This window comes from Flavobacterium sp. YJ01, assembly GCF_029320955.1.
GTDB lineage: Bacteria > Bacteroidota > Bacteroidia > Flavobacteriales > Flavobacteriaceae > Flavobacterium.
This window is the reverse complement of the sequence record NZ_CP119757.1, coordinates 173015-403700: the sequence shown is the minus strand read 5'-3', so window position 1 is coordinate 403700 and position 230686 is coordinate 173015. Positions and strand designations below refer to the sequence as shown.

The 230686-nt window shown below is 34.7% G+C and carries 198 protein-coding genes, 1 tRNA gene and 5 pseudogenes (2 of these 204 cut by a window edge); 113 read left to right on the top strand and 91 right to left on the bottom strand.

Features of this window, described 5'->3' with window-relative positions; translation table 11 throughout:
- The 3 genes from P0R33_RS01850 to P0R33_RS01840 form a co-directional block, all read right to left on the bottom strand.
- Positions 1-2601: the 5' portion of an efflux RND transporter permease subunit gene (locus P0R33_RS01850; RefSeq protein WP_276173927.1), read on the bottom strand. 516 nt of this gene lie to the left of the window's left edge; only the first 2601 of its 3117 coding nucleotides appear in the window; the start codon lies at positions 2599-2601; its stop codon lies beyond the left edge, outside the window.
- Positions 2602-2657: 56 nt separating this feature from the next.
- Complete coding sequence (locus P0R33_RS01845) at positions 2658-3743, bottom strand: efflux RND transporter periplasmic adaptor subunit (protein ID WP_276173925.1); 1086 nt, start codon at positions 3741-3743, stop codon at positions 2658-2660.
- A 232-nt stretch (positions 3744-3975) separates the two neighbouring features.
- Positions 3976-4335 carry a hypothetical protein gene (locus P0R33_RS01840; protein WP_276173923.1) on the bottom strand — a complete coding sequence of 120 codons (360 nt, stop codon included), beginning with the start codon at positions 4333-4335 and terminating at the stop codon, positions 3976-3978.
- A 234-nt stretch (positions 4336-4569) separates the two neighbouring features.
- Here P0R33_RS01840 and P0R33_RS01835 point away from each other — a divergent pair, with 234 nt between their 5' ends.
- Complete coding sequence (locus P0R33_RS01835) at positions 4570-4929, top strand: nuclear transport factor 2 family protein (protein ID WP_276173921.1); 360 nt, start codon at positions 4570-4572, stop codon at positions 4927-4929.
- Positions 4930-5076: 147 nt separating this feature from the next.
- A complete protein-coding gene (locus tag P0R33_RS01830) occupies positions 5077-6114 on the top strand; it encodes a M14 family metallopeptidase (protein WP_276173919.1) in 1038 nt (345 codons plus the stop codon).
- A 441-nt stretch (positions 6115-6555) separates the two neighbouring features.
- Here the strand turns inward: P0R33_RS01830 and pgl (P0R33_RS01825) are convergent, their stop codons facing one another.
- The 9 genes from pgl (P0R33_RS01825) to kaiC form a co-directional block, all read right to left on the bottom strand.
- Entirely contained in the window at positions 6556-7272 is a 717-nt protein-coding gene (gene pgl / locus P0R33_RS01825) for a 6-phosphogluconolactonase (protein ID WP_276173917.1), read from the bottom strand.
- On the bottom strand, positions 7253-8785 hold the full coding sequence (gene zwf / locus P0R33_RS01820; protein WP_276173915.1) for a glucose-6-phosphate dehydrogenase: 1533 nt from the start codon (positions 8783-8785) through the stop codon (positions 7253-7255). Before zwf (P0R33_RS01820) ends, pgl (P0R33_RS01825) begins: the two co-directional genes overlap by 20 nt.
- Positions 8786-8813: 28 nt before the next feature.
- Complete coding sequence (gene gndA, locus P0R33_RS01815; protein WP_276173913.1) at positions 8814-10223, bottom strand: NADP-dependent phosphogluconate dehydrogenase; 1410 nt, start codon at positions 10221-10223, stop codon at positions 8814-8816.
- Positions 10224-10627: 404 nt separating this feature from the next.
- On the bottom strand, positions 10628-11701 hold the full coding sequence (locus tag P0R33_RS01810) for an ionic transporter y4hA (RefSeq protein WP_276173911.1): 1074 nt from the start codon (positions 11699-11701) through the stop codon (positions 10628-10630).
- A 188-nt stretch (positions 11702-11889) separates the two neighbouring features.
- Entirely contained in the window at positions 11890-12294 is a 405-nt protein-coding gene (locus P0R33_RS01805; protein ID WP_276173909.1) for a response regulator, read from the bottom strand.
- Between the two features lies 1 nt (position 12295).
- Positions 12296-13552, bottom strand: a complete 1257-nt coding sequence (locus tag P0R33_RS01800; protein ID WP_276173907.1) for an ATP-binding protein — start codon at positions 13550-13552, stop codon at positions 12296-12298.
- Positions 13542-13853: a circadian clock KaiB family protein gene (locus P0R33_RS01795; protein WP_276173904.1), complete on the bottom strand. Its 312-nt coding sequence runs from the start codon at positions 13851-13853 to the stop codon at positions 13542-13544. The genes P0R33_RS01800 and P0R33_RS01795 overlap by 11 nt, the downstream gene beginning before the upstream one ends.
- A gap of 2 nt (positions 13854-13855) precedes the next feature.
- Positions 13856-14149, bottom strand: coding sequence for a circadian clock KaiB family protein (locus P0R33_RS01790; protein ID WP_248726578.1), 294 nt, complete (start codon positions 14147-14149; stop codon positions 13856-13858).
- A gap of 5 nt (positions 14150-14154) precedes the next feature.
- The gene (gene kaiC / locus P0R33_RS01785; RefSeq protein ID WP_276173902.1) at positions 14155-15828 is read right to left on the bottom strand and encodes a circadian clock protein KaiC; all 1674 of its coding nucleotides are present in this window, start codon (positions 15826-15828) and stop codon (positions 14155-14157) included.
- A gap of 594 nt (positions 15829-16422) precedes the next feature.
- Between kaiC and P0R33_RS01780 the strand changes: the two genes are divergently transcribed.
- A complete protein-coding gene (locus P0R33_RS01780; protein ID WP_276173900.1) occupies positions 16423-17391 on the top strand; it encodes a hydrogen peroxide-inducible genes activator in 969 nt (322 codons plus the stop codon).
- A gap of 397 nt (positions 17392-17788) precedes the next feature.
- Here P0R33_RS01780 and P0R33_RS01775 read toward each other — a convergent pair whose 3' ends face one another.
- The 10 genes from P0R33_RS01775 to P0R33_RS01730 form a co-directional block, all read right to left on the bottom strand.
- Positions 17789-18409 (bottom strand): alpha/beta hydrolase, encoded by a 621-nt coding sequence (locus tag P0R33_RS01775; RefSeq protein WP_276173899.1) that lies wholly within the window; start codon positions 18407-18409, stop codon positions 17789-17791.
- A 211-nt stretch (positions 18410-18620) separates the two neighbouring features.
- On the bottom strand, positions 18621-19037 hold the full coding sequence (locus P0R33_RS01770; RefSeq protein WP_276173897.1) for an OsmC family protein: 417 nt from the start codon (positions 19035-19037) through the stop codon (positions 18621-18623).
- A gap of 421 nt (positions 19038-19458) precedes the next feature.
- The gene (locus tag P0R33_RS01765) at positions 19459-19956 is read right to left on the bottom strand and encodes a 4'-phosphopantetheinyl transferase superfamily protein (protein WP_276173895.1); all 498 of its coding nucleotides are present in this window, start codon (positions 19954-19956) and stop codon (positions 19459-19461) included.
- Complete coding sequence (locus P0R33_RS01760; protein ID WP_276173893.1) at positions 19953-20207, bottom strand: phosphopantetheine-binding protein; 255 nt, start codon at positions 20205-20207, stop codon at positions 19953-19955. The genes P0R33_RS01765 and P0R33_RS01760 overlap by 4 nt, the downstream gene beginning before the upstream one ends.
- A 1-nt stretch (position 20208) precedes the next feature.
- On the bottom strand, positions 20209-21477 hold the full coding sequence (locus tag P0R33_RS01755; protein ID WP_276173891.1) for a beta-ketoacyl-[acyl-carrier-protein] synthase family protein: 1269 nt from the start codon (positions 21475-21477) through the stop codon (positions 20209-20211).
- Entirely contained in the window at positions 21474-21911 is a 438-nt protein-coding gene (locus tag P0R33_RS01750; protein WP_276173889.1) for a 3-hydroxyacyl-ACP dehydratase FabZ family protein, read from the bottom strand. Before P0R33_RS01750 ends, P0R33_RS01755 begins: the two co-directional genes overlap by 4 nt.
- Before the next feature lie 10 nt (positions 21912-21921).
- The gene (locus P0R33_RS01745; protein ID WP_276173887.1) at positions 21922-22974 is read right to left on the bottom strand and encodes a type III polyketide synthase; all 1053 of its coding nucleotides are present in this window, start codon (positions 22972-22974) and stop codon (positions 21922-21924) included.
- Complete coding sequence (locus P0R33_RS01740; protein ID WP_276173885.1) at positions 22971-23684, bottom strand: methyltransferase domain-containing protein; 714 nt, start codon at positions 23682-23684, stop codon at positions 22971-22973. The genes P0R33_RS01745 and P0R33_RS01740 overlap by 4 nt, the downstream gene beginning before the upstream one ends.
- The gene (locus P0R33_RS01735; RefSeq protein WP_276173883.1) at positions 23685-24812 is read right to left on the bottom strand and encodes an NAD(P)/FAD-dependent oxidoreductase; all 1128 of its coding nucleotides are present in this window, start codon (positions 24810-24812) and stop codon (positions 23685-23687) included.
- A gap of 95 nt (positions 24813-24907) precedes the next feature.
- Positions 24908-25939, bottom strand: a complete 1032-nt coding sequence (locus tag P0R33_RS01730; protein WP_276173881.1) for a LacI family DNA-binding transcriptional regulator — start codon at positions 25937-25939, stop codon at positions 24908-24910.
- A gap of 392 nt (positions 25940-26331) precedes the next feature.
- Between P0R33_RS01730 and P0R33_RS01725 the strand changes: the two genes are divergently transcribed.
- The 12 genes from P0R33_RS01725 to P0R33_RS01670 all read left to right on the top strand — a co-directional run bounded on the left by P0R33_RS01725 (position 26332) and on the right by P0R33_RS01670 (position 42385).
- Entirely contained in the window at positions 26332-29352 is a 3021-nt protein-coding gene (locus tag P0R33_RS01725) for a SusC/RagA family TonB-linked outer membrane protein (RefSeq protein WP_276173880.1), read from the top strand.
- Between the two features lie 21 nt (positions 29353-29373).
- Positions 29374-30987, top strand: coding sequence for a RagB/SusD family nutrient uptake outer membrane protein (locus P0R33_RS01720; RefSeq protein ID WP_276173878.1), 1614 nt, complete (start codon positions 29374-29376; stop codon positions 30985-30987).
- Between the two features lie 394 nt (positions 30988-31381).
- Positions 31382-32920 (top strand): sugar porter family MFS transporter, encoded by a 1539-nt coding sequence (locus tag P0R33_RS01715; protein WP_276173876.1) that lies wholly within the window; start codon positions 31382-31384, stop codon positions 32918-32920.
- Positions 32921-32925: 5 nt separating this feature from the next.
- Positions 32926-34509, top strand: coding sequence for a glycoside hydrolase family 43 protein (locus P0R33_RS01710; RefSeq protein ID WP_276173875.1), 1584 nt, complete (start codon positions 32926-32928; stop codon positions 34507-34509).
- Between the two features lie 17 nt (positions 34510-34526).
- Positions 34527-35648: a glycosyl hydrolase gene (locus tag P0R33_RS01705; RefSeq protein WP_276173873.1), complete on the top strand. Its 1122-nt coding sequence runs from the start codon at positions 34527-34529 to the stop codon at positions 35646-35648.
- 249 nt (positions 35649-35897) lie between these two features.
- Entirely contained in the window at positions 35898-36272 is a 375-nt protein-coding gene (locus P0R33_RS01700) for a hypothetical protein (RefSeq protein WP_276173871.1), read from the top strand.
- Positions 36273-36533: 261 nt separating this feature from the next.
- Entirely contained in the window at positions 36534-37457 is a 924-nt protein-coding gene (locus P0R33_RS01695) for a hypothetical protein (protein ID WP_276173870.1), read from the top strand.
- Positions 37458-37461: 4 nt separating this feature from the next.
- Positions 37462-39441: a TonB-dependent receptor gene (locus P0R33_RS01690; protein ID WP_276173869.1), complete on the top strand. Its 1980-nt coding sequence runs from the start codon at positions 37462-37464 to the stop codon at positions 39439-39441.
- A 1-nt stretch (position 39442) separates the two neighbouring features.
- Entirely contained in the window at positions 39443-39820 is a 378-nt protein-coding gene (locus tag P0R33_RS01685; RefSeq protein WP_276173867.1) for a hypothetical protein, read from the top strand.
- A gap of 209 nt (positions 39821-40029) precedes the next feature.
- The gene (locus P0R33_RS01680; RefSeq protein ID WP_276173866.1) at positions 40030-40896 is read left to right on the top strand and encodes an MbnP family protein; all 867 of its coding nucleotides are present in this window, start codon (positions 40030-40032) and stop codon (positions 40894-40896) included.
- A gap of 56 nt (positions 40897-40952) precedes the next feature.
- Positions 40953-41972: a cytochrome c peroxidase gene (locus P0R33_RS01675; RefSeq protein ID WP_276173864.1), complete on the top strand. Its 1020-nt coding sequence runs from the start codon at positions 40953-40955 to the stop codon at positions 41970-41972.
- A gap of 170 nt (positions 41973-42142) precedes the next feature.
- Positions 42143-42385, top strand: a complete 243-nt coding sequence (locus tag P0R33_RS01670; RefSeq protein ID WP_276173863.1) for a hypothetical protein — start codon at positions 42143-42145, stop codon at positions 42383-42385.
- Between the two features lie 46 nt (positions 42386-42431).
- On the opposite strand, the gene P0R33_RS01665 is transcribed toward P0R33_RS01670, so the two are convergent.
- The 11 genes from P0R33_RS01665 to P0R33_RS01615 form a co-directional block, all read right to left on the bottom strand.
- Positions 42432-42635, bottom strand: coding sequence for a hypothetical protein (locus P0R33_RS01665; protein WP_276173862.1), 204 nt, complete (start codon positions 42633-42635; stop codon positions 42432-42434).
- A 164-nt stretch (positions 42636-42799) separates the two neighbouring features.
- Positions 42800-46015, bottom strand: coding sequence for a TonB-dependent receptor (locus P0R33_RS01660; RefSeq protein WP_276173861.1), 3216 nt, complete (start codon positions 46013-46015; stop codon positions 42800-42802).
- Between the two features lie 297 nt (positions 46016-46312).
- Positions 46313-47674, bottom strand: coding sequence for a HAMP domain-containing sensor histidine kinase (locus tag P0R33_RS01655; RefSeq protein ID WP_276173859.1), 1362 nt, complete (start codon positions 47672-47674; stop codon positions 46313-46315).
- Positions 47664-48356 carry a response regulator transcription factor gene (locus P0R33_RS01650; RefSeq protein ID WP_276173858.1) on the bottom strand — a complete coding sequence of 231 codons (693 nt, stop codon included), beginning with the start codon at positions 48354-48356 and terminating at the stop codon, positions 47664-47666. The genes P0R33_RS01655 and P0R33_RS01650 overlap by 11 nt, the downstream gene beginning before the upstream one ends.
- 87 nt (positions 48357-48443) lie before the next feature.
- Positions 48444-49238, bottom strand: a complete 795-nt coding sequence (locus P0R33_RS01645) for a polysaccharide deacetylase family protein (protein ID WP_276173857.1) — start codon at positions 49236-49238, stop codon at positions 48444-48446.
- Between the two features lie 116 nt (positions 49239-49354).
- On the bottom strand, positions 49355-50929 hold the full coding sequence (locus P0R33_RS01640) for a Na+/H+ antiporter (RefSeq protein ID WP_276173855.1): 1575 nt from the start codon (positions 50927-50929) through the stop codon (positions 49355-49357).
- Between the two features lie 143 nt (positions 50930-51072).
- Entirely contained in the window at positions 51073-51843 is a 771-nt protein-coding gene (locus P0R33_RS01635; protein WP_276173854.1) for an alpha/beta hydrolase, read from the bottom strand.
- Between the two features lie 6 nt (positions 51844-51849).
- Positions 51850-52389 (bottom strand): hydrolase, encoded by a 540-nt coding sequence (locus tag P0R33_RS01630; protein ID WP_276173852.1) that lies wholly within the window; start codon positions 52387-52389, stop codon positions 51850-51852.
- A gap of 86 nt (positions 52390-52475) precedes the next feature.
- Positions 52476-53513, bottom strand: coding sequence for an alpha/beta hydrolase (locus tag P0R33_RS01625; RefSeq protein WP_276173850.1), 1038 nt, complete (start codon positions 53511-53513; stop codon positions 52476-52478).
- 25 nt (positions 53514-53538) lie between these two features.
- Positions 53539-54282 carry a hypothetical protein gene (locus P0R33_RS01620; protein WP_276173848.1) on the bottom strand — a complete coding sequence of 248 codons (744 nt, stop codon included), beginning with the start codon at positions 54280-54282 and terminating at the stop codon, positions 53539-53541.
- A 175-nt stretch (positions 54283-54457) separates the two neighbouring features.
- Positions 54458-56893, bottom strand: a complete 2436-nt coding sequence (locus P0R33_RS01615; protein WP_276173846.1) for a histidine kinase dimerization/phosphoacceptor domain -containing protein — start codon at positions 56891-56893, stop codon at positions 54458-54460.
- Positions 56894-57098: 205 nt separating this feature from the next.
- Between P0R33_RS01615 and P0R33_RS01610 the strand changes: the two genes are divergently transcribed.
- Complete coding sequence (locus P0R33_RS01610) at positions 57099-59066, top strand: sigma 54-interacting response regulator (RefSeq protein WP_276173844.1); 1968 nt, start codon at positions 57099-57101, stop codon at positions 59064-59066.
- On the opposite strand, the gene P0R33_RS01605 is transcribed toward P0R33_RS01610, so the two are convergent.
- The gene (locus P0R33_RS01605; protein WP_276173843.1) at positions 59063-59818 is read right to left on the bottom strand and encodes an alpha/beta hydrolase; all 756 of its coding nucleotides are present in this window, start codon (positions 59816-59818) and stop codon (positions 59063-59065) included. The genes P0R33_RS01610 and P0R33_RS01605 overlap by 4 nt on opposite strands.
- A 314-nt stretch (positions 59819-60132) precedes the next feature.
- Here P0R33_RS01605 and P0R33_RS01600 point away from each other — a divergent pair, with 314 nt between their 5' ends.
- Positions 60133-60969 (top strand): alpha/beta hydrolase, encoded by an 837-nt coding sequence (locus tag P0R33_RS01600; protein ID WP_276173841.1) that lies wholly within the window; start codon positions 60133-60135, stop codon positions 60967-60969.
- Positions 60970-61159: 190 nt separating this feature from the next.
- Here P0R33_RS01600 and P0R33_RS01595 read toward each other — a convergent pair whose 3' ends face one another.
- Both P0R33_RS01595 and P0R33_RS01590 read right to left on the bottom strand, forming a co-directional pair.
- Positions 61160-61840, bottom strand: coding sequence for a metal-dependent hydrolase (locus P0R33_RS01595; RefSeq protein WP_276173839.1), 681 nt, complete (start codon positions 61838-61840; stop codon positions 61160-61162).
- Positions 61841-61926: 86 nt separating this feature from the next.
- Positions 61927-63357, bottom strand: a complete 1431-nt coding sequence (locus tag P0R33_RS01590) for an NAD(P)/FAD-dependent oxidoreductase (protein ID WP_276173837.1) — start codon at positions 63355-63357, stop codon at positions 61927-61929.
- Positions 63358-63530: 173 nt separating this feature from the next.
- Here P0R33_RS01590 and P0R33_RS01585 point away from each other — a divergent pair, with 173 nt between their 5' ends.
- The 3 genes from P0R33_RS01585 to P0R33_RS01575 all read left to right on the top strand — a co-directional run bounded on the left by P0R33_RS01585 (position 63531) and on the right by P0R33_RS01575 (position 65116).
- Positions 63531-63725, top strand: a complete 195-nt coding sequence (locus tag P0R33_RS01585) for a hypothetical protein (protein WP_276173835.1) — start codon at positions 63531-63533, stop codon at positions 63723-63725.
- Positions 63726-63894: 169 nt separating this feature from the next.
- A complete protein-coding gene (locus tag P0R33_RS01580) occupies positions 63895-64527 on the top strand; it encodes a hypothetical protein (RefSeq protein ID WP_276173833.1) in 633 nt (210 codons plus the stop codon).
- Positions 64528-64663: 136 nt separating this feature from the next.
- Entirely contained in the window at positions 64664-65116 is a 453-nt protein-coding gene (locus P0R33_RS01575; RefSeq protein ID WP_229351163.1) for a hypothetical protein, read from the top strand.
- A gap of 91 nt (positions 65117-65207) precedes the next feature.
- On the opposite strand, the gene P0R33_RS01570 is transcribed toward P0R33_RS01575, so the two are convergent.
- Positions 65208-66752, bottom strand: a complete 1545-nt coding sequence (locus P0R33_RS01570; protein ID WP_276173830.1) for a helix-turn-helix domain-containing protein — start codon at positions 66750-66752, stop codon at positions 65208-65210.
- A gap of 612 nt (positions 66753-67364) precedes the next feature.
- Between P0R33_RS01570 and P0R33_RS01565 the strand changes: the two genes are divergently transcribed.
- A complete protein-coding gene (locus P0R33_RS01565) occupies positions 67365-67841 on the top strand; it encodes an isochorismatase family protein (protein WP_276173828.1) in 477 nt (158 codons plus the stop codon).
- Positions 67842-67880: 39 nt separating this feature from the next.
- Here the strand turns inward: P0R33_RS01565 and P0R33_RS01560 are convergent, their stop codons facing one another.
- Positions 67881-68039, bottom strand: a complete 159-nt coding sequence (locus tag P0R33_RS01560; RefSeq protein WP_276173826.1) for a hypothetical protein — start codon at positions 68037-68039, stop codon at positions 67881-67883.
- Positions 68040-68518: 479 nt separating this feature from the next.
- Between P0R33_RS01560 and P0R33_RS01555 the strand changes: the two genes are divergently transcribed.
- The 3 genes from P0R33_RS01555 (at position 68519) to P0R33_RS01545 (ending at position 73981) form a co-directional block, all read left to right on the top strand.
- The gene (locus P0R33_RS01555) at positions 68519-71695 is read left to right on the top strand and encodes a SusC/RagA family TonB-linked outer membrane protein (protein WP_276173824.1); all 3177 of its coding nucleotides are present in this window, start codon (positions 68519-68521) and stop codon (positions 71693-71695) included.
- 12 nt (positions 71696-71707) lie between these two features.
- On the top strand, positions 71708-73132 hold the full coding sequence (locus P0R33_RS01550; protein WP_276173822.1) for a SusD/RagB family nutrient-binding outer membrane lipoprotein: 1425 nt from the start codon (positions 71708-71710) through the stop codon (positions 73130-73132).
- A 246-nt stretch (positions 73133-73378) separates the two neighbouring features.
- On the top strand, positions 73379-73981 hold the full coding sequence (locus P0R33_RS01545) for a murein L,D-transpeptidase catalytic domain-containing protein (RefSeq protein WP_276173820.1): 603 nt from the start codon (positions 73379-73381) through the stop codon (positions 73979-73981).
- Positions 73982-74049: 68 nt separating this feature from the next.
- Here the strand turns inward: P0R33_RS01545 and P0R33_RS01540 are convergent, their stop codons facing one another.
- Positions 74050-75510, bottom strand: coding sequence for a sialate O-acetylesterase (locus tag P0R33_RS01540; protein ID WP_276173819.1), 1461 nt, complete (start codon positions 75508-75510; stop codon positions 74050-74052).
- A gap of 192 nt (positions 75511-75702) precedes the next feature.
- Between P0R33_RS01540 and P0R33_RS01535 the strand changes: the two genes are divergently transcribed.
- Together P0R33_RS01535 and P0R33_RS01530 are read left to right on the top strand one after the other, a co-directional pair.
- The gene (locus P0R33_RS01535) at positions 75703-76164 is read left to right on the top strand and encodes a cupin domain-containing protein (RefSeq protein WP_276173817.1); all 462 of its coding nucleotides are present in this window, start codon (positions 75703-75705) and stop codon (positions 76162-76164) included.
- A 15-nt stretch (positions 76165-76179) separates the two neighbouring features.
- Positions 76180-77061, top strand: coding sequence for a dihydrodipicolinate synthase family protein (locus tag P0R33_RS01530; protein ID WP_276173815.1), 882 nt, complete (start codon positions 76180-76182; stop codon positions 77059-77061).
- Positions 77062-77115: 54 nt separating this feature from the next.
- Here the strand turns inward: P0R33_RS01530 and P0R33_RS01525 are convergent, their stop codons facing one another.
- A complete protein-coding gene (locus tag P0R33_RS01525) occupies positions 77116-77613 on the bottom strand; it encodes an acetolactate synthase small subunit (protein ID WP_276173813.1) in 498 nt (165 codons plus the stop codon).
- A gap of 448 nt (positions 77614-78061) precedes the next feature.
- Here P0R33_RS01525 and P0R33_RS01520 point away from each other — a divergent pair, with 448 nt between their 5' ends.
- Positions 78062-79027: an alpha/beta fold hydrolase gene (locus tag P0R33_RS01520; protein WP_276173811.1), complete on the top strand. Its 966-nt coding sequence runs from the start codon at positions 78062-78064 to the stop codon at positions 79025-79027.
- A gap of 7 nt (positions 79028-79034) precedes the next feature.
- Here P0R33_RS01520 and P0R33_RS01515 read toward each other — a convergent pair whose 3' ends face one another.
- Entirely contained in the window at positions 79035-79517 is a 483-nt protein-coding gene (locus P0R33_RS01515) for a hypothetical protein (RefSeq protein WP_276173809.1), read from the bottom strand.
- A 265-nt stretch (positions 79518-79782) separates the two neighbouring features.
- Between P0R33_RS01515 and P0R33_RS01510 the strand changes: the two genes are divergently transcribed.
- From P0R33_RS01510 to P0R33_RS01450, 13 genes are all read left to right on the top strand, one after another.
- Positions 79783-79962 (top strand): hypothetical protein, encoded by a 180-nt coding sequence (locus P0R33_RS01510; RefSeq protein WP_276173807.1) that lies wholly within the window; start codon positions 79783-79785, stop codon positions 79960-79962.
- A 126-nt stretch (positions 79963-80088) separates the two neighbouring features.
- Entirely contained in the window at positions 80089-80862 is a 774-nt protein-coding gene (modA, locus tag P0R33_RS01505; protein WP_276173805.1) for a molybdate ABC transporter substrate-binding protein, read from the top strand.
- Entirely contained in the window at positions 80859-81263 is a 405-nt protein-coding gene (locus tag P0R33_RS01500; RefSeq protein WP_276173803.1) for a TOBE domain-containing protein, read from the top strand. Before modA ends, P0R33_RS01500 begins: the two co-directional genes overlap by 4 nt.
- Positions 81256-81930: a molybdate ABC transporter permease subunit gene (gene modB, locus P0R33_RS01495; RefSeq protein ID WP_276173801.1), complete on the top strand. Its 675-nt coding sequence runs from the start codon at positions 81256-81258 to the stop codon at positions 81928-81930. Before P0R33_RS01500 ends, modB begins: the two co-directional genes overlap by 8 nt.
- Positions 81930-82805, top strand: coding sequence for an ATP-binding cassette domain-containing protein (locus P0R33_RS01490; RefSeq protein WP_276173799.1), 876 nt, complete (start codon positions 81930-81932; stop codon positions 82803-82805). The genes modB and P0R33_RS01490 overlap by 1 nt, the downstream gene beginning before the upstream one ends.
- Positions 82806-82945: 140 nt before the next feature.
- Entirely contained in the window at positions 82946-84946 is a 2001-nt protein-coding gene (locus tag P0R33_RS01485; RefSeq protein WP_276173797.1) for a TonB-dependent receptor, read from the top strand.
- A 38-nt stretch (positions 84947-84984) separates the two neighbouring features.
- Positions 84985-86091, top strand: a complete 1107-nt coding sequence (locus P0R33_RS01480) for a cytochrome c peroxidase (protein WP_276173795.1) — start codon at positions 84985-84987, stop codon at positions 86089-86091.
- Positions 86092-86102: 11 nt separating this feature from the next.
- Positions 86103-86618, top strand: a complete 516-nt coding sequence (locus P0R33_RS01475) for a molybdopterin-dependent oxidoreductase (RefSeq protein WP_276173793.1) — start codon at positions 86103-86105, stop codon at positions 86616-86618.
- Positions 86619-86972: 354 nt separating this feature from the next.
- Positions 86973-87212 carry a hypothetical protein gene (locus P0R33_RS01470; protein ID WP_276173791.1) on the top strand — a complete coding sequence of 80 codons (240 nt, stop codon included), beginning with the start codon at positions 86973-86975 and terminating at the stop codon, positions 87210-87212.
- Positions 87213-87323: 111 nt separating this feature from the next.
- Positions 87324-88274: an aldo/keto reductase gene (locus P0R33_RS01465; RefSeq protein WP_276173789.1), complete on the top strand. Its 951-nt coding sequence runs from the start codon at positions 87324-87326 to the stop codon at positions 88272-88274.
- A gap of 216 nt (positions 88275-88490) precedes the next feature.
- Positions 88491-88637 carry a hypothetical protein gene (locus P0R33_RS01460; RefSeq protein ID WP_276173787.1) on the top strand — a complete coding sequence of 49 codons (147 nt, stop codon included), beginning with the start codon at positions 88491-88493 and terminating at the stop codon, positions 88635-88637.
- 10 nt (positions 88638-88647) lie between these two features.
- Entirely contained in the window at positions 88648-89160 is a 513-nt protein-coding gene (locus P0R33_RS01455; protein WP_276173785.1) for a PRC-barrel domain-containing protein, read from the top strand.
- Between the two features lie 53 nt (positions 89161-89213).
- Positions 89214-89591 carry a DUF4440 domain-containing protein gene (locus P0R33_RS01450; RefSeq protein ID WP_276173783.1) on the top strand — a complete coding sequence of 126 codons (378 nt, stop codon included), beginning with the start codon at positions 89214-89216 and terminating at the stop codon, positions 89589-89591.
- A 76-nt stretch (positions 89592-89667) separates the two neighbouring features.
- On the opposite strand, the gene P0R33_RS01445 is transcribed toward P0R33_RS01450, so the two are convergent.
- Complete coding sequence (locus tag P0R33_RS01445; protein WP_276173781.1) at positions 89668-89991, bottom strand: nuclear transport factor 2 family protein; 324 nt, start codon at positions 89989-89991, stop codon at positions 89668-89670.
- A 20-nt stretch (positions 89992-90011) separates the two neighbouring features.
- Entirely contained in the window at positions 90012-90794 is a 783-nt protein-coding gene (locus P0R33_RS01440; protein WP_276173779.1) for an SDR family oxidoreductase, read from the bottom strand.
- A gap of 135 nt (positions 90795-90929) precedes the next feature.
- Here P0R33_RS01440 and P0R33_RS01435 point away from each other — a divergent pair, with 135 nt between their 5' ends.
- The 12 genes from P0R33_RS01435 (at position 90930) to P0R33_RS01380 (ending at position 111325) form a co-directional block, all read left to right on the top strand.
- Positions 90930-91301 (top strand): helix-turn-helix domain-containing protein, encoded by a 372-nt coding sequence (locus P0R33_RS01435; RefSeq protein ID WP_276173777.1) that lies wholly within the window; start codon positions 90930-90932, stop codon positions 91299-91301.
- Positions 91298-91996 (top strand): DUF1826 domain-containing protein, encoded by a 699-nt coding sequence (locus P0R33_RS01430; RefSeq protein ID WP_276173775.1) that lies wholly within the window; start codon positions 91298-91300, stop codon positions 91994-91996. Before P0R33_RS01435 ends, P0R33_RS01430 begins: the two co-directional genes overlap by 4 nt.
- Positions 91997-92229: 233 nt before the next feature.
- Entirely contained in the window at positions 92230-93708 is a 1479-nt protein-coding gene (locus P0R33_RS01425) for a DUF1254 domain-containing protein (protein WP_276173773.1), read from the top strand.
- 23 nt (positions 93709-93731) lie between these two features.
- Positions 93732-96179, top strand: a complete 2448-nt coding sequence (locus P0R33_RS01420; RefSeq protein WP_276173771.1) for an arylsulfatase — start codon at positions 93732-93734, stop codon at positions 96177-96179.
- 134 nt (positions 96180-96313) lie between these two features.
- On the top strand, positions 96314-97336 hold the full coding sequence (locus tag P0R33_RS01415; protein WP_276173770.1) for an LLM class flavin-dependent oxidoreductase: 1023 nt from the start codon (positions 96314-96316) through the stop codon (positions 97334-97336).
- Between the two features lie 54 nt (positions 97337-97390).
- Positions 97391-98029, top strand: a complete 639-nt coding sequence (locus P0R33_RS01410; RefSeq protein WP_276173768.1) for an MEDS domain-containing protein — start codon at positions 97391-97393, stop codon at positions 98027-98029.
- Between the two features lie 240 nt (positions 98030-98269).
- Positions 98270-100642, top strand: a complete 2373-nt coding sequence (locus P0R33_RS01405; protein ID WP_276173766.1) for an arylsulfatase — start codon at positions 98270-98272, stop codon at positions 100640-100642.
- A gap of 55 nt (positions 100643-100697) precedes the next feature.
- A complete protein-coding gene (locus P0R33_RS01400) occupies positions 100698-102275 on the top strand; it encodes an arylsulfatase (protein WP_276173764.1) in 1578 nt (525 codons plus the stop codon).
- Positions 102276-102476: 201 nt separating this feature from the next.
- Entirely contained in the window at positions 102477-104858 is a 2382-nt protein-coding gene (locus P0R33_RS01395) for an arylsulfatase (protein WP_276173762.1), read from the top strand.
- Positions 104859-104926: 68 nt separating this feature from the next.
- Entirely contained in the window at positions 104927-107308 is a 2382-nt protein-coding gene (locus P0R33_RS01390; protein WP_276173760.1) for an arylsulfatase, read from the top strand.
- Positions 107309-107358: 50 nt separating this feature from the next.
- Complete coding sequence (locus P0R33_RS01385; RefSeq protein ID WP_276173758.1) at positions 107359-109758, top strand: arylsulfatase; 2400 nt, start codon at positions 107359-107361, stop codon at positions 109756-109758.
- Positions 109759-109897: 139 nt separating this feature from the next.
- The gene (locus P0R33_RS01380; protein ID WP_276173756.1) at positions 109898-111325 is read left to right on the top strand and encodes an amino acid permease; all 1428 of its coding nucleotides are present in this window, start codon (positions 109898-109900) and stop codon (positions 111323-111325) included.
- 102 nt (positions 111326-111427) lie between these two features.
- Here P0R33_RS01380 and P0R33_RS01375 read toward each other — a convergent pair whose 3' ends face one another.
- From P0R33_RS01375 to P0R33_RS01365, 3 genes are all read right to left on the bottom strand, one after another.
- The gene (locus P0R33_RS01375; protein WP_276173754.1) at positions 111428-112306 is read right to left on the bottom strand and encodes a response regulator transcription factor; all 879 of its coding nucleotides are present in this window, start codon (positions 112304-112306) and stop codon (positions 111428-111430) included.
- A gap of 2 nt (positions 112307-112308) precedes the next feature.
- On the bottom strand, positions 112309-112779 hold the full coding sequence (locus tag P0R33_RS01370) for a nucleoside deaminase (RefSeq protein WP_276173752.1): 471 nt from the start codon (positions 112777-112779) through the stop codon (positions 112309-112311).
- Between the two features lie 135 nt (positions 112780-112914).
- Positions 112915-113280 carry a DsrE family protein gene (locus tag P0R33_RS01365; RefSeq protein ID WP_276173750.1) on the bottom strand — a complete coding sequence of 122 codons (366 nt, stop codon included), beginning with the start codon at positions 113278-113280 and terminating at the stop codon, positions 112915-112917.
- 226 nt (positions 113281-113506) lie between these two features.
- Here P0R33_RS01365 and P0R33_RS01360 point away from each other — a divergent pair, with 226 nt between their 5' ends.
- From P0R33_RS01360 to P0R33_RS01350, 3 genes are all read left to right on the top strand, one after another.
- On the top strand, positions 113507-114595 hold the full coding sequence (locus tag P0R33_RS01360; protein WP_276173748.1) for an NADH:flavin oxidoreductase: 1089 nt from the start codon (positions 113507-113509) through the stop codon (positions 114593-114595).
- Positions 114596-114737: 142 nt separating this feature from the next.
- Complete coding sequence (locus P0R33_RS01355) at positions 114738-115619, top strand: AraC family transcriptional regulator (protein WP_276173746.1); 882 nt, start codon at positions 114738-114740, stop codon at positions 115617-115619.
- A gap of 121 nt (positions 115620-115740) precedes the next feature.
- A complete protein-coding gene (locus tag P0R33_RS01350) occupies positions 115741-116142 on the top strand; it encodes an NAD(P)H-dependent oxidoreductase (protein ID WP_276173744.1) in 402 nt (133 codons plus the stop codon).
- Between the two features lie 174 nt (positions 116143-116316).
- Here the strand turns inward: P0R33_RS01350 and P0R33_RS01345 are convergent, their stop codons facing one another.
- On the bottom strand, positions 116317-116946 hold the full coding sequence (locus P0R33_RS01345; RefSeq protein WP_276173743.1) for a nitroreductase family protein: 630 nt from the start codon (positions 116944-116946) through the stop codon (positions 116317-116319).
- Positions 116947-117213: 267 nt separating this feature from the next.
- Between P0R33_RS01345 and P0R33_RS01340 the strand changes: the two genes are divergently transcribed.
- From P0R33_RS01340 to P0R33_RS01285, 12 genes and pseudogenes are all read left to right on the top strand, one after another.
- Complete coding sequence (locus P0R33_RS01340) at positions 117214-118266, top strand: DUF1852 domain-containing protein (RefSeq protein WP_276173741.1); 1053 nt, start codon at positions 117214-117216, stop codon at positions 118264-118266.
- 30 nt (positions 118267-118296) lie between these two features.
- Positions 118297-119328: a methionine synthase gene (locus P0R33_RS01335; protein ID WP_276173740.1), complete on the top strand. Its 1032-nt coding sequence runs from the start codon at positions 118297-118299 to the stop codon at positions 119326-119328.
- 58 nt (positions 119329-119386) lie between these two features.
- Positions 119387-120379: a bile acid:sodium symporter family protein gene (locus tag P0R33_RS01330; RefSeq protein WP_276173738.1), complete on the top strand. Its 993-nt coding sequence runs from the start codon at positions 119387-119389 to the stop codon at positions 120377-120379.
- Between the two features lie 177 nt (positions 120380-120556).
- Positions 120557-121009 (top strand): Lrp/AsnC family transcriptional regulator, encoded by a 453-nt coding sequence (locus tag P0R33_RS01325; protein WP_155074587.1) that lies wholly within the window; start codon positions 120557-120559, stop codon positions 121007-121009.
- 519 nt (positions 121010-121528) lie between these two features.
- On the top strand, positions 121529-121837 hold the full coding sequence (locus tag P0R33_RS01320) for a hypothetical protein (protein WP_276173736.1): 309 nt from the start codon (positions 121529-121531) through the stop codon (positions 121835-121837).
- 49 nt (positions 121838-121886) lie between these two features.
- A complete protein-coding gene (locus tag P0R33_RS01315; RefSeq protein ID WP_276173734.1) occupies positions 121887-122336 on the top strand; it encodes a hypothetical protein in 450 nt (149 codons plus the stop codon).
- A 182-nt stretch (positions 122337-122518) separates the two neighbouring features.
- Positions 122519-122980: a hypothetical protein gene (locus P0R33_RS01310; RefSeq protein ID WP_276173732.1), complete on the top strand. Its 462-nt coding sequence runs from the start codon at positions 122519-122521 to the stop codon at positions 122978-122980.
- Positions 122981-123068: 88 nt separating this feature from the next.
- Positions 123069-123707 (top strand): hypothetical protein, encoded by a 639-nt coding sequence (locus P0R33_RS01305; protein WP_276173730.1) that lies wholly within the window; start codon positions 123069-123071, stop codon positions 123705-123707.
- 71 nt (positions 123708-123778) lie between these two features.
- Positions 123779-124240 (top strand): hypothetical protein, encoded by a 462-nt coding sequence (locus tag P0R33_RS01300; protein ID WP_276173728.1) that lies wholly within the window; start codon positions 123779-123781, stop codon positions 124238-124240.
- 547 nt (positions 124241-124787) lie between these two features.
- Positions 124788-124913, top strand: a pseudogene (locus tag P0R33_RS01295) (hypothetical protein); the annotation flags it as partial.
- Positions 124914-124976: 63 nt separating this feature from the next.
- Entirely contained in the window at positions 124977-125789 is an 813-nt protein-coding gene (locus P0R33_RS01290; protein ID WP_276175681.1) for a DUF1214 domain-containing protein, read from the top strand.
- A 31-nt stretch (positions 125790-125820) separates the two neighbouring features.
- A complete protein-coding gene (locus P0R33_RS01285) occupies positions 125821-127254 on the top strand; it encodes a DUF1254 domain-containing protein (RefSeq protein ID WP_276173726.1) in 1434 nt (477 codons plus the stop codon).
- Positions 127255-127953: 699 nt separating this feature from the next.
- Here the strand turns inward: P0R33_RS01285 and P0R33_RS01280 are convergent.
- Both P0R33_RS01280 and P0R33_RS01275 read right to left on the bottom strand, forming a co-directional pair.
- Positions 127954-128322: a hypothetical protein gene (locus P0R33_RS01280; RefSeq protein WP_276173724.1), complete on the bottom strand. Its 369-nt coding sequence runs from the start codon at positions 128320-128322 to the stop codon at positions 127954-127956.
- A 99-nt stretch (positions 128323-128421) separates the two neighbouring features.
- The gene (locus tag P0R33_RS01275) at positions 128422-128592 is read right to left on the bottom strand and encodes a hypothetical protein (RefSeq protein ID WP_276173722.1); all 171 of its coding nucleotides are present in this window, start codon (positions 128590-128592) and stop codon (positions 128422-128424) included.
- A 1325-nt stretch (positions 128593-129917) separates the two neighbouring features.
- Between P0R33_RS01275 and P0R33_RS01270 the strand changes: the two genes are divergently transcribed.
- From P0R33_RS01270 to P0R33_RS01220, 11 genes are all read left to right on the top strand, one after another.
- Positions 129918-132791, top strand: a complete 2874-nt coding sequence (locus P0R33_RS01270; protein ID WP_276173720.1) for an RICIN domain-containing protein — start codon at positions 129918-129920, stop codon at positions 132789-132791.
- A gap of 120 nt (positions 132792-132911) precedes the next feature.
- On the top strand, positions 132912-133436 hold the full coding sequence (locus P0R33_RS01265) for a T9SS type A sorting domain-containing protein (protein ID WP_276173718.1): 525 nt from the start codon (positions 132912-132914) through the stop codon (positions 133434-133436).
- A 398-nt stretch (positions 133437-133834) separates the two neighbouring features.
- Positions 133835-134518 carry a DUF1080 domain-containing protein gene (locus P0R33_RS01260; protein ID WP_276173716.1) on the top strand — a complete coding sequence of 228 codons (684 nt, stop codon included), beginning with the start codon at positions 133835-133837 and terminating at the stop codon, positions 134516-134518.
- A gap of 88 nt (positions 134519-134606) precedes the next feature.
- The gene (locus tag P0R33_RS01255) at positions 134607-136325 is read left to right on the top strand and encodes a DUF6377 domain-containing protein (protein ID WP_179003760.1); all 1719 of its coding nucleotides are present in this window, start codon (positions 134607-134609) and stop codon (positions 136323-136325) included.
- Positions 136326-136788: 463 nt separating this feature from the next.
- Positions 136789-139860: a TonB-dependent receptor gene (locus P0R33_RS01250; RefSeq protein ID WP_179003761.1), complete on the top strand. Its 3072-nt coding sequence runs from the start codon at positions 136789-136791 to the stop codon at positions 139858-139860.
- A 10-nt stretch (positions 139861-139870) separates the two neighbouring features.
- On the top strand, positions 139871-141349 hold the full coding sequence (locus P0R33_RS01245; RefSeq protein ID WP_164974985.1) for a RagB/SusD family nutrient uptake outer membrane protein: 1479 nt from the start codon (positions 139871-139873) through the stop codon (positions 141347-141349).
- Positions 141350-141361: 12 nt separating this feature from the next.
- Entirely contained in the window at positions 141362-142825 is a 1464-nt protein-coding gene (locus P0R33_RS01240; RefSeq protein ID WP_073411945.1) for a SusF/SusE family outer membrane protein, read from the top strand.
- A gap of 2 nt (positions 142826-142827) precedes the next feature.
- Entirely contained in the window at positions 142828-144588 is a 1761-nt protein-coding gene (locus P0R33_RS01235) for a glycoside hydrolase family 66 protein (RefSeq protein WP_276173714.1), read from the top strand.
- A 134-nt stretch (positions 144589-144722) separates the two neighbouring features.
- A complete protein-coding gene (locus P0R33_RS01230) occupies positions 144723-147233 on the top strand; it encodes a TIM-barrel domain-containing protein (protein ID WP_179003762.1) in 2511 nt (836 codons plus the stop codon).
- 17 nt (positions 147234-147250) lie between these two features.
- Entirely contained in the window at positions 147251-149377 is a 2127-nt protein-coding gene (locus tag P0R33_RS01225; protein WP_129022531.1) for a glycoside hydrolase family 97 protein, read from the top strand.
- A gap of 261 nt (positions 149378-149638) precedes the next feature.
- On the top strand, positions 149639-151543 hold the full coding sequence (locus tag P0R33_RS01220) for a glycoside hydrolase family 65 protein (protein WP_276173712.1): 1905 nt from the start codon (positions 149639-149641) through the stop codon (positions 151541-151543).
- Positions 151544-152147: 604 nt separating this feature from the next.
- Here P0R33_RS01220 and P0R33_RS01215 read toward each other — a convergent pair.
- The 4 genes from P0R33_RS01215 to P0R33_RS01200 all read right to left on the bottom strand — a co-directional run bounded on the left by P0R33_RS01215 (position 152148) and on the right by P0R33_RS01200 (position 155503).
- Positions 152148-153311 carry an NAD(P)/FAD-dependent oxidoreductase gene (locus tag P0R33_RS01215; RefSeq protein ID WP_129022530.1) on the bottom strand — a complete coding sequence of 388 codons (1164 nt, stop codon included), beginning with the start codon at positions 153309-153311 and terminating at the stop codon, positions 152148-152150.
- Positions 153312-153343: 32 nt separating this feature from the next.
- Positions 153344-154102, bottom strand: a complete 759-nt coding sequence (locus P0R33_RS01210; RefSeq protein WP_129022529.1) for an AraC family transcriptional regulator — start codon at positions 154100-154102, stop codon at positions 153344-153346.
- Positions 154103-154603: 501 nt separating this feature from the next.
- Positions 154604-154861 (bottom strand): MFS transporter, encoded by a 258-nt coding sequence (locus P0R33_RS01205; protein WP_206733576.1) that lies wholly within the window; start codon positions 154859-154861, stop codon positions 154604-154606.
- Between the two features lie 357 nt (positions 154862-155218).
- Positions 155219-155503: a hypothetical protein gene (locus P0R33_RS01200; RefSeq protein ID WP_129022528.1), complete on the bottom strand. Its 285-nt coding sequence runs from the start codon at positions 155501-155503 to the stop codon at positions 155219-155221.
- A 348-nt stretch (positions 155504-155851) separates the two neighbouring features.
- On the opposite strand from P0R33_RS01200, the gene P0R33_RS01195 reads away from it, so the two are divergent.
- Positions 155852-157057: a hypothetical protein gene (locus tag P0R33_RS01195; RefSeq protein ID WP_179003764.1), complete on the top strand. Its 1206-nt coding sequence runs from the start codon at positions 155852-155854 to the stop codon at positions 157055-157057.
- Between the two features lie 618 nt (positions 157058-157675).
- A complete protein-coding gene (locus P0R33_RS01190; protein WP_276173709.1) occupies positions 157676-158341 on the top strand; it encodes an IS6 family transposase in 666 nt (221 codons plus the stop codon).
- Positions 158342-158354: 13 nt separating this feature from the next.
- On the opposite strand, the gene P0R33_RS01185 is transcribed toward P0R33_RS01190, so the two are convergent.
- Positions 158355-158489 (bottom strand): hypothetical protein, encoded by a 135-nt coding sequence (locus P0R33_RS01185; RefSeq protein ID WP_256871092.1) that lies wholly within the window; start codon positions 158487-158489, stop codon positions 158355-158357.
- A gap of 469 nt (positions 158490-158958) precedes the next feature.
- Between P0R33_RS01185 and P0R33_RS01180 the strand changes: the two genes are divergently transcribed.
- Positions 158959-159570: a TetR family transcriptional regulator gene (locus tag P0R33_RS01180; RefSeq protein ID WP_179003765.1), complete on the top strand. Its 612-nt coding sequence runs from the start codon at positions 158959-158961 to the stop codon at positions 159568-159570.
- Here the strand turns inward: P0R33_RS01180 and pgl (P0R33_RS01175) are convergent, their stop codons facing one another.
- The 7 genes from pgl (P0R33_RS01175) to P0R33_RS01145 form a co-directional block, all read right to left on the bottom strand.
- Positions 159571-160290, bottom strand: coding sequence for a 6-phosphogluconolactonase (gene pgl / locus P0R33_RS01175; protein ID WP_179003766.1), 720 nt, complete (start codon positions 160288-160290; stop codon positions 159571-159573).
- Entirely contained in the window at positions 160274-161809 is a 1536-nt protein-coding gene (zwf, locus tag P0R33_RS01170; protein ID WP_179003767.1) for a glucose-6-phosphate dehydrogenase, read from the bottom strand. The genes pgl (P0R33_RS01175) and zwf (P0R33_RS01170) overlap by 17 nt, the downstream gene beginning before the upstream one ends.
- 17 nt (positions 161810-161826) lie before the next feature.
- Positions 161827-163236 (bottom strand): NADP-dependent phosphogluconate dehydrogenase, encoded by a 1410-nt coding sequence (gene gndA, locus P0R33_RS01165; protein ID WP_179003768.1) that lies wholly within the window; start codon positions 163234-163236, stop codon positions 161827-161829.
- Between the two features lie 82 nt (positions 163237-163318).
- Positions 163319-163957, bottom strand: a complete 639-nt coding sequence (gene hxlA / locus P0R33_RS01160) for a 3-hexulose-6-phosphate synthase (protein WP_179003769.1) — start codon at positions 163955-163957, stop codon at positions 163319-163321.
- A gap of 38 nt (positions 163958-163995) precedes the next feature.
- Positions 163996-164562: a 6-phospho-3-hexuloisomerase gene (hxlB, locus tag P0R33_RS01155; protein WP_179003770.1), complete on the bottom strand. Its 567-nt coding sequence runs from the start codon at positions 164560-164562 to the stop codon at positions 163996-163998.
- Positions 164563-164846: 284 nt separating this feature from the next.
- Positions 164847-165692 (bottom strand): helix-turn-helix domain-containing protein, encoded by an 846-nt coding sequence (locus P0R33_RS01150; RefSeq protein ID WP_276173706.1) that lies wholly within the window; start codon positions 165690-165692, stop codon positions 164847-164849.
- A gap of 374 nt (positions 165693-166066) precedes the next feature.
- A complete protein-coding gene (locus P0R33_RS01145; RefSeq protein ID WP_179003772.1) occupies positions 166067-166741 on the bottom strand; it encodes an SDR family NAD(P)-dependent oxidoreductase in 675 nt (224 codons plus the stop codon).
- A gap of 152 nt (positions 166742-166893) precedes the next feature.
- Here P0R33_RS01145 and P0R33_RS01140 point away from each other — a divergent pair, with 152 nt between their 5' ends.
- Complete coding sequence (locus P0R33_RS01140; RefSeq protein WP_179003773.1) at positions 166894-167625, top strand: IclR family transcriptional regulator; 732 nt, start codon at positions 166894-166896, stop codon at positions 167623-167625.
- A gap of 109 nt (positions 167626-167734) precedes the next feature.
- A pseudogene (locus tag P0R33_RS01135) lies at positions 167735-167968 on the top strand (hypothetical protein); the annotation flags it as partial.
- A 101-nt stretch (positions 167969-168069) separates the two neighbouring features.
- Here the strand turns inward: P0R33_RS01135 and P0R33_RS01130 are convergent.
- Complete coding sequence (locus tag P0R33_RS01130; RefSeq protein WP_179003774.1) at positions 168070-169380, bottom strand: PcfJ domain-containing protein; 1311 nt, start codon at positions 169378-169380, stop codon at positions 168070-168072.
- Positions 169377-169712, bottom strand: a pseudogene (locus P0R33_RS01125) (Cas9 inhibitor AcrIIA9 family protein); the annotation flags it as partial. The pseudogene P0R33_RS01125 and the gene P0R33_RS01130, both read right to left, overlap by 4 nt.
- A 167-nt stretch (positions 169713-169879) precedes the next feature.
- Between P0R33_RS01125 and istA the strand changes: the two are divergent.
- Complete coding sequence (gene istA, locus P0R33_RS01120) at positions 169880-171433, top strand: IS21 family transposase (RefSeq protein WP_179003775.1); 1554 nt, start codon at positions 169880-169882, stop codon at positions 171431-171433.
- A gap of 74 nt (positions 171434-171507) precedes the next feature.
- A complete protein-coding gene (istB, locus tag P0R33_RS01115) occupies positions 171508-172182 on the top strand; it encodes an IS21-like element helper ATPase IstB (RefSeq protein ID WP_256871094.1) in 675 nt (224 codons plus the stop codon).
- A 123-nt stretch (positions 172183-172305) separates the two neighbouring features.
- Here the strand turns inward: istB and P0R33_RS01110 are convergent, their stop codons facing one another.
- The 6 genes from P0R33_RS01110 to P0R33_RS01085 form a co-directional block, all read right to left on the bottom strand.
- A complete protein-coding gene (locus tag P0R33_RS01110) occupies positions 172306-172743 on the bottom strand; it encodes a biotin/lipoyl-binding protein (RefSeq protein ID WP_218651408.1) in 438 nt (145 codons plus the stop codon).
- Positions 172744-172875: 132 nt separating this feature from the next.
- Positions 172876-173196, bottom strand: a complete 321-nt coding sequence (locus tag P0R33_RS01105) for a hypothetical protein (RefSeq protein WP_179003776.1) — start codon at positions 173194-173196, stop codon at positions 172876-172878.
- A gap of 159 nt (positions 173197-173355) precedes the next feature.
- A complete protein-coding gene (locus P0R33_RS01100) occupies positions 173356-173649 on the bottom strand; it encodes an antibiotic biosynthesis monooxygenase (RefSeq protein WP_047096321.1) in 294 nt (97 codons plus the stop codon).
- 101 nt (positions 173650-173750) lie between these two features.
- The gene (locus tag P0R33_RS01095) at positions 173751-174611 is read right to left on the bottom strand and encodes a helix-turn-helix domain-containing protein (protein ID WP_223705962.1); all 861 of its coding nucleotides are present in this window, start codon (positions 174609-174611) and stop codon (positions 173751-173753) included.
- Positions 174612-174684: 73 nt separating this feature from the next.
- Entirely contained in the window at positions 174685-175200 is a 516-nt protein-coding gene (locus P0R33_RS01090) for a hypothetical protein (RefSeq protein ID WP_139261751.1), read from the bottom strand.
- A gap of 507 nt (positions 175201-175707) precedes the next feature.
- A complete protein-coding gene (locus P0R33_RS01085) occupies positions 175708-176046 on the bottom strand; it encodes a hypothetical protein (RefSeq protein WP_276173703.1) in 339 nt (112 codons plus the stop codon).
- 38 nt (positions 176047-176084) lie between these two features.
- On the opposite strand from P0R33_RS01085, the gene P0R33_RS01080 reads away from it, so the two are divergent.
- Together P0R33_RS01080 and P0R33_RS01075 are read left to right on the top strand one after the other, a co-directional pair.
- Positions 176085-176819, top strand: a complete 735-nt coding sequence (locus P0R33_RS01080) for an MFS transporter (RefSeq protein ID WP_346429613.1) — start codon at positions 176085-176087, stop codon at positions 176817-176819.
- Positions 176816-177208: an MFS transporter gene (locus P0R33_RS01075; RefSeq protein ID WP_255596546.1), complete on the top strand. Its 393-nt coding sequence runs from the start codon at positions 176816-176818 to the stop codon at positions 177206-177208. Before P0R33_RS01080 ends, P0R33_RS01075 begins: the two co-directional genes overlap by 4 nt.
- Positions 177209-177529: 321 nt before the next feature.
- Here P0R33_RS01075 and ric (P0R33_RS01070) read toward each other — a convergent pair whose 3' ends face one another.
- From ric (P0R33_RS01070) to P0R33_RS01045, 6 genes are all read right to left on the bottom strand, one after another.
- Positions 177530-178261, bottom strand: coding sequence for an iron-sulfur cluster repair di-iron protein (gene ric / locus P0R33_RS01070; RefSeq protein WP_179006573.1), 732 nt, complete (start codon positions 178259-178261; stop codon positions 177530-177532).
- A 29-nt stretch (positions 178262-178290) separates the two neighbouring features.
- Entirely contained in the window at positions 178291-179802 is a 1512-nt protein-coding gene (gene nadB / locus P0R33_RS01065) for an L-aspartate oxidase (protein ID WP_179006576.1), read from the bottom strand.
- A 516-nt stretch (positions 179803-180318) separates the two neighbouring features.
- The gene (locus P0R33_RS01060) at positions 180319-182553 is read right to left on the bottom strand and encodes a nitric-oxide reductase large subunit (RefSeq protein ID WP_179006578.1); all 2235 of its coding nucleotides are present in this window, start codon (positions 182551-182553) and stop codon (positions 180319-180321) included.
- 35 nt (positions 182554-182588) lie between these two features.
- Positions 182589-183113 carry an azurin gene (azu, locus tag P0R33_RS01055; protein ID WP_179006579.1) on the bottom strand — a complete coding sequence of 175 codons (525 nt, stop codon included), beginning with the start codon at positions 183111-183113 and terminating at the stop codon, positions 182589-182591.
- 109 nt (positions 183114-183222) lie between these two features.
- Complete coding sequence (locus P0R33_RS01050) at positions 183223-185217, bottom strand: TonB-dependent receptor (protein WP_179006624.1); 1995 nt, start codon at positions 185215-185217, stop codon at positions 183223-183225.
- 61 nt (positions 185218-185278) lie between these two features.
- On the bottom strand, positions 185279-186130 hold the full coding sequence (locus P0R33_RS01045) for a FixH family protein (protein WP_056205597.1): 852 nt from the start codon (positions 186128-186130) through the stop codon (positions 185279-185281).
- 577 nt (positions 186131-186707) lie between these two features.
- On the opposite strand from P0R33_RS01045, the gene P0R33_RS01040 reads away from it, so the two are divergent.
- Genes P0R33_RS01040 through P0R33_RS01010 form a run of 7 tightly spaced genes read left to right on the top strand, consistent with a single transcriptional unit; the run spans position 186708 to position 193400 of the window.
- Positions 186708-187184 (top strand): cytochrome c, encoded by a 477-nt coding sequence (locus P0R33_RS01040; RefSeq protein WP_056205596.1) that lies wholly within the window; start codon positions 186708-186710, stop codon positions 187182-187184.
- Positions 187185-187219: 35 nt separating this feature from the next.
- Positions 187220-189193, top strand: coding sequence for a Sec-dependent nitrous-oxide reductase (gene nosZ, locus P0R33_RS01035; protein ID WP_131423942.1), 1974 nt, complete (start codon positions 187220-187222; stop codon positions 189191-189193).
- Positions 189194-189249: 56 nt separating this feature from the next.
- Positions 189250-190254, top strand: coding sequence for a nitrous oxide reductase accessory protein NosL (locus tag P0R33_RS01030; RefSeq protein ID WP_056205592.1), 1005 nt, complete (start codon positions 189250-189252; stop codon positions 190252-190254).
- Between the two features lie 36 nt (positions 190255-190290).
- A complete protein-coding gene (locus P0R33_RS01025; protein WP_056205590.1) occupies positions 190291-191523 on the top strand; it encodes a nitrous oxide reductase family maturation protein NosD in 1233 nt (410 codons plus the stop codon).
- On the top strand, positions 191520-192242 hold the full coding sequence (locus tag P0R33_RS01020) for an ABC transporter ATP-binding protein (protein ID WP_056205589.1): 723 nt from the start codon (positions 191520-191522) through the stop codon (positions 192240-192242). The genes P0R33_RS01025 and P0R33_RS01020 overlap by 4 nt, the downstream gene beginning before the upstream one ends.
- A gap of 10 nt (positions 192243-192252) precedes the next feature.
- On the top strand, positions 192253-192993 hold the full coding sequence (locus tag P0R33_RS01015) for an ABC transporter permease subunit (protein WP_242412113.1): 741 nt from the start codon (positions 192253-192255) through the stop codon (positions 192991-192993).
- A gap of 23 nt (positions 192994-193016) precedes the next feature.
- Positions 193017-193400 carry a group III truncated hemoglobin gene (locus P0R33_RS01010; RefSeq protein ID WP_056205587.1) on the top strand — a complete coding sequence of 128 codons (384 nt, stop codon included), beginning with the start codon at positions 193017-193019 and terminating at the stop codon, positions 193398-193400.
- Between the two features lie 157 nt (positions 193401-193557).
- Here the strand turns inward: P0R33_RS01010 and P0R33_RS01005 are convergent, their stop codons facing one another.
- On the bottom strand, positions 193558-194154 hold the full coding sequence (locus P0R33_RS01005; protein ID WP_056205585.1) for a Crp/Fnr family transcriptional regulator: 597 nt from the start codon (positions 194152-194154) through the stop codon (positions 193558-193560).
- A gap of 403 nt (positions 194155-194557) precedes the next feature.
- Between P0R33_RS01005 and hemN the strand changes: the two genes are divergently transcribed.
- Positions 194558-195922 carry an oxygen-independent coproporphyrinogen III oxidase gene (gene hemN, locus P0R33_RS01000; protein ID WP_184161184.1) on the top strand — a complete coding sequence of 455 codons (1365 nt, stop codon included), beginning with the start codon at positions 194558-194560 and terminating at the stop codon, positions 195920-195922.
- A 246-nt stretch (positions 195923-196168) separates the two neighbouring features.
- A complete protein-coding gene (locus P0R33_RS00995; RefSeq protein ID WP_184161276.1) occupies positions 196169-196849 on the top strand; it encodes a Crp/Fnr family transcriptional regulator in 681 nt (226 codons plus the stop codon).
- Positions 196850-196854: 5 nt separating this feature from the next.
- Here P0R33_RS00995 and nadA read toward each other — a convergent pair whose 3' ends face one another.
- The 9 genes and pseudogenes from nadA to ric (P0R33_RS00950) form a co-directional block, all read right to left on the bottom strand.
- Positions 196855-197784: a quinolinate synthase NadA gene (gene nadA / locus P0R33_RS00990; protein ID WP_184161187.1), complete on the bottom strand. Its 930-nt coding sequence runs from the start codon at positions 197782-197784 to the stop codon at positions 196855-196857.
- A gap of 158 nt (positions 197785-197942) precedes the next feature.
- The gene (locus P0R33_RS00985; RefSeq protein WP_179006589.1) at positions 197943-198377 is read right to left on the bottom strand and encodes an Rrf2 family transcriptional regulator; all 435 of its coding nucleotides are present in this window, start codon (positions 198375-198377) and stop codon (positions 197943-197945) included.
- Between the two features lie 33 nt (positions 198378-198410).
- Positions 198411-198860 carry a CopD family protein gene (locus tag P0R33_RS00980; protein ID WP_179006591.1) on the bottom strand — a complete coding sequence of 150 codons (450 nt, stop codon included), beginning with the start codon at positions 198858-198860 and terminating at the stop codon, positions 198411-198413.
- The gene (locus P0R33_RS00975) at positions 198857-199645 is read right to left on the bottom strand and encodes a hypothetical protein (protein ID WP_276173701.1); all 789 of its coding nucleotides are present in this window, start codon (positions 199643-199645) and stop codon (positions 198857-198859) included. The genes P0R33_RS00980 and P0R33_RS00975 overlap by 4 nt, the downstream gene beginning before the upstream one ends.
- 471 nt (positions 199646-200116) lie before the next feature.
- A complete protein-coding gene (locus P0R33_RS00970; RefSeq protein WP_179006595.1) occupies positions 200117-200563 on the bottom strand; it encodes a hypothetical protein in 447 nt (148 codons plus the stop codon).
- An 11-nt stretch (positions 200564-200574) separates the two neighbouring features.
- Positions 200575-201039: a hemerythrin domain-containing protein gene (locus P0R33_RS00965; protein ID WP_179006597.1), complete on the bottom strand. Its 465-nt coding sequence runs from the start codon at positions 201037-201039 to the stop codon at positions 200575-200577.
- 178 nt (positions 201040-201217) lie between these two features.
- The gene (locus P0R33_RS00960) at positions 201218-201907 is read right to left on the bottom strand and encodes an anaerobic ribonucleoside-triphosphate reductase activating protein (protein ID WP_179006599.1); all 690 of its coding nucleotides are present in this window, start codon (positions 201905-201907) and stop codon (positions 201218-201220) included.
- Positions 201891-204212 (bottom strand): annotated as a pseudogene (locus P0R33_RS00955) (ribonucleoside triphosphate reductase). The gene P0R33_RS00960 and the pseudogene P0R33_RS00955 overlap by 17 nt, the downstream one beginning before the upstream one ends.
- A 33-nt stretch (positions 204213-204245) precedes the next feature.
- Entirely contained in the window at positions 204246-204974 is a 729-nt protein-coding gene (gene ric, locus P0R33_RS00950; RefSeq protein ID WP_179006603.1) for an iron-sulfur cluster repair di-iron protein, read from the bottom strand.
- Between the two features lie 387 nt (positions 204975-205361).
- On the opposite strand from ric (P0R33_RS00950), the gene nirK reads away from it, so the two are divergent.
- From nirK to P0R33_RS00890, 12 genes and pseudogenes are all read left to right on the top strand, one after another.
- Positions 205362-206846: a copper-containing nitrite reductase gene (nirK, locus tag P0R33_RS00945; RefSeq protein ID WP_179006606.1), complete on the top strand. Its 1485-nt coding sequence runs from the start codon at positions 205362-205364 to the stop codon at positions 206844-206846.
- A gap of 22 nt (positions 206847-206868) precedes the next feature.
- Positions 206869-207639: a formylglycine-generating enzyme family protein gene (locus P0R33_RS00940; RefSeq protein WP_160372958.1), complete on the top strand. Its 771-nt coding sequence runs from the start codon at positions 206869-206871 to the stop codon at positions 207637-207639.
- A gap of 24 nt (positions 207640-207663) precedes the next feature.
- Entirely contained in the window at positions 207664-208251 is a 588-nt protein-coding gene (locus P0R33_RS00935; RefSeq protein WP_131423916.1) for an SCO family protein, read from the top strand.
- A gap of 23 nt (positions 208252-208274) precedes the next feature.
- Entirely contained in the window at positions 208275-209552 is a 1278-nt protein-coding gene (locus P0R33_RS00930) for an alginate export family protein (protein WP_160372956.1), read from the top strand.
- Positions 209553-209794: 242 nt separating this feature from the next.
- A complete protein-coding gene (locus P0R33_RS00925; protein ID WP_110306883.1) occupies positions 209795-211276 on the top strand; it encodes an MFS transporter in 1482 nt (493 codons plus the stop codon).
- A gap of 259 nt (positions 211277-211535) precedes the next feature.
- Positions 211536-212585, top strand: coding sequence for an MFS transporter (locus P0R33_RS00920; RefSeq protein WP_276173700.1), 1050 nt, complete (start codon positions 211536-211538; stop codon positions 212583-212585).
- Between the two features lie 74 nt (positions 212586-212659).
- Positions 212660-214876, top strand: a complete 2217-nt coding sequence (locus P0R33_RS00915) for a molybdopterin oxidoreductase family protein (RefSeq protein ID WP_160372954.1) — start codon at positions 212660-212662, stop codon at positions 214874-214876.
- A gap of 17 nt (positions 214877-214893) precedes the next feature.
- Positions 214894-215463: a 4Fe-4S dicluster domain-containing protein gene (locus P0R33_RS00910; RefSeq protein ID WP_056205550.1), complete on the top strand. Its 570-nt coding sequence runs from the start codon at positions 214894-214896 to the stop codon at positions 215461-215463.
- A gap of 5 nt (positions 215464-215468) precedes the next feature.
- A complete protein-coding gene (locus P0R33_RS00905) occupies positions 215469-215987 on the top strand; it encodes a Rieske (2Fe-2S) protein (RefSeq protein ID WP_160372953.1) in 519 nt (172 codons plus the stop codon).
- A 19-nt stretch (positions 215988-216006) separates the two neighbouring features.
- Positions 216007-216261 carry a DUF6755 family protein gene (locus tag P0R33_RS00900; protein WP_082577852.1) on the top strand — a complete coding sequence of 85 codons (255 nt, stop codon included), beginning with the start codon at positions 216007-216009 and terminating at the stop codon, positions 216259-216261.
- 48 nt (positions 216262-216309) lie between these two features.
- Positions 216310-216872: pseudogene (locus tag P0R33_RS00895) on the top strand (AraC family transcriptional regulator).
- A gap of 87 nt (positions 216873-216959) precedes the next feature.
- Entirely contained in the window at positions 216960-219377 is a 2418-nt protein-coding gene (locus tag P0R33_RS00890) for a heavy metal translocating P-type ATPase (protein WP_276173699.1), read from the top strand.
- A 230-nt stretch (positions 219378-219607) separates the two neighbouring features.
- Here the strand turns inward: P0R33_RS00890 and P0R33_RS00885 are convergent.
- A tRNA-Arg gene (locus P0R33_RS00885) sits at positions 219608-219681 on the bottom strand.
- Positions 219682-219794: 113 nt separating this feature from the next.
- Between P0R33_RS00885 and P0R33_RS00880 the strand changes: the two genes are divergently transcribed.
- A complete protein-coding gene (locus P0R33_RS00880; protein ID WP_276173698.1) occupies positions 219795-220307 on the top strand; it encodes an adenine phosphoribosyltransferase in 513 nt (170 codons plus the stop codon).
- 1 nt (position 220308) lies between these two features.
- On the opposite strand, the gene P0R33_RS00875 is transcribed toward P0R33_RS00880, so the two are convergent.
- Genes P0R33_RS00875 through P0R33_RS00860 form a run of 4 tightly spaced genes read right to left on the bottom strand, consistent with a single transcriptional unit; the run spans position 220309 to position 222789 of the window.
- A complete protein-coding gene (locus P0R33_RS00875; RefSeq protein ID WP_276173697.1) occupies positions 220309-220959 on the bottom strand; it encodes a response regulator transcription factor in 651 nt (216 codons plus the stop codon).
- Positions 220949-221731, bottom strand: coding sequence for an ATP-binding protein (locus P0R33_RS00870; protein ID WP_276173696.1), 783 nt, complete (start codon positions 221729-221731; stop codon positions 220949-220951). The genes P0R33_RS00875 and P0R33_RS00870 overlap by 11 nt, the downstream gene beginning before the upstream one ends.
- Positions 221704-222351, bottom strand: coding sequence for a hypothetical protein (locus tag P0R33_RS00865; RefSeq protein ID WP_276173695.1), 648 nt, complete (start codon positions 222349-222351; stop codon positions 221704-221706). Before P0R33_RS00865 ends, P0R33_RS00870 begins: the two co-directional genes overlap by 28 nt.
- 6 nt (positions 222352-222357) lie before the next feature.
- Positions 222358-222789: a hypothetical protein gene (locus tag P0R33_RS00860; protein ID WP_276173694.1), complete on the bottom strand. Its 432-nt coding sequence runs from the start codon at positions 222787-222789 to the stop codon at positions 222358-222360.
- Between the two features lie 259 nt (positions 222790-223048).
- Between P0R33_RS00860 and P0R33_RS00855 the strand changes: the two genes are divergently transcribed.
- The 4 genes from P0R33_RS00855 to P0R33_RS00840 all read left to right on the top strand — a co-directional run bounded on the left by P0R33_RS00855 (position 223049) and on the right by P0R33_RS00840 (position 228612).
- A complete protein-coding gene (locus P0R33_RS00855) occupies positions 223049-225064 on the top strand; it encodes a hypothetical protein (protein ID WP_276173693.1) in 2016 nt (671 codons plus the stop codon).
- A gap of 77 nt (positions 225065-225141) precedes the next feature.
- Positions 225142-227292, top strand: a complete 2151-nt coding sequence (locus P0R33_RS00850) for a hypothetical protein (RefSeq protein WP_276173692.1) — start codon at positions 225142-225144, stop codon at positions 227290-227292.
- Positions 227292-228116, top strand: a complete 825-nt coding sequence (locus P0R33_RS00845; RefSeq protein WP_276173691.1) for an N-acetylmuramidase family protein — start codon at positions 227292-227294, stop codon at positions 228114-228116. The genes P0R33_RS00850 and P0R33_RS00845 overlap by 1 nt, the downstream gene beginning before the upstream one ends.
- A 121-nt stretch (positions 228117-228237) precedes the next feature.
- Positions 228238-228612, top strand: a complete 375-nt coding sequence (locus P0R33_RS00840) for a hypothetical protein (protein ID WP_276173690.1) — start codon at positions 228238-228240, stop codon at positions 228610-228612.
- Positions 228613-228790: 178 nt separating this feature from the next.
- Here P0R33_RS00840 and pheT read toward each other — a convergent pair whose 3' ends face one another.
- Positions 228791-230686, bottom strand: the 3' portion of a protein-coding gene (gene pheT, locus P0R33_RS00835) for a phenylalanine--tRNA ligase subunit beta (protein ID WP_276173689.1). The gene runs 525 nt beyond the window's last position; only the last 1896 of its 2421 coding nucleotides appear in the window; the start codon falls outside the window, past its right edge; the stop codon is at positions 228791-228793.

The window sequence follows — 230686 nt, the reverse complement described above, 5'->3', positions numbered from 1 at the left end:
AATCTCTTCACGTGTCATTCCAGACCATTCTAATTCAAAACGGCTTGGAAGTTTTTCTGCAGCAATTTTTTCAACGGCTGCGATTGCATCTCCAGAACTGTAACCTTCGGCTGCTTCACCGTTAATCATAGCCGACATGTACATATTATAACGCGTTAAAACCTCTGGGCCGTAAACTCTTTCTAATTTGATAAATGTTGAAAAAGGAATCATTTCGCCTTTATCATTCTTTAAATACATATCTAAAATGCTTTCTGGATTTTGACGAAATTGCGGACTTGCCTGAACCATAACTTTATACATTTGAGAAAAACGAATAAAATTGGTTGCATAAAAAGAACCTAACATAGTCTGCAAAGTTGACATAGCATTGTCTACCGAAATTCCTTTTTTTGCTGCAAGATCATAATCGATGTGAATTAAATACTGCGGGAAAGTGGCATCAAAACTCGAAAATGAATTCTGAATTTCTGGTGAAGCATTTAATTCTTTGATAAATTCTTTGGTTACTTTATCGGTATTGGTAATGCTTCCTCCAGATTTATCCAGTAAACGAAGCTCAAAACCACTCGTGTTACCAAAACCTGGAACTGTTGGCGGAGCAAAAATCTCAATTTGAGCATCAGAAATTCCTTTTGTTTTTTCGGTAAGTTCTGCCATAAATTCGGTTACCGAAATATCACGTTCGCTCCAATCTTTTAAGTTGATCATTCCCATTCCGTACGAAGCTCCAGCAATTTCAGTAACAATACTGTATCCTGCAAGAGTGGTAACGTTATCAACGCCTTTAATTCCTTTTGCGATTCTTGTTACTTCATCTAAAGCTTTTTCGGTACGTTCTACCGTTGCGCCTTGTGGTGTTGTAACGCTTACATAAACCATTCCTTGATCTTCTGTCGGAATAAATCCAGATGCTAAGAATTTGGTTGTTCCCCAAGTTAAAACACAAAACAGAACCAATAAACCAACTGTAACGGTATTTCGATCAGCGAACTTCACCAATACTTTGATGTATTTTGAAGTGATATTATCGAACCAATTGTTGAATCTATGAAAGAAACGATCTAGAAGTGATTTTTTCTCTTTATTAGGATCGTGCGGTTTCAGCATAATAGCACAAAGAGCAGGAGTTAGGGTAAGCGCATTAATACCTGAAATCACAATACTAATTGCCATTGTTAATGAAAACTGCCTATAGAAAACCCCAACAGGACCACTCAAAAAAGCAACCGGAATAAACACCGCAGCCATAACAATCGTAATAGCAATAACGGCTCCAGTAATTTCTTTCATCGCACTAATCGTAGCTTCCATTGGCGACATATGTTCTTCGGAGATTTTTACGTGAACAGCTTCGACGACGACAATTGCGTTATCGACTACAATTCCGATCGAAAGTACCAAAGCGAAAAGCGTCAATAAGTTGATCGAGAATCCCATCATCGACATAAAAGTAAACGAACCAATAAGCGCGACAGGAACTGCTAAAACCGGAATTAATGTCGATCTCCAATCCTGAAGGAAAAGGAAAACAACGAACGCCACTAAAATAAAGGCTTCAACTAAAGTTCTTAAAACTTCATGAATAGAGGCGTCAAGAAAACGCGAAACGTCGTATGCAATATTGAATTCCATTCCAGGAGGAAAAGAAGTGCCTTTCAATTCTGTCATTTTTTCTTTTACGCTGGCAATTACTTCAGAAGCATTTGAACCTGGACGTTGTTTTAGCATGATCGAAGCAGAAGGTTTTCCATCGGTTTTAGAAACCATTCCGTAACTCATGGCTCCAAATTCGATTTTAGAAATATCTTTCAATCTTAAGATAGTTCCGTCAGCATTGGCTCTTAAAGGAACTTCTTCATATTGTTTAGGTTCGAAAAATTTTCCGCCGTATTTAATTACGTATTGTAATTGATTGTTCATTTGTCCTGAACCTTCACCAACTTTTCCTGGCGCTGCCGAAATGTTCTGTTTTTGAAGCGAATTAATGACTTCATTTGCCGAAATATTATAGGAAAGCATTTTCTGCGGATCTAACCAAACACGCATTGAATATTCTTTCTGTCCCATAATTTCGGCACGACCGACACCATCAATACGTTTTAATTCTTGAAGAATATTAATATCCGTAAAATTGAAGATAAACTGCTCATCTTGAGTTTTGTCGGTACTTGTAATGTTTAAGTACATCAACATACTATTTACCTCTTTTTCGGTCGTAACTCCGGCACGAATAACTTCTTCTGGAAGTTCATCCAAAATTGTGGTTACACGGTTTTGTACGTTTACAGCAGCCAGATCGGGATCGGTTCCTACTTCGAAGAAAACCTGAATTAAAGTTAAACCATCATTAGAAGTTACGGTCGACATATAGGTCATTCCTGGAACTCCATTTATAGCTCTTTCGAGCGGAAGTGCGACGGCATTGGCAGAAACCTCTGCGTTGGCTCCTGTATATTTTGCTGTAACGGTTACAGACGGTGGTACAATATCGGGGAATTGGGTTATGGGAAGCTGAAACAACGCCAGCAATCCCAAAAGGACTATCATTACCGAGATAATTAACGACAATATTTTCCTTCTGATAAATAACTCTATCATTTTATTTTTTTTAGATCAATAATTAAATAACTGTTTTACAGGTCGATAAACTACATTTATTTGATGTTGATTTTATCTCCATCTCTCAACGATTGCGTGCCTTCTTCTACAATTAAGTCTTCACTTTTTAGACCTTCATTTAGAATATAAACATCATCAAGAGTGGTTTCAATAGTAACATTTGTCATTTTAACTACTCCATCTTTTTGTACAAGAAAAACATATTGTTTGTCTTGGATAGAAAAAACCGCTTTTTGCGGAATTAAAATCGCATTGGTTTTAGGCTCGGAAATAATCAATTTTCCAGAAGTTCCGTGTTTGATAAAACCTTGCGGATTATGAAATTTTGCTTTGTATTGAATAGAACCTGTTTCTCTGTCGATTTCTCCGTCAGCGGTTCTTAATTCTCCTTTTTGGTCATAAACTAGTCCGTTTGGTAATATTAATTTGATATCGCCTTGCGTATTCAAGGTCTTGTCTTCCATCATTTGGAAATACGTATTCTCAGGAATTGAGAAATACGCGTAAACGTCATCTAATTGAGAAACAGTAGTTAACAATGAACCGTTTTCAATTAAACTTCCTTCTTTAAAAGGAATTCTGTCAACTGTTCCATCAAATGGTGCGCGAATTGTGGTAAAACTAATTTGTTGGTTGATTGCTTTTTTTTCTGCAACGGCGTGTGCAACTTTCGCGGAAGCGGCTTCATGTTTTGCTTTAGATAATTCTAATTCTTTGTCTGCAATTACTTTTTTATTGAAAAGGGTTTGCGCCTGTTCTAGTTCTACAGTTGCAATTCTTAAATCGGCTTTGGCACTTTTGTAAACGGCTTCGGCTTTTAAGAGTTGAATCTGAAGTTCAACATCACTGATTTTAAAAAGGATTTGTCCTTTTTTAACTTTTTGTCCTTCACTTACATAAACTTTATCCAGTAAACCCGGAATACGAACGTGTATTTCTACATTGTTTTTTGCGTGTACATCGGCAACAAATTTGCTCGAAACTATAGTGTCTTTTAAGGTAACCTTATAAACAGGAACTGTTTTTATGTTGTCTGAATTCTTTTTAGATTTATCTCCGCACGAGACTAAAACAAATAAAGCCAAAGTGCATAAAAGGAATTTATTTTTATAAATGCTCATCATTAGGTTTTTAATTTTTTTGAATAAATAGATCTTCTTCCCGTTAAAAAATAAAAGGAAGTGAATTTGGATTTTAGATATAAAATGGTGTTCGGATGCTTCAAGTTTAGAAGTTCCGTTTTTGGGAATATTTTTATATAAATGATTCTCTCAAAATACGAGGTGAGCGCAAATGAGAAGTCATTTCAGAAAGCTTCTGAACTTAAATATAAAAACAACAAAATTTTGAGGTCTAGAAAAGTTGGTACAAATGCAGATAAGTATGCCTTTGAACCTGGTATATTTTGGCTATACCATATATTAAGCTCTTTTTGTAAAGCTTGAAGTTGATTAAATTACTGAAATAAGGAGCTTTTATCGTACTTTGTTCTAAAGTAGTAGCTCTTCCTTTTATTTTCTTTTTTGCAACACAATGAAGATCAATGGTTTTTGAAGTAGAAAAATCTGAAGAGAAACTAAGTACATCGTCTGTTGCAACGCTGTCAAGAGTAATACAGCTGCTGGCATGAAGAATTGGCTGATACGTCTCTGTTCCTCTAAAAAAAGAAAGCAGCGAAAGTAAAACGATATATATGAACTTTATAGGTTTCATTTACAGCACAGCAAATTAATTTTGTTCCTTAGAAATAGGTTTAAAATTGTTTATAGTGCGCCAAATATAGCAAATTGAAAAGCAAGGATTCTTAAAATTTTTGTAAATACAGTGAGATTTTAAGATTTAATAATAATCGAAGTTGATTTTTAAGGTTTTAATTTTTATTCGGTTTTATATTAAAAAGTTATAATTTCTATCTTACTTTTATGAAACTAATTAAACAAACAAACTATGTCAAATCAATTGGAACAAGTAATTGCAAAAGCGTATAATGCTTTTAACGAAAGAAATATCGACAACTGTTTATCAACTATGCAGGAAGATGTACAATGGTCAAAAGCTTGGGAAGGCGGTTATATAAGCGGTCACGACGAAATCCGTCAATATTGGACGAGACAATGGACAGAAATTAATCCGAAAGTAGAGCCTGTTGGTTTTGATGAAAGAGAAAACGGAAGCTTGGAAGTAAAAGTGCATCAAAACGTAAAAGATCTTCAAGGAAATTTAATGTTTGATGGATTTGTAAAACATGTTTATACTTTTGAAAATGGATTGATTAAAACTATGGATATTGAGTTGATGGAGAATTAAGATTTTAGTATTTAGTATTAAGAATTGAGTATTAAGAATAATTTCGTAACTCGTGATTTTAGTCTAAACTATTTAAGTTTTTTATATTTGAGGTTTAAAAATGAATAAAGAGAACGGCTTTTGTTTTCTTATATTAAAGAATACCACGTGAATTACTTAAAGCTCTTAAGCATAAAATTATTGCTGTTACTCCCTTTTATTGGTTTTAGTCAAAATCTAGAAAAAATAGTAAAAGAAAATATCGGAAAACGAATTGATACTTTAGTTGAATTTAAAACAGATTCTCCTTATAATTACATGCCCGTAACTATTATTTTGGGAAAAGAAAAAGGACCTATTTTTACCATAATTGCTGGAATTCATGGTTTTGAATATCCGCCAATAACAGCTGTTCAGGAATTAATTAAAGAAATTGATCCTAAAAAGCTAAAAGGAACTTTGGTTGTGGTTCCAATTGCAAATGTTGCTTCGTTTTATAAAAGAACGCCATTTGTAAATCCGCTTGACCAGAAAAATCTAAATAATGCTTTTCCGGGTTCAGCATCTGGAACTATTACTGAGCAGATTGCTAATTATATAACTAAGGAAATAATTCCGAATTCGGATGTTTTTCTGGATATTCATGCAGGAGATGCAAACGAAGATTTATTACCGTTTATTTGTTATTACAATAATACATCAGAAGAAAAGAAGACACTTTTGAGTCATAAACTTTCTGAAATTTCAGGGATCAATCATATTGTTTCTTATCCATATACGATTACAAAATCTGAACCTGCCAAATATGCTTTTAAACAAGCTTCTCAAAACGGAAAAACAGCTTTAAGCATTGAGTCAGGAAAGTTGGGAAATGTACAGACAGAATCGGTTCATTTAATAAAGAAAGCAGTTTATAATATGCTGAATTATATGGAAATGTACAGTAAAGGAACAACTCCAGCAAAAAATCCTTCGGCAGTTTATTTAAATAATCAGGAATACATTAAGTCAGATTTTAATGGAATTTTCCACAGCAATTTGAAAAGCGGAGATTACGTTAAAAAGGATGACAAAATCGGATTTATTTCAAATGAATTTGGAAAAATTTTAACTGAAATTAAATCATCGGCAAATGGAGTTATTTTGTATAAAATTGGAACGCCGCCAGTAAATAAAAACGAAACGGTTTTTTGTATTGGTTATTAAAGGTTAATCTCCATTTCATTTGTGTTTTTTGTAGCTGTGCGTTTTTTGTAGCTTTGCGAAGTCTGAGACTTCGTACCCGCAGCTATATTCCGTTTCGAATTTATTTTCCTTTGTGTCTAATTGGAGTGGGTACGAAGTCTGAGACTTCGCACAGCGAGATTGGAATTACAATTTAATATTCCGTAGGAATATATGGTCGGTAGAAAAAAATAATATCGATTTGCATGTGTCCTGTCGGGATACCTGTTTTTTACACAAAATTATATATTAATCAAGCGTTCCTCCTAAACGCCTAAATGTAATTCAAATTTATTTCTACCGACGAGACATTCCTACGGAATGAATTATCGCTTAAAATGCATGAATTTGAAATATGTTAAACTAAAAAAGGTTTATACTGAAAAGTATAAACCTTAATTCTTTATTTATAAAAACAATTTCTTAATTCTGTCCAGCAGCAACTTTATCCACCAAAAACAATAATTCTCCAGAAACCGGCTTAATCAATTGCATTGGATATAAAGTTGGATTAAATTCTCCAGTTGTAACTTCTTTTAAAGCATGAACTTTCTTTTCACCAAAAGCGACAACCACAATTTTTTCTGCTTTGTTGATTAATGGGGCAGTTAGTGTAATTCTGTACATTTTCTGCGGAGCTAAATAATAAGCGTCAACCCATTTTGTTTGCTCTTTTAAAACAGCTTCACCAGGAAAAAGAGAAGCCGTGTGTCCGTCATCTCCCATACCTAATAAAATAAGGTCAAATTTACCTTCTTCTCCTAAAATCTTTTTAATGATTTCTTCGTAAGTAACGGCATATTCTTCAGGCGTAACACCGTCTTTGTACATTTCAAAAATGTTTTCTTGCGGAACAGGAACGTGGCTTAGTAAAGTTGAATAAGACATTTTAGCATTACTCAAATCATCGTTAAGCGGAACCCAGCGTTCGTCTCCCCAAAAAATATAAACTTTACTCCAGTCTATTTTATTTTTATAAGAATCAGATGCTAATAATTTATAAATTCCTGCTGGCGAAGAACCTCCTGTAAGCACAGCTGTGAATTTGCCTTTTGCAGCAATTGCTTTCTCAGCCGATTCTACAAATAAATCTGCCGCAACAGTATTTATTTCTTCTGTATTATTGTAAATCTGTATCATTTAAAACTTCTTCTTTTGTTTGTGTATTCGGAATCCATGCGTGTCCTTGGCGTGCTAACAATTCGTCAGCTTCTTCAGGTCCCCAGCTTCCTGCTTTGTAATTCGGGAAATTCTTTGGAGCAGTTGTTTTCCAAACTTGCTGAATGGTATCAATTGCGTCCCAAGCTTCTTCCACTTGATCCCAACGCATAAATAGAGTAGGATCTCCTAATAAGGCATCTGCTATTAATGTTTCATAAGCTTCTGGTGACATTGTAGAACAAGCAAAATAATCAAAAACCATTTCAGCAGGTCTTAAAGACATTGATAAACCTGGCTTTTTGGTCATAAACTGTAGTTTAATGTCCATTGAAGGCTGAATGTTGATAATCAATCGGTTTGGAGTCATACCTTCTTTTCCATAAGAAAATGAAGAATGTGGGACTGGTTTAAACTGAATAATGATAGAAGACTGTTTTTCTTCCATTCTTTTTCCAGAACGCAAGTAAAACGGAATTCCCTGCCATCTCCAGTTGTCCAAATAAATCTTCATGGCTACATAAGTTTCTGTATTAGAATCTGGTGCAATGCCTTTATCTTGGCGATATCCTGGAACTGGAACGCCTTTTATTTCTCCAGCATCGTACTGACCTCTGACAATATAATGATCGACTTCATCTGGTTTAATACGGCGAATAGATTTTAAAACGTCTGCTTTCCGGTTACGAATATCATCTGCATTTAAGGATGCAGGCGCTTCCATAGCCGTCATACATAAAATTTGAAGCAAATGGTTCTGAATCATATCTTTTAATGCTCCAACACCTTCGTAAAATCCGCCACGTTCTTCAACGCCGACTTCTTCAGCAACGGTAATTTGTACAAAATCAATGAAATTACGACTCCATAAAGGTTCAAACATTGAATTTCCAAAACGGAAAGCCAAAATATTCTGAACTGTCTCTTTACCTAAATAATGGTCGATTCTATAAATCTGCTCTTCTTTAAAAGTCTGCGAAAGCATTTCATTCAATTCAATTGCAGAAGTTTTATCGTAACCAAATGGTTTTTCGATGATAATACGATCTTGTTTCGGATTTGCCGCAAGTCCGATTTTTTTGATATTGCTTGAAATCGTTGAAATAAAAGAAGGTGTTATCGAAAGATAGAAAAGACGATTAGCACGTTCGCCAAAAGCCAGATCGAAATTGTTGATTTTTTCATTCAATCCGATATACGATTCTTCCTTGTCAATATCAAGACTATGGTAGGTTATGTGCGAAAGAAATTTTTCAGTTTCTGGATCATCAACTCCTTTTCTTCTTGAAAAAAGATTTAGGTTTTCTGCGACATAACTGCGAAAATCTTCATTGGTTTTTTCTGCTCTTCCAAGAGCAATAATCTGAAACTTTTCAGACATACGCCCGTCAAGGTACAGATTTTGAAATGCGGGAAAGAGCTTTCTCTTCGCCAAATCTCCGGTTCCTCCAAAAATAACAATGATTGTTGGATTCTTAAGTTTATTTTTAGTCATTGTGGTTGTAGTTGTGTTGCTTTAATTGTTATTCAGCCCATTGTGTATGGAAAACGCCTTCTTTATCAATACGTTCGTACGTATGTGCTCCAAAGAAATCGCGTTGTGCCTGAATTAGGTTTGTTGGCAGATTTGCAGAACGGTAAGCATCGAAATAGGCTAACGAATTCATTAATCCAGCAACAGGTAATCCTTTTTGAACAGCAAACTGAATCACGGCTCTCATTCCTGCTTGGTTTTCTGTTAGTTTTGAAGCAATTCCGTTATCTAAAAGCAAATTTGGCAAATCTGATTTTGTAACGTATGCTTTTCTAAAATCTTCTAAAATTGTAGCACGAATGATACATCCGCCACGCCAGATTTTAGCAACCGTTTCTAGATTTAATCCGTAGTTGTATTCTTTAGAAGCGGTGTTAAGTTGCGCTAATCCTTGTGCGTAGGTCACAACAATCGAAAGATATAAAGCCGATTTTAAAGCTGCAATTGCTTCGCTTTGCGGAACATTTGTTTCAGAAGCATTCCAAACTAATTTTTTAGCAGCTTCAATTCTTTCCGGTTTTGTTTTAGACATATCGCGCATTATAACTGCAGCGTCGATAGTTGGAACTGGAACTTGTAAATCCATTGCGTTTTGCGAAGTCCATTTTCCCGTGCCTTTAGATTTTGCCCAATCTGAAATTTTATTAATTAAAAGAGCTCCGTCTTCGTCTTTTTGTTTTAGGATTTTCCCAGTAATTTCAATCAAGTAAGATCTTAAATCGTCTGTTTGGTTCCATTCTTCAAAAGTTTTCTGAATCGTTTCATCATCCAAATTATAACCTCTTTTCATTAAGTCATAAATCTCAGAAATCAACTGCATAATTCCGTATTCGATTCCGTTATGAACCATTTTTACGTAGTTTCCAGCAGAACCATTTCCTAGATATTCTACGCAAGGTTCTCCGTCAACTTTTGCTGCAATTGCTTCAAAAATAGGACGAAGTCTTTCATACGCTTTTTGATCGCCACCTGGCATCATAGCAGGACCGAAACGAGCGCCTTTTTCTCCACCAGAAATTCCCATTCCGAAAAAGTGAATTCCTTTTTCAGATAATTCTAAAAATCTTCTGTCTGTATCGGTAAAATACGTGTTTCCACCATCAATAATAATATCACCTTTATCTAAATGAGGAAGTAAGCTAGCGATTGCGCTATCAACAGGTTTTCCTGCAGGAACCAATAACATAATAGCTCTAGGCTGTTGAATAAGTTCTACAAAATGCTTAACATCTGTAGTCGCTTCAATAGTATGGTCCGCATCAGCTTCTTGCTGAAGAGAGTTGACTTTTTCTGTATCTAAATCTAAACCTGCCGCCGCGAAGTTATGGCTAGCAATATTTAAAAGTAAGTTACGGCCCATTACACCGAGTCCTACAATTCCAAAATCAAATTTGCTCATAGTTTTCAATTAACTAAATTATTAGAAGGATGTTTTTCTAGCAAAAAGTAAGAGAAAGTTTGGTAATTCTTTTTCAATCAATGTTTTGCAGAAAAACAAAGTTTATTTTAATCTTACATTTCAAAATGTAGAGCGCTAAGTTAGAGAAAAATGATGAAAAATGAGGAGTAAAATAGTTCACTTTTGGTCTTTATTGTGATACTTTTATAGGTGTTAAAAATACACTTATAACGCTGTTTATGAACTATATCGTTGTAATTGGTAAGGTCGTATTAAACTTTGTCAAAGTTCGAAACTTTGACAAAGTTGACTTCATATACGCAAAGCTATGTGTGAGAAACTAGTTTCTTTTAGTATTCTTTTTTCAAGAAATTAAAATCTATGTTTCTATGTGTTTAAAAAAATCAAGGATAAATCATCAAAAACATAAAAGCAAATAAATTAACCAAAAGCACAACGCCATATACAATATTCGATTTTCCTTTGCTTAAAGAAAGCATAACTGTAAAAACAGATAGTGCTAAAAGTACAATCGATTTAATATCGAGTCCGAGAACAATTGGCATCCCCATTATAATACAAACGGCCGCAACACTTGGGATTGTCAATCCGATACTGGCTAGAGCAGAACCTAAAGCTAAATTAAGACTTGTTTGCAATCTGTTTTTTCTTGCAGCAATAATTGCTGCGATAGCTTCGGGTAATAAAATAATTATGGCAATAATAACTCCAACTAAAGATTTAGGAAGATTGTAACCTATAATAATAGTCTCGATAGTAGGAGAAAGGGTTTTGGCAAGTAAAACTACAATTCCTAAACTTACCAAAAGAAAAATAAGACTGGTATAAAATGTTTTATTATTGATTTCTATGGGATGAGTTTTAGCATCTTCATCCGTTCCATTCGTTAGAAAATATTGGCGATAACCTTTTGTTTGAGCAAATAAAAATGAGCCGTAAATAACCAAACAGGCAATAGAAGCAAAAATCAACTGTGGAGTAGAATAATAAGAACCATGAACACTTTCTGTAAAAGTAGGGAAGACCAAAGTAAACACAATAATAGAAATTAGCGAAACTAAACCAATGGTAACGGAAGAAGTAGAGAAATTCTGTTCGTAATGTTTTATGCTTCCAATAAGAAGACACAATCCGATAATACCGTTTAAAATTAGCATTGTCGCGGCATAAACGGTATCGCGGGCAAGAGAAGCCGCTTCAGAACCTTCCGAAAGCATTAAAGAAACGATAATAGAAACTTCAATTACAGTGATTGAGATAGCCAAAATTATGGTTCCGTAAGGTTCTCCAACACGTTCTGCAATAATTTCAGAATGATGAACAGCCGACATTACGCTGAGAATAAGTAAAATACTAGAAACAATTTGAAAAATACTGCTATCTGCGATTAGTCCGCTAAATAAAAGAACCCAAGATAGAATTGGAATAATGATGGTCCACTGTAATAATTGTTTCATTTTTTGTAGTTTTTAAAAATTAGCTGTAATGTCGATAGGGCCAACAGAATCGACTTTTATCTTTTCTGTAAGATAGGGTTTTTATAGCTAAAAATGATAAAAAACTACATTTTTAAGCACTTTTTAAGCTCAAATATGATTTTTGAGCTTAGAAAATGATTTATTTATGAAGAATAAAAAACTGAAATTTAAGCTTCGATAATACTTAAAATAGTTTTCGGAATTTCGGCGAAAGCTTCAAAAGAATAAGGCTTAATCAAATAGGCTTTAACGCCCATATCATCGCATTTTTCTTTGTAAGATGGGTTAATGCTTGTTGAATAAACAAAACACGGAATATCTTTTAATTCTTTCGTATTTAGAATTTCTTGCAACGCTTCAATACCATCAATAATTGGCATGTTGATATCGGTAAGAATAACGTCGGGTTTTTTGTTTGATTCGTCTTTTAAGTAATTCAGCAGTTCTTCACCATTAGCAACAATACTTACTTTGCTAAAACTTGGATTATTGTTAAAAGTTTCTGACATAACATCTGCATCATCGATGTCATCTTCGGCAATCAGAATATGTAAATTGTATTTTTCTGGCATTTTATAAAATTGGGAAGTAAAGGTTAAATACTGTTCCTTCGTTCAATGTACTTTCGACTGTAATATTTCCAGAATGGTTTTCCATAATTTTTTTACAAATGGCAAGACCAATACCGTTTCCCGAATATTCGTTTCGGGCATGCAGTCGCTGAAAGATGACAAAGATTTTAAGCAAATGAGATTCTTCCATTCCAATGCCGTTATCTTTAATCTGAACTTTTACAAATTTAGCATTTTGGTTTGGTATTTCAGCATCTAAATTTTCTTCTTGATAAATTTCTATTACAGGAGAAATGTTAGTTTTACTGTATTTAATCGCGTTCGAAATAAGATTAGAGAAAAGCTGTCGCATTTGTACTCTAGAAGCTTTAATTCTAGGCAGTTTTCCTGTTTTAATACTTGCATTTTTGTCAGAAATTACAATTTCAAAATCCTCAAGAACTTCTGAAATTACGGTTTCTAAATCTATTTCGGTTCGTTCTTCTTGTGCCGTGTGCGAGGAATATTGAACTAAATCATCTACAAGCGAATTTAATCGAAGAGCAGATAACTTCATTACATTTATAGCTTTAACGTCCGATTCTTTAAAATAACTTTGGTCAATTCTGCTGGTATTCATGACAATTTTTCGCAGTGGTTCTTTTAAATCGTGCGATATTACATGAATAAATTCCTCCAGATTACGATTTGTTTTATTGAGTTCGTTTATTTTTTCTTCTAATTCTTTTTGGTGTTTAATTAGAGCTTCCTCGTGTTTTTTCTTTTCTGTCAAATCGGTAATTACAATTCCGATGGCTTCTACAGCAGGTTCAAGATCAGTTAAGGCAATATAAGCAGGGAAAATCTTTTTTTCATTTTCCGATTTTAAAAGAATTTCATGAGTTGTAATACCGTAGCGCAACGCTTCTATTATAGATACAAATTGCGTGGGGCTAACAAAATATTCGCTTAAGTAATTTCCAATTATTTTCTCTGACGGAATTCCGACTAATTTCGAAAAATATTCATTACAATAAAGAATGAGCCCTTTTCTAGAAATACTCAAAGCGCCCTGTCCAAATTTTTCAATAAGAAGGCGATAAGTATAATCGGCAGTTTCTAAAGAGTAAAGTTCAGGAACACCATTGCTGCTTACTACAAGTGCATCTACATCTCCTTGTTTTATGGCATTGACAATACTGTTTGACTCGTAAAGTTCTTCCTTTAACGATTCAATTTCTGCTAATAATGCGGCTATATTTTTTTTGTTATCCTCCAAGCTTTTCGTTTATATTCAGTATATATAATACTTTTTCTTTATCTGATAAATCACCCAGAATAATTCTTTTTGGTTCTGGGTGAGTCTTTATTAATGTCGGAATCGCTACAATTTGATGAATAACAGCTTGTTCTTTATCTCGACTGATATCGACAATTTCTAATTCATAATTGTTTGTGAGGTAAGTGTCGCAGATTTTGCGTAAATTTTCTATTGCATGTCCTGATTTAACAGACATACCTGAAACAAAAAGCATAAACTTATGTTTGGTTGTACTTGTGCCATCAGATGAATCTTCCATTTCTAAGAGTTTATAGGTTTAATGTTAAGACCTACAAGCACTCTTTCTTCATTAGAAAGATCACCTATAATTTTACGGATAGGTTCAGGAAATTTTCGCACCAAAGTTGGTACCGCCAAAATTTGATCGCCTTCTGCCAATTGCGGATTTTTCAGCAAATCGATAATCTCAATGCTGTATTTTCCCTTTAAATATTCTTCTGCATACTTTTTTATATTCTCAAGCGCCTTGATTGATTTTGGCGTTTGTCCTGCTATATAAAGTAATAATTGCCATTCGGCTACTTCTTTTTTCATCTGATTTATTTTTTCTTAGAAGATAGTTTTTCCTGCAATTCTTCTGTTGCTTTAAGGATACTTAATTCTTCTTCTGCCGACTCAAATTCGTTTCTTAATGCTTCAATATTGGCTTCGAGTACTTTACGTTTACGCTCAATTTCTCTGTCTTTTCTGTTAATTTCGTTTTGAAGCTTAATATCAGACATAGTTTTCTTGAATTGATAAGATTGTCTTGCTGCGCCTGTTAAAATTCCTTGCGGACCTAATTCTACATCCAATAATTCGATTCCGTTACTTGTGATCACAAACTCTCTTACCTGGTTAGAATGTCCCATTCCGCGTGCTTTGATGATAAAAATACCGCGATTTCTTTCGCCAATTCCCTCCATATCGCGAACTGTAATCCAAGTATCGACTAATGAAGAAACTGATTCTTCTGCCAAATCAGGTCTGAAATTGTCCGTTTGTTTGTTCAAAGAAGTAAACATTGCCGTAATATTATTGGCTTTCAGCATATCAATTAATCGAACTAACATCGAGCGAACTTCGTGTTCACTTCCCACCGAAATAAGATTACTGATAGGATCAATAATAATTGTCGTTGGAGCAAACTCTTTGATTAATTTTCTAAGCGTAAGCAAATGCAACTCAAGACCATTTAAAGATGGGCGAGAAGAGTGAATTTGTAGAATGCCTTTTTTAATGTGTTTTTCAAGATCAATTCCAATCGATTTCATGTTACGAACCAATTGATGCGGAGATTCTTCAAAAGCAAAATAAATTGTTTTTTCGTTCTTTTCGCATTGTTGGTTGGCAAAATAACAGGCAACAGTAGTTTTTGCCGTTCCAGCTGTTCCAGAAACCAAAATATTACTTCCACGATAAAAACCGCCTCCGTTAAACATTTCGTTTAGTCCTGGAACGCCTGTAGAAATAATATCAGACGAAACTTCATTATCTAATTTTAAAGACGTAATCGGAAGTACCGAAATTCCATCTTCATCAATTAAAAATGGATATTCGTTTGTTCCATGTGTTGATCCTCTGTATTTTACAACTCGTAGTCTTCTAGTCGAAACCTGTTCAATTACGCGATGATCGAGAACGATCACACAGTCCGAAACATATTCTTCTAGACCTTGACGAGTTAAAGTTGCTTCGCCACGTTCTCCAGTAATAACGGCTGTTACGCCTTTGGCTTTGAGCCAATGAAACAATCTTCGTAATTCGGCTCGCAGTATTGCTTGATTGTCAAGACCAGCAAATAACGATTCTATTGTATCTAGTACAACACGAGTCGCTTTTATGGAATCGATGGCATGTCCTAAACGAATAAATAAGCCGTCCAAATCGTATTCGCCAGCTTCCTCAATTTCTGATCTTTCAACGCGAACATGATCTACAACAAGTTTTTTGTCTTTTTTAAGTTGTTCTAGATCAAAGCCTAATGATTTAACATTGAGAGTCAAGTCGTCTGAAGGTTCTTCAAAAGACATGAAAACTCCGGGTTCGTTATATTCTGTAATTCCTTTTATTAAGAATTGCAATGACAATAATGTTTTTCCGCATCCAGCGCCACCGCAGATTAAAGTTGGTCGTCCTTGCGGAAATCCTCCTTCTGTAATCTCGTCTAATCCGTCGACTCCAGTAGGAGTTTTTGGAAATATAAAACTATGTGATTTTGTTTTTTCTTGCACGATATTAAATTTCTATAATACTCAAATATACCTTTTTCTACAGAATTTTCGATGAATTCTTATTAACTTTTAACAGCTGTTTAATGAAGTTTTAAAAATAAATTAAGATAAATCACTTAAAAATAGTAATAAATGAATAAAATTTAACTTAAAAACTGAAAAATAATAAGTGAATATTTAACATATAAAAATACAATTTGAGTAAAACAGATTTTTTGATATGATTTTGATGTTAAAATGCGCGTCAGCTCTGGTATAAAAAAACAAAAGCGATCGGTTAGGGATCGCTTTTTTAATTTCAAGTTTAGTTTACTTTGAAAAAAACATCATTTGGGAATGATAAACACAATATGCTCCAAAAACTACTTCCATTTGCATTTACTGCATTCCTTTAATCCGTTTTGTATATGTACGATAAATTGACTATTCTGGATTTTGTTATATGTGAAAAAGATGATAATTATTCTAATTTTAAATAATATTCTAGCTTGTAAAGTAACTTTGTCAAAGTTTAGAACTTTGACAAAGTTTTCATTAGAAACTAAAACTAAAAACTTAGTACCTTAGCATCTTAGTATCTTAGCACCTCAAAGTATGACCATTCAGCAATTAAAATATATTGTCGCTTTAGATGAAGAACGCCATTTTGCAAGAGCTGCTGAAGTTTGTATGGTAACGCAACCTGGGCTTACAATTCAGTTAAAAAACCTGGAAGAAGAAATTGGAATCAAGATTTTTGATCGGAATAAAGTGCCGCTTACTCCAACGGTTTTAGGAATCGAAATTATAAACAAAGCCAAAAAGATTCTTCGCGAAGTAGATGAAATTCGTGATTTTGTTGTAAACGAAAAAAACTTACTGGAAGGCGAGTTGAAACTAGGCATTATTTCAACTTTATCTCCTTATTTGATTCCTTTATTTATTCAAGCAATGAAAGAAGCGGCGCCAAAAGTGCATTTTATTATCAAAGAAGGGTATACGGGACATTTAATGAAGGAATTAGAAACGGGCGCGATTGATGTCGCAATTATGGCAACGCCAACCGGAAATTCTAATTTAATTGAACATGTTGTTTTTAAAGAGCCTTTTGTGGCCTATTTAAATGAGACGCATCCGATGGCAAATGATGAATTTTATGAAATGCAGCCAGGCGATAAAACCGAATTATTATTGCTTCATCATGAATATTGCTATAACGCACAATTGCTAGACATTTGCGGACTAAAAACATCAGATAAAATAAAAGAACAATTTACGTACGATATTAATTCTATAGAAACTTTAAAAAATCTCGTTCGTGCCCATTTAGGATTTGCGATTATTCCCAAACTTTCGACCTTGAACGAGTCGGGCGGACTTTTCAAACCTTTCAAAGAACCTGTTCCCGTAAGAGAAATAAGCCTCGTAGTTTCTGATTCTTTTTCAAAGAAATTATTACTCGAAAAAATGAACGAAGCGATCTGGAATTGTCTTCCTGAATCGCTTAAAAAAGACTTCTCGTATAAGAAAATCCGCTGGAACGATTCGCCTTATTTTATAAAAGCAGTTAGTAAGTTAAGTTGATTTTTTTTCTTTTTCTAAACACATAGAAACATAGTTTTTCTTTGTGTAAAAAGGCGTTTCACTTGTTTTTAATAAACATAGCGATGTGTTAATTTGTAAAATTAAATGCAATTCTGTCATTTCGAGGAACGAGAAATCTTCGCAAGTAGCTCCGTATAGAATGTCGCCAATCTTTGTAGAGTTTCTCGCGGAGATTTCTCGTTCCTCGAAATGACAAGATTATGTGAATTTATAATTTATAATTTACAATTAACCATTATTTACTCGCCTCAATAATCACATTAGCAACTTTCTGTGGCTGAGAAATAAACACCACGTGACTACCTTTTATTTCTGTAATTTTAGTGTTAGAACGTTTGTACATCGCGTGTTGAATACTTGGCACAATACTTTTATCTTAAGTTGCTACGATTCCGTAAGAAGGTTTAGTTTTCCAAGCCGCTTTTGTAATTGGAGTTCCAAAACCTTGCGCATGAAAAGCACCTTGTGAAGCATACATAAAATCTGCTTGTTCTTTGCTTAAATCTCCTGCAAAACCAGCGTGAAATTTAGCTTTATCATAATATGCAATTCCTTTATCATCTGGAGGCAATACACCATTTTCAGGAGCAGGAGGCGCAGTTTGCAACCACTGAATAGAATTTTCACCATTATCTGGCTGTAAAGCCGCCACGTAAACCAAAGCGGCTACTTTCGGGTGATTTCCAGCTTCAGTAATTACAGTTCCACCCCAAGAATGCCCAACCAAAATTGTTGGTCCGTCTTGTTTGTCTAAAGCTAAATTGGTTGCATTTACATCATCTTCCAAAGAACTCAACGGATTTTGAACGATCGTTACATTATAGCCTTTTTTAGTTAAAATTTGATATAAACCTTGCCATCCAGAACCGTCTGCGAAAGCACCGTGAACTAATACTACATTTTTAATTTTTGGAGTTGTTTGCGCGTTTAGGTTTGTTAAGGCTAAAGTAAAGATTATTACTGCGAATGCTAAAAAGCTTTTAGATATTGTTTTCATTTTATTTTAGATTTTAAATTGTTGATTTTAGATTTTAGAAATTTAATTCTCCATAATGTTGTCATTTCGACGAAGGAAACACAAGCGATAGCGAACTGGCGAAGCAAATCTTCGCAAGTATCTCGACAAAGATTGGTGATATTCTTTGTGGAATTTTCTGGCGCGTCCTTCGACTCCGCTCAGGAAGACAAAACTTTGTTGAAAATAAAAATTAATTAAGTGTTACTTGTAAAGTTATTTCAGTATTCAATAACTTAGAAATAGGACAAATTTCTTTTGCTTTTTGAGCTGTTTGTTGAAAATCTTCTTCAGAAATTCCAGGCACTTTTCCGGTCAATTCTAAAGCGATTAAAGTAATAGTTCCGTCTTCAAAAGTTACTTTAGCAGTTGTGTCTAAATCTTCTGGTACAAATCCAGCTTCAGATAATAAAAAACTTAATTGCATGGTAAAACAGCCAGAATGTGCCGCTGCGATTAATTCTTCAGGATTTGTTCCGACACCTTGCTCAAAACGAGTTTTAAAAGACAATTGTGCATTATCTAAAGTGGTGCTTTGTGTACTAATAGTACCTTTTCCTTCCATTCCTGTACCTTTCCAGTTTGCGTTTGCTCTTCTTGTAAATTTCATGATTTCTATTTTTTAAAGTTATTTTTTACGATGATCAAATCATTTCTTTGATTTTGATGAAGCAAAGGTATAGGGAAGGTATTTATAAATCAAATTAATAATTTTTTATGATTATTAAATTTATTTATAATTTTGAAGTTTTTAAGGTTATCGAAATACTTTTGAAGAAGAAATTATAAGAAAAATAAATAATTAGAATCAGAAGTTATACAAACTATAAAATATGGGTTGTAATTGCGATTATCGTTTTACGAATATGCGCAAACAGACGTTAAAAAAATAGACAATTAAGTGCACCAAGGTGCGAAAGGGGGGGAAGCGAGAATCGATTTTGAAACGTAGGCATTTTTAATTACAAGAAGAAGTAATTTAACTTTTCGCTGTTGCAGTAAATTCTGCTAGAATAATTTGAAAAAGACGTTTATTTATAAGTCACAACCTTTTCAAAACGCCCATGATTAGAAACAGAAACATCTTTAAAAGTTGCGGACGAAGTTTTTAAATATGGAATACCAAATTCGTCTTTTACAATTTCCTTTCTTTCGATTTCTATCACATTGTTGAGGTTTTCTAAGTTATTAACAGCAATAGAATGAATGTTTTCTGAAGAGATAATAGTTTTGGTGTAAAATGTATTTTGAAGGCAAGAAACAGTTCCGAGCGCTTGAAAATCGCTTAGAGAATTCAAATCGCATACTAGTTTTTTGGGACTGAATTCTCTTATTTTAGTTTGTCTATTGTAGATTTTATAGGCAGCTTCTTTCATGCTCCAAAGCAACCATACCATGATTTCTGGATCATGGTAATTTTTTATAAGCTGTTGTTCTTGTGGATTAAAAAGCTTTTCAATTAAACCTTTACGTGACCATCTGCTTTCTAGCCGAGATTGCGCAAGATCTACAATATCGTTGCCTATCATTTTGCCTCGAGTTTAGTTTCGATAATTTCAATTGCGGTTTTCACATCAAGCATACGTTCCATGTCGGCGTTGTCAATTACTACATCAAATTTTTCTTCAATATCCAATACAATATCAACAAGATTAGCCGAATTGATATTCAAATCTTTGATGAAATCGGTGTCTTCCGTTAGGTTTTCGTGTGCTTCTGTATTAGCTGCGTATGGCTTTATAATCTCTTTTAGTTTTTCGGTAATTTCTGTTCTGTTCATTTTATTTTTCGAATTTTTTAAATAATATACAGGCATTTACATCGCCAAAACCAAAACTGGCTTTTGCGATTATTTTTGGATTGTTATGTATTGTTTTCTGAAGCACTTTTGATGAATCAATAAGTGCTGCAATTTCGGGATGAAGATCAGAAGAATTTAGATTTCCGAATAAAAAACCTTCTTGAAGCTGTAAAACAGAAGCGACACTTTCTATACTTCCTGAGGCGCTTAAACAATGTCCAGTTAAGCTTTTTAAAGAATTGATGTATGGAAAATCAGCGCCATTCCGTTCTAAAGCTTTTGTCCAATTTTCAATTTCCAGACTGTCTTTTGTAGTTGCGGTAAGATGCCCGTTTATGGCATCAATTTCGTTTGGATTGATATTCGCATTCAAAACGGCATCCTTAATGCATTTTTGAACAGCAATGCTATTTGGAGCAGTCATACTTCCGCCGTCGCGTTGTCCTCCAGAATTGACGTTCCCGCCTAATATTTCGGCATAAATTACAGCATTTCGTGCTAAAGCGCTTTCTAAATCTTCAATAACCAAAGCACCTGCGCCACTTCCCGGAACAAAACCGCAAGCTGTTGCGCTCATTGGTCTTGAACCTTCTTCGGGATTTTCATTGTATTTGGAAGAACAAACGCGAAGCGCATCAAAACCCGCCCAAATATACGGACCGCTGTCTGAAGTGCTTCCTGCCAAAATTCGTTTTGCCTGCCCAGATTGTATGCGATCGTACGCCATTAAAATAGCTTCGGTTCCCGTTGTGCAAGCCGATGAGTTTGTAGTAACCTGATTTCCAAGTCCAATTTTTCCGCCTAAATAAGCACTCACGCCACTGTTCATGGTTTGTGCAACAACCGTGCTTCCTAATCTTCGAGTTTGTAAATCGTCAATTTTATAAATGCTTTCGCGAAATTTTTCAATTCCAGAAGTTCCAGATCCGAAGATGGTTCCGCTATCCCAATCTGTAGTTTCGTTTATGGGTAAACCTGCATTTTTCCAAGCTTCTAATCCTGCAATTACGCCATATAGAATTCCTGTGCTGTTAAATCCACGAAGTTCTAACTCAGTAAAATATTCTGATTTAAGTTCGTCTGAAATCTGCGGCTGACCAGCAATTTGGCAAGAAAACTGCAATTCTGCTAATTGCGCATCGAAACGAATTCCTGAAATTCCATTTTTAATGGCATTTGTAAACGCAGAAATTCCGACGCCATTTGGTGCAGCGACGCCAAGTCCAGTTATTACGACTCGTTTTTTCATAATCTTTTGGTTATCATTCCAGCTAAAATTCCTCTGCAAACTTCTTGTCCAGCTTCATTTTTCATTACCGCACTGCATTTTAGTTTTCCAAAACGGAAAAATAGTTTCTCTGAAGTTACCGTTACTTTTTCATTCGGATAAACAGGTTTTAAAAATTCCATATCGGCTGATGTAAAAGCAATTACAGTGTCGCTTTGTAAGTCATTATTTAATAGAAAAATCCCCAAACAAACCATTCCGATTTGCGCCATTGTTTCTGTTAAGATAACGCCAGGAGTAACGGGATTATTTTTAAAATGACCTTTATAAAAATCAAGATTTTCGTTAAAAGTATACGTTCCTGTAATACCGTTTTCATCCGCAGACAATAATTCATCTACAAACAAAAAAGGCTCGCTATACGGAAGCTGTTTTATAATGTCGTTTAATTCCATAATTCTAAAATTACCATTGTAATAAAACGCGTTGTGCTGAAAATCCAGGTCCAAAACTTAGCATTAAGCCTTTTTCTCCCTTTTTTGGTTTTCGATCCATAATGCTTTCTAAAACATACAAAACCGTCGCACTAGACATATTTCCATATTGTTTCAGAATTTCTTTAGTATCGTCTATATTTTTATTTAAACCCGAAAAAAGTTCTTCAACCGTATTTACAATTTTTTTTCCTCCGGGATGAAAAATCATATGATCAACATCTTTAATTTCCAGATTATTTTTACTTAAAAAAGGATGAATAATGTCGCCAAAATGAGAGGCAATCGTATCTGGAACTTCAATATCCAAAACCATTTGCAGTCCGCCATTCGTGAGTTTAAAACCCATCATATGTTCGGCATCATAAAAATGATACATTTGTTCGTCTAGAATTTCTGGGCCTTCGTCTTTTTCATCAGAAGATAATAAGCAACAAGAGGCTCCGTCTCCAAAAATAGCAGCACTCACAATATTTGGCATAGAAAAATCATTTAATTGAAAAGTAGCTGTTGGCGATTCAACTGCAATTACTGCCGCGCGTTTTCCAGGATTTGATTTCAGGAAGTTTTTCGCATAAATAATTCCAGAAATACCTGCTGCACAACCCATTTCAGTAACGGGAAGGCGCACAATATCTTGACGCAATTTCATTTTATTGATGAGATACGCATCTAAAGAGGGAATCATAATTCCGGTGCAGCTTACTGTGATAATATAATCAAGACTTTGCGGATCCCAATTGGCTTTCTCAAGCGCTTTCTCCAAAACCTGATGTCCTAAAACAATCATTTCTCTGCTGTAAATATCATTTTTTTCTTCAAAAGAAGTAGCAGTAAAAACTTCCGAAGGTTCCATAATCGAATAGCGTTTGTCTACCGACGCGCCTTCAAAAATTTTCTTTACTTTTTTGATAAAACGTTCTTCTTGTCCTTCCAGCCAAACATCTACAAGCGGAAGAATATCTTCGGTTGAACGGGAATATTGCGGAAGCTGTTTCACAGCTGTAATTATCTTTACACTCATATTTTAGAAATTATCCACTGGTAACGAAATGCCCATTTCCAGTTGATGGAATAGTTATTTAAATTTAATTTTTTAGAAAAATGTATCAATTCACTCTTTTTAAATCCTCTTAAGATAGAAACCAAACCGTCATTTTTTGACATTTTATTGAGATTGAAAACATAGCAAATTCCTTCAAAAAGTCGGTACGCCAATTTACTGCGATGAAGATCATTTACGACAATTCCGATTGAAGAATTTTGATGAAGCAAATCGAGAATATTTTCAATTTCTTGATTTGAAAAATGATGCAAGGTCAAGGTACACAGTGCAATATCATATTTTAATTCATGGAATTCTTTACTAAAAATATCCAAACACAAATAATCAATATTTTTGAATTCTTTAGAAAGTTCTCTAGCATAATTTATTGTAAAAGCATTTGCATCAATGCCAATTAATCTGAAATTAAGATCTTCTTTTTTACCATATTTTGAAAGCATTCTCAACATATCGCCATTTCCGCAGCCAATATCAGCAATCGTAATGGTTTTAGAATTCTCTGTTTTTTTTAAAAGCTGTTTAATACCATGCAAAGTCAGTTTATTACCGCCTAATAATCGGTTAATTGCGGCAATTTTATCAAGCGCAACAGTGAGTTCTTCGCCTTCTAGCGAAAAATCGTCCATTATTTCAGGTTCTTCAGTTCTATATTGCGTATTTATTGCCATTTAATTTATAGTTACGGGATTTCCGTGCGTTTGTTTGATTATGGTTGAAAGTAAAGCTGGAAATGATGCTGCTATAGTAGTTAAGAAAGAAGTAAATTTTTTGTACGTTAAAGCTTTAGCTAAAATTCTTCCGAAAAAAAGACGCTTACTAAATTGCTTTTTCCATTCTATAGCATATTTTTTTTCTAATGCATCGCGCGAAACAATATTTCCGTTGTAAAAATCAGTTATTAATTCGGATGCTATTTTTGCGCTGTGAATTGCCATTGCCATTCCGTTGCCGCACATCGGGTGAATAAGTCCTGCAGTGTCTCCAATCATTAAAATATGATTTTCTACAGGCAGTTTTTTATCAAATGAAATTTGGCTAATAGTTAAAGGTTTATCAAAAAGGGGAGTGCTGTTTTCAAAAACAGTTTTAAGATTTTTATTTTTATAAAGAACTTCTTTTTGATAGTCTTCTATATTTTTATAATTTTTGAAAGTCTCATAATCTGCCAGATAACAAATATTTACAATATTATTTTCGACAGTAGAAACACCGCAATAACCGCCATCAAAATTATGAATCGCGACCAAATTAGAATTAAAATCTCCATAATAATGACCTTTTACAGCAAGCCAAGGTGATTTTTTATTCATAAATTCTCGAGCTAATTGCTGATCGATATTAGAACGTTTTCCGTAAGCGCCCAAAACTATTTTTGCTAAAAAACGTTGTTCTGAAGTTTCTACAGTAAAAACATCATTTTCAAAAGAAACTTCCGTGACATTTTCATTAATAATAATGCAGCCGTTTTTAATGGCATTTTCAAATAAAAAATGATCTAACGCGTAACGGCTGATTCCAAATCCGCCTAAAGGAAGTTTAGTTTCGGCGCTTTTGCCGTTTTGAGCTGTAAATTCGAAATTGGTAATTTTAGACGGATCGAGAACAGAAACATTTGCGCCAAGCCAGTTTAGATAAGGTAAAATTTCGTTTGAGATATATTCGCCACAAACTTTATGTTTTGGGTAATTGTTTTTTTCTAAAAGCGTGACTTTCAATCCAGCTCTAGACAAATGAATAGCGCTTGCCAAACCAGCAAGACCGCCACCAATAATAAGTACATCTGGATTTTTTTCCATACCACCAATTTAGTCATAAAATATGGAATATTGTTTATATAATTTGGCTAAAATTATAAGAGAAAGATTGAAATTATGCAACTTCTTTATGGATACTAAAATGTAATTTTCTTAGTCGAATCACGTTCGATAAGACTCGCTTTTATGATTTTAGTCTCAAATTCTGGTTGGTTTAGCTCTTCATTTTCAATACGTTCAATTACTTTTTGTACTGCAATCTGTCCCATGAAAACACCATGTTGACTAATGCAAGATATTGATGGTTTGCAATATTTAAACATTTCGCTGTTTGTAAATCCGATAATCGAAATATCTTCAGGAATTTTATAGCCTCTATTTTGTGCAATTGTCATCGATTCGACTGTAGAATATTCTTCTAAACCGATAATTCCATCTACTTTTTGATAATCTAACATGGTTTTTATTTCGGTTTCAAAATCATATTCCTTTTTAATGAGCGAAATCAGTTTTTTATTTACAGGAATATTATAATCTTCATGCGCTTTCAAATAGCCGTCGATTCTCAGTTTTACAATTCCTAAATAATCTAAAACAGTTACAATGGCGATGTTTTTACAACCGGTTTTTATCAAATGTTCTGTCGCTTTATAGGAACAATTAAAATCGTCCACAATAATTTTATCTGTATCTAAAGATTCAAAAACGCGATCGAACATAACAACCGGACCAGCATTTTTGATGAAATTTTCAATATGAGAAATGTGATGTTTAGATTGTGCTTCTTCACATAAAGAAATCAGCAAACCGTCGATAATTCCATTTTCTAAAAGATTGATTGAGGTGATTTCTTTTTCGAGTTTTCCATTCGAAATAATCGTAATCAAATTATAACCTTTTTCATTAGCCGCTTGTTCCATTCCGTTAAAAATCTGAACAAAAAAATGATTCAGAATAGTTGGCATAATTACGCCAATTGTTTTGGTTTTTTTATTGAGTAAACTTAACGCAATGCTGTTGGGTTTGTAATTATGAAGTTCTGCGTAATTTTTAATCTTATTTTTTGTAGCTGTGCTAATGTCATGGCTGTCATTCAGGGCTTTAGATACCGTTGCAATAGAAGTATTAAACTCTTTTGCGATCTGTTTCAAAGTAATTTTCTTATTCATTTTTGGGACTCTTTGATAATAGAAATCAACAGTATTTTGGGTTTTAATTTAACGAATATACAATATAAATTATCTTGTTTTATGAATAGTGTTTTGGTTTTCATAAAATTTTTTCCTTTGTATAAAATTGTAGTTAATTTCTTTGTTTTTTAATTTTTTGATAAAAATTTACTTAAACCTTTAAGTAAAATTTTGGCAAAATTTCCAATCACTTTGGAAGCCTTGTATTTGCTGCTTCTTCACAATTTTGAAATCGATTTTTTAAGAGTTGAGATTTTTTTGATTCTAAGTTCAACCACGTTAAAAATTAAATTATTCCTATTTCACGTCTATATATTTGAACTATTAACAAAAAAAAGACCAGAAAAATCCAAAATTAAAAACCAGCATTTATGAAAAATTATTTATTTAAGATGGTGTTTTCCGTTTTTCTATTGATTACGGCAAATGCATTTTCTCAAAATGTCTCAGGAATTGTGACATCAAATACAGGTCCTTTGCCTGGCGTAGATTTAAAAGTTAAAGGCAGTAATGTCGGAACAACTACAGATTTTGATGGGAAGTTTTCGATTGCTTTAACTTCAGAAACAGGAACTTTAGTCGTAAATTATTTAGGATACGAAACACAAGAAGTTACAGTTAAAAGAAATCAGTCGGTTACGATTACGATGATCGAAAGTATGAATACTTTAGATCAGGTTGTCGTTGTAGGGTACGGACAAACTCAAAACAAAAAAGCAGTTTCTACGGCAGTTGGAGTAGTAAATGCGGCGCAGATTACAGAATTAGCTGTGAGTCGTCCAGAAGCGGCTTTGCAGGGAACATCGCCTGGAGTTACTGTGGTTCAGACTTCAGGATCGCCGGGAGCGCCTTTAACAGTTCGATTGAGAGGAGCGGCTTCGGTTGGAGCTTCAGCACCTCTGTATTTGGTTGACGGACAGCAGGTTCCTAATTTGAACTTTGTAAACCCTGATGATATTAAAAGCATGAATATCTTGAAAGACGCAGCTTCTGCAGCAATTTATGGTGCGCGCGGTGGAAATGGAGTTATTTTGGTAGAAACCAAAACAGGAAGACGCGGTTCTGCAAAACCAACCATTACAATTGATACTTATACTGGTTTTCAATCGCTTGGAAATAAACCAGATTTGATGGATAAAAACGCTTACGTTTCTTATTTGAATGATTTTAGAACCAAAAATCCAGGAAATGGAAACGTTTTGACACCTGCTGAAATTGCAAAATTACCAAACACAGATTGTTATGGAGAACTGTTTGAAACCACTCCAGTTTCTAGTTTAAGCAGTTCTATTTCAGGCGGTGGAGAGAATTATTCGTATAACATTTCAGGCGAACTTTTCGACCAGAAAGGTATGGTTGGCGGTAACGAAGGAAAATCGCAATACACTAGAAAAAATATAAAACTGAATTTTGAAACTGATATTACTTCAAAATTTAATATCAACGTAGGTTTGAATTTGGTGGATGTAGAAAGGGATTATCTTTTTGAAAATCAATCGGGAACGGGAATTTCGATTATGAATTTCGTGAATTCTATTCCAGCGATTTATCCCGCTTTTGCTTCAAATGACAGATCTGTGCCATTTGGAATGGGAAATCAGCAAGGTGTTGTGGTAAACGGTGTTTCTTTGCCAACAGTTGGCGCGGTTGCCAATCCGTTTTTGGCTTTGATAATAACCAATAATAAATCGGTTTCAGATATTACTTCGGCGAATATTAAAGGAACTTGGAAAGTTACGAACGATTTTAAAATTACAGGAACGTATTTTCATTACAAAGACAACACATTCGACAAACAATTTACACCTACTTTTGATTTCTCCGATCAAGGATATGTCAACACGAATGCGACTTTGAGAGAAACGCTTTATTCTAACAAAATGACGCAATTTGATGGAAATGGATCGTATAAATTCTCCAATTTAGGCAATCATAATTTAGATGTTTTGGTTGGAATGTCGGTTTATCAAACCACTTTCGAAACCAGTTCAAGAAACGGAGTTGGCTTTTTTACGAATGATTTCAAATCAACCAATTTTGCAACAATCCGAAATCCGTCGGGAATAACTTCTGCTGTTCCTTATGCTTTTGATACGGCTTTGGTTGGATATTATGGAAAAGTAAATTACGATTATGCTCATAAATATTTACTTTCTGGAACGCTGAGAGCCGATTCTTCATCAAACTTTGGATCTAATAATAGAACGGGAATTTTTCCTTCTGTTTCTGGAGGATGGGTAATTTCTGAAGAAGGTTTCTTAAACAATTCAAAATTTATTAATCTACTAAAACTTCGTGCAAGTTGGGGTATAAATGGAAGTGATAATATCAATCCGTTTCAATATTCTGCGGTGCTGAATTCAGGTTCTGGAACTAATTTCGGTGGCGAAAATGTTTCTGGTTTAACGCCTGCATTTTTGCCAAATCCAGATGTAAAATGGGAAGAAGTTGCCCAAACAAATTTTGGTTTAGACATCAACGCTTTCAATAATTCATTCGGATTGACATTTGATTATTACATTAAAAAAACAAGCGATATGCTGATTCCAATTGGTGTTCCTTTATTTTCAGGATATCCAGCGCCTGCAACGAATATTGCTGATATGGAAAACAAAGGTTTTGAATTATTGCTTTCCTACAGAAAAAAATACGAAAACGGATTTTCTTGGGATATTGCAGCAAACCTTGCGCAAAACAAAAACAAAGTAACTAGTTTAGGAAACAACGGACAGCCATTAACAGGCGGAACAGGAACTTTTGTTTTCAATGATCCCATTACGTTGACTACAGAAGGACATTCTATTGCAGGATTTTATGGTTACCAAGTTGAATCTATTGATGCTGCGGGGAATTTAGTTTATAAAGACAACGATGGCGTTCCAGGAATTACAACAGCAGATAAAACCTATATAGGAAGCGCTCTGCCTGATTTTACTTATGGAGTTAATTTAGGAGCAGCTTATAAAAACTTCGATTTCAATGCCTTTTTATACGGATCAGAAGGAAATGATATTTACGATGCCACAATCAGAACTGATGCAGGTTATTCGAACAGAAAAGATTCTTATTCTACAAATGGCTTAAAAAATAGTTTAGGTTTTGGTTTGACCGATTCTCAGGTTTCAGATTTCTATGTAAAAGATGGTTCATTTTTAAAACTAAAAACGGTGACTTTAGGTTACAGTCTTCCATCAAGTTTAGTGGATAAGTTTAAAATCGACAAATTCAGAATTTATGTAACGGGCCAGAATTTATGGGTAAGTACGAAATACGACGGAACAGATCCTGAAATTGGAGAATCTGGCGCAAGCAATTCTTTAGATATGGGAATCGATAGAGGATTTTATCCGCAAGCCCGTACGATTTTAATGGGCGTACAAGCTAAGTTTTAATTCTAAAATAAAAATTTCGTTATGAAAATTAAATATATAAAAGATAGCATTTTAGCATTTTCGATGTTATTGATGCTCAACAGCTGTTCTGAAGATTTCTTAACCATAGAACCAACAACTCAGTTAACAGCAGATGCCATTCAAACCGATTCAGATTTTGAAGCTTTGGTAAATGCAGCTTACGATCCGTTGCGTTGGCAAGTAGATGGTGCCGCGACAAGACATATGTATCCAGTTATGTTTCAGGATATGAGAGCAGACAATGTGGTTTCGCAATGGGCAACGTTTTGGGTTGCTGGTCAGGCTTTTGATAAAAACCCGATTGCGCCAAATAATCCGAGCGTGGAAGGAATGTGGAAAAAATGGTACACGATGATTTCGAGAGCCAATACGGCAATTGGAATAATTACAGAAACTGAAAAAATAAAAGATGAAGCTTTTAAAAATCAGCTTATTGCGCAAGCCAAATTTTTACGTGGATTCGCTTATTTCGAATTAGTGAAACATTTTGGAGGCGTTCCTTTAATTACAGAATATATAAAAGATGCTTCTTATAATTTTAAAAAGCCAAAAGCTACAGCCGCAGAAGTTTATGTGCAGATTGAAAAAGATTTATTAGATGCAGCTCAGACTTTACCAACGGTTGCGGCAAAAAAAGGAAGAGCAACAAAAGGCGCGGCTTATGCTTTTTTAGCGAAAGCCAATTTATATCAGAAAGATTATAATGAAACCGTTAAATATTGCGAAGAAGTAATGAAATTAGGTTATTCGTTAGAAGAAAAATTTGAAGACAATTGGGATTTGAATAATGAATATGGAAAAGAATCGATTTTTGAAATTGGTTACATCAGCGGTTCTTTATACAATAATTTTGAAGGCGGGCAGAGTTACTCAAATCAAGGTTCTTCAACACATCAAATGTTCGGATTTTTGTTTAATAGTTCGGTTGGAAACAGCGCTGTCGGAAATAGTGTTCCAAGGCAAGAATTGATTGATTTTTATGATAATTCTGACCGAAGAAAAGAATACACTTTTATAACACCACAAACAATTGTAAGAGGCGGAAGAGGCGCTATTTCTTGTAATTGCAGTACCAATCCAGACGGCTCAATCAATTTTGCTACAGAAGGACAGTGGGTTTTTGGAACCGATACTTACAATTATTTCTGGCCAACTGGAACGGCAGCTTTCAAATCTAAAGCAAGTATGTACAAATATTGGATTCCGCCTGCAGTTCAAGACGGTTTGCAAAATTATGCGGACTCTCCATTAAATGAAAAAATCATTCGTTATGCAGATGTGCTTTTAATGCATGCTGAAGCCACATTAATGGGCGGAACAGGCGTTTTAAGCGGAGCAAGTTCTTATAAATTAGTAACCGAAAGAGCTTACGGAGCAGGAAATCCGAAAATTCCAGCTTACACTTTGCAAGGGGTTAAAGATGAAAGAAGAAGAGAATTGGCAACAGAAGGTTGGGACAGATATACCGATTTAGTGCGCTGGAGCGATGCTAAAGCTGCTCTCGAAGCGGTTGGAAAAGTTTTTGTTGTGGGAAGAGACGAATTATTGCCAATTCCAGCATCAGAAATTCAGCAAGTGGGAGCGACCGTTTTAATTCAAAATCCAGGATATTAGGAAGTAATTCGTTGAGTGTAGTTTATTTCAACACATAGAATCATAGAATTTGAATCTCTGTAAAAGGCGTTTCACTTGTTTAAATGAACATAGTCTGCATAATCTTGTCATTCCGAGGAACGAGGAATCTCCGCAAGTCACTGCGTGAACTATGTGTTAGAAACTAGTTTCTTTCTACAGTCTTTTCATAAGTTTTAAAAAACTATGGTTCTATGTGTTTAAATTATTTCGATGAATTACTCTCACCTCACAAGTAGTTTATAGTTAATTTCATGTTAGTCTGAGTTGGGCTGTTTGATAAAAACAGCTCAACTTTTTAAAAATTTAACTAAATTTCAAACGATTTAGTTCTCATAAGAACAAATTTATGAAATAGTAACAACCGTAATTTTAAATGAAAAAATCAATATTTGCCGCTTTTGTAGTTTCTTTAGGAGGATTTTTGTTTGGTTTTGATGCCGGAATTATTTCTGGAGTCATGTCTTACGTTGGTCCCGAATTTAATCTGAACGATTTTCAAACAGGCTGGGTGGTAAGTTCACCTTCTTTTACGGCAATGTTTGCCATGCTGATTTCAGGACGTTTAAGCGATATAATCGGAAGAAAAAAATTACTGATTCTTGCCGCTTTTTTATATGCTTTATCCATCGTTTTGTCTGCTTATAGTTTTTCTTATGAAATGCTTTATATCGCCCGTATGATTGGCGGAATCGCATTTGGAATTGCTTTGGTAATTGCGCCAACTTATATTGCAGAAGTTTCTTTGGCAGAAAACAGAGGAAAATTAGTTTCCATTCAGCAACTCAATATTGTATTAGGATTTTTTGCTGCTTTTTTGAGCAATTATTACATCAATTATCTGTATACTTCTGGGCAAACAAGTTTTCTAACAGAAGCAAATGTTTGGCGTTGGATGCTCGGAATTGTTATTATTCCGTCTATTATCTATTATATTTTCTTGTTTTTTGTGCCAGAAAGTCCGCGTTGGTTGTTTACCCAAAAAAGAGATGATGAAGCTAAAAAAGTTTTGATTTCCATGCATGGAATAGAAAAAGCCAAATTAGAAACTGAAACTATTTTAGAAAGTTTAAAAGAAGACAATCAAAATACGGAAAAACTAAAAATAAAAGACCTTTTTAAACCCGCATTAAAATTCGTTTTTACGGTCGGATTGGTCATTGGAATTTTACAGCAGATTACCGGAATTAATGCAATTTACTTTTACGCAACATCTATTTTTAAACAAACCGGAATTGGCAATGATGCATCTTTTTCTTCGGGAGTTCTGTTGAGTTTTATAACAGTAGCTTTTACGATTGTAGCCATGTTTTTAATTGATAAAATGGGACGTCGTCCTTTATTATTAGTTGGTATTGCTGGAATTGCAATTAGTATGGCTTTATGCGCGTACGGATTTAAAGAAGCAAAATATCAATTAACTTTAGATAAAATAACGCTTTTAGAAAATTCAATTGCAGTAAAGTTAAAACCGATTGCAGGTAAAATTTACGAGAATGATATTGCATTTAAAAACGAAATGAAAACGCTTTTAGGGGATCAGATTTATGCTAAAAATGAAGGGACAATTTTAGAAATGGCAACTCAAATGAATGCTGTTTTGGTTTTGGTTGGCGTAATGGGATTTATTGCCTGTTTTGCCTTTTCGCTTGGGCCAGTAATGTGGGTTTTATTATCCGAATTATATCCAAATCGTTACCGTGGTTTGGCAATTGGCGTAATCGGTTTTGTAAACGGATTTGTAAGCTGGATTGTTCAGCAGGTTTTTCCTTGGGAATTATCCAATTTAGGCAATGCATTTACCTTCTCTATTTTTGGAGGAATTGCATTAATCGGTTTCTTCATATTGTATAAAATCTTGCCCGAAACCAAAGGAAAATCATTAGAACAAATAGAAATTGATTTCGTAAAATAAGATATATGATTCAGAACCCAATCTTAAAAGGTTTCAATCCAGATCCTTCAATTTGTAGAGTTGGAGATGATTATTACATCGCAACATCCACATTTGAATGGTTTCCAGGCGTGCAGATTCATCATTCAAAAGATCTTAAAAATTGGAAAGTAGTTGCGCATCCGCTCAATCGAATTTCTCAATTAGATATGAAAGGAGTTCCCGATTCCTGCGGAGTTTGGGCGCCTTGTTTGTCTTATAAAAATGGTGTTTTTTATTTGGTTTACACGAATGTAAAATCGTTTGACGGCGTTTGGAAAGACACACCAAATTATGTTGTAACGACAAATGATATTTTAGGAGATTGGAGCGAACCAGTTTACTTGACATCAGCGGGTTTTGACGGTTCTTTTTTTCATGATAATGATGGAAAAACTTGGTACATTAATATGTTGGTCGATCACAGAAATGGAAAATTTTTTGGAGGAATCGAACTTCAGGAATATGATACAGAAGTACAAAAATTAGTTGGAGAAATTTTCTATTTAACGTCAGGAACTGATTTAGGTTTTACCGAAGGTCCGCATTTATATAAACGAAACGGCTATTATTATTTAATTCTTGCCGAAGGCGGAACAGAATATGGTCATGCAGAAACCGTTATGCGTTCTAGAAACATTTCTGGACCTTATGAAAATCATCCAGAAAACCCGATTTTAACAGCGAGAAATTCGCCAGAATATGAATTGCAAAAAGCGGGACACGCTTCTTTTGTAGAAACTCAAAATGGAGATTGGTATGTTGCATTTTTGGTAAGTCGACCGCTAACTGTTCAGGGAAGATGTATTTTAGGAAGAGAAACCGCAATTGAAGAAATTGTTTGGAAAAACGATTGGCCATATTTGAATTCAGGTTCCAATTTACCTCGTTTAGAAATTCCTTCTCCAAACTTACAAGAAGTTTTTTTTGACGAAAGTCTTGAAAAAGAGCATTTTGATGCTGATACATTGCCGATAGATTTTCAAACCTTAAGAATCCCACAATCAGAAGAATGGATTTCTTTGGCAGAACGTCCAGGATTTTTAAGATTAAAAGGAAAAGAATCTCTCACGTCTACACATACGCAAGCGTTGGTAGCGAGAAGATTACAGCATTTTAAAGCAGAAATTACGGCTTCGATACGTTTTGAACCGACTAAGTTTCAGCATTTAGCTGGTTTGGTTTTGTATTATAATACAGGACATTATCATTATTTGCATATAACGAAAAGTGGAAATCAAAAGATTCTTTCTATTGTTAGCTGTTGTAATTATAAAATAATTGAACAAAAAGAAATTATTATCGTGACGGGAATTCAAGAAATACTTCTGAGAGCAACCATTAACCATGATAAATTGCAATTTCTATTTAGTAAGGATGGAAATCATTTTGAAAAAATCGGAGAAAAACTAGATATGAGCATTTTGTCAGATGATTATGTTCGTGACGAAAGCGAACGTTACCGTCCAGCTTTTACGGGATGTTTGGTCGGATTGTGTTGTCAAGATTTGGCAACGAATTCTGTTCATGCCGATTTTGATTGGTTTGAGTATAAGATTTTAGATTGTTGATTTTAGATTTTAGATTTATGAAATTAAGATATTTTATTATTGGACTTTCTGTTTTGATGTTGAGCTGTAAACAGAATCCACCGAAAATAGCGGAATTAATAGAAATTAAACGTGCCAAATTTGAGCCAAAAGATGGCGAAGTAATTCTATTTATTGGTCAAGAAAATGATGCTTTGGGCGGAACGGAAAAAGATAAAAACGGTTATTTTGACCATTTTCCCGCACCTGGCGGATTTACAATGTATACCGATATTATGCCAGGCGTCACAGAAGAATTTGATGGACATTCCTTTACATACTCAGGTTTAAACGGAATTTACGAAACGGCAGATTGGGGAGACGGGCCAGAGAATATGTCTTTACAATTAAATGATGCTGATTTTAAAAACTCGGCTTTGGCAATTGGTCTGGCGATAATTGATACTGAAGAGAAAATTGCAAGTGGCGAATTGGATTCTTACATCAAAAAAATGGGGGAATTTTTTAAGAGTTTAGGAAAACGTCCTGTTTTTCTGCGAATTGGTTTTGAATTTGACGGACCTTGGAATAGATACGAAAGAGTGGCTTACATCAATGCTTTTAGACATATTAAAGATAAATTGGACGAACAAGGCGTGACTAATGTCGCTTATGTCTGGCAGTCAAAAGGGTTTGAAAGCACTTTAGAAGATCTTGAAAAATGGTATCCTGGCGACAATTATGTTGATTGGTGCGGTTTTTCATTCTTTAATAATTACAAGCAGGAAAATATGATTGCTTTCGCGAAAGCTAAAAATAAACCTGTTTTTATTTGTGAAGCAGCGCCAACGTCAACCGATTGGAAAAATGATCCGAAAGGAAATACAGGTTTGACAAAAGAAATGAAACTTTCGAATCCGGAACAAGCAAAAATGGCTTGGGAAGAATGGTTTGTTCCGTTTTTTAAAACCATAAACGATAATCCGAAAACGGTAAAAGCAATAAGTTATATTAATGCTAATTGGAAAGACAAACCAAGATGGAAAGTAAATCCAACTTTTAAAGGAATTGATTCCAGATTGCAATTAAGCGATTTCATTACCAAAAAATGGAATGAAGAAGTTGGGAAAGACAAATATTTAAAAGCTTCACCAGAACTTTTTGATCAATTATACAATTAAATCATTTTTGCTTTTTATTAAAAACATGACAAAAAAATGCTAAACATTACGTTTAGCATTTTTCTTTTGTTTTAAGCTCTAAATTGGATTTCTGTAATTATTTTAACGTTATTGCAATTTTTAAAATAGTTTTATTAATCACAGTTATTAAATAAGACAAAAACATCTTTTATTAAATAAAAAATTGCATTTCGTTAAAATAAATACAAAATAGTGTGTACTTTTGTTGCCGAAACATAATTCAAGCAATTGAAAAGATTATTTATCATAGTGCTTTCCATTTTAATCTTGTCGCCATCTTTTGGCAGCTTGTTCATTTATGCTTCCTTCAAAATAAATCAAAAAGAAATTGCGCAAACTATTTGTGTGCAACGTAAATCAGTTTTTAATTCTTGTAACGGTCGATGCGAACTTCAAAAGAGCATAAAAAAATATGCTGATAACGAGAAAAAGCAAGATAGTCTGAAAGAAAAACTAGAATTGGTATATGTTCAAAATTCTCCTGAAGTTAAATTTTCAGTTATTTCTTTAGTAGAATCAAAAGAAAATGCTTCAATTTTATTCGAAAAGAAACCTATCAAGGCTTCTAATCTTACTTTTCATCCACCGCTCTGTTTGGCTTAGATCAGAGTTTCCAGTTTAATTTGTATCCTATTTGAAATCATTGCAATGAATTCAATGCTATATGCAATATAAATGTAATGTGTTTTCACTTCAAGAATTCGCTACGTTTATTTACGGCGTTAGTTTTATTTACATTTTTCCTTTATAGCCGAAACTGTTGATCTTATTCTTGTAAGTTCACGGCATTTGTCATGTTTTGATTTTCGAAACTTCATGGCATTCTGCTACAATTTAAACAGTTTTAAAAACATTCATTACAAAATGAAATCTTTTAATTTTCTAGTATTTGCATTACTTTTTGCAATTACTTCTTGTACCATTGACAAAACAGATTACGAAGCAGAAACTGGTTCTCAAGTTCCAGAATCTTATGAATTTAAAGAAGCAGTTTCACTTACTAGCGGTAATTACAAAATTACTATTGACGCTTTAAACGGGACATTCTATAAAGGTTATAATGAGCTTCATGTCAAAGTTTTGAATACACAAACAAATCAAATTTTAAATACTTCTGCTGTAACTTTTTTGCCAATAATTACGAATGCAGACGGAAGCAAAAGTTCTTGCCCGCATGAATATAAAATAGCTTACGATGCGACAAATAAATATTATGTTGGATATTCTGTTTTTACTGGCGAAAGCACAACTACAGCAAGTTGGAAACTATATATGAGTTTTACTGCTGATAATCAGAAATATGATATCAATAAAGATATTTCTGTTCAAAAACAAAGCAATAAAAACTTGAATATGACGGCATTTACAGGAAATGACGGCGAGCAGTATTTTATCGCTTTGGTTTCTCCTCAAAAACCAACGGTTTCTGAAAACAAATTGGTTGCGGGCATTTACAAATACAATAAACCAACGACTTCTGCGGGAACTTTTCCTGATCCGAGTCAATTTTCTTATTCAGAAGTAACTGGTTTTACCTTAAAATTAGATCCAAGAATGCCCGAACCTTCTATGGGAAATCACTCTTCGCCAAACAATAAAGATTTGGTACAAGAAAACGATGGTTTGTATCACGGTGTTGTCAATTATACGATGACGGGAAATTGGACGCTGAATTTAATTATGATGAATCAAAACGGATTGATTTTAAAAGGAACTGTGGTTCCAACCGATTTTACGCCTGGAATTGAAGGAGTTAAAAGTGAACTTTATATTGATACTTTATTCTAAAAACATGAAATATATTATAATGCTGCTTTTTTTGGGAATGTCTGTTAACGCTCAAAATCCGCACGCGCATCACGACAGCATCAAAAATTTAGAAGAAGTAACAGTAAAAAACGCCACTAAAAAGAAGATCGAAACAGAAATGAAAATGGCGGTTTCGGTTGATGAATTTTTATCTTCTTCAGATAATATAAGTTTTATAAAACGCGGAGCTTACGCTTGGGAACCTTTGCTAAATAATATGAGTACAGAACGTTCGACCGTTACAATTGACGGAATGCACGTTTTTGGCGCTTGTACCGATAAAATGGATCCGATTACTTCTTATGTAGAAAGCAATAATCTTTCGGCAATTGATATCAAATCAGGGCAAGAAGGAAGTCTTCACGGCGCAACTGTTGCGGGAAGTATTGATTTAAAAAGAAAAAGCACACCATTTAGCGCTCAAAGAAAATGGAACGGAGCCTATCAAAGCGGATTCGAATTCAACAACAAACAGTTTTTCAATCTTGGAAATGTCTCCTATTCAAGCAATAAATTTGTAGCCGACGGAAGTATTTCGTACCGAAAAGCAGACAATTATTATGACGGAAATGATAACGAAGTAAAACATTCACAATATAAAAAGTTCAATACTTCGATTGGTTTGGCGTATAAAACAAGCGAATTATCTGCCGTAAGAGTCGATGCGATTTTTGATATGGCTAAAGATGTTGGTTTTCCGGCGCTTCCAATGGATTTATCACTTTCTAGAGCGCTGATAACTTCGGCTGCTTACAAACAATTATTTGAAAATGGTTTGGTAAAAGTGATTGATACGAAAATCTATTTTAATGCCATTGAGCATTATATGGATGATACGACGCGTCCTGAAAATCTGGTTCATATGGATATGCCAGGTTGGAGCACTACGTATGGTTTGGTGTCTAAAGCAAATTTGAAAAAAGATAATTATGCGGCTGAAATTCAATTGAATGCGTACGATAATTTGTCTATTGCAGAAATGCGAATGTATCCGCAAGATCGAAGCAAAAGAACGATGTTTGCCTACAGCTGGCCTTGGGTAACAACACGTTACGCGGGACTTTCGATGAATAATTCTTGGGACATTTCAGATAAAAGTCAGGTGAATTTGGGCGGTTCTTTGGGCGTGAATTACAATTACTCAAAATATGTAGAATTCAACTGGATTTTTCATCCAGGAGCGCCACAGGAAAAAACGAGATTTTTACCAAATCTTCATGCGGGTTATCAATTAAATATTGACCAGTTTGATTTTTCTGTTGGAGCGGGTTACGGTCACAGAGCGCCTTCTGTTTCTGAAGGTTACGGATATTACATTTACAATAGTTTTGACCGTTACGATTATATCGGAGATCCAAATTTGAAAAATGAAATTTCATACGAAGGAAATGCAAGCGCGGGTTTTAAAAACGAGAAATTCAGTCTTCAAGGAAAAGTAAATTATTTCTATATCCAGAATTATATTATTGGAAGAATTTTGAGTATGGGAAGTCCGATGAATTATCAATCGGTTGGTGTAAAAGGTTATACTTCATTAGATTATGCGACACTTTTAAATTTTTCTGTGAATGCAGGTTACGATATTTTAGAACATTTGCATTGGAAAGGAACCTTAATGTATGCGCGCGGAATGGATAATTTAGGTGGAAATTTACCTTTTATACGTCCGTTGAGTTACCAGACTTCGCTACATTTTATGCATAAAAATTTAGGAATCCAAACTTCTGTAAATGGCGATTTTGAACAAATTAATTACAGTCCAGAATATGGGGAGGATTTAACTTCGGCGTATACGATTTGGAATCTTTCTGCTGATTATTCTTTTAAAATCAATAAAGTAAAAACGACGGTTCAAGTTGGTGCAGAAAATTTATTAAATGAATATTACAGCACTTATGCCGATTGGGGAAATATTTCGAGAATGGGACGTAACATTTTTACTTCTTTAAAATTCACTTTATAAAATGAAAAAAGTTTTTAGTTTCACAATGACGATTTTGTTCTTGTTGGTTTCGTTCCAACAGGCACTTATTGTTGTGCACTTTAAACTGAATCAGCAAGATATAGAAAAAGAATTCTGCGAAAATAAAGCTAAACCAGAATTACAATGCCATGGAAAATGTCATTTAAAGAAAGAATTAGAAAAGTCTGAAAAGAACGATTTGGAGTTAAATAGTATTTTCAAAAAAATAGATATCCTTCAGAATCAGAATTTTGATTTTCCAGTTCACATTCTAAAAATGATAAATAATAAAGTATTGATTTATAAAGAATTTGGTCATTTTGAACCTTATTTAGAAATTTTTGTTCCGCCGCCTATTTTATTTTTTGCTAAACGTTGAAAAATATTTAACACATAGAAACATAGGTTTGAATGCTTGGAAAAAGGCGTTTCACTTGCATTAACAAACATAGCTATGTGTTAGAAACTAGTTTCTTTTTAAAATCTTATTTATTAATTATTTTAAATAAAATCTATGTTTCTATGTGTTGAAAAAATGTTATACATCAATTTTAAAAAATAGAAATACAAAAATTTAAATATCACAAAATGCAAAATTTTAAAAAATACCTATTATTATCAGTTGCCGCATTGGCTTTCGTATCATGTTCAAGTGATGATGATAATCCAGTTGCGAACAATGTAACGCTAGAATTTACGAATACATTTAAAAGTAACACGATTGTTCTTGGAAATGCAACATCAACTTCTGCAACTGCAAATACTTCGGCGGCTGGGCAAATTCATCATTTTTCAGAATTGAAATACGTGATCAGTAATATTCGTTTGGTGAAAGATAATGGAACTGAAGTTCCTTACAACGTAAATGATTTAGACAAAGGCGCAACTGTAATTGACCAATCTAAAACATCTTCTTTGAGCTACGTTTTAAGCAATATTCCGTCTGCCACTTACAAGCAGATTAAATTTGGGTTGGGAATCAAACCAGAACAAAACACTCTAGATCAAGTACGTTTTCCAAATTTCTATGCAGCTGCAGGGGCAAACGACACGCAAATGATGTGGGAATGGGGAAGTGGCTACCGTTTTACAAAAGTAGAAGGATTTTATGATACGGATAATAAAACGATGTCAATTCATACCGGAAGTACGGTTGAAGGAACTGCTCCAAACTACACACAAGGTGTAAATGCCTATAGAGATATTACGTTGAACTTAACTACAAATGCGATTGTGGGAAGCAAAGCGCCAAAAATTAAAATTAAAGCTGATTTTGATAAATTATTGAGCGGAAAAATCAACACGATTACTTTGTCTACAGGAACAGGAATGAATGATAATGCAACTCCGAACGTTCATACTGCGGCACAAATGGTAAAATTTGTGGACAATTTAGGAGGAAATGGTTCAAGCGATATTAGCGGAATGTTTTCTGTTAGTAGTGTAGAAAACTAAAATATTTCAGAGCCGTCTGAGAATAAAATCAGACGGCTTTTTAAAATTCATTTAAAATGAAAAAAATATTTGTTTTTATATCAATGCTTTCATTATTAACGTCTTGTAATAATGACGATGCTGACATGATTGCTATTGATAATCCTGAAATTGCTTTAAATATTCCATCGGGTTTTCCAGAAATAAATAGTTTTGCGAGTTTGAATAAACCAACACAATACGGTGTAGAATTAGGTGAAAAACTTTTTTCTGATAAAAGATTCAGTGCAGATAATACGATTTCATGCGCAAGCTGTCATATTCAGGCAAATGCTTTTTCTGATGATAAGCCGCAAGCAATTGGAATTCAGGGCAGAGTAGGACTTCGTAATGCGCCATCGCTTCAGAATTTATTATTTCTAAAATTTTACAATTGGGATGGAAGCAAACTGCAATTGGAAACCCAACCGTTAGTTCCGATTATAACGCATGAAGAAATGGATTCTTCCATTTTAGAAGTTATCGGTAAAATTAAGGACGATTCGGATTATAAAGTTTTATTTAGAAAAGCTTATGGCGATGGAGAAATTACACCAGAAAGAATCTATAAAAGTATTGCGCAATTTGAATATACTTTAATTTCTTCCAACAGTAAATATGATAAAGTAAAACGAAATGAAGGCGAAACTTTTACAGAAAGCGAATTAGAAGGCTATAAAACCTTTCAGCAGAAATGTGCCAGTTGTCATTCGGGAGAATTATTTACGGATCAGAGTTTTAGAAATATCGGCTTTCCTTTAAATAAAGATACAAACGAAGCTGGACGCGGACGCGTTACGGGAATTGCTTCAGATTTTATGAGTTTTCGTGTTCCAAGTTTGAGAAATATTGAATATACAGCTCCTTATGGTAGTTTTGGACAGTTTTCTGATTTAAAATCAGTTCTGGATTATTTTGATAAGGGAGTTTTAGATGCAGATAATTTAGATCCGATTTTTAAGAATAATGGTAAGAGAATTCCGTTGTCTGAGTTGGAAAAAAACAATCTAATTGCCTTTATGAAAACGTTGAGTGATAAACAGTTTGTTGGAAAGTAATTTGCTAAGCCCTTATTTTACAGCATTTTTAGCTCTTTTTAATAAGAATAAAATGTTTATAAGGTGTTGATAAATAGTGGGTTGTGACCTGTGTTAAAAAAAAGTTTTGATTGATTAATTGTTTTAAATTTATAATTAAATGATAGTTAATTAATTAAAAGAATTTGCATATGGGAAGAGCTATAAAACTACAGGTTCGTAAAGAATTAGATGGCAAACAGCAATTTAATTTAATTAAGTTGAAAGGCAGTTTAATTACTAAAGGATATACCGAAATTATACACATCAGTGATAAGGATGAAGAATTTCATATCAACTCTTTCGAAACCGAAGCAAAAAATGAAGTAAGAGAATTTATTCTCGATTTTATCGTCAAAGAAAATTTGAGTAATACCATAAGCGTTCTAGTGTAATAGCTTTTTAAATAAGATATTACACAGAATTCGCTTGTATTACAATTTATACAGCTGTAGAAATAGTTGTATTTTCGTCTAAATAATTGTTCTGTTCTTGGAATGTATTATTTGGTTTTTCATCCCAATCTCCCCAATCTCCTACGTAAGTTTTACGAAATATTAATTCGTTATTATCTCCTGCACAAACGCTTAAACGATTGTTGCACACAACTTTATTTTCGCTTTTATTTATTTGTAGATTTTTCATGGCGTTTGTATTTAAGATTTTTCAAATTTACAAATACCTGAATTCTAAAATGTTATATCTGAAATCTGTTTTGTTGTCAAATTCACACCTTACTTAAATAAAAATCTCCCAGTTTCTAAGCATTGAAACTGGGAGATAGTGAAAAAAAATAAACACAAACTTTTTTAGAATGAATATCTAACTCCAAATTGTCCTTGAAATCTAGACGCTAACTGATCTACAGTATAAGGTGTTGAAGTAGGTTTTTGGAACGTATAAGTTGGATCTCCTGTAGCAACTCCGCCAAGGTTTCCTGATTTTGTTAAACCAATATTTGCTGTTGAATTGTACGTGTTTGGAACGAAATAACTTCTTCCCCAATCTTTGTTGATTAAGTTTCCAACGTTTGCCACGCTAAATGAAATTTGGAAAGTTCCGACTTTAGTAACCTGAATTTCATCCATCAATTTCAAATCAGCTTGAATGTTCCAAGGTGTTGTATCGCCATTTCTTTGCGTGAAAGTTCCTCTTCTACTTTTTAAATAATCATTTCCATTAATAAAAGCTTCGTAATCTGCTACTTGCTGTGCAGCCGTTGCAGATGGAACTCCTGCTGAATTTACTCCGATATATTTTGCAGCTTCTGCAGCATCTTTAAAGATGTAAGCCAATCCTGCTGCTTGTCCAGTTCCTGCAATTGTTGAATTTACAAATCCCCAAGAAAATGGATTTCCTGATTGTGCATTAAAATAAACATTAGCTGATAATGTATTGTTTGATGCTAATTTTACTCCATATCCAACATTAGAAACAATTCTGTGTTTAATGTTAAAGTTAGAAGTTGCCAATTGCGGATTATTTGGTGTCAACGATTGATTCATTTGGAAGTTACTTTCCATAGAATTACGAATTCCGTTTGTAATATCGCGAGAATTACCATAAGTATATGCCACCATAAAGTTAAAACCGAAATCGTAAGTTTTAGAAATCATTTCTGTTATGCTGTAACGGTAACCTTTATCAGTGTTTGATAACAAATATGCATTTGAGAAAGCAGAATTTATGTTTGCTGCATAAATTGGCATTTCATGTTTAGTATCATAAGAAAAATAAGTTGGATTATCCGTTTTATTTACTTGTTGAAATTCTAAATCGCGAATTACTTTTGTGTAAATACCTTCAACAGTAAATTTATAACCATCAATAGTTTTATCAAAAGCCAATGAATTTCTTAAAACAGCTGGCATTTTAAATTTATTGTCTACTAAATCGGCTTGTACTTTTGGAGTTGCATCATGATATCCGTTAAGTCCGCCTGTTGCCAAAGGATCTCCCGCAGCCGCAACTTGAGCAGCTGTAAGGTTGTTTTTATCGTAACTTCCGTAACCAACACCATCATTATAATAGGCATAGCCTAACCAAGCAAACGGAATTCTTCCTGTAAATACTCCAGAACCTCCGCGAATTACAAATGTTTTATCTTCATCAACATTATAAGTAAAACCAATTCTTGGAGAAACTAAAGCCGTACTGAAGAAATTATTTTTAATTTGGCTTAAAGGCGTGTATGTATAAGTTGTTCCGTAGTTTGGATCAGCTGGAGAATTTTGAACTTGCGGACTTAATTTCGGTTTGTTTGGAATGTCTGTATAATCTACACGAACACCAGGCGTTACTTTTAATCTGCTTCCAACTCTAATTTCGTCTTGAGCATAAACACTGTAAAGATTTACTTTGAATTTTGCATAAGGATTATCAAAGATTTCATCTCTTGTAGAACCGTCAAACGGATAAGTTCCACGAACACGAGTAGGAAGTTTATTGTAGAAATCTGCAAGAGACTTGTAGGAAACTCTTCCGTTTAAAGCATTTACAAATCCGTAATTAATGTCGTAAAATTCGTTGTGCGTACCAAATAATAAAGTATGATTTCCTGTTTTGTAAGTAAGGTTATCTGTAAGTTCGGCTGTATTTTGTTTCATGTTGAAAACAGTCGCTTCACGATCATTTCCTAAGAAAATTGTTCCTCCATTGTATCCAATTTCTGTTTGAGGGAACATAATATTGTTCGATTTAGGATCACGATAATCTTTAATAGCAGAATAACTAGCAATAAAAGAGTTCGACCATTGACTGTTAAAATGACTTTTAAGCTCTAAAACCGTACTAATAGATTGGTTTTTTTGTGTAAAATCCATTCCTGAGAAACGGAAGTTTGCGGCATCTCGCTCTAAGTTTGTTGCTTGAGAAACTACCGTATTGTTTCGTAAAGAGATCGAATGTTTATCGTTAATTTTCCAATCTAATTTATTGAAGAATTTCTGGCTTTTTGCGAAGTTGTTATAAGAACCATAAGTTCCTGGATCAAATCCGTAGTTTGTTTTTACGAAGTTCGAAATTTGTTCAGCAGTTGCATTATCAACCAAAGAAGTCAATTTTCCGTTGGCATCTGTTTGTCCAGCATTGTAGAAAATTGGATCTGTTCTTTCAGCATATTCCATATTCGTAAAAAAGAATAATTTATCTTTTACAATTGGCAAACCTAATCTAAATCCGATTTGGTAATCTCCAAACGCTTTAGGCATTTTAGAACCGTCACCAGCATTGTTCGGACCTGTAAGTGTGGCACTTCTACCGTAAGAATAAATAGATCCGCTTACAGTATTTGTTCCGCTTCTTGTTACGGCATTCACGCTTCCTCCCAAAAAGTTTCCTAATTTAATATCGTAAGGAGCAATGTAAACCTGAATATCTTGAATGGCATCTAAACTGATTGAGTTAGAACGCGTACTGCTTCCTGGCATTCCAGAAGTTCCCGATTGACCTCCTAAAGACGGACTAAAACCAATCGCATCGTTATTAATAGAACCGTCAATAGTGACGTTGTTGTATCTAAAGTTTGTTCCAGCAAAAGAGTTGTTCGAACTCTGCGGAACCAATTTAGTAACATCTTGAATTCCGCGGTTTATTAATGGAAGTCCGTTTACTTGTTTTTCGTTGATGTTTGTACCATTATTTTTAGAAGAAGGTTTAGAACTTGTAATTACAACTTCTTCCAAAACATTATTATCTGCTTTTCCAACTACAATTGTTGGCAAATCATTGTCGCCAAGCGCTAAATGAATTTGAGCATTTGAATAATCTTTGGTGTCTTTACTTTTAATTTCTAATTCGTAAGGACCGCCGGCATTTAAATTTTCGAAACTGAATCGACCTTGTTTGTCTGTAGTTGCTCTGTAAACAGCATTTGTAGGTAAATGAGTTAGAGTAACTTCGGCATCGATAACTGCAGTTGTTCCATCGTTGACTTTAGCAGACAAAGAAGAAGTAGTAATCTGAGCAAAAATACTTCCTGCAGTAAGAAGCATTAAAGCCGTGAATAAGAGTTTTAGTTTTGTCATGTTATTTTAGTTATTATTTTCGACAAAGAAACTCTCTTTACTTGTTTTCGATTTAAGGCTTTTGTTAACGAAAAATCAAAAAAAATGACAATGTTAATTTATGATAATGGATAGGTTATTTTATAAATAAGTCTGTAAGTCTTTAAAATCAAGACTTTGCTGAAAATCCCAGAAATAAAGGGATTAGAGGTAGATTTAAACCAGATTAGAGATAGATTAGAGTGTTACGAGAATGTTACCAACTAGAGAAATCGTCATTTTTGAAATTTAAATTAACGCTATTTTATTCTACTTTTTCTAAGGAAATAAAAGTGAAAAACTAGTTCCTTTTTCTAGCTCAGAATCGACCGTTAAAGTAATATGATGGCGTTTTAAAATTTCCATAGTTATAAAAAGTCCTAAACCTTGACCTTTTATATGACGCGTACGATCACTTCTAAAAAAGAGATCAAAAATAGATTCTTTGTCTTTTTCTGCAATTCCAGAACCTTGATCGATAATTTTTATTAAAAGTTTTTTATCTTTTTCTAAAGCAAAAATACTTACAGGCGCAGGAAAAGAAAACTTTATAGCATTATCTACAATATTATATAGCGCCGTAAAAAGCATATGTTTATTGGCTTGAACAGAAAGTAATTCTTCATTTTGAATGGCTTCCAAATTAAGAGATACTTTAGATTCGGGATATTCAATTGCCTTTTTTTCAAGAACATTCCATAAAATTTCATCAATTCTTATGTTTTCCATTTGGTCAGGTTCGCCAACTTGCAATCCAGATAAAACTAAAAGTCCGTCTAAAATAGATTTTAAATGGAAAGTATCTTTTCGAAGCGATTTTAAAACTTCTTCATATTGCTCGTTAGTTCTGGGTTGTTGCAACGAAACATCAATATCTCCAATAATAATAGTAAGCGGCGTTTTTAGTTCGTGTGAGGCATTTTTCAGGAAATTATTCTGAATCGTAATACCGCTTTCCAGTCTTTCTAAAAGATAATTAAAAGTCGTAATAAGTTCTCGAACTTCATCTTTTCCGCTTGTTGGCATTTCGAGTCTAGAATGCAGATTTTCTGTCGTAATCGTGTTTACTTTTGCAATAACATCTTCAAAAGGCCTAAAAGTTTGTTTTGCTAAATATCTTCCAATAAAGAAATTAAGCGGAATTACAAATAAATACGAAAGAATAAAAATTAAACCAAGAACATCTAATTGTTGGTCGCCAACGGTATCAATTCCAGAAACGACAATAATAAAATCGCCCTGATTATCTTTATAAAATAAACCTGTAAATTGTCTCTCTTCTTTTGTAAAATGTAAAATTCTGTTTTTAGAAATGGCTTTTAATTCTAGATCATTTAGTTGAATATCAAGTCCATCATGCAGATAAAGTTCTTTTGTTTTAGCATTGTAAATTCTGATAGATTGGTTGGTGATTTTCTTATATTCAATTTCTATAGTTTGGTAACGCGAACTGTCATTTTTAGTGATTTCATCTTTTTCAAAATAAAAAAAAGCCGTTATTAAAGCACTGTCTTCGAGTCTTTCATAATAAAGTTCCTGTCTATGTTTTTTAAAAAGCAAAAAAGAACCAGCCAGCACAAGTCCAACTATAAAAGCAAAAAGCAATGTCGAATTGACGGATAATTTGGTTTTAAGATTCATTGATCTTGTTTTTGAGCATATATCCAGTTCCTTTTATAGTATGAATAAGCGGAGTAGGGAAGTTCTTGTCTATTTTATTTCGTAGATAATTAATGTAAACATCAACGGTATTGGTATTCATATCAAGATCCAGATTCCAAACGGCTTCCGCAATTGCAATTCTAGAAAGTGCTTTTTCACGGTTTTTCATGAAAAAAATCAGCAATTTTAATTCTCTAGAAGAAAGATTAAGTTCTTTTCCGTCTCTCGTGGCGCTTTGTTCTTTCATATTAATTTCAATTCCAGCATACGATTGAAAATCTAAAATTCCGCTGCTAAATTCAGAACGACGAAGCTGCGCGTTTATTCGAGCCAAAAGTTCTTCAAACATGAAAGGTTTTGCCAAATAATCGTCGGCTCCAGCCTGAAGTCCTTTTACTTTTTCGTGAGGTGTGTCTAAAGCGCTAAGAATAAGTATAGGTACAATTATTTTTCTGCCTCTTAAGATTTCGCAGACTTCAAAACCAGTTAAATCAGGAAGCATAATATCGAGTATAATAATATCATACTGATTTTCCATTACTTCATTAATGGCGTCAAAACCTTTATTGATATTTTTAACCTGATAAAGTTGTTCTTCAAGTCCTCTAATAATAAAAGAAGCTACTCTCGGATCGTCTTCAACTAATAATACTTTATTCATAGCAGTAATTGCAAATAGATGGACTAAAAGTAATTCTCTAAATTCAAATCAGAATACTTTTTTGTCATTTTTTGAAATAAAAGGAAATTACAATTTAGAAAGATCGTCAATGGTATAAAATTTCAACCCTTTTTCTTTGGTATATTTGCAAAGTTCTTCTAAAGCATAAAGAGGCGTTTCGATTTTTTCGTCTGCATTTTCAACCGTTTTATGACCGTAAAAAATCACGATTTTATCATGCGCTTTGGCATAATCCAATAAAGTTTTATAATACGGAATATTAAATTGTTTGTAATCGTCATCAATTCCTAATCCATAAACTAAGCGATTTCCTTCGTAATAACAATATTGTTGTGGAGCAGGAATTTCATCATAAGTTGTGCCTCGAATAATATCAAAATGTTTCAATAATTCTTTGTCTAATTCGGCATCGCGTGCGCCATCAGGATACGCAAAAGAATGAATGTTGAAACCGTCTTTTTTCATTTCAGCTTTCAAAGGAATTATATCATCTTCTATATATTTCTGTATTCCAAATTCTTTTGAATATTTCAATGCATTCAAATGATTATAACCATGACCTGCAATATCATGTCCCATATCTTGCAAATAATGTAATTTGTCTTTTTGATCTCTGGTCAAACTTCCGTACCAGCAAACAAAAAAGGTTGCTTTCCAACCTAGCGGATGTAATAGTTTTTCAGCGTTGTACCAATCGTCAATATAATCGTCGTCAAAAGTAAAAACAACTCCTGGTGGATAAGATTTTTTTACTGGTTTTAAAGGAGTTTTTTCTTCAGAGTACATCTTAAAAACCACAACTAATGCAATAACAGCTACAAGTAAAATTGCTGCTATTTTTTTAGAAAATAAATTCTTCATAAAGAGAAAATTAAGTTAGTTCTCAACTATAAATTCGATACAATTTTATCCTTTTTCATTTTCCGTTTTCGTACGTATAAAGATATTTCTTTTTAAATGAATTTTAGATGAATGTTTTAAAAATGAATCAGTTTTTCTTCTTCAAGATCCAGATAATACATTTGTTTTCTAATAACAGATTCGTCTATATTTTGATCTTCTTTATTTCGGTTAATCAGCCATTGCCTTTGCTGATTTAGCAAATCGAGATAAATTGCTTTTAGTTCATTTCCAATTGACTCGTCCTCAATTCCTTTGCTATGCTGTTCCCATTTTAGAATTAGTTGCTGTAGAGAAGCGTTACTTTCTAACTGATCATTGTAAGTAGTTTTTAAATAATGTAAAGCGTGCGCTGCCAAATCTCTTTTTAAAATGACAGCAGCTTCTTCTGGAGAAACGGGATCGTAAATATTATCTAATTTTATTTTTTTAATGAAATACGGAAGCGTTAAACCTTGAATCAGTAAAGTCAAAAGAATCACAATAAAGGTGATGAATAAAATAAGGTTTCGCTGAGGAAAACCGTTTCCATTATCCAAATAAACAGGAATTGATAGTGCCGCAGCTAACGAAACAACGCCTCGCATTCCTGTCCAGCCTAAAATGAAAGGAGTTTTGTACCCAGGATGTCTTCGGTCGGCAACGGTAATAAAATTACGGGCAATTAGCGTTACAATTACAGCGCCATAAGCCGATAATATTCTGCTAACTATTAAAACAAATGTAATTAAAACGCCATATCCGATTGCGGTAGAAAGACTAACCCCTTCAAGTCCAGAAGTAATTTGAGGAAGATCTAAACCAATTAGCATAAAAACCAAGCCGTTTAAGATAAAAGATAGGCTTTCCCACACATTTACGCCTTGTATTCTCGATTTACTGCTCAGAAATCGATGTCTGTTATTAGATAAAAGCAGTCCGCCGCTCACCACCGCTAAAACGCCAGAACTGTGAACTTCTTCAGCTATAAGATACATTATATAAGGAGCAAGAAGCGTTAACACGATATCGACATTGGCATTTGTTGGCAGATATTTATGCGCTTTCATGAAAATCCAGCCGATTAATAAACCAATTCCGACTCCGCCAAATATCATCCAGCTGAAACTAATTGCCGCTTTGTAAAAAATAAATTGCTCGGTCGCTACAGCAATCATAGCAAATCTGAAAATGATTAAAGAAGAAGCATCATTCAGTAAACTTTCTCCCTCTAAAATAGACGACATAGTTTTTGGAACTTTAACAAATTTTAAAATCGCGCCAGCACTTACAGCATCTGGAGGAGAGACAATTCCGCCCAATAAAAAGCCCAAAGCAAGAGAAAATCCTGGAATAAAATAATTGGCTACTAAAGCAACAGAAAGTGCCGAAAGAAAAACAACTATAAAAGCAAAACTGGTAATAATGCGTCTCCAGCGCCATAATTCTTTCCAAGAAACTGCCCACGCAGCTTCGTATAATAAGGGAGGCAGAAATATAAAAAAGATAAGATCGGGCTCGATTTGTATCACGGGAACTTTCGGAATAAAACTAATCGCTAATCCAGCTAAAACCAATAATACAGGATAAGCTACTTTTATTTTATCAGCTAACATAATTAGCAATAAAATGACTAAAATAATAGCTAAATAGAAAGGAAAGTTTTCGAGCATTCTTTATTTTTTAATTTAAAAGTCAACAATATTTTAACCTTATATAGGTATTTCTTTGTTCAAATTTATCAATTTCAGTTGAATATGCTCAAAAAAAATGCTAACCTATTTAGATTAGCACTATCGGGATTATTTTTTTTAATTTATAAGGCTTCGTACCAACTTAAAATATAGTCCGCAACACTTTCCCATCCAGGTTCTCCACAAATAAAATGACTTTTGCCGTCAAATATTTTTAGATCTACACGTCCAGCATTGTCTCTATATTTTTTAGCAATTGTTTGAGTTAGGTTGGGAGGAAAGATATGATCGTTACCGCCGCCGATAAAAAGAATGGGCTGATGTGGCTTTTTGAAATTGATATTTGAAAAAGAATTTAAAACCAATTCTCTACTGACTTTATAACTTTCTGGGACTGCATACTTTTCAAAAGCAATTTTTCTCTGCGTTTCTGGAATCGTATTAAAAAAAGCATAATCATACCAATCGCGACTTCCCATAAAATATTTTTTGGAAGAGAAGAAACCAAAAGCAGGCAATACCGTTTTTAACGTTTGAAATGGCGGAAAGACGTTTTTAGGAGGTGCACCATCAATACTAACTCCTGCGGCAGCTTTTCCTAATTCGACTAACTTTAAGGCAGCCATTCCAGCCATAGAATGACCAATAACTAAAGGTTTTTCTGGTAATGAATCTATTAATCTGCTAATATTATTTACCACATCTATAAAACCGGTTTTAGTCAAATCTGGATGAACTTTTGTTCTCAATTCAGCAGGATTTCCTTCGTGTCCGGGGTTTGCAGGCGTGTAAACAGTATAACCCTTATTTTCATAATGCTGTTTCCATTCTGCCCACGTATTGTCGTTGACGAAGTTTCCATGAATAAGCACAATATTTTTTGATTTTGACATGATTTTTTATTTGATTAAAGTTAGAATTTCTTTAAAAATTTCTCGTCTGGAGTCTCTAACAAGTTCATAAAGACACATTTCAAGAGTTGTTATTCCTATTCCTTTATGTTGAAGTTTTTGCACGGCAATATCAATACTTTCTTTTGTTCTTGAAGAAATGCAATCTGCCACAATTTCTACTTCAAAATTATGTTCTAAAAATCCCATAGCAGTTTGATACACACAAATATGTGCTTCTATGCCACATATTAGCCACTGTGTTTTACCAGAATCAATAATCGCTTTCTGAAAAGTTTCATTAGCAAATGCATTAAAACTATATTTTTCAATTGGTTTTTGATGAGCTAATAATCTATCTAATTGCGGAATCGTTGCTCCAAGTCCTTTCGGATTTTGCTCTGCCCAAATTATCGGAATTGAAAGTATTTGACAACCACGAATTAATTTTTCTAGATTTAAGGCTAATTTTTCGCTTTCGTTTACAATTTGAGCCAGTTTTCCTTGAACGTCAATTAAAATTAATCCGGTGTTTTCTTGCTTTAGCATAACTTCAATTATTTGAAATTAAATTTACGGATTTATTTTGTAAAGTGTTTATTTTTAGTTTGTTATGATTTTTTTTGCACAATGATTTACTTCAAATATTTTTTAAGTTCTGCGGCAGCTTGAAGAAATAAAGCTTTCGTTTGCGGAATTTCTGCCAGACCATTTAACAAACCAAAATCGTGAATTACGTCATTGTAACGGACCGTTGTAACAACAACTCCTGCATCGCTTAATTTACGTCCGTAAGCTTCTCCTTCATCTCTTAAAATGTCATTTTCAGCGACTTGAATTAAAGTTGGTGGCAAACCTTTTAGTTGTGCTAAACTGGCTTGCAATGGCGAAGCATAGATTTCTTTTCTTTTTGAAGGATCAACATATTGATTCCACATCCATTGCATTAAAGTATCGGTTAAAAAGCGTTGTTTGCCATATTGTTTATACGATTCTGTTTCAAAATTGGCATCGGTTACTGGCCAGAAAAGAATTTGAACTTTGTATAAAGGAGTTCCTTTTTCTTTCGCCATCAGAGCGCTTGCTGTAGCAAGGTTTCCGCCAGCACTATTTCCAACAATTCCTAATTTACTTCCATCAACATTAATTTCGCTTCCGTGCGCTGCAATCCATTTTGCTGCTGCGTACACTTCATTTACAGGCTGCGGATATTTTGTTTCTGGCGCTAAAGAATAATTGACAAAAACGCCAACATAGCCAGTAAGAACAGTCAAATCGCGAACCATTCTTTTATGTGTCGGATAATCGCCTAAAACCCAGCCGCCGCCGTGAATGAACATAAAAACAGGAAGTTTACCTTTTGCACCCGCAGGACGAACTATATTAAGTTTGATTTTGTAACCGTCTGATGTAATTTCTTTTTCCGATTCTTCAATTCCAGATAAATCTACTTTAAAAGCATTTTGCGCACCAACCAAAACATTACGCGCATCTGGAACTGGAAGAGATTCTAACGGTGCGCCACCAGCATTTAAAGGTTTTAAAAAGGCTTTTACGGCTGGCGTTAAATGCGGATCTGAAGCATAATCTGTTTGGGCATAACTTTTCATAGTCATATTGGTTAAAATTATATATGGAATTACGATCATTTTTAAAAAGCTTGATATTTTCATGATGTTTAAAACTTAGATTAATTTTTTATTTTACAGCATAAGGCAATGAAAGATTACCGCTGGCAACGGTATATACTTTGTAAACGCCAAGCATTGGTTTAGAACCCTCAGAATCGTGAGAACCGCCAGCGCCCGTGCTAACTTCCATGTAACAGCTTACAGCATCGAATTTGAAATTGGTTTTGTTGTTGATTCTAAAATCTGGTACAATAACTTTTATCGAATTTCCTTTTGCCACAATATGAAAACCCGGACTGTCCATATACATTGCCATTCCAGGATTTGTTGGCGGTAAAACTACATTTGGATCACCTTTTGTAAATTCTTTTACCGAAAGCCCGCCGGCAACGCGTTTGTCTTCAACAAGTAAAACCCAATGCGCATGCCAGATTAGTCCGTCATTAAGATAATTTCCGTCTAGATTTTCATCCCAAAGCGGTGTATCTTCAAAATCAGGATGAGACGTAAGAGCAAGCGCCACAATCCCTTCGGCTTGACCGAAACCAATATCAGAGGATTTTAAAGTAGTCGGAAAGACATAAGCCAAAACCGGCGCACCGTTTAGTTGTCCGACAGGTTTAGGCATTGTTTTTCCTGCAGTTCCTTCTACTTTAATATCCCAAACGGTAAGACCTAAATCTGCTTTGTGGGTAATTGTGGCCGATTTAATTTTAAAATCTTCATTGTTATAAGTACTGCATTTATCACAAGCTTTTGCAGTGCCATAATTAACAAATAGAATGATTAATAGCAATATTGATTTTTTCATAATAAATGGTTTTGAGTGTTAATTTGCTCAAGAAACCAATTTATATGCCATGTCAATAAAATGCCTATTAATAGCTATTTAGCGCTTTTTCAGAAGAATAAATGCGCTATATTTCGCTAAACGGATTTAGATTAGTGAGATTTCGCTATAAAAGAAAAGCGAAATCATTAGCTACTTATTTTCTTTTTTCGATGATTGGAAATTCTTTAGAAAACTCAATTTTAAGAATTGTTCCGTTTTTATTTTCCATAGAAAAATGCGCTTCCAAATCGTCGCTCAAACCCTTAATTAAACTTAATCCGAAAGAATTGATTTTTTTAGAATTGATATCAGTATCAAAACCAACTCCATTATCAGCAATGGTTAAAAGATATTTATTTTCTGAAGTCGCCTCTAAGGTTACATAAATCAATCCTATGCGATTTTCTGGAAAAGCATATTTTATTGAATTTGTGATAGATTCATTTAAAATAAGTCCAAGTGGAACTGCCTGAGCAACATCCAATTCTAAAGGATCTATTTTTATTTCGAAACGAATTCGTTGACCAAGCGAAAATGATTCACGTAAATATTCGACCAATTCTTTGATGTAATTTGGCATATTGATCGTAGAAATATTTTCAGAATTGTATAATTTCTGATGAATCAATGACATAGAATGTATACGATGCTGGCTGTTTTTAATGGCTGAAAGTGCCATATCATTTTCTAAATAAGCCGATTGCGAATTTAAAAGGCTTATTACGGTTTGAAGATTGTTTTTTACACGATGATGAATTTCTTTCAAAAGCCATTCTTTTTCATCAAGCAAATGCCTTAAATTGATGTTTTTCTGATTGATTTCTTTTTCTTTAAGTTCTAATTCGGCATTATTTTTTTGTTTCAGTCGATATCTGTTATACAATAAAGCAATCGTAATCAGTAATAAAACCAAGCTCCAAATAGAAAGCGTATTTAATAATTTTGATTTTTTGAGAGCATTTTCTTGAAGAGATGTTTCTTGACTTAAAAGCTTGATTTTTTGTTCTTTATTTACGCTTTCATATTGAATTTTAAGTTCTTCAATTTGTTTGTTTTTTGCATAATCCATAAGCGAATCACTAAATTTCTTGTAGATTTTGTGATTCACTAGTGCAGATTTAAAATCTCCATTTGCAGAATCCAATTTATAAATTGACATATAGAGAGCTTCTGAACCATAGTTTTTATTATACTTTTTTGATAATTGATCTATTTTTTCAACATAATATTTAGTGTTCTTATAATCAGCGCGATTAGCGTAAAACAGTGCGATAGTAGAATAGCTGTTACAAACATCTCTATGAGTTTGCGGAGACTCTAAAGCATCTGCAGCTGCAGCAGTTTTTTCGAAATATTTTTCGGCTGTGCCATAATTTTTAATTCTTGCATAACAATTCGCGTAGGCAAAATTAACCAGCATTTTGTCAAAGTTATTCGGAGGCGAAAATTTACTCGTAACCGTATTCATGTATTCAATTGCCTCTTTATTTTTTCCTTTCATAGAAAGAGAAGCTGCTGCCGTTACAAAACTTTTGTACCAACTACCGCTGTTAAAAACGTTTTGTCCGTATTGAATACTTTTTTCAGCCATTTTAGAAGCTTCATCATAATGCCCCATATTTAAATAAATCAATCCTAATCTCATGTAGAAAATATCGGCAAAGGTGTAGTCTTTGGTGTTTTCCATAGTTTCTACACTTTTTAAAGCATAATAAAACGCACTTTTTATATTAAACTGAACACCTTCTATATATGAAATTGTTGTCTCTCCAAATTGCTGTTGTCTAAAACCGATTTTTCTCATGGCAGCAATATTTTGATACAGTATTTTTTTTGCATCATTAATTTTTCCGTGCCAGAAATAAATGGTGCAAATCTTCATTTTTGCTTCAATTACTTTTTCAGGAATGCCTAATTCTTCGTATAAAATTTGAGCTTCTTTTAAGATTTTTTCTTTCTCTGGATCTAAATCATATTGATAACTTGCTTGATTTAGCAAAGCATAAGCCAGAGCAGCTTTGTTCTTTTCTTTTCTGCATTGTGCGACAACCTGTTGAAAGCATTTTTTACTTTCTGGATAATTATTAATTTGGAAATAAAATTTACCCAAAAGCATTGCACTTTCGTCTTGCCACTTTTTGATTTTCAATTGCTTGCTTATTTTTATAGCTTCAGAAATATAGAAATTGGCATTTTTTAAATCGTCAGGTTTTGCAAAGGATTGAAACAAATAAAAATTTCCTAATTGAAATGCTAGTTTTAATTTGTCTTCTCCTTTAGATTTAGAAAAAAGCTGTTTTACGGCTTCAAGATTTCCTTTTTCAATTAAATCATTTCCAATAAGATAAGTTCCATCATTATAACCTTCATCATAAGCTAATAAGACGGGAAGTTTATAAGCTTTACATGTTAAAACCACCGAACTATCGGCATCAATTGATCCTTGATTGGAATTAAATAAATAAGTGGAGCAAGTTTGAATTAGCAAACGTTTCTTCTTTAAATCATAATTTGCTGTTGCAGGATGATTTTGTGCCTCAGAATTAATTAGAATAAAGAATATTAAACAAAGAGAGTAAAATATCTTCATAGTATATTGAATTATATTTTTAGTAAGTTTTTAATTAACAAATATATACACAAATTACTTTCTTGAAATTATAAATTAATATGAAAATTAATATTAAATGTGATTTTAATTTATCTATTTTTGGAAATCATTTATTTTAATTGTGATAATTAACTATTTTTGTTTCAATTAATTAAGTGCAAGATAATATAAAATTTACTCACTTATGAAAAACTCAGCCGATAACGGACATGAAGCTGTTTCTTCAGTTTTGAAAAAACGAATTTTAATTGTAGAAGATCAATTTATTGAAGCGCACGATTTACAGTTAATTCTCGAAAAAGCAAACTACGAAGTAACAGGAATTGCACGTTCGGTTGAACAAGCTTTGGAGCAAATTGAAATAGAAAAACCAGATCTTGTTTTCTTAGATATTATGCTGAAAGGAACTAGAAATGGTATCGAATTAGCACACTTTTTAAAAGAAAAAAATATTGGTTTTATATTTATTTCTGCCAATTCGAGTAAAAGTATTTTAGATCAGGCAAAAACTACGCATCCTTATGGTTTTATTGTAAAACCTTTTCGCGATCAAGATGTTTTAACAACTTTAGAAATAGCATTTTATCGTCAGCAATATAGTTTAGAATCCCAGCTAAAACAGCAATTTCAGTTGCAAAATGAAATAGCAGAAATTGTAAATTCAAACCTAAAAAAAGAAGATGCACTTCTAGCTTTCGCTAAAACAATTCAAACTTATATTCCATTTGATTATTTAGAAGCTGGTTTTGTAACGTCAACTCATTATGATAAGTTGGGAGTTCTCCGTAAAAATTTAGATTTATATCAGATTATTGATTTGAAAAAACTTTCTCAAATTTCGGAAGTTTCTGAAAAAGAGATAAATGAAACTTACAGAAAGTCGAAAATTGATAAAGAACCAATAATTTATAGTGAAGAGTCTTTAATAAATAACTTTCAGGAAGCGCCAATAAGAGCGTTGATTTCTCATAATTTCGGAATCAAATCGTATTTGGTTTTTCCCGTTTATGTGGCAACTATTCAGAGCTATCATTTTACTTTTTACAGTCGAAATTTAAATATTTATAGTCAAGAAAATTTAAAACTTTTAAGTTCAATCGAGCCTATTTTTTCTCAGTTTATTGCTAAAATTTATTCTAATGAAGATGCTGTTTCGGTAAAGAAAAAGGTAGAAATTAAAAACAATAAGCCAATTTCAGAAGGTTTTGAAGGAATTATTGGCAATAGTTCTCAAATGGTTTCAGTTTTTAATTACATCCGAAAAGTCGCGCCTTCAGATACTTCTGTTTTGGTTTTAGGCGAAAGCGGAACTGGAAAAGAGAAGATTGCGCAAAATATTCATGCCTTATCTCCAAGAAAAGAAAAGCCACTTGTCATTATAAATTGTGGCGCAATTCCAGAAAATCTGGCAGAATCGTTGCTTTTTGGCCACGAAAAAGGCGCTTTTACGAGCGCAATGGACAGAAGAATTGGCAAATTTGAATTGGCAGACGGCGGTACTATTTTTTTAGACGAAATAGGAGAGATGTCTTTAGAACTTCAAGTAAAATTGCTGCGCGTTTTGCAAGAAAGAGAAATTGAACGCGTTGGCGGAATGTCTTCTATAAAAATTGATGTTCGTATTATTGCCGCAACCAACAAAAATCTCGAAGAAGAAGTTGCTGCTGGTAGATTTCGAATGGATTTGTATTATCGTTTGCACGTTTTTCCGATAATGGTTCCTTCATTAAAAAAACGAAAAGAAGATATTCCAGATTTAGCCAATCATTTTATAAAAGTTTACAGCGAAAAAATGGGAAGAAAAGCGCCAAATCTTTCTGATTTTGTACTGCAGCAAATTATGAATTACAATTGGCCTGGAAATATCAGAGAACTCGAACATGTAATACAACGCGCTATTTTGCTGACAGATGGAAATACGATTAAAGAAATTGAACTTTCGATGTCTTCAAAAATGCATCCTGAACAAACGGGAGAGCCATTTTCTATCAAAACGATTTTAGAAAACGAAAGAGATTATATTTTGTACATTCTAAAAAAATGCAACGGAAAAATTTCTGGCGCGGGCGGTGCGGCAGAAATTTTAGATATTCATCCTTCGACATTAAATTCTAAGATTAAAAAACTGGAAATAAAAAGAGAAATCAGTTAAGAAAGTTTCTCCAAACAGTTTGAGATAAATTCTGCAATGCATTCCCAATTTTGTTGTTTTAAAACCAAATGATTACTGTCTTTAAACTCTTTATAGCATGTTATCGAATGAATGTTTTTATATTTTTTGAAATTGGAATATTGAATAGAAACTTTAACAAAATGATCTTCTGAACCTGATAAAAATAAAATTGGAGCGTGTTTTTTCTTGAAATCTATTTTAGCCGAATTGGAAAAAATATCGCAAAAAACAAGTTTTGATTCTGGAATTACTAGTTTTTCGTAGGTTGTTTTTTGTTCCTCAAAACACATTTGATTGGTGAAGAAATTTTGCCATTTTTTAAAAGGCAATAAATAGTTTTTTTTTCTAGAATGAAAGAAATTAAAAGTGCTCCAGATCTTTCGATAAAAAGAAAAATTATAATAAATGACATTACTTGGCGGAATAGAATGCAAACAAATTCCAGCCGAACCCAAATCTTTTTGAAGCAATAATTGTGTCAAAAGACCTCCGTAAGAATGCCCAATAAGAATTGGTTTTTCGGGAAGTTTTTCGATAATTTCTGTGTAATAATCCAATAAATCGTTTAGCCGAATTGTGGCAATTTTAGAAGAATTAGTTTGCCTTAATTTTTCTGCGGTTTCATTTTTATAAGGCCATGGCGGCGCGACGGTTTTATAACCTTTATTTTCAAAAAAAACAATCCATTCTTCCCAGCAAGAATGACTAATAAATGCCCCTGTAATAAACATAATCGTCTTTTTATTAGATAAATACATAACTACTTGATCATTAAGATTGTTTTTTCAGAAAAGCGAAAGTGGTTTGCATATTAAAAACAAAAGGAATGCCTTTTTTGTAAAGTATTGATTATAAAAGCATTCTTGCTATTTACGATTTTACAGTTATTAAATATCGTTAAAAACTGGTTTTAATTATTGAAATATCATAATTAGAAATAGTGTAATTGAATGTAAAAGCCTTGTTTTCAGTTGTTTTTTGTTTTGGTTTAATCTTTGCCAATTTCATTGAAAGAATTATTGACTCCAACCTTTAAATTATAATTATGAAAAAAATTTATGATGCAGAGACACGTTTTGCCGATGCAGGCGATCGTAAAATTGCTTATCGTTCTTACGGGAAAGGAAAAGCAGTATTTTTTGTGAACCGTTTTAGAGGAACTCTAGACACTTGGGATCCTTTATTTATAGCATTGATGGCAAAAAAGTTCAATGTTATCGTATTTGATTATTCTGGAATTGGTTCGTCTACAGGAAGTTTGACGCCAGATTTAACTGTTGTTGCTAAAGATATTAAAGATCTTGCTGATATTTTGAAGATAGATTCGATTGTAGTTTTGGGCTGGTCTTATGGCGGATTAGTAGCGCAGGCAGCGACTTTATTATATCCTAATTTGGTAACACATGCAGTTTTAATTGGCACGAATCCTCCTGGTAAAAATGAGATTCCGATAGAACAAGCCTTTTTTGATGCCGCTTTGAAACCGCTGAATGATTTTGAGGATGAAATTGTTTTGTTTTTTGAACCCAAATCAGAATCTAGCAAATTGGCGGCAAAGGCTTCACACGATAGAATTCATAAAAAAATTGATGTTTCAAAAATTCCTTCCACAATGGATGTTTTTCAATTGTATTTTGGTGGAGGCGATGGTTTTAGAGAGGACGTTTTGAATTTTAGAGAACAAATTAAAAAGACCAAAACGTCAATTTTGATTATTTCTGGAGATCATGATATTAGTTTTGCGGTCGAAAATTGGTATTCTTTTTTCAATCAGATGACCAATGCGCAAATGGTTGTTTATTCAGGAACTGGACACGCGCCACAACATCAGTTTCCTGAATTAACTTCAAAACATATTATCAATTTTGTAAAGTACACATAATAGCATTTAGAATTTTTATCGCGCATAGTAATTTTCTAAAAGAAATATTATGTGTTAAAAGGAATAGTGTCAGCAGCTATTCCTTTTTTTATGATTTTTATTTTGATGGATTTGTCTTTTGATTTTAAGCATCATGATATTTCGCTAAAAGAATTTTTTTAGCGAAATATAACAATGAAAATCATTTGAATTATAAGTCTATTGTAGTATTTATTTTTGGTAAATAAAGGTCAAGATTTGCATTTTTGAATGCTTCTAAAGCTTTTTGATGATCCATTATAATAAAGCCAAAAGTATCGTAATGAACGCCTAAGATTTTATGAACGCCAACCAATTTAGAAGCTTCGATTGCTTCTTCAATTCCCATTGTAAGTCCGTCGCCAATTGGGAAAACAGCAAAATCAAGTTTGGTGAATTTTAGAATAATCTGCATGTCTAAAGTTAAGGCGGTATCTCCGCTGTAGTAAAAATTTCCTTCTGGAGTCGTCAACACAAAACCACAGGCAATTCCGCCATAAGAACCGTCCATAAAACTGCTAGGATGCTGTGCTATCACACATTTTACAGTTCCAAAATCGAAATCAAATTTTCCGCCTGGATTTATTGGGTGTGCATTTTCAATTCCTTGTTTTAATAGCCAATTGTAAATTTCAAAATTTCCAAGCACTTTAGCGCCCGTATTTTTTGCAATTCTTCCTACGTCCAAAATGTGATCGTAATGCGCGTGAGAAATTAAAATATAATCTGCTTTTATGGCATCAATATCAACCTCTTTTGCTAATTCATTTGGACTGATAAAAGGATCAAAAAGTATGTGTTTTCCATTGGTAAAAACCGAAAAACAAGAATGTCCGTAATAAGTAACTTTCATGATTATAAGTTTTAATTAGTTAATAATTACTATTATTTTTCAAGAAATATGCCACTAGATTTACGTTCTTAATTTGAGAACATAAATTACTTAAAATCTTTTTTCTTCAAGCATCGACCTCTCGGTTCATTTGCTTCGTGAAGTACAATTTCAGAATGCAGAAATTCTGCCGCTTTTGCTGAATCTTTTACTTTTACAGCGCTTCGTTTTAGCATTTCTGCCTCAAATTCATTCAAAACACTTTCTCTAATTCCGGCTTTTTTCCAATACGCTGGCGATTTACAACCTTTAAATATTTTACGCGCCAAAGAAAGCGCATCTAATAAAGCCTGATTTGCGCCTTGTCCTTTAAACGGGCTCATTGGGTGCGCTGCATCGCCAATTAAAGTAACTTGTTTTCCTTTTGAAAGCAATTCTGGATTTAGTAATTCTCTATCATAAACGGGATAACCTGAGATTTTATTTTCTTCGGTTGCCAATAAAATTTGCGGAATAGGATCGTGCCATTGTGTTCTGCGAATTGCTTCTTCTTTTAAGGCTTTTGGTCCTTTAACACTTAATTCTTTTGCCTTTTCTTCTAACATCGGAAAACTAAGCTGCCACATTACCGAATCTGCATCATAAGGCATAATGTAAATTCGCTCGTGTCCGTTTGCCGTTTGAAAAACGGTTGCAGAATCTAATAAGGAACTATTTAGATTTTCTAAAGAATGCAATGGGCAAATTCCTAATATCACGATACAATCTAAATATCGCAATGGTGTAGTTTCGTCGCCAATTAATAATCTTCGCACTGAACTTCGTATTCCGTCTGCACCAACTAAAAGATCTCCTTTAGCTGTTTTTATTTCTCCATTTACTTGAAAAGTTAAATCAATGCTTTCGTTTTCTTGTTCTTTAAAATCAATTAATTGATGGTTCCATTTTATAATATTATGATCGCCTAATTGCTCTAATAAAGCTAAACGTAAAGCCTGACGCGCTATGTGCATATTAGTTCGTTTGGTTGCTTTTTTCTCTTCAGATTCCAACCATTTTCTAATTCCCCATTCTCCAATTACTTTGCCTTCAATAGTATGAACCAAATGTCTAGTAGAAACGACACCATTTAAAGAAAAAATTCCCAATCCTTGAATTGCTTTACTAGCTTGTTGTAAAGTTAATCCGTAGCCTTGAGAACGCGATTCGAAGTTTTCATCACGTTCGTAAATTGTAAATGGAATTCCGCGATGAAGACAAGCTACAGCCAATGCAACGCCGCCAATTCCCGCACCAATGATAGCGACATGAGGATAAGTTTCTTTATTTGGGATAATAGAAGTTTCGGCAGAAATTAAACCGGATCCAGAACATTTTAAACAGACAATTTTATGCGCTTTCGGACGAATAGGAGCAACACCTTCGTTATTATTTTTTTCAAATTGTTCTAATGCCGCTTGGTAATGAAGCCTAACTTTCTTGGTAAGTCTTTGGCTTTTCTTACTTTGTCCTTGACATTCTGGGCAAATAGTCCACATATTTTCTGGTGTAATTTTTTAGTGATACAAAATTAGAATTATTTTTTAGAAGAAATTTTAAGAGTTGTAAGAACTTGTTTTGCAGTAATATTTTATAATTTTTAGAAATGATTGTATAAGTTAAAAGGGGAGGATTTGAAGTAATTTTATAAAACATTTTAAAACGTAAAGTTATGAAAACGAATAGCCCGATTCCGAACAGCAATAATAAAAACGATTCTAACAATCGAAGTGATACAAGAAAACATCAATACAAAGATCACGATGAAGTTTTGACAAATGATGAAAATTATGATGCAGACAGCAAGAAGTTTAAAGGCGAAGAACCTGACTTTGATGATAAGCTGAATAATGAAGAAAAAAAATAGAATATGAAAACGCCTCCGTCTTTTGAGAGGCGTTTTTCTTTTTATATAAATGTTAAAATTGGCTTTTTTTGATAAAAATGAAGAACTAAAAAAAAATATAATTTGATTTTTATAGATTTGTAGAATCTCCCGAAAGTATTTGGGAAACAAAAATAAATTACCAAAGACAATGAAATTCGTTACCTCAATATTTTTTCTGTTCCTATTTGTTTGTTCAAATTCCTATTCGCAATTAAGTTCAGATAAAATATTTGAAAGCTTCAAACAAGGAGAACGTACCAATTGTTCTTCAATTGCTTTTATTAAAGCCGCCTTAAATGTTTACGGATTGGATAATCTTTTTGTAAGCGAAAAATTAAACGACAATTCATACAAAATCACATTAAAAAATAATGCATCATTTAATTTGAAAAGTGATGAATTGAATAAAGCCAAAATATCTGCTGATTTTGTTTTCATTAAAGATACCGAAGAAAGCGCAAAAATTGTAGAGTATGCTATTTTGACTTATGCTGTAATGGCTAAATACAAACAAATTATTGATAAACAATCGACTTTTGAAAGTGCATTGGAAGATTTAGAAGATGGTTCTGTTTACACACCAACAATTTATAAATATTTAGGATTCAAAATAGGCAAGCAAGTTGAAAAGCTTAAAAGAGAATCTGGAAGCGAATTTTGCGGTGTTGTCGCGTGGTCGACTGCGCATGCCGTTTTTGTCTGCGAAGATTTTATGGATTATTATGGAAACAGAAAAAGTATCTATATAAAATATCCAGGACGCTTTAGAGTAATAAAATAATCTAACAAATATTCCTCTCTTTTGTTATAGAACGACTTAACAGCAACTTAAACTAAAAAAATAAAATAATAAACTTGTAATTTAAGTTAAATTATATACTTTTGCTGTGATCCAATAACCAAATCTACTTAAGACAATGAAAAGTAAAATTTTTTTACTAAGTTTTCTTTGCTTTTTAACGACTGTGGCTGTTTCAGCACAAGCAAAGAATGCACCTAAAAGTATTATCAGTACAACAGCCATAATCCGTAAATACCACGATCAGAAAGAATTAGCTGGTATGCAAAAAGGAGAACTTTTAGAATTGTACATCGAGCGTATCAAGGTTTTAGTAAAAACGTTGCCTTATATCGCTTTGGTTACTAAACCAGGTGTTACAATGGCAGACTTAGGTATTCCAGACGACAATGACCATAAAAAAGTATTAGACGGACAAGCAGTTGGTACAACAACTTTCTTAGAAACAACTGTAGAGTTTCAGAGAAAAATGATGCCTTACTCTGATAAAGGAAATTTAATTGCTGCAATTTTGTTTTACGAAAGCACATTAAAATCTTTACACGAGTTTAATGAATTGAACGAAATGTAATATTCTATAAAAACAAAAAAAACTCCAAAGTAATTTGGAGTTTTTTTTGTCTATAATTTTCAGAATTTTTACTTCAATAAAACGATGTCTTTTAGCTGTTTTTATTTTCAGGATTATTTTGAAGATAGGTAATAAACGTTAGAGGTGAAACGCCGGTTACTTTTTTAAATGTAATCGTAAATCTGCTATGTGAAGCAAAACCAGCTTGGTCGGCAAGATAACTGATTTTGTATTTTAAATAAGAATCATCATTTTTTAAGCGATCAATAATATAATTTATTCTCAACTCATTGATATAGCTGGCAAAATCTTTTGATTTATGTTTATTAATAACATAAGACAAATAACGATGATTGACATTTAATTCTGCTGCAACAGAGTTTAAAGACAGCGCTTTATTTAAAAAAGACAATGATTTTTCAAATTCTTTTATGCTTTGCAAAATGCTATTTTCAGTAGCTTCAGACATGTATTCTTTGGCAATTTCTTTCTTCTCAATATCAATTTCTATGTTTTGAGATGGTTTAGCGTTATGAATAAAATCTCTGATTTTTTTATAATCCTGTTTCCTTTTAAAAAAATAAATGGCAACAGTGCAAAAAATAGCGAAAAGACAAATACCAATAATTACAAATTTGGTTTTTTCATATTCAGACTGACTGTCTAAATGCTTTTTTTGAAGCGTTTTTATTAAATCATCTGCAATTACTTTTTTATTGTCATTTTCAGCTTTTGTTAACTCCAGATTTTTTTCATTGTAAGTAATGTATTTTTTGGTGTCAGTGCCTTTGTAAAATTCCATCAGAGAATTGTAAACCTCTTGTTTTAGCGCAGAATAGTCTGATTTCTCCGCAATTTCTTCTGCTTTTTTGTAATTAAGCTTTGCTTTTTTATAATCTTTTAATGAAGTGTATACATTTGCAATTCCATTATAAATAAAACCTCTCAACGGACTGTCATAAGATAGTGATGATTGAAGTTCTTTTTCTGCCTTTTCATAATGAAACAAAGCAGAATCATTTCTCTTTAATTCTAGATAATTTCGAGCAATAAGCTCGTCGTTGATTGCAATTTGGTAGTTTTTATCGCTTGTACCTTCAGCTTTTTCAAACAATTGAATCCCTTTTTTAAGATGTTTAATTGCTTTTGCATAATTAGAATCGAGTAATTCGTAACAGGCTAATTCCTGAGATAAATTTCCTTGAAATCTATACATTTCGCTTTTATCTTTTATTTTTCTGCTAATTAAAACCGCTTTGTTAAGATAAGTTTTTCCAACATGAAATATTTCGCTTTCGCGATAAAGCGAAGCCATAAAGCCATATATTTTAGATTGTACTACAAAATCTTTATCTATTAAGGCAAATTCTTCAGCTTCTTTTAGAGCAGCTATTGCTTCATTATTAAGTCCGTATTGGTATAAAATATGAGCTTTAAGCATACGGGTTTTAATTTTATCAGAATTAATTTTTGCAATTCTGTATAAATAATCGGTATTGCTAAGCGCTTTTTTTGGATTTGAACTTAATAAAACTTGATAGGTTTCAGTATAAATTTCATTGAATGATTTCTGTGAATAACCCAAGTAATTGGAAAGAAAAAATAGAATAAAGAGAAAAGTAGTTTTTAAGTGCATGTATTATAGATTATAAAATTGAATAATCTCCAAGAATATGGAAATTCAATTTTTGATGGAATAAAGTTTATTTTGGAAAGGTAATGTACTTAATATTTTTTAAAATAATGCTAACTCTTTTTTTTCTTAACAACATTAAATTTTAATGTGTTATATAAAAATTTTTGAGACTAAAAGTAACGACTCTATTTTTCTTTTTCTTCTTATAAAGTGCTTATCAAAACCAGAAATTCAACAAATTGATGAAGATTGAGATTTTTCAGCATTTAATTATTGTCTTTTTTTTAAAGTATTGTTTAGTAGTGTTTTATGTTTTTTTGTTGTTTAGAATATTTTATCTATTACGTAATTTGTAAAGAAACGCCTCAATTTTTGCTTCTTCTTATTGTTAGTTTCGCAATCAAATTTTTTTATTGAAGCAAGAGATTTAATCTTTCGTTTAGTAACTTTTTTTGTTGGACTGCTGGTTTCGTAAAAGATGCAAAGTTTACTCAAATAATTTTGCTGTACTGCCAATCGCTTTAGAGGGGTCCGAAGTTATTTGGTTTGATGAGTATTATATTAGATAAATAATGTGTCTGAAAGCAGCAGTTTTCAATTAATATATCAAGAATGAAGAGAAAATATACTAAATCAGCATTATTGTTAATTGATATTCAGAACGAATATTTCTATAAAGGAAAAATGGAATTCAAAGGAAGTTATGAAGTAGCTTCTATTGCTAAAAAATTGCTGAACGATTTTAGAAAAAAAAGAAAAACTGTAATTCATGTACAACATATTGCATTAAATAAAAATGCCTCTTTTTTTATTTCTGGAAGTTATGGTTCTCAAATATATGAAGAAGTTGCTCCGATAGAAGGAGAAATGATTATTGTAAAAAACACTGCAAATAGCTTTTCAGGAACTGATTTGTTTAATTATTTAAATACTAAACAAATTGAACATTTAACCATTATCGGAATGATGAGCGATATGTTTAATGATCCAACAGTTCGTACAGCGAAAGATTTGGGTTTTAAAGTAGAAGCAATTGGTAATGAATATGTTTTGAAAAAAAATATTTTAAAGAATGAATGTGTCCCATAATTATTTATACATTTTTTAGCTTATGAGTTGAAAACTTTTTTAAATGAAGTTTTTTGGAAAAGACCAGATCAATGTCATGTTTATGATAATGATCTGGTCTTTTTCATTTGTAAAAAGTTTAAAAAGAGTATGACTTTTAGATGTTTTTAATAAAATACTTACATGATTTCCGTTTGGAGTTGCTATTTCAACTATCATGTTTTTAGTGTTTTATATTTAAGAAAACGTTTTTGTTAACATTTTTTTTGCAAAAAGACTGCAAAAAATTTTCACATTAAAATTTTTAATTTACTTTTGTTCTATCAAATTAGTAGAATTTAAAAATAATGAACACTTCAAGATTACATATTATCGATTTCACTTCTCAAAAAATAACTTCTGGCATGTCTTGCCTGATGTGTTGGTGCAATTAAAATTCTCCACTTTATAAAAATCACTCAAATTTTTCAAATAAGATGAATCCTTTTCGGAGGTGAAATCATGTATAAAAGCCAGTTTAAAAAGTATTAACCAAAAAAAAAGTAAAAATGAAAAAACGAATGTGTAGATAAAAAAAGAAAACCATTTCTGCTGGAACAGAAATGGCGAAGCTTAAAGAAATTGTACATCTCTAGAAGAAAGCAAAAGTGTAGTAAAACTATCCTTTTGCTCTTCATTTATTAAACTAAAACAAAGTAATGAAAAAAAAATTAGAAAGATATACATGGTTATGTATTTTGTTGATTTCCATAGGAGTTAACGCGCAAGAAACAAAGCCGTTAATTCAGTCAAAACTAGAAGGAATCGTAATTGATGCTGTTACAAAAGAGCCCGTTATTGGAGCTTCAATTAACATAAAAGGAACTACGCACGGAGTTCAGACAGATTTTGACGGAAAATTTTATTTCCAAACCGGACAAAAATTCCCTTATACTTTATTAGTAAGCTTTTTAGGTTATAAAAAAGCAGAAGTTGTTGTCGATAAAAATGCTGTTGTTATTGAACTTACAGAAGAGCAAAATCAATTGTCGGAAGTTGTGGTTACGGCTTTAGGTATTTCTAAAGAAAAAAAGTCTTTAGGATATACAACTCAAGCACTTAAAAACAGAGATATTGCCGAGACGAAAGAAACTAATTTCTTAAACAGTCTTAGCGGAAAATTAGCTGGTGTTCGTATTACAAATTCTCAAGGAGATATGGGATCTTCTCGTATTATTATTCGTGGAGAAACTTCGATTGCGGGAAATAATCAGCCGTTATTTGTAGTAGATGGAGTTCCTGTAGATAACTCGCAGTTAGGAAGTGTTGGTGGAGCAACGCGTGACTTTAAAAATGCAATTGCAGATTTAAACCCGAATGATATTGAAACTTTAACGGTATTAAAAGGGCCAAATGCGGCGGCGCTTTACGGATCTCGTGCAGCACATGGAGTTGTTTTAATTACTACAAAATCAGGAAAAAGCCAGAAAGGTTTAGGAATCACTTTAAATTCTGGTATTACAATTTCTCAGGTTGCTACTTTGCCAAGTTTCCAAAATTCATACGGACAAGGTTCAAACGGAAGATTTAGTTTTGTTGATGGAAAAGGTGGCGGAATAAATGATGGAGTTGACGAAAGCTGGGGACCAAGATTAGACGGAAGACTTATTCCGCAATTTTACTCAAATGGAGTGGCAGTACCTTTTGTTGCACATCCAAACAATGTAAAAGACTTTTTTAATACAGGAGTTACTTACGATAATAGTATTTCTGTTGCTAAATCAGATGAAAAATCAGATTTTCGTTTAGGAGTAAATAATCAAAAACAATTGGGAACGGTTCCTAATAGCGAAGTAAACAAAACAAACTTTACTATTAATACCAATTATCAGATTTCTAAAAATATTAAAGTGGGAGTAACGGGTAATTACATTACTACCAATGCGCCAGCTTTACCAGGTGGACCTTCTGGAAACCGTGCTGCGGGTGTAATGCTTCAGTTTCTTTGGTTTGGTCGTCAGGTTGATATTAATCAGCTTCAAAGCAATCGTGATGTTAACTGGAACAACAGTTACTACAGCAATCCTTATTGGAATGCTTATTACAATACTACAAGTCAGCAACGTAATCGTATTATTGGAGATGTTCACTTAGACGCAAAATTGGCTGAAGGTCTTAATTTCAGATTCCGTACAGGAGTTGATTATTATAATGATAGAAGAAAATATACTATCAAATATGGTACAAACGGAACGCCATTCGGATCTTATGCTGAAGATGCTTACACTGTAAATGAGCAAAATACAGAAGGTATTTTTACTTACACGAAAAAGCTAACAGATGATTTCAGTTTAGATGCTCTTGCCGGATTTAATATTCGTAATCACAGCGATGCAAACAATTACCAAAAAGCACCACGTTTGGCGGTACCAGATTTGTACACTTTAACAAACTCAAGAGATCCTTTGACATCTTCGAATACATTATCAAGATTGAGAGTTTATAGTGCTTATGCGTCTGCACAATTAGGATATAAAAACTATGCTTATTTGAACTTAACAGCGCGTAATGACTGGTCTTCAACATTGCCAAGCAGTAACCGTTCTTATTTTTATCCTTCGGTTAACGGAAGTTTAGTTTTAACGGAAGCATTAAAAATTAAAAGCAATACACTTGATTTCTTGAAATTACGAGGAGGATGGTCTGAAGTAGGAAATGATGCAGATCCGTACCAATTATCTACAATTTATAATTTCCAGACAGCATTTGATGGAAATCCAATTCAAACTTCTTCACAAAAGAAATTGAATGAGAATTTAAAACCAGAAACAACACGTTCTACTGAGGTTGGTTTAGAGGCAACTTTCTGGAAAAACAGATTGCATTTTGATGTTGCTTATTACAACACAAACAGTTTCGATCAGATTTTAGAAATCAAAACAACGGCTTCAAGTGGTTATAATTCACAGTTAATCAATGCTGGAAAAATAAACAATAGTGGTATTGAAATTCAATTAGACGGAAGTCCAATTCAGACAGAAAACTTCAAATGGAATATTGGAGCAAATTATTCTAGAAATAGAAGTAAAGTGGAGATTTTGGATTATGCAAAACAGATTCAGAATTACACAATAGGTTCATCTGGAGGTGTTGATGTTTTGGCATCTGTTGGACAAGCTTACGGAGCACTTTATGGAACGGCTTATTTGCGTGATGCTAGCGGAAATATCGTAGTAGGAGCAAACGGATTGCCAAAAGCTGATCCGACAAAGAGAGTTTTAGGACATTATACTCCAGACTATCTTGCTGGTGTTACGAATACTTTGACTTATAAAAATTTAGAATTATCATTCCTTGTAGATGCAAGTGTAGGTGGAGAAATTTTCTCAGGAACAAACAGAACTGGTACTTACACAGGAGTATTGGCTAATACACTTCCAGGTCGTGGTGCCGAAAATGGTGGTTTAAATTATTACTTAAACGGTACAACAAAAACATTAGTTAACGGAACTGCGCCAGGTGGAGCTACTGTATATGATGATGGTATGATTTTTAATGGAGTGTACGAAAATGGAAGTCCAAACACTACAGTACTTAGTGCTCAGGAATATTACAAAGCTTCATACAACATTAGCGAAGCTTACATATACAGCTCAACTTTTGTAAAAATGAGAGAAATCAAATTGTCATATAATTTTACAAAAGCATTTGCTAAAAAACTGGGATTAGAGGGAGCAAGTATTACTGCAGTTGGGCGTAATTTATTTTTCATCTATAAAGATGCGCCGAATATCGATCCTGAAACTGCTTTCAATACAGGAAATGCACAAGGTTTGGAAAGTTTGGCTTTGCCAACAACCAGAAATTTCAGTCTTAATGTTAATCTTAAATTCTAAAAACACGAAATCATGCTAAAAAAGCTATCATATATAATCTTATTCGGATTGACACTGACTTCTTGCAGTGATACTTTGGATGATATTAATAAAAATCCGAACGCGACCGAAACTCCTTTGGCGCCTTATTTGCTAACGGGAACATTAAAACAGGGATCGGACTTGTACTGGGGAGATGCTAATAACTTTAATTCATCTTTGTTGTTTGTTCAGCATTGGGCTAAAATCCAGTATACAGAACCAGATAGATACGATGTTTCTAATACATCTTTCACTTCTTTGTGGAATACGGGTTACGCAACTTTAATTACAGATTTAAATACGATAATTAATTTTCCAGATGCACAAGCCAATTCTAATTACAAAGGAATTGCTTTAACGCTTCGTTCTTGGACATTTCTTTTGCTGACAGATGCTTACGGAAGTATTCCTTACAAAGAAGCGGGATTGAAAGTAACGCCTGCTTATAATACTCAAAAAGAAGTTTATACAGGTTTGCTAGAAGATTTAAAACAAGCGCAATCTTTATTAAGTACTACAAATGGTACAGTAACAGGTGATTTGGTTTACAAAGGAGATATTTTAAAATGGAAAAGATATGTAAACTCACTTCGTTTGAGAATTGCCTTGAGAATTTCCGATAAAGAACCTGCTTTGGCGAAACAAGCGGCAATTGATGCAACTAGTGATGCAGCAGGAGTATTAAGCAGTAATGCTGATACTTTCAAATTTACTTATATCAGTTCACCTCAGCAAAATCCTGCTTCTGCTTGGTTTGAAACTCGTGATGATTTCCGTATTTCGAAAACTATGGTTGATAAGTTAAAAGAATTTTCAGATCCGCGTTTACCAGTTTATGCACAATTGCCATCAGACGCAAGTGTTGGTACTTACGTTGGAGGAGCAAACGGATTATCTAACAGTGATGCGAATAATCAAGGTTTTGCTAAAACATCGAAACCGGGAACTTATTTCTTGACTTCAACTTCGCCAGCTGTAATTTATTCTTACTCTGAAGTTTTATTTAATCTTGCTGAAGCGGCGGCTCGTGGTTATATTTCTGGAGATGCCGAAACACTTTATAAAAATGCGATTACAGCATCATTTAATCAATTTGGTATTACCGATGCAACAGCGATTTCTAATTATCTTAATCAGGCTAGTGTAAAGTACGATGCTTCAAATTATGCTAAATCAATTGGAACTCAAAAATGGATTGCATTTTATGGACAAGGTCTAGATGCTTTTACAGAATGGAGAAGATTAGATTATCCTGTATTAACTGCTGGTCCAGCTACAGTTTTGGACGGAAAAATACCTTCTCGTTTCTTTTATCCTGGAACTGAGCAATCATTAAACGGAAATAGCTATCAAGCAGCAATCGCTGTTCAAGGAAAAGATTTGCTAACAACAAAATTATGGTTTGACGCTAAATAATTTTTAGATAATAATCTCAAAATAGATAGTCCTGCATCAGTAATTGGTGCAGGATTTTTTATTTCTTAAAATGTTAAAGTCGACTTTTTAAAGGAAATTTTAACAGTTAAGTATCGCATTTTCAAATATTTATTATATCTTTAACACTTGAATGTGGGAATTGTATAAACTTTCCATATAATTTTGCAGCATTAAAGTATGAATAGACACCCAAATCTTTTTTTAACTTAAACTATTGCCTTCTATATGAGAATATTTTTTATGGCACTGCTTTTTTCTTTAACTTCCTTTACAACCTACAACGTAACGGAGAAGAAAGATATATTAGATGATATTGCGTTCGCAAGACTTAACGAGCATGTAAACGAAATTAAGGAGTTTACTAAATCGAACCACAAATACAATAGCAAAATTGCTTTTCTTGTGGATATGAAAATCAAATCTGGAAAAAATCGCTTTTTTGTTTACGATTTAGAGAACAACCAAATTCTAGATCAAGGATTAGTTGCACACGGATCTGGTTCAGAAACTGGAATTAAAGGTGATATCCTTCAATTTAGCAATGCTCCAAATTCAAACTGCACTTCTTTAGGAAGATATTCTGTAGAAAAAGCTTATAACGGCGTATTCGGAAAAGCTTTTAGACTAGCCGGTATGGATGAAACTAACAACAACGCTATGAAAAGAGCTATTGTGTTGCACAAATACAGAGAAGTTCCTACAGACGAACAAGGATACTATATTATCAACAGTCACGGCTGTCCAATGGTAAGTGAAGTGTTTTTCAAAAGACTTGAAAAAATCATTGACAGTTCAAATTCAAAAATTTTACTTTCGGTTTATTATTAAAATCCCAAAAGACGAAAAATATAAAAAGAGCACCCGTAAAGTGCTCTTTTTTCATTTTGAAAATTCAACTAAAAAAGTTTATCCCAAGGATTATCAGTTCGGAAAGGAACGGCAGGTAATCCTTCTTTATTTATAAAATTAGATTGTGCAGCTTCATTCCACCCAAAACGAGCAGAAACCGGATGAGGGATTTCTGATGCTGAAAGAATGATTTTATCTCCTTTTATTTCTGCTTGCGCTTTTACAAATTTTCCATCATTTCCTGCAATCGTAAACCAATTAAGAGGTTTTCCGTCGCGACTTGCTAAACCGCTACCTGTTTCAGAAAAAGTAATTTCGATTGTATTATCAATAACTTTCATTTTTTCGTAAACAGGACCAGACCAAACGATATTTTTTTGTCCGTAAGTTTTATTTGCAGCAAGAAGACTTAAACGTCTGCCAATTTCCCACTTGTATCCTGGATGAAGATCAGCAATACTATCAACCAAATCAGTAATAGCAATTGTGTTGGTATTCTTTAGATGAAGTGCCAGTTTTTGCGATTCCCAAAATTCAGGAAGCTGTTCAGCACTATGCTGGCGCTCATCTTTGGTAGTCGAATATGCGTAAGGAGCAAGCTGTACAAAATAAAAAGGTAAATTTTCATCATTCCAATCATTTCGCCAGCTTTCTATTAACGTTTTAAACTTGTAAGCATAACGAATATTTTCATTCAAAAAACAATTCGATTCTCCTTGATACCAAAGAAATCCTTTTAAGGTGTAGGGAATTAAAGGCTGAATCATGGTATCATAAAACTTTCCAGAATCGCCACCATCTGCACTAAGTTTTTCTAATGTTTTGCCATTTTTCAATTTAGGAGTTATTTCCATTTTAGAAGCCTGAATCCAAGGCTCAATTCTGCTTCCTGGAACTGCGGCAGAAATCATCCCGATAGGAACGTTTAATTTGGCATACAAATTTTTAGCAAAATAATATCCTACAGCAGAAAAATCTACTAAAGGTTTTCCCATTGCCGCATCCCATCCTAAATGTTCAGGACTTGGTTCCATATATTTTCTGCGATCTAAAAAAATACGGATATTCAGATTGTCAGCTTTATTCAAATCATCTTCTGGTGGTTTGTAACCCTTTGTAGCGGTTTCAAATTTGCTATATTTTCTCATGGCATATTCCATATTAGATTGTCCAGAACAAAGCCAAACTTCGCCAATTAAGATATTTTTTAGAACAATAGTATTTGTTCCTTTTATCGTCATTTCGCGTGGCGTAAAAGACGCTTTCATTGGTTTTAATTTTAACGACCATTTGCCCGAAACATCAGCAATCGTTGTTTTATTTTGTCCAGCAAAATCTACCGATACTTTTTCGCCCGCGCTTGCAGTTCCCCAAATTGATACTTCTTTGTTTTGTTGTAAAACCATATTATGGCCTAAAATTTTTGGAAGTGTAATTTGGCTGAAAGCATTGAAGTTTAAGACAAGAAAAATACTTAAAAATGATAAAGTCAGTTTGTTGTAATTCATTTTTTCTTTTTTGAATAGTTTCAAAAATAGCTAAATATAGTTTGGCATGTGTCCTGTTGCATCCTGAAGCTTTTTAATATCAAAGTTTTAATATCTGGACTACTGGATAATATAAAAACTGTATCAGTTTGATATTCCAATGTCATCCTATTTTTGTCTCGCAATAATGCAAAAACTAAAAAGATAATTATTATGGAAACGAATGAAAAAAAATTCTCATCAAAAGATTTTCATCAGACTTTTGCTAGACCAAGTTTTACAATGCCTGAAAAATTAATTCATCGAAATGTTGAAAATGCAGGCGAACACAATCAGTTTTCTACAGAACGAAAACATCCAGTATTTTTTGTCGATCTGCCAAGTAAAAATGTAAGCATGACAATTGGTGGATTGTTGCCAGGACAATTAACTAATAGACACAGGCATACTTACGAAACGCTTTTGTATGTTATTGAAGGTTCAGGTTTTACTGAAATAGAAGATCAGAAAGTAGAATGGAAAGCAGGTGACGCCGTTTATATTCCAGCATGGACATGGCACAGACATCAAAATTTAAGCGACACAGAAAGTGCAAAATATATTGCGACTGAAAATGCGCCTCAATTACAGAATTTGGGCGTAGCATTGAGAGAAGAAGAAGGAAGAGATTTATAAATTAAGAAGAAATACATGAACGATACAAAATTTAAAGGCATTATTGCCTATCCGATCACACCATTTGATGAAAATGAAAAAGTAGATATTACTTTATACAAAAATCTCTTAGAACGTTTAATAGTTTCAGGTTCTCATGTTCTTGCACCATTAGGAAGTACAGGAGTTATGCCTTATCTAAATGACGAAGAAAAACTAGCTATAACAACAGCCACAGTTGAACAGGTAAAAGGAAGAGTTCCGATTTTAGCTGGCGTATCAAATCTTACTACCGAAAGAACCATTTTTCATGCAAAAGAAGCAGAAAAGGCTGGAGTGGATGCCGTAATGATTATTCCGATGAGTTATTGGAAACTGAGTGATGATGAAATTGTAAAACATTATGATGCTGTAGCTAGAGAAATTTCTATTCCGATTATGGCTTATAATAATCCGGCAACAGCTGGAGTTGACATGTCTCCGAAATTATTAAAACGCCTTTTGGAAATACCAAATATTACAATGATTAAAGAAAGTACAGGAGATGTTCAGCGAATGCATTATTTAAAGAAAGAATTAGGAGATGATGTAGCTTTTTTTAATGGATCAAATCCATTGGCATTGTCTGCTTTTGCTGCGGGAGCTACTGGATGGTGTACAGCTGCGCCAAATTTAATTCCAGAGCTCAATTTAGCATTATATGAAGCTGTACAAAAAAATGATTTTAATGAAGCTCAAAAATTATTTTATAAACAGATTAATCTTTTAAAGTTTATTGTTGAGAAGGGATTGCCTAGAGCAATAAAAGCTGGTTTAAATCTTCAAGGCATTGATGGAGGACATTTAAGAAAACCTCTTCAATCATTGGAGAAAGAGGAAATTAATCAGCTAGAAACTATTCTGAATTCTTTTAAATAATGAGAATATAAGCCTGCAAAGTTTTATTTTGCAGGCTTTTTATTTAATGAAATTCTATTTAAATCCCTTTCCAGATTTAGCAATCGCAATTCTGGAACTTTCTACAAATTCAACAAGTTCAAATTTTTTAAGTTCTTTTACCAAATTAATACTTTGTATTTCTTGGACTGTAAATTCAAATATGGTATAAGTGTTGTCAACAGAAAGATGTTTTGCATTATATTTTTTAAGCATATCATTCAATTTTTTATTTATAATAATTTGATTTGTAGGTATTTTAAACAAAACCACTTGTGTCCAAACAATGTCTTGATTGGTATGATAAGTACATTTAAAAACTTCTATAATTTTTTCTATTTGAAGCGCAATATTTCTAACTGCATCAGGAGTTTCAGTTATTAAAATCGTGTATTTATAAATATCATCAATTTCACAAAGTGAAATATTGAGACTTTCGATTTTAATATTTCTTCGCGTAAAAACGAGTGAAATTTTATTGATTAAATCAAATCGGTCTTCTGTGTAAATCGTTAAGTTGTGTTGTTCTTTCATTTGTTTTTTTTCAAATCCGTTTAGGTTAATTTTAATTTTGAAGTAAAAAAAAACCTTTCTCGTTTTGACTGAGAAAGGTTGATTATAGACAATATAATTCCGACTCGTCAAAAGAGACAGGTAATAATAATTGCGCTAATAATAATAGAATTTAAATTTTTCATGTTTTATCAAATAAAAAAACCTCCCGGTTGAGGGAGGTTTTTTTGTATATAGTTTGTTAAACTTAATTAAAAAGACACTCCTCACGATTATCGCCGATAATTGTGTTAATGCTACAAATAATTGTAATTAAGTTTTTCATTTCTTTTTTTATTGAATGGCAAATGTAACTATTTTTATTAAACAGAAAACTTTATTTCGAAATTGAGTTCTTATTTTTTTAAACGAAATAAAAAGGTATTAATTGATTTCTTAAATTTGTTATAAGGACAAAAAACTTTTCATCATGCCAATAATTGAACAGTCAGAATATAATTTTCCTTCTTTAATGCATCGAAACAGGCATATTTCTACTATTTATGCGGCTTTGATCAAGAAGTTTGATGTTCCAGAATACACAAGAACAAAACACGAACTAAAAGACGGTGATTTTATTAATATCGATTTTATAATTAATGATTCTAAAAAGGCCATTATTTTATGTCATGGTTTAGAAGGAGATTCTAGAAGAACTTACAATAATAGCTGTGCTACTTATTTTGACCAAAAAGGTTTTTCAGTTTTTGCATGGAATAATCGGACTTGCGGTGGAGAAATGAATCGACTTCCAAGGCTCTATCATCATGGCGCGGTAGATGATTTAGATGAAGTGGTGCAATTTGTTTTTAATAAAGGATTTGAAGATGTCTATTTAATCGGATATTCAATGGGAGGAGTGCAGCTTTTAAATTACTTGGGTTGGACAAAAATCGATCAACGCATAAAAGCCGCCGTTTCGATTTCCGTTCCTACGCATATTGCAACAAGTGCAGAAGTTCTTAAACAAGGTTTTAACAAAGTCTATCTAAAGAATTTTACAATAGACATTAAAAAGAAATTGAAATACAAAGCGGCACAATTTCCAGATTTTATTAATAGCGATCAAATTGATAAAATTACTTCTTTTGAAGAAGTAGATCAGTACTTTACGGCTCCACTTCATGGTTTTGCCAGTCGCGATGATTACTATCAGCGCGTTTCTCCAGAATTTTCGCTAGTTAATATTACTACGCCAGTTTTGATTATCAATTCGCTTGACGATCCTTTTTTAGGAGAAAGATGTTATCCGAGAGCAATTGCTAAAGAAAGCGCTTATGTTTATCTCGAAACTCCTAAATATGGTGGACATTGTGCTTTTCCTTTAAGAGATTCTACTTATTCCTACGCAGAAAAAAGAGCTTTTAATTTTTTTGAATCCTGTAAATCTGCTTAGAATTCTCCTATTTTCCAGTTTTTTTATGCTTTAATTCAACTTTAAATTTGCCATAATAAGGATTTTCAGCCATTAGTGAATGTCCAATTACCAAAATAGTTTTTCCTTTTTGGTTGAGTTGTGTTTTTAAGTCCATTCCAAAAGGTCCGTCTGAAGTTTTATCAGGAAAAATAATTTGATTGAAACGAATATTAGCTTTTTCTTTATTTGGAATAATTGTCGCATTTATTTCGCCCAAATCTTCATTATCAAATTTTATGTAAATTTTTGAATGGAGAGAATCTAAAACTCCTTCCGCAACAAATGTTTCTTGTCCATTTTTAAAATTCATAAAAATAGTATCGCCAATCTGTTTGTTTTTTTCTTTTTTAGGCTCTTTATTTTGCTTTACAGAAGTAGAATCTATTGAAGAAACAGCAGTGTTTTTATTCTCTTTTTGCTGGCAAGAGAAAAAGAAAATAACGATTAGAATTGTCAGAAGATTTTTCATGATAATAATTTTAAGAAACATTCAAATGTACTTTTTATTAAAGCAAAACTGTTATACAATCTTTGTTGTATTTTATATTTTACATATTCTTAATAATTAGATTGAAAAGTGTAGTTTTTTCTTATAGTTATCGAAAATTTAGGTTTTAAAAGTAATGTTAGTTTAAATCGTATTTAAAAGACAAATCAGCATTATTGAATAGATTTGACCGTAATGTAAATGGACATTTTGCATTTACACTATTTTGCCCCAAATATCTTTTAAAATGAAAACAATCCAATTTAGAACCGACGACCTCACACAATATACCGTTAATATTTCTCAGATTACCTGCATGTTTGCAGCAGAAGAATCTCTAGGAACTTGGATTTATTTAAGTTGCGGAACTCGTTTAAAAACCTTGCTGACGCTTGATCTTGTTTGGGACTTGATTAATAAAAGTTAACACCAAACAAATTGCTTTTTGCTTTTTAAAAAATAATCGGCTTTAAAATCTGCTTTAGAATGCCTATTTTTACCATTAACTAATGGCTCATTTTGTATCAAAAATGACCAAAATGATTAATTTGGCATGAAGACTAGGAAAAGATTTTTGTCTCATTTGACAATGTTGCTGCTATTATTTTTTGGGACTGTAAATGCACAACAGAAATTTACAATTGTTGCTGCGGCAAATCTTAAAATAGCTTTAGACTCTATAAATACGGTTTTTAAGAGTCAAAATCCTGGTATAAATCCGCAGATTACTTACGGAGCTTCGGGAAAATTTTATGAGCAGATTTCTAATGGTGCTCCATTTGATTTGTTTTTTTCTGCCGATATGGATTATCCCAATCAATTGGAAAAAAATAAATTTACGGCTTCAAAAGTAAAAATGTATGCCGTTGGAAAATTGGTTATTTGGAGTAAAAAAACAGATCCAAACACTAAAAAGATTAATAGTCTTTTAGAAGTTTCTGTTCGTAAAATAGCAATCGGAAATCCTTTAACTGCGCCTTATGGCGAAAAAGCTGTCGAAAGCTTGAAATTTTACAAAATATATGATAAAGTCAAAAGCAAACTTGTTTTTGGAGATAATATCACGCAAGCGACTCAGTTTGTAACAACTGGAAATGCAGATATTGGCATCACGGCTTTATCTCTCGTTCTTACGCCAAATATGAAAAAAGAGAGAGGAAAATATTATATTATTCCAGAAAAAAGCCATTCTCCTTTAGAACAAGGATGCGTAATATTGAAACACGGAAAAGACAATGCAAATGCTCTAAAATTTTATAATTTTATATCTTCAAAAAAGGCGACTTCAATTTTAAAATATTACGGATACGACACCAAAACGAAATGAATATATTAAAAGGAAATATATCTGAAATTCAATCTTTTGAAGGCATTTCGTTAGTAAAAGTCAAATCTCATGATTTTATTTTTTCTTCTATAGTTTTAGATACTCCAGATTCAGCCGATTATTTAAAAGAAAGTCAAGCGGTTAAAATTATTTTTAAAGAAACAGAAGTAATTATTTCTAAAGATTTAAATCTGCAAATTAGTGTTCAAAATCAAATTCCATGCATTGTTAAATCTGTAAAAAAAGGAATTATACTTAGTCAGATTAATTTACTTGCAGACCAACAAAATATACAATCCATTATTACCAGTAACGCTTGCGAACAACTAAATTTAAAAGAAAATGACAACGTAATTGCCTTGATAAAAACTAACGAAGTAAGCTTATCTGCCGATGATTAATTTAGATCCTTTATGGCTCACAGCAAAATTGGCTTTAATCACAACAATTATTCTGTTAGTGGTTTCGATTCCGCTTTGTTATTGGTTGTGCTACAGTAGGTTTAAATTAAAAGCTGTGATTGAAGCTCTAATAAGTCTTCCTTTAGTTTTGCCGCCATCTGTTTTAGGTTTTTACTTATTGATAGCTTTTAGTCCAGAAAATGCTTTTGGAAAGTTTTTATCTGATTATTTTGATGTAAGATTGGTTTTTACTTTTGAAGGATTAATTCTGGCTTCGGTGCTGTACAGTTTACCTTTTATGGTAAATCCGATTTTATCAGGATTAAAAAATCTGCCGCCCGCGTTGCAAGAAGCCTCTTTTACTTTAGGAAAATCTCGATTAACGACCATAACAAAAATATTGCTTCCTAATATTCGTGCCTCATTATTTACGGGTATAATTATGACATTTGCCCACACTTTAGGAGAATTTGGAGTAGTTTTAATGGTTGGAGGAAGCATTCCAGAGGAAACAAAAGTGGTTTCGATTGCAATTTATGAAGAAGTTGAATCGATGAATTACGATAATGCCAATATTTATGCAGGAATATTGTTCGCGTTTTCTTTTGCTATTCTTTTGGCTGTTCATTTAATTCATAATAAATCCCGAAAAACTATTCTTTATTAATGATACAAATTGATGCCTATAAAATGCTCGAGACAGCAAATGGAAAATTGCCATTGGATATTTCTTTGACTATTGAAAAAGGACAATTTGTTTCTATTTATGGAAATTCTGGAGCTGGAAAAACAACAATACTTCGCATTTTATCAGCTCTGACCAAAGCAGAAAAAGTTAGTGTAAAAGTAGAAGAATCAATTTGGGACGATTCTAATAAAAAGTTTCATCTTCCTATTCAAAAACGTTCCGTTGGGTTTGTATTTCAAGATTTTGCCTTATTTCCAAATTTGACTGTAAAAGAAAATTTGGAATTTGCTTTATCTAAAAACGATTCAAAAGAAATTGTTTATGAACTAATTGAATTAATGGAATTGCAATCACTTCAAAATAGTAAGCCTCAAAATTTATCTGGCGGACAAAAACAGCGTGTTGCTTTGGCCAGAGCAATTGTTCGTAAACCCGAAATTCTCTTACTCGATGAACCGCTATCGGCTTTGGATGATGAAATGAGATTTAAACTTCAGGATTATATTTTACAAATTCATCAAAAATATAATCTAACAACTTTAATGGTAAGTCATTCCATTTCAGAAATTTTCAAACTTTCTGATAAAGTAATTGTTCTTGATCATGGTAAAATTATAAAAGAAGGAACGCCTCAAAATGTCTTTTCAGAAAAAAGAATCAGCAGTAAATTTCAAATTACAGGAGAAATAATAAGTATTACTAAAAGTGATATTATATATGTTGTCCAAGTTTCTTCTGGAAATAATATTATAAAAGTTATTGCGACCGAAGACGAAGCACAAGAATATAAAATCGGACAAAAAGTGTTAGTAGCTTCTAAAGCATTTAATCCTATAATTCAGATTCTGACATAAAAATGGAAAAAAATCAAATTACTTATTTTATTTAAGTATAAATACTTATTTTTACAAACTAATAACTACGTAATTAACCAAAATAGATTTTTTTTAACCGTCAGTATTCATTTTAAAACATACTGAAAATACCATTAACCATGAAACTAAAATTTGCAGTATTTATACTTCTTCCGCTGATAGGATTTTCACAGCAAAACAGGAAAAGCGAAACAGATTCTCTAAAAACATCAAATATTTTTATTCTAGGCGAAGTAGTAATAACTCAGAATCAAAAGAGAGATACTTTGAATAGAATTACATCAAAAAAAATGGAATCTCAAAACAAAGTGGAGGTTTCAAAAGCATTAAATCTGCTTCCTGGCGTAACTTTAACAGCGTCAGGACCAAGAAACGAATCGATGGTTTCTGTACGAGGTTTTGATTTGAGGCAAGTGCCAGTTTATATGGATGGAATTCCAGTTTACGTTCCTTATGATGGTTATGTTGATTTAGCTAGATTTACAACTTTCGATTTGGCGGCTGTAGATGTCTCAAAAGGATTTTCGTCTGTTCTTTACGGTCCAAATTCTTTAGGAGGAGCCATTAATCTTATTTCTAGAAAACCTTTAAAAAAGTTAGAATATGACGGCGCTTTGGGTGCAATTAACGATAATGGTTATCGCGGAAACATCAATATTGGTTCTAATCTCGGAAAGTTTTATTTGCAAGGAGGTTATTCGTATTTAGATAGAAATTCGACCAGAATGTCTTCTGATTTTGTTCCGATGAAAAATGAAGATGGCGGACAGAGAGATAATTCCTACCGAAAAGATCAGAAGATAACTTTCAAAATAGGATGGACTCCGAATAAAAAAAGCGAATATGCATTGGGTTATATCAATCAGCAAGGAGAAAAAGGAAATCCTGTTTATGCAGGAAGCGATACCAAAAATTCACTTTTAGCAAATCCGCGTTTTTGGCAATGGCCAGTTTGGAACAAAGAAAGCTATTATTTTATTTCGAATTCAAATCTCGACGATCAGAATAGTTTGAAGACCAGAATTTACTATGATAAATTCAAAAACACGTTGAATAGTTATGATGATAAAACATATTCGACGATGACAAAAGGATATGCTTTTCAGAGTCTTTACGACGATTATACTTATGGAGGAAATGTAGAATACAATACGCAAATTATACCAAAAAATGAATTTAAAGCTGCTGTGCATTTTAAAGAAGATGTTCACAGAGAACATAATTTAGGAGAACCAGTGCGCCATTTTATTGACAATACCATTTTATTTGGAATTGAAGATGTATTTAAGATTTCAAATAAATTTACTGTAATTCCGGGCGCTAGTTATAATATTAGAAAGAATATTCAGGCTCAAGATTACAACAGTACAACCAAAGTAATTTCAGATTATCCAGCGGCCGCTGCGAGCGATGCTTACAATTTGCAGATCGGACTTTTTTATCAGTTGAACGAAGCTAATAAACTTGGGGCAACAGTTTCGCAGAAAACAAGATTTGCAACCATAAAAGATCGTTATTCTTATAGAATGGGAACCGCTATTCCGAATCCAGTTTTAAAACCAGAAGAAGCATTAAATTATGAAGTTAACTATAGTGCGACTTTCTTAGAAAAAATCACTTTTCAAACAGCATTATTTTATAGTTCTATTACCGATGCCATTTTGAGTGTAAGCAATGTGCAGCCTGGAAAATCGCAAATGCAGAATTTTGGTGAAGCAGAATATCGCGGAGTAGAAGCACAGATTAATTATTCGATTTTAAAAAATTTATCTTTTAATGTCAATTATACTTATATAGAAAGAAAAAATATTACGAATCCAACGATTCATTTTACAGATGTTCCGAATACAAAAGTTATGGGAACTATAGAATATGAACCTTTTAAAGTTTTACATTTAATCGCGAACGCAGAATTTAATTCGGCTCGATTTAGTACAAGTTACGGTACACGAGTCCCAGATTATACGCTTTTAAATTTTTATGCTTCGGGAAAAATATTGAAAAATTTCAGTCTTGATGCCGGAATAAGCAATATATTCGATAGAAATTATAGTTTGGTTGAAGGATTTCCAGAAGAAGGAAGAAATTTCTTTGTAACGTTGCGTTTCTTTAATCAATAAAAAAGAAATAGTTTTGAAATAAAGAGTTGATTGTGAATATGGAATCTCATTATAAAAAAATCATTTTATTATTTGTGTTGGTGGCAGCCGGAATTTTCATGGCAGCCATTGACATAGAACCTCTATATGTAGATCCTTATAAATTAGAATATCCAGATTATTTCGGAAATAGAATTAGTATTCCAGAAGATAATCCAACGACTAAACAAGGTGTTTATTTAGGAAGAATGTTGTTTTATGAAACAAAGTTATCTTCGAGCAAAACAATTTCTTGCGCAAGCTGTCATCAGCAAAAACTTGCTTTTACAGACGGAAAAGCATTTAGTTCAGGCATTGATAATAGGCCAACAAAACGCAGTTCTATGTCATTAGCGAATCTTCTTTGGGTTCGAAATTTTTTCTGGGACGGAAGAGCAAAAGGTTTAGAAGAACAAGCAAAGTTTCCGCTTAACGATCCTCACGAAATGGGAAATTATGTAGAAAAAGCGGTTAAAGAACTTCAGAAAACAAAAGAATATCCGATTCTTTTTAAAGAAGCATTTGGTTCTGCAGAAATAACTTCAGATAAGATAACTAAAGCAATTGCGCAATTTGAACGCACTTTAATATCTGCCGATTCTCGTTATGATAAATATTTAAGAAATCAATATAAGCCTTCTGAACAAGAATTAAAAGGCATGGAATTGTTTATGAATTCGCCAATTCCAGAAAAGAATATTAGAGGTGCAAACTGTGCACAATGTCACGGAACACCCAAAATGTATATGGAATTATTTCATAACAATGGTCTGGATGAAGAACCAAAAGACATTGGTCGTGAGGAATTTACTGGAGCAGCAAATGACAAAGGAAGATTTCGAGTTGCAACGCTTCGTAATATAGGACTCACTGCGCCATATATGCACGACGGAAGATTTAAAACTTTAGAAGAAGTATTAGATCATTACAATGAACATATTATTGCCAGTAAAACTTTAAGTGTATCTTTAAGGAATAGTTCTAACGATTTAAATGGAAAAAAACTAGGATTGACAACTGACGAAAAATCAAATATTATAAGTTTTCTTAAAATGCTAACGGATTCGACATTTATTAGTAATCCAAAATTTTCTGATCCGCATTTGAAGAATTCAATCAACAATTAAAAATAACGAAAATGAAAAAACACTTTTTATCCTTTATTTTAATCACAACATTATTTTTTTCAAGTTTTCACAACAATTTAGTAGCACAAAATTCTTCTAAAGAAGCAATTTTAAAAGTAGAAGGAGAAGTTCTAAAACCACTTTTTATTAGCGCTTCAGATTTTGCTAAGATTCCGCATGTACAAGCTAGTATGAAAAATAGGGAAGGAAAACTGCAAGAATATTCAGGAGTTCCAATTATTGAAATATTGAAACAGGCTGGAGTAACTTTGGGAAAAGAACTTAAAGGAGAAAACTTGACAAAATATATGCTCGTGAGAGGAAGCGATGGCTATGAAGTTGTTTTTTCGTTAGCAGAGTTAGATGCAGCGTTTACAAACAGAGTTATCATTTTAGCTGATATGAAAGACGGAAAACCATTAGAAAATGGAGTAGGACCGTTTCGTTTGGTTGTGCCAGAAGAAAATAGACCTGCGCGCTCGGTTTTAGAGGTGTCGCATCTCATTATTAAGTTTGCAAAAGATTAGTAAATACAATTACTTGAAAAAATAATAAGCAATGTTGTTTCAGATTGTAACATGAAACAAATTTCTTGATTCATATTTATATATAAAGGAGAGAACTATCTTGTTTTTTTAAGAACCTCCCAGTGTGTATTGAACTTACACACTTAATGCTTCATTTCATCTTTTGATTATCAAATGACCAGTATAAAAAAGGTTGCATCTTATAAAATGCAACCTTTTTGCTATGTTTGAGAGCGATTATTCAAGCAAAAATAATCTAATTTTATAAGTGTCAGTTATCTATGTTTTTATTAAGCTGAAATTTTAATCTTTATTGGAATTGAATAAGGTCATCAACTTTTTAAATAGTTATTTATGCCACTGCCAGATGAATTGTACAATATTAAGTTTGCCGGATATTTCGAATCAATAAGAGAAATGTACATGGCAGATAAAAAATTTAAAATGATATGCGATGACTATTGCGTAAGCATATCTAAGACTAAAAATTACGATAAAAGAATCGAAAGAAATCTTCAGCATAAATTAGAGTCTGAAAATCTATCTAGGGAACTGGAAGAGGAAATACTCTTCTATATAGTTAGAAATAGGTAATTTTGAGATTCTCATTATAATTTTACTTCTAGAAATTTTTTCGTTTGCATACCAGTATTAGAAAAAATAAAAACTTTATTTTTATTTATAATTATCTAATACTCCAAAACCATGAATTCTCAAAATCAAAAAAACGAAATAAACCGACGTAAGTTTTTGCAAAATAGTGCAAAATTCGTTGCAGCTGGAATGTACTTAGGTATGTTCGGTATGCCTGAATTATTCGCAAATGAGACCACAGATAATGCTGTAGCAAACATTCCAGTTGTTAAACTGAACAATGGCTTAAAAATGCCAATACTCGGTTTTGGAACGTACGGACTCAGCGGAGACGTATGCCAGCGATCTGTTGTAGAAGCTATTGCAGCAGGCTACCGTCTTATTGATACCGCAAAAGTGTATGGAAATGAAGAAGCAATAGGAAAAGCAATAAAGCAAAGCGGAATTGATAGAAAACAGCTTTTTGTAACCTCAAAATTATGGGTTGATGATGCTGGTTATGAAAATGCCAAAAAAGGTTTTGAAGAAACACTAAGAAAATTACAGCTTGATTATCTTGATTTATATTTGATACACCGCCCGAGAGGTGATGTAAAAGGATCTTGGAAAGCAATGGAAGAATTGTATAAAGCTGGAAAAATTAAAGCAATTGGTATAAGTAATTTCGATACGGCTCAATTGGCAGATCTTTTGTCTTATGCCAAAGTAAAACCAGTTCTGAATCAGATTGAAACTCATGCTTACTTTCAGCAGAAAAATGATTATAATGTCCTTAAAAAACATGATATTCATGTTGAAGCGTGGGCTCCTTTTGCAGAAGGAAGAAATGGTCTTTTTACGAATGAAGTACTAACTCAGATTGCTAAAAAATACGGTAAAACGACTGCGCAAGTTAGTTTAAGATGGCATTATCAACGTGGTATTATTGCTATTCCGAGATCTTCGCAAAAAGCGCATATTATAGAAAATCTTAATATTTTTGATTTTAAACTTGATGACGTTGATATAAAGTCAATTGAAAAACTTGATTTAAATAAAACACAGTTCCCAGAGTGGAGCTAAACCATAAACCGAAAGCCCATTTTCTATGAAATGGGCTTTTTTTTTACTTGAAAAAATAGTTTATAAGAATCTTTTTTAATCAAAAATCTTCATATTCAGCAAATCAGCTTTACTGGAAATTCTGTAACATCCTGTTGAAATTTAATACTTTATAGTTTTTTGTCATTTGTACCTTTAATACACTATTAAAATTATTATTAAATCAAAAAAAAAGTTATGGCTGAAATAAAAATAGAGAAAAAGAAAAGAGTATGGCCTTGGGTTGTACTGTTATTGATACTTGGTGCAATTGTATATTACATCTACTTTGTAGATCATCAGAGTACTAGTGAAAGCACTATAGAAGTTGAAAACGTTAATTAAAAAAGAAATTATGGAAACTAAACATAGAAATTTATACAAACTAGACGAGTTATCGGATTATAAAGTTGCATCTAATTATTCTGATGTTAGAGGATGGAAAATTGTAGATGCTGACAACCGCACTATTGGTAAAATTGATAATCTTTGGGTAAATAAAGATATGGAACGTGTTGTTTATCTTGATGTTAAAGTAGATAAAGCACTTATAGAAGATAGCCGAAATGAAGTTCACGATGTTATAGCCAACGAAAATAACAGAGAGCTTGTTTATAAAGACGGAGACAGCCATATTATTATACCAATTGGATCTGTGAGTATTAATAAAGACACAAAAATTGTTATGGCTAACAATATTGGATACAATACCTTTAGAAATACAAACAGATATAACAGTGTCGACAATTTTGACAGGGAATATGAAAGAAGAGTAATGAAATCTTATTATCCTGAAAATGATCCGGACTCTGTATATTATAGTGATGATGACGGTTTTTACAATCGCAGAGAATTTGATAATAAATAGCTCTTTTCATCAAATTCTCTATACACTTGTTTATTAATATATGATGATTGATTATGGAAAATCAAATTATTGAACTAGAAAAAAAGTACTGGAATGGAATGGAAAATCATGAATATGAAACGGTTAAAAACCTAACGCTATTTCCTTGTATTGTTGCCAGTAAAAACGGTGTGCAAAGTGTAGACGAATCTACGTTTAAAAAGATGTTTGAATCTGGTGATGGTGACAAAATCAAAGTAATGAATATTTCTAATGTTGAAACGAAATTAATTGCAGAAAATACAGCGATTATAGGATATATAATAGAATTAGGAATTAAAGATGATAAGCAAAAACCTCCCATGAAATGCGCTTGCACTTCTACATGGATTAAACAAAACAATAATTGGTTTTGTGCATTGCATACAGAGGCAGAATTGACCAAGCAATAGATTCAAAAATATAAACGATAAAAAAAACTCTAAATTATTGATTTAGAGTTTTTTTTATTGCCATTACTGAACAATTTTATCCTGTAACTTTCAAATGCTGAATTTTTTCATCAATAATATCAAAATGAAAATTTAATATTATAGGACTTCCGTCAAATGTACCTGAGCATTCAGCAGATAAGATACTTGAAATACCATTTTCAGTATACTCAAGAGGTTTCATTACTGATTTGTATTTTCTGTTCGATTCTTCAATCCAATGCTGGATATTCGATTTTCCGTTATGCTTTTTTCCTTCGTCAAACACTTCAGCAGTTTCAGAAAAACAATTAGTATAGGCAATGCTGTCAAAATTATTTTGTGCATTAATCAAGTCTGTTATTACTTTCGGTAAATTCATGTTTTTATTTTTTGATGTTATTAAATAGTTGGTACAGTTCCTCCATCGATTACAAATTCAGTTCCTGTTAAATAACTAGCTCTTGGCGAAACAAGAAAACCAACTAATTCAGCTACTTCTTCGGGTTGGGCAGGTCGTCCATAAGGTATTCCGCCAAGTGCATCCATAACACTTTGTTGAGCTTCTTCTACAGTAATATTTGAATTTCTTGCAATCTCGCCCAGCCATGCTGTCGATGCTGTTGTATTTATCCATCCTGGCGAAACCGTTAGCACACGTACACCTTTGGGGGTAACTTCATTTGATAAACTTTTACTATAATTTATCAATCCTGCTTTTGCAGCGGCATAAGGCAAAGTTGAATCAAATAAAGGCAGCTTGCCCTGAATAGAAGCTATGTGAATAATTACACCACTTTTTTGATCTATCATTTTTGGTAAAAAACCTCTGTCTAGTCGGACAGGAGCAAACAAATTAGCCATAAATGTCGATTCCCAGTCTTCATCAGTTAACATTGCAAAACCACCAGCGGGCGTTGCTGAAGAGCCAAGATTGTTCACTAGAATGTCAAGTCTACCATAAGTTGATAAAACTTCGTTGATTACTTTTTGCGTTCCTTCTGCCTTGCTCAAATCAGCAGGAATGAAATGCATATTGCTGTTTTCATTTTCGGGCGCATTTCTTGCTGTAATAATAACTGTTGCTCCAGCTTGTAGGAGTCTTTCTGCAATTGCTCTTCCAGCTCCTTTTGTACCGCCAGTAACTAAAGCAATTTTGTCTGATAATTCATTTTGATAGTCCATCTTATAATCGTTTTAAATTTCTTTTGTACAAATCTCGGAAGTACATTAGTTACTCACAAGTACGGAGTTACGATTCATATAGGGATAAATTTTTCCCCTATTGCATAGATTAAGATATAGGTTTAATTTTGTAATATGTATGAGAGAAAAATAATACCGAACTTAAACTGCGGACTTGATCTTATTGGGGAAGTCTTATATGGTAAATGGAAGATTCGTTTACTTTGGTTTATCGATCAGGGACATAAACGTCCAAGTGAATTACAGCGAAAAATACCTGATGCTTCGCGTAGGGTTTTGAATATTCAACTAAAAGAATTAGAAGAGCATGAACTAGTCTCAAAGATTATTTACCCAGTTGTGCCTCCAAAAGTCGAATATAGTCTAACTGATTTTGGGAAAACTTTAATTCCCGTAATTTCAGCTATTGGAAATTGGGGAGATGAACATGAGGCGCGTTTAAGAACCCTAATTTTGAAGCGTTTAGAATCAAATCAATCACAATGAAAAATACATTTTCTGACAGCAATCAAATTGGAATTGTATCGACTTTTTCTGATCTTGTAAATACCGATTTCAAAGGAGAAATGAATGCATTATGCTGGCACCGAACTCTGGATGGCGATTTTAATGAGATTGTAACTAAATTATCTTTAAAAGAAAATATAACAGAAGTTTTTCCAGAAGATTTAATCGCGCTTCAACTCTCAGAAAAGGGAAATAGAGCAAGAGAAATAATCTTAAATGATTTACAATTATTAACTGATTTTGGAGCTTCGCCATCGCTTAATTTACTAAAGTGTTATGAACGTGATGATGAATTTGAATTTATATCTACAGACGTGTATTCATTTCACGTTGATCGTTCGCCAATTCCTACCGATACTTTTTTATGCACCTATCACGGAGTGGCGAGTGATATTGTTTCTAATTCACATGCAGAGCAAAAAATCCTACTTCCAGAAATTCGAACAAAGCTAAAAGAACTTTATGATGGGCCAGGGGATGAATTCGAAACCTTTTTAAAGGAGAATTATTTTGATTTGCATTATCAGCTAAAACCTGATGCAAAACCTATTAATTTAGGATTAATGCATCTTTGGCGTCTAGCTGTAGATCATCCAAAACAAAAAGTGTTGCCTTGCATTCATAGAGCGCCTGTAGAAAATGAAGGTGAATATCGCTTATTGCTTATTTGTTAAACGAAACTTTGCATAATATATTTAAACCTGAAAAGCAGTAATCCATTTTAATTGAATATTTTTTTTTCGAAATATAATTTGTGCATCAGTGTTTCGTATTTCAACTATTCAAATAGAAAACTTTGTTCCAAATTATAATTTGAAACCTAAATTTAGAGGTTCAGAATAATTTTAAATTGATTGCAGTATAACTTTGATAACGTTTTGAAGTTTAACTAATTAAATCAATTTATATGAAAAGATTAATCTATATCTCTTTCTTGTTGTTGGTCATGGCGGGTTGTAAAAAAGAAGCTAAAAGTACAGCAACCAGTACTAGTTCCTCAGAATCTGTTTCAGATTATGAATTTGTTGGCGGTTATCCTACAGAAGCTACAATTAAAAAAGCCTACGATGACGCAGATCTTACCCGCGCTATACAAGCGTATAAATTTTTCTATCCTACTGTTTCTGGTGAAGCATTGGTTAAAGGAAATGACAGTGTTAAAATTATTCCAAACAAATCATTTGGAACTTTAGATACAAAACCAGGGCAACTAGGTTTTACACTCAATTCAGATACACCTTACGGACCTATTCCTGTTGATTTATCAAAAGGACCAATGATTATAGATATTCCTAAAGGCCCGCTTATTGTCGTGGCAATGGATGTCAATCAGCGATGGGTAGCCGATATGGGAATTCCTGGACCTGACGCTGGTAATGGAGGAAAACATCTTCTTTTGCCTCCCGATTATAAAGGCGTTGTACCTGCTTCTGGCTACCATGTTTGGAAATCCTCTTCAAATAATCTTACTGTTGGTATAAGATCACTTCCTGTTGGAGGAGATGTAAAAGCTGCTTTACACAGAATTAAAACAGTAAAAGTGTATCCGCTTAATAAACCCGCAGACTGGAAAGAACCAGATTGGCTTGACCTTACAGATAAACCTCAAAATACGACTCCTGTTGCATGGGAAAATAATATTAAATACTGGGAAAACCTGAATGATGTAATACAGCGAGAACCTGTTTATGAAGGTTACCGCAATTATTATGGAGAACTGGCTATTTTAGGAATTAAAAAAGGACAACCTTTTAAACCAGATGAAAGATTGAAAGCAATTCTCGAAAAAGCTTCTAAAATAGCTAATGCACAAATGAGAGTACAGTCGTTTGCTGATCGTCGTCCAGATCGTATTGTGTGGAAAGATCGCCAATGGGAATGGGTGGCACTACGATTTGAAGATGGAGATTTTAACACTACAGATTATATAGATCTTGATGGACGAGAAACTTGGTTTTATCAAGCCATCGGAGCATCTCCTTCAATGTTTAGAAGAAAAGAGGGAGGCGGATCACTATATTGGCTTGGACTTAAAGATGCTGAAGGAAAATATGTCGATGGCGGAAAAACTTATAAGCTTACAATTCCGACTCCAGTTCCAGCAAAATTATTTTGGTCGATAACGATTTATGATGCTATTACAAGAAGTCAGGTTGTAACCGATCAGAATAAAGCGGCACTTCGCTCTTTGTTTGAACTTAAAGATAAAATAGGAGGAAATAGCATTGATTTATACTTCGGTCCAAAGGCTCCTGCGGGAAAAGAAGGTCAATGGATAAAAACAATTCCAAACAGAGGGTGGTTTGCCTATATCCGTATTTATGGGCCAGAAAAAGGAGCTTTTAATAATACATGGAAACCTGGAGATTTTGAAGAAGTAAAATAATTGAGTTATTAAAACAATAAAATATGAAAGCGAAAGATTTTTTTAGTAAAGCTTACTTTATTTCTGAAAGGATAATGAAAAAAAACTATGCAAAGATATTTTTCTTTATTATTCTAATATCAAATTTTAGTTTTGGTCAGGAAAATAATAAGCCTGGAACTCCAAAATCACTACCTCAGCCCGATTTTCATTTTCCGGGATATGTAGGAAGAACATATCAGGATTCTGATCCACCGCAATTTCCACAACCGATAAAAGCTCCAAAAGGTGCTCCAAATGTAGTGTTGATTTTGTTAGACGATTCAGGATTTGGACAATTCAGCACTTTTGGCGGAGGCGTTCCATCGCCAACAATGGACAAATTAGCAGCAGAGGGAATCCGTTTTAATAAATTTCATACTACAGCGCTGTGTTCGCCAACGCGGGCAGCGCTTATAACTGGACGTAATCATCACTCTGCTACTTTTGGTGTGATCTCAGAAACAGCGACAGGTTACGATGGTTATACTTGCGTGCTTCCTAAGAGCTGCGGAACAATTGGCGAGGTGCTGAAACAAAATGGGTATATGACCGCATGGATTGGTAAAAACCACAATACACCGCCTTGGGAAACTAGCGATGCAGGACCTTTTGACCGCTGGGCGAACGGACTTGGATTTGAATATTTCTATGGATTTAATGCAGGAGATATGAATCATTGGAATCCTGTGCTTTATGAAAACAGAAATCTTGTTCCTGCTTCAAAAGATCCAAATTACCATATGACGGTTGATCTTGCAGACCACGCTATATCTTGGGTTAGAAAAGTAAAATCAATCGCGCCAGATAAGCCGTATTTTCTATATTTAGCACCAGGTGCAGCACATTCGCCACACCATGCGCCTAAAGAATGGATTGATAAATTTAAAGGAAAATTCGATATGGGCTGGGATGCGTATAGAGAACAGGCTTTTGAAAGACAAAAAAAACTAGGTGTGATTCCAGCAGATGCTAAATTGACTGCAAGACCGGAAAGTCTGCCAGCGTGGAATTCGCTTAACGCAGATCAGAAACGACTTTATGCTAGAATGATGGAAGTTTTTGCAGGCTACGGAGCACATTGCGACTATGAAATGGGTAGAGTTGTAGATGCCGTAAAACAGCTTCCAGATGCTGATAATACAATCATTATTTACATAGCTGGAGATAACGGAGCAAGTGCAGAAGGAGGTATCGAAGGATCAGTAAATGAGAATCTGTTTTTTAACGGAGTATCAGAAAAATGGCAAGACAACATAAAATTTATTGATGAACTTGGTGGTCCAAAACACTTTAACCATTTTACGGCAGAATGGGCTTGGGCAATGTGTACTCCATTTCAATGGACAAAACAAGTAGCCTCTCATTTTGGAGGAACAAGAAATCCGATGATTATTTCTTGGCCTGCTAAAATTAAAGACAAAGGAGGTTTAAGAAGCCAATTTACGCATACTATAGATATTGTACCAACATTATACGAACTTATCGGTATCACTGCTCCTGAAACCATAAATGGTATCACGCAAAGTCCTATTGAGGGAGTTAGTTTTGCTTATACTTTTAACGATGCCAAAGCGAAAGAAAAACATTCAACTCAATATTTTGAATTGGGAGTAAACCGAGGCATTTATCACAATGGCTGGATGGCATCGGCATTATCTTTTGCTCCTTGGAATCCAAATAGAGGTAATTTTGATCCAGATAAACAAAAATGGGAGCTTTATAAAGTAGATGAAGATTTTACTCAATCTAATGATATAGCGGCAAACAACCCGACAAAACTGCGAGAAATGCAAGATTTATGGTGGGTGGAAGCTTCTAAATATAATGTGCTTCCTTTAGATTGGAGAGCTGTAGAAAGACTTAATGGAGAACTTATGGGGAGACCAACTCTGGCTGGAGATGCCACTACTTTTACTTATTATCCAGGTCAAGTAGGATTGCCAAATGAAGCTTCGCCGCGTATTTTAAATAAGTCTTGGTCTATTACAGCCGATGTTGATATTCCTGAAAGTGGCGCGGAAGGAATGATTGTAACTCATGGCGGTTTAGTTGGCGGTTACGGTTTATATGTACAAAACGGAAAACCAAGTTTTGTTTACAATAATTTGGCTTTAGAACGTCCGACAATTACAGGAAAAGATGTTTTGCCTAAAGGAAAAGTAAAATTGGTAGTTGATTTTAAATATGAAGGAAAAGAAAAAGAATTAGGAAAAGCTGCTACAGTAACAATGCTGGTAAATGGCAAAAAAGTAGCAGAGGAACACCTAGCAAGAACAATTCCGATTCAAATATCTTTAAATGAAGGATTAGATATCGGAATGGATGCTGGTTCTCCTGTTGATTTCAATTACAAACTTCCTTTTGAATTTACAGGAAAAATCGACAAAGTGACTTATAATTTGGGTAATTCAAAAGAGTCCAAATCTTCAAAAAATTCTAAAACGAAGTAGATATTTAAATGGTTAAAAATAGTAATTCAAAGAAAATCCCTTTAAGTATTTATTGGGATTTTTTTGAATTATAAACTAATAAAAAGCCGAAATGATGCGTATATTTGAGATTGAAAACAATAATAAGGTTAGGTATGAAAAAAATAGGATTTTTATCTTTTGGACATTGGTCTGATCATCCGTCCTATAAAGCTCGTACAGCAGCAGATACTTTGCTTCAATCTATCGATTTGGCAGTTGCAGCCGAAGAAATTGGAATAGATGGCGCTTATTTTAGAGTGCATCATTTTGCACGGCAACTCGCATCGCCATTTCCTTTACTTTCGGCTATTGGAGCTAAAACCAGTAAAATAGAAATTGGAACTGGAGTTATAGATATGCGCTACGAAAATCCTCTATACATGGTAGAAGATGCCAGTGCTGCGGACTTAATTTCGGGTGGACGTTTACAATTAGGTATTAGTCGAGGATCACCGGAACAGGTTATAGATGGTTGGCGTTCTTTTGGTTATAAACCTGAAGTAGGAGAAACAGATGCAGATATGGGGCGAAAGAAAGCATTAGAGTTTTTAGATAAACTTAGCGGAGAAGGCTTTGCCGAACCAAATCCGTACCCAATGTTTCCAAATCCTCCAGGTTTATTGCGTCTTGAACCATATTCTGAAGGATTGCGCGAGCGAATCTGGTGGGGAGCTGCATCTAATGCAACAGCAGTTTGGGCTGCCGAAAACGGAATGTATCTTCAAAGTTCTACCTTGAAGTTTGATGAAAACGGAAAACCTTTTCATATTCAGCAAGCGGAACAAATCAGATTATATAAAGAAGCATGGAAAAAAGCGGGACATGATCGTGAACCAAGAGTTTCAGTTAGCCGTTCTATTTTTGCTTTGGTCAACGATCAAGACAAATATTATTTTGGAAATCAAGGTAAAGGAGCGGATAGTTTTGGTTATATCGAAAGTGACAAACGGGCAATTTTTGGAAAAAGTTATGCTGCTGAACCAGACAAGCTAATAGCTGAACTAGCGCAGGACGAAGCAATTCAAGAAGCAGATACGCTATTGCTTACAATACCAAATACTTTAGGAGTCGATTATAATGTACATATTTTGTCGGCTATACTAAAGTATGTTGCTCCAGAATTAGGCTGGAGATAAAACTTTAGCTTATAGAAAGTGTGTTAAAGACAATTAATTGCATATATTTGATGTATGAATAAACAGAAGCCATTTTCAGTATGTGGAGAATCATTATCGGCTCCAATGCACATTTGCGGTTTTTTTGATTCCAGAGAACAGCAATATGAGGTAATTATTCCTTATATTTTGGAAGGTTTAAATGCAAATGATAAAGTTATTAATATACTAGAAGGAAATCGTCATGGTGAACATTGTCGCTGTCTAGCAGAAAATGGTATATCCATTGCAGAAAAACTGTCTACTGGTCAATTGGAAGTTCTTGCTTCTGAAGACACCTATATAAAGGATGGTGAGTTTGCCGCAGAAAAGATGTATAATATGCTCGAAAAGACTTTATTATCTGCAGAAAGAGGCGGTTATGATAGCGTTAGAGCTTGCGGAGATATGGTATGGGCGCTAAAAAACCTGCCTGGTACTGATGAACTTCTTGAATACGAGGCAAGCCTTAATTTTCTAACTCCAAAACATTCTTGTTCGCTGATTTGTATGTACGATGTTAGTAGTTTTAGTCAAAGTGCTCTTAGAGATATTTTGCTTACACATCCGTACGTTATTAAGAACGGAAAAATTACAAAAAATCTTAATTATATGGAACCATTGGATTTTATTTCAAGTGTTTCAGATTTTCGATCGAGTTCACTCAAATGCTAAAGTATTCTTTTACTTTTCATCATAGTTCAGATGTACTATTTTAGTTAGGATTCCTCAATATGAAATCAAAGCCTTTACAAATTTGTAAAGGCTTTTTTTGTAATAAGAAAAAGGCTTGACTGTCCAAATAGAGTTTGAAATTTTAGAAAACTTTGTTTCAAATTATAATCTGCAACATCATTAAAAGATTTTGTAATACGCATGTTTGTAATTTAGTGCTTATCACAAAATCTTAGAAATATGAAGTCTCTTATTAGTCCAAAACTGCTCTTAATTTTAGCTGTATTTCTTTTCAGCTGCAATCAATCTCAGAAAACAGATTCTGTAACAGAAAAAACGGATTCCGGAGAATTAGACCGTACAACACTTCCAATACCTGAACCTCCTTTTGGCGGTAAAATTGGAGAAACCTATAAAGATTCAAAAGAAGAATGGCCAAAATTGGTTACACCTCCGCAGGGAGCGCCAAATGTCATAATTATTCTTTTAGATGATGTTGGTTTCGGTCAAGTAAGCACTTTTGGAGGCCCTGTTCCTACGCCAGAATTGGATAAGCTTGCCGCAAATGGTTTAAAATACAACCGCTTTCACACAACTGCAATCTGCGGACCTTCACGTGCTGCTTTGCTGACAGGAAGAAATCATCATAATGCGGGTTCAGGTTTCTTAGCCGAATGGGCGACAGGATATCCGAGTTACAATTGTATGATTCCTAAAACAACTGCAACCTCAGGAAGAATTTTAAAAGGAAATGGATATAGCACCAGCTGGTTTGGTAAAAATCATAATACCCCAGATTGGGAAAGCAGTATTACGGGACCATTTGACCGTTGGCCGACAGGTTTAGGCTTCGATTATTTCTATGGATTTATTGGTGGAGAAACACATCAGTATTATCCAGTTCTTTTTGAAAATACCAAAGCTGTAGAACCAGATAAATCTCCAGAACAAGGTTATCATTTTATGACGGATATGACAGATAGAGCAATCAATTGGCTGGAATACAGTAAATCTGTTGCACCTCAAAAACCGGTTATGATGTATTTTGCTCCGGGAGCAGCACACGCGCCGCATCACGCACCAAAAGAATGGCGTGATAAATTTAAAGGTCAGTTTGATAAAGGCTGGGATGCGGTAAGACAAGAAACTTACGAGCGTCAGTTAAAAATGGGAATTATTCCAAAAGGAACAAAACTTACTCCAAGACCAGACTGGGTTACGCCTTGGGATAAGCTTTCGGCAGATCAGAAAAAACTTTTTGCAAAATTAATGGAAAATTATGCAGGCTATCTTTCGTTTGCAGATCATGAAACGGGACGACTTTTAGAGGCAATCAGTAAACTTCCAGATGCGGATAATACTTTGATATTTTATATTGTTGGAGATAACGGTGCAAGTTCTGAAGGAGGAATGGACGGAACAATTAATGAAGTAAAAGCATTAAGTGGAATCGCTACTCCTTTGGCAGATAACATGAAACATATTGATCAAATTGGAGATCCAGATACAGAACCGCATTATCCTGTAGGCTGGGCTTGGGCAGGAAATGCTCCTTTCCAGTGGGTAAAACAAGTAGCATCTCACTTTGGCGGAAGCCGAAATCCAATGGTTGTAAGCTGGCCAAAAGTTATAAAAGACAAAGGCGGAATGCGTAGCCAGTTTGTGCATTTAATAGATGTGCTTCCTACGGTTCTTGATGCTTCTCATTTGCCAGCGCCAAAAACGGTTGACGGTGTAGAGCAAAAACCTATGGACGGGGTTTCTTTCTTATCGACTTTTACAGATAAAAATGCGAAACCAGTTAGAACCAGACAATATTTTGAGGTTTTCAGCAACCGCGCTATTTATGATAATGGTTGGGTAGCGGCAACTCAACATACTTTCCCTTGGAGACAGGATTATGCACCAGGAAATTGGGATAAAGATAAATGGGAACTTTATAATATTGACGAAGATTATAGTGAATCTGTTGATTTGGCTAAAAAATATCCTGAAAAAGTAAAAGAATTGAAAGCCATTTTTGATGAAGAAGCGAAAAAATACAATGTTTATCCTTTGGATGATAGAGGTACAGGAAGATTAATTTCGCCAAAACCTACGCCTTCAGATCCTAAACGAAAACATTTTACTTTTTACGCAGGAGCAACAAGACTGGCTGAAACAGCATCACCAAATACCAAAAATAAATCACATAGTATTACAGCTGAAGTTGAACTGAAATCGAAGTCAGACAGCGGTATTATTGTGGCATCTGGCGGAAGTTCGGCGGGATTTGCTTTGTATGTTCAAAATGGAAAACTCGTTTATCATTATAATTATTTTGATGATGCGCGTTACGTAATCACCTCAAAAGAATCCCTTCCGATTGGAAAAAGTACCGTACGATTTGATTTTACTTATGATGGCGGAGGAACAGGAAAAGGAGGAATTGGTAAACTTTATATCAACGATAAATTAGTTGGCGAAGGACGAATCGATAAAACAGTTGCAGCCCGTTTCGGAATTGATACGTTCGGAATTGGTGAAGATTCAGGATCTCCTGTCGCAAAATCGTATAAACCTCCATTCAAGTTTACGGGAATAATTGATAAAGTGAATATTGACTTGAAATAATTATTAATTGTAAATGGGGAATTATAAATAAAAATATTATGATAAATAAAGAATTATGAGAAATTACATTGTTTTATTCATTGTTTTAGCTTTTGCTACTGAAATCAGCGCACAGCAAAATTATTTTAACCCAACCGTTAAGGTAAAAGATTATCTAGAACCGGCAATTCCACATCCAGATCAGGATAAAGAGATGAAGGATAAAATGAGCAAATTGAAAAAGAAACCTAATATTCTGATAATTCTTATTGATGATATGGGTTATGGAGATATTGGTGTTTATGGTGGAGGTGTAGCAATCGGCGCACCAACGCCAAACATGGATAAATTAGCTCACGACGGACTTCAATTGACTTCGACTTATGCACAGCCAACTTGTACACCAAGTCGCGCTGCTATTATGACAGGAAGAATTCCAGCAAGATCAGGTTTAACAAGACCAACTTTGACAGGAGAAAATCCTAAAGTAAATCCGTGGGCTTCTGAAAATACAACGGCAAAAATACTTTCTCAAAATGGTTATAAATCGGCTATTTCTGGAAAATGGCATTTAGGAGAAAGCAAAGGAAGTCTTCCTAATGAAGTTGGTTATGATGAATGGCTTGGATTTGGTTCTGTTCAGTCAGAATATGCGCAGTTGGTAAACGAGTGGATTTATCCAGATTTAATTAATAAACCAGACCGATTAAATGCGGTTAAAAAAATGGTAAATCAAAATATTCTAACTGGCAAAAAAGGAGAAGAAAATAAGGTTGTACAGCCAATTTCGACTATTGAGGAATTATCAAAAGTAGATCAGGTCTTTGCCAATTACAGTGAAGATTTTATCAAACGTTCGGTAAAAGAAAATAAACCATTTTATTTAATTCATTCTTTTTCGAAAGTACATAACGATAACTACGTATCTGAAGGTTATAAAGGAAAAAGTCCAGCTGCAATTCCATACAAAGATGCCATTGTAGAAGTTGATGATATTGTGGGAAGATTGATGAAACTTTTACAGGATTTAAAAATCGATGAAAATACATTAGTATTCCTTACTTCAGATAACGGTCCTAACGAAGATGTTTGGCCAGATGGCGGTTACACACCGTTTAGAGGAGGAAAAGGAACAACTTGGGAAGGCGGAGTAAGAGTACCAGGAATCGCATACTGGAAAGGCATGATTGCTCCGGGACGCATAAGCGATGGATTATTTGATATTTGCGATATGTTTAATACGTCTCTTTCAGCAGCAGGAGTATTAGATAAAATTCCGTCGTCCAATTATATTGATGGAGTAGACCAATTATCATTTTTTTTGTCTGATAAAGGAGTATCAAATAGAAATGCGGTTTTCATGTATTCAGAAACAAAATTTATGGCTATTCGCTGGCAGGAATACAAAGTACATATGAATGTTTTTAATACTTCGGCTACAAGAAGAAATCTAGATCAGTCTACTATTCAAAGTATCGGAATGAGTCCGTGGGTTTATAATATTTATGCAGACCCAAAAGAACAATTGAGTCAGGGACACCGTTATTTCGAATGGGGAATTCCAGGTGTTATGCAATTGATAGCAGCACACCTATCTACTTATCAAAAATATCCAATGAAAGACATCGGTTTAAAGAAACCAGGTGCTGAATAGTAATTTTTAAAAGATTGCTTGATTTCATAAAAAAGGAAAACCCTTCGATAAAGAAGGATTTTCCTTTTTATATTTTAATAGTATTTATTATCTGTAAATCATAAACATGTTGCAAATTATAATTTGCAACATGTTTGCTATCGTATATCTTCTTCAGTTCCGTTTTTCGTACTTAATTTTATTCTCTAAAATAAAACAAACATGAAACCTCTAAGCAAATACTTTATCAGACTGGTTTTTCTAATTTCAATAAACTTAGTTAATGCACAACAGTCTAATGCATGGCCTGACAGAACAGTGTTGCCTATTGAACCTTACCAGAAAACAGGAAAAATTGCACCCACAATTAAAGATTCTGATCCAATCGAATGGCCCAAAGAAATTAGTGCTCCCGATGGAGCACCAAATGTTTTACTAATTATGATTGATGATGTTGGATATGGTGCAACTTCTACTTTTGGAGGACCAATACCAACTCCGGTTTTTGACAATTTAGCTAAAAATGGTTTAACGTATAACCGTTTCCATACTACAGCAGTTTGCTCTTCTTCAAGAGCAGCATTAATTACTGGAAGAAATCATCATACGGCAGCAACAGGTATTATTATGGAATTTTCAACTCCATATCCTGGATATAACAGTTTAGTACCAAGAAGTGTGGCATCAATTGGAAAAATCCTGACCGATAATGGTTATGGAACTTCATGGTTTGGTAAAAATCATAATGTTCCAGATTGGCAGACCAGCCCTGCAGGACCTTTCAATTTATGGCCTACGGGTTTAGGATTTGAATATTTCTATGGTTTTTTAGGAGCAGATGCACACCAGTTTAGACCTGCTCTTATGCAGAATACAAAACCTGTAGATCCTTATATTGTCGATGGAAAAGTAGATGAAAACTATATTTTAGACAAAGATTTAGCCAACAAGGCAATTAATTGGATTCAGACTCAAAAATCAGTATCGCCAAATAAACCTTTCTTTGTTTATTACACTCCTGGAACTGCTCATGCTCCGCATCAGGCACCCAAAGATTGGATCGAAAAGTTTAAGGGCAAATTTGATTATGGTTTTGAAAAACAGCGTCAAATGACCTTTGAAAAGCAAAAAGCAATGGGAATCATACCAAAAGATGCAAAACTGGCACCAACGCCAAGTGAATATCAAAAATGGGATGCTTTAAGCCCGAATATGAAAAAAATCGTAGCAAGAGAAATGGAGGTTTATGCAGCTCAATTAGCTTATAGTGACTATCAGATAGGACGAGTGATCCAATCCATAAAAGATATGGGAGAACTTGATAATACTTTGATAATTTACATTATGGGTGATAACGGAGCTAGTGCCGAAGATCCAACTGGTCATGGACTTACCAGCGAAATCGGAATTATGGTAAACGGAGAGGTAGACACAGAAGAATTTATGTTAAAAAACATAGATAATTTTGGAGGCCCGTGGATGGCAGAACATTATTCGCAAAGCTGGGCACACGCTATGAATACACCATATCAATGGGATAAAAAAATTGCTTCGCATTTAGGCGGAAGCCGCACAGGAATGGTCATTTCTTGGCCTGCTAAAATCAAACAAACAGGACAAATTCGTAGTCAGTTTACCCATATTACAGATATAGTGCCTACAATTTTAGAAGCAGCTACGCTTCCAGTTCCCAAAAGTGTTGACGGTTTTGTGCAAGAACCTATGGCAGGTACAAGTATTGAATATACTTTTGATAGTGCCAAAGCTCCAGAAAAACATACCACTCAATATTTTGAAATTATAGGAAACAGAGCTATTTATAAAGATGGTTGGATTGCAAGTACTACACCCAAAATATTACCATGGGAAGGAAATCATCCGGCATCAAAAGATCCTGTAAATGATTACAAATGGGAACTATATGATCTAAATACCGATTTTTCTCAAACTAATGATATTGCGGCTAAAAATCCGAAGAAATTAAAAGAGTTGCAGGACGAATTCAATAAAGAAGCATCTAAATACGAAGTTTATCCGTTAGATGATAGATATATTGAAAGATTAAATCCAGAAAACAGACCTAATTTTAATAAAGGAAGAAACGAATTTATATATCATCAAGGATCTTCACGTATTACGGAAGGTATGGCTCCAAATATGAAAAATACATCCTACAGTATAAAAGCAGATATTGAAGTGAAATCAGGAGACGAAGGAATGATAATCACACAAGGAGGTTATTTTGGAGGAACAGCACTAATGCTTTTAAAAGGAAAACCAACTTTCTCATACGCTTTTTCTCATTATCCAAATCACAAATGGACAATACAATCTCCAACTCCCTTAACAGCTGGTAAACATACCATTGTAATGAATTTCGACTATGCAGGCGGAGGCGGAGGTAAAGCTGCTAAAGTTACCATATTGGTTGATAGCAAGGAAGTTGCAAAAGGAGATATTCCTAGAACTGTTCCCAAAAGATTTTCATCAGATGAAACCTTAGATGTTGGTGAAGATTTTGGAACGCCTGTAACAAGAGATTATGAAGTTCCGTTTAAATTTCAAGGCAGTATAGAAAAAGTTATTGTGAATTTAAAATCTTAATTTTTTTTTTTGCATCCATATTGTAGCTTATTAAGAAAAATATAAACTCAATTAATAAACTGTCTGTAATGAAAACTGCAAAATATAATAAGGTAATTTTCTTTTTGAGCATAACTATTTTAAGCTCATTTTTTGTAAACGCACAAGATGTTTTACCATTTCCTCCAGCTCCGTCTGCATCTCAGGCAGGAGTTACAATTGAAACATCCAGTTACAAAAAAAGAACAGAGCCTAAACATCTCTCGGCAGACGCACCTAATATTTTAATTATATTAATGGATGATGCTGGACCAGGTGCACCTTCGACCTATGGCGGAGAAATAAATACGCCAACATTGTCCAAAGTCGCCAATACAGGAATTTCATATAATCGTTTTCATTCAACAGCCATGTGTTCGCCAACGCGTGCTTCTTTGCTTACAGGACGTAATCATACTCGTGTGGGCAACGGTCAAATTGCTGCTATTGCAAATGATTTTGATGGTTTTAGCGGAACAATTCCAAAGAGTTCTGCAACAATAGCTGAGATATTAAAAGATTACGGTTATAATACCGCAGCATTTGGAAAATGGCACAATACGCCCGAAGAACAAATTACATCTAAAGGACCATTCGATTATTGGCCAACAGGTTACGGATTCGAATATTTTTATGGTTTCCTTGCCGGAGAAGCTTCGCAATATGAACCTACTTTGGTACGAAATACCACTTATGTGGAACATCCGAAAACGTCTGGTGGACATAATTATTACCATTTATCAGAAGATTTGGCTGATGATGCAATACTTTGGTTAAACGAACAAAAAGCATACGCACCAGAAAAGCCTTTTTTCGTGTATTGGGCACCTGGAGCAGCTCACGGCCCACATCATGTAATGAAAGAATGGGCAGACAAATACAAAGGCAAATTTAATGACGGATGGGACGCTTACCGCGAAAGAGTATTTAAACGTCAAAAAGAATTGGGATGGATTCCACAGAATACGTTGCTTACGCCAAGAGCAGAATCGATGACATCATGGGCAAATATTCCAGAAGCAGAAAAACCTTTTCAGCGACGTCTTATGGAAATATGGGCGGGTTTTGCCGAACATGCCGATTTTAATGCGGGAAGAGTTATTGACGAAATCGAAAAACTGGGAGAACTTGACAATACAATTATCATTTATATCTGGGGCGATAATGGTTCGTCTGCCGAAGGCTTAAATGGAACAATCAGCGAACAATTAGCCCAAAATGCAATTCCCACAAAAATTGAACAACATATTGCCGCTTTAAACGAATTAGGAGGTTTAGATGTCCTAGGTGGACCAAAAACAGATAATATGTTCAATGCCGGATGGGCTTGGGCAACAAGTACGCCGTATCAGGGAACAAAATTGCAGGGCGCTTATTTTGGAGGAACACGCCAACCAATGGCAATTTCATGGAAAAAAGGAATTAAACACGATAAAACGCCAAGACCACAGTTTCATCATGTAATTGATATTGCGCCGACTATATTTGAAATCGACAAAATTCCTGTTCCAAAAGTAGTAAATGGTTTTCCACAAGACGAATTAGACGGCGTTAGTATGGTTTATACTTTTACTGATCCAAAAGCGAAAGGAACACGTCATACACAGTTTTTTGATATTATGGCAAGTCGTGGTATCTATCAAGACGGATGGTTTGCAAGTGCAAGAGGACCAAGAGAACCTTGGGTAGGAGGAATCCCGAAAGGCATTAAACAATGGTCACCATTAACAGATACTTGGCAGTTATATAATTTGGATCAGGATTGGTCGCAGGCAGTTGATTTAGCTGCAAAAGAACCTAAAAAGCTGGAAGAAATGAAAGCTTTATTTTTAACAGAATCAGCCAAAAATAAAAACCTTCCAATTGGTGGCGGATTATGGTCAACCGCACTTTATCACCCAGAAGATGCGCCTTCTTCTCCTTTAACACAATGGACTTTTGATACGCCAATAAAAGGAATGCCAGAATCAGCGGCTCCAAAATTAGGAAAAGTAAGCAGTATCGTAACAATGGATGTAGAAGTTCCTGAAAATGCAAACGGAGTTTTGTATGCACTCGCAGGATTCTCGGGTGGTGTTACCTGTTATGTAAAAGATGGCTATTTAAACTACGAGTTTAATTTGTTTGAAGTCCAGCGAACTAAAGTTAAATCAAAAGATAAATTACCAAAAGGTAAAGTAAAAATCGAAGTCGAATCGAAGCTCGTTGATAAAATTGGCGGTTCGATGAATGTAACACTAAAAGTAAATGGCGCAGTAGTTGACCAGGGAACGGTTCCAACAGCAATGTCTCTTCATTTTACGTCAAATGCCACTTTTGATATTGGAACCGATTTAGATTCTCCCGTTTCTTTAGACTATTTCGATCAGGCTCCGTTTTCATTCAATGGAAAAATAGGAAAGACAAAAATTGTCTATACCAAGAAAAGTTGATAAAGACTGAGTTTAGAAAATTGTATCAAAACCCTTAAGATCCCAAAATCATGAAAGAATATTATAATTTACAGCAAAGCATTAATTTAATATTTAACTGTTCTTTCAAAAAAAATAGCTTCATTATATTTTTAATGTTTGTTTTGATTTTAGGTAATAACATTAAAATTCATGCACAAGATGTTTTGCCTTTTGCGCCTGTTCCGAGTGCCAGTGTTGCCAACGAAACACTAGCCGAAAGTACACACAAAAGAAGAGTACAGCCAGATCATTTACCAAAAGACGCACCAAATATCATTATTATTTTAATGGATGATTTAGGTTTTGGAACGCCATCAACTTTTGGAGGCGGAGTCAATACGCCGACTTTAACCAAAGTTTTTAAAGAAGGAATTGCTTATAATGAATTTCATACCACTTCAATTTGTTCTCCAAGCCGTGCCGCTTTATTAACAGGCAGAAACCATACGCATGTTGGTAACGGAACTATTGCAGAACGAGCTGTAGATTGGGACGGTTATACCGGAATTATTCCGAAAGAAGCTGCTACGGTTGCTGAGGTTTTAAAGAATTATGGCTACAGCACTTCTGCTTTTGGAAAATGGCACAATACGCCAGCGAACCAGACGACGGTTGCCGGACCTTTTGATTATTGGCCCGTCAATTACGGATTTCAGCATTTTTACGGATTTCTCGCTAGAGAAACTTCGCAATATGAACCAAGATTAATAAATGATTTCACTCCAGTTGAACCTCCAAAAGACGAAAAATACCATCTTACAACTGATTTGGCAGATCACGCTATTGAATGGATGAATCAGCACAAATCGTATGCGGCAGACAAGCCATTTCTGTTGTATTTTGCTCCAGGAGCTGGGCACGCACCACACCATATTTTTAAAGGATGGGCAGATAAATACAAAGGAAAGTTTGATGATGGCTGGGATGCTTATCGCGAAAAAGTATTTAAACGCCAGAAAGAATTAGGCTGGATTCCTAAAAGTGCCATGCTGACGGCGAGAGATAAAACAATGGCTTCTTGGGAAAGTATTCCAAAATCTGAAAGAGCGTTTCAAATTCGTATGATGGAAGTATTTGCAGGATATGTAGAACATGCCGATCATGAAGTTGGACGCGTTTTGGATGCGCTTGAAGCGAATGGACAAAAAGACAATACAATCGTATTTTTTATTTGGGGAGATAATGGTTCTAGTGCCGAAGGACAAAATGGTTCAATAAGCGAATTATTGGCTCAAAATGGTGTTTCGAATACCATTCAACAGCAATTAGAAGCTTTAGATAAACTTGGCGGACTTGACGCGATTGGTGGACTTCTTTTAGAGAATAATTATCATGCAGCTTGGGCTTGGGCGGGAAATACGCCTTTTAAACATACCAAATTAGTAGCTTCTCATTTTGGAGGAACACAAAACGCAATGGTTGTGCGCTGGCCGAAAATGATAAAACCGGACAGTACGCCTAGAAGCCAGTTTCATCATATAAACGATGTTGTGCCGACTATTTATGATATTTTGAATATTAAAGCACCAAAAGTGGTCAATGGTTTTGAGCAAATGCCTCTGGATGGAGTAAGTTTTAAATATACTTTTAATGATGCCAAAGCAAAAGAAGTATCCAAAGTTCAGTTTTTTGATAATAACGGAAGTCGTGGAGTTTACAAAGACGGATGGTATGCCTGTACTTTTGGACCTTTATATCCTTGGATTCCCGCTCAAAAAGGTTTAGCCGAATGGGATTCTACAAAAGATGTTTGGGAATTGTACAACATAAAAGAAGATTATACACAGTATTACGATTTAGCATCTAAAAATCCGCAGAAGTTAAAAGAACTTCAGGAAGTATTTAATCAAGAAGCCAAAAAGAATAAAGATTACCCGATTGGCGCCGGAATTTGGCTTCGCATTCATCCCGAAGATGTTATAAAAGCGCCTTACACTTCATGGACTTTTGATGAAACCACGAAACGTATGCCTGAATTCAGCGCGCCTGGTTTAGGCAAAAAAAGCAATAAAGTAGTTGCCGATGTTGAGGTTAAAGAAAATGCTTCAGGAGTTTTGTATGCGCTTGGAGGTTCTGGCGGCGGTGTGACTTTATTTATGGATAACGGAAAACTAGTTTACGAATATAATATGCTGATTATAGAACGCTATTACGTTGAATCATCCGCAAAAATTCCGGTAGGAAAACATAAAATCGAAGTTTTAACTACTATCGCAAAACCGGGCGCTCCTGCTGAAATTGTTATTTCGGTTGATGGAAAAGAATATGCCAAAGGCGAAGTAAAACGAACTGTTCCTGTTGCCTTTACTGCCAGCGAAACTTTTGATGTTGGCAAAGATTTAGGCGGTCCTGTATCTATTCGTTATTATAAAAAAGCACCTTTTAAGTTTGAAGGAAAAATAAATAGCGTGAAAGTAGATTTACTTTAAGTTCATTTTTATGAAATATAACTATGTTTAAATCATTCTATAAATACCGCTGAACGGAGCTTTGTACGATTACTTTTTTAACTTATCTTCGCTGTTTATACATTTGTGAGTACATTCAACTCATTTAAAAATCTAATTTGTGAAACAAAAAATACAGGAAGATCAAGAAAACAATCAGCTTAAACGCGGGCTGACTAATCGACACATTCAGTTAATTGCTTTAGGCGGATCTATAGGAACAGGTCTTTTCCTCGGAATTGGTCCAGCAGCCGTATTAGCAGGACCATCTGTTATTTTAGGATATGCGATTGCTGGAATTATTGCCTTTTTTATTATGAGGCAACTTGGTGAAATGGTTGTTGAAGAACCTGTATCTGGAAGTTTTAGCTACTTTGCTTATAAGTATTGTGGCTCTTTTGCAGGTTTTGCATCAGGTTGGAATTATTGGATTTTGTATATTTTAGTCAGTATGGCTGAACTTACAGCTATTGGAGTTTATGTGCAGTTTTGGTGGCCAGAAATTCCGTTGTGGGCATCTAGTTTATTTTTCTTTCTGGTTATTAATGCTTTAAATTTTGCCTCTGTAAAAGTCTACGGAGAAACTGAATTTTGGTTTTCAATTATAAAAGTTGCCGCAATTATTGCAATGATTCTTTTTGGCACTTATTTGTTAATAAGCGGGACAGGAGGAGAACACGCTACAATTCATAATTTGTATAACGATGGAGGTTTCTTTCCAAAAGGTGTTTTTGAGAAAACTGCAAATGGTAATTTTCAAGGTTTATTGTCCGCGATGGCTTTAATTATGTTCTCTTTTGGTGGTTTAGAATTAATTGGAATTACCGCTGCTGAAGCAGAAAATCCAGAAAAAAATATTCCAAAAGCAACCAATCAAGTCATCTATCGAATTCTTATATTTTATGTAGGTGCATTGGTCATTTTATTTGCTTTGTCGCCTTGGAGACAAATTACTACAGACAGTAGTCCGTTTGTAATGGTTTTTCAAAATCTAAACGGAATGGAATTTGAGCTTTTTGGCTATAAAATATTTTTTACAAAGCTTATCGCCAATGTGCTTAATTTAATTGTATTAACCGCAGCTTTATCAGTATATAACAGTAGTGTGTACAGCAACTCAAGAATGTTATTTGGTTTAGCAGATCAGGGTAGCGCTCCTCAATTTTTAAAGAAGTTAAACAAACAAGCAGTACCGGTTAATGCTATTTTAATTTCTTCTTGCTTCGCCGCTATCTGTATTTTAATCAATAAAGTAATTCCAGAAGAAGCTTTTGGTATTTTAATGTCTTTAGTAGTGTCTTGTTTAGTTATCAATTGGGTTATGATTTCCTATACGCATTTACAATTTAGACGTACAAAAGACAAGGAAAACACAAAAACCAAATTTGCTTCCATATTTTATCCAATAAGCAATTACATCTGTTTCGTATTTTTATTGGGTATTTTATCCATCATGTGGATGACGAATATGAAGATATCTGTAGAATTAATTCCTATTTGGCTGGCTATTCTTTTTGTATTTTATAAAGTTTTTAAAAATAAAAAATAGATAGTTTTAAAAATAAATCCCATTTCATTTAGAAATGGGATTTATTTTTATGACGTTTGCGATACAGGTTCAAACTCATTTTATGGAAGACAAGAATTTATCTTAAGACGCTCCTCTATTAAAACCAATAGTATCTCTGTAAAGCTGTGGAGAAATATCTGTTTTTCCTTTAAAAACACGACTAAAATAATATTCGTCGTCATAACCCAGCTCGTAAGCAATTTCCTTTACTGTTTTGTTGGTGAGATATAATTCTCTTTTGGCTTCTACAATAATGCGTTCAGTAATTAAATCTGAAAGTGTCATATTAAAATGATTTTTTGCAGCTCGTGCAAGAACAACCGGCGTTACATGCAGCATATCAGCATATTCACTAGCAGAATGTTTAATTCTGAAATTATCTTCGATAGCATTTCTTAGGTTCTGAATAATAAGCAATTGTTTGTCGTTGCTATTTTCATTTTTAATAGATTGCTGTTCTAATTTTATTCTTGTAGCAAATACCAAAAATATTTTCAAATAAGAAACCAAAACTTCATCTTTTCTCAAAGCATCCATTTTCAGTTCATTGACAATTTCTCTGACAATATTCATCAAAGTTTGTTTATTATTTTCATCTAAAAGAATAAAAGGGTGCTGATAAACATTATTAAATAAAATTCCATTTGCAGCAATCTCTTTATGATGTCTGTAAATACAGAAAAAATCATGATGAAACTGAATAGAAATTCCAGTAAGCGGTCCTTCAGAAGCTAGCATAAAAGGCTGATACGGGTAGAAAGCAAATAAGGTATTTTCTTTAAAAGAATATTCGCAAAGATCAACTTTAGCTAATCCTTCGCCTGAAGTAATGATGATTATGGTAAAATAATTATTTCGCTGAATATGATCAAAATAACTGCTGTTATCAAATTCAAATACCTTGAATGATAAATTGCCATTTTGCTGGTTAACAAGCGTATATACAGATTGAGATAACATACTTATTTAGATTTGCTTACTAATTCTAAAAATTGAGAATTGAGCGTATTGCATTCTTCTACACAAACATCGCCAGTTATCTTTGGTTTATTTCCCCATTTTGGAACATCTTCTGTTTCTAGAATATTAAATTTTGAAGTAAAACCGCCTACATAAGGAACAGCTGTACCATAAATAATTTCCGTTATTTTATAATGGCGAATCATATAGGAGCACATAATGCAAGGCTCATGTGTAGTATACATTTTTGCCAGATGCAGTTTATCCGGATATCCGTTTTTTATAGCATCTCCAATAGACAATATTTCTGCATGATTGGTAATGTCTCCCGTAGATTTTCCTGATTCGATTCCTTTACCAATTACTTTTCCCTTAAATACAATAAGCGCACCCACAGGCGGATTTCCAGCTTTTAGAGCGCTTTTGGCAAGATCTAAACATTGATTCATGTAATATTGAACATCTTCCTGCATAATTTTAAAACTTAAATATTGATTGTAGAGTATCCAGCTATGCTAAATTACTCAAAAAACAAAGGTTTGATCACATTAAATATTTGTAAATAAAAAAACTGCCCTTAAAGTGAAAAAGGGCAGTTAAGAGCTGATTTAGAAAATCAAAATATCGTAACCTTCTTTTCTAAGGTTAACAAAACTTGGTAAACCTGGAGTTCCTGGAACTTCGTTGTCATTTAATAATTCATAACCAGAAACTTCGGTGCCAAATACAGCTACACATCCTTTAGAAAGACCGCTAACATGATCTTTTACTTCTTTATAAAGAGCATTAACAGGATGCTCTGGTTTTTCTAGTTGTTCAGGCCATCTTATACCTGCTCCTTGAAAAATAATTTTTACATCTTCGCCTTCGTGTTTGAATTCATATGCCGATGCTAAAGCATTGAATACACGTCCTAATGCTTCTTCTGAACCCGCTTTTGGATCAGATAGAATAATAATTGCTGTTTTTTTCATTTAAATAAATTTTATTAACAAGGCAAAGATCTGACGACAATGCCGGCTAAAGAATGGAGAAAATTTACTTTATAATGGAGAATTTTTTCTCAAGTAAAGTCTTTAGAATAGTAGGTTCAAAACGTCCATTATAAAGTAAAAATCATCCATTTTTCACGAATGATTATCTCCACAACTTTGCATTCGATAATAATTCACATAAGTAGAACTTAAAAAAATAAACAATATGTCTGTTTCTGATTTATTTAAACCGCTTACTTTGCTGCACGGTCCAGCAATGCGAAACCGTTTCATGCTGGCACCCTTAACCAGTCAGCAAAGTGAATTTGATGGCACTGCATCTGAATACGATCAATATTGGATGGAACAACTTTCACAAGGTGGTTATGGATTAATTCAAACCAGCGCTTCTACCGTAGAAGCAGGAGGAATCGCGTTTGAAAGACAATTAGGAATTCATAGTGATGACCATTTGCCAGGATTGACAAAAATGGCATCGGCGATTCGTGATGGCGGTGCGCTGTCAGCCGTACAATTGCATCATGCGGGGCATCGCGCGAAACTTTCAATTGGCGGAATCCCAGCTCCAGCTTCGAGTAAAACTTTAGAAGGAATTAAAGCAATCACGACAGAAGAAGTAGAACGTATTCGAGACAGTTTTATCGCTGCGGCAAAAAGAGCGCAATTGGCAGGATTTGACGGAATTTCTGTTCACGGTGCATTCGGGTGGATTCTTTCAGAATTCATGTCGCCAAATTTAAATGATCGTACCGATAAATATGGAGGAAGTTTGGAAAATCGTGCACGCTTTACGATTGAAGTTATTGAAGGAATTCGTAAAGCTTGCGGTCCAAATTTTCAAATTGGATGGCGTTTGTCTATTGAACGTTACGGCTTGCTTTTGGAAGAATTACGTGAAGTTACAGCCGATATTTTCAATCGTGAATTAATTGACTATTTAGATTTAGCACTTTGGGATTCAGCACAAATTGTTCGCGAAGGAACTTTTAAAGGAAAAACCATGCTCAGCGTTTTTACCGAACTTCCGCGTAAAGGAGTTCGTCTTGGAGCAGCAGGGAAAATTATGAGCGCACAACGTGCTGGAGAACTTCTAGATGAAGGCTGTGATTTTGTGCTTATCGCACGTGCTGCAATTTTACAGCGAGATTTTCCTCTTCAGGTAAAAGCAAATCCAATGTACGATAGTCCACAATTGCCTGTCATGGCAGATTATCTAAGACAAAGGGGATTAAGCGAACGTTTTATTGAAACGATGCGCGGATGGCAGACTTTTGTAAAGGCTGGTTCGTTATAAAAAATTTGAATATCTAGAAAGTAAACCGCCATATTGAGCGGTTTACTTATTTTAATTTTATCCATCACAAAGTAAAAATTATCCATTCCTGATTAATTTATATGATTGTACGTTTGTTGTCTGTTTTCTAAATAAAAACACTATGAAAGATCTTAACTGCAATGCTATTATAAAAGAAAGCCCAGATGTTTTATCTTGGAATGAACATATTCATCTTTTTCATTACAAACAGAAAGAAGAAATAAAAAGAGCCAACATGTGCGTGCATATGAATCTCATTAGTGTTGTATTGGAAGGAACAAAAGAAATTCTGGATCATGGCAGTAAAATTATTGTTCCTGCGGGTTCTGGTTATTTTATGAAAAAAGGTTCTTATTTGGTTACAGATAAAGTTGATAATCCTGAAAAAGGTTATGAATCGATTATCATTTTTTTCTCAGATGAATGGCTTCGTTCTCAAGTTGATAATGTATTAGGAAATATTAATGAATCTCTTTCTGGGAAATTTTCTCCATGCAGAAGCGATATGGCACTTCTTCCGGCAGATGAATTGATGTGTGCTTTAATAACACAACTTAAAACTTGTCTTACATTAAATACAGATCCTAAACGTTTAGAATCTATTTTACCTCTAAAAATTCGTGAGTTGTTTCAGATTTTAATTTCGGCACCCGAAGGACATTATTTTGAGGCACAACTGAGAAGTCTCGATACGCATTTAAATCCAGATTTAGTGCAGTTAATGCAAAGTCATTATAAAGAAAATATTTCTTTAGAACAATATGCATTTCTCGCCAATTGCAGTCTTTCAACCTTTAAGCGCAAGTTTAGCCAAACCTTTAAAATGAATCCCGGAAAATGGATTATGGAAAGAAGACTGGAAGAAGCTTATAGTTTACTGCGATCAGAAATGAACATTACAGAAATCGCGTATGAAGTTGGTTTTGAAACTCCGGCACATTTTGTAGCTTCTTTTAAACAAAAATATAGAAATACGCCAAAACAGCTTCAGCAGAAGCTTTAATCTTCATTTGTTCTAAACTTTATAGGATATTTTTTGAACTTTTAATGAAATGGGCTAGTGCCATATCGAGCTAATTTTGACTCATGAAAAACAAAGTTTTGATATAAAAGCAGAGCAAAAATTGATTGAAGAACATGATCATATTATTTTCCAGTTTCCTTATTATTGGTATCATTCTCCAGCTTTATTGAAAAAATGGTTAGACGAGGTTTTAACACATGGTTGGGCATACTGGAGTAAAAGCGGTTTTAAATTTGGAGGAAAGAAAGTTGCGCTTGCCATTTCATTAGGTTTGAAAGAAGAACATTTGCAGCACGGAACAGTTTTTAAATATACTCTAGAAGAATTAACCCGTCCGTTTGAAGCTTTATTCGATTATATAAAAGCAGATTACCAACCATTTTTTGCTTACTACGGAATGACATTTGAGCCATCACAAGAATGGATAGAAAGAAGTGTACCATTATATCTTGATTTTCTGGAACGATTTAATAGTAAAATAGATGATGTAAATGTAGCTTAGTTTAAAGCAGTAGGACCTAATAGTGTTATAAATGTAAAAAAAACTCTAGATCATTGATTTAGAGTTTTTTTTTGATTTCTGTAGGACAAATTTCGACATCTTTTTATGATGATTTGAAGATATTGTCTTATTATAGGTAGTTTCTGTCTTTCATGGTTTTGAAAACTAACGCTACTAGTAAATTTTAGTTATCATTTCATCTATAGGCAAACGAACTTTTTTCGTAGCTGCCATATAGTCTTTTTCCGAATCCCGATATCCTAAAGCGAGGATAACTGTAGAATGCAATCCTTTTTCTTTTAAACCCAAAACGGCATCGATAGTGGTTGGATTAAATCCTTCGATAGGAGTGGCGTCCACTTTCAATTCTGCCGCAGCAATAAGAGCAGTTCCTAATGCAATATAAGCCTGCTTGGAAGCCCAATGTGCTTTTTGCTCTGCATTAATAGTGCTGAAATAGGAATGCAGTCCATTTCTAAATCCTGATAAGGCGCCAGCATCAAGACTTCTTTGCTTTTCTGTCATTGCTATGTAATCGTCAATATAAGTCGAAGACATGTCAGTAATTGCAGCAAAAACTAACAAATGAGAGCAAGAGCTAATCTGTCCATTATACGAATCAGCACCTAATTTTTTTTGAATTTCCGGATTGCTTACAACAAAAACACGGTAAGATTGCAGACCACAAGAAGATGCTGTAAGATTTATAGCCTCTAAAATCTGATCGATCTTCTCTTCTGTTACTTTAATGTTATTGTAAGCTTTTGTGGCATAACGCCATTTTAAATTTTCTATCAAATTCATTGCTTGTGTCTATCTTAAGTTTTGGCAAATATAAACGATATTGTTTTCTTTTTCGAGTCTTGAATTGGTATGGGAAACTTCAAATCAGTCATATCCTAGTTCTCTAAAGAATAATTATCTGTTTTTCTCTGTTATTATATTTTTAAAAAGATTAATAATCTTTAAAATTGTATTAAAAAAGAATAATTGTCTTATTTTTTTTGTTTTATAAAATATTAAATCTTTTATTTTCAAATTTGCAGGGTAAAAAAACTAAACCTTGTCATCATGAAAGCGAACATACAAGAAGATTTAAGAATAAGCGAAAAGCAGGATATTGAAAATACCCAGAATACAATCCAGAATGATTTTGTATTCACGCTAAAAAGCACTTGTTTAGATGAAAATTATCACCCCTCAAGTAAAACACGTTTGACAACCAATTTTGCCAACTTGGCCAGAGGAGCTAATCGCCAGCAAAACTTACGTAATGCCTTAAATATGATTAACAATCGATTCAATGCATTGGCTCATTTGGATAATCCAAAAGCAGATCGTTATCATGTGGAACTTGAAATTCTTACAGTAACAATGATTATTGATGATAAGAATGGTAGTAACGATCTACCGATGATTGAAGTTTTAAAAACAAATATTATTGACCGTACAACTGGCCAGCAAATCGAAGGGATTGCCGGAAATAATTATTCTTCTTATGTTCGTGATTATGATTTTAGTATTTTATTGATTGAGCACAATAAAAATAAAGCTAATTTTTCTATACCTGAAAATTTTGGTGATTTGCACGGAAAACTTTATAAGTGTTTTGTCAATTCAGCTACTTACAAAGAGCACTTTAAGATGTCACCGATCATTTGTCTAAGCGTATCGAGCAACAAAACTTATACTCGCACGGAGTATCAGCATCCGGTTCTGGGTTTTGAGTATCTGCAGGATCAATATTCTATCACTGATGACTATTTCTCTAAAATGGGCTTAAAAGTTCGTTTTTTTATGCCTCCGAATAGTGTGGCACCGATGTCTTTTTATCATTCTGGAGATCTACTTGCTGATTATACTGATCTTGGATTAATCAGCTCAATCAGCACAATGGAGACTTTCCAGAAGATTTATCGCCCTGAAATTTACAATGCAAATTCAGTGGCTGGAAAAATCTATCAGCCTAGTCTTAAACACGAAGATTATTCACTGACTCGCGTGGATTATGATCGCGAAGAACGCAGTCGATTGGCTGTTGAACAGGGAAAATATGCAGAAGAGCATTTCATTAAGCCCTACAAAAGTCTCCTGGAAGAATGGTCTTCTAATTTTGCCCTTTAATTGATTACAACGCCTTAAAATTATACTATTATGAAGAAATTATTATTACCTACCTCTATTGTTGGAAGTTTACCAAAACCTGCTTGGCTTGCACCACCTGAAAAACTTTGGTCACCATGGAAATTAGAAGGCGATCAGCTACTTGAAGGAAAACAAGATGCGTTGCGCATTTCTCTGCAGGAACAACAATTGGCAGATTTAGATATCATTTGTGACGGCGAGCAGACACGCCAGCATTTTGTAACAACTTTTATCGAGCATTTAAGCGGTGTAGATTTTGAAAATCGTAAAACAGTAAAAATCCGTAATCGTTATGACGCGAGTGTTCCAGTGGTTGTAGGTGAGGTTGCACGTCAAAAAGCAGTTTTTGTTGAAGATGCTAAATTTTTGCGTAAACAGACTAATAAGCCTATAAAATGGGCATTGCCAGGCCCGCTGACAATGGTGGATACTTTACACGATGACCATTACAAAAGCCGTGAAAAATTGGCGTGGGAATTTGCGAAAGCACTCAATGAAGAAGCAAGAGAACTTCAGGATGCAGGGGTAGATATTATCCAGTTTGATGAACCTGCATTTAATGTGTTCTTTGATGAGGTAAACGATTGGGGAATGGCAGCCTTAGAAAGAGCCATTGAAGGTTTACATTGTCAAACTGCGGTTCATATTTGTTATGGTTATGGAATACAGGCCAATACGGATTGGAAAAAGACATTAGGTTCAGAGTGGCGACAATACGAAGAAATTTTCCCGAAAATTCAAAAATCTAAAATTGATGTGGTGTCTTTAGAATGTCACAACTCTAATGTGCCTTTAAATTTAATGGAACTTGTTCGTGGTAAAAAAGTGATGGTAGGTGCCATTGATGTGGCAACCAACACTATCGAAACACCAGAAGAAGTAGCTACTACCCTGCGTAAAGCTCTTGAGTTTGTAAATGCCGAAAATCTTTATCCTTCTACAAACTGCGGTATGGCTCCGCTATCCCGAAACATAGCTAGAGGCAAGTTAAGTGCTTTAAGCGCAGGAGCAGAAATTATACGCAAAGAACTTGGGATTTAGTCTCAATATATTAATAATGAAGTCGGTACCTCTACGGAGGAATAATATTTAAAACACATTGAAGAAATTATTAGAAGTATTAAAAAAAGCAGGTTTCGACGGTTTCCTGTTAATGATAGTCACCATGATTCTGATGGCTTATTTTTTGCCAAAGCCAGGTATGGTCAAAGAACCAGTTTCGCTTGAGGAGATTGCCAATATTGGCGTTTCCTTGATTTTCTTGTTTTATGGCATGCGACTGAGTGTTGAGAAACTAAAAGCTGGACTTTCTAACTGGAAAATGCACATTGTCGTTCAGTTGACCACCTTTTTATTTTTTCCGCTCATTGTTTTGGCATTTCGCCCGTTGTTTGTCAATAACGGCTTCGAGCTGCTTTGGCTGGGTGTATTTTTTCTGGCAGCTTTACCATCTACAGTATCCTCTTCCGTGGTCATGGTTTCGATTGCTAAGGGAAACATACCCGCAGCCATTTTCAATGCAAGTATTTCCAGTTTGATTGGAGTAGTGGTTACGCCACTCTGGGTTGGGCTTTTTATAGCTTCTGCGGCAGGCGATTTTGATGTTACTCAAATCGTCTTAAAGTTGATTCTTCAAGTCTTGATGCCTGTTATTATTGGCATAAGCCTCAATTCGCGTTTAGGAGCCATTGCCGAAAAATACAAGAAACAGCTCAAATATTTTGATCAGGCAGTTATTCTAACGATTATTTACACGTCGTTTTGTAAGTCATTTTCCGAACATCTTTTTGAAGGTTTCACCGCTCTTGAACTTGCTGGACTTGCTGCAGGGATGATGGCGTTGTTTTTTGCTGTATTCTTTTGTGTCGGATTACTCAGTCGCTTGCTTGGTTTTTCAGATGAAGACCGTATTACTGTCTTATTCTGCGGATCTAAAAAGTCATTGGTACACGGCACCGTTATGTCAAAAGTACTTTTTCAGCACAGTACCATCACCGGCATCGTATTGTTACCGCTCATGCTTTATCATGCTTTGCAATTGATTGCTGCCAGCATCATTGCTCAGGGTATGGCTCGACGAAAAGAAGTATAATTCTATTTATGAAGTGATAAAACGGTGTCTTTTAGATTTTAATACTGTGAGAATAAACTTTGCAGTATGTTATGTTTTTAGTTTGCGAAAAATAAGATTTCTGTATTGTTTTTGGTTATATTTGAAGAATTTTATTCTGATTTAAAAATAAATTAAACCTGTTTAAAGTACTATTCGATGGAACAAATAGACGATATTGATCTTCAGTTATTAAATATACTTCACGATAATTCTAAATACACTGTAAAAGAGCTTGCTAAAATGGTAAATCTTTCGGCATCGCCTGTTTTTGAGCGGATCAAAAGATTGGAAAACAATGGCTATATTAAAAAATATATAGCCTTGTTAGATGCAGAAAAACTAAACAGAGGTTTTATCGTTTTCTGTAATATCAAACTTAAACAGCACGATCGCAATATTGGCAATCAGTTTGTTAATGATATTATGAAAATAGAAGAAGTCGTGGAATGTTACAATATTTCTGGTGATTACGATTTTTTAATGAAAGTTTCTGCCAAAGACATGAAGCATTATCAGGATTTTGTATTTAATAAATTAGGATCAGTTGAAAGTATAGGGAGCACCCAAAGTACCTTTGTTATGTCGGAGATAAAAAATATGTATGGATAGTTCGACGATGGCTTATTTATTTGAAATAAACTAAAGATTCCTTATGAAAATCGAACGATAAAATATTAAGCCGTAAAAGGATTGAAAAATCAACAAATTTGTATGTAAAAAGAGATAACTATTATGTAGTTGTCTCTTTTTTTTAATATAGGACAAGACAAATTACAACATCTTTTTTGGATGATTTGAAGATATCGATTTATTATATATAATCCCTGTCTTTCATTGGCTTTATAAATTTGGTTTAGATGTCCTGTTGAGAATTGATGCAAAAAAAAATAAAAACTAAAATAGTTTATGGCAGTAAACTAATATACAATTATTAAGTACAAAATAAAGAGAATACTGCAACGCTAGATATTTTAGAATGTTGTTTAATAGTTTTTTGTAATGCATAATATTAAAGGCAAACAGTTTATTAAATTAATGTTATATCTTTCAATAATGAGGTTTTCCGTAAGTAAAAACTTGAATAAAACAGCATATTTGTGTTTAATTAAATTTGCTTGAAATTACCTGATGAGATTTTTTACCCCTATTAAATTTGGATTTTTAATATCTGTTTTAGCATACATTTTATTGAATTCGATAATTGCTTTTAAGAATTATCAAAATAAAAAAGAACTTTCTGCTTTTGATTTAAATCAAGATGGTTTTTTTTCAAACAATGAAATCTCAGCAGAACAGAAGGAAGCAATGAATAAAATTTCCAATGATACAGCCAGAAATTTAGCTCCTTTAACTTTAATTCCTTTCACAATGATTTTGGGATATATTGCTTATAAACTTAAAGAGAAAGCAGATCAGAAAGTAGATTTTGAAAATTAGATTCTATCAGAATGCAAATTTAAAAGCACGGTATAAACAGAATTAATCTATGGAAATTACAAAACAAAATAACATATATACAGGAAATTACTTAACCTCTTTTATGGGAATATTGCTTATGCTTTTTTTTGTTTTTGTCTGCTCGTTTTTTGTGAAAAATTTATTAGACGGTCACGCCGTTGCAGGTTTGATCGGTTTTCCCGTTTTTTTTGTTTTATTTTTAATTTTCACATTTTCCATGAACTATTTTATTTTGACAGAAAGTAAAATTATCTGTAAAAACCCTTTTTGGTTTTGGAAAGAAACTGAAATAGATTTTAATGCAATTAAAAGTATATCGATAGTACAACCTCCAAAAACAGCAATTTCATTAGAAATAAAAATGGAGAATGCAACAAAACTGATACCAGCATCTAGTTTAAGAAATCATACTTGGAAGGAATTAAAAAAACATCTGCTTAAAGAAAATATTGTCGTGTACGATAAAGTGGGTTTTTAATAAGGCATTTTTGCCTCTCACAACATAAAATTAAAAAATTAAATAAACTTTGATATAAAAGATAACTTCACAGAATCATGATGATAATTAATTCTAAATTAGGTTTTACATATTATTTATTGCTATTTTTTTTGTTTACATTTTTATGCACAGCTCAAAATGATCCCGAATGTTTGGTAAAAATGAAACAAAAACTATCTACGCAAGTGAATGAAGAAAATAAGATTGGTGAAGTGATCAGCTTCAAAGATGATCTTAATTGTTTCGAATGGGATTCTTTGCTTGTTATCATGGCAATTTATTTAAATGACATGGCAGAAAAACAACTGGGAATTGAATTACCTAAGGAGATTGATTATACTTGGGAATCAGATAGTACGGCAATTTTACTTTTTTTAAAAGATAAAAAGGTGGTACACTCTATGCCTCAAAAACCAACTGTAAGCAGAGAAATTTTTGATGCTGCGAAATCTGTAAAATCTTACTATTTTCTTGAATTGCTTAATAATTATGGGGATGGAAGTTACTATGTAATAATTCCTAAAGAAAAGGCGATTTTTGAAACATATCCTTTGATTTATCATGAAAACGGAAAAGAAGTATCTAATCCTAAATATGGCTTAGGGGTAAAAGCGAAGAATTAAGATTATGATAGCTTAGTAAAGTAAACAAATCAAATTTTTAGCTTCAGTTGAACAGCAGCCTAAGAATATGAGCCATAAAACAAAAACCATGATAAAAAAAATAATTTTAGCACTCGCTTTTTTTCAGGTAAATGCTTTTATGTATGCACAAACAGATGTTCAAAAAGAACTGATATTTGAAAGAATAAATAGAGATTCAAAAGGTAGTAGTATTTTGCCCAAAATACAACCAATTGAGAATAAAGAAGAATTGTTTAAAAAAGCTCAGGTTTTTCCAATTTTTAAGGTAGAATTTGACAAAGATAATAAAGCTAAATTAGTACAGAATAAAGAATACTTTTTAGTATTTTATGTTGGACGTTTGTATTGCTTTATGAATAATATAGATTCAAGATTCTTTGAAAATAGTCCTGTTATTCAAAATATAATAGAATTTAATAAAGATAAAAAAGAGTTTTTTATAGTTTATTTTTCTGATACATTTTCTCTTTATGGTAAATATTTAAATCCGCTTATAACTGACAGGAATGTCAGTTATATAATTGATAAAGAAGAAAAAAAAGAAACTTCTGATTATATTAATTTTAAATATGGTTCACTTGAAAAATACAAAGAAAGAAGCAGTGTTGACTTAAAGCGTGACAATCTTCATTTAGAGAATCTTAATAATTATATAAAAACAATTATCAAGCTTTCGAATATAATTGTCCAAAAGATACATTGTTAGTTTTAAATACTTTAGTTAATCAGGTTAAGTTCTCAACAGAGAATTTTTCAAAGAGCCAAGAGAATGAGCTAATGGAGAGAATTAAAATCAAAATTAATCCATTTGATTTAAAAATAAATCAGTTAAAGCAATATTTAATTGCTGCAAAAACTAATGATGAAAATATTAAAAAGATACTTTTACAAAGTAAAGCTGAAATTATGAATAATATAAAAGAAAGGCCAAAACCTGAAGGTTTATATGATTTTTCAGTTTACAATGTTAATATTACAAATGAACTCTTGGAAGTGTTGACTAATGAACAGTTTATTGATTATAAAAATTATTATGATTTAATGCATCCTATTATTGAGAATCTAAATACTTACAACAATTATAAATACCGTTATGGGTATGCTAAAGATATTTTTAATAAAGCACGTACTTTAAAACCTAATAGTTTTAGTGAATATAAAGACTATGAAGACAAAATTTTAATAGAATGCGGTTGTGCTTTTGATAAAACCATTAAAAGAGAATTGATAATAAGGTAATGAAAGATGATTTATTAAAACCCTTTCTTGCTATTAATTTTCCTGAAATTGATGAAGTACTTTTATTTGGAAGCTATAAAAAAATCTATGAACCCATTTTCTTTCTAAAATTACAAATACATTTCTTTAGGAATATAAAATTTTGCAATTGATTATAATATATAATTAGAAAATAGATAAAAATCCAATCGCAAAAAATTAGGTCGTAAAGGCTTGAAAATCTACAAATTTGCGCATAAAAAAAAGAGATAACTATTATATAGTTATCTCTTTTTGTGACGGGGACAGGACAAATTACAACATCATTTTTGGATGATTTGAAGAGATTGGCTTTCTATATGTAATGGTCTGTCTTCCATTGGCTTTGTAAATTTGGTTTAGATGTCCTGTTGGGGATTGATGCAAAAAATTATGAAAACTCAATTTGTCTGCGGTATTGATCTACAATACAATTTTACAATTATTATGAAGGATTTGAATAGATTGTTATACTTAAGGCAGAATTGTCTTTTTTTGGCTTTATGAATTACTGTATGAGATTTAGGTTTTGTGTCACAAATGTAATCCCTTTCAGTTTGTCGGTCCGGATTATAAAGGAGAAATACCAAAAGGAAAATTTAAAAAGGTTTTTAATGTAGAGAGCCAGCTTGCAATTGGCATTGGAAGGACCCAGCTATTGGGCAGCAAAGATTTAGCAAATGTTATCCAGATTCAGGATAAGTATAAAGTTACTTCATTGAGCCAATTTTTAGGCACTGCATCTCCGAAAAAAGCATCTGAAATTAATTGGATTGCCTTCAATCCAAAAGACATAGAAGATGCAAATTTCATTAAATATATGAATGTCTATCTGGACTTGGTTAAACCTTTCAATAAAGAAGATGTCGAGGATCTTGCAAAATTTGAAAAAATTGGAATAAAAGCGGGAGCCGATTTTGATTCTTCACAGCTAAACGAAGAAACCCTCAAAGCCATTAATGATGGTGTTCAGGAAGGAATAACGGCAATTAAGGAAAAAGCCGCTCATATCAGCGAGCAGAAAAATGGATGGAATATGATGGATCCTTTCGGAAATAGAGAATTCTACAAAAAAGACCATCTTTTGCGCGCTGCCGCTGTTATGGTTGGAATCTATGGAAATGATAAAATTGAAGCTTTTTATCCTGTTGTTTACAATGATAAAGAAGGGCAGACTTTAAACGGAAAAACAAACAAGTATAAAATTCATTTTTCTAAAGATGAAATTCCGCCTGCAAAATATTTTTGGTCCATAACTATGTATGATAAAAGTGCAGATGGCACAGGAGGATATCTAATTAAAAATCCAATCAATAGATTCCTGATTAATTCAACTACTGAAGGATTGGTTTATGATAAAGACGGAGGCTTGACAATTTATATCCAAAACCAAAAACCGGATAAATCTCTAGAGTCAAATTGGCTTCCAGCGCCTGCAGAAGAATTTTATCTAATGGCCCGAATTTATGGGCCAAAAGAATCTGCCCTGAACGGTACATGGTCGCCTCCAGCAATTGAAAAAGTAAATTAAACTTCCAATAGCAATTCCAAAAAGAAGAATTATGAAAAATAAAATATTAATTTTTGTTTTAGCAGCTGCTACAATGGTTTTTGTATGCTGTAAAAAAGAAGGTAAAGAAGGTCAGACTAGTATAGCAGCTGCCGATGCAAGTAATATTGATCTAAAAGAGATTAGGGAAATTACCAAGGAGGCTTATATTTACGGATTTCCTATTGTAGATAACAGCAGGATTCAATATGCATATTTTGTAGATAAACAAAATCCAGAATACAAAGCTCCGTGGAATAAGATTCGTAATGTTCCCAGAGTTTTTACCTCAGAAGATAAAGCGGTTCAAACTCCCAACTCAGATACGCCTTATTCTTGGATTGGATTAGATTTAAGAAGCGAACCTATTGTTTTTGTGATACCTCCAATTGAAAAAAACAGGTACTGGAGCCTGCAGCTAATTGATTTGTATACTTTTAATTTTGCCTATTTGGGAAGCCGCACAACGGGAAATAATGGAGGCGTTTATATGCTTTCCGGCCCTAATTGGAAGGGAGAAAAACCCAAAGGGATTGATAAAGTTATTCCGTGCGAAACAGAAATTGCTTTAGGAATAATCCGAACACAGCTTTTTAATCCAGGTGATTTAAAAAATGTTGAAGCAATACAGAAAAAGTATGATGTTAAAACGCTTTCAGCGTTTTTAGGCAAAGCAGCTCCAGTGCAGGCAAAACCAATTGATTTTATAAAACCGCTTTCTCCGGAAGAACAAAAAAAATCATTGGAGTTTTTTAATAATCTAAATTTTGCTTTACAATTTTGCCCCGTAAATGCTTCCGAAAAGGACTTAAGAGCTCGATTTGCAAAAATTGGAGTTCAAGAAGGTAAAGCTTTCAATCCTGACAGTTTAAGCGCTGATGTTAAAAATGCCATGAACGAGGGAATAAAAGACGCATGGCTTGAAATAGCTGAGTTAAAGAAAAGGATCGTAACGGGTGAGCTTTCGTCAGGAGACGCTTTTGGAACGAGAGAATTTCTTAAAAATAATTATCTTTTTAGGATGAGCGGAGCGTTTTTAGGTATTTATGGAAATTCAATAGAAGAGGCAGTGTATCCATCTTATTATGTTGATTCGAATGGCGAAAAATTAAATGGTAAAAATAAGTACACTTTCAAATTGCCTCCAGGACAGCTTCCTCCAGTCAATTCATTCTGGTCCCTTACAATGTACGACCAGCCGGCAAGTCTTCTTGTTGCAAATCGGCTTAATCGCTATCTGTTAAATTCAACAATGCTTGGGCAGTTTAAAAAAGATGCTGACGGAGGATTTACGTTTTATATTCAAGCAGATTCTCCAGGAAAAGATAAGGAATCTAATTGGCTTCCAGCTCCAAAAGGTGATTTTGCTCTGATAATGCGATTGTATTGGCCAAAAGAAGAAGCTTTGAACGGCTCATGGAAGCATCCTAAACTGATTAAAAATTGATTTTTTTTGTTTATTAGTTTATAATAGTCTCAGTTATTGAAAAGTGAATTAAATAAACTTGACTACTTTTATCTGTTTTATATTTCGTACCTTAAGGAAGTTTTAGAACCGGTAAAATTTTCATAGCCTTTTTTCTTTAACCCAATAGAATTTATGTATCTGCCGGATGAATTATATAATCTTAAGTTTGCTGAACATTTTAAAGAAATGAAGAATATGTATGCAGCTGATCAACGGTTTAAGCTGATCTGTAATACCTATTGCAGAAGCATAAAGAATAATAAGAAATTAATAAATAGTCCCAATAAGTGTTTCTGCCAAACAATAGAATCTGAAAATTTATGTAGAGAACTTGAAGAGGAAATACTTTTTTATATAATACGGAGAATCTGAAAAAATGGATACGATGCTGAAAATTTGGAATTAATGTAAGCGGGATATCTGTAGTACGTATTTATTTGCAAAAATACAGAAGACTTGGTTAAAATCTAAACTTTTCCAAGGCTGTTTTGAGAAATTGTGCTCAGGTCTATTTTATTTTTTTGCATGGATTTAAAGAAGGTTTATTTTGCATGCCGAATGTGAAGTTTAGGGAATTGATACTTTATGCCGTAAACAAATTGTACAAAACAGTTTTAGAAATGGGCACTTGCTACGGCAAGTACCCATTTCTCATTATTTTTCTTCGAGAGATTTATCCTAATTATAATTGTTTTTAAATGGCTTTAATGATAAAGGATTGTAAAAGCCGTTTAGGCTTGATCTTTTATCCTGCAGCTGAAATCTTGTTGTAAGATCAAAAGGATGGTAATGAATCTTTGTTAGAAAAATTCTTATCTGGTTTTTACATTCTGCATGATCAGTTATGAAAAAAATGTTTTCTTTTGATTCTTTCCAAGAAGTCAGCTTTTTGGTTCCAATATCAATAGGATTGAACAATTTCACAATATGTGCCTTTGGAAGAAGTGAAGCTGTTATTTTATAGGTCATGGCATTTGTGATTCCTGACAGCAGCAAATGCGGATCAAAAATAAGGCCGCTGGTATGCACTATAATTTTTCCAGACATGTCTGGAAGCGATTTTATAACACTTTCTAAATCTTCCTTTGGAATAAATAGAATTACTATTTCAGAATCTGCCGCCTGCTCAATTGTTCCGATTCTGGCCTAAGATCCCATTTTTTTGACAACCTCTTTTATAAGACTTCCGCCCCTGGGATTGTTTATCGTAACCTCATAACCGGCCTGTGCGGCCCTGCCTGCTAAATTCAGCGTAAGACTGCTGATGCCTATAATTCCAATTTTCATAACTTCTGCTTTTAAATTATTATTGCTCACTAATAAAATTTTAAGAATGCTTTTGATGTATAAAACTGAATATGATTTTTTAAAGAACGTTTTCTAATGCGCTGTTTAAATTTAGAAATAAAGTTCGGTTTCGAGCCGCGTATTTTTACCCTTTATTACAAAGAGTGAGTAAAATAATTTTTTGCTTCAGTCAAGCAGCAATGATATTAGAAAAAATTGAGGGCTGGAAATTCAAGTAATTTTGAAATATCAGACCACTTTAGAATGAGATTTTAATTCTGCAAATTAAAGAGTAACTAGAAAAAATAGAAATTATAAGTTATAATTTTTCTTAATTCAGTGGTTCGAATCCTGTTAACTTATCCAATTATAAATCGACTATCTGTGCAGTTTTTTATATTAAAATGTATATTGAAGCAATTTGCCTATTTTTTTAAAGAATGAAAATAAAAACAAAAAAGGTTGAAAGCCAGCGTATTTAGTAGTGTAAATATAAAAATGGCGCCAATTGTCTTCAATTGGCGCCATCTGGCTGAGTGACCCTTACTGAACAATTTACAAACCATTTTATGAATGATTTAAAGAAATTGGCCTATTTTCAAGTGAATTTGTAAGATAATTATTCTTGGTTTTTATTGAGAAGCGGTTTGTATGTATCATAGAGGTTAAATGTTAAAAGGTGAAAATTTATAATGTATGAAAAGAACCAATTCTAGCTAATTTTTGAAAAAATTGAATTTCAAATTTTATACAAGAAATTAGGTTTTGTTTAAAGTAAATTTAAAATATAATTCTATAATTATTCAGGTCAAAATTTGACGATAATCGTTAAAATATCAAATCCAATTCGTGATGATCTATTATTTCACCATACATAATTTTTTTTTATATTTTCTATTTACTCATTGCCGCTAAATTATGTGGCTGATTGATGGCAGGAATAATTTTATATTTGGTTTTAGCAGGCAATAAATGTCATTTGGAACCTATTACTACGGATAACTTCAATAGAAATATTTCTATATATATATGAGCATATTTTTCTTTTAACTGATTGGTATATCATGTTTTAAGATTTATTTGTTGATGTATTTTCTATACGTTTTTAAAACTCTGTACTCCCTCATTTATTTTTTGATTCTTTTGTATATACAATTAAGAGAACTGTATTTCTGTTACTTTCTTTATTGTTGAATAACAGTATGTTACTTGATAATAGGAGAGGTAGATGTGCACTAAATTGTCTCACTTTACTAACCACAAAAAACAGCAGGAATATTTTCTCATAAATTTTAGGGAATATATTCTGAAATGTTCTTGTTTAAAACTGCTTACTAACCTCTAAACCAACCAAAATGAAGAAAACACCTGTTTTAATTTTATTGCTAATTTTATCCTTGCTACTGTCTGTAGAAAAAGGATTTTCGCAAATCAATCCATATAAGGCTCCCTTGTATTGGAATCCGTATGAATATAATCTTACTAAAAACGATTATATCCCTGAAGATGAATGGAAAAAAAATATTGATTGGATGAATGAAAATCTTAAGTCATATGGATACAATATGATTTGTATAGATGGATGGGGAGATGACTCAAACTATAACCAAGATGGTTACAGAACAACACATTCCTCGAATTGGATACATGACTATAAATATTGGGCAGATTATTTAAAAGCCCGTGGAATGACATTAGGCATGTATAATAACCCTTTGTGGATAAATAAAAAGGCAGCTGATGCGGGAGTTAAAATTAAAGGTACAAATATTCCCTTATCAACGCTTCTGAACCCAATTGAAGGTCAGGAAAAAATATTTAACTGGGTTCAGGTTAATAATCCTGGGGCTGAACAGTACATTAAAGGTTATGTACAATATTATGCCGATATGGGTGTCAGTTATTTAAGGATTGATTTTTTAGCCTGGTTCCAAACGGGGGCCGACAAAGGAGACTCCACGTACGGTCCGGCAAGATCAACCCAAGATTATGAAAAAGCATTAAGATGGATTCGCGAAGCATGCGATGAAAATAAAATTTTTCTGAGTCTGGTGATGCCAGAATTACAGGATAATGCTGTTTCTGAGAATAAATACGGACACATGATTCGAATTAACGAAGATCTTGGAGATGGAGGGTGGAACAGATTTAATAATTTAGATCGGGGCATCCGTCATAGCTGGTGGTCTCAATATTATAATACTTTTGATGGATACACCTATTGGTCATTTATCTCGGGACGAAAGAAATTAATTCTGGATGGAGATTTCATTAGATTAAATTCAATGGCCAATGACAATGAAAAAAAAACGGTAATCTCGTTACCTTTAATGGCTGGAGGCCCTTTATCTATAGTGGATCAGTATAATTCGATAGGACAAGATATTTCTTATTATCAAAATGAAGAAATGTTAGCTTTAAATAAAGATGGCTTTGTTGGGAAACCATTATTTACGAACGACCCAACAAATGAATCGAGTCAGGTTTGGGCTGGACAAATGTCTAACGGAGATTGGATTATTGGTTTTTTTAATAGAGAGAACGTAGCTAAGAACCGCAGTTTGGATTTCAATTCTTCTCTGGGGTTTTCAGGCAATGCATCGGTAAGGGATCTTTGGACTCATACGAATTTAGGAAGCATGTCTTCCTATAGTGTAAACGTGCCTGCACACGGCTGCGTGATTTTGAAAGTTGTACCAATAAATCCTCAGCCAGATATTTTATCAGGAAACAATTATTTTATTAAATCAAAAGCGAATGGTAAAACAATAGCTTACAATACCTTAAGAGATTCACTGACGACAAATACTCTTGATTGGGATAAATCTGATCAAAAATGGCTTTTTACCTTTGAAAAAAATAAGGAGTACAGCATTACATCATTGTCCGATAAAAAATCTTTTGATGTTGTTGAACAGTCTGTTAATAACGGTGCAAAAATTCACACATGGCAGTATTTAGGATTAAACAGCCAGAAATGGGATATGGTTCCTGATGGAAACGGTTATTATAAAATCATAAACTCCAATAGTACCAAAGCTCTTGAAATGGATGCAGCAAGGGGAATTGTAGTACAATCAAGCAGCACCGGCGATAGTTCGCAGTTATGGACTTTAGAACCTATTTTCGATCACCTCACTTTAGTCGGTCCAGCATCACCAACAGGCAACTGGACGAAACCCGAAGGTACTGGTGCAACCGATTTTAAAGAAAGTGCCTTTGGCTCTGACGTTTGGACATTTACAGGATATTTAAACTTGGGGGAGATTAAAATCCATGCGAAAGCAGGCGGTTTTGCTTCAGGCAGCTGGACTAGCGGTTCATGGCTACAAGCAAAAAACAGTAATGCAAATTTTCTGACCGCCAATGAATATGTGGTAGGAGGCGCCGACAATAAATGGAATGTTGCGGCTGCGGGGCTTTATAATATAAAAGTAAATTTGCGTGAGAAGAGCTTAGATGTAAAAAAAATAGACTATGATTACATGACCCTTGTAGGCCCGGGATCCTCTATTGGAAATTGGGCCACGCCCGAAGGAGATTCAAGCACAGATTTTGCAGAAACTGCCCCAAATTCAAACATCTGGCTTTTTAAGGGGAATTTAAATGCTGGAGAGATTAAGATCCATGTAAAATTAGGATCTGATTTTATTGCAGGCAACTGGCTTGACGGATCCTGGCTTCAGGCAAAATCGGCAAATGCCGATTTTCTAACTCAGACAGAATACCTTATTGATGACAGCAATGATTTTAAATGGAATATTGAAGAATCTGGGTACTATATAGTAACTGTTGATCTTAATGCAAACAAGATAGCCGTACAGAGAAGATATTTTGATTATATGACTTTATCAGGACCCGGATCTCCAATTGGAAGCTGGAACAAACCAGAAGGAGATATAAACACCGACTTTATACAAACGTGTCCTAATTCGAACATCTGGACTTTTACAGGGATGTTGAAGGTAGGCCAGGTTAAAATTCATGCAAAAATCGGATCGGATTTTATAGCCGACAACTGGCTTGACGGTTCTTGGCTTCAGGCGAAAAGCAATAATGCTGATTTCAGAACTGCTGCAGAGTACATAATTGACAGCAGCAACGATTATAAATGGAATGTTGCGCAAGCCGGACTGTATAAAATTACAGTCGATCTGACAAAGGGACTCTTATCAGTGAAGAGGTTGGATTATGATCACCTTACTTTAGTTGGTCCCGGTTCCCCATGAGGGACTTGGATCAGACCTGAAGGTGATATTACTACTGACTTGGCCAGAACGGCACCAGACTCGAATATATGGACTTTTACAGGTGCATTAAACGCAGGTGAGATCAAAATTCATGCAAAATTGGGAACAGATTTTATTTCCAATAATTGGGAGGATGGGAACTGGCTGTATTCTGACGCTGTTAATGCTGACTTTCTTACTGCTGCGCGATACCGTGTTGACGGGACTGATACAAAGTGGAATATTGCGGAAGCAGGTGTTTATAACATTACAGTTAACCTTGCAACGGAACTCTTAACAGTACAAAAGGTGGATCAAAATAGTATAATATTACAAAAAAACTCCCTAAGCAATAAACCGGTATCTTTAGTTGGCAATGAAGTTTCAATTGTTCAAAATGAAATGGTTGTTTATCCCAATCCAACTTCAGGCTTGTTTTCAATTCAAATTAAACGTCCAAAATCAGCAAAAGCGACTGTTTATATTTTTAATCTGAATGGTGCGGTTTTACAAAAGCGAAATATAGTTTTCTCGGAAGAAGTCCAAAATTTCGAATTCAATATTACGGGTGCAACGTCTGGAATATACTTGATAAAGGTTGACTGTTTGGATGGTGTCACTCAAAATCTGATTTTGCAGAATTAGCATGATTTTAATAACAGCCTTAAACCGCCTGCTGTCTTGGGGCGGTTTTCGCTTTATTTTACTTTTTTTCTGTATTTTATAAATAACAAGTTGCAAATAAACAAAATAGATTATAGTTAAAAGAGTAATGCCGAGCAATCTATTTAATAGTACAATTAGATGGAGTTGCATGTGAAAGAAACGCAAAGACGAATATGGTTGTAAAGCACATTGATCTCGAATTAGCAGGCTTTTGTTTCAGTAATTGGAAAAACATAAATAATGGCTGAAAATTTTATAATTGGCTATATCTTGTTTGCGCAGAATAAAATTTTAATTTTACTTTTTTGAAAGATTTGGTTTCTCTCCCGCCTGTTACAATATAAGAATAGTTTTAACTGATTAATAAAAATATTGAAATGAAAAAAATTATAGTTTCATTAGTTATTTTGTTTGGACTGCAAACGATACAGGCACAGAAAAGTTTCAAGCCCCTTTTTGACGGCAAATCGACAAAGGGCTGGCATTCCTATGGAAAAAAATCGGCTGGAAAAGCATGGAAGACGGCAGATGGCATATTGCATTTTGATTCAAAAGAAGCAAACAATGGTCAGGGCGGGGACTTAGTAACGGATGCTGAATTCAGGGATTTTCATCTAAAATTGGATTGGAAAATAGCCCAGAACGGGAACAGCGGCATAATTTTTTATGTAAATGAGAATCCTGTAGAATACCAAAATACTTATAGTACCGGACTCGAAATGCAGATTTTAGATAATGAGGGCCATCCGGACGCAAAAATTCTTAAGCATCGAGCAGGAGATTTGTATGATTTGGTTCAAAGCAGATCAGAGCCTGTCAAACAGGCTGGAGAATGGAATACTGCCGAAATTCTCAGCAGGAAAGGAAAATTAACACTTATTCTTAATGGAGTTACAGTGGTAGAGACTGTTCTTTGGGATGATAATTTCAAAAAAAACGTATCGGGAAGCAAATTTGCAGATTGGCCGGATTTTGGCACATTCAATAAAGGAAAAATTGCTTTGCAGGATCATGGAAACAATGTATGGTTTCGTAATATTATGATTAAAGAATTAGATTAGTAATATATGTATGAATGTTAGATGTGCCAGTAAACTTTTTGTTGCCTGAATAAAAAATGTTTATAATTTAAAATCACTAATGTAAAGTATGATTCAGCAATTTTTTACAGAAAAATCTTTTCTACGCTTTAAACTGAGGTTTTGCTTGAGTTTGGTTTTAGTCTCGATTCTATTATTATATCCAAGCAGTTTTTATGGACAAAGCGAGCAGTTGTTAAAAAGGCTAGATCAGGTAATAGACTCCTCGAGCATCTATGATAAAAGCAAGAGAAAGACCATTCAGGACTTAAAAGATAAGCTTGAACTGATTAAAGATGATCGCCACAAGTTATTAGATTTGAACCAGCAGCTTTTTGACCAGTATGTACTTTTTAAAAGAGATTCTGCTTTTGATTATGCTTTAAAAATTAAAGGGCTATCAGAAAAAATTAACGATAAATCTTATTTGATGAAGGCCAATATTAATTTGGCCAATATCAGTGTTTCTGCGGGTATGTATAAAGAAGGGTTGGATTATCTGCTTTTGATTAAACCCGAAGAGATAAACAATGAAAACGGATCTTTATATTATGGTCTGTTAGGTAGATGCTATAGCGATATGGCAGAATACAGCAGTATTCCAATCTTTAGTAAAAAGTATAACCAGCTTGCTAAGAAGTGCAGGATTAAGGCTTTAAATTTAACAGATGAAGGCACTTTTTTCAATTCATTTTTAAAATTTTTTAATGAATATAAGGATGGTGATTTAGCTTCTGCTGAAAAAGGCTTTCTCTCCCTTCTTAATTCTGACGTTAGCGATAGGGATGAAGCCTTATTAAATTATATGCTGGGGGAGATCTGCAATGAGTCGGGCAGGGTAGATCGTGCAATTGATTATTACAGCAAAGCCGTTATTTCAGATATTCGTATATCAACAAAAGAATCACTGGCTATAATAAAGCTATCAGAGCTCTTGTTTAGAAAAAAGAATCTGCAGAGTGCATCTTCGCTAGTGAAAAAAGCATATGATGATGCTGTTTTTTACGGGGCACAGCAGAGAAAACTACAAGTAGGAGCGATCCTGCCACACATTGAAGAAGAAATAGTCCAGAATATTGAAAGAGAAAAAAAGAGGCTCTACTATCAATATATAGGTGCAATTGTTTTTTCAGTAATTGTAATCTGCTTTTTAATCCTTACTTTTATGCAATTCAGGAAAATTCAAAAAGCAAAAAAGATAATTGCAGTTGCGCATACAGATCTGCAGAATGTAAATAAACAGCTTGTTGTTGTAAACGAAGAAATAAAGGCGCGTAACAGCCAAATTGAATTGATTAACAATCGTCTTTCAGAAGCTAATAAGATTAATGAAGAATATATTGGTTTTTTCTTTACGGAATATGATGATATTTTTGAAAAGTTTAATGAATTTACATCTTACATAGAAAGGGATATTGATTCAGGAGATTATGCTAAAGCAAAATACAGAATATCAAGATATGATTTGAAGAAGGAAAAGGATAAACTGCTCAATAATTTTGATACAGCTTTTATCAATCTGTTTCCAGATTTTATTACTGAATTCAATTCGCTCATGAAACCCGGGGAGCAGATAAAGCTAAAAGAAGGGCAGATTCTTAATAAAGAGCTGAGAATTTTTGCCTTGATCCGTTTAGGGATCAAACACAATGAGAAAATTGCGCAAATTTTAGGTTATTCAGTCAATTCAATTTATGCCTATAAAACTAAAGTTCGTAATAAGTCCATAATCGAAAATGAAGGCTTTGATAAAAAATTGATGAAAATTACTTCTGTAAAGATTACCTAATTAATCAAATATTTAACAAAAAATCCCGCTGTTCAACAGCGGGATTTTTTTTTCTGCGCCCCATTTATTTTGTTTGTCTCAATGAGAATAATATATTTTTTATAGTAAAATATTGCAAAATATGTTTTTTTATGCTTGAATTCTTATTGTTTTAAATATTAAAATCTATATAATTATTACTGTTTGTTTTTGTTTAAAAGTCTATTTATTAGGTATATATGGTTTTTTTAATCCACTTTATTGCTTGTTTTTTCTATACGTTTTGCATACATGCATTTTTCGCATGTGTTTTTTTGTTCCTTTGCTTTGATCCGAATGTATTATTGGATTTCGTAGTTTTTTAAAGGCCTTTTAAAACACGTGAATTATTAATTAAAAATATGTAACAAATCGGGATTATAGAAAAACCAATCTTACTTCAAAAAACTAACACTAACGATTTACTAACCAAACAAAAAAATAAATGAGATCATGTCATGAAATTGATGTTCGTAGGACATCCATCAAAGATTTTATCCTTGTACTTTTTATGCTGGCAGCACTTTGTGGCAGCAATAGCGCTTTTGCCGTTGCAAAACAGCAGGAAGGTCCTGCAATTAAAAGTGCGCAAAAGACAATTACAGGAACCGTATATAATGAAAAGCATGAGCCTTTACCTGGTGCGACGGTAACAATAAAAGGAACCGCATCAAGTACTACTACAGATTTCGACGGAAAATTTTCTATTAAGGTAAATACTTCCGATGCTGTTTTAGTAATATCATATATTGGATACTCCAACAAAGAAATTTCTGCAGCAGGTACAAATTTGGAGATTCAGTTGGTACCGGAAGCAGTATCGCTGACAGATATTGTAGTAATCGGATACGGAAAAGCCAAAGCTAGAGATTTAACTGGGGCTGTTGCTTCAATCGATGTAGCCAAAACGAAAAATCAGCCTGTTGCCAATATTGGCGAGGCCATGCAGGGAAGGGCTGCCGGTGTGCAGGTCATTTCGAGCGGAGAACCGGGATCTAACGTCACTTTTAGAGTGAGGGGAACAGGAACCATTGCTAATAATAACCCTCTAATCGTAGTTGACGGAATGCCTTTGAATGGAGGACTTAACCAAGTTAATATGAATGATGTAGAATCGATCAGCGTGCTTAAAGATGCTTCTTCTACAGCAATTTATGGTTCCAGGGGAGCAAATGGAGTTGTGATTGTAACTACTAAAAGAGGCGGGACAAAAGAAGGTTCAACTTTGACTTTCGATACTTTTACGGGAGTGCAAAATGCTTCAAATGTGGTAAAGATGCTGAATGCTTCACAATACGCATCGTTAAATAATGATATGATGACTAATGGAGGACTTAATCCTAATCCATTATGGACAAATCCCGCTTCTTTGGGAACAGGAACCGACTGGGTTGGAACATTATTCAATCCAGAGATGATGTCCAGCTATACTTTATCTTATGGGAATAAAACAAAAAAATCCAATATCTATGTTTCTGCTAATTATTTTAACCAAAAAGGTATCGTTTTAAATACTGATTATGAAAGATTCATTGTGCAGTTTAATTCTGATACTAAAGTGACCAGCAAAGTAAAATTTGGAAACAGTGTTAAAATTGCACACGATATAAAAGAAAGCGGTGCATATGATATCCGTAACACGTTATTAGCAAATCCTACCCAGCCAATATATGATGAAAATGGAAATTTTACCGGACCTACAGGAAACCCTCTTTATTATGGAGATATTACAAATCCAATCGGAAAAGCCACAACTGTCGAAAGATCAACAAAAGGATATAATCTTCAAGGGAACCTTTTCGCAGAAATCAATTTGCTGAAAAACTTAGTGTTTAAGTCTTTAGGTGGGGTTGAAGCCAACTTCTGGTTTGACAGAACCTGGTCGCCAAAATATTCATGGGGCTCTAATGTTCAGACCAATTCATATCTATCACAAGGAACAAATAGAAGTATTACAGTTTTATGGGATAACACGCTGACGTATGATGCTCATTTTGGCGCACATAATGTAAATGCAGTTGTGGGAAGCAGTTCGCAGTCTAATAAGTATGATTTCTTAAACGGCTCTATTCAGAAATTTGCGAGTGATGAAACACAGCAGATAGACAATGGTACATTACAGCCGACAGTAGGAGGTAATGCTTCTGAATGGGCAATTATGTCATATTTGGCAAGGGTGAATTATGACTATGATGGCAAGTATTATGTAACCGGTACAATTAGAAGGGATGGATCTTCTCGTTTTGGTGAAGGAAATAAATGGGGATGGTTTCCATCAGGTGCTTTATCCTGGAGGATCTCATCAGAGAAATTTATGGAGAAAGTAACAGCTATCAACGATTTGAAATTAAGAGTTGGTTATGGTATTACCGGAAATCAGGATATTGGAAATTATGCATTTTCTTCATCGTACAATACGGTTATGTATAATTTTAATAACAATTATGTAAGCGCAGTTGTGCCTACTGTACTTCCGAATACAAATGTAAAATGGGAAGGTCAGGAACAGTTTAATGTTGGTCTGGATGCGTCATTCTTCGATAGCAGAATCAATTTAACTTTTGATGCCTATGTGAAAAACACCAATGATATGTTAGTCCCGATGTCTGTACCTGTAACTTCAGGATATTCAGATATTTATGTACCATCAATAAACGCTGGGAAAATTCAAAACAAAGGTATTGAATTGTCATTATCAACAAAAAATCTGGTTCATGAATTCAAGTGGTCTTCAGATGCTGTTTTTTCTTACAACAAAAACAAAGTTGACAGTATAAACGGTGATACGCCAATTATAACTGGAAGCACAGGATTGAACAGTACCATTTCCCTAATTCAGGCAGGATACCCTGTAAACGTTTTTTATGGGTATGTAACTGACGGTATTTTTCAAACACAGACTGATGTAAATAATCATGCAGTGCAGATGCCTGGTTCTAATACGGCAACAAGTACTGCGCCTGGAGATGTAAGATTCAAGGATCTTAATAATGATGGAATCATTAACGATAAAGACAGAACGTTTTTAGGCAATCCTAATCCAAAATTCACCTATTCGCTTAATAATACATTTTCTTACAAGAATTTTGACTTAACAGTTTATTTTCAAGGAGTATACGGAAATGACATCTACAATGCCAATCGTATGTATACAGAATCTATGTCTGTTGCAAATAATCAGACAGCGGCAACTTTAGGAAGATGGACAGGCATTGGAACGAGTAATAGTATGCCAAGAGCAGTGTATGGTGACCCTAACAGCAATGCCAGAGTTTCTGACAGGTTTGTAGAAGATGGTTCATATCTGCGATTAAAAAATGTGAGTTTGAGCTATAATTTTCCAGAGAGCGTATTTAACAATGTATTTTCATCAATTCGATTATACTTCTCAGCGCAGAATGTTTTGACTTTTACAAACTACAAAGGATTTGACCCTGAAGTTTCGGTAAACGGTATTGATAATAGCGTATACCCGGTTACAACAAATTACTCTATTGGACTTAATCTTGGATTTTAAAATTATGAAAATGAAACACATAAAAATAGGCTTAATGGTAATGCTATCATTTGTAATGGTGCAGTGCAGTGATGATTTTTTAGACAAAACGCAGCCAGATACTATCAATACCGGAAATTATCCTACCAATGCTGAGGAATTAATCACAATGGTTAACGGTGCTTATCAGCCATTGCAATGGCCAAAACTATATAATTTCAGAATGTGGACCAGTGATATATTTGCAGGCAACAGCATTGTTGGTGCCGGCGGAGGTGAAGATGGAATTGAAACCACGAACTTATCTAATTTTGTTACAACTCCAAGTAACGAAGGGGTCTTGGACTTATGGCGTGGACCATGGCCAGGAATATTGAGATCAAATATTGTTTTATCAGTCGGACCAAAGCTAAATATTGACGAATCAGTTAAAAATAGATGTTTAGGCGAGGCGTACTTTTTAAGAGCACAGTATTATTTTATTTTAGTTCGTTTTTTTGGCGATGTTCCATTAATTACTGAGCCTCAAAATTCAAACAGCGATCTTTATCCATCACGTACATCAAAAGATAAAGTATATGCTTTGATATTAAGTGATTTGGAAAAAGCTGTTGCCATGCTTCCTACCAAGCAGGAAATGTCAGAGGGAGATAAAGGGCGTGCAAGTAAAGGATCTGCAATTGGTTTATTGGCTAAAGTAAATCTTACATTAAGCAATTGGCAGCAGGTTGTCGATCTAACGACAAAACTGGAAACAATGGGATATGGATTGAATGCAGATTACAGCGACAATTTCAGGACTGAAACTGAAAATTCTAAGGAATCTCTTTTTGAAGTTCAATATGCTGCCAATGCAGGATATGATTTTTGGAGTAATGAAAATCAGGCTTCATGGGCAAGTACTTTTACAGGGCCAAGAAGTTCTAATATGGTAGCAGGAGCTTACGGATGGAGCCAGCCAACTCAGGAGTTTTTTAACAGTTATGAGAATGGCGATCTTCGTAAGGATAAAACGGTATTGTATCAGGGATGCCCTGATTTTGCGGGAATCCCTTACAGTGCTTCCTATTCCTTGACAGGATATAATTTAAGAAAGTTTTTAGTACCGCTAAGCATTTCACCTTCTTATGATAACAGCCCGCTGAATTTCCCTGTGCTTCGCTATTCTGATGTTTTATTAATGAAAGCAGAGGCTCTTAATGAATTAGGGAATACTTCACAGGCAGAAACACCGCTTAATCTGGTGCGCAGACGTGCAGGTTTGGCTAACATTAATACTGGACTTGGTAAAGCTGCATTTAGAGATGCGGTTCTGCATGAGAGGAGAATAGAATTAGCATTTGAAGGGCAAAGATGGTTTGACCTTATAAGAGTGGAAAATGGACAGTACGGATTGGATTTTCTTCATTCTATTGGTAAAACAAATGCGGATCAGCATCATTTGCTTCTTCCAATACCGCAAATTGAGCGTGACAGAAATCCTAATTTAAGCCAAAATCCAGGCTACTAAAATTGAAGTGCTATGAAAAAAAATAAAAATTATATAGTTTGGACAAGATGCGCGATTGTTTTCTTGTTGTTTTTATCTGCAGCTTTGTCAAGCTGCAGCAATGATGATCTTCAGGCTAAAAATTTTAGTGCTGATGTGTTAAAGCTGACGTTGAGCAGTACCGACATGGTTTTGGACCAAAGCATGTTTCAGCAAAAATTCAGTTTTAAGTGGAGTACAGGCGATAACAAGGGAACAGGCGCTTCGATTTCATATAAACTGGAAATTGATAAGAAAGAGAATAATTTCGCTAATGCGGTCGAATATGATTTTGGAAAAAACAGATACGACTTTGATATCAATGTGGCAACATTAAATTCGATACTGCTTACTACTTTCAACGGAGAGGCAGGCAAAGCGATTGCTTTGCAGGCTAGGATTACAGCAACTTTTGGCGATAAGGGTGTAGCGCCGCAAACTTCAGTAGTCGATTTTAATTTAACACCTTACAAACCATTATCAACTGAATTATTTATGGTTGGTGATGCCTCGCCAAATGGATGGGATATTACAAAAGCTTCGGCTTTGACCGCGCAGACAGCTAATCCTGTGGTTTTTGTATATTCTGGACAATTAAGCAAAGGAAAATTTAAGTTTGCAGTAAATACCGATTCTTGCTTTTGTCAGGATTTTTACACAAAAGACGGTGCAGATGCTGGCAAGTTAGTTTATAATTCGGGTGGAAGCGGTTCTGATCTTCAATGGGAAATTACCAAAGCGGGATTGTACAAAATTACAGTTAACATCTTAAAATTAACGATTGTAATTGAAGAACAAAGTAGTCCTGCTTTTACACAATTATGGATTGTTGGCGATGCAAGTCCAAGTGGATGGAATATCGATACTCCTGAAGCTTTTACCGTAACAGATAATCCTTTTATTTTCACATATGAAGCTACTTTAATTCCAGGAAATTTTAAGATACTTGCTGGTGCAAAAGGCAATTGGTGCGGAGAATGGTTCAGACCTCTGGTAAATAATCAAGTATTAACAGAAACTGGAGTAGCACAAAATTCAGGCTGTGATGTTGATAATTCATGGCAGGTTACGACGCAAACTGCAGGAAGATACAAAATTACACTTGATATAAGCACAAACGTTATCAAGATTACCCCTGTTGAAGTTTATCTGATCGGCAGTGCCACACCAAATGGATGGAATATGGGATCACTGCTTCCGATGACTAAAAACGGAAGTGTCTATACGTACAGCGGACCTTTGACTGCAGGGGAATTTAAATTTACAAAATACAATACCAATTGGTGTGAGGGTACTGAAATTACAGCGGTATCAGCAAACCAGGCGATTACTAATACAAATTTTACTATACGTGATAAATGTGATGGTGACGATAATAAATGGGTGGTAAGCGCAGCGCAGGCAGGCAACCATACTATTACATTAGATCTTTCAACAAATGTCCTTACAATCAACTAAAGATGAGTATTACAAATAAAATAATAAAGCTGTTTTTTCTTTGCCTCTTTTTAAGTTTTGCATCATGCCAAAGTGACGATGACAATGGAAAGATTGAATATGCGGAAGATGCAGTTATTGCAAAGATTACCCTTAAAACAGATAAAGCCAGTTATAAACCAGGTGAAACGGTAAACTTTACAGCGGATAAAGTTTTTAATAGTTCTCTTATTCGCTATACCCATCTTGGAAAAGTTATTAAGGAGGAAACTTTTAGCGGAACTTCATGGAGCTGGCTTCCGCCTTCTGATGATTTTCAAGGGTACATGGTTGCCATTTACCAGACAAATACTGACGGTACCCAAACTATTTTGGGTACTGTAGGTATTGACGTGTCATCAGATTGGGCTAAATTTCCCCGTTATGGATTTCTATCGGAGTTTGGTAATATTTCGGAATCGGACAGGACCGCAGTTATAGATAATCTAAAGGATTATCATATTAATGGAATCCAATTCTATGATTGGCAGTACAGACAGCATCAGCCATTGGCGGGTACAGTCTCAAATCCGATGCCGGTATGGAAGGATATAATTAACAGAGAGGTATATGGAAGCACAGTTTCAGGCTATATAGCCCAGGCCCATAGCAAAAATATGAAAGCAATGTTTTATAACCTTGCTTATGGGGTTTTGAATGATTACGACCCAAATCTTATCAAACCGCAGCAGTTTGTCTATAAAGATGCCAACCATAATGATAAAGACAAGCATGAGTTAGGATGGCCGTTTATCAGTAACATTTACATTACTGATCCTGCTAACACAGCATGGCAGAGCTATCTAGGGCAGAAAAATGATGATGTTTATAAAGTTTATGATTTTGATGGTTTTCATATTGACCAGCTTGGCGACAGAGGTAATGTTTTCAGATATGATGGTACAAATGCTGATTTGAAAAATGCATTCCCTCCTTTTATTTCAGCTATGAAGTCTGCTAATACCAATAAAAAACTGGTTATGAACGCAGTAAATCAATATGGACAAAAAGAAATGGCTGGTAAAGAACTTGATTTTTTATACACTGAAGTATGGTCTCCTAATGAAGGGTTTAAAGATTTGACACAAGTTCTTGCAGATAATGCAGCTTACAGCAATAACAGTAAAAATACTGTATTAGCGGCCTATATGAACTACAATAAAGCGAATAACCAAGGCATGTTTAATACTCCAGGTGTACTTTTGACGGATGCTGTCATATTTGCTTTTGGAGGATCTCATTTGGAATTAGGTGAGCATATGCTGGGTAAGGAGTACTTTCCAAATAAAAACCTAAGCATGAGTGCGGAGCTGAAATCTTCACTTTTGGAATATTACGATTTTATGACGGCTTACCAAAACCTTCTTCGTGATGGCGGAACTTTTACAAATCCGACCATTGCCACTGGTGACGGAAAGCTGAATCTAGGCAGCTGGCCTCCAACTATGGGCAAAGTTGCTGCAGTGGGAAAACAAGTTGGCAGCAGAGAAGTAATACATCTTTTGAATTTTACTAATGCTAATTCTTTGAATTGGAGAGATACTGACGGAACACAAAAAGTTCCAGATGTAATTAAGCAGGCGATGCTTAATTTAAACCATAGCAGCAAAGTTACCAGAATCTGGTACGCTTCACCAGACTATAATGGAGGTGCAGCTGTTGAACTTTCATTTTCTCAAAATGGGGACAAGGTGAATTTTAAAGTGCCGTCACTTCAATATTGGGGAATGATTGTAGTTGAATAGCCCCAAAACTACTGAGAATTGCCCCATTTCCATGGGGCAATTTTTATAAACTCGTGTTAAGCTTTTCGAGCGGAACACATTTCTGCAAGCGCTGGATGTATTTTCAATGCTTAAACTAATCGATATGTTATATTATGAAAAAATCTATTTTTTACTGCTGCGTAATTTTCTGTATTCTGGTCTCTCAAGCATACTCGCAAAAGAAAGAGCAGTATTTAGGGAATTGTACCTCTTATTCAGTAAATGGAAATAAAGTTGTCTTCAGCTGTGCAAATAATTCAAAAGTCATGCTTCAGTTATGCAGCGGTGAAGTCGTTAAAATATGGGTGTCTGCCGATGGAAATTTTGTCAGGAATAATGAATCTTTTGCAGTTATAGAAGAAGATCTAGGCTGGAAAGGTACCGTTAATGTAAAGGAGGAACCATCGACCTATGAAATTTTTACCGAGCAGCTGAGAATACGGGTAAATAAGGCTCCGTTTCAGTTACAGATATTTGATAAGTATCAAAAACTTCTTTTCAGTGATTATGCTGAAAAAGGATTTGTTTATGATAGTGGCAAAATAAGAACCAATAAAGTTTTACGAAATGACGAACAATTTTTTGGATTGGGTGAAAAATCAGGGAACCTGAATCGTCGTGGAAGTGCTTATAAAATGTGGAACAGCGATCAGCCATGTTATGGCGTTAATGAAGATCCGCTTTACAAAAGCATTCCCTTTTTTATGAGCAGTTACCGTTACGGCATTTTCTTTGACAATACCTATAAGACAGAATTTAAGTTCGGAAGTGAGAGTAATGATTATTATTCATTTGAAGCCCCGGCTGGGCAGATGGTCTACTACTTTATGTTTGGTAATGATTACAAGCAGATAATACAAAACTATATAGCCTTAACTGGGAAACCGATTATGCCGCCTAAATGGGCTTTGGGCTTTTCGCAATGTCGAGGAGATTATACACGTGAGGATCAGGCAAGGGAAATTGCTGCAGAGTTCCGAAAAAGAAAAATCCCATGTGATATTATCTATCAGGATATAGGCTGGACAGAGGGGCTTCAGGATTTTGACTGGAGAAAAAACAATTATACCAATCCAAAAGGAATGGTAAAAGATTTAAGCGATATGGGCTTTAAAATGATTGTATCACAGGATCCCGTTATTTCACAGGCAAACCAGAAACAATGGAAAGAGGCTGATGCGCTTGGTCATCTTGTAAAAGATATCCGAACAGGCAAATCTTATGATATGCCATGGCCTTGGGGAGGCAATTGCGGGGTTGTAGATTTTACAAAACCTGAAGTTGCAGATTGGTGGGGCAGCTATCAGCAGAAGCCTTTAAATGATGGGGTACGTGGATTTTGGACAGATATGGGAGAACCGGCATGGAGCAATGAAGACGCTGTTGACAGACTCAATATGAAACACCATCTTGGAATGCATAACGAGATTCATAATGTATATGGATTTACTTGGGATAAGGTAGTAACCGAGCAGTTTTATAAGCATAATCCAAATAAGAGAATATTTCAAATGACCAGATCGGCTTATGCGGGACTGCAGCGTTATACTTTCGGATGGAGCGGCGATTCAGGAAATGGCAGCAATGTGCTGGACGGATGGAAACAAATGGCCAATCAGATTCCTGTGGGTCTTTCTGCTGGTATGGGATTAATTCCGTTTTGGACCTGTGATATTTCAGGGTACTGCGGGGATATAAAGGATTATGATGCTATGGCAGAATTATATGTAAGATGGCTGCAGTTTGGTGTTTTTACGCCACTTAGCCGTGCGCATCATGAAGGTGGTAACGCGGTGGAACCATGGAAATTCGGAACGGAGGCAGAAAATATAAGCCGAAAAAGTATAGAGATGAAATACAGGCTTTTCCCTTATCTGTATACTTATGCCCGCGAAGCCCATGATACGGGGCTTCCGATAATGAGAGCCTTGCTGTTGGAATATCCGAATGATAAAGAAACATTTAAATTAAATGGGCAGTTTCTTGTTGGAAAAGAACTGCTGGTAGCACCGGTCGTAGAACAAGGTGCTGTTACTAAAGAGGTGTACCTTCCTGAAGGAGAGTGGATTGATTTTAATAACGGCAAAACCAAGTATAAAGGGGAGCAGTGGATTACAGTTGATGCCCCGCTAAATACAATTCCAGTTTTTGTAAAGAAAGGCAGCATAATACCACAGATGCCTGTAATGCAGTACATTGATGAAAAGAAAGTATACCCGGTTACATTTGAAATATTTCCAGCTAATATAAATAAAGAGACTTCATTTGTATTCTATGAAGACGACGGGGAAAGCCGTGACTACGAAAGAGATGTCTTTTGTAAAACCAAGATAAGTTCAAAGGCAACAAATGAAGATATCAAGATTACTATAGGCGAGCGTGAATCTAAAGGATATAGTCCTGCCGGTCCAAGGAATTTCATTTTAAAAATTCATACATCAAGCAAACCTAAGGATATTTTTGCAGGTGGAGAAAAAATTAAAAATGTTAAAGCAGATGCGATGGAGAAAAATATTGAAGCCGATTTTGCAAAAATAAACTGGAGCTGGAATGAAGCTGAAAATGTTATCACAGTAAAGATTCCTGATTCTGGAAAAAATGCAGTAATCACAATTAAAAATTAAAAATTATTATACTCACAATGAAACACTTTTTTCTCACCGCTATTTTGTGGTTTGGCATTTTTTCTGCCAATGCACAGGATTTAAAATCGCCAGATGGCAACTTTTTAATGCACTTTTCCCTGGAGGCAGACGGAACTCCGGTTTATAAACTAATCTATAAAGGCAAAGATGTCATAAAAACAAGCAAGTTAGGTTTTACCCTTAAAAATGATAATAAGTCATTAGTAAATGATTTTAGAATAGAAGACACTAAAGCCAGTTCTTTCGATGAAAATTGGAAACCTGTCTGGGGAGAAGTAGCGTCAATTCGTAATCATTATAATGAATTGGCGGTAACTTTAAACCAAAAACAAACGGATCGAAAAATGATCATTAGATTTCGTCTTTTTGATGATGGACTGGGGTTCCGTTATGAATTTCCCCAGCAAAATAACCTGATTTATTTCACCATTAAAGAAGAACGAACCCAGTTTGCTATGGCGGGAGATCATACCGCTTATTGGATTCCCGGAGACTATGATACGCAGGAATACAATTATACCACTTCAAAACTTTCTGAAATAAGAGGCTTGATGGAAAAAGCATATACAAAAGGGAATGCTTCGCAGACTTCGTTCTCTCCAACCGGTGTGCAGACTTCACTGATGATGAAAAGCCAGGATGGATTGTATATTAACCTTCATGAAGCAGCTCTAATTAATTATTCTTGTATGCATCTTAATCTGGATGATAAAAATTTTGTATTTGAATCATGGCTGACCCCTGATTCGCATGGGGATAAAGGCAAGATGCAGGCACCTTGCAAAACGCCATGGAGAACTGTTATTGTAAGTGATGATGCTCGTAACATTTTGGCTTCGAAATTGACTTATAATTTAAATGAACCAAGTAAAATTCAAGAAACTTCATGGATTAAACCAACAAAATACGTGGGTGTATGGTGGGAAATGATTTCAGGAAAAAGCACTTGGTCTTACACTGATGAATTTCCTTCAGTTCAGCTTGGCGTTACTGATTTCTCTAAAGCCAAACCAAATGGAAAACATGGTGCCACTAATACCAATGTAAAAAAGTATATAGACTTTGCAGCTAAAAATGGATTTGATGCCGTGTTGGTGGAAGGATGGAATGAAGGCTGGGAAGACTGGATTGGCCACGAGAAAGATTATGTTTTTGATTTTGTTACGCCATATCCTGATTTTGACCTGAAAGGATTAAATGATTATGCACATGCAAAGCATGTAAAACTTATTATGCATCATGAAACTTCGGGAGCTGTACGTAATTATGAACGCCATATGGATGCTGCATACAAATTGATGAAGCAATACGGATATGATGCTGTAAAAAGCGGATATGTAGGTAATATACTTCCACTTGGCGAAACGCATTACAGCCAATGGACAAATAATCATTATCAATATGCTGTCGAAAAAGCAGCAGATTACCAGATTATGGTAAATGCGCACGAGGCGGTGCGTCCAACCGGTATTGCACGTACTTATCCTAATCTTATCGGCAATGAATCTGCGCGAGGAACTGAGTATCAGGCTTTCGGTAATGACAGAAATAATGCTAACCATGTTACAATATTGCCTTTTACAAGGTTAATAGGGGGACCGATGGATTATACTCCGGGAATTTTTGAAATGGATGTTACAAATGGTTCACATGTAAATGCTACTATTGCAAATCAATTGGCACTTTATGTAACCATGTACAGTCCATTGCAAATGGCGGCAGATTTTCCTGAAAACTATGAACGTTTTGCAGATGCTTTCCAATTTATTAAAGATGTTGCGGTGGATTGGGATGACAGTAGATATCTTGAAGCTGAACCGGGACAGTATATTACAGTAGCCAGAAAGGCCAAAGGAACTGACAACTGGTTTTTAGGAAATGTAAATGGAGAAACTCGACGTGTATCTAATATTGATCTTGGATTTCTTGAAAAAGGCAAAAAGTATACTGCTACAATTTATGCTGATGCTAAAGACGCAAATTATAAAACTAATACTCAGGCCTACACCATCCGTAAAGTTGTTGTGACAAGCAATTCAAAGCTTTCGCAGTATTCGGCCCCGGGTGGAGGATATGCAATTAGTTTTTATCCAGTAGCTGAGACAGCTAAAAAAAAGAGATAAAGACCTAAATGGACTAAAAATTTAATTAATTAGTTTTTTTTAAGGATCGTTGCTGTTAAACAGACTGCAGCGATCTTTATGCATTATAACTAACCTCTTGTATATTTAAACTTATCTAAGATGAAAAAATACATATTTAATCTTGTTTTCTTTTTTTTGATGCTATATGGCAGCAATTATCTGTATAGCCAGGATCCATGGAAGCTTTCGGCTGATAAACCGGATTCCAATAATTATTATGGAGAAACGGTGGCCAATGGCATGATCGGAATCATCTCATCGCCAGAGCCTTTAAAGGTGAAAGAAGTCGTATTGGCAGGAACTTACGATATCTACAAGCGCGGCAGGGTTAGCAGTTTCATTCCAAATTACAATCTGCTGAATATAAGACTGGCTTTTAATGGTGAATCTGTGCAGACCTATAATATTAATAATTATAAACAGGAATTGGATATGCGCAATGGAGCTTTCACCGGTTCTTTTCAATTTAAGGATTTTGCTTCTGTAACTTATTCATACTATGCTTTGCGACATCTTCCGCATTGCGTGATGATGGTAGTCAGTGTAAATACACAAAAAGATGTGGATATCAACGTGGAGAATCTTTTGGAGACTCCTTCGTCACTTAATAATCAGCAGAATTATTTTCAGAATATTACAAATGCCCATATCAATATACCATTATTGACTTCTGTCGCCTATACGCCGAGAGGAAGATCTAAAATAGCTGTTTCAAATACATTTCTGTTTGATGAAGGAAAAAAGCAGCAGCCTGAGATTCTGCATAGAATGAATGACGCTGATATGCATGCCATGTCATTTGACAAAAAACTAAAAGCGGGCCAGACCTATTCTTTTGCTTTGATAGGCAGCCTTATATCATCAGATCATATAAATGATCCTTATAATGAAGCAGAAAGGTTGACTATTTATGCAGCCTTAGAAGGAAAGTCAAGGCTTTTAAACAGGCATATGCAGGAATGGAATACCTTATGGCAGAGCGATATACAAATAGAGGATGATCCCCAGGCCCAGCAGGACGTAAGAAGCATGCTTTATCACCTCTATTCCTTCACACGAAAAAACACATCCCTTTCTCCATCTCCAATGGGACTTAGCGGGCTGGGATATAACGGACATGTGTTTTGGGATACCGAAATCTGGATGTTTCCTCCGATGCTATTGCTTCATCCTGACATAGCTAAAAGCATGATTGAGTATCGTTTTCAGAGATTGGATGCCGCACGTAAAAAAGCTGCGTTATATGGTTATGACGGCGCAATGTATCCTTGGGAAAGTGCAGATTCAGGATCTGAAGAAACTCCAGTCAATGCTTTAACGGGAGCATTTGAACATCATATCACGGGAGATGTTGCTATTGCGGCCTGGCAGTATTACCTGGTTACGGGGGACAAGGAATGGCTGAAAGAAAAAGGATGGCCGATATTAAAAGCAACTGCAGAATTTTGGGCGAGCCGAGTAGAGAAGAATGATAAAGGTGAGTATGAAATAAAGAATGTTGTTGCAGCAGATGAATGGGCTGAGAATATTGACAATAATGCTTATACGAACGGAACAGCTATCAGAAATCTGCAGTATGCATCTAAATGCGCAGCTGTTTTGGGCGGTACAGCTCCAAAGGAATGGAATCTGATCGCTACAAAAATTCCTATTTCAAAAATGAGCAACGGTGTGACGCGGGAACACGACAGCTATTCAGATCAGAATATTAAGCAGGCCGACGTCAATCTGCTGGCATATCCATTGCAGATTATAACTGACAGAAATCAAATAGAAAAGGATTTAAAATTCTATGAAACTAAAATACCCCATTCCGATACACCAGCTATGACACAAGCCATATTTTCATTGCTGTACAGCCGTTTAGGAGACAGCGATCAGGCTTATCATTGGTTTAAAGATGCCTATCAGCCAAATCTAAATCCTCCCTTTAGGGTCATTGCAGAATGCAAGGGCGGAACAAACCCTTATTTTGCAACAGGTGCCGGGGGTGTTCTGCAGGCAGTTATGATGGGATTCGGAGGTTTGGATATAGATGCAGGCGGAGGTATTAAACAAGTCAAATCAGTATTGCCTAAAAATTGGAAAAAAGTAACAATTACAGGAGTTGGAGCAGAAAAGAAGACTTTCATTAGAGCTCAGTAAATTTCGTATCTTAATTAATAGAAGATAAATAGGCGGTTTAGGTAATTCATATACCGTCTTTTTTTGGTAAAATAGGTAAAGTTTTTGTTGTTAACTGGTATTATAGAATATTTTCTAAATTTTATTAAAATACGGATAATTTGCCTATTTAGTTTGCTGTATTTTCAAAAAGGAAATTCAGGGTAGGTGAGAAGCAAGCTAAAATTATTTTAAAATTACTATATTTAGTATCAAAAAAATACGATAAAGCAGTAGAGAAAAATATCTATATCCTTAACGGGATTTCGAACCATGCTCGAGATTCGATTAAATCTCTAATAGCAACACTTTAAGACTGTTTATTTCAAACAGGCTAAGAATTTCTTGTGAAAAAATCGAACCACAGATATTAGGCTGTGAAGGCTTGATAAATCTATAAGTTTGTGTATAAAAAAAGAGACAACTATTTGCTAGCTGTCTCCTTATGTGACCTTACTGAACAATTTACAAACCATTTCATGAATGATTTAAAGAAATTAGCTTATTTTCAGGTGAATTTGTAAGATAATTATTTTGAATTTTTATTCAAGAGCGGTTTGTATGTCCTGTAGGGGTTATATGTTGATTACCTGCCTCTCAGTTTATTGTCCCATTCTTCTTTGGCTCGTTTCCTTTCATCTTCATTTTCTTCGTCATCATAATGAATCATTTCTTCAGCCATAGCAGTTTGCTGCTGGGCTTCATGAGCGTAAACATACATTTTTTGCTCATAATCTCTAACAGCTGATAATGTGTCTGGAAAATTGCATTCAGTAAGATTCGTGCTTAAATGAAGAGCGTCTAATAAGCCTATATTTACGCCAATACCTGCAAACGGAGGCATCAGGTGCGCTGCATCACCAATTAATGTAATATCGCTTTGGCTTTTCCATGGCTGGTCCAGGTACATTCTTCGCATAGGAAGACCTGTGAAGTTATCTGTGGCGTCAAATAATTCCTTAAAGGTTGGATGCCAGTTTTTGGTAATTTTGTTTAAATATTCTTTTACAGACTCTGGCTGGGAAAAAATTATATTGTTTTGTTCGGCCCAATTTTCATCTGCACGAAAAGAGATAAAATAATTTAGAGCACCTTTTGATTTTGTTTGAGTATAAAAAAACTTGCCTTCAGCACCCGTCCCAGTATTTTCATTACCGCAGAGTTTTTTAAAACTTGGACAGCTTTTAAGGGGGTCTAAAACCTCTCCCTGTATAATAAATGTACCTGTGTATCTAGGTTCGATGTCGGTAACAAATTTTCTGGCATTACTGCTGCCTCCATTGGCTACAATTACAAAATCGGCAGTTGCTTTTGTTCCGTTTTTAAAATTTAAATTATATTGATCTTTTTTCTTAGTAATGTCTATCAATTGTGAGTCCCAAACCACAGTATCTGGATGCAGATTTTCAAGAAAAATTCGTCTAAAATCGTTTCTGTCTATTTCAGGTTTTTCATGCTGATTTTCTTCTGTTGGCAGGTTTTCTTCCAGTACATTTCCCTGCGTATCTAATTGACGTTCCCCTATAGGTCTTGAATTCTGATAGAAAATTTCAAGTATGCCCGCTTTTTCTAAAGCGATCTGTCCTGTAGTTATGTGAATATCAAGTGTTCCCCAAGATACTCTTGATTGGGCATTCAAATCTCTTTCATATATTGTTACATCAATTCCTTTCTGATGAAGAATTTTTGCAGTTGTTAATCCTACCGGCCCGCCGCCTATAATGGCTACTTTTTTATCTTTCAATAACATAATGCTGTATTTTTAATATTTACAGCACAAAATTATTTATCAGGGATGGCAGAAACTTGAATAAATCGGTCATTCTGATTTCTATACAATTCTCTGGGATTGACTCCGGATATTTTTTTTACTTCTCTGCTGAAATGTGCCTGATCAGAAAAATCCAGTTTAGGGAAAAGCTCTCCATTTTTTATCTGCTCGAATGATTCCTTGAATCTAAGATATCGACAATAAACTTTTAATGAGATTCCAAAATATTTGGTAAAATAGCGATTGATTTGTCTGCTGGTCAAGAAAGATTTTTCAGCTAATTCGGCAACTGAGATCTCACCATTTGATGCATAAATTAATTCAAAAAGTTTTTTCTTTCTGTTATCGATGTCTTTTGGAATTAATTGTTTTATAATATTAGTCGCTTTAAGACAGAAAGTATCAAAATCTGTTAAGTCATTTTTTCCAAAACTCCAGAAATTATTGGGCATTAATTCAAATTCATTTATAAGATCTGCGATGGATCTATTAAATAAGTATTCAGCCGAAATAAGTTTGAAACTGATAAAGTACATTTTGGTATTTCCATCCACTTTTCTTTTATCATAAGATGTCCCAAGTCCAAGTAAGCAAATTTGAAACGGTTCATCCTGATCTTGTGAGAGAATCAGGTCAAAACTGGCATCAGGCATAACAATAACTTCTTTTTCAATTCCGCTGGAATTTTCAGCCATCCAAAAGCATTCAACAAAATCTGCAATCGATTGGTCTGCTTCAATTTTTCTGTATGTTATGAAATCGCCAGCCATTTTTTTTGTTATTTGAGAAATAAAAATAATGAAATCGGTTTTAAAATTCTAATAAATAAAATTTGAAAGAATAGAAAAGTATTAAATCTAGACCCCATGGTTTTAAATAAGTTTTTAGAATAAAATGGGATTGTATAAGAACAAAATGATAGTTAAGAAATGAATCAATTTTTATCCTCAGTTGGACAACAAAAGGCTTAAAAAATCTACACATTAGTGCATAAAAAAAGAGACAACTATTATATAGTTGTCTCTTTAAGTGACCGACGGGATAAATTCAACATTTTTTTGGATGATTTGAAGAAATTGGCTTATTATATGTAGATATTTGTCTTTCAGTGGTTTTGGTGATTTGGTTTAGATGTGGCTTAAGCATTTGTTTAAAAATAGAATCAAGTCCATCCTGAGTATGCTATACAAAAGAATCAAATTATATACACTTTTCTCAAAAAAAATGCGGTCTTCAAAGACTTCAATTTTGAATAATATTTTTTACAAATCTTAAAGGTACTCAGCTTTAATAGCTCTATCCAGCGAGGCTCTCCAAAAAATTACAATTACAGCCAGTGCACCGAAAGCCAGACCAATCCATGGCGTAATTGATATTCCGTAATGATTAATAAACCACCCGTCTATAGAAGTACCTAGGGAAACACCAAGATTTCCAAACGAAGTCTGAAGACTGTTCGCAAATTCTTTTGCATCAGATGCAGCCGATACCATATGGCCGACGCCAATTAGGAAGCATGGTCCATACATAATACCCCAAAATCCCACCACAATTGAAATGCTGAGCAGTGAACTGCCGGTATATTGAAATGCAAATGGAAGCAGAAATGTGCCCAATGTTTCGTTATCATAATCATAAGGCTGGCAGCCGTACCCAGACAGCTCAAAGCCGCAGTGCCGCCATCGAAGATTCCGTCTTTAAGGTCAGGTAAATTTGTGGGGATGGTCGCAGATAATCCCGACTGTAAGATCGAGCTCAAAACCTTTCGTTCTTCTATTGTCAATGACCATGAGGCTCAATCTGGTGGTAAAAAAAAGAAGGGTTGACCGCGTAGCGTTTCATTCCAATTAAAGGAAAATGAGCTGGGCAGCTGCATCATTCTGAAGTTAATTGCATAAAATACTATTATGGATTTTAAGCAGTCCTTTTATTGTAATCACGCTTCTGTCTGTAGCGGAATCTAAAAAGATTAAACCTCGATCGTGGAGCAGGATGAGAGTTTCCAGTATTAATGCCTGTTTTTCCTTTTCAGCCGGATTGCCGCTCGAGGTTTGCTTGGAGGTGTCAACGGCCGGGCCAATTAATTGTGACAGTTCTTCCAGAGAACAGCTCATCCCATATCTGACAGAAAGAATTTGAAGGATTTCTTGTATAATAGATGAGGTTCCCATGATGCGGAGTCTTTATTTTAAATATACGTAAAATTATGCCTTCTGGTTCAATTTAGGTTTCATTTTCTGTTTTTTGATGCTGCTTCTGCCAAGATAGATTTTTTTAGTGATGATTTTGCACTCTGTAAATCGGAATGTTTTGTTTTTTGTATTTGGGATCCGGCAGACTTTGCCGCTTTGAATAAAAATAAATGTTTTTTTTTCTTTTTTTTAGTACAAAAATACGTATAAATACTCGTTGAATCATTATCTTAAAAGTATATATTTGAACTGTAAACCAGTGCTATAGCTCCTTATGGACTAATGCATAATACTACGAGCAAGTAACCCTTAAATAACCAAAATAACATGAGAAAAAATTACATTTCTGCTGTACTTCTCATCTGCTTTGCTTTAAAGCTGCAGGCCCAGACACCTTCCATTAATGAAGCACAGCGCGTGTCTTATTTCAGCGATTCCTACACCAAAAAAATTGATGATAAGGTAGAAACATTGAAGGCAAAAAATGATGCGCTGGACGCGGAAGCTAAGAATGAGAAAGACATAAATAAAATAGCCGCCATCACAGCCGAAAAACAGGTAAACACCGATCTGATTAATGCCCTTCAGATTTACGGAAATGTAGATGCGAAAAAAGATTATAGCGAACTTTTCAATAAATTGATCAATCAGAAAAGGGATACCATCAATAATGTATACGCCCAAGGCCTGAAAAGCGACAAGCTTACGCTTGGACAGATAGATTCCATTTACAATCTGATAGCAAAAAAGAGAAAGGAAATAGCGGCCCTTGAGATTGAAAGGGATGAAACAGTGGCTGCTTTCGGTAAATTTCCATGGTTTTTTCCTTCATGGAAAAAAATTAACCGTAAAAAGTTTTTTCACGATATGTACAGCAATAAGACTGATAAAACCATACTGCTGAACTCTTTTGCCTTAAACGCCAACAGTGATGCTTCCGCAGTACAGACAGAAGTGGTAACAGATAATATGTGGGCGCTGCGCGTATCCTTTGGCAGTGTGCTTTCGATTTCCAACAGCAAGAGCGCCGATACGCAAGAAGCGCCAGATGAACAGACAAAGAAGAAAACCGAACAGGAAGCTTTCAGCCGCCTGATAAACGGAGGGGGCAACTTTTATCTCGACGTAATCCTGCCAGTTTTTACAACAAACCAGAATAACGGTGACCAGATCACATTTTATGGATATGCCAATTTAAGAGGAGCGATGGATCTGGAAGGATTTAGCAGCAATGTCAATACGTCTACAGGAAATGGCACAGCTGGGCTGAATGCCTATCTTGGTATTTCTTCCGATAATAAGAAGTTCAATTTTTTTCTGCAGGGAAATGCAAATTATACCGTAGGAACAAATGAATTTTATAATAATCTGGGACTCAATAACGAAAAGCCATTTCTCAACGGGAAGATAATAGCAGGAGTGACGATGCTCAACCAGTTCCGAATATCGGCAATAGTGAATGCTTTCGGAAGCGATGAGAAAATCAGAAGCAGCAAAGTGGTGGTCGGTGTTCAGGTGCTGCCTGGATTTTAGAAAAATGGGACCGATAAATGTATATGCATTTTTAGATTTTTGTAGACATGCCAGACAGATACCTTGATATTATTGCGTCAGAAAAGGCTGCACTCAAAGCAAGACTGGCTCAGATTAGGCGACGGCATAAAAGAGAGCTTTTTGTGCTGTTTGCCATTTACGGCCTGATTATGTTATGCGTTATACTGTTTTTGCCGCCGCTTTAATTACTGCGATTTTGCTGCACAAGGAAAGAACATTGTTTTTTTTGAACGTGTTCTTTTCTTTCTTTCTTTCTTTCTTTCTTTCTTTCTTTCTTTTGCAGCTTTCGGCTTGAGGGGCACATGTGATAAACGCATTCGCTATAGGGATGTTGCACTGCTGATAAAATTCAATGCCCGCTCAGATTCCTTACAGATATTTGATATGCCGGATTTCCTTTAATTTTTTTTGTCTTGACAGGCAGATCCAGTTCGTGCATGTATTTGTAGACTGTCGTGGATGATATTTTATATCCCATAAATTGGAGTTCTGCAGCAATACGTTTGGAACCGTAACGCTTTTTGTACTTATGATAGATAGTGGTTCTGTCGCATCTGGGAATAACTTTTATCTTTAGAATTTTAAACCGATCAAAAGATGAATACTAAAGGTCATTGTTATCCAAAATACATAATTCTTCAGGCAGTATATTTCAAGCTAAGATTTACACTTAGTTACCGTGATGTTGAAGAACTAATGAAGATTAGAGGAGTCATTGTGGATCATGCGACGATTCAGCGTTGGGTTTACAAGTTTGCACCTTTGCTTGAGGCAGAAATGAAGAAGAGAAAAGGCAGAGTGGGGGAGAGTTGGAGATTGGATGAGACCTACATCAAAGTAAAAGGTATTTGGTGTTATTTATATAGGGCAGTAGATAAATTAGGCAATACGGTTGATTTTCTTTTGACCAGAAAAAGACAAAGAATGAGTGCGCAGTCATTTCTAATTAAAGCAATTAGTAATAACTACAGACCAAGAGTAGTAAACATTGATAAAAGCGGTTCTAATACTGCCGCTATCAAAGTCTATAACAAACGTTCATTCACAAAGATTAAAATCCGGCAGTGTAAATATCTCAACAATATTGTCGAACAGGACCATCGATTTATAAAATGGAGGATACAAAATGGGTTAGGCTTTAAAAGTTTTGAATCGGCAAGACGAACATTGAGCGGAATTGAAGTTGTGCATATGCTGAGAAAGAATCAAATGGTTAGACCAAGGATGACTATGTTTAAATCATTCTGTAAATTGGCGGGCTAACTTTTAAATTACTTCAATTTTTATATTTGATTCTGACAGATGCGACAGAACCGACAAAACTGTTTGTATTGATCTGCAGTATTTTTTTAGCAGCATTTACACCTGCAAATCCCCCACCAATGATCACAATATTTTCTTTACGTTTCATTTAATTAATTCCTATTAGTTTTAGTTTATTTTTTTTGCAGAGTTAAAGCATAAGGAGCAGCTTAAACTTGTTGAGACGCTTATCTGAACCACTTTAGATGTACTTGAGTATTTGTACTTATTCATGGAATTCAGTTAAAATCCCTGTAATTATCCAGTGTAACTCTAATGCTTCAAAATTAAGCAATCATAAACTGCTGGTGCTTAAACTATTTTAAGATTAAGTCTTAATCTAGCTTAAGGAAAATCTATTATACAAGGCTTTTCTGTACTTCAAATCTGTTCGTTTTTACAGGATGTTATTTGAATTTTTCTTAATCTAGTTTATTGGTACCTGTCTGATATCGCCTTAACTTAGCCTCACAGTAGTATTTCTTATTATTCAGGGCATTTTTAGATGCTTATTTAAAAAAACATTGTGATAACATTTGAAAAAAAGTTTGATCTGAGACCTTACAAGTAACAATAACATGGAAAAAGACAATATTACGGCCATAAAAAAAGTTCTTCTGGAAACTGCCGAATCTTTATTCTCAGATAGAGGTTACAGCGATACCTCCATTAGGGACATAGCAAAGGCAGCAGGTGTGAACCTGGCTTTGGTCAACTATCATTTTGGCTCGAAGGAGAATTTGTATCTTACTATTTTTAAGAGAAGGTTTTCGGCCTATGAACTGGCACTCACAAAAATGGACAACAGCAAACCTGCAGATAAAAAATTAGATGCTTTCCTCGAAATTTATGGCAGCTATATTGACAGCCATCGCAGCTTCCATCGCCTGCTTAGCCGGGAGATAACCCTTTTACATCACGATTCGATTAAAGAAGTAATTACGCAGGCTACCCGCAAAAAGTATGAACTGATTAAAACTATAATCCTTGAGGGTATGGCAGAGGGTCTTTTTAAAACGGTAAATGTCGATGTTGTAACACTCAATATAATAGCCTTTGTACCCAGGATTTTTTCGGGAAGCCCATTTATCACGGATCTGCTTGACTGGCAGGAATCAGAACTCCGCGATAAGCAGACAGTATATACAGAATTAAAGGACTATTTTTATACTATTCTGCGCAACGGATAATTATGAAAACTTTTGTGCGGCGTTTTTATCAGTCAGGAACAAAAGTTTTCCATCTACAGGTTTAATTAACTGCATTGGATATTTCTGCGGATTATATTCTCCGTGTAAAACCTCGTACAGTGCCTGTGATTTACTCTCCCCGAAAGTGAGTACCACAATCTCTCTGGCTTTATTAATTAAATGAGCTGTCAGGGTAATACGATTCATATTTTGAGATTTTAGATAATAGGCAGATACCCATTTCGTATTTTCTTTCAAAACCTCCTGATCTGGAAAAAGTGAAGCCGTATGTCCGTCGTCTCCCATTCCTAAAAATATAAAATCAAATTTTCCGTCCTCTCCCAAAACATTTCTAATGAATTGTTCGTATTGAAAGGCATAATCTTCAGCTGTCACACCAGAGCTGTACATTGGAAATATATTTGCTTTGGGTATGCTTACATGATTTAAAAGGTAATCAGAAGACATTTTTGCGTTGCTCATCTCATTATCCAGCGGCACCCATCGCTCGTCACCCCAAAATACAAAGACCTTATTCCAGTCTATTTTTTCCTTGTAGGATTTTGTCGCCAAAAGTTTGTAAATGGCTGCAGGAGATGTGCCGCCTGTAAGGGCAGTTACAAATCGGCCGCGCTGCTGTATTGAATTTTGTGCCGCAGCGATAAAAATTTCAGCTGCAGGTATCGTCATCTCTTCCTTATTGTTAAAAATACTGATCATCTGTTACTTTTTCTTTGACTTCATTACAGGTATTTGATATCCAGGCATGTCCCTGACGTGCAAGCAAAGCATCTGCCTGCTGCGGACCCCAGCTTCCGGCCTCATACTTATGCAGGTTTAAGAACTTATCATTTTCCCATGCTTGTTGAATTGTTGTCACTACGTCCCAAGCTTCTTCGACCTGATCTGAGCGCATAAATAAAGTAGGGTCTCCAAGCAGCGCATCAAGTATCAGCGTTTCATAAGCTTCCGGGGATTTGGCCGAGCATGAGAAGTAGTCGAAGACCATCTCAGCCGGTTTAAGCGATAAGGAAAGCCCTGGTTTTTTAGTCATAAACTGCAGTCTTATATCCATTGCGGGCTGAATGTTTATAATTAAGCGGTTTGGCATTAATCCTTCTTTTCCAAAAGAAAAGGTAGAATGGGGAACAGGCCTGAACTGAATTACGACAGAGGATTGTTTTTCCTTCATTCTTTTACCGGTACGAACATAAAAAGGCACACCCTGCCATCTCCAGTTATCCAGGTAAAATTTCATGGCCACAAAAGTTTCGGTGGCAGAATTGTGCGCAACACCGTTTTCCTGAAGGTACCCCTTTACAGACTTTCCTTTAATAGCACCATTATCGTACTGGCCTCTGACAGTATAATGTTCGACTTCCTGAGGTGTAATCCGGCGGATCGATTTTAAAACATCAGCTTTACGGTTTCGTATTTCATCTGCCTGCAGTGATGTAGGGGCTTCCATGGCCACCATAGTCAAAATCTGCATCAGGTGGTTTTGTATCATATCTTTTAATGCACCGGCATCCTCATAAAAGCCGCCTCGATCTTCAACCCCGACTTCTTCTGCAACGGTGATTTGAACAGAATCAATGAAGTTGCGGTTCCACAGAGGCTCAAACATGGAATTGCCAAAGCGGAAAGCCAGGATATTCTGGACTGTTTCCTTACCCAGATAATGATCTATGCGGTATATCTGTTCTTCCTTGAAAGTCTGCGACAATAGCTTGTTTAACTGCACGGCTGAACTTTTATTGTAACCGAAAGGTTTTTCAACAATAATGCGGTCCTGGTCAGCATTGGAAGCCAGGTCTAATTTCTTGATGTTATTTGATATCGCCGCGATAAAAGATGGCGCAATGGAAAGGTAAAAAAGCCTGTTGGCGCGCTTGCCAAATGCCTTGTCTGTCTGATCTATGTCTTGCTTTAAGGCCTGATAAGATTCCTGCTGATTAATATCATTCTGGAGATAGGTGATATGGGAAGCGAATTGCTGATAATTTTCCGGGGAATCTATTTTATTTCTGGAAAACGCTGTCAGGTTTTCATTGACATAGGCGCGGAACTGCTCATCGGAGCTTTCGGCCCTTCCCAATGCAATGATCTTAAATTCTTCCGGCATACGGCCATCAAGGTAAAGGTTGTAAAAAGCCGGGAAAAGCTTTCTTTTAGCCAGATCACCGGTTGCTCCAAAAACAATTATGATGGCTGGCTTTATAGTATTGACGTTATTCATTTTGCTGCGTTTAAAATTTAGTCATTCCACTGCGTGTGGAATATACCCGGACGATCAGTACGTTCGTACGTATGTGCCCCAAAGTAGTCGCGTTGTCCCTGTATAAGGTTTGTAGGCAGATACTCTGATCTGTAAGCATCGAAATAGGCCAATGAGTTCATGAGCCCGGCAATAGGAATGCCTTTTTGAACTGCTGATTGTATGGTATTTCGGATGCTGATCTGATTATCATTCAGTGATGAGGCTATATTGTCATCAAGGAGTATATTTTGAAGCTCCGGATTTCTCAAATAGGCCAGTCTGAAATCTTCCAGAACTGCGGCACGGATTATGCAGCCGCCACGCCAGATTTTTGTAACTGTTTCAAGGTTCAGCCCGTACTTGTATTCTTGTGAGGCCGTGGTCAGCAATGCCAGTCCCTGCGCATAGGTAATTAATATGGAAAAATGCAAAGCTCCCTTAAGTTCTTCAATCAACAAAGGCAGATCTGTAGTGCTTTTCGGTGTATTCCAAACCAATTTCTGGGCAGCAAGAATTCTTTCGGGTTTGTTTTTGGACATATCACGCATGGCCACGGCAGCATCTACCGTAGGCAGGGGCACCTGCAGGTCCATCGCATTTTGTGAGGTCCATTTTCCGGTTCCTTTAGATTTAGCCCAATCAGATATTACATTGATAAGCTTCTTTCCGTTGGTATCTGTTTTTTTAAGAATATCTGCTGTGATCTCAATAAGGTAGGATTGAAGTTCAGTGCCATTCCAGTCTTCAAATGTTTTTTGGATGGTATCGTCGTCCATGTTGCAGCCGCGTTTCATAAGATCGTATATCTCTGAAATAAGCTGCATGATGCCGTATTCAATACCATTATGAGCCATTTTTACATAGTTGCCTGCCGATCCGTTACCCAGATAAGCTACACATGGCTCGCCATCAACTTTTGCTGCTATGGCTTCAAAAACAGGACGAAGTCTTTCATAAGCCTTTCTGTCACCGCCGGGCATAAGGCTTGGACCAAATCGTGCCCCTTTTTCACCTCCTGAAATTCCCATCCCGAAAAAATGAATGCCTTTGGATGATAATTCTGTGAACCTGCGGTCCGTATCGGTGAAGTAAGTATTTCCCCCGTCGATAAGGATGTCGCCTTTATCAAGGTAGGGCAGCAGGTTTTCAATCGCATTATCTACAGGTTTTCCTGCGGGTACCAGCAGCATGATTGCCCTGGGCTGCTTGATGAGTGAAACAAATTCCTGCACTTCTGTTGTGGCTTTAATGAGCTGTTGTGCGTCTGCCTGTTTAGTAAGGGACAACACTTTTTCTGTATCTAAATCCAGGCCTGCAACAGCAAATTTCTGATCGGCCATATTTAGCAGCAGATTGCGGCCCATTACACCTAAGCCAACAATGCCAAAATCGAATGTATTGTTCATAATGGTTATAGTAATCTAAATTTATTATTGAAAAATTAAGGCTGGAAGCTATAGATATAGTCCAGCCTTAAAGGATAAAGTATTATACAGTTACACTGTTTATAGCATCTTTTAATGCTTTTGCGGCAGCAGCCGGGTCTTTAGCGCCATAAATTGCACCACCTGCTACAGCTACATCTGCACCTGCGGCTACAACATCTTTTATTGTATCGATGTTTACACCACCAGCAACAGAAAATGGAACTTTTGCTTCTCTTCCTTCACTGATCAGTGTTTGTACAGAGTACCCAGGCAGTGCCTGCTCGTCAAGACCTGCGTGTAATTCAACAAAAGCTACTCCAAAAGCAGTAACTTCTTTTGCTCTCTGCACTCTGCCTTTAACCCCGATCGTATCAACGACTACTTTTCTGCCGTATTTTTTTGCTGCTTCTACAGCTCCTTTGATGGTTGCATCATCGACAGCCCCCATAACTGTTACAAGGTCAGCCCCAGCTTTGAATGCCATTTCTGCTTCCAATGCACCGGTATCGGCAGTTTTCATGTCAGCAAAAACCAATTTGTCCGGAAATGCTGCTTTCATCGCTGTTACAACACTAAGGCCTTCAGCTTTAATAAGGGGAGTACCCAATTCGATAATATCTACGTAAGGTGCTACTTTTGCTGCTAGTTCTAATGCTGCTTCTGTAGTAAGTAAATCAATTGCGACTTGTAATTTTGTCATGTCTAAAAATGTTTAAAAAAATTAATTGTAAAAAAAAGTTATTCAAGGTTAGCGTGTTTCGGCCACAGGTCTTCTTTGGTTAAACCAGATTCCTGCCAAAGGGTCATAAAAACGCTTTCGAGTATAAATAATGTAAATTGTTCAAAAAGGCTTCCTGCATACTGGTTAGAAACCGATACGCCAAAATCTGTTTTTGTGGCAGCATTAATCAGCAGAATATTTGTTGCTAATTTGGCCAGGGTGCTGTCTGCATCGGCGGTAATGGCTACAACGCCGGCTTTTTGTTTTACTGCTTTTTCTACCGCGGATAAAACTGTTGAAGTCGTACCGGATCCTGATGCTACAAGCAGCAGGTCCCCTTCAAGGATAGCAGGGGTAACAGTTTCACCAACTACATATACACTATAGCCTAAGTGCATAAAACGCATTGCAGCCATTTTTAAGGCAAGTCCGCTTCTGCCGGCTGCCATTACAAAGATTCGGTTGGCTGATTTAATATTGCTCACCAATGCATCAATCTGCTGAGGGTCGAGCTGGTCTGCTAATTTTAAGTTTTCCTCTAAAATTTTGTGCAGGTTTTCTTTTATCAAACTATTGAAATTCATATTTTATTATTTAAAAATAAGCGTATAAATGCCTGCTATCATTCAAATAGCTTACCCTTTGGAAAGGTTAGATGAATGATACTAGTGCGATTTTCTGATTATGGATACTGCCAGTTTTACAGGCAGGTTTGAATTATAATTTTAATTCCTGATCAGTAGAATTAAAGAAAATAATTAAGCTGCAGTGCCTGTAAGGCAATAAGAATTTGTACATCTTTGAAACAGTAGTATTTACTGATGCAAAGATAGGACAGGAGAAAAGGATGGATGTTATACAAACAGGACTATGCGGTATAAATTTGCGCCAGTTCGTTTTGAAGATCTGTTGGAGTTTCTTTTAGTTTTGCCTTTACAAATTTATTTAGGGCAGAGGGGGAGCTGAATCCCAGGTCAAATGCAATTTCTTTGTGTGAGAGGTGAGAAAATAGTAACTGTCTTTTGATTTCAGTAAGAATTCTGTTATGGATGGCGTTTATGGCAGTTTCACCGCAGTGCTTTTTGGTTATTGCATTGAGTTTTTTGGCGCTGACTGCAAGCTCCAGTGCATAATACTGAACGGTGCGCTGGGTTTTATACTTCTGGTTCAGTAATTTTTTGAAAGCGATATAAAGATGCTGGTTTGTCAAAGCAGACTCCTGATTGAGTACAGGGTGCTGGCCATGAACGGATTCAATAAGACCCAGAAGGAAAATTTTAATGTAAAAACGTGCCTGTTCTTTCCTGACAAGGCTTGGAATATTATATATATCGTGGATGTTCTGAACAATGGGAAGCACCTGTTCGAATTCGGGCTTTGAAAGTGCAGTGCAGTTAAGGTGTGCCGATAGGTTAACGTTGTAAGCGCTTAGTTCATTTTTAAGTATGTCCGAACAAAATAATACTTCTTCAAACAAAATGATCTTACCTGTAATATCATTGCTGTAATTGGAAAGAAAGTGTATCTGTTCAGGAAATGCAATTGAGATTTTCCCCGAGTTTAATGCATAAATTTTGTCTTCAATATGTATGCTGATATCTCCGGATTCGACTAAAATAATACAGAAATGATCCTTTTTATGGGGCTGCAGATATTGTTCAATATTGGCTTGGGTCAAGTCAAAAACCCGGAATGACAAATTTGTATCTTCCAATTTTTGAATATTTTTCTTAATTTCTAACCGCATTAAATCCATATGATATTTTTGTGTTATTGAACTGGCAACCCTCAAGGGGGTAAATCAAATTGTTACTTTTTAAAAATTAGGTTTGGCCATACTAATGAAGCATTGCTAATTCAATTAAAAAAAGCAAAGGACAAAAGTACGCTTTTCTGATTTTTACAGGAATGATCCAGTTTAAGAATTTATCTTAAACTACATTAAGAATATTTAAAACACTGGCTTTGCGCAGACAGGCATAAAAATTAAAACCCGAAACAGAATTATTTCAGGTTTTAATTTCATTTGTTAAAATTGAGATATGGAAAATATCCTATTTTATAAAAGGAATCTATTCTGATCAGCCCTTAAAATTCTTCAACCGCGTCCAATTCAATATTCCAGAATTTTCCTGTCTGGGTGTTTTCAGTAATTGCTTTGTAGATGCCATTTACCGATTTCTCAAGAGTTACCGGAGCTGTATCGCCCCCCATTCTGGTTTGTACCCATCCTGGATGCAGCGGGGTAACACGTATATTTTTATCTGCAAGCCTTTGGCTTAACATAACTGCATAAATGTTTATTGCAGCTTTGGACATTCGGTAAGCAGGAGCATTTGGAGCCAGATTACGAAGAAGTGCCATTGCTGTTGATAAAAATACAATCTGGCCGCCATCTTGTATAAACTCTATAAATGCTTCAGTAAACAGCACAGTTCCGGTTGTATTTGTAGCAAATGTTGCATTCATTAGTTCCTCAGTAGGAATTTCATCTCCTAAATCCAGGCCAACTCCTGCATTGTTTACCACACAGTCCAATTTGATCCCAAGTTCTTTAACCTTTTCTGCCGCTTTTTTAATGCTTTGTTCAGAACTGATATCAGCTTTAATGACAGTCAGCTTTGGATGCGAAAAATCGGTAATTTCCCCTGAACGAGTAACAGCAATCACTGCTGCACCTTCCTGTAATAATTTTTTGGTAAGAGCAAGACCTATACCATTGCTTGCACCGGTAACCAGTACATTTGTAATCGGATTATTCATATGTAGTGTTTTTGTAGTTCCGCTGTAATATTTCAGAACGTATATTAATGTCTTCCATAAAAAAATGGAATATGGTTCAAATATATTTATTTTTCGAACTTTTAATGAAGTATAAAGGATAAAATGTACATTTGTTCGTTATACGCGAACTTATGAACCAATCGGTAAAAAAAACGTTTCAGATTTTAGAATATATAGCGTCAAACGGGAATTTTGTAAGGCTGAATGATGTCGCACAGGCATTAGCCCTAAAGAAGAATACTGCCCATGGTTTTTTGGACAGTCTTAAAGAGTTAGGGTATTTAGAACAGGATGATATCAGCCCCAGATATAAAATAAGTTCAAAGATAGAATGCCTGTATGCTCCCTCATTTTCGCGAAATGAGCTCAAACAGGAACTTCGCCCGCTCTTAGAGAAAATATCAAGTCTAACAAATGAGTCTTCCTATCTTGCCGTACAGATGGGATCCTATTACAGGCATGAACTTAAATGCGAACCCAACAGGGCAGTGAAAATCACCCTTAACATGGGAAAGGATTACGAAATGACAACGACTGCCATAGGCAAGTGTTTCCTGGCTTATTCGGAACATTTACAAGTAAGCCTCAGTAAAGATTATGAAAAGGGAGATTTTGCCATAATGGAAAAGGAAATTATAAATATCCGCAGCAGAGGCTATGCCCTGGATATTGAAGCCTATGACCCCGATCTTAATTGTGTTGCAATCCCGATATTCTATAACAACAGGCCCATTGCGGTTCTTTGTGTTTCAGGACCTTCATTTCGATTTAAAGAACCGCAGTTCCAGGAAAGCCTGCGCATAATGGATCTGGCATTAAGGGAACATGGGAAATATGAGAATAGAATCGATCTTGACTTATAATTTTTATTTTAAGATACTGTAAAATTTTCAATACATTCTTCTTTTCAGGCATTCCAAAATTTAGCGTATATTTGATATGACATAAATTTAATTAAACCAATCTTTCACAATGGAAACAGCAATACAACTGAAGGTGAGAAAAGATTTGGATGCCCACCAGCAGCACACCATCCTTAAACTCAAAGGCAGCCTGATTTCAAAAGGATACACCGAGATAATCCATATTTTGGACCAAGACGAGGAGTTTCATATCAACACCTTTGAAACTGCCACGGAGAAACGCAATGAAGTCCAAGAGTATATTACATCATTTATTAATCAGGAAAATCTTGTAGACACCATCCAACTTCCAAGTGTATTTACAAACCGAGCCCGCCGGCTGTCAAGCAGGCGGGCTTTTGGGCTTTATTTCATCACAAAAAAAAGCCGATAATTTAATCGGCTTTAGTTTACAGCGGGCATTTTTCTTTTTTTCATGCGCTCCCTAATCTGATATAAGTTTTTACTGATCAGATTCAGGATTTGTTTATGATGTATGGACGGCTTGTTTTTAAGCCCTCTGCATTGGATGATTTCCATTCGGCTCAGTGATAATTCGATAGTTTCTACAGATTGATTACAGGATTTAGCCGATAAAATAAGGGAATCCTTTTTATGATAATACCCGTTGGTAAACACACAGTGTTTTAAGCTGTCGCCTTCTTCCAAAAATTCGCTGATTTTCTCCAATACCGAAATAGTGATTCCTGCCTGCGTGAAGCAAAGCCCGAAAAACTGTTTTTTCTGCTCAGCATACAGACCTTGCGCCTCTAGAATTTCAAGGCGCATTTTCTTAAGGTATTTTATTCTCTGCAACTGCTGTTTTCTCTGAACGAGTTTATCATGCTCAAAATTTAGATTTTCGGGGCAAACGTACAGGGCAGAGTTAAGGTCTTTTTTAAACCAACGCAAAAGCTCCATGTAATCTTCCCAAATTCCAAAATCCGAAACAATATAGTTTTTTTTAAGGCAGATTTTTACCGCTTCCCAATTGCGCATGATGTGCTGATCGGCAGACTGCAGGTAATATCGGAGCCATGAAACCTGCCCTGATTTGATCAGGGTTTCGGCAATTGAATCTTTCAATAATGATGAAAGTAGTATTTGAGGTGCTATGTCATAAAAAGCTGTCTTAAAGCCATTTCGTTTTAAGACAGGGAGTACTTTCAAGCGTGGATAAACCCTGTAGGGACTGATTCGGTACTTGAGAGATTTCTGAAAATCCTTTGGGCGGATTTCAAGGGGCGAATAGTACTGCCATGCATCGTATGCGTGCGAAAAAACATTTGTACTGCGTGAGAGGGTACGCACTTCGCCTTTCGGGTTTATCCAATGCTGCATTACTTCGGTATGGGAATAGGCAGGCAGACAGTTCTTCTTCATCTGTTTGGTCGAACAGACAATGCGCACTATCTGAAAATCCGAAAGACAAGTTACTACTGCGCTGTATTCTATTTCCTTGAAATGCACCTGATTGCAACCGTGTATTTTAAGTTTTCCTTTACAGGCAGAGCAAGCGGTAAATTTCGCAGACTGCTTCTCGGATTCGGGTTTCCAAGCATGCCCGCAGTCCAGACAGTGAAATTTCCCACGTGATAAAACACCCCATTTCAGAAAAATGGTCTTTTCTGCCCAAGTGTGCATTTCGGGGGGAATGGGTGCAAGGGATTCGCTTAATGCAACTATTTGTTTCTCTATGGCGGTATGTGGTTTCATAAGTCAAAAAGTGTTAAGGTTTTCTGTGCAGGTTTCGCAGTTTGTATGACTACAGTTTCGGGTCTTGCGACCTGTGGAGTTACATCAGGGGCAGAATTGAATAAATCAGCCTTTACAGGCTGATTTACTACCACTCCGCAGTTGATTGGTGCAGGCGTGCCGATACTGTCATCGTTATAATATTTGAGAGCCATGTCAAAAATTTCCTGATTGTCAAAGGCGCAAAATCCTGTTTTTTTGACCTCGCCAAAAATGTAATTAAAACAGCTCTCGATGTTTTTGGTTTCTTTGGCAAGGCTTTGGGCAAAGGCTGAATCTCCCTGCGCAGTAGTATTTAGATAATTTGGAAAAAACGGTCAAATTGACCACGCTTTTTCAGCATAAAGTGACCACCACTTTTCAATTTAAACTGACCACATAGTTTCGGTTCAAATTGACCACTAAAAACTACTTCTTTTTCATGTTGTTAAACCATGGATCTGTATAAAAACTACAGGCTATGGCAAATAACAAACTAGACATGAATAAAATTAGAAAAGTTATTAAATTACATTGTAACGGCAAAAACAAGCTGTTTATAAGCAAGTATTTATCGCTTTCCGGAAACACAGTAAAAAAATACATCTCTTTATTTGAAGTGCTTGGATTAAGCCTTGAGTCTGTCAACAAGAAAACCGATACTGAATTAGATGAACTGTTTTCCCCAGGCCCCGCAGAAGTTCTTTCCTCAAGAATCGAGGATCTCTATGCTTATTTTCCACAGATGGAACGGGAATTAAAAAAAACCGGCATTACCATACAAATCATGTGGGAGAGATATATCGCTTTAAATCCCGATGGCTTGAGAATTACCCAATTCAGAAACCGTTACAGGGACTGGGGTAATAAAGTAAATCCTGTGATGCATATGAACCACAAGGCTGGTGATAAAATGTATGTAGATTATGCTGGAAAGACACTCTCAATTTTAGACAAAAGCACATCAGAGATCAGAGAAGTGCAGTTTTTTGTAGCTATACTCGGAGCAAGCCAATATACTTATGCAGAAGCTTCCATGAGTCAGCAAAAGGAAGATTTTGTAGCTTCGGTAGAGAATGCAATGCGTTTTTTTGAAGGAACACCTGCTGCAATAGTACCAGACAATTTAAAATCTGCTGTAATCCGAACCAGCCGCTTCGAACCTACCATTAATGAAACTCTGGCAGATTTAGCAGAACATTATGAGACTACTATTCTCCCAGCAAGAGCATATAGACCAAGAGATAAATCTTTGGTCGAAGGTGCGGTTAAAATACTTTACAGAAGAATTTATGCAAACTTAAAAGACACTAAATACTTCAGTATAGACGAACTAAATCAGGAGATATGGACTCTTCTGGATGCTCATAACAATAAGAAACTTACCGGAAGACCTTACTCTCGTTTTGAACTCTTTATTGAAGATGAAAGACATGAACTGCAACCGCTTCCTCTGGAACGCTTTGAGATTAAATACCAGTCTCTAGCAACAGTTATGCAGAATGGACATGTTCAACTAAGCCAGGATAAGAATTATTACAGTGTACCTTATCAATATTTAAAGAAAAAAGTAAAACTACTCTACACAAACTCTACAGTTGAAATCTACTTCAAATACAATCGTATAGCTACTCACATCAGAAATCCCAAGCCTTACATCTACTCTACAAATCCTGAACATCTGGCAAGCACACATCAATTTGTATCCCAATGGAATGCCCTAAGATTTATTGATTGGGCCAACAGTATTGATCCGGCAGTAGGAGAATACATTATGCAGATAATCGAAAGCAGAAACCACCCGGAGCAGGCCTATAAAAGCTGTTTAGGGATATTATCTTTTGAAAAGAAAGTAGGTACAGAAAGATTAGTAAATGCCTGTAAACGCGCTCTGGACTTTAAGATTTATAATTTTAAAACTATACAGAACATCTTAGATAACAGTCTGGATAAAATATCTATTGAACACGAAATGGAACAGGAACAGGATCTTCCCGAACACAATAATATTAGAGGAAAAAATTATTATAACTAAAATCAATATACAATGAATGAATCTACCGTAACAAAAATGAAGCAGATGAGCTTCATGGAATGCACAATGCCTTCATGACAGCTATCGAAAGTGGCAAAACTGATCATTATACCCTTGATCAGTTTATATCAATGATAATAGATGCCGAATGGGATGAAAGACACAACAGACGTATAGAACGGAGTATTGCCAATGCACGATTCCACTACAAATCAAATATTGAAAGCATCAATTTTGACCAGTCCCGAAACATCGACAGAAATCTTATACTCCGGCTTGCAGAGTGCAGTTTTGTAGAAAAGAATGAGAATATCTTAATTACAGGAAGCACGGGTGTCGGCAAAAGCTTTTTAGGACCAGCACTTGGCTATCAGGCCTGCATAGAAGGTTATAAGGTAAGTTATTTTAACTCCGCAAAATTGTTTGCAAAGCTCAAAATGGCAAAAGCAGACGGCACTTATCTAAGAGAACTCACGAAAATACAAAGACAGGATGTTATCATACTCGATGACTTTGGCCTGCAGTCTCTTGACAGTCACAACAGAATTGCACTTTTAGAGATCATTGAGGACAGACATAACAACGGCTCAATTATCGTAACCTCGCAAATCCCGGTTCAGGGATGGTATGATATAATTGGCGAGAAAACTATAGCAGATGCAATCTTAGACAGACTAATACATCAATCACATAGAGTTGAACTGCATGGGGAATCAATGAGGAAGAAAAAAAGCATAAACAAAGGATAATTATTTATCTATCTTTGAAATAATAACTAACACACGAAAAAAAGTAGTTTTTTGAAATAAATCGAGGTGCTCACTTTGCACCGGAATTAGATGGTCACTTTAAACCAAAACAAGGTGGTCACTTTAAATTGTAATCAGGTGGTCAATATCACTGAGTTTTACACCTTGCAGGGTAAAGTCGATTTTTTTAAAATCGCTTTCGCTAAGGCTGTTTCGGTCGTGCATGAGTTTAAGCCTGCTGTACTCATCGCTTGCCTGGTTCACCTGTACATCGGTAATCTCTTTGGCAATGCTGTAGTTGGAAGGATCGAGTGTTGCGATGAGTTGTCCCTGTCCGACGTTCTGTCCTTCGTTCACGTTGATCCTGTCAATCTTCCCGGCAACCATAAAGCCCAGTCGTACCGTCTTGTTTCCTTCGATGTTACCGCTTACAGAGATATTGGAGGCATATGAATTTTCCTCTATTTTCTGGGCAACTACCGAAAAGGGGCTCGTTTCCTCTTTTGTGTCTCCTTCTTTGTTCTTACATGAACCTAATGTCAGTATAGAACCTACGATCAAGGAGATATAACCTAATCTTGCTTTATCTTGCTTTCATTTTTATTTTTTTTAATGATTTTGATATAATTGATGGGTAATGATATGAATGTTGCGGTTGTCAATGCCGAGAAAGTGGAGTTCGGAACATATACTCTATCTTTCTTCCTCTGCCAGATCAAGATGGAATTCCATTTGTTTTTTGGTGTTGGTATTGATAATAGGGTCCAGTGTTTCCTGTCGGTGGGAACTTTCGTAGCAGGTCAAAAAACGAGTTGGAAAACGTTTGGTCAGGATATCCAGTTCTTCTTTGAAGACAAACCCATAATTGTCGGAAACATAGAGCAGCGTTAAATGCTCCCCATACAAACGGTCATCTTTGAGCCGCTCCACCAGCATCAGGAAAACGGTATTGATCCCATCGCTGTCGGCAACGAGGACAAGGTGTTTATCCGTGGTTTCTTTTACCTTTTGCATCTCTTTAAATTTGATAATGCAAAGGACGTAAGCTTTTTTGGGTTGATTTTTTAAATATCTAAAAAATGAGGAAGAGAAGATATTTTTTTGAACAATTAAGGGAGAATTTTGCTGAGTTTTTGAAAAATCCTCCCTTAAATATAATGGTATTATCTTAGGCTATTTGGCAGCTAAAATGTCCAATTTTTCAATAGACGGAGGTGTTGCCAATAGGTCTGGTGCATTTTCCATTAATGCTTTTGCGATCTTACCGCCAAGGTGTGCCTCTCTGCCTTCTTCGTTTGAAAAAGTATCGTAAATACCGAAGGTAGAAGCATCAATACGGAATGCATACCACGTAACGGTACCGGCTTCTTCAAGAGCAAGCGGTAATGCTCCTGTAATAAAATCTTCAACGTTTTTTTCTTGGCCGGCCTTTGCTTCCAACCGAACTAACAATCCTAATTTTTTCATTGTTTTTATTTTTTAGTTAAACAATTCTTTAATCAGACAAAATTAGAAAAAACCAGTGCTGCTTCGTTTATTAGTTTGGTTCAATAAGTTATGAAAAGAGGTCAATTAGAGTGGATGTGGTTGGGGCTATACCCAAATTCATTTTTAAAGGCTGCACTAAAATTTGACAAGCTGCCATAGCCAAAGTCCATAAAAATTTCGGAAGGTGTGACTTGGTTATTATGTAACAATTCTTTGGCCTTGTTAAGCCGTTTTTTCTGAAACCATTTCCCTGGAGATTTCTGGTATATACTTATAAATTTTCTCTTAAAAGTAGAGGCACTCATATTGCACAGAAAGGCTATTTCGTCAATATTCAAGTTCGTATAAAGGTTCTTTTCAATTACCATTTTAAATGATAATTCTCTTTCATTGATTAGTAAATAATGTAAGTAATCTAAAAATACCGTCCCATATTTATCAGCCAGATAAAGCATTATTTCTTCAAATTTCAGTTCCAAAATCTTTTGAGAGATAGATTGTTGCAAACCAAAAATCTGTTGGAGCGAATGAATATAATGGATGATAAAATTGTCTTTCTCTAAGAGGAAATAAGGTATATCCGTTATCTTTTTATCTGAGGCATTCTGACTGAAAGAATGGGAATGTTTCAATAAAAAATCGGTGATGTTTTTGTGAGAAAAGAAGAAGAGTAAACAACGGTATGAGCTTACACCTACCAGTTCGGTAACCAAAACATTATTAGATGTGATAAGTAGCGATTGTGTTTCATTGATTGAAATGATATCATTAGAAAAGTGAATGTTTTTTTGACCATCCAATAAGAAACTGAATACATTTTTATTCAGGCCAATCCTGTTTCTAGAACCGTTCTTATACACTTCGTAATTGAAAATTTGCAAATCCGAAGTATGAGTTTCGTTATGTTCCCATAGATCTTCGGGAAGGTTTGTAATGTCCATCGTCAAAATTAAATTGATTTTTTACGGAGTGTTCTTTGGTTGTGTCATTAAAAAATTCGTTCCAAAAGCGATTTTAGCCATTTGAGTTTTTTCTTGCTGTAAGGAGGGTACTTGATAACGCCTTACCACCTGACGAATAGATAAGCTCAAAAAGCTGTTGCTTTCTTTCATCCATCTTTTTCGGGAATATTTCCAAAAGTTTTTCCGAAACCTTTTCTGCAAAGCTATCTAAGCTTGTAAGGTCTTCTTTAGAAATATCCCAAAAACCTGCGGGAAGCCGAATCTCATCTTTTCCAAAATCTGTCCCGTTGTATCCGAGCCGGTATTCGGCACCGAGCAAGGTAAGACATACCATAAAAAGCTTTGTTTGCTTTTTGAAAATATACCGCCTTGCTTTTTTATCCAGATTAAATAATTCGGCTACCAATGGTTCCTGATCTGTACAGCTAAACATAATGTCCACTCTTCCATCGGGAAAAATAATGACTTCTTTATCTTCATCGGTATGATTGGCGCATAGCAGGAAACTCTCCACAAAACCGGAGAGCCGTTTGTCAGGAACAATTTTTATGTACTCAAAATCTTGCATCGTTTTTATGTGCATCTGACCTGGGAAGAAATATTGGATATTCTTAATCAATCTGTCAGATGAATTATATATGCAAAACTAACAAAAAAAACAGTCTAAAATACACCACCACACCCGGCAAATTCTGAGTGTGGTGGTGTAAGATTTTACCATTAATGAGGTCGTATGGGCTGTTACAACTCATAGATTTCTTTTAATGCTTCTTTCAATGCCAAAGGTTTTCTTCCCAAAAGGTTTTCCAGATCGTTTGTTACCTCTTCAAACTGGTGGTTTTTCTGATCTTCGGCAAAACCGGCGGTTAGTAAAATGGCAAATTCGGGAACGCCAAACTGCTTTAGTTTTTCGATAAACTCTGTTGGGGCGGCATTGGTGTAAGAAACCGATTTGCCTGAACGATTTAGTAACCTAACCTTGTCATTTTAAGTCCAAAACTTGTCGGACACCTACTTCCAAATTTTGCCTCACGTTTTATAAACCACTGTATATGAACGGTCTTAACCGTTTTGCTTATTTTTGCTTTCTCCTAATATTTTTAGCTAAAAAATCGACTTTCACCGCTACATATTCGGCATAGCCACGGGCATTTGGTGAAAGTGCAAAAACCGCTTCGCCTACTTCAAAACCATCGGCACCAACCGTTTTTTCTACAATTTCGCCAGATATATCCCAACCTATGGAAAAGATGAAAGCTGAGAATGCCAGTTTTGAAACTGGAAAGGCTGCTCTGCAAAACTGGTACAACAATGATCGCGGGGAATCGCTTTTTGCGGAACTGTCATTTAATTTTAAAAAAAAGTATGAGGAATAAAATAAAAAAAAGATGGAGTACAGTTTTATTGTTTTCATCTGCCCAAGCTCTTTTTCAGACGGGCTCTATATTGGTTATGGCTTTATCTGGTCTTGTCGGTTTAGAGATTGCGCCAGAGAAAAGTCTGGCTACGCTGCCCATTGCTATGATTTCAGTTGGAACCGTTCTTATGATGATTCTCGCTTCTCTTATTATTAAAAAGATGGGCCAGAGAAAAGCATTTCTTATTGGGACAATCATCGGCGTGCTTGCGGGAATGCTTTCATTTTACGCTATTTTAAAAAACTCATTTGTTCTATTTGTTTTAGGAAACACCCTTATAGGAGTCTGCCAGGCTTTTACACAATATTATCGTTTTGCCGCCGCCGATTCGGTTCCTCAGAAGATCAAAGGAAAAGCAATATCATTTGTGATCGGAGGCGGAGTTGTGGCCGCAATTGCGGGACCGGCCTTAGTCAGATCTACCCAGAATATTGGCGCGGTTTCATTTGCCTATTCCTTTTTATCCATCTCTTTTTTGAGTATCATTTCTTTTCTGGTTATTTTTGGTCTAAAAGAGAAAAAACGTATAACGGCGCAGCAGAAGGATTTTCAGTTTAAGCAATCAACACCGCTGGGGGAAATTATGGGACAGAATAAAACCATTTTGGCTTTATTATCCTCGGCAGTAGGATATTCCGTGATGATAATGATTATGACCGCAACACCTTTGGCAATGCACCACTGCGGCTATTCCGGCGATGATTCGTCTGTTGTGATACAGTGGCATGTGCTTGGAATGTATGTGCCTTTTTTTTTACCGGCACTTTGATTGAGAAATTTGGCACGGGCAGAATAATTCTGTCTGGTGTAGGCATACTGTTTTTGCATTTATATCTGGTTCTGACAGGCACTGATTTTCTTCATTTTGTGTCCGGTCTTATCTTTCTTGGAATAGGCTGGAACTTTATGTTTGTAGGCGGCTCAACTTTATTGTCAAAGGTATATCGAGAAGATGAAAAAGAAAAAGTCCAGGCTTTTCATGATTTTTTTGTTTACATTATCATGAGCATTTCGAGTCTTTCAGCAGGAGACCTTCTGAGCAGGTGGGGATGGAAAGGAGTAAACATAGCTGCAATTCCAATGCTTCTAATTGTTCTCGGGGCTTTTGCAATTATGAAAGCGAAACATAAAAGAGAAAAAAGAGTGGCTGGTTTTTAACGCCAAGAAAGCGAATCATTTCAAACAAATAAAAAATGGCGTCAAATTGTCTTCAATTGGCGCCATTTGGCTTTGTGACCCCAAAAGGACAAATCACGCACCATTTTATGGAGGATTTGAAGAGATTGGCTTACTGGAAGTAGAGGCTGTCTTTCATTGGCTTTATGAATTTGGTTTGGATGTCCCGTTGGGGATTGATGGAATTCGTATCTAATCTTTAATATGAGAGATGCGAATTTTAACCTACAGCTTTAGTAATTGATTTAGAGGGTAATATTTTTCAGAATAGCATGTGCAACGATTGTGCGATAAATTAATAATTTAAAGAACTTTATCTAAGCTTTTTTCAAGTGATACGGCTTTTGGAAATAAAATATTATTCTCTAAATGAATATGCTTGTGCAGGTCACGTTCAAATTCTTTAAGCATTGCCAAAATTACTTTGTAAGTATTACAGGTATCTTCTGCAGCGGTATAATTTCTAGTTAATGCAGCAATTTTTTTAAAGCGTTGTCCTACTGTATCATGTTCTTCTTTGTTTAAAATTATTTGATTTTCAAGAGTCCCAAAGTGTGCTATCTCTAAAAATAATCCTTTTGTGTGCGCCTCTTTTATTTTTTTTATAAAAGGAAAAAGAATCTGCTCTTCTTTTCTCATATTGGCAGAGAGATCTAAAATAGATTCAGTAAATAGAGTATTAATTTCAAAGAGTTCAGGATTTGCTTCACCATGAAGAGTACATAATTCATTTAATGATTTACGCAAGACGGGTGTTTTTTCAGCTACATATCTATGATGTGTTTTTTCTATATAGTCTGCCAAAAGATCCACTGACCATGATTTATAATCAAAAGATTGGTTGGCCAAATTATTTTTTGCACAATCAAGCTCGTCAATTAGAAGAGACTCCGCAATGCCTCGTTTTTTGCACACTTCTTTTAAGGTACGATGGCCTTTGCAACAAAAATCAATGTTATATTTTGAAAAAATTGCTGCCGCTCTAAAATCATAAGCTACGATTTCGCCAATTGTGGTTTTGTTTGTTGTTTTCATAGGAAGTTATAAAGACTTAAGGTTATTAATTAGCATGAATGAGTTTTTTCAGGTTGGCATTGTTTAATAATAATTAAGGCCGTTGTTAGCATATTGGAAAACTCAATAAATGGAATTGTAATTTCATTTCTATCTATAAGATTTTCTGCTTCGTTTTTTAGCATTTTTATTTTTAGCATTGCCAAATGCGAATCGCGGTCATTGCTGGCATAAAAAGAAGTTATAAGTTTCTGCAGTTCTTCTTTTAAAATTAGGAATGGGCCGTAGTCATTTTTAATATTTGCATTTGGAAATTTGGGAAGAAGGATTTTTGAAGAAAAAATAAATGCTGCAATAGTTTTATCAATGTTGTTGGATGCCTGATGAGCAAAAACCAAAGCTTCAAGAAGTGAATTAGAAGCCAATCGATTTTTCCCATGTAATCCTGTTCTGGCACATTCACCAATGGCATATAAATTTTTGATTGTAGTGACACCGTTGCGGTCTACTTTAATACCACCACATTGGTAATGAGCCGCAGGAACAATTGGAACCAGATCTTTTTCCGGATATAAACCTATTTCATTGCAATGGGCGGAAATAGAAGGAAAATGTTTAAAAAAATCAGCTTGATCTAAATGTCTACAATCCAGATATACATGTTTTTTTTGAGTTTCGAGCATTTCGATACTAATAGCACGGGAAACAATATCTCGGGTAGCTAGTTCACCTCTTAAATCGTATTTAAAAAGAAATCTTTTGTGTTCGTCGTTTACAATATAGGCTCCAAAACCTCTTACAGCTTCTGAAATTAAGAATAGGGGATTTTTATTCCCGGAAGCTAATGCTGTAGGGTGAAATTGCATATATTGCATATCTTCGATTTCGACTCCTGCACGAGCCGCCATTGCAATTCCGTCACCAGTAGCAATCGCAGGATTGGTTGTGTTTTCAAAGAGTTGTCCGCAGCCGCCTGTGCTAAGTACAATAGCTCTGGTACGTATATATTTTATTGCGTTATTGTTCTTATGATAAAAGAAAGCACCGGTGCAATTCACTTCATTGCGTTTTGTTTCAGTATTTAATTCTATGACCTGATGATTTTCTAAAAGTTCAATATTTGCTGTTTGAGTGATAATTGAAAGGAGCTTTTTTTCAATTTCTAATCCTGAACTGTCTTTATGATGTAGAATTCGATGTTGTGAATGGCCACCTTCTAGACCTAAATCCCATTGGCCTTCCTGATTTTTATCAAATGTGGCACCAAGTTCTATTAGTTCTTCTAATCTTTCGGGAGCTTGTTGAATAACCATTTTAACAATTTCTTCATCACAAAGTCCAGCGCCAGATTTCAGCGTATCTTTTATATGCTGTTCAAAACTATCCTTCAATTGATTGGTGACTACAGCTATTCCTCCTTGCGCAAGTTGCGTATTGGTGTTGTTAGCTTTTTCTTTTGTCATGATACAAATAGATAAATCGGGGCGTTTTCTTGCCGTTTTAATGGCAAAAAATAGACCTGAAATACCAGAACCTACTATTAGAATATCAGTTTTAGGCATGTTATTTGGTTTAAGAAAGTTTATGCATTTTTTATGGATTTGAGCATTTTAAGCTTCACTTATTATGTATCTTTTAAAATATAAATAAGTTTTCCCTGTATTTGTTTTAATAAAGATGTATTTACTACGTATCAGTCTTTGTGGAAAGGAGTCGGAATCAGCTTTTTATAAAATACTGCTTTTAAAGACTCGCACACGATTCCGACTTCTGTAGCCACAATGAAAACGGTAGTAGGGGCCCGTTTTAATAAATTAAATAATGACTTATGTCAACCAATATCAAGCTACCTTTAAAATATGAATTCATATTCTTGATGTGCAACATTTTTAGAGGTTCGGTATTTTTTGAATTTTCAAACATCTAAAGCACTAATAATACCGAGTTTTTTTTGAACATCACTCCTTAAATGTTCGCCAAAGATCATTTTTTATTTTAAGTACAAAACAAGTTGCTCAAGGCTTTGATTGAAAGAACATCTGGGAGTATATTCTCCCAGATGTTTCTATTTTAGTTTACTAACTTTTTTTTCTAAGGGTAAGGTCAAAGACAAACCAGCACAATGCCAATACTCCAAATCCGAAAATAGTATCGCCGATAGCCCTAAGCCATTTCAAGGTTACCATCGCTGGCTGCTGCATTAGTTCGGCCGAACGTGCATACCACATTCCGTGCTCGATACTTTCTATAGCTTGCCAAATTCCAACAGGAAGAAGACTCAATAAAGCCATAGCCAGCAATCCAATATTGGTAGACCAGAATATGAATTTCATTGCTTTTTCATTCCATATCTCATGTCTGTACAAACTGCGGAGCACAAATAGCATCAAACCAATTCCGAGCATTCCATAGACTCCAAATAAGGCAGTATGTCCATGCAAAGGCGTTGTGTTTAAGCCCTGAACGTAATATAAAGCAATAGGCGGATTAATGATAAAACCAAATACTCCGGCTCCTAAGAAATTCCAGAAAGCAACAGCAATCATAAAATAGATAGGCCATTTATAATCCTTGATCCATTGTGTTGATTTTGAAAGTTTGTAGTTATGGTAGGCTTCATACCCAATTAAAACCAGAGGCACAATCTCCAAAGCGCTAAAGGTTGCCCCAAGAGCCATCACAGCAGTTGGCGTTCCTGAGAAATAAAGATGATGAAATGTTCCTAAAATTCCTCCAGACATAAAAATGATAGTAGAGAAAATAACATTCAGCGTTGCTGTTTTTGTTTTTAACAGACCTAAACGAACAAATAAGAAAGCAATTACTACAGTAGCAAACACTTCAAAAAAGCCTTCTACCCATAGATGCACAACCCACCATCTCCAATATTCAGCAATTGCCAGATTGGTCTGTCTTCCCCACATTAGGCCAGCTGCATAGAAAGTAGCAATAGCGGTACATGAGATTAGGAACATTATGATAAGATTTCTTTCGCCTGTTTTTTTCTTCAGTACCGGAAGTAAAGGACGAACCATTAATGCCAGCCAAAGAAACAATCCTACAAGAAGGAATATTTGCCAGAATCGACCTAAATCTACATATTCGTAACCTTGATGACCAAACCAGAAGTTTTCTACCAAATTAAGTTTCTGCATTACCCCAAACCATTGTCCGGCCATTGAGCCTAATACAATTAGAATTAAAGCATAGAATAAAAAATCAACACCAAATGTTTGAAATTTTGGGTCTTTCCCTGCAACAGCCGGTGCAATGTATAATCCAGTTGCAAGCCAAGCGGTTGCTATCCAGAATATAGCCAGTTGAGTATGCCAGGTTCTTGTTACTGCGTAAGGCAGAATCTGATCCAGAGGAATACCAAAGAATCCGTTTCCTTCTACGCCGTAGTGTGCAGTAATGACCCCCATTACAACTTGCAATACAATTAAAAGACTTACGACCCAAAGATATTTTTTTATTCGAAACATCGAAGGTGTCATTCCTTGTTTTAATAGTGGATCCTGAACTGGTATTTCGAAATGCTCATCTTCGCCTGATCGCACATGATAAAAAATTAGAACACCGATGCAAAATAACAGCAGTATGATACTAACTCCTGACCATACAAGAAGATCTTTGGTAGCCACATTTCCAACTAATTCATCAGATGGCCAGTTGTGTGTGTATGAAATTTTCTGATTTGGTCTTTCTGTTACAGTTGCCCAGGTTGCCCAAAAGAAAAAAGCGTTCATTTTATGCATTCTTTCCGGATCTTTTATAGACATTTTTGGAATCGCATAATTATGGCGTAGTGTCTCAAATTTGGGATCATCCATAAACAACCCTTCATAATACTTACTCAAATAGGCTATGGCTTCAATCCTGTTTTGAGAAATGGTTATGATGCCAGTACTACTGTCGTAGGTGTTTTTGCGAACATCATTTTGTAGCCTGATTTTCATTGTGGCCTGCTGCTCTTCTGTCAGTTCTGCAAAAGTTTTTGCATATTCCTTCTCGGATAATTTATCCAAAATAAACACGGCTTCTCTATGCAGCCAGTCTGCAGTCCAGTCTGGCGCTACATAAGCACCATGTCCCCAAATAGTACCAACTTCCTGTCCACCCATACTTTGCCATACATTCTGCCCATCCTTAATTTCCTCAGCGGTAAAGATTACGTTGTTGTTTGGCCCGACTATTTCGGTTGGAATAGGAGGTGCTTCCTGATAGATCTCGTATCCGTAATATCCTAAGACAGAAAAAGAGATACTCATCACAAGTGCAAAACCTATCCACAGTTTTTTTTCCTTGCTCATTATAATGATTTTAGTTTTTTTATTAAAAAAATGCTTTATTCTACAATTAATTTTCCTTTCATCATCGATACATGTCCAGGGAAAGAACAGATAAAATCGTAAGTTCCTGGTTCGTCTATTGTAAACTCGATAACATCACTTTCGCCGCCGCCAATTATTTTTGTATGGGCAATTACTTTTGCTTTTTCAGATGCTGGTATGTAATCTGTGTCTTTAGCCTCTACAGCTTTAAGTGCAAAATCAGAAATATCAGTTCCAGGTTTTAGAATTACTAAATTATGTCCCATTGCGATTTTTTCCATCTTGCCGACATGTTTTAGTGTAAGGGTAATTTTTCCTGCGGGAGCTCTTAATTCAGTTACAGAATATTGCATTTGATCATTGCTCTCAATCTGAAGATCATTTGTAGCGACTGGGGTTTCGATCGGATTTTCTTCGTAAGTTTCTTCAGTTGTGGGTGTTGCAACTGTTTCTATGTCTTTTGAATCTTTTTTTCCGCATGAGAATAAACTGAAAATTGCAAAGGCTGCTACGAGGGTAATCTTGAAAGACTTTTTCATTGTTTTTGGTTTTTAAATGTTATTGAAATTTAATACTGTAAAAGTATGGCTAACGTTTTTTTTGGTTTATGATTCTAATCATAAAGGCGGATTAATTTTGCTTCAAATCTTAGTGAAAACTATAAGTAAGATTTATAAAAGCATTGCGTCCCATTCGTGGTATTTTGTTCCAGTCTGAAAAAGTAGCGTAATATTTATCAAAAATATTTTCAATACCTGTTTGCGCTTTTATTTTGCTTTGATTCCAATTAAAGCTATAACCTGCATTGATATTAAATATCAGGTAATCGGGTGTTTTGGTTTGCCCGTATACTTTTGCGAAGTCATTTTGTGCAAGATTTCCAGAGGCAAATATTCCCGCATTGATTTTTTCTTTTTTAAACTCTATTCCGGCATTATATCGGAGCGGACTTATAAATGGAAGGTTGTTTTCCTGATCATCTTTCCCCAGACTGTAGGCGATCTGTGTTTTTAAATTCCAGTTTTGCAAAAAGGAGTATTCAAGATTAAAATCAGTATTAAAAATTATAGCATAATTAATATCGTCGTAGATTTTTATACCCGATGCTCCAATCGTCATAGGCAGCGTGCCTGGGTCAATTTTTCCGATGATATAATCTGAGATATAGAAATACGAAGCCGTAATTTTAGACGTTAGCCTGCCATTTTTATAACCAAAAAAAAAGTTTCCTTCTACTGCTTTTTCATTTTTTAAATTTGGATTTCCTATATAATCGTAAAAATCATTGCTGTTATACAGATAAAAGCCATAGCCTTCAGAAACAGAAGGTGCTCTTTCGGCATAAGCCAAACCAAATCCAAATTCAAACTTACCAGTATTTTTGGTATAATTTCCGGAGAGGCTTTTTAAGGATCGGTTTTTTGTGGCATCCATTTCAGGATAAAAAATACGAAGGCTTTGTAGTCCAAAATCATTGGCTACTGTATTAGAATGAAAACCTAGATTAATGCTGATTCTAAGAATGGTTTCGGGTGAGATTGTAATAATATCTTCTAATGATAATCCGTTATATAGCGTTCGAACATCAGGCCAGGTGTACATAAACATCAGATTTTCAGTTGGATCAACAGGATACATTGTCATCTCGGCTACAGCCTTATTATAAAAAGAATTCAAATCGGCTAGAAATTCATGATTTTCGTGTTTTCCTTTTATTTTAGAATAAAAACCATAGGTGTCAGACCAGCCCGGCATATCCATATGAATAGAAATTGCTGGTCTTTTAGTATCATCCATTTTATGGGTCATGGTATTAAAATATCCTTTTGTTTCCCAACCAGAAATAACAGCAGAATCTGGAATGTACTTGTAACTCAATGAAATGATTTTAGCTTCTGCCAATAAAACATCCATTGGAAGCGCCGGATAGCCAACATTCACAGCTTTATCATAAATAATCGAAGTTTCGAGTACATTCTTCTTATCGATAAAATAGCCAGCATTTGCCGAAATATTGTACTTGGTAAATTGAGAAAAATTAATTTCTTTTTCGTTTCCCGCTTTGTAGTTTTCGGCATCACGATGCATAAAATCAACATACGCAAAAAAGGTACTGTCAGTATAACCTAAAGCGGCACCAATAATCTTTTGCTGGTTATTGCTTTCATAACCAGAAGATAAACTGCCATTCCAGCCGTTTTTTCTGTGTTTATATTGATTTCGTTTTAGATCTATCGAACCTCCAATCGTAGCGCCATGACAGCTGGCCTGCTGACCTGAGGCAACTGTTGCCTCAGATAAATTTGAAATCTCGACATAAGAAGTCACGGGATCCATTTTATCGGTACAGGCACCAAAAATCCGCATACCATCAATGGTAATTACAGTACGCTCGGTTGACATATTGTTAATCGTAGGTTCCCATGCATATGCACCTCTTTTAATCATATTCATTTTTGAAGAACCCATCAGATAATCTTCTACAGACGTTAACGATTTGGGCTGTTTAAGATGTAAAGGTGTTTTTCTTCCTATAACTATAATTTCATGGAGATTTTCAGCTGCAAGACTATCATTCTTTTTTTCCTGTGCCCAGCAAGCTGTCGAAAAGATAGCTAAAAGGACTACGGTTATATTTTTCATCATAAGATAATTGTAAGAAAGAGCCAGTCAAAACCATCTCTTTCTTGTTAGTATTCAATATTTAGAATTCGATTTCTAAGAAAAGACTGCTTGCAGGATTTTCTGTCGTTACAGGCTCTCCTTTAAGTACATTATCTGAAGCATTTAAAAGTTGAAGATTAATTTTCCAATAGCCAGTCATTGTCAAAGAAAGTTTTCCGTTGTAAAAGCCATCGGTTGTAGATTGTGTTAAATCGGTATTATTAGGCGAACCGTGATTACCCATGCTGGGCATTCTTGGATCCATTTTTATTTTGAAATTATTCACGACAGGAAACGTCATCATATCCTGCATTTTATAAACACCAACGCTAATAGCGTTCGTGGCTACTTTAGGATTTTGGGGAGCGACATAGGCAACCAAATAACGAATGCCATCAGTACCTGTAAAAGTACTTACAGTTTTTTTTGCAGATACCAGAACTTTAATAGTATCAGCAGCTGTGTAAGAAAAGGTATTTACAGTATATGTAATTGTAAGATCCCAGTATTCAGTATCATTTTGAGCCATTTGAAAGATAATGTCACCTTCATATAATGTTTGTTTGCCAGAAGTTTTCATTACTTCGGATTTTGGGCAAGAATGCTTCATTGTAACCATATGCATAAGAGGTGTCCAGTTTATTTTGGCATCCTGAATATAGCTGTTCGTCTTTTTGTCCTTAATTCTAAGTGTGATATGATTGTAACCCTGGAGTAAAATACCGCTTTGAGAATAAAGCTCTATAGTATGATTGTCATTGGATATTTCCTGAATTTTTTGCAGCCCGGTGATTTCATCAATTGGAATCTGAGTGGAGGTATTATCATCTGAGGAGCATGAGAACAGAGAAATGGACAGCACTAAAATGGCTATGTGTTTTAAAATTTTCATTTGAATATTAATTTAAATTATGGATGTAAGGCTTCTGTCGAATGCAAATCCGAAGGAGAAGAAATTAGATAAGCGAAAAATTAATACTTGAAAATGGGGGGATGGAATACAAAGTAAGTGTTCAGATAAACGTAAAGATTTTTATATCGTGAGTTTATTTCTAAGATGACTTTTTGGTTGTTTTGAAAATTAAAAACGGGAATGTTTTCAAAGTATAGCAAAATAGTTTCAGTGATTTCAACTTTTTTCTCACTCGAGGAAGGTGTTTCATTTTTTAAGGCTTTTGCCAGCTCTTTCTTCAAATGGCATTTGCCATTACACTCTAGTTTAGGAGTATCCCTGTTTTCGCATAATTCTGCAGAAATATAATTGTAATTCAGTGCGTAATCCAAGATTGGAAATAGCGGTCTGAACAATACTGCAAAAAGGAATATGTAAATACAAAATTTCATTACCTGTATTTTGAAAGTACGAAGGTATCATGATCTTTTTTTTCATGTTATGATTGTGATCATACTTTATGTAATACAAGTTTTGGAATTTTGCTCTAAAGTTTAACAAATTAAAAACCTTAGTAATGAACAGATTATTTTTATTAACGATGTTTGGTTCTTTCTTGCTCGTATCGTGTGGGAAAGAAAAATCGAATACAGATCAGGATTTTTCAACTCCTACAGCTACAGAAAAAACAGCCGACGCCGAATCATACGATCCTAAACGAGGCTTGGGAAAATTTTCTACAGTTGAAGTTGGTACTTCCTTAGATCAGCCACTGGCTGAAAAAGGATTAAAAGTGGCCGAAGTAAAATGTACATCCTGTCACAAAACTACAGATGAAAAATTGGTAGGGCCTGGATGGAAAGGCGTTACAGGACGCAGAACTCCTCAATGGATTATGAATTTTATTACCAATCCTGATCCTATGATTGATAAAGATCCTGAATTGCAGGCTCAATTAGAACTCTGTATGATTCGTATGCCTAATCAAGGTCTGACCGATGATGAGGCCAGAAGTATTCTTGAATACATGCGCCAGAACGACGGCGTGAAATAACCAGAATAAAAAATTCAAATTCAAATGAGAATGTTATGAAAAATAAATTATTAAAATCAGTTTTTGCCGTTGCGTTAGGCTGTGCCTTCTTTGTTTCCTGCAAGCCCAAGGATTCCAGCGATACTGTCGATGGAGATGCTGCGCAAAAAGTTTACGTTGCTCCAGGTAAGTATGATGAGTTCTACAATTTTGTATCTGGTGGTTTCAGCGGTCAGGTAAGTGTTTATGGACTTCCTAGCGGTAGATTGTTAAGGGTTATGCCGGTGTTCTCAGAAGATCCACAAAGTGGCTATGGTTACAGTGAAGAAACAAAAGCCATGTTGAATACTTCGCATGGTTATGTGCCATGGGATGATCAGCATCATTTAGATTTATCTCAAACCAATGGAGAAGTTGACGGGCGCTGGCTTTTTGCCAATGCCAATAATACGCCAAGGATTGCACGTATTGACCTGAAAACTTTTAAAACAGCTGAGATAATCGAGCTTCCAAATTGTGGAGGAAACCATTCTTCTCCTTTTATCACGCAAAACACAGAGTATATTGTGGGGGCAAGCCGTTTTAGCGTTCCCGCAGATAATGACGATGGAGATGTACCCATTAATACATATAAGAAAAACTTTAAAGGACACCTTAGTTTTGTAAAAGTGGGTAAAGAAGGAGAGTTGGATCTTGCTTTTCAGATCGTAACTCCGGGTGTTAATTTTGATCTTAGTCATCCGGGGAAAAAAGAATCTCACGGTTGGTTCTTTTTCTCCTGTTACAACACTGAGCAGGCCAATACCCTGCTTGAGGTAAACGCTTCTAAAAATGATAAGGATTTTATCATGGCCGTCAATTGGAAAAAAGCTGAAGAGTATATTAAAGCTGGAAAAGGAAAACGTGTACCGGCAAATTATGTTCATAATACCTGGGATGAGAAAACCCAAACGGCTAAATCTGAAATCAAGAAAGAAGTATTGATTCTGGATGCTGCTGAACTGAAAGATATCTGTTATATGATTCCCTGTCCTAAATCTCCACACGGGTGTGATATTGATCCAACTGGTGAATATATTGTTGGAAGTGGAAAACTAGCAGCCCTTATTCCTGTATTTAGTTTTACGAAACTGAAAAATGCTATTGCCAAAAAACAATTTGATGGTAGTTATGCAGGAATTCCTGTGATTAAGTATGAGGCCGCTCTTCATGGCGAAGTTCAAAAACCGGGTTTAGGACCACTACATACCGAATTTGACGGAAAAGGGAATGCCTATACTACAATGTTTGTTTCTTCTGAAGTAGTAAAATGGAGCATAAAAGATTTAAAAGTTTTAGATAGAAAAGCCACCTATTATTCTCCAGGGCATTTAATGATTCCGGGAGGCAATACAGAGAAACCATTTGGAAAATATATGGTGGTTTATAATAAAATCACTAAAGACCGCTTTTTACCAACTGGCCCGGAATTAGCGCAAAGTGCACAATTATTTGACATTAGCGGGGATAAAATGAAGCTTTTATTGGATTATCCAACCATTGGAGAACCTCATTATGCGCAAGGTATTCCAGCTGATAAAATACGCAATAACGGTCAATTGAAATATTACAAAATGGCAGATAATCTGCATCCTTACGTTGCCAGAGGTGAAAAAGAAACCAAAGTGGTCCGAGAGGGAAAAAAAGTACATGTTTATATGACTTGTATACGTTCGCATTTTGCTCCCGATAATATTGAAGGTATACGAGTAGGGGATGAAGTTTATTTCCACGTTACCAATTTGGAACAGGATTGGGACGTTCCTCACGGATTTGCTATTAAAGGGGCAAATACTGCTGAGTTGCTGATCATGCCCGGAGAAACGATTACACTAAAATGGGTTCCTCAGAAAAAAGGAATTTTTCCATTTTATTGCACGGATTTCTGCAGTGCACTTCATCAGGAAATGCAGGGTTATGTTAGAGTTTCACCTGCAGGAAGTAATGTGCCAATTACGTATAGTTTGGGTACGAATTTACCAAAGGAATAACTAATAACCAGTGAAGGGGACAAAGTTTTCTTTGTTCCCTTTTTATTTGAATCATCATGAAAAATAAAATACTTTCAATTTTTTCAAGAGCAGTACTTTTTGTGTGTGGCTTTCTGTTAATAGGGTCCATTTTTGTTCCCATGTGGAAAATTGAACTGACAGCTCCACAATATCCTGAAGGTTTGGTTTTAAAACTTCATGCCACAAAAATTGCAGGAGATGTAGATATTATCAACGGATTGAATCATTATATAGGTATGAAAACACTTCATACCGAAGATTTTATCGAGTTTAAAATCCTGCCTTACATTTTAGGATTGTTTGGCATCATTGCTTTAAGCTGCTCTTTTTATGCTAAGCGAAATTCCTTGTATATATTGTTTTGTTCTTTTGTGCTTTTCGGAGTTTTAGCTGCTATTGATTTTTACCGGTGGAATTACGACTATGGCCATAATTTAGACCCGAATGCTGCCATACGGGTTCCAGGTATGGCATACCAGCCTCCATTACTGGGCTATAAACAGTTGCTGAATTTTGGCGCTTATTCTATACCTGATATAGGTGGATGGATGCTCATTACAGTTGGTGTCTTGCTTTTTCTGGCTATAATTAAAGAGAGGAAATCAGCTTTAGGATTTAATAAATTTTTTAGCGTTTTAATTATTGCTTCTTTTCTTTTTTCATGTTCAGGAGATAGACCAATTTCCATCAAAATAAATACAGACAATTGTGATTATTGTAAAATGGGAATAAGTGACGGTAAATATGGCTCAGAAATTATTACCCAAAAAGGCCGGGCATATAAGTTTGATGATATTGCCTGTATGGTCAACTATTGTAAAGAACATTCAGATATGAAGGTTAAGAGTTATTATGTACATGATTATACAAAGGAAAATGAACTAATTCAGGCAGAAAAAGCTTTTTTTATTTCAGGCGGCACAATAAAAAGTCCGATGCATGGTAACATTGCGGCATTCTCGACTGAAAGCCAATCACAAGCATTTGGAGCAGAATCAAAGGGAACAGAGATACAATGGGCGTCAATTTTAGAAAAATAATTTTGGGACGAAAATGCTAATTACAATCAATTAAACATGAAAATACTTCTCTGTCTTTGCTTCTCATTTTTTTTTACCTGTCTTCATTCTCAAAAGATTGAAGTAGGAAAAAATAGAGCCATAAAAACCATAAAAAAAGCTATACAACTGGCCAATCCCGGCGATACGGTGTTGGTTTACAAAGGTGTTTATAGAGAAGGAAACATAGTGATAGATAAAAAAATAATACTGCAGGGAATTGGCTTTCCTATCCTCGATGGCCAAAAAAAATATGAAGTGGTTTCTATCAAAGCTGATAGTGTAACCATTGCAGGTTTTAAAGTCATAAATTCAGGGTATGCCTCCCTGAATGATCCCTGCGGTATTAAAATATATAACAAAACAGGGGTTACCATAAAAGAAAATATTCTGGAGAATAATTTTTTTGGTATTTATGTTCAAAAAGGAATTGGCTGTATTATAAAAAATAACACAATAAAAGCCCATCAAAAACAAGAGCAGCGTATTGGGAATGGCATTCATTGCTGGAAAAGTGAAAACCTGCAAATTGTCGGAAACCAAGTCTCAGGACATCGGGACGGGATTTACTTTGAATTTGTGTCTAATTCTATTATTTGGAGGAACATCTCAAAGAGTAATATTCGATACGGACTTCATTTTATGTTTTCTAATGATGATTCGTACATCTCCAATGTGTTTAAAAATAATGGGGCAGGAGTGGCAGTCATGTTTACCAAAAATGTAAAAATGTTCCATAATTATTTTGCAGAAAACTGGGGAGATGCCGCGTATGGTTTATTGCTAAAAGAAATTTCTGATAGTTACATCATAGGAAACAAATTCATCAGAAATACTTCGGGAATTTATATGGAAGGAACCAGCCGGGTAGCCCTCTCAAAAAATATTTTTAGAGATAACGGGTGGGGAATGAAAATTCAGGCAAGCTGTATGGAAAACGAAATTTCCTTTAATAATTTTATCGCCAATACATTTGATATAAGCACCAATGGCAGTTTAGTTCTTAACCATTTCAATAATAATTATTGGGATAAATATGAAGGTTATGACCTTAATAAGGACGGAATTGGAGATGTACCTTTTCACCCTTTGAGCCTTTTTGCAGTGCTTACAGAAAACAATCCCTCTGCAATGTTATTATTCAGGAGCTTTATGATTACGCTTCTTGATAAGTCAGAAAAGATTCTGCCAAGTATTACCCCGGATAATTTTGTTGACCAAACCCCCGAAATGAAATCTCTTGTGTTATGATTACTTTACAAAATATAAACAAAAAATTTGGCAAGCTTCAGGTATTGCAAAATGTAAACCTGAAATTTAACGCAGGTGAGTGCATTGCACTTATTGGTCCAAATGGTTGCGGAAAAACGACCTTGATAAAATCCATCCTGGGAATGGTTTTACCGGACAGCGGTGATATTTTATTCAATAAAGAATCTATTCTTAGAAAGTTTGAATATAGAAATAATATTGGCTATATGCCTCAGATAGGCCGCTATCCAGATCATATGACTATTGGACAAATTATTGCCATGATCAAGCAAATCAGGAATTCGAAAGACATTCTGGATGAAGATTTAGTTAAAGCTTTTAAACTTGATAAGATGGATGATAAACAAATGCGCACGCTTTCCGGCGGAACAACCCAAAAAGTAAGTGCAACATTAGCCTTTCTTTTTAACCCTGACGTCCTTATACTTGATGAGCCAACTGCAGGATTGGATCCCCTGGCATCAGAAATCCTGAAGGAGAAAATTATTAAAGAAAAGGAAAAAGGAAAATTAATTTTGATTACCTCTCATTTGTTAAGCGAACTTGACGATATGATTACCCAGATTATTTTTATGCAGGATGGTAAAGTGCATTTTCATAGAAATATAAACGAACTGCTTGAATCAACGGGTGAAATCAAAATTTCAAAAGCCATATCTAAAATTTTAAAGCAAAAGAGTCATGAACAGGATCATTAAAATTGTATTGTTGGATATTCTTAAAAATAAAATCGTTCTGAGTTACACTTTTGTTTTGGCCTTGCTCTCCTGGGGATCTTTTGGCCTTGAAGACAATTCTGCTAAAGGGCTGTTGACAATTTTGAATGTAATTTTATTTACAGTTCCATTAGTTTCGATACTTTTTTCGACGATATATATTTATAACAGTTCTGAATTTATTGAACTGTTACTCAGCCAGCCATTAAGGCGAAAAAAAATATGGATCAGTTTATTTGCCGGGCTTTCCATTGCAATGATTTTGGCTTTTTTGCTGGGTGCGGGAATCCCCCTTGTAATTAATGCGCCTGATGCTTCAGGTGTTATGATGCTTTTGTCAGGATGTTTAATCTCGGCTGTTTTTGTGTCTTTAGCTTTTTTGAGCTGTATTTTGACTCGTGATAAAGCAAAAGGAATTGGTGTAGCGATTATGTTTTGGATGTATTTTGCAATACTATTTGACGCTTTGGTTTTATTTCTGTTGTTTCAGTTTGCCGAGTATCCTATTGAAGAGGCAATGGTGGGGGTAACGGCCCTGAGCCCAATAGATCTTGCACGTATTCAGATTCTCTTACATCTTGATCAGTCAGCTATGATGGGTTACACAGGCGCAATTTTTAAAGATTTTTTTGGGACAACTATTGGATTGATTATCTCTTTTTTTCTATTGATTTTATGGATTGCGATACCTTTTTTTATTTCAGTCAGAAAATTTAATAAAAAAGATCTTTAACAATTAATATTTAATACTCAATTATGAAGGAGAAGATAAAAACAGATATTAAAAACAGACAGGATATCAAAATATTGGTTGATGCTTTTTATGGTAAGGTTCAGACAGATGCTACTATCGGATATTTATTTACCAAAGTGGCGAATGTTAATTGGGAAAAACATCTTCCAATTATGTATGATTTTTGGGATAATATCCTTTTTCATTCCGGAAATTTTGAAGGAAACCCGATGATGAAGCATCGGATTTTAAATCAGAAAAGCCCCTTAACTGAAACTCATTTTAAACATTGGAATAAGTTGTGGAAAAAAACTGTTGATGATTTATTTGAAGGACCAAAAGCATCAGAAGTAAAGATTAGGGCTCAGAGTATTTCGAAAATGATGATGAATAAAGTAGTAAAATAAAGTGATAAAGTAAAAAACGGGCGCTCGAAGAGCGCCCGTTTTTAAATTAAATGCTATTAGAGCTGAATTAATAATTTTCATTTAACCTCCACAAAGAAAGAAAAATATTTAAAAAAGATATATGATCTGAATCATATATTAAAGTATTTAAGAAATTTCAATAAAATATTTTATGATCTATAATTTCTATTTTTTTTTTCTTGTTCATAATAGAAATTGTCCGAATGACCGTCTCAACGCGCAAACCAGTAAAATCTGCAATTTCCTGACGGGTATACTGAATTTTCAGTCTTTGATTTGGGGGAATATTCTGCTGTTTTTTTAAATTATCGAGAAAATACTGTACCCGGTACTCAGGTTTATGATTAATTATATTTTTTGAAAATACTATTTTATTGTAAATTCTCCAGGCAAAGACTTTTAATATTTTCGATTGGATTTTTGGATTTTCTTCAAGAAGTAAAAAGAAGTTGGCTTTTGAAAGTTTTAAGAGCACACAATCGGTCTGTGCTACTGCTGAGGCTGGATAAGGCTGATCAATAAAGAGGGGCGGTTCGCCAAAACTGCTTCCATTTTCAAAAATTCCTACTGTCAGGTCTTTTCCGTCTTCATTGGTATAGGTCATTTTTACAGTCCCTTCAAGAATCTGATAGAAGTATAGGGGAGGATCATTTTCGTAAAATATGATACAGTTTTTGGGTGTTTTTTTTGCAACAGCGCCCCAAGTGAATAGCAAATCTGTATCAATATCCATTTTTTCTAAAGTTATATGTATTTATAAATGATGCGAAATATTTCATCGCTTGAAGACAGCGCCTGCGGTTATTATTGATTTTCATGAAAGCGGAGGTATATGTTTTAAGCAAAGAAAAGAAATCAGGTATAAAAAAAACATGATAAATATTAGGTTTTGAAAGTTTTGTTGAAGCTAGAATAGGTGTTAAATTAAAGATTTATAAAAAGATATTTTTAATTTAAACTGGTAGCTAATCTTTTGGAAGTCATTGTGTAATCTGAAGTGTTATGATATTTATCATATTACAAAAGCAGTATACTTCGGATATTTGTAATGCATTAGAATGGTAATAGCTAAAAAGATTCATTTCAATTAAAAAAAGTTCTATTTCATTTTCTTCCTAATTTCTAAAATTAAAATTATGTCAAAGTCTTTAATTCAAAAATATAATGTTCCAGGTCCCAGATATACCAGTTATCCAACTGTTCCGTACTGGAATGAAATACTTTTTTCAATAGAGGCATGGAAGATTTCTTTTCAAAAATCATTCTTGGAGAGCAATTCACAAAATGGGATTAGCCTATATATTCATTTGCCTTTTTGTGAAAGTTTGTGCACTTTTTGCGGATGCAACAAACGAATTACTAAAAATCATTCAGTAGAAGAAAAATACATCATGGCTGTTTTAAAAGAATGGAGTATTTACTGTGGACTGTCTTCTGAAAGACCAATCATAAAAGAAATTCATCTGGGAGGTGGAACTCCGACTTTTTTCTCATCAGAAAATTTAGAAAATCTTATAAACGGTATTTTTAGGTTAGCTGATAAAGCTGAAAATCATGAGTTCAGTTTTGAAGGACATCCCAACAATACGACTTATGAGCAGCTTAAAAAATTATATAATCTAGGGTTTCGCAGAGTAAGTTTTGGTGTTCAGGACTATGCGGAAAAAGTCCAGAAAGCCATTCACAGGATTCAGCCATTTCACAATGTGGCAAAAGTCACCTTTTGGGCAAAAGAAATTGGTTATACCTCAATAGGACACGATATTATTTTTGGATTGCCTTTTCAAACAATTGAAAACATTGTGGACACCATCGAAAAAACAAATTCTTTAAAACCAGATCGATTGGCTTTTTACAGCTATGCGCATACGCCCTGGATCAAAGGAAATGGACAACGTGGATTCAATGAGGCAGATCTTCCAAAAGATGTAGAAAAAAGAAAATTATATGAGACAGGAAAAAACCTGCTTTCTCAAAACGGATATCACGAAATTGGGATGGATCACTTTGCTTTAGCTTCGGATAGTTTATATAAGGCTGGTCATACTGGGGAATTGCATCGCAATTTTATGGGATATAGCTCGTCAAAAACCCAGTTAATGATTGGATTGGGAGTTTCAGCTATCAGTGATAGTTGGTACAGTTTTGCTCAAAATACAAAGAGATTGGAAGAATATTATCAACTTTTGGAGTGCGACAAACTGCCTGTTGTCAAAGGACATATTCTTGATAATGAGGATTTAATTATTCGAAAACATATTCTCAATTTAACCTGTCAATTTGAAACTTCGTGGAATGATAAAGCTTTTTATTTTGACGAATTACCAAGTGTTTTGTCCGATTTAAAGGAAATGGTAAATGATAATCTGGTAACTATTGAAGAAAATAGAATCAAGATCACAGATGCAGGGAGACCTTTCGTCCGTAATATTTGTATGGCTTTCGATTTGCATTTGAAAAGAAAATCTCCCGAAACTAATCTTTTTTCAATGACAGTCTAAACGATTAATAGAATTCCTTGCACAAATTGACTCTGAAATTTTCTAGGTATGCTAATTATTAAACATGATATCCTGGCAGGGTTGATTCTTTTAACTACTTTCTGGATTTAAGATCACATCGATATGCCAGTAGCCACTGTATCAATCTTTCAAGAATAATTTTGCTGGAAAAGAAAATTATTCAAATTTTTCAAGTAATGTAGTGTAGTAACTCTAATTATTCTACTTTTGCAGCAAAAAATTACTATGAATAAATGCGATAAATGTATTGTAAGACAGCTTAGTGCATTGAAAGCACTAAACAAAGAGCAAATCATACAATTGGCAAATAGTAAAAGCACTCAGGTAATTAAAAAAGGGGAGGCTATAATAGAGGAAGGAGAAGTAATTAATGGGGTTTTCTGTATAAAAGATGGTATTGGAAAACTTTCTAAATTAAGTGCCAATGGAAGGGACCAAATTGTTAAACTTGTAAAGTCAGGTGAACTTCTGGGGCAACGTTCAATGATCAGCAATGAACCTGCAAACTTGTCGGCTACAGCAATTGCTGATATGGAAGTTTGTTTCATTCCAAAATCTGAAATCATTCAATTTTTTAATAATAACAATCAGTTTTCAATGAACTTAATGCAGTCTGTTTGTGATGATTTGAAACATGCTGATGATCATACTGTGGATATGGTCCAGAAAACTGTTAAGGAAAGACTGGCTGAAAAGTTATTATATCTTAGTGACACCTTTGGTGTAAATGCTGATCAATCCTTAAAAGTGCAATTATCAAGAGAGGAACTGGCCGGAATGATCGGTACAGCCACCGAGAGTTGCATCCGATTGCTTTCTGAGTTTAAAAAATCAGGGTTGATCGAATTAAAAGGAAAGCTGATTTTTTTAAAGGATATTAAGGGATTAAAAAGAGAAGCCAGCTAACATCATCATTTGGATAATTCCAGCATTCTTTCAATAGGGACAAACGCTTTTTTCATTATATCAGCAGGAACTTTAATTTCAGGCGTTTCATTAAGCAAACAGTCATGTAATTTTTGTAACGTATTTACTTTCATGTAGCCACATTGGCTGCAGGCACAAGTGTTGTCTTCGTTTGAAGGTGCCGGTATCAATATTTTATCAGGAACTTCCAGTTTCATTTTATGAAGAATTCCCACTTCTGTAGCCACAATAAATTTGGTGCCCGGATTGGTTTTAACATATTCAATCATTCCTGCTGTCGAACCAATATAGCTGGCTGTTTTTAAAATATGGGTTTCAGATTCAGGATGGGCAATAATTTGCGCATCTGGATTTTGTTTGTACAATTCAATTAATTTATCAAATGAAAATGCTTCATGAACCACACATGCACCGTCCCAAAGCAACATTTCCCTGCCTTTTTGTTCCATTACATATTTTCCCAAATTTTTATCGGGAGCAAAAATAATGGGTTTGTCTTTCGGTATAGAATTGACGATTTTAACGGCATTAGAAGAAGTTACCACAATGTCAGTTAAAGCTTTAACCTCTGCAGAACAATTCACATATGTAATAACAATGTGGTCTGGATGGGCTTGGGTAAATTGTTGAAATAAATTGGCGGGACAAGAGTCAGCCAACGAGCAGCCTGCATTCAAATCAGGAAGAATAACTTTTTTACCTGGATTTAAAATTTTTGCAGTCTCAGCCATAAAATGTACTCCTGCAAAAACAATTATATCAGCATGCACCTGCATTGCTTCTTGTGACAATCCCAGGCTGTCGCCCACATAATCTGAAACATCCTGAATATCGGATTCCTGATAGTAATGTGCCAGAATAACTGCATTCTTCTCTTTTTTTAGTTTCAGTATTCGCTCTTTAAGGTTTTTCATTATTAAATTATTTTTAATTATTCTCTTTTGTTTTAAAACAAAAGATTTGATGCTGATACTTATGTTGGGTTTTTAAAATCGGTAAGTTTTTTGAAAATTAAGTTTTGTTCGTTTTTCGGAAAATCCAATCAAACAAAGCTTTTATTATGACACTAAAATTAATACCTAAGGAAGGTCTCTCCCGATTTAATACCCAAAGCCAATTCTTCAAGATTGGTATTTTCAAGCGTGAAAACCAAATCGTTTCGAATAGATATAAATTTATCGTGCATCGGACAAGGATGGTCTTCAGAACAATTACTTAATCCTAATGCGCAACCGGTCAAAATGCGATCGCCATCCAAAGAATTGACTATTTGCGCTAATGTAATTTCTTTCATATTCTCTTTGGAAATTTCAAAACCTCCGCCCACTCCTTTTATAGATTTAATAATATTGTCTCTCGATAGGATTTGAAGAATTTTGGCTGTAAAAGCCTCCGGAGAATCGATTTTTTTGGCAATTTCTTTCAAGCCGATGCGATTGTCCTGATAGGATTGAAAAGCAATAAAAATAGCTGCACGAATGCCATATTCACATGTTTTAGAGAACATAATCTTTTTTTTGTAATGTATAAATCATATAAATCAAAGCCCGCCATAACGCACAAAAGATCCAAAAACAACCATCAAAACCCCAATTATGGTAACTGATAGAATATGAAAGGTCATTTCAGGCAACTTCTCAGCACCTTTTTCTAGCTTTGGCAACACTCTAAATTGCGCACTCAAAGCAAAAAGAACCGTCAATAATAACAGAGCTAATTTTGTTGAAACAACTTTTTCTATAGGTGTCTCGAACTGAAACCAATATTCGATGCTAACACCATATTTATAGGCCATTAAAATTCCGGTAATGACCAGCAAAACCAGAGCAGTCATGCCAACAGGTTCATACTTTCTTTCATAATCGAGAATTATATTCTGATTTTTTTCTTTTAATGCTTGTGGCAAAAAACCAAAGACAAGCAACAAATGACCACCAACCCAAATGGTGGCACTCAAAAGATGGATGATTAACAATAAATGGTGGCTCATATAGTTTTAGGTTTTAGTTTCACAATTTTAACAGATAGCATTATAAGGCCTGCTGGCATAAAAATACTGGATAAGAATAGATTTTGATAATAATTCGGTAAACTACCTTTACCCAAGAAAAACCAAATGCCCTGAAGAAACAAAAGAATTTCAGTTGTAAAAAATCCGAATAAAAAAATTGCGATTCCCCATGTTTGAATACGGTTTCTCGAATTTAAAAAATCATTTTGTAATGCAAATCCAAACAGGAAACCTGTAATAATTCCCAACATGGTCAAGTGAATGTATCCAATGACAAAATTACGAATCTGATGGGATACATGTGCCAATTCCGGAAACAAAACCACCAGTTGAATAAAGACTTTTAAAGCCAATGAAAACAAAGCAAAACCATAAACTATTTTTGTGATCGTTGGTAAAACAGCAAAAAAGGACTGAAACTGCGGGCGGATAAATTGTATAAAAAGTACCGCAGCATATAGCTGAAGCATTACTCCAAGAGCATTTAACCAATAAAAAATCGGGTTAGGCAAATACCAACTTACCGGCAAAGCCAATGTTAAAAAAGTAGAAGCAACAAATAAATTATAAAATATCCTGAATTTTTTAGCTTCAATAATAAGTTTTGCCTGTTTGAAAAACAAAGCCAAAATGGCAAACAGGAACCAGCCATTAAATTGAAAATGAAGAAAAAACTGAATCGCAATTTGATAAAGAGCGCTTGCTTTACCTAACAATGAAACTGCAGGACCCAGGCACCAGACACCCAAAGTAGAAAAAATCATGAAAAACAAAGCCGCACGAAGCAGCTTTCTTTCAGCCAGAGTTGTTGGATTGGCATCCTTTATAATTAAATAACAAAAATAGTAGCTGCAAAAAATATGCAAAGTCGAAAAAAGAATAGAAACAAAAGCATATCCTTGAGCAGGAAAATCAATCATCATTCCGACTACGGCCAGTTCTGTTGTCCAAAATAATTGGTTGTAGATGGGTTTTTGCTGTTTTTCTTTTGGAACAAAAAAATGAAAAATCAAACAGTACAACATCATATAGACCCAGCCTAACATCGCCACGTGTGAATGGCCGTGCATTAAAAACTGAAAATTGACTCCGGTGATCGGTGAAACATACATCCATCGAAGCAACAGTCCCATCAATGAAGCGATGAAAAAATTAGAAAAAGTACAGAGTAACCAACTCTTCTTCATGATTTTATAAAGGATTTAATTCTTGATGCTTAAAAGTGTGTTCATACTTTAAATGAAAAAAAGCTTATATTGCTCTAAATGAGCCAGGATCTCTTTTTTAATTTCAGCTTTATTGGAATCCTCAAGATTATCGATTTTTAATTTTAACGGAATCAAATAGTTGTGTAACTGATTGTGGGCTTCACCTTTCATTGTACATTTTTTAAAAATCATGGCAAACTCAGATTTCAGTTTCTCTTTCAAAATCAATGCGCTTTCTTCTTCGCCTGATTCCAGAATTATTTTTTGTAAAGTAGTAATCCCTTCAGTAGTTTCTGGGTTGGCTTCCCATAATTGTCCTTTGTTCAGGCTCACTTCCGCGGCTGTTTCGGTATTTTTTTCCGAAACTGAATTTATTTCATTTGCTTCTTTAGATGTTTGATCTTCTTTGTTTTTTTGGCATGATCCGATAAATACAATGGCCAATAAAAATAATATTAGTTTTATTTTTTTCATTTTGTTAAATTTTAGCTCCAAAAATCAGCATCTTCATTTTCTATAAAAGCTTCCTTTGAATGTATTTCTTCTATTTTTTTTAATTGTTCCTCTGTGGCTGCTTTTTGAATTTCAGCAAATAAAACACGCTCTTCAAAGCGGATATGAGAGTCTAACTCTTTTTCGATTCTTTTTAAATTTATTTCCAGATCCGAAGTACTTTCGAATAATTCGTTTAACGTTCTGTGTTCTTTCAAAGCCTGCTCAATGAGCGCGTTATCTGCTTCTAAGATCGTGAAAACGTATTTTTCCTCCAGCTCAAAATGCGTCTTTAAATAAATTTCATAAAACCAATCGACGTATTTTTTGATGCGCTGCAGGTCAATATTTTTCGCCATTCCAGTTTTAATTTTCCAGCAAAGCAGCAGACCATGATGGTGGTCGTGGCTTAAAGGTCTTAATTCCGGAGCTCTTTTGATGGGAGTAGTTGATTTCATTTGATTAAAATTGATTGATTGATTAAAAAAACATTTAAAAATATTCGATTAAGTAACCAACATAGTATAATGTCGTGTTTTTAAATTAAACGAAAATACACAACAGGTTGATTTAAAAAGTGTTATTTGTAATATTACTTCTTTTGACTTTACGACTTTTAAACTTTCGACTTACTTACTATCCTCTAAAATGAATTTTAATTTTCTCTGTACCAATATTTTGGTTTTCCAATTCTTTAAAAGAATGCCCCAGTTTTTCTATTGTTGAGGATCCATTAATAAAATGCTGAATGTAATAATTTCCTGAATATCCCAAATTTTCCAGAAAAAACACCATTTCCTGAATATCTCTTTTGTTTAATAAATCAGAGTGCACTGTTGTACGAACTTCAAAAGGTACTGTATGATGAAGCAATAAAAGTAATGATTTTGCAAAGGGAATGAAAAGTTTTGATTGGGTTATCTTTGCAAATTTCGCAGGCATTGCTTTAAAATCAAGTGCTACATAATTAATGAGTTCTTTTTGAATCAGTTCTTCCAATATGTCCGGTTGTGAGCCATTGGTGTCAATTTTGATCAAAAAACCCATTTTTTTGACTTCTTTAATAAACGAAACAGCCTTTTTATGTAACAGACATTCGCCTCCGCTAAAAACTACGGCGTCCAATAGATTAACCCTGCTTTTGAGGAATTGAAGTGCTTTATCAAAAGTAATACGTCCTTTTCCGTATACAATTTCTGGATTATAGCAATACAAACACCGCATATTACAGCCTGCAAACCAAAAAATGCAAGCTGATTGGTGCGGATAATCTAATAAAGTAAACGGTGTAATACTGTAAATAGGGGCACTAACATTTTGCTTCATTGAAATGGGTTCGCTGTTTGTGTTCACCTTTTTTTCCGATATTAAAACTTTCTACGGGTCTGTGGTAGCCCATTACTCTTGTGTACACCAGGCATTTGGTGCGAACTTCTTGATTTTGTTCTAAAATCGCGTTGGTTGTTAGTTTCATATTTGCTGTTTTTTTAGTTATGAATTGTGTAAAATTTGCGGTGTGGTTTTTTCAAATCTCTATAAGCTTTGTTTTTTCTTCAATGATAATTTCATCGCATTTTGGGCAATATTCATGCTCTCCGTTTAGATAGCCATGAACAGGGCAAACACTAAATACAGGTGTTACTGTGATGTAAGGCAATTTAAAATTAGTAATCACTTTTTTTACAAAATTTTTGCAAGCTTCAGGTGAGCTTATTCTTTCGCTCATATACAAATGCAAGACGGTTCCTCCTGTGTATTTGCATTGCAATTGGTCCTGAAGCATCAAAGCTTCAAATGGATCCTGGGTAAAATCGACAGGGATTTGGGAACTATTTGTGTAGTAAATATTTTTTTCTGCTCCCGCCTGAATAATATCATCAAAACGTTTTTTATCCTCTTTGGCAAATCGGTATGTGGTTCCTTCTGCCGGAGTGGCTTCTAAATTATAAAGATTTCCAGTTTCTTCCTGATATTGCTTCATTCTGTCCCGGATGTGTTCCAGAATTTCAGAAGCGAGTTCAATACCAGTTTCAGATGTTATGTCGTCTTCATTATGGGTAAAATTCTGAATCATTTCGTTCATTCCGTTTACACCAATAGTTGAAAAGTGATTTCTGAAATGTTGTAAATACCGTTTGGTGTAGGGATACAATCCACGATCGTACATTCCCTGAATAAAAGTTCTTTTTTTCTCTAAAGTTGATTTGGAAATCAATAAAAGCTTGTCCAATTGTTGAAATAAAGCTGCTTTGTTTCCTTTGAATAAATAACCTAAGCGAGCCATATTAATAGTTACCACGCCAATACTTCCTGTCATTTCAGCGCTTCCAAAAAGTCCGTTTCCACGTTTTAATAGTTCTCGCAAATCGAGTTGTAAACGGCAGCACATACTGCGAACGGCATTGGGCTTGTAGGCATTTTCATTTTCTATTTGATTGCCATTTTCGTCCAAAACATATTGGCTTCCAATGAAATTTTGAAAATAAGAAGAACCAATTTTCGCTGTGTTTTCAAAAAGCAGGTTTGTGTTCTCTCCATCCCATTCAAATTCCTCGGTAATATTAACCGTTGGAATAGGGAAGGTAAAGGGCTGCCCATTGGCATCACCTTCTGTCATTACGGTATAATACGCTTTATTGATTAGATTCATTTCTTTTTGAAAATGCTCGTATCGTAAATTAGTAACTTCAGAAACTCCTCTGCTTTTAGCCCTTGTCAATAGGTCTGTACTATTGTTCTTTTCAAAAATATGACAATCATTTTTAGTCGGAATTTGTGCTTTTAAATCCTCAGGAACAACCCAGTCTAAAGTGATATTGGTAAACGGAGATTGTCCCCAGCGTGCGGGAACATTCAGGTTGTATACAAAACTTCGTACCGCTTTTAAAACGTCATCATAAAGGAGATCGTCTTTGAATACATAAGGAGCCAAATAGGTGTCAAAAGAACTAAAGGCTTGTGCACCCGCCCATTCGCTTTGCAAAATACCCAGAAAATTGGCCATTTGTCCCAAAGCTTCCCTAAAATGAGAAGGTGGTTTGCTTTCCACCCGGCCTCTTACTCCATTGAAACCTTCATTGAGCAACACACGTAAACTCCAACCCGCACAATAGCCCGTTAGGCAATCCAAATCGTGAATGTGAATATCACCATTGCGGTGTGCATAGCCTTCTTCTTTAGAGTACACTTTATCCAGCCAATAATTAGCGATAACTTTTCCTGCTACGTTGCTAACCAATCCTGCGTTCGAATAAGAGGTGTTTGCGTTGGCGTTGATTCGCCAATCTGTTTGTTGAATGTATTCTTCAATCGTTTGGGTGCTGTCAACATACGTTGTATCATCATTCAATCCTTCAAGATGTTCACGTTGCAGCTTTCTGGTGTGTCTGTATAGCATAAAGGAGCGCATGGCATCAAAATGTTTTTTTTCGAATAATTTTTTTTCGATTACATCCTGAATTTCTTCAACGAACCATACTTCTTTGTTTTCGAGTTGTATAGCCACACTTTCAAAAACACTTTCGTCAACAACTATAGAGACGCTCTGAAAAGTTTTTTCAATTGCATCTTTGATCTTATAGCTTTCGAATGGCTGATAATTTCCACTTCTTTTGATGACATAATTTTCCATAGTTGTTGGTTCTTAGTGATTGAAAGGTACTTATTATTGAGCTGTAAAGTCTTTTTCAAGTTTGGCAGCTTTTGGAAATAAAATATTATTCTCCAAATGAATGTGTTTATGCAAATCCTGCTCAAATTCTTCTAGCATTGCAAACGTAACTTTATACGTATTACAGCCATCGGCTGGCGGCGTATAATTGTTACTTAGTTCTGCTATTTTTCTAAAACGGACACCTTCGGCATCGTGCTCGTGCATCATCATAGCAATTGGATTTTGAATGGTTTCAAAATGAGGCAGCTCAATTAATTCATCAGATAAGGTAGCATGAACCAATTTTTTTATAAATGGGAACAAAATCAGCTCTTCTTTTTTCATATGTTGTGCTAATTCTCCTGCACAGCCTTTAAAAAGCTCATTTATTAATAATAGTTCAGGATGTTTTGCACCATGCACTCTGCTGAGCTTATCTAAAAACTGCAGTAGTACTGGTGTTTTTTCTGATACATATCTGTGATGCGTTTTTTCAATATAATCAGCCAATAAATCAATCGGCCAGGCATTGTAATCAATTCCTGAATCGCTTTTTGATGATAGAACTGTTTCAATTTCCTGCAATAAAATATCTGCAGTCACTGCTTTTTTCTGGCAGGCTTCTTCAATGCTTCTGTTTCCGTTACAGCAAAAATCTATTCCGTATTTTGAGAATAAGGCTGCTGTTCTAAAATCTTTTGCCACGTATTCTCCGATTGTAATTTGTTCTAAAGTTTCCATAATTTTTATTTAAATTAAAATTTGTAATGATTAAACGATGATGATTTTAATAAAAGAGTATTTTGTCTTTTAATTAAACACACTTCATCATTTTTTTGTTATCCAATTCTCTTATTATTATTATTTAGTGTATTATTTGATATTGTAAAATTCGTATAATTATAAAATGCAGTATATGATTTAAATCATAAGACTGCATTTTTTAATTTTTTTTTTAAAAGTATTTTAATCGCTTTTGTTTTTTAAGGACAAGTATCCAGTTTTAAATTCACCTTCTTTTGAAGATTTATGAAAGAAAGCAGTGAATATGACAAATATCATAATAAAGGATGTTTTTATCTTTTATTTTTACATCATAAATTTAAACAATTTCAAAACCAAGATAATATGGAAACCAAAGCTAAATTAAACACACAAATAAGGGAGTTTTTTATAATCTTAGTTGTTTTAATCGGACTTTTTTCTTGCAAAAGAGGAAGCGACGAAGCAAAAAACTATGAAAATATTGAGGTCAAAGGGCAGCAAACAGCCGAACTCACGGCACCTCCGTTTGTTCCGAAAGCAGTAGGAGACCGCGAAGCTACAAAATTGGTGGTCAACATGGAAATCAAAGAAATTGAAGGAGAAATGGTAGATGGGGTAAAATATATCTATTGGACTTTTGGCGGCTCTGTTCCCGGAAGTTTTATCAGAACAAGAGTGGGTGATGAAGTAGAATTTCACCTAAAAAACCATCCGGATAACAAAATGCCTCATAATATTGATTTACATGCTGTTACCGGACCCGGCGGAGGAGCTACTTCATCGTTGGTTGCGCCAGGTCACGAAAAAGTGTTTAGTTTCAAAACCTTAAATCCCGGTTTATACGTGTATCATTGTGCTACAGCACCAGTTGGAATGCATATTGCTAACGGAATGTATGGGTTGATTTTGGTTGAACCAGAAGGAGGCTTGCCACCAGTAGATAAAGAATATTACATCATGCAAGGTGATTTTTACACCAAGGGCAGTTATGGGGAACAAGGTTCTCAACCTTTTGATATGGATAAAGCCATTAAGGAACAAGCTGATTATGTGGTCTTCAATGGGAAAGTTGGAGCTCTCGCCGGAGATAAGTCTTTAACGGCCAAAGTTGGTGAAACTGTCCGTATTTATATGGGAAATGGAGGTCCTAATTTGGTCTCATCTTTCCATGTTATTGGAGAAATTTTCGACAAAGTGCATATTGAAGGAGGGGATATGATCAACGAAAACGTACAAACTACCTTAATACCTGCAGGTGGTTCGGCCATTGTGGAGTTTAAAGTAGATGTTCCGGGAACTTTTATACTGGTAGACCACTCGATTTTTAGGGCCTTTAATAAAGGAGCACTTGGAATGCTGAAAGTTGAAGGCGAGGAAAATAAAAAATTGTATTCTGGAACCATACAAGATGGAATTTATTTACCAGAAGGTGGGACAATTCAAGGTATGCCAAAAGGCAAAGCAGTTCCTAAAACTACTGTTGCAAAAACTGTTCCTGAACAAATTAAAGCCGGTAAAGATTTATTTGACCGTACCTGTTATGCCTGTCACCAATCTGAAGGACAAGGTATTCCGAATGCTTTTCCTCCATTGGCAAAATCAGATTACCTGAATGCGAATCCAGATAGAGCTATTGGCGCGGTATTGCACGGATTAAGTGGAGAGATCACCGTTAATGGCAAGAAATTCAATAACGTGATGACCAGTCAGAACCTAACTGACGAGCAAGCTGCTGATGTTCTGACATACATATACAACAGTTGGGGCAATAATAAAACAGTAATAACTCCGGCAAAAGTAAAAGCTGTTAGAGCCAAACCTGCTCCAAAAGTAGCCCAGGAACATTAGAATAAATCAAAAAAAGTAACAGATGGCAGTATTTAAAACAATATCAATCCTATTTATATTCTGTGTAAGTTCTCTTTTTGCTCAACAAGAAAAAATGGCATCCATAAAGGGCGGTAGTTTTGTGCCCCTTTATGGTGCTACTTCTGAAAAACCGGTCAACATACCTTCTTTTACTATTGATGTGTATCCAGTTACCAATATACAATTTCTTGCTTTTATCAAAAAATACCCAGAGTATAGTCGTTCTAAAATCAAAGGTATTTTTGCAGATAAAAGTTATCTGGCACAATGGACAAGTGATTTCGATTATGGTTTAAAGAATTTAAACAATGCCCCGGTTACCAATGTTTCCTGGTTTGCTGCCAAAAAATATTGCGAATGTCAAGGCAAAAGACTGCCAACAATGGACGAATGGGAATATGTAGCCATGGCCGATGAAAAACGTATTGATGCACGTTCTAAAAAAGAATTCAATAAATACATTTTGTCGTGGTATGAGAAGCCAAAAACCTATTTAAACCCTGTAGGTCAAACCTTCAGGAATTACTGGGGCGTTTATGACATGCACGGTTTGGTGTGGGAATGGACAGGCGATTTCAATAGTATCTTTCTTTCTGGCGAGTCCAGAAAAGATAAAGCTACAGATAAAAATCTTTTTTGCGGCAGCGGATCCGTAAATGCCACCGATTTAATGGATTATGCGGCTTTTATGCGCTATGCTTTCAGAAGCAGCCTGAAAGCAAATTATACCACCAAAAACTTAGGTTTTCGCTGTGCCAAAGATTTAAAATAGGTTCTAAACTATTTATATAAAAAAATGAAAAAACTGTTCCTGGGATTAACATTAGTCCTTTTAGTTTTACAGGGATGTAATACTAATAAAAAATCCGAAGATAAACCGATTTCAGATTTATCCATATACAATCTGCCTTCAAAATGGACCAATCAAAATGGGCAAAATCTTGAAATGAAGGATTTAAAAGGCAAAGTGCTCGTTATGGTAATGATTTATACTTCCTGCAAGGCAGCTTGTCCCAGAATAGTGGCCGATATGCGAAATATAGAATCTCGTTTGTCTGAGAACATCAAACCCGATGTAAAGTTCCTATTGGTAAGCATAGATCCGGAAGTTGATACTCCGGCACGATTAAAAGAATTTGCTATTGCTAATAAAATGGATGGGGAACAATGGGAATTTTTGAGATCCACAGAAGAAAATACCCGAGAGTTTGCAGCGGTTTTGGCAGTCAACTACAAGAAAATTGCTCCTTTAGATTTTTCGCATTCTAACATAATAAGTGTTTTTAATGCCGAAGGGGAATTAACATTTCAGCAAGAAGGTTTGGGTGTAAATTCTGAAGCAACGATTAAAAAAATTACTGAAGAAGCTGAAAAGATAGAGTAAACTTCTTTCTTAAAACTTACAAAATGAAAATCTTGAAAATTATTGTTATAACACTTTTACCAGTGTTCAGCTGTATTGCTTTTGCTCAGGAACTGGATGCAAATTTACAGATCAGACCTCGTTATGAGTTTAGAAATGGTTATAAAGCCCCAATTCCTTATGGAGAAACGGCAGCTCAATTTGTTTCATCCAGAACTCGTTTGAATCTGAACTTCAGGCAAGATCAATTTATTACCAGACTTACTATGCAAAATGTTCGTGTTTGGGGAGATGTGCCCACAAATACCAAATCAGATGTAAACGGGATTCAGTTATATGAAGCCTGGGTGCAATATAACTTTAGTGAAAAATGGAGTGCGCGTTTAGGCCGTCAGGTGATTTCGTATGACAATCAACGCATTTTTGGTGAAGTCGATTGGGCACAACAAGCGCAAAGTCACGATGCTGCGATAGCAACTTTTAAAAGTAACAAAAATCATCTGGATGTAGCGATTGCATATAATGCAAATGCTGAAACCGAACTTACAACACCTTATACCGTGCTAAATTACAAATCGATGCAATATGCTTGGTACCATACTGAGTTATTGAAAATAAATATGAGTTTCTTGTTTTTAAATACAGGTTATGAAAATAAATTAACAGATCCAGTTCCAACACCAACACCCGAATTGAAAGTAGATTACATGCAGACTTTTGGAACGTATTGGAAAACCAAAGGGAAATCCTGGGATGTAGACTTATGGTTTTATGGGCAAACAGGAAAAAATGCAACTAATACAGTAAATGCTTTTGACGTAGCTCTTAATTTTAATTATGACCTGACCGATAAGTTTAAAGCTGGTTTTGGATACGAATATCTTTCCGGAAAGAGCCAGGAAAATACTAGTTCAGCAATAAAATCCTTTCATCCTGTTTTTGGAACCAATCATGCCTTTAATGGATATATGGATTATTTCTATGTGGGAAATCATAAAAATTCGGTTGGTTTAAAGGATGCTTTTTTGAAATTTGCATACAATGTCAACAAATGGCAATTTGCGTTATTTCCCCATGCTTTTAATACTGCGAATACCGTTTTGGATGCTAATGGAAATGAAATGAAGAACTATCTTGGTACGGAAATCGATTTTACATTTGGCTATTCAGCGCATAAATTTGTGAATGTAACGGGAGGTTATTCCCAAATGTTTGCTACCGATACCATGCAAAGATTGAAAGATGGCCACGTTGATCACGTTAACAATTGGGCGTGGGTAATGATTAATGTAAATCCTCAGATTTTTTCGCATAAAAAATAATTTTTAATTCACTTGAAAGCTGTCTAAAATGCTATATTCTAGAAAGTTTTGCATAACCCCAATGGGCTGATTGGATTAGTATTTGTTTTTTTCATTTTGTGAAATACTGGGTTTTATAGCTTATTTTTATTAATTTCATCTTTATTTTCTGGTTATTTTGACTTGAAAACAATAAATGATTTATATCATGTTTTAGGATTACGGACTATTTTATCTTTGTTTAAGAATTAATTAAAGTAAGTATGAGCAATTTATCACAATCACACAGAATATTATTTTTAAACACACTTGCTTTTGCAGTCTGTTTTGCTTGTTGGACTTTAAATGGTGTTTTAGTCACTTTTTTAGTTGACCAGGAAATATTTGATTGGAATGTAGTTCAAATCGGATGGTTATTGGGAATTCCAATACTTACAGGCTCGCTCATGCGGTTACCAATGGGTATTTTAACAGATAAATATGGAGGTCGAGTGGTGTATTCTGCTTTGCTGATTTTGGCATCTATTCCATTGTTTTTGCTTCCTTTTGCTGCCAATTTTTGGATGTTCGCACTATTGAGTTTTATGTTCGGAATGGTAGGAACAAGTTTTGCTGTTGGTGTGGCCTATACTTCACTATGGTATCCTAAAGAATGGCAAGGACGTGCCTTAGGAATTTTCGGAATGGGTACTGCAGGAGCTTCTATTACTCCCTTTATAGCACCCAGTATGCTAAAATACTTTTCAGAGTCAGATCCAGTAAATGGGTGGAAATATTTGCCTGTTATTTACGGTGTAGTATTGTTGACGATGGGTATTGTTTTTATTCTTTTTTCGAAAACTAAAAAAATAGAAGCAAAAGCAAAAACAGTTAAAGAACTTTTACAACCGCTTAAAGAGGTGCGTGTTTGGCGCTTTGGAACCTATTACTTTTTGCTGTTTGGTTCGTTTGTGTCATTTTCCCAATGGTTGTTGCCTAATTTTATGAATGTTTATCATACAACTTTAATTTTAGGAGGGCTGTTTACTACTTGTTTTAGTTTACCAGCTGGTATTATTCGTGCTTTTGGAGGATTTTTATCCGATAAATTTGGAGCAAGAAAAGTGATGTATTGGGTATTGAGTACTTCGGTAGTGTTGAGTTTTTTACTTTTGTTTCCAAAAATGAATATTACTACTTCCGGTAGCGGCTTGATGGCAGCAAAAGCAGGAACGGTTACACAAGTTTCACCATCTAAAATAGTTATTGGAGAAAAAGAATATTTAGTTACTTCAAAAGATGTTAATGCAGAGCACAATCCGTTTTTTCCATCTAAAAAAACATGGCAGGAAGTTGTTGTAGCAGAAAATCAAAAAGTTCAGAAAAAAGAATTAATTGCAGACGGAATCACGCAAATTCATTTTGAAGCGAATATGTGGGTTTATCTTGTCTTGGTTATTTTAATTGGGACTTGTTGGGGAATTGGTTCGGCAGCAGTTTACAAACACATTCCTGAATATTTTCCAAATCAGGTAGGGGTTATAGGAGGAATGGTTGGAATGATTGGTGGTTTGGGAGGATTTATTGGTCCGATAGTTTTTGGATACCTGCTTGCTTTTACTGGTTTTTGGACCAGTTCATGGCTCTTTATCTTTGTCTTATCCATTATTTGTTTGATTTGGATGCACCGTGTAATTGTAAAAGTGACTAAAGAAAAACTACCTGAATTTGCTCAGGATATGGATAGAAAAGATGTTTCAGAATAGCCAATGAATATAAAATATTATTAATTTTTATTATAAATTAGAACGAAATTAATCAATTGATCTTGCAATCGATTAGCCTCTTGCTTTTTTTTTGTAAATTAACCTTCTTTAGTAGTACAACATTTTTAAAAGCTGTTTTTATAAATAGTCAGAAAATGAAAGCTATTTCATGTATTTGGTTCGGATTGTAATTTGTAAATTAACAGTTATTCTTTAATAATTAGGGTTTAAAAGTGACTTGAAGTAATGATAATTTAAAATGAAAAATAGAAACTACAATATAAAGGCTTTACTAATTGCCGCTTCCATGTCCGTGCTAATGATCATATTAGTATTTTATGGATCCAGAAAACTGCAAAATTTTGATGCGGCATTAATTACGTATTTATTTGGGACAGTATTTGCTTTTTTTGGTATTGTATACCGTTATTCTGTTTGGCTGCAAAGGCCGCCAACGTGGATTTATTTCAAAAGAGGAGTTAGTTACTTATTTACGGGAAAAGTGTTTTCACGCTTTTGGTTTGCTTCAAAAGAAACCATCGAAAATATTGCATTTCAAAAATTTATTTATCCCAGGGGAAAATACCGATGGATGGCGCATTTTTTAATAGCTATTGGCTGTACATCCGCTTTTTTAATTACGATTCCACTGACTTTTGGATGGATTCATTTTACTATGGCCCCCGATTCAATATCGGTCTATGAAGCGCACTTTTTCGGTTTCAAGGTCATGGAATTTAAATTGGGTTCCATTATGGCCTTCCTGACTTTTCATGCCCTGAACTGGTCTTCTTACTTGGTTATTTTCGGTTCGTTATACTACTTAAGAAGACGTTTGACCAATCCTGGTTTAATTGCTACTCAAACTTTTGAAGGCGATTTATTACCCCTAATTTTATTAATTGCTATTTCCGCTACAGGATTGGGGCTAACCTATTCCTATCAGTTTATGAAAGGTTTTGCATTTGATTTCCTAGCTGTTCTGCATGCAGTAACGGTAATTATGTTTTTAATCTGGATTCCGTTTGGAAAGTTTTTTCATATCATTCAGCGTCCGGCACAAATTGGGGCACATATATATAAAAAGCAGGGGATGAAAATGGGAATGGCAGTTTGTGAGCACACCGGAGAGGAATTCGCTACCAATTTGCATATAAAAGATCTTAAAACAGTAACTAAGGAATTAGGTTTCAATTTTGACAGACCGGATGGAACATCGCATTTAGATTTAAGCCCTGAAGGTAAAAGATCCCGTTTGGCACAAGCCCACTTAAAAGCACGACTGGAAGGCGGAAATTTATTTGGCTAATTTTTTTTAGTTGAATTGAAAATTAAAAACAACACTGGTGATTTTTTTATCGCATCGGTTAAAAAATATAAAACATGGCAAAATTACCTGTTTCGGAACAAAACATTATCACGCAATTTGGACCTCATAAAAACTACACACCGAAAGATGGTTATGAGGGCAGGGATGAGCCAGATGAATTGGTAAAAACACATTGTTGTTTTTGTGGAATGCAGTGTGGTATTCAATTGTCGGTTAAAGACAACAAAGTAGTAGGTTTTGAACCCTGGATGGAATTTCCGTTCAACGAAGGGCGATTGTGCCCTAAAGGGGTCCAGCGCTATTTACAGAACAATCATCCGGACCGTCTCTTGTCCCCGCTAAAAAGAGTAGAAGGGCAAGGATTTGTACCAACGTCCTGGGATGATGCGATGGGTAAAACAGTTTCTGAAATTAAAAGGATTCAGGCGCAATATGGAAACGATGCCTTCTCAGTCCTTTCGGGTGTTTCGCTAACCAATGAAAAAAGTTATTTGATGGGTAAGTTCGCCCGTGTCGCTCTAAAAACAAAAAATTTAGATTATAATGGACGCTTGTGTATGGTAAGTGCAGGAGCAGGAAATAAAAAAGCATTTGGTCTGGACCGGGGCTCTAATAACTATTCGGATCTGGAATATGCGGAAGTAATTATTGTGGCTGGTGCTAATGTTAGTGAAACTTTCCCAACATTAACCCACTGGATTTGGAAAGCCAGAGACCGTGGTGCAAAATTGATAGTTATTGACCCAAGAATGATTCCATTAGCCAGAACAGCCGATCTTCATTTGGATGTCCGCCCGGGAACAGATTCGGCTTTGTATGGTGCAATGCTGAAATATTTGGTGGATCATGACATGCTGGATCACGATTTTATTGCCAACCATACCTCAGGTTTTCAGCAGACTATAGATTCCGTAAAAGATTATACCCTGGAATGGGCAGAGCAAGTTACAGGGATTAAAAAAGAAAAAATTCAACAGGCAGCCGAATTATGGGGCAGAGCCAAAACAAGCTTTTTACTTCATGCCCGTGGTATTGAGCATCATTCTAAAGGCGTAGATAATGTGTTGGGATGCATTAATTTGGTACTCGCAACAGGAAGAATTGGTAAGCCATATTGCGGTTATGCCACTATTACCGGACAGGGAAATGGGCAAGGCGGTAGAGAGCACGGTCATAAATGCGATCAGCTGCCAGGAAATAGGGATATTGAAAATCCGGAACATCGTAAATATATTTCAGAAGTTTGGGGTATTAATGAGAAAGATATGCCCGGAAAAGGGTTGTCGGCTTATGAAATAATCGAAGCCATTCATCGTGGGGAGATTAAAGGGCTATTATCGATTTGTTTTAATCCGCTAGTTTCCCTGCCTAACAGCAATTATGTTCGGGAGGCTTTAGAAAAGTTAGAATTTTATGTTTGTATTGACTTTTTCTTAAACGAAACGGCCCGTCATGCCGATATTGTTTTGGCAGGATCATTACAGGAGGAAGAAGAAGGTACAACCACTTCAGCCGAAGGGCGTGTTATCCGAATCCGTCAGGCAGTTACTCCTCCGGGAGATGCCAGAACCGATACTTCGATTATTTTGGAATTAGCCAAACGCTTAGGGGTGGAGGATAAATTTACGTATGATAGCAGCGAAGCCGTTTTTAACGAATTGCGGGTAGCCTCAAAAGGAGGAACTGCTGATTATTATGGAATTACCTACCAAAGAATTGAAGACGAAATGGGTGTTTTTTGGCCTTGTCCTGAAATAGGACATCCGGGAACACCGCGTTTATGGGAAGATAAAAAATTTAAAACCTCAGATGAAAGGGCTCATTTTAATCCGGCACCGTACAAAGTTCCAGGTGAGGTGCCAGATGCCGATTATCCAATAATTTTGACGACAGGACGTGTGGTTTCTCAATATTTGAGTGGTACACAAACACGAAGAATTGGAAAATTGGTTGATCAGTATCCGGAGCCTTTATTGGAAATTCATCCAAATTTAGCCCAACAATACGGCATCAAACAAAGGGAATTAATAAAAGTTACTACCCGGCGTGGTGAAGGCATTTTTCCTGCAAACATTGTAGAAACGATTCGCGAAGACACGGTTTTTATACCGTACCACTGGTCTGGAAAAAAATCAGCAAACCAATTAACTCCCGGAACATTAGATCCTATTTCTAAAATTCCGGAATTCAAAGTTTGTGCCTGTCATCTGGAACCTTTGCGTGAAATAGCACCACCTTCGAGCGAATCTATGGCTTACGCTAGTGTTTAACAACTAAAAAACAAAAAATGAATTATACCAATTTTAATAAAAATGAAGAGTTTTTTGTAGATATGCAACGTTGCATTGGCTGTAAAGCCTGCGAAATGGCTTGTGCTGAATGCGAAACCAATGGTCAGGAATCTTTAATTCACGTAAATTATGTCGATAGGGCATCAACTGTGCAAACTACTGTACAGGTGTGTATGCATTGTGACGATCCTGTTTGTGCAAATGTATGTCCTGCTGATGCTATTTCAAAAGACGAATTCGGAATTGTTCATACTGCCAATACGGAAAGATGTATTGGTTGTTCGAATTGTGTGATGGCCTGTCCATTTGGCGTGCCTAAAAAAGAAGAGTCCTACGATTTGATGATGAAATGTACGATGTGCTACGACAGAACAAGCGTGGGCAAAAAACCTATGTGTGCTACGGTTTGTCCAAGTGGGGCTTTGTTTTACGGCACCAGAGAGGAAATACAGGAAATGCGTCCAAATAGTTCGCCAGTAAATACTTTCCTTTTTGGAGAAGAGGTAGTGAATACAAAAGTTAATATTATGATGCCAAAAGGCAGTAATCAATTAATAATTTATTAGAATTCATGTCTAAAGAAGATAATTTAAATAAAAACTGGAAAAAAGATTTTCCAATCGAAAAACAACAGGCAACCAATGTGAGCCGTCGCGATTTTGCTAAATTCCTTACACTAGTATCAGGCGGGTTAATGGTTGGGAGTGGTCTGGTGGCAGCCAAAGCGCACCTATTTCCAAAAGATGAGCTGGATGGAGAGCACTTTGTATGTAAAAAAGAAGAGGTGCCTGTAGGGGGTACACGTGCTTTTGTTATCGAAGGAAGTACAATCCCTTATATATTGATTCATCTGGAGACGGGAGAATTCAAAGCGTATGAACAAAAATGCACCCATCTTTCCTGCTCTGTTTTTTATAAGCCTGGCACGGGAGTTATTCATTGTCCTTGTCACGAAGGTTCTTTTGACGCTCAAACCGGAGATGTTATCGCTGGCCCCCCGCCCAGAGCTTTGCCTAAATTGGAAGTGCTTTTTAAAGAGAATGCCATTTATGTAAGAGCATCAGAGAATCTGGAAGAGAAACCAGGATAAATCCCTAAAATAAAAAACCATGAGTACTTTTAGAACTAGTCAGAATCAAGCCAATCCAAATAAATTAAACGCGATACTTTCTACTATTATTTTTATATTAATACTAAATGTGACTATTCAAATTTGGTTATTATATGCCGCCTTGAACAATGCTTTGGATAATAATAAAGAAATCCTTATTCCTGCATTTATAGCTTCATTGATATTATTTCTGATAGGAATCGGTTTACTTTATTACTTACCAATTGGAAATTTGAAGAATAAACGGTTATAAATTTATTTTAGAGTTTCAAATTAATATTTTCTTTAGATGTGAAGCAAAGTGATGTTGCTTATTATAAAAAATATGGTTTGTGACCGCTGTATTATGGTGGTGCAGAATGAATTGGGAAAGTTAGGCTTAAACCTAAAGAGCATAAAGCTGGGGGAGATTACACTTAGCAGCGAACCTACGACTCAAGAATTATTTAAATTGGAAAAAACGCTGCTTACATTAGGATTTGAAATCATTGACGATAAGAGAAACAGAACTGTAGAAAGAATAAAAATATAATTATTGATTTAGTACATCATCAAAAAAATGGTGTAAAAACCAATCTTTCCGATGTATTAAGCGACAAACTTCAACATGATTACAATTATTTGTCCAACCTGTTTTCCGAAGCGCAAGACACCACCATTGAAAAGTACTTCATCGCCCAAAAAATAGAAAAGATAAAAGAACTATTGGTTTATGACGAATTGTCCCTCAGTGAAATTGCATTTCACCTTAATTACTCCAGTGTTGCTTATCTAAGCAACCAGTTCAAAAAGGTAACCGGGCTTACTCCGAGCTATTTCAAGCAAAGACGGGAGGATAAAAGAAAACCATCGGATAAGGTCTAAGTAAATCTTACAAATCCATTTCATAATTCCACAACGCTTCCCACCCATATTATCCCAATTTTGTATTGTTAATTAAAGCAAAAAAAAATGGCAACAGATAAAAAGAAGCAAGTCATTTATCTTCCCTTGGAAGATGTAGAAAGCGAACATTGTGCACTCATCGTTGAAAAGGGACTGGCAAGATTGAAAAGCATAGAAACACACCAGGTAGAGCTGAACAACCGCAGGGCTGTTATCACGGTTGACAACACACAAGCGGTAGCGGAAGCGATCAAAGCAATCAAGGACTTGGGGTATGGCGTTTCGACCGTAAAAAACACGTTTCCAGTATTGGGCATGACGTGCGCCTCTTGCGCGGGCAGTGCTGAGAGCATTGTTACATACGAGCCAGGAGTGGTAAGCGCTGCTGTAAATTTTGCAACGGGTAATCTTACCGTTGAATACCTGCCCAATATGACCGATGCGGCCAAACTGCAAAAAGCGGTACAATCTATCGGTTACGATTTATTGATTGAGGATGAAACCAAACAACAGGAAACTTTAGAAGTAATCCATGCTCAAAAATTCCAGAATCTAAAAATCAATACCATTTGGGCAACTATCTTGTCTTTTCCTGTGGTTGTTATTGGGATGTTCTTTATGAATATGCCCTACGCAGACCCTATAATGTGGCTGTTTTCTACACCTGTTGTCTTATGGTTAGGCAAAGATTTTTTCATCAATGCATGGAAACAAGCTATACACCGTTCAGCCAATATGGATACACTGGTGGCACTCAGTACAGGCATTGCATATCTGTTCAGTGTATTCAATATGTTGCTGCCTGAATTTTGGCACAGGCGCGGATTACACGCCCATGTTTATTTTGAAGCGGCGTCTGTTATTATTGCATTCATTCTGCTGGGAAAATTACTGGAAGAAAAAGCCAAAGGGAATACCTCTTCAGCAATTAAAAAGCTGATGGGCCTACAGTCCAAAACCGTCATCGTGATACTACCGGACGGAACCCAAAAACAGACTGCTATTGAAGAGGTAGCTACAGGTGACGTTATTCTTGTAAAGCCGGGCGAAAAAATTGCAGTGGATGGTATAGTAACCTCAGGGAGTTCCTATGTTGATGAGAGTATGCTTAGCGGCGAGCCGATACCAGTACTAAAAAAAGGAAGTGAAAAAGTATTTGCAGGAACGATTAACCAAAAAGGGAGCTTTCAATTTAAGGCCGTTAAAGTAGGAAAAGAAACGATGCTTGCCCAAATTATCAAAACCGTACAGGATGCGCAGGGAAGCAAAGCACCTGTACAGAAATTGGTAGATAAGATTGCCGGTATATTTGTTCCTGTTGTGATAGGAATTGCCATCCTGACATTTATGTTGTGGTTTGTTTTGGATGGCGATAACGGAGTGGTACATGGATTGCTCGCAGCCGTTACGGTATTGGTTATCGCCTGTCCCTGTGCCTTGGGTTTAGCAACACCAACCGCTATTATGGTAGGTGTTGGTAAAGGTGCTGAGAATGGCATCCTGATTAAAGATGCTGAAAGCCTTGAACTGGCAAAGAAAGTTGACGCTATTGTTTTAGACAAAACCGGAACCATTACTGAGGGGCGGCCAGAGGTTACGGGTTTCAAATGGCTGAACAATGATGATGCAGCCAGCAATGTTTTATTGAGCATTGAAAAACAATCGGAGCACCCATTGGCAGAAGCCGTAGTGAAACATTTTGACGGCATACCGACACCCGCATTGTCCGGTTTTGAAAGTATAACCGGTAAAGGTGCAAAAGCCGGCCATGACAATGACACCTATTATGTGGGCAATAAAAAGTTATTGGCAGAAAACAATATCATTATTGATGACCAATTACAAATCCAGGCCGAACAATGGGGCAGCCAGTCCAAAACTGTTATTTGGTTTTTAAACAGCAGACAAGCTCTTGCTGTAATTGCAATATCTGACAATATAAAAGAAAAATCAGCACAGGCTATCCAGGAAATGCAGGCTATGGGCATTGACCTTTATATGCTTACCGGAGATAATGAAGCCACTGCGAAAGCCATTGCTGAGCAAACAGGTATCAGACATTATAAGGCAGAGGTGCTGCCCCAGCATAAAGCCGCTTTTATAAAAGAACTCCAGCAACAAGGAAAAATCGTTGCAATGGTGGGCGATGGAATCAATGACAGTACCGCCCTTGCAACTGCCGATGTTAGTATAGCAATGGGAAAAGGAAGTGATATTGCAATGGATGTAGCCAAGATGACCATTATATCATCGGATCTTACCAAAATTCCACAGGCAATAAGATTATCCAAACAGACAGTAGCTACCATAAAACAAAATCTGTTTTGGGCATTTGTCTATAATCTGATTGGTATTCCCATTGCAGCGGGCATTCTCTATCCGATAACCGGCTTTTTGCTTAACCCTATGATTGCAGGCGCTGCAATGGCATTCAGCAGTATAAGTGTGGTAAGTAACAGCTTGCGTTTAAAATGGAAAAAGTAAAACAGTAAATCTCACAAATCAATAAATAAAACAATACATGGGGCATCATACCGAAATTTGTATTTATAAATAACTTTCTAAAAAAGTAAAAAATGGAGAATAATAATCTTCAATTAAACAAATATCAATTGGCTGCTGAGTAGCCCGGATCTTTAAACTAATAAAAATAAAGTGAGATTATAAAAAAAATTGGCGTCTATTGTCTTCAATTGACGCCATTTGGCTTGTTGTGACCTCGACTGGATTCAAACCAGTAACCTTCTGAGCCGTAATCAGATGCGCTATTCAGTTGCGCCACGAGGCCTTTTTTGTTTCAACCAGCTAATTTTCGTAGCTTTGTTGATTGCTTATTGCGGGTGCAAAGATAGACATAAATGTGAGATAAACAAGGGAAAAATAACATAAAATTAAAAAAAAATGCAGTTTGAAAATTATATACGTGATATTCAGGGATTTCCAAAGGAAGGAATTTTATTTAAAGATATCACTCCTTTACTAAATAACCCCGAAGCAAGAACAAATTGTCTAAAAGTTTTGCTTGATTCTTTAAAAAATCAAAAAATTGATAAGGTTGTTGGAGCTGAAAGTCGTGGTTTTTTCTTCGGAATGTTGCTTGCTCAAGAATTAAATGCTGGATTTGTTCCTGTTCGTAAGCCAAAAAAGCTTCCTTTTGATAGAATTTCTGCATCTTATGAATTAGAATATGGTTTTGATAGTTTAGAAATGCATACAGATGCCATAAAAAAAGGAGACCGTGTTTTGATTCACGACGATGTCTTGGCAACAGGCGGAACCGCAAAAGCTGTTTGCGAATTGGTGGAAAAATTAGGAGGCGAAATTGTGCAATGCAATTTCTTAATGGAACTCACTTTTCTAAACGGAAGAGAAAAAATAAATGATTACCCCGTTTTCGCTGCTTTAACCTATTAATTCAAACAAAAACAATTTTATGCTTAATGGCATAAAGCACTAATCCGATTCGGGTTTTTATTTCAAGTTTATCAAAAAGAGATTCTCGGTAACCGTCGATAGTTTTCGGACTTAAACACATTTCTGATGCAATTTCTTTATAAGTCATTTCTGTACAGGCATGTTTGATGAAAACAATTTCTTTTTCTTTTAAATTGATTTTTTTATCATTGCTATTGACTTTATTAATCAACATTCCAGAAACTAATTCGGTGAAATAAAAACCCTTTTCAATTACACATTCAATTGCTTCTTTAAATATTTCGGGAGAAGTATCTTTTAGCAAATAACCTTTTGCTCCGTTGGTAATCATTTTTATGATAATATCTTCATCATCATTTACAGATAAAGCAATTACTTTCAAATCTGGACGACAATCTTTTAGCCATTTCATAGTGCTTAATCCGTCTAAAACTGGCATGTTTACATCTAGCAAAATAAGATCAATTTCTGCAGAAGCATTTTCTTCGATATAATCAATAAAAACTTTTCCGTTTTCAAAACGTTCGATTACTTCATAATCTCCAAAACTTTTAATTAGTAATTCTAGAGATTGAGAAAATAGTAAATGATCATCAACAATCAGAATTTTATTTTTTGAGTTAGTTTTCATAGCCTTGAGTTAATGGATATTCAATAGTTACCATCGTTCCTGTTTGATCTGAATTTATAATTAATTTGGCACCGATTAATTTTGCTCTCAATTTCATATTATTTAATCCGATTCCAGAATTTGATTTTTTAAGGTCATATCCAATTCCGAAATCTTTTAATTTCAATTTAAAAACAGAATCGGTAGCTTCGATATAAACATCAAATAAATCACTTCTAGAATGTTTTAAGCTGTTGTGGAGCGCTTCTTGAAAAATTCGATAAATGATTAATTCATGTTCTTCATTTATAGCTGGAATTGTCCCGGTTTGATGGAAATTGTATTTGATTTTCTTTAATTTTTTAATCCGTTCTAAATCTTGCTGAATGGCTTCTATGAAGTTATTTTGGAGTAAATTATCTTTGTTTATAATTCGAGAAAGAATTCTCAATTCGTCTAATGATTTTGCAAGAACGGCTTTAAGATCTTTTAATTCACTTATTTGAACATTTTTGTTACTAATCGAAATATTAAGCTGCATAATGGCAACCGAAATAATCTGCCCGATATTGTCATGCAATTCTTTACTGATTTCAGACAATGTCTGATCTTTAATTTCAATTCGAGTTTTTACAAGTTCGGACTGGAAATACAAGTCGGCTTCCATTTTTTCTACCAAATAGCTGTTTCTTTTTTTTAAAAAATAAAAGAAAATAATGACCAAAGTGACGATTAAGGTAAAGAAAACAATACCTAATGAAATAACTAATAATTGTATTTCTTTTCGCTCCATACAAATCCGATTATAAAGCAGCAATGTGCCAGAAAATTTAAAATAAACAATACCAAACTAAATACAGATTCGTCTTGTTTGATTAAAAACCAATTGATTGCCAGCATAAAAGGAGTAAAAGGAACATGAAAAACAAGAATTCCTAAAACATACCAAAAAAACACTGACTTTTTAAAATTTAAAATTTTGTTCGAATTGAAAATTTCTACTAAATATAAACAGGATAATATTAAAACTAATAATACGCCGATAGCAAAACTATAGGTAAAGGATCGATTTGTGTCTTCTTTAAAATATAAAATGTTTAAAAAGAAAGAAACAACAAATAGAATCAAAAACAGAATGGCTAAATGTTTATTATTAATTTTAGAAAGTAAGGCTCGTAGAAGTAAAATATAGGCGGTAAAACTGGCAAACATATAGAAATTGTATACATAATAATTCAGTAACCCAGTCCAATGGGTAAAATAATAGCCTACAATTTCAATTAATATTGAAAACCAGATTAAAAGTACTAAAAATTTAGCTTTATTACCAGGAAGTTTTGGAAGCGAAAATAAACCAACAAGACCTGATAAAAAAGCTAAGTAAATGATATAAGATCGTAAAAATTCAAACATAGTTTTTTAATATATTAAACTTGGTGGTCTTCCGATGTTTCCGTAGTTCATTGGTTCAAGACTTTGTATGTCAGAAGATAAAGCTTCTTTTGCAAATGCAAAGCTTTGAACTTTAGCAGTATTCTGTTCTATCTTTTTTCCTGTTGGAACTAAAAACAAAGTTGTCAAACCTGCTTTTTCTCCATGTTTTTCATCATCAGGATAAACTCCAAAATAAAAGCGAATTCCGTCTACATTATAGCCGTCTATTGCGCCGTTGGTTTTTATGTAATGAATGTAGTTTTCTAATTCTTCTAATGAATACCAAATGGCATTAGCATCTTCTTTTTGCGATTTTTTGGCAGTAAGAGAAGCTTTTCTATTGTTGTAATTCACATTTAATTGTTTGGCAAATTCTTTAGTGATTAACTGACTTGGTTTTGCGGGAGGATTTTTCATAGTTATTTATTATTGAATGGTTAAGGATTTAGTTAACAACATTTTGTATGCTGTTGAAAGACAAAATTATCTGAAACCCAAAGTTGTGGCAAGGGGAAATATCCCCTTTTTTATTTGGGTAATAATGATTCTAAAAAATGGGTTAAAGTGCTGTTACATAATATTTTATAAAAATGGAATTTTACATCGTCAGTTTTAAGGCAAAAATGATTTTTAGAATTTAAGCCTTAATCAATAATTAACTAAAAAATTAAAAATTATGTCACAACCAACAGCCCTAGGTTATCCTCATGCAGGAGCCGGAACAGTAGAAATTCTTTTAGAGAAAGAAGATGGAGCAGATTATGCAGTGCTTTTCTCGCCAGATCCTAACAATATATTATTGAGAGATGCCGGTCTGCCAATGCAGTTTTATTATTATCCAAAAGCGCCTCGTTTGGCGAAACATCCCGACGGAAGATTCAAATTTGCCATGCAGGTTTTTAAATCAGAAGGAGATTCGTCTACCGTAATTGGTGCAGAAGGATTGGAAGAAGAAGCCGGAGCTTACACCACTTTAACCAGTACAATCGATTTGCCAGAAGCTTTATTGAAAAAAGCAATCGATAAATTAAAACAAAAGCTTCACACGAATTATAATAATCAAAGACAGTCAAAACTTTTTGGATTATTTTCTTATTTGAAAGGAGTTGACAGAGATTTTAATGAAACCAATGTTAGACCGATTCAATTAACAGAAAACACGATTACAATGCATGTTGTGGGCGAAAAATCGCCAAATAACCCGTTTGGAGGCGCAAATCCGTGGACATTTAATATTCAAGGAGAAGGCGCAGGAACTACATTTGGATTGGGCGATAATGCACTTTCTGTACTTATGGGACGCAACAGTGCTTCTTTAGTCAAAAATGCATTAGAATCTGGATCGAATAATCTGGTTATCGAAAACAAAATCAAGTACAAAGGCTATATGCCAACTACAACAATTAAAACAACTGTAGATGTAAAAAAAGTACATTCTTATTTTTCTGCCAAAGCCAATGTTAGCTGGTCGTTTGTAGATGTGAATTGGGAAAGTGAGTACGAAAAAATCTTAACTCAGGGTGGAATCGTCAGCGAAATCATCACGGATAATCAGTTTTCTAACGATGAAAGAAAAAAAGTCGAAGAAGCTCTTTTTCAAAAACAAAGAGATTTTGCTTTTCAAATGGTGCAGAAACAGATTTTTGATGCGCCAGAAAAACAATTTACTCCAGCTTCGACACCTGAAAAACCAGGCGGATTTTTTAGAATTCTTTTCGGAGGCGGAAGTGTAGGAGTGAGCTTAAAACATGGAACTCAAATTAGAGAAGTAAAATTTACGGATGAAATTAAATTCTCTGCGATTGAAGTTTTAGATTCAAAAATTAGTGGAAATCTTACTCCTTTAACTCTGAAATCTGGTCCTGAAGCAAAAGCCGATCTGAAAAAATATATTACTGAAATTCAGTTAGACGAAGACTTTTCTAAGGTTCAGGTAATTGCGTCTTTAAACGGAGGTTTGATTAAACTAGACAAAGACAGCGATATTGTTAATGATAGTCCCGTAAGTCAGGTTTCTATTGAAGTTGGATATCCAGATTCTAAAGGAAAATTAATTTGGAAAAGTTCAGGTAGAATGATCGCGCCAGAAGGAACTCCGTATGTAAAAAATACGAGCAGATCGGGTAAAGAAATCGACGCTATTTTTCCAGCAACTTGGAACGATAAATCGAAAGAAAAAAATGCTTTTGTGTTTGATTTCGTAAAAAATAATGGTTCGACTAAAGTTAAAGTTCGTCAGGAAGTAATGTACGAAAAAGACAAGAGAATCAAGCTAAAAGATACAACTCGTGAATTTGAATTTGAAGGAACAAAAATCTTCGTTCCGCTACCAATTCAAAACATGATAAACTACACATTATCTACAGAAGAACTTTATGATTGCGATACATTAGAAGTGACTTTAAAAGTAGATAAAATGTCTTCTAAAAAGTTCAAGTTTACCGTAGATAATTTTGAAGATGCAATTCCGTATAGAGCTTGGTATGAGTTGGATTATACTATTAAACCAACAGAATACAAAGTAAAATATACTTGCAACGGAAAAATTGGTAAAAAATCTAAAAAGGTTTCTATTTCTACAGATTATATCAAAATAGATTATCAGGAAGGAGATGTTTTGTTTGAAATTCCAACAGGAACTGATGCTCAAAATGCGGATATTGAGAAAATCAGAGCTCCATTTATGGAATAATTTTTTTGAGTTAGTAAGCAGAAGGGAAGTCATGTCCCTTTTGTTTCTTCAAATCTTAATTATAAAACCAAAACGTTATGCCAGATTTAAATACATTTAAGCTCGAAGGAACCAAATTAGTTCCTATAAACAGGTTCAATCTTGAGCCTGCTAAACCAAGTACAGCATTTACTGCGGTGACAATGAATAAAGTAAATGACTTTAAAGTTATTGAACATCCAATTATTCATTCTATAGATATAAAACCTATTTTGGTTTTTCCACTTGTCGAAAATTATTTTCCTCTTATTGAAGGAGATAAAGCTATTAATGAAAATGATTACTTTAAGGATTATTTCAAAAATGAAATAACACTGTTTTTTCCGCAAGTCGAAATTATACCCAACAACGGAACCGTTTTTTATTATGAAAATATTCCAGATAAATCAGGAAATAAAGGAGGACTTCTTGGAAAAGTAACTTTAAAATATAGTATAAAAGAAAAGCCTTTACAAAGCAATCAAAAAAGTATCGTCTTAAACTTAAAAGAAGCAGTTTTAAATCTTAAAGTAAATCTTGATTTTATAAAAGTAAATGGAATTGTTAATACTTCAACACAAGAAATTCAGTTTGATTTGATTGATGAAGCGGTAAAAATTGCATTTCTAAATTTAGTTTCAAACCTAAACGATCTTAAATGCAATATTGATCTTTTCTTCGATTTTAAAGGTTATTCCAAGATAAAAAGAAACTTTCTGTTTGCAAGAGATATTGCTGTATTAAGAAGCGACAAAATCATCAAGAAAGATCTGACGGTTACTAAAAGCACTTTACAGCCCAAATCAACGCTTATTAATAGTCCGTTAATGGTAAGGGCAGATTTGCAGATAAAAGTGGCACCTAAGACCATTATATCAGGAATTCAGTTAGAAAACAGCATTAAAACTAATGTTCAAGAAGAATATGTAAAAAGTACTTTCCTCTTAAAGATCAATAAAACGTTGAGTTATCCGATTGGTGCAGATCCTACCACAAGTTTGTACAAAACAATTGGTGGCGGATTTGTAAATATTCCGTTTAATTTAAATGAAGATTTTTCTCAGTTCAAGCAGATTTTTGTGGCAGGTTTTAATTTTAGTAGGCTTTCTATTTATAAATCTATGGTTCAGCCAAATACCTTTTTACTGATTCCTAAAGTTTATAGTTTGTCTAAAGATTTAAACACGATGAAGCCTTGCATTTCGACAATTTTTCATGCTTATGAAGAAGACGCTGGAACTGCGGAAGAAATTTCGAGAATAAGTTTTCAGTTTGCAATTGGTCCGAATCTTTCAGAATTTGATCTTGCAAAACTAAAAATTGCGCTTCTGCAGAATAATTTTCTTGACGGAGCTACAACCGATTATTTTGATAAAGTGCAGTTTATGTTTCCAAATGATATTGGTGCAGAGTACGATGTAAGCGGGAATTATTTTTTACAGCAATCTGAAATTTCTACAGACGGAAAGCACTTTCTTTTTGATCTTTCTACAGAAAATTTGTCTGAAGCTAGCATCATGATTAATGCCTTAAATAATACAATTTCGCAATATGCAAACATTAATTTTCAGCATAAAGAAATTAAAGATTCAAGTATAATCGAATTGAATATTGAAAAAACAATTGGCGAAATTATAGAAGCGGTAATCGATAATACGGCAAAGAAAATTCAGATTGAAAACCAATCGATTTCAAATTGCAAACTAAATTCGGTTTTATTGGTCAACAATCAAAATTCGACTTATATAAATAGTGCTTTTTTTAAAACGTATCCGCAACTAATCAGTAACGATATTAAACTGCTGGATTTTTCAGCTTTAAATCCGAACGTTTCTGGCGAATTGAAAAATGTGTTTTTTGATTTTGAAAACATAGAAAATATAAGTTCAGAATTTACTCAGATTGTTTCTCAATCAACATCTTACAATAGATATATTCAAGTTCAGATTAAAAGTCAAAACGCAACGACAAATAAAATCACAATCGAGTTAACGGTTCAGGAAACGGGAAGTAAGTTTACGATTGAACGTTTGAAATCTGAATTTTCTACTCCAATCTTATTCAATTTTATTATCAAAAACACCATTGTAAATAATACTTTGATTTCTTATAAAGTCAATTATTTCGATAAAAATGATAATCTGACTGGCACTAAAAACGATGTTTTTGACTTCTCAAGAGCATCAATAATAATCATAAATAAAAAATAATGAAAACAATAAAAGCAGGAGCAAAGTCTCCAGAGGTTTATTATCTAAATGAACTTTTGGCTAAATTAAAATACAATGTAATTGTTTCAGATTATTTTGGAACAGCGACAGATAAAGCAATCAGAGATTTTCAATCTAAAAATAATCTGGTTGTTGATGGAGTTGTCGGATTAAAAACCTGGTCAACACTTTTAGAAAAAAGTAAAAACGGTTTTTCTTCAAACAATAAGTTACTTTCTGAGCAAGATTTAGTGGATTTTTCTAAACAGTTTAATTTAGAATTAGCTGTTGTGAAAGCTGTAAACGAAGTAGAAAGCAACGGAAAAGGATTTTTGATCGATGGCAGACCAAAAATTTTGTTTGAAGGGCATATTTTCTGGCGAGAATTAGAAAATAGAAATATCAATCCGAATTCATACATCAATTCGAACACGCAAGATATTCTGTTCGAAAAATATACTAAGAAATATTATGTCGGTGGAACAGCAGAATATGCTCGTTTAGAAAAAGCAAGAAACTTAGCTCAAGACAAAAGATTCATTGATGCTGCAAATAGTTCAGCTTCATGGGGATTATTTCAAATTATGGGATTTAATGCAACTTCAATCGGCTATAAAACGATCGACGAATTTGTAGAAAAAATGAATCAAAACGAAGGTGAACATTTAAAAGCATTTGGATTATTCTTAGAAAAAAACAATTTAATTGGACTTCTAAGAAATAAAAACTGGGCATCATTCGCCTTAAAATACAACGGTCCAGCTTACAAAACCAATAAGTATGATGAAAAGCTTATGAGAGCGTATCAGAAATACTCTAGATAATTGTTAATTGTAAATGGTTAATTATAAATTATAAAACTCCAAATAATGATCAATAACCAATCATTTACAGTTAATCATTAACCATTAACCATTAACCATTAATAATTAACAATTAAAAAAAATGAGTTATTTAGTAAATCAAATGATCAATTCTTTATCTAATAAAGTTTTGAAATTCGAAAAAGCCAACAGCGACCGAGATTATTCTGGCGGCGGTTGGTATGAAGAAGAAAAATATCAAATCTATTTATATCCAGATTTTAGCGCCATTTATATTAGGGAATCTTTTAGAAGTGTTTCTGGCGGTGGGCTTTATCTTCCGAATCAATCGTCTTCAAAAGAATACGGAAAATGGAATATATGCGAAGAAAACGGAAAATTATTTCTAGAAATGATTTTTGATGATAATTCCAGAGCCAAACTAGAAACAGAAAACCTCGGAACCGGAATTCAAAAACTAGGCGATCATATTTGGAATCGGTATTTGATTAGTTAGAATTTTTGTTTCAGGTTTCATGTTTAAAGTTGAAAAACTTTGAGCAAATATTTTAACCGCAAAGAGCGCAAGTTTTTTCAATAGGAACTGTATATAAGCGCAAAGTCCGCAAAGCTTTGTAAAAAAAACTTTGCGAACTTTGCGTAAACCTTCGCGTTCTTTGCGGTTTAAAAAAAACTTATCTCAAAGTTGCTCCAAGCTCACTTTCGAATGTCTGTTGCAATTTAGACATGATTTTGTCAATTTGAGCATCAGTTAATGTTTTGCTATTATCTTGAATCGTAAAACTTAATGCGTATGATTTTTTTCCTTCTGGCAATTTATCACCTTGGTAAACATCAAATAAATTAATGTCTTTCAAAAGTGATTTTTCTGTTTGTTTAGCCAAGTTGAAAATACTTTCGTAAGTTGTTTTTTCATCAATTAATAAAGCTAAATCTCTACGAACTTCAGGATATTTAGGAATCTCCGTATATTTAATTTTTCCTGTAATGATTTTTAAAACCAAATCCCAGTTGAAATCAGCATAATAAACATCTTGTTTAATGCCGAAATGTTTTAAAATAGGTTTTTTAACAACACCCATTTCAACCAAAATATCATTATTGTATGTAATTGCAGTTCCCTCAGAATAAATATCAGACTGAACTGGCGCATTAGAAATCTTTTCAATTCCTAAACGAGATAAAATCGCTTTTACATATCCTTTCAATAAAAAGAAATCTGTCGATTTTTGAGCACTTGTCCAGCTTTCTTTATTTCTGTTTCCAGAAACTAATAACGAAAGGTGTTTGTGTTCTTCGTATCCATTCAAATACTTATGATATGTTTTTCCGAATTCAAATAATTTTAAATCCGAATTTCTTCTATTAATGTTGTATGAAACAGCTTCAAGTCCAGAAAATAATAAAGACTGGCGTAAAGTTGCTAAATCACTACTCAACGGATTCAACATAGAAACATTATGCTCTTCTTTTAATGAAGTCGATAATTTTGCATAAGCAGCTGTTGTCAATGAATTCGCCATCATTTCGTGAAAACCTTGAGAATTCAATTGAGAAGCAATTGTATTTTGAACTTTATAATCTTCTGTTCTCGGAGAATTTGCTACTGTAGCATTAAATTTCTTAGAGAAATTAATGTTGTTATAACCGTAAACTCTTAGGATTTCTTCGATTACATCAATTTCACGCTGAACATCAACGCGGTAAGCAGGAATAGTTAAGCCTAAACCAGAGTCAGAAACGCTATTTACTTTAATATCTAAAGAAACCAAAATCTTTTTGATCGTGTCTTTTGAAATTTCTTGCCCGATAATTTTAGAGACATGGCTGAAATTCAACAAAACAGAAAAATCTTCCACTTTTTTAGGATAAACTTCAACAACATCAGAAGTAATTTTTCCGCCTGCAACTTCCTGAATCAGAAGCGCTGCACGTTTTAAGGCATATTCTGTAATAGTTGGATCAATTCCTCTTTCAAATCTAAAAGAAGCATCTGTACTTAATTGATGTCTTTTTGCTGTTTTACGAATGCTAACCGGATCAAAATAGGCACTTTCTAAGAAAATAGTTGTTGTTCCTTCAGAAACTCCAGATTTTTTTCCACCAAAAACACCCGCAATACAAAGCGGACCTTTTTCGTCGCAAATCATTAAATCTTCTTTATGAAGTGTTCTTTCAACATCATCAAGAGTAACAAATTTTGTTCCTTCTTCAGCTGTTTTAACGATAATTTTTCCGTTGATTTTAGCTGCATCGAAAGCATGTAAAGGCTGTCCTAATTCATGTAGCACATAATTAGTAACGTCAACAATATTATTTTTTGGAGTTAATCCAATAGCTTTTAAACGGTCTTTTAGCCAGTTTGGAGATTCGTGCACAGAAATTCCAGAAATAGTTACACCGCAATATCTTGGGGCTAAATGATTGTCTTCAACATTTACGTCAATTTTAAGTGTACGCATATCCACTCTAAAATTGCTTACTGAAGGCGTAATCAATTCTATGTTTACACCTCGTTGCAACATCCCAGCTCTTAAATCACGTGCAGTTCCAAAATGACTCATTGCATC

Excerpts from the sequence above, each read along its gene's own strand:
- P0R33_RS01310 (WP_276173732.1), top strand. The coding sequence starts at position 122,519 with ATGAAACAAAAACTATCTACGCAAGTGAATGAAGAAAATAAGATTGGT.
- P0R33_RS01240 (WP_073411945.1), top strand. The coding sequence starts at position 141,362 with ATGAAAAAAAATAAAAATTATATAGTTTGGACAAGATGCGCGATTGTT.
- P0R33_RS01140 (WP_179003773.1), top strand. The coding sequence starts at position 166,894 with ATGAACCAATCGGTAAAAAAAACGTTTCAGATTTTAGAATATATAGCG.
- P0R33_RS01450 (WP_276173783.1), top strand. The coding sequence starts at position 89,214 with ATGGAAAATCAAATTATTGAACTAGAAAAAAAGTACTGGAATGGAATG.
- P0R33_RS01460 (WP_276173787.1), top strand. The coding sequence starts at position 88,491 with ATGGCTGAAATAAAAATAGAGAAAAAGAAAAGAGTATGGCCTTGGGTT.
- zwf (WP_179003767.1), bottom strand. The coding sequence starts at position 161,809 with ATGAATAACGTCAATACTATAAAGCCAGCCATCATAATTGTTTTTGGA.
- P0R33_RS01525 (WP_276173813.1), bottom strand. The coding sequence starts at position 77,613 with ATGAAAGAACAACACAACTTAACGATTTACACAGAAGACCGATTTGAT.
- P0R33_RS01385 (WP_276173758.1), top strand. The coding sequence starts at position 107,359 with ATGAAAGAATATTATAATTTACAGCAAAGCATTAATTTAATATTTAAC.
- nadA (WP_184161187.1), bottom strand. The coding sequence starts at position 197,784 with ATGAAAAACCTTAAAGAGCGAATACTGAAACTAAAAAAAGAGAAGAAT.
- hxlA (WP_179003769.1), bottom strand. The coding sequence starts at position 163,957 with ATGACAAAATTACAAGTCGCAATTGATTTACTTACTACAGAAGCAGCA.
- P0R33_RS01770 (WP_276173897.1), bottom strand. The coding sequence starts at position 19,037 with ATGAAATTTACAAGAAGAGCAAACGCAAACTGGAAAGGTACAGGAATG.
- P0R33_RS00920 (WP_276173700.1), top strand. The coding sequence starts at position 211,536 with ATGAAAAATAGAAACTACAATATAAAGGCTTTACTAATTGCCGCTTCC.
- P0R33_RS01300 (WP_276173728.1), top strand. The coding sequence starts at position 123,779 with ATGGAGAGAATTAAAATCAAAATTAATCCATTTGATTTAAAAATAAAT.
- P0R33_RS01195 (WP_179003764.1), top strand. The coding sequence starts at position 155,852 with ATGAGAAAAAATTACATTTCTGCTGTACTTCTCATCTGCTTTGCTTTA.
- P0R33_RS00970 (WP_179006595.1), bottom strand. The coding sequence starts at position 200,563 with ATGAAAAAAATAAAACTAATATTATTTTTATTGGCCATTGTATTTATC.
- P0R33_RS01045 (WP_056205597.1), bottom strand. The coding sequence starts at position 186,130 with ATGAAAATTTTAAAACACATAGCCATTTTAGTGCTGTCCATTTCTCTG.
- P0R33_RS01655 (WP_276173859.1), bottom strand. The coding sequence starts at position 47,674 with ATGAATCTTAAAACCAAATTATCCGTCAATTCGACATTGCTTTTTGCT.
- ric (WP_179006603.1), bottom strand. The coding sequence starts at position 204,974 with ATGGAAACTTTAGAACAAATTACAATCGGAGAATACGTGGCAAAAGAT.
- P0R33_RS01755 (WP_276173891.1), bottom strand. The coding sequence starts at position 21,477 with ATGAAAAAACGAGTCGTAATAACTGGACTTGGCGTCGCTGCACCAAAT.
- P0R33_RS01415 (WP_276173770.1), top strand. The coding sequence starts at position 96,314 with ATGAAAAAAATAGGATTTTTATCTTTTGGACATTGGTCTGATCATCCG.
- P0R33_RS01325 (WP_155074587.1), top strand. The coding sequence starts at position 120,557 with ATGGAACAAATAGACGATATTGATCTTCAGTTATTAAATATACTTCAC.
- P0R33_RS01660 (WP_276173861.1), bottom strand. The coding sequence starts at position 46,015 with ATGACAAAACTAAAACTCTTATTCACGGCTTTAATGCTTCTTACTGCA.
- P0R33_RS01625 (WP_276173850.1), bottom strand. The coding sequence starts at position 53,513 with ATGAAAATATCAAGCTTTTTAAAAATGATCGTAATTCCATATATAATT.
- P0R33_RS00900 (WP_082577852.1), top strand. The coding sequence starts at position 216,007 with ATGAGTACTTTTAGAACTAGTCAGAATCAAGCCAATCCAAATAAATTA.
- P0R33_RS01760 (WP_276173893.1), bottom strand. The coding sequence starts at position 20,207 with ATGAACAGAACAGAAATTACCGAAAAACTAAAAGAGATTATAAAGCCA.
- P0R33_RS01725 (WP_276173880.1), top strand. The coding sequence starts at position 26,332 with ATGAAAAATTATTTATTTAAGATGGTGTTTTCCGTTTTTCTATTGATT.
- P0R33_RS01235 (WP_276173714.1), top strand. The coding sequence starts at position 142,828 with ATGAGTATTACAAATAAAATAATAAAGCTGTTTTTTCTTTGCCTCTTT.
- P0R33_RS01580 (WP_276173833.1), top strand. The coding sequence starts at position 63,895 with ATGAAATTCGTTACCTCAATATTTTTTCTGTTCCTATTTGTTTGTTCA.
- P0R33_RS01470 (WP_276173791.1), top strand. The coding sequence starts at position 86,973 with ATGCCACTGCCAGATGAATTGTACAATATTAAGTTTGCCGGATATTTC.
- P0R33_RS01215 (WP_129022530.1), bottom strand. The coding sequence starts at position 153,311 with ATGTTATTGAAAGATAAAAAAGTAGCCATTATAGGCGGCGGGCCGGTA.
- P0R33_RS01500 (WP_276173803.1), top strand. The coding sequence starts at position 80,859 with ATGAATATATTAAAAGGAAATATATCTGAAATTCAATCTTTTGAAGGC.
- P0R33_RS01595 (WP_276173839.1), bottom strand. The coding sequence starts at position 61,840 with ATGAAAGTTACTTATTACGGACATTCTTGTTTTTCGGTTTTTACCAAT.
- P0R33_RS00905 (WP_160372953.1), top strand. The coding sequence starts at position 215,469 with ATGTCTAAAGAAGATAATTTAAATAAAAACTGGAAAAAAGATTTTCCA.
- P0R33_RS01040 (WP_056205596.1), top strand. The coding sequence starts at position 186,708 with ATGAACAGATTATTTTTATTAACGATGTTTGGTTCTTTCTTGCTCGTA.
- P0R33_RS01635 (WP_276173854.1), bottom strand. The coding sequence starts at position 51,843 with ATGTCAAAATCAAAAAATATTGTGCTTATTCATGGAAACTTCGTCAAC.
- P0R33_RS00980 (WP_179006591.1), bottom strand. The coding sequence starts at position 198,860 with ATGAGCCACCATTTATTGTTAATCATCCATCTTTTGAGTGCCACCATT.
- P0R33_RS01490 (WP_276173799.1), top strand. The coding sequence starts at position 81,930 with ATGATACAAATTGATGCCTATAAAATGCTCGAGACAGCAAATGGAAAA.
- P0R33_RS01670 (WP_276173863.1), top strand. The coding sequence starts at position 42,143 with ATGGGAAGAGCTATAAAACTACAGGTTCGTAAAGAATTAGATGGCAAA.
- P0R33_RS01585 (WP_276173835.1), top strand. The coding sequence starts at position 63,531 with ATGAAAACGAATAGCCCGATTCCGAACAGCAATAATAAAAACGATTCT.
- P0R33_RS01740 (WP_276173885.1), bottom strand. The coding sequence starts at position 23,684 with ATGGCAATAAATACGCAATATAGAACTGAAGAACCTGAAATAATGGAC.
- P0R33_RS00910 (WP_056205550.1), top strand. The coding sequence starts at position 214,894 with ATGAATTATACCAATTTTAATAAAAATGAAGAGTTTTTTGTAGATATG.
- P0R33_RS01425 (WP_276173773.1), top strand. The coding sequence starts at position 92,230 with ATGAAAAGATTAATCTATATCTCTTTCTTGTTGTTGGTCATGGCGGGT.
- P0R33_RS01090 (WP_139261751.1), bottom strand. The coding sequence starts at position 175,200 with ATGCAAGATTTTGAGTACATAAAAATTGTTCCTGACAAACGGCTCTCC.
- P0R33_RS01600 (WP_276173841.1), top strand. The coding sequence starts at position 60,133 with ATGAAAAAAATTTATGATGCAGAGACACGTTTTGCCGATGCAGGCGAT.
- P0R33_RS00930 (WP_160372956.1), top strand. The coding sequence starts at position 208,275 with ATGAAAATCTTGAAAATTATTGTTATAACACTTTTACCAGTGTTCAGC.
- P0R33_RS01190 (WP_276173709.1), top strand. The coding sequence starts at position 157,676 with ATGAATACTAAAGGTCATTGTTATCCAAAATACATAATTCTTCAGGCA.
- P0R33_RS01590 (WP_276173837.1), bottom strand. The coding sequence starts at position 63,357 with ATGTGGACTATTTGCCCAGAATGTCAAGGACAAAGTAAGAAAAGCCAA.
- P0R33_RS01520 (WP_276173811.1), top strand. The coding sequence starts at position 78,062 with ATGCCAATAATTGAACAGTCAGAATATAATTTTCCTTCTTTAATGCAT.
- P0R33_RS01105 (WP_179003776.1), bottom strand. The coding sequence starts at position 173,196 with ATGCAAAAGGTAAAAGAAACCACGGATAAACACCTTGTCCTCGTTGCC.
- P0R33_RS01270 (WP_276173720.1), top strand. The coding sequence starts at position 129,918 with ATGAAGAAAACACCTGTTTTAATTTTATTGCTAATTTTATCCTTGCTA.
- P0R33_RS00870 (WP_276173696.1), bottom strand. The coding sequence starts at position 221,731 with ATGGAGCGAAAAGAAATACAATTATTAGTTATTTCATTAGGTATTGTT.
- P0R33_RS01690 (WP_276173869.1), top strand. The coding sequence starts at position 37,462 with ATGAAATATATTATAATGCTGCTTTTTTTGGGAATGTCTGTTAACGCT.
- P0R33_RS01550 (WP_276173822.1), top strand. The coding sequence starts at position 71,708 with ATGCTAAAAAAGCTATCATATATAATCTTATTCGGATTGACACTGACT.
- nadB (WP_179006576.1), bottom strand. The coding sequence starts at position 179,802 with ATGCCTAAAACTGATATTCTAATAGTAGGTTCTGGTATTTCAGGTCTA.
- P0R33_RS01445 (WP_276173781.1), bottom strand. The coding sequence starts at position 89,991 with ATGAATTTACCGAAAGTAATAACAGACTTGATTAATGCACAAAATAAT.
- P0R33_RS01205 (WP_206733576.1), bottom strand. The coding sequence starts at position 154,861 with ATGTATGGACCATGCTTCCTAATTGGCGTCGGCCATATGGTATCGGCT.
- P0R33_RS01465 (WP_276173789.1), top strand. The coding sequence starts at position 87,324 with ATGAATTCTCAAAATCAAAAAAACGAAATAAACCGACGTAAGTTTTTG.
- P0R33_RS01080 (WP_346429613.1), top strand. The coding sequence starts at position 176,085 with ATGGCTTTATCTGGTCTTGTCGGTTTAGAGATTGCGCCAGAGAAAAGT.
- P0R33_RS01360 (WP_276173748.1), top strand. The coding sequence starts at position 113,507 with ATGTCTGTTTCTGATTTATTTAAACCGCTTACTTTGCTGCACGGTCCA.
- P0R33_RS01535 (WP_276173817.1), top strand. The coding sequence starts at position 75,703 with ATGGAAACGAATGAAAAAAAATTCTCATCAAAAGATTTTCATCAGACT.
- P0R33_RS01050 (WP_179006624.1), bottom strand. The coding sequence starts at position 185,217 with ATGAAAAATATAACCGTAGTCCTTTTAGCTATCTTTTCGACAGCTTGC.
- P0R33_RS01430 (WP_276173775.1), top strand. The coding sequence starts at position 91,298 with ATGAAAAATACATTTTCTGACAGCAATCAAATTGGAATTGTATCGACT.
- P0R33_RS00850 (WP_276173692.1), top strand. The coding sequence starts at position 225,142 with ATGCCAGATTTAAATACATTTAAGCTCGAAGGAACCAAATTAGTTCCT.
- P0R33_RS01645 (WP_276173857.1), bottom strand. The coding sequence starts at position 49,238 with ATGAAGAATTTATTTTCTAAAAAAATAGCAGCAATTTTACTTGTAGCT.
- P0R33_RS01410 (WP_276173768.1), top strand. The coding sequence starts at position 97,391 with ATGAATAAACAGAAGCCATTTTCAGTATGTGGAGAATCATTATCGGCT.
- P0R33_RS00845 (WP_276173691.1), top strand. The coding sequence starts at position 227,292 with ATGAAAACAATAAAAGCAGGAGCAAAGTCTCCAGAGGTTTATTATCTA.
- P0R33_RS01485 (WP_276173797.1), top strand. The coding sequence starts at position 82,946 with ATGAAACTAAAATTTGCAGTATTTATACTTCTTCCGCTGATAGGATTT.
- P0R33_RS01710 (WP_276173875.1), top strand. The coding sequence starts at position 32,926 with ATGATTCAGAACCCAATCTTAAAAGGTTTCAATCCAGATCCTTCAATT.
- P0R33_RS00855 (WP_276173693.1), top strand. The coding sequence starts at position 223,049 with ATGTCACAACCAACAGCCCTAGGTTATCCTCATGCAGGAGCCGGAACA.
- P0R33_RS00995 (WP_184161276.1), top strand. The coding sequence starts at position 196,169 with ATGAATAAATGCGATAAATGTATTGTAAGACAGCTTAGTGCATTGAAA.
- P0R33_RS01515 (WP_276173809.1), bottom strand. The coding sequence starts at position 79,517 with ATGAAAAATCTTCTGACAATTCTAATCGTTATTTTCTTTTTCTCTTGC.
- P0R33_RS01730 (WP_276173881.1), bottom strand. The coding sequence starts at position 25,939 with ATGAATAAGAAAATTACTTTGAAACAGATCGCAAAAGAGTTTAATACT.
- P0R33_RS01145 (WP_179003772.1), bottom strand. The coding sequence starts at position 166,741 with ATGAATAATCCGATTACAAATGTACTGGTTACCGGTGCAAGCAATGGT.
- P0R33_RS01375 (WP_276173754.1), bottom strand. The coding sequence starts at position 112,306 with ATGTTATCTCAATCTGTATATACGCTTGTTAACCAGCAAAATGGCAAT.
- P0R33_RS01210 (WP_129022529.1), bottom strand. The coding sequence starts at position 154,102 with ATGGCTGGCGATTTCATAACATACAGAAAAATTGAAGCAGACCAATCG.
- P0R33_RS01845 (WP_276173925.1), bottom strand. The coding sequence starts at position 3,743 with ATGAGCATTTATAAAAATAAATTCCTTTTATGCACTTTGGCTTTATTT.
- P0R33_RS00940 (WP_160372958.1), top strand. The coding sequence starts at position 206,869 with ATGGCAGTATTTAAAACAATATCAATCCTATTTATATTCTGTGTAAGT.
- modB (WP_276173801.1), top strand. The coding sequence starts at position 81,256 with ATGATTAATTTAGATCCTTTATGGCTCACAGCAAAATTGGCTTTAATC.
- P0R33_RS01390 (WP_276173760.1), top strand. The coding sequence starts at position 104,927 with ATGAAAACTGCAAAATATAATAAGGTAATTTTCTTTTTGAGCATAACT.
- P0R33_RS00860 (WP_276173694.1), bottom strand. The coding sequence starts at position 222,789 with ATGAAAAATCCTCCCGCAAAACCAAGTCAGTTAATCACTAAAGAATTT.
- azu (WP_179006579.1), bottom strand. The coding sequence starts at position 183,113 with ATGAAAAAGTCTTTCAAGATTACCCTCGTAGCAGCCTTTGCAATTTTC.
- P0R33_RS01675 (WP_276173864.1), top strand. The coding sequence starts at position 40,953 with ATGAAAAAAATATTTGTTTTTATATCAATGCTTTCATTATTAACGTCT.
- P0R33_RS00965 (WP_179006597.1), bottom strand. The coding sequence starts at position 201,039 with ATGAAATCAACTACTCCCATCAAAAGAGCTCCGGAATTAAGACCTTTA.
- hemN (WP_184161184.1), top strand. The coding sequence starts at position 194,558 with ATGTCAAAGTCTTTAATTCAAAAATATAATGTTCCAGGTCCCAGATAT.
- P0R33_RS01540 (WP_276173819.1), bottom strand. The coding sequence starts at position 75,510 with ATGAATTACAACAAACTGACTTTATCATTTTTAAGTATTTTTCTTGTC.
- P0R33_RS00875 (WP_276173697.1), bottom strand. The coding sequence starts at position 220,959 with ATGAAAACTAACTCAAAAAATAAAATTCTGATTGTTGATGATCATTTA.
- P0R33_RS01720 (WP_276173878.1), top strand. The coding sequence starts at position 29,374 with ATGAAAATTAAATATATAAAAGATAGCATTTTAGCATTTTCGATGTTA.
- P0R33_RS01100 (WP_047096321.1), bottom strand. The coding sequence starts at position 173,649 with ATGAAAAAATTAGGATTGTTAGTTCGGTTGGAAGCAAAGGCCGGCCAA.
- P0R33_RS01680 (WP_276173866.1), top strand. The coding sequence starts at position 40,030 with ATGCAAAATTTTAAAAAATACCTATTATTATCAGTTGCCGCATTGGCT.
- P0R33_RS01640 (WP_276173855.1), bottom strand. The coding sequence starts at position 50,929 with ATGCTCGAAAACTTTCCTTTCTATTTAGCTATTATTTTAGTCATTTTA.
- P0R33_RS01685 (WP_276173867.1), top strand. The coding sequence starts at position 39,443 with ATGAAAAAAGTTTTTAGTTTCACAATGACGATTTTGTTCTTGTTGGTT.
- P0R33_RS01560 (WP_276173826.1), bottom strand. The coding sequence starts at position 68,039 with ATGATAGTTGAAATAGCAACTCCAAACGGAAATCATGTAAGTATTTTA.
- P0R33_RS00925 (WP_110306883.1), top strand. The coding sequence starts at position 209,795 with ATGAGCAATTTATCACAATCACACAGAATATTATTTTTAAACACACTT.
- nirK (WP_179006606.1), top strand. The coding sequence starts at position 205,362 with ATGGAAACCAAAGCTAAATTAAACACACAAATAAGGGAGTTTTTTATA.
- P0R33_RS01805 (WP_276173909.1), bottom strand. The coding sequence starts at position 12,294 with ATGCCAGAAAAATACAATTTACATATTCTGATTGCCGAAGATGACATC.
- P0R33_RS01650 (WP_276173858.1), bottom strand. The coding sequence starts at position 48,356 with ATGAATAAAGTATTATTAGTTGAAGACGATCCGAGAGTAGCTTCTTTT.
- P0R33_RS01370 (WP_276173752.1), bottom strand. The coding sequence starts at position 112,779 with ATGCAGGAAGATGTTCAATATTACATGAATCAATGTTTAGATCTTGCC.
- P0R33_RS01220 (WP_276173712.1), top strand. The coding sequence starts at position 149,639 with ATGATCGGAATCATCTCATCGCCAGAGCCTTTAAAGGTGAAAGAAGTC.
- P0R33_RS01480 (WP_276173795.1), top strand. The coding sequence starts at position 84,985 with ATGGAATCTCATTATAAAAAAATCATTTTATTATTTGTGTTGGTGGCA.
- P0R33_RS01780 (WP_276173900.1), top strand. The coding sequence starts at position 16,423 with ATGACCATTCAGCAATTAAAATATATTGTCGCTTTAGATGAAGAACGC.
- P0R33_RS01475 (WP_276173793.1), top strand. The coding sequence starts at position 86,103 with ATGAAAAAACACTTTTTATCCTTTATTTTAATCACAACATTATTTTTT.
- P0R33_RS01095 (WP_223705962.1), bottom strand. The coding sequence starts at position 174,611 with ATGGACATTACAAACCTTCCCGAAGATCTATGGGAACATAACGAAACT.
- modA (WP_276173805.1), top strand. The coding sequence starts at position 80,089 with ATGAAGACTAGGAAAAGATTTTTGTCTCATTTGACAATGTTGCTGCTA.
- P0R33_RS01305 (WP_276173730.1), top strand. The coding sequence starts at position 123,069 with ATGATAAAAAAAATAATTTTAGCACTCGCTTTTTTTCAGGTAAATGCT.
- zwf (WP_276173915.1), bottom strand. The coding sequence starts at position 8,785 with ATGACTAAAAATAAACTTAAGAATCCAACAATCATTGTTATTTTTGGA.
- P0R33_RS01435 (WP_276173777.1), top strand. The coding sequence starts at position 90,930 with ATGTATGAGAGAAAAATAATACCGAACTTAAACTGCGGACTTGATCTT.
- P0R33_RS01605 (WP_276173843.1), bottom strand. The coding sequence starts at position 59,818 with ATGTTTATTACAGGGGCATTTATTAGTCATTCTTGCTGGGAAGAATGG.
- P0R33_RS01130 (WP_179003774.1), bottom strand. The coding sequence starts at position 169,380 with ATGAAACCACATACCGCCATAGAGAAACAAATAGTTGCATTAAGCGAA.
- P0R33_RS01735 (WP_276173883.1), bottom strand. The coding sequence starts at position 24,812 with ATGGAAAAAAATCCAGATGTACTTATTATTGGTGGCGGTCTTGCTGGT.
- P0R33_RS01575 (WP_229351163.1), top strand. The coding sequence starts at position 64,664 with ATGAAAAGTAAAATTTTTTTACTAAGTTTTCTTTGCTTTTTAACGACT.
- istA (WP_179003775.1), top strand. The coding sequence starts at position 169,880 with ATGGCAAATAACAAACTAGACATGAATAAAATTAGAAAAGTTATTAAA.
- P0R33_RS01395 (WP_276173762.1), top strand. The coding sequence starts at position 102,477 with ATGAAACCTCTAAGCAAATACTTTATCAGACTGGTTTTTCTAATTTCA.
- P0R33_RS01565 (WP_276173828.1), top strand. The coding sequence starts at position 67,365 with ATGAAGAGAAAATATACTAAATCAGCATTATTGTTAATTGATATTCAG.
- nosZ (WP_131423942.1), top strand. The coding sequence starts at position 187,220 with ATGAAAAATAAATTATTAAAATCAGTTTTTGCCGTTGCGTTAGGCTGT.
- P0R33_RS00915 (WP_160372954.1), top strand. The coding sequence starts at position 212,660 with ATGGCAAAATTACCTGTTTCGGAACAAAACATTATCACGCAATTTGGA.
- P0R33_RS00865 (WP_276173695.1), bottom strand. The coding sequence starts at position 222,351 with ATGTTTGAATTTTTACGATCTTATATCATTTACTTAGCTTTTTTATCA.
- P0R33_RS00960 (WP_179006599.1), bottom strand. The coding sequence starts at position 201,907 with ATGAAGCAAAATGTTAGTGCCCCTATTTACAGTATTACACCGTTTACT.
- P0R33_RS01180 (WP_179003765.1), top strand. The coding sequence starts at position 158,959 with ATGGAAAAAGACAATATTACGGCCATAAAAAAAGTTCTTCTGGAAACT.
- P0R33_RS00985 (WP_179006589.1), bottom strand. The coding sequence starts at position 198,377 with ATGTTCTCTAAAACATGTGAATATGGCATTCGTGCAGCTATTTTTATT.
- P0R33_RS01615 (WP_276173846.1), bottom strand. The coding sequence starts at position 56,893 with ATGAAGATATTTTACTCTCTTTGTTTAATATTCTTTATTCTAATTAAT.
- P0R33_RS01705 (WP_276173873.1), top strand. The coding sequence starts at position 34,527 with ATGAAATTAAGATATTTTATTATTGGACTTTCTGTTTTGATGTTGAGC.
- P0R33_RS00975 (WP_276173701.1), bottom strand. The coding sequence starts at position 199,645 with ATGATTTTTTCTACTTTGGGTGTCTGGTGCCTGGGTCCTGCAGTTTCA.
- P0R33_RS00840 (WP_276173690.1), top strand. The coding sequence starts at position 228,238 with ATGAGTTATTTAGTAAATCAAATGATCAATTCTTTATCTAATAAAGTT.
- P0R33_RS01775 (WP_276173899.1), bottom strand. The coding sequence starts at position 18,409 with ATGAAAACAATATCTAAAAGCTTTTTAGCATTCGCAGTAATAATCTTT.
- P0R33_RS01400 (WP_276173764.1), top strand. The coding sequence starts at position 100,698 with ATGAGAAATTACATTGTTTTATTCATTGTTTTAGCTTTTGCTACTGAA.
- P0R33_RS01320 (WP_276173736.1), top strand. The coding sequence starts at position 121,529 with ATGAGATTTTTTACCCCTATTAAATTTGGATTTTTAATATCTGTTTTA.
- P0R33_RS01620 (WP_276173848.1), bottom strand. The coding sequence starts at position 54,282 with ATGAAAAAATCAATATTGCTATTAATCATTCTATTTGTTAATTATGGC.
- P0R33_RS00880 (WP_276173698.1), top strand. The coding sequence starts at position 219,795 with ATGCAGTTTGAAAATTATATACGTGATATTCAGGGATTTCCAAAGGAA.
- P0R33_RS01085 (WP_276173703.1), bottom strand. The coding sequence starts at position 176,046 with ATGAAAACAATAAAACTGTACTCCATCTTTTTTTTATTTTATTCCTCA.
- P0R33_RS00935 (WP_131423916.1), top strand. The coding sequence starts at position 207,664 with ATGAAAAAACTGTTCCTGGGATTAACATTAGTCCTTTTAGTTTTACAG.
- P0R33_RS01835 (WP_276173921.1), top strand. The coding sequence starts at position 4,570 with ATGTCAAATCAATTGGAACAAGTAATTGCAAAAGCGTATAATGCTTTT.
- P0R33_RS01280 (WP_276173724.1), bottom strand. The coding sequence starts at position 128,322 with ATGTCTGGAAAAATTATAGTGCATACCAGCGGCCTTATTTTTGATCCG.
- P0R33_RS01335 (WP_276173740.1), top strand. The coding sequence starts at position 118,297 with ATGAAGAAATTATTATTACCTACCTCTATTGTTGGAAGTTTACCAAAA.
- gndA (WP_179003768.1), bottom strand. The coding sequence starts at position 163,236 with ATGAACAATACATTCGATTTTGGCATTGTTGGCTTAGGTGTAATGGGC.
- P0R33_RS01020 (WP_056205589.1), top strand. The coding sequence starts at position 191,520 with ATGATTACTTTACAAAATATAAACAAAAAATTTGGCAAGCTTCAGGTA.
- P0R33_RS01630 (WP_276173852.1), bottom strand. The coding sequence starts at position 52,389 with ATGCTAAAGCAAGAAAACACCGGATTAATTTTAATTGACGTTCAAGGA.
- P0R33_RS01695 (WP_276173870.1), top strand. The coding sequence starts at position 36,534 with ATGAAATCTTTTAATTTTCTAGTATTTGCATTACTTTTTGCAATTACT.
- P0R33_RS01545 (WP_276173820.1), top strand. The coding sequence starts at position 73,379 with ATGAGAATATTTTTTATGGCACTGCTTTTTTCTTTAACTTCCTTTACA.
- pgl (WP_276173917.1), bottom strand. The coding sequence starts at position 7,272 with ATGATACAGATTTACAATAATACAGAAGAAATAAATACTGTTGCGGCA.
- P0R33_RS01010 (WP_056205587.1), top strand. The coding sequence starts at position 193,017 with ATGAAGGAGAAGATAAAAACAGATATTAAAAACAGACAGGATATCAAA.
- P0R33_RS01840 (WP_276173923.1), bottom strand. The coding sequence starts at position 4,335 with ATGAAACCTATAAAGTTCATATATATCGTTTTACTTTCGCTGCTTTCT.
- P0R33_RS01365 (WP_276173750.1), bottom strand. The coding sequence starts at position 113,280 with ATGAAAAAAACAGCAATTATTATTCTATCTGATCCAAAAGCGGGTTCA.
- gndA (WP_276173913.1), bottom strand. The coding sequence starts at position 10,223 with ATGAGCAAATTTGATTTTGGAATTGTAGGACTCGGTGTAATGGGCCGT.
- P0R33_RS01795 (WP_276173904.1), bottom strand. The coding sequence starts at position 13,853 with ATGGAAGATTCATCTGATGGCACAAGTACAACCAAACATAAGTTTATG.
- P0R33_RS01025 (WP_056205590.1), top strand. The coding sequence starts at position 190,291 with ATGAAAATACTTCTCTGTCTTTGCTTCTCATTTTTTTTTACCTGTCTT.
- hxlB (WP_179003770.1), bottom strand. The coding sequence starts at position 164,562 with ATGAATTTCAATAGTTTGATAAAAGAAAACCTGCACAAAATTTTAGAG.
- P0R33_RS01340 (WP_276173741.1), top strand. The coding sequence starts at position 117,214 with ATGAAAGCGAACATACAAGAAGATTTAAGAATAAGCGAAAAGCAGGAT.
- P0R33_RS01345 (WP_276173743.1), bottom strand. The coding sequence starts at position 116,946 with ATGAATTTGATAGAAAATTTAAAATGGCGTTATGCCACAAAAGCTTAC.
- P0R33_RS01510 (WP_276173807.1), top strand. The coding sequence starts at position 79,783 with ATGAAAACAATCCAATTTAGAACCGACGACCTCACACAATATACCGTT.
- P0R33_RS01005 (WP_056205585.1), bottom strand. The coding sequence starts at position 194,154 with ATGGATATTGATACAGATTTGCTATTCACTTGGGGCGCTGTTGCAAAA.
- P0R33_RS01060 (WP_179006578.1), bottom strand. The coding sequence starts at position 182,553 with ATGAGCAAGGAAAAAAAACTGTGGATAGGTTTTGCACTTGTGATGAGT.
- istB (WP_256871094.1), top strand. The coding sequence starts at position 171,508 with ATGACAGCTATCGAAAGTGGCAAAACTGATCATTATACCCTTGATCAG.
- P0R33_RS01765 (WP_276173895.1), bottom strand. The coding sequence starts at position 19,956 with ATGATAGGCAACGATATTGTAGATCTTGCGCAATCTCGGCTAGAAAGC.
- ric (WP_179006573.1), bottom strand. The coding sequence starts at position 178,261 with ATGAAAACAACAAACAAAACCACAATTGGCGAAATCGTAGCTTATGAT.
- P0R33_RS01745 (WP_276173887.1), bottom strand. The coding sequence starts at position 22,974 with ATGAGTGTAAAGATAATTACAGCTGTGAAACAGCTTCCGCAATATTCC.
- P0R33_RS01255 (WP_179003760.1), top strand. The coding sequence starts at position 134,607 with ATGATTCAGCAATTTTTTACAGAAAAATCTTTTCTACGCTTTAAACTG.
- P0R33_RS01315 (WP_276173734.1), top strand. The coding sequence starts at position 121,887 with ATGGAAATTACAAAACAAAATAACATATATACAGGAAATTACTTAACC.
- P0R33_RS01610 (WP_276173844.1), top strand. The coding sequence starts at position 57,099 with ATGAAAAACTCAGCCGATAACGGACATGAAGCTGTTTCTTCAGTTTTG.
- P0R33_RS01225 (WP_129022531.1), top strand. The coding sequence starts at position 147,251 with ATGAAACACTTTTTTCTCACCGCTATTTTGTGGTTTGGCATTTTTTCT.
- P0R33_RS01405 (WP_276173766.1), top strand. The coding sequence starts at position 98,270 with ATGAAGTCTCTTATTAGTCCAAAACTGCTCTTAATTTTAGCTGTATTT.
- P0R33_RS01230 (WP_179003762.1), top strand. The coding sequence starts at position 144,723 with ATGAAAAAATCTATTTTTTACTGCTGCGTAATTTTCTGTATTCTGGTC.
- P0R33_RS01440 (WP_276173779.1), bottom strand. The coding sequence starts at position 90,794 with ATGGACTATCAAAATGAATTATCAGACAAAATTGCTTTAGTTACTGGC.
- P0R33_RS01715 (WP_276173876.1), top strand. The coding sequence starts at position 31,382 with ATGAAAAAATCAATATTTGCCGCTTTTGTAGTTTCTTTAGGAGGATTT.
- P0R33_RS01250 (WP_179003761.1), top strand. The coding sequence starts at position 136,789 with ATGAGATCATGTCATGAAATTGATGTTCGTAGGACATCCATCAAAGAT.
- P0R33_RS01420 (WP_276173771.1), top strand. The coding sequence starts at position 93,732 with ATGAAAGCGAAAGATTTTTTTAGTAAAGCTTACTTTATTTCTGAAAGG.
- P0R33_RS01185 (WP_256871092.1), bottom strand. The coding sequence starts at position 158,489 with ATGAAACGTAAAGAAAATATTGTGATCATTGGTGGGGGATTTGCAGGT.
- P0R33_RS01810 (WP_276173911.1), bottom strand. The coding sequence starts at position 11,701 with ATGAAACAATTATTACAGTGGACCATCATTATTCCAATTCTATCTTGG.
- P0R33_RS01200 (WP_129022528.1), bottom strand. The coding sequence starts at position 155,503 with ATGGGAACCTCATCTATTATACAAGAAATCCTTCAAATTCTTTCTGTC.
- P0R33_RS01355 (WP_276173746.1), top strand. The coding sequence starts at position 114,738 with ATGAAAGATCTTAACTGCAATGCTATTATAAAAGAAAGCCCAGATGTT.
- P0R33_RS00890 (WP_276173699.1), top strand. The coding sequence starts at position 216,960 with ATGGCAACAGATAAAAAGAAGCAAGTCATTTATCTTCCCTTGGAAGAT.
- P0R33_RS01030 (WP_056205592.1), top strand. The coding sequence starts at position 189,250 with ATGAAAAATAAAATACTTTCAATTTTTTCAAGAGCAGTACTTTTTGTG.
- P0R33_RS01530 (WP_276173815.1), top strand. The coding sequence starts at position 76,180 with ATGAACGATACAAAATTTAAAGGCATTATTGCCTATCCGATCACACCA.
- P0R33_RS01455 (WP_276173785.1), top strand. The coding sequence starts at position 88,648 with ATGGAAACTAAACATAGAAATTTATACAAACTAGACGAGTTATCGGAT.
- P0R33_RS01790 (WP_248726578.1), bottom strand. The coding sequence starts at position 14,149 with ATGAAAAAAGAAGTAGCCGAATGGCAATTATTACTTTATATAGCAGGA.
- pgl (WP_179003766.1), bottom strand. The coding sequence starts at position 160,290 with ATGATCAGTATTTTTAACAATAAGGAAGAGATGACGATACCTGCAGCT.
- P0R33_RS01750 (WP_276173889.1), bottom strand. The coding sequence starts at position 21,911 with ATGGAATTAAACGACATTATAAAACAGCTTCCGTATAGCGAGCCTTTT.
- P0R33_RS01665 (WP_276173862.1), bottom strand. The coding sequence starts at position 42,635 with ATGAAAAATCTACAAATAAATAAAAGCGAAAATAAAGTTGTGTGCAAC.
- P0R33_RS01285 (WP_276173726.1), top strand. The coding sequence starts at position 125,821 with ATGAAAAATAAAATATTAATTTTTGTTTTAGCAGCTGCTACAATGGTT.
- P0R33_RS01260 (WP_276173716.1), top strand. The coding sequence starts at position 133,835 with ATGAAAAAAATTATAGTTTCATTAGTTATTTTGTTTGGACTGCAAACG.
- P0R33_RS01555 (WP_276173824.1), top strand. The coding sequence starts at position 68,519 with ATGAAAAAAAAATTAGAAAGATATACATGGTTATGTATTTTGTTGATT.
- P0R33_RS01570 (WP_276173830.1), bottom strand. The coding sequence starts at position 66,752 with ATGCACTTAAAAACTACTTTTCTCTTTATTCTATTTTTTCTTTCCAAT.
- P0R33_RS01245 (WP_164974985.1), top strand. The coding sequence starts at position 139,871 with ATGAAACACATAAAAATAGGCTTAATGGTAATGCTATCATTTGTAATG.